The sequence below is a fragment of the Streptomyces sp. 11-1-2 genome, from assembly GCF_003595545.1.
GTDB classification, from domain to species: domain Bacteria; phylum Actinomycetota; class Actinomycetes; order Streptomycetales; family Streptomycetaceae; genus Streptomyces; species Streptomyces hygroscopicus_B.
This window is the reverse complement of the sequence record NZ_CP022545.1, coordinates 9,040,276-9,267,030: the sequence shown is the minus strand read 5'-3', so window position 1 is coordinate 9,267,030 and position 226,755 is coordinate 9,040,276. Positions and strand designations below refer to the sequence as shown.

Here is a 226,755-nt window from a genome sequence, read left to right as displayed (position 1 = left end):
CCGGGCCCCGGGATCATGGCGCGCGGCGGTGCCGAGCCCCAGGTCCGGGACCTGATTTAGGGCTGGCGCGATCGGGGCGGTAGTGTACGCCCTTGGCCTACCAGGCGGACCGTTACTGCGCGCTAAAGTACCAGAAACGCTGGGTGACATCTGCTGCCAGATGTGACAAACCGGGCGCCTGTGGGTAGAACAACGGGGCGGCACGACGGGCGACGCATGTCCCAATACGGGAATCTTCACCGCCGACCGGACGTTGACCGGATGACGACGACAGCGACACCTGTCCTGTGGGCGACAAGCCCGGGAGGCACGATTCATGAGTGAGCGAGCTCTCCGCGGCACGCGACTCGTGGTGACCAGCTACGAGACCGACCGCGGCATCGATCTGGCCCCGCGCCAGGCGGTGGAGTACGCATGCCAGAACGGCCATCGATTTGAGATGCCGTTTTCGGTAGAGGCGGAGATCCCGCCGGAGTGGGAGTGCAAGGCGTGCGGCGCCATGGCACTCCTGGTGGACGGCGACGGACCTGAGGAGAAGAAGGGCAAGCCTGCGCGCACGCACTGGGACATGCTCATGGAGCGGCGCACCCGCGAGGAGTTGGAGGAGGTGCTGGCCGAGCGGCTGGCGGTCCTGCGCTCCGGCGCCATGAACATCGCCGTGCATCCGCGGGACACGACACGTAAGTCTGCCTGAATCCGAGCGGCAGCACTGAGAGAACAAGGGCCGGGGCCACTGCTGAGCAGTGGCCCCGGCCCTTGTTCGCGTTGGCGTCGGCCTCCGCGGTGGCATCGGCGTCGGGTGGGGCTGTGGCCGCCGGTGGCCCGGCCCCGGCCCTGAGTACGACCGACGGCACGGCGCGGCACATCCGGCGGAGCGCTCAGTCAGCCCCGGTCGCGTGGCCGCAGCCCGGGGCCCGGCTCTCCATCGCCGTCCCGGTCCCGGTCGTCCCCGTCCTTGATCACCTCGCCCTGGATGACCGTGCCCCGCTCCGCGCGCGCCTGTCCGCCCCGGCGCTCCCACTCCTCACGGGCCTGAAGGAAGGGGTCGGACGGGGATCCGGGGACGAAGCCCATCCGGCGCGACAGCGCACTCTCCGCGCGGCGTCGCAGCAGCGCCCGGGTCGGCGGGAACAGACACACCAGCGCGGCCACGTCCGATATCAGCCCCGGCACCATGAGCAGCAGCCCGCCGAGCATGGTGAAGGAGCTTCCGGGCCGCACCGAGGGCTCCTCGGCGCCGCCCGGCCGCATCGACCCGGCCAAGCTCTGCCACGCCCGGCGGCCACCGCGCTTGACCACGGCCCCGCCCACCACCACGCCCGCGACCAGCAGCAGGAAGACGGTCAGCCCACCGGCCAGGTCCGCCACCAATGTCAGCAGCCAGATCTCCAGAACCAGCCAGGCGGCGATCCCCAGCGGCACGAAGGTGCGGGCGCGTGAGCGCTTCGGGCGGGTCGGGTCGCTCTGCTGGGATGCGCCGGTCATCATGCCTCCAAGTGTGCCCGGACCCGTGCGCGAAACGGAGCCCGGGGCCGCGTGGCCAAGGGGATCGAGGGGATCTCATGGGTTCCAACGTGCGAGGTGTCCCAGAGGCTCCAGCAGCCGGAAAGGAGTCCGAAGAGGAGTCCAAGGAGGACTCCGAAGAGACACGAAGAGGACCCGAAGGAGACCGGACGGAATCCGCGGGGAATCGGCGGTGGCGGTCCGGGTACCCGCTGTCGGCGGAGGTGTCGAATGACGGGTGTGCTGGAGGTCCTGGTGTGGTGGGCGGCGCTGGCCGGGATCTGGCTGGTGCTGATCGGCACCGTCGACCCCCTGGAGATCCTGGTCGGGTCGGCCGCCGCGCTGGCCGCCGCCCTGCTCGCCCGCGCCGGGCGACGGGCGGTGACGGGCCGGTGAGCACCTCCGAGGGCTGGCTGGTGGCGGCGCTGGTGCCGCTGCTCGCGCTGGTGCCGGTGCTGTGGCGGATCGCCTACGGCTCGCCCAAGGACCGGCTGATCGGCCAGAACCTCACCTCGCTGCTGGCCGGGCTGGTGCTGCTGCTGGCCGCGCAGGGCTTCCACCGGACCTCGTACACCGATGTGGCGCTGGTGGTCAGCGTGCTCGGCCCGACCGGAACGCTGATCTACGCCCGCTTTCTGGGCGTCCTGCCCGACTCGCGGCTGGTGCGGTGGACGGCACTGGTGGGGGTGCCCGCCACGGTGCTGCCGCTGTGCGTGGCGACCGGGCCCGGCCGGGCCATGGCGAAGCTGCTGCTGATCGGCGCGCTGCTGATCGCGGGCAGCGTGGTGACCAGCGCCCGCGGCGGAAACGGGGGCATCACGGCATGACCGATGTGCTGATCGTCGTCGCGCTGCTGCTGGTCGCGGGCGCCGCCACCGCCGCCGTGCTCAACCGGGACCCGGTGCGGCAGACGCTGGTGCTGTCCTTCCTCGGCCTCGCGCTGGCCCTGCTGTTCACCTTCCTCCAGGCGCCGGACGTCGCGCTCTCGCAGCTCGCCGTCGGCTCCGCGGTGACGCCGCTGATGATCCTGCTGACCGTGCGCAAGGTGCGACGGCGCCCGGGGGACGGCGACGGCGCGGACCAGCGGGCGGGCCGTGAGCGATGAGCGCCCGGGTCCGGCTGTGGGTCTTCCTGGTGGGCGCCGCCGGGTTCGCCGTGCTGTTCGCCGTCGCCTGCTTCGGCCTGCCGGCGTTCGGCACCGGCACCGGCCACCACCCGTACGGCGTCCGGGCCGTGCACGCCTCCTTGAGCCATCACACGGCCAATGTCATCGCGTCCGTCAACTTCGATCTGCGCGCCTTCGACACGCTCGGCGAGGAGACCATCTTCTTCTCCGCCGTCCTCGGCACCGTGGTGCTGCTGCGCCAGGCCCGGGACGAGCACCGCAAGGATCCCGAGCCCGCCGTGGTCCACCCACGGGTGCGCCGGTTCGCGCTGCTGATGCTGCCGCTCGCCCTGCTGGTGGGGCTGTATGTGATCGCGCACGGTCAGATCAGCCCGGGCGGCGGCTTCCAGGGCGGGGTGGTCGCCGCCACCGCGCTGCATCTGCTCTACATCGCCGCCGACTACCGGGCCCTGGAGCGGGTCCGGCCGCTGACGCTCTACGAGATCGGGGAGGCCGCGGGCGAGGTGGCCTATGTCATCACCGGGCTCGCGGCCGTCCTCGCGGGGGCGGCGTTCCTCGCGAACGTCCTGCCGTTCGGGACCTTCGCGACCCTGTCCTCGGGCGGCACGGTGCCGGTGCTCAACGCGGCCGTCGGCCTGGAGGTCGCCAGCGGGGTCGTGGTCCTGCTGGCCCGCTTCCTGGACCAGGCCGTGGAGATCGAGGAGCCCGGGGAGGGCGACGGGAGCCCGCGCGGCGCGGGAGACGGCGGAGACAACGGAGACGACGAGAGGGAGCGAGCGTGACGGTCCTGCCGTACCTGGTCGCCGGATGGATCTTTCTGATCGGTGTGTACGGGCTGGTGACCAGCCGGAACCTGATCCATGCCGTGGGGTGCCTGGCGGTCACCCAGTCCTCCACCTATGTGCTGCTGCTCGCCGTCGGCTACCGCAACGGCGGCACCGCCCCGGTCTTCGCCGACGCGCCCACCGACAGCCGGGTGGTCGACCCGGTGGTCCAGGCGCTGGCCCTCACCGACATCGTGGTCGGCGCGACCGTGACCGCGCTGCTGCTCGCGCTCGTCGTCCAGCTCCGCAAACGCCATGGCACGGTCGACCCGGACGCCCTGTCGGAGCTGAAGGGCTGACCGGGTGGACACCGCGCGACTGCTGCCGCTGGTGGTGGCGGCACCGCTGATGGGCGCGGCGGTGCTGGTTGCCACGGGACGGCGGCTGCCCCGGTTCGCCTCCGACGTTCTGGGCTGCGCCTTCGCGACCGTCACCGCCGTACTGGCGCTCCTGGTGCTGTTCCGGGCCGGTCATCCCGGGCCGGAGGCGTATCCGGTGGAGTGGGTGGGCGGCTGGCGGCCGGTGGGCGGCGGCGCGGCGGGCATCGTGCTGGTCGGCGATCCGCTGGGCGCCGGGCTCGCGGCGCTGGCCTCGCTGCTCGTCGTCGCCGTCCTCCTCTACTCCTGGCGCTACTTCGAGCAGCCGCCGCGCCGCCACACCGGCTCCTTCCCCGCGCTGATCCTGGTGTTCCAGGCGGGCATGTGCGGTTTCGCGCTGACCGGCGATCTGTTCAACGCCTTCGTCTTCTTCGAGCTGATGGGCGTGGTCGCCTACGCGCTGACCGGCTTCCGGGTCGAGGAGCCCAAGCCGCTGCAGGGCGCGCTGGCCTTCGGGGTGGTGAACTCCCTGGGCGCCTACGTCACCTTGCTGGGCATCACGCTGCTGTACGCGCGCACCGGGGAGCTGGGGTTCGCGCAGATCGGGCGGAAGCTGGACGCGGGCGGGCCGGACGGGCTGGTGCTCGCCGCGTTCGTCCTGGTGACGACGGGTCTGCTGGTGAAGGCGGCCGCCGTCCCGTTCCACTTCTGGCTGCCGGACGCGCACGCGGTCGCCCCGACGCCCGTGTGCATGCTGCTGTCCGGGGTGATGGTGGAGCTGGGTGTCTACGGGGTCGCCCGGGTCTACTGGACGGTCTTCGCCGGGCCCGGCGGTCTCTCCCACCCCGACTTCACCCGCGCCCTGCTGGTGCTGGGCGTCCTCACGGCCCTGCTGGGGGCGGTGATGTGCTGGCAGCAGCGCCATCTCAAACGGCTGCTGGCGTTCTCGACCGTCTCCCACACCGGGCTGTTCCTGATCGGCGTCGCCGTGCTGACCCCCGAGGGGATCTCGGGCACGGCGCTGTACGTCCTCGGCCATGCGGGGGTGAAGGCGGCCCTCTTCGCCTGCGCCGGGGTGCTGCTGGACCGGTACGCGTCGGTGGACGAGCACGAGTTGTTCGGCCGGGCCCGGGAGCTGCCGGAGGTCGGGGCACTGTTCGCGGTGGGCGGTCTGGCCTTGAGCGGGCTGCCGCCGTTCGGCTCCGGGCTCGGCAAGGCCGTCGCCGAGGAGGCCGCGGGGCACACCGCCGCATGGCTGCCCGCGCTCTACGTCCTGGTGTCGGCGGTGACCGGGGGCGCGGTGCTGCGCGCCGGGCTGCGGATCTTCGCCGGAGTGGGGCGGCGGCCCCGGGACGGGCAGGAGAGCGGCCCGGAGACCACCGGCGAGGAGGAGCCCGAGACCGGCCGCCGCCTCGGGCAGATCCCGGTGCCGCTGCTGGCGGTGCCCGCCGTGCTGCTGGCCGCGTCGCTGGCCATCGGGGTGATCCCGGCCGTCGCGTCCGCGGTGGGCCGGGCCGGGGCGCTGTTCACCGACACCGGCGGCTACCGGCGGTCGGTGCTCGACGGACGCGCCACGGCCGTCCCGGCGTCCGTGCCGCCGCACTGGCAGGCGACCGGGATCCTGCTCGGGCTGCTCTCCACTGCCCTCGCCATCACCCTGGCCACACTGGCGGTACGGCGGCCGGTCCACACCGGGACGGCCGCGCTACTCGCGCCCGTACGGCGGCTGCAGTCCGGGCATATCGGCGACTACGTCGCCTGGCTGGTCGCCGGGACGGCACTGCTCACGGTGCTGACCGTCCCGGGGGTCCGCTGAGACCGAGACGCGCTCGGTCCCGTGGTCAGCGGTGGCGCAGTGCCGAGATCAGCTGACTCTTGGACATCTGGGACCTGCCCTCGATGCCCGCCTTCTGGGCCTCGCGGTACAGATCCTCCTTGGTCCGCATCTCCATGCTGCCCGACTTGGCGCTCCCTCGGGCCGCCATGCCGCGCGCCGTCGACTTCCCGCTCTTCGTGGTCGCTTTAGCCATGTTCCGCCTCCTTCCGCCTCAAGTGTCCGGTACGGGACGGAAGGACGCCTGCGGGACTACTCCGAGCGCGAAGGCGGAGGACCGGAGATTCGGACCCGGCGGGACCGTAAGCCCGGCCCGGGGGCCCGGAGCCGGGTTTACGGCTCCTTGCGTCCCAGCATCTTGTTGACCCGCGAGCCCACGCCCCAGGACATGACCCGCCAGGCCGCCTCCGTGACGATGTCGCGGCTCATCTTGCTCTCGCCGCGCTCGCGTTCGATGAAGGTGACCGGAACCTCGATGACATGGAAGCCCGCCTTGATGGCCCGCCAGGCCAGGTCGATCTGGAAGCAGTAGCCCTGGGAGGCGACCTCGTCCATGCCGATGCCCTCGAGCGTCTCCTTACGGAACGCGCGATAGCCGGCCGTCATATCGCGGATCGGCACATCGAGGAGAAGGCGGGAGTACGTGCTGCCGCCCCGGGAGATGAACTCGCGGGACTTGGGCCAGTTGACGATGCGGCCGCCGGGCACCCAGCGGGAACCGATCACCAGATCCGCGCCCTTGAGCGCGGTGAGCAACCGGGGCAGTTCCTCGGGCTGGTGGGAGCCGTCGGCGTCCATCTCCACCAGCACGCCGTAGCCGTGCTCGATGCCCCAGCGGAACCCGGCCAGATAGGCGGCGCCGAGGCCCTCCTTGCCCTTGCGGTGCAACACCTTGACGCGGTCGTCCTCGGCGGCCAGCTCATCGGCGACCTTGCCGGTACCGTCCGGGCTGTTGTCGTCCGCGACGAGGATGTGCGCGTCCGGAACCGACTCCCGGACCCGCTCGACGATCGACTTGATGTTCTCCGCCTCGTTATAGGTCGGGATGATCACCAAGGTCGTACCGAGCGGGCCATACTTCCGCCGGCCACCGTCGTCCTGACGCTCGCGGCCCGGCTCCGCATCCGCGCCGTCGGTGCGCGGCTCGTCGGCTTCGGCCAACGGCGCGTCGGCCTTCGTGCTGGGCTCCGCGGCTCCGGTACCCGGCTCGTCGGCCTTCGCGCTCGACTCACCAGCCTTCGCACTCGGCTCTCCGGCCTCGCGTGCGTCGCTCACGGCGTCGGATTGTTCGCTTCTCCGCCCGTGAGACGAATCATCACGGTCGTTGCTCCGGCGCGGCTCCTCGGCCTCGCGTGCGTCGCTCACGGCTACTGCCCCTTCTCGTCCGTACGTCCCCGACGGCCGATCGTGATCGCGGCCGCGCAGGACAGAACGCCCACCATAGCGAGCACCCACTCGGGGATCGCACCGACGCGGTCGGCCAGGGTCTTGCCGTCACGCAGCGGGATGCGCGCGGTGAGCACATCTCGCGTGAATTCTTTCGTCCGCTGCTCGATCCTGCCATCCGGGGAGACCACGGCGCTGATCCCGCTCGTGGCCGCGGTGATCACCGGCCGACCGTGTTCGATCGCCCTCAGCTTGGACATGACCAGCTGCTGCTCGGGCTGGCCGCTGCGCCCGTAGGTGGCGTTGTTGGTCTGGACGACGATCGCCCGGGCGCCCGCGTTGACCGTGTCGCGGACGATCTCGTCGTAGGCGACCTCGAAGCAGATCACATCGCCGAGCCGGGCGGGGCCGACCTTGAGCACGCCGGTGTGGTCGCCGGGGTAGAAGTCGCGGGGCACCCGCTGGAGCCGGGTGATGATCTTGCTGAGCTGCTGGCGGAAGGGGACGTACTCACCGAAGGGCACGGGGTGCTGCTTGGTGTACGAGGCGCCGGGGCCGCTCTTCGGGTCCCAGACGATGCCCTGGTTCTCCACATAGCCCTGTTTGGTCGGATGGTCGACCAGGGCGCCGACCAGCACCGGAACGCCGATCGCCTTCACGGCCTCGTCCATCCGGGCGTATGCCTCCCGATACTGGAAGGGATCGAGGTCGGAGGCGTTTTCCGGCCAGATGACGAGATCGGGCTTGGCGATCCGGCCCGCCTTGACGTCCTTGGCCAGGTCCAGGGTCGCGTTCACATGGTTATTGAGGATCTTCATCGGGCGGCCCAGGAAGTCCATCCCGGCCTGCTGCACATTGCCCTGGACGACGGCGATGTCGACCGAGTCGTCGGCGGCGGTGGGGATGGGCACCGCGAATCCGGTCACCGTCACGGCGGCGGCGACGGCCACGGCCCCGGCGGCGGGCAGGGCGCCGCGCGGCGAGAGGCCCCCGGCGCGGCGCAGCCGCCACAGGACGAGCGCGGCGGAGGCGAGCGCCCCGCCCGTCAGCGCGACGCCGAAGGTGACCAGCGGGGCGCCGCCCAGCGCGGCGAGCGGGGTGTAGGGCGAGCCGGTATTGGCGAAGGCCAGCCGGCCCCAGGGGAAGCCGCCGAAGGGCACCCGGTCGCGGGCCCACTCCTCGGCGACCCACAGACAGGCCGTCCACAGCGGCCACAGGGCCGGTACCGGCAGCCGGGAGACCAGGGCCAGGCCCGCCCCCATCAGCGCGAGGAAGGCCGCCTGGATGACCGACAGGCCGATCACCGCGTCCCAGCCCACGACGCTGAGCCACTTCAGCAGCAGCAGGAAGAACGGCACCCCGAAGGCGAAGCCCGTCCAGGCGCCCTGGCGCGCGGTCCGGCCGTGGGTGAGCAGGGCCAGGGCGGCGACGGCCACCAGGGACAACGGCCACACCCCGAACGGCGGGAAGGCGAGGCCGAGCGCGAGCCCACTGACCGCCGCCAACGCGCTGCGCCGCGCCTCACGGCGGGCGAGCAGGCCCAGACGGCGCAGCCGGCCGGGCCGCCGCTCTCCGCCGGACGGCTCGGACGCGGTCGCGGGCGCCGCGGTCCCGGTCTGGCCGCCCTCGGCGGTGTCACCGCCTTCGACGGCGCCGCCGGTGGGCGGCGTGACGGCGGGGCCGGACCGCGGACCCGGACGGTCTGCGTCCGGCCCGGTGGGGGCGGTTTCGGCGGTGGTGTCGGAACCCGATGGCACGGTGCGGCCTTCCTACAGGTCGTGCTGTGGTGAAGTGACCGTATAACGCGGGCGCCCAGAAGTTGTCCCGAGGTGCGGATTGTGACCTCGGGCTATGGAAACGCTTCGGCCATGGCGGGGGTTCCTCGCCCGGCGGCGGCCCCGCCCCCGCGTCGGGGGACGGTCCGCCGGTGTGCGCGTGCGGAGTGGGGGCCCGACGCCCTTCGGGCCGACCTGGGACCCGCTGGCTGCGGATCGACCGAGAGCCGTTGTCTACTGAGCGTCCGGGCCCCTCCCGGGTCGCACCTGCCGACCCGGCGATCCCTCCCTCGCCCCCGTGCGCTGGACCTGGCTCCCAGTGGCGGCGCACCGCGGCGGCGCGTCTCCCTCTGGCCCAGCGGCGTTCGACGACTGCGTGAAGATTCCCCGGTCGGGCGTCCAGTGGTGGACGAGGCCGAACCTACCGGCCACCGACCGCACCCTGTCAACAGCCACATGACCTGCGCCGTTTCCTCAAATGACCAGGTCAGTACGGACGATGTTCAGATGCCACGACAGGCCGGGGGCTCATCGTTCGGCGGTACGGGGCGCCCGCGCGTCACTCGTCCGGCCGGAGGTGGACGGTGTGTCCGCCCACCACCGTGCGCACGCAGACGGGCAGTTGACCGCCGGGGGTGAGGTCGGGCAGGCCGGGGGTGCCGGAGCGGGGGTCGGTCGACCATCCGGCGACCCGCGTGTCGGGCACCTGCACGATGAGTTCACCGGTCCGCCAGATCGCGTAGTCGGCGGGCGCGCCGGGCACCAGGACGCCCGCGTCGTCCCGCCCGATGGCCCGCCAGCCGCCGCGGGTGTGAGCGGTGAAGGCGGCGCGGACGGAGATCCGGTGTTCCGGGGTGCGGTGGAAGGCGGCGGCGCGCACGGTGCCCCAGGGGTCGAGCGGGGTGACCGGGCTGTCGGAGCCGAGCGCCAGGGGCACACCGGCGCGCAGCAGCGCCGCGTACGGGTTGAGGGTGCGGGCCCGCCCGGGGCCGAGCCGCTGGGCGTACATGCCCTCCTCGCCACCCCACAGGGCGTCGAAGGCGGGCTGGACGGAGGCGGTGAGGCCGAGGTCGGCGAAGGCCGCGATGGTCCCGGGAGTGAGCATCTCGGCGTGTTCGACGCGGTGGCGGGCGGCGCGGACGCGGGCGAGCCCGGCCTTGTCGGCGGCGGCCCGTACGCCCTCGACGACGGCCGTGACGGCGGCGTCGCCGATGGCGTGGAATCCGGCCTGGATCCCGGCCTCGGTGCAGGCGATGACATGGGCGGCGATGGCCGCCGCGTCCAGATAGGCGGTACCGGTGTGCGGCGTGTCGGCGTACGGCTGGTGGAGACACGCCGTGTGCGAGCCGAGCGCCCCGTCGGCGAAGAGGTCGCCCGCCGCGCCGATGGCGCCGAGTTCGCGCACCTTGTCCAGGTCGGCGGCGCTGCTCGCGGCCTCCGCCCAGTAGCCGTGGACCCGCGGTCCCGGCTCCCCGGCGGCAAGCTTCAGCAGCCCGGTGAGGTCGTCCTCGGAGGAGATGTCGGGCCCGGCGCATTCGTGGAGGGAGCCGATGCCGAGCGAGGCCGCGCGGGCCAGGGCGGCCCGCTGGGCGTCGGTGCGCTGCCGCTCGGTTACGGCCGCGTGGGCGGCGGCCCGGACGGCGTGGTGGGCGGCGCCGGTCAGGGGGGCGTCGGCGCGGTGGCCGACCAGGTCCGACACGCCGGGGACGCGGTCGAGGAGGGCGGTGGTGACGACGGCGGAGTGCACATCGATGCGGGTGAGATAGAGGGGGCGGCCGCCGGTCGCCTCGTCGAGTTCGGCCCGCGACGGCGGCCGTCCCTCGGGCCAGCGGGCGGCGTCCCAGCCATGGCCGAGCAGCACCCGGTCGGCGGGGCGGGCGGCGGCGAAGGCGCGCACCCGCTCCAGCGCGTCGGCGAGCGTACGGGCGCCGGTGAGATCGAGTCCGGTAAGGGCGAGCCCGGTCGCGGTGGTGTGCACATGCGCATCGGTGAACGCCGGGGTGACCAGTGCCCCGTCCAGCGGGATGATCTCGTCCACGCCGTCCGCGAAGCTGTCCGCGGCCCCTTCGGAGCCGACCCAGGCGATGGTGCCGCGCTCGACGACCATCGCGGTCGCGAACGGGTCGGCGGGGCTGTGGACCTCACCTCCGCGCAGCAGGACGGTACGGCCTTCGGGGGCCTGGGCGGGGGTCGGGTCGTTCACGGCGGGCTGCCTCGGGGGGTATCAGATGAGGGGGCTGGGAAGGGGGCCCGGCAAAGAGAGGCCGGGCGTTCAGACGCGCGGCGGGCGCGCCTCGTAGGGCGTGGAGAGGACCACGGTGGTGCGGGTGGAGACTCCGGCCAGCGAGCGGATCCGGCTGAGCAGGTGCTCCAGCTCCAGCGGGGTGGCGACGCGCACCTTGAGGATGTAGTTCTCATCGCCCGCGACGCTGTGGCACGCCTCGATCTCGGGCACCTCGGCAAGCCGCTCGGAGATGTCGTCGGGCGCGCTGGGGTCGAAGGGTTTGACCGAGATGAACGCGGTGAGAGGCAGCCCGACGGCCTCGGGGTCCACGACGGCGGCATAGCCGCGGATCACGCCCCGTTGTTCGAGGCGGCGAACCCGCTGGTGCACGGCCGATGTGGACAGGCCGGTGGCCTTGCCCAGGTCCGTGTAGCTCATCCGGCCGTCCTTGACGAGCAGCTCCACGATCTGTCTGTCCAACTCCTCCACAGCCGATCACCTTATGTGGTCGGGAGGGCTCCGGCACAACGGGTGGGCACACCGGGCAGAGACGCCCGTACGCCGCACCTGCACCAGGCATGTGACGAACACCACATCTCCTCATGGGTGTCCTATGAGTTGCCGCGATTACCTATGCGGCCGCGAGGGAAATGCTTGCTGTGGTCGAGGCCGACGCGCCCGACCAGCCCACCCGAGGGGGAAACACATGCCTCAGCTCGAGCGCCTCGACACAGGCGACATCGATACCGACGAGCACAACGACACCTATGAGATGTTCCGGGTGATCTGCCCGGACTGCGCGCGCCCCATCGCGCTCCTCGCCGACGAGGACGTTCTTCCCGAGCACGCGCTCTGCTCCTCCCCGTGGGACCCGTTCGGGCTCACGGTCTGCGCCGGCACCGGCCGCCGGGCGGCCGACGCCGCCCCCGCCGACGCGTCGCTGGAGGCGCGGGAGCGGGACGCCGCGCTGCTGCTGACCCTTCCGGCGGGCCTGGACTGGCGGACGCAGCCGTTCTCACACCTCGGCGGCCCCGGCTCACAGCCGGTCCGCTCCCCGGTGACGCGGCGGTAGGCGAACGGCGGGGGCGCATGCCGCGCCCCCCACCGAAACACCCGGCTCAGCCGGTCTCAGAACCCCCGGCTCAGCCGGTCTCAGGTCCCGCGAGAGCGCGGGCGATGACCACCCGCTGGATCTGGTTGGTGCCCTCCACGATCTGCAGGACCTTCGCCTCGCGCATATAGCGCTCGACCGGGAAGTCCGCCGTGTAGCCGTATCCGCCGAGCAGTTGGACGGCGTCGGTGGTGATCCGCATCGCGGCGTCCGTGCAGAACAGCTTGGCCATCGCCGCCTGCTTGGAGAACGGCCGCCCCGCGTCCCGCAGCCGTGCCGCCGCCAGGTACAGGGCGCGCCCGGCCTCGATCTGGGTGGCCATGTCGGCGAGCATGAAGCGCAGCCCCTGGAAGTCGGCTATCGGCCGGCCGAACTGCCGCCGCTGCGCGGTGTAGGCGAGCGCCTCGTCCAGCGCCGCCTGGGCGACGCCGACGGCGCAGGCCGCGATGCCCAGACGGCCCGCGTCGAGGGCGGACAGGGCGATCGCGAACCCCTGGCCCTCCTCGCCGATGCGGCGTGCGTCGGGGACCCGCACCCCGTCGAGATGGATCTGGGCGGTCGGCGAACCGGCCATGCCCATCTTGTGCTCGGGTGCGGCCGCCGAGAGCCCGGGGGTGCCCGCGGGGACGAGGAAGGCGCTGATGCCCCGGGTGCGCTCGGGGCCGGTGCGGGCGAGCACGGTGTAGAAGTCGGCGATTCCGCCGTGGGTGATCCACGCCTTGGTGCCCTCGATCGTCCAGGTGTCCCCGTCACGGGTGGCCCGGGTGGTGAGCCCGGCCGCGTCGGAGCCGGAGGAGGGCTCGGAGAGGCAGTACGCGCCGAGCAGACCGCCGCCCAGCATCGCGGGAAGGTGCTCGGCCCGCTGCTCCTTGCTGCCGTAGCGGGCGAGGGCGTGGCAGGCCAGGGTGTGGACGCTGACGCCGAGGCCGACGGTCAGCCGGGCCGCCGCGAGTTCCTCCAGGACCTGCAGATAGACCTCGTACGGCTGGTCGCCACCACCGAACTCCTCGGGCTGGACCAGCCCCAGCAGCCCGGACTCGGACAACAGGGTGAACAGCTCGCGGGGGAAGCGCCCGGCGGCCTCCTCCTCGGCGGCCCGGGGCTTGATCTCCCGTTCGATCAGCTCGCGGACGAGCGAAATCAGGTCGCGGGCCTCCTCGGTGGGCAACTCGCGTTCCACCGGCTGCGGGCCGTGGTCGGTCATGGCGGCGCTCTCCTCTCCCCTGTTCAGGCGCTGCGGCGACGTGCGCCGGGGTGTGGCGGCGCCGCCGGTGTTGCTGCCGCCGACCGGCCCGCCCGCCCGGATCGCGAGGGGTGGTGACCTGTACCGCGGCGGTTGGAGTATGCCCGATCCCGGGCCTTCCGCCACCGGTTGCCCGATCTTCGATCAACTTCGCACACGAACGCCCACCACCTTCTTACGCGCATTCCCACCAACGTCGCATGTGCGGAGCAAATTGGCCCAGACCATTGACCCCACTGGTCTAGTCCTTCTACCTTTTCCCCACCCTGCCCTGCGCGTTCATGTCAAGCTATGGGCAGGTCGTCGGGCAGTTCACTCTCCCCTCACCCCCCACCGAGGAGACTCCATGCTCAGACCAGGCAGACTGTCGGCCGCGCTCGCGGCGCTCTGTACGGCGGTCCTGACCGCCACTCTGCTCGCGGGCTCGGCCGCGGCCGGTGAACCCCAAAGCGCCGGCATAACCAAGGCCACGCCCAAGGCCGCGCCCAAGGCCGCCGAGGCCCCCGCCACGAAGGCCGCCGGTGACAAGGTCGTCGGCTACTTCACCGAATGGGGCATCTACCAGCGCAACTACCACGTCAAGAACGTCGAGACCTCGGGCTCGGCCGCCAAGCTCACCCACATCAACTACGCCTTCGGCAATGTCACCGGCGGCAAGTGCGCCATCGGCGACGCCTACGCCGACTACGACAAGGCGTACGACGCGGCGAGCAGCGTCGACGGCCAGGCCGACACCTGGGACGCGGGCGCCCTGCGCGGCAACTTCAACCAGCTGCGCAAGCTGAAGAAGCTCCACCCGGGCCTCAAGGTGCTGTGGTCCTTCGGCGGCTGGACCTGGTCCTCCGGGTTCACCGAGGCCGCCAAGAACCCCGCGGCCTTCGCGCAGTCCTGCTACGACCTGGTCGAGGACCCGCGCTGGGCGGATGTCTTCGACGGCATCGACATCGACTGGGAGTACCCCAACGCCTGCGGGCTGACCTGTGACACCAGCGGGAAGGACGCCTTCAAGAACCTGATGGCCGCGATGCGCGCGAAGTTCGGTTCGTCCAATCTGGTGACCGCGGCGATCACGGCCGACGCCTCCTCCGGCGGCAAGATCGAGGCCGCCGACTACGCGGGCGCCGCGCAGTACGTCGACTGGTACAACCCGATGACGTACGACTTCTTCGGCGCATGGGCCGCACAGGGCCCCACCGCCCCGCATTCGCCGCTCAACTCCTACGACGGCATTCCGCAGCAGGGCTTCGACACCGACGCCGCCATCACCAAGCTCAAGGGCGCCGGCATCCCGGCCTCGAAGCTGCTGCTGGGCATCGGCTTCTACGGACGCGGCTGGAGCGGCGTCACCCAGGACGCCCCCGGCGGCACGGCGACCGGCGCCGCGCCCGGCACGTACGAGGCGGGCATCGAGGACTACAAGGTGCTCAAGAACTCCTGCCCGGCGACCGGCACGGTCGCGGGGACGGCCTACGCGCACTGCGGCGACCAGTGGTGGAGCTATGACACTCCCGCCACCATCGCCGGCAAGATGAACTACAAGCAGCAGCAGGGCCTGGGCGGCACCTTCTTCTGGGAGCTCAGCGGCGACACCACCAACGGTGAGCTGATCAAGTCCATCAGCTGACCCTCGTACGAACCCCGTACGCCCCCTGATGACGCGGGCGGGGAGCCCTCACCGGCTCCCCGCCCGCGTTGTCGTGCGTGGCGGGCCCGACGTGCGTGGCGGGCTCGACCGGCGGCCGACCGATCCTCAAGCGTTCAAGCGGCGTGCGAGGGGGCGCGGGAAGCGTAAGGGGAGATTCCCGGCAACGCCGCACACCCGGTGTGAACACGCTCCATCCGGTGCCCGTACCTGAACGCGGCTTGTTCTGACTGTTGCGGGGCATCCGCCCCACAAGGAAATCTGAGCGCACGGGTGACCCGCACCGTCTCGTGCGCATGAACCAAAGGAACGATCATGAGCTCCGAGCAGTGCCCGAGCTGTGGTGGCCAACTCGCCGTGAACCAGGACGGGTGGAAGATCTGCCACTCCTGCGGCTATGCCTCCCCGCCCGGGGTCGCGCCCGCTCCCTCTCTGCCCGCCCGAAGCTGACGGCCGACTCCCCCACCCCGTCCGCCCCTTAGTACCGTCTCCTCGTATCCCCGAAGCCCCGAATTCCCGAAACCCTGGGACCCTGGACCTCTGAACATTCCGCCCCCCGTACCGCTGAGCGAGGCACCATGGTCAATCCTTGGCTGGCGATGGCGTCCGGCACCGACCCCGCCGAGCGCACCCGTGCCGTGCGCCGCGCCCATGAGGCGTTTCTGACCGAGGGGTCGGTGAGCCCGGCCGTGCGGCCGGTGGTGGCGGAGTCCTGGCGGCGCTCGGCCGACGCGCGGGTCGCCCAGGAGCGCAACGCGCCGATCGACCTGGCGGACGACGCGCTGGACACCTACCGCGCGGACCATCCGCTGGCCCGGGTGATGCCGCTGTTCCGGGAGCTGCTGGGCACCATCGCCCACGACGGCGCCCATCTGCTCGCGGTCTGCGACGAACAGGGCCGGATGCTGTGGGTGGAGGGGCACGCGGGCGTACGGAACCAGGCCGAGCGGATGAACTTCGTGGCCGGGGCGCGCTGGGACGAGAGCCATGCGGGCACCAACGCGCCCGGGACGGCACTCACCGTCGACCATGCGGTGCAGATCTTCGCCACCGAGCACTTCAACCGCACTGTGCAACCGTGGACCTGCGCCGCCGCCCCCATCCACGATCCGCACACCGGACGGCTGCTGGGCGCGGTGGACATCACCGGCGGGGACCATCTGGCCGCCCCGCACAGCCTCGCCCTGGTCCAGGCGACCGCCCGCGCCGCCGAGGCCCAACTGGGCGCCGGGGAGCCACGGGCACGCGGGCCGCGGATCTGTCTGACGGCGCTGGGCCGGGACGAGGCGCTGCTGGTCGTCAACGGGCGGCGGCTGCGGCTCGGGCGGCGGCACAGCGAGATCATGGTGCTGCTGGCGGGCCATCCGGAGGGGCTGTCCGGCGACCGGCTGACGCTGGAGCTGTACGGGCCCCGGGCCGACGACCGCTCCCCGGTGACGCTGCGGGCCGAGCTGTCGCGGCTGCGCCGCCTGGTGGGCCCGCTGCTGGGCTCGCGCCCGTACCGGCTCTGCGCACCCGTGAGCACCGATCTGGCCGACGCCGCCGAGGCGTTGGCCTCCGGCGACGCGTATACGGCGCTGCGGGCGTATCCGGGGCCGCTGCTGCCGCTGTCGGAGGCACCGGGGGTGTGCCGGATGCGGCGGGTGCTGGAGGACGGGCTGCGGCGCACCGTGCTGTCCCACGGCGATCCGGAACTGCTGCGGCGCTGGGCGCAGACGCCGTGGGGCGAGGACGATCTGGAGGTCGCGGAGGCGCTGCTGACCGCGCTTCCGGAGCATGCGCCGGGGCGGGCGGTTCCGGCCGCGCGGGTCCGGCGGCTGCGGGAGCTGTACGGGCTGGCGGGCGTTGCCCCGCACGGAGCCGGCACCCGCCAAGGGGGCGTTGCCCAGCACCGAGACGGCGCCCACCACGGAGCCGGCCCGCACCGCGAAGACCACGCTGAACGGCAAGGAGGCGGCCACCAGGACGCAACGTCCCCGCAACGTGGCCGCGGCTAGCCTCCCCGTCGGCTCCGCCCGTGTCGGCGCGGGCGGGGCCGGGACGCGCACGAACGACGCGTCCGACAACGGGACCCCATCACGCGTACACCACGGGAGGCCGCCCCATGACGCGTTTCGCAAACCCCGGCTCCGAGGGCTCGGTCGTCAGCTATCAGCCGCGCTATGACCACTGGATCGGCGGCGAGTACGTACCGCCGGCCCGGGGCCGCTATTTCGAGAACCCGACCCCCGTGAACGGGCAGCCGTTCACCGAGATCGCCCGGGGCACCGCCGAGGACGTCGAGCGGGCCCTGGACGCCGCCCACGCGGCCGCGCCCGCCTGGGGCCGTACAGCACCCGCCGAGCGCGCCTCGGTGCTGCTGAAGATCGCCGACCGGATGGAGCAGAATCTGGAGGCGCTCGCGGTCGCGGAGAGCTGGGAGAACGGCAAGCCGGTACGGGAGACGCTGGCCGCCGATATCCCGCTGGCCATCGACCACTTCCGCTATTTCGCGGGGGCGATCCGGGCCCAGGAGGGCAGCCTCTCCGAGCTCGACCACGACACGGTCGCGTACCACTTCCACGAGCCGCTGGGCGTGGTCGCCCAGATCATCCCGTGGAACTTCCCGATCCTGATGGCCACTTGGAAGCTGGCCCCGGCGCTGGCCGCGGGCAACGCGGTGGTGCTGAAGCCCGCCGAGCAGACGCCGGCCTCGATCCACCTGTGGATGAACCTGGTGGCCGATCTGCTGCCCCCGGGTGTGGTCAACATCGTCAACGGTTTCGGCGTGGAGGCCGGAAAGCCGCTGGCGTCCAACTCCCGGGTGGCCAAGGTCGCCTTCACCGGGGAGACCACCACCGGCCGGCTGATCATGCAGTACGCGAGCGAGAACCTGATCCCGGTCACCCTGGAACTCGGCGGCAAGAGCCCGAACGTCTTCTTCGACGATGTCTCGGCCGCCGACGACGACTTCCTGGACAAGGCGCTGGAAGGGTTCACCATGTTCGCCCTGAACCAGGGCGAGGTGTGCACCTGTCCCTCACGGGCCCTGGTCCAAGGCGGCCACTACCAGGCGTTCATGGACGCGGCCGTGGCCCGTACGGAGAAGGTGGCGCAGGGGCATCCGCTGGACACCGACACCATGATCGGCGCCCAGGCGTCCAACGACCAGCTCGAGAAGATCCTGTCGTATCTGGACATCGGCCGGCAGGAAGGCGCCCGCGTCCTCACCGGCGGCAGCCGCGCCGAGCTCGGCGGTGAACTGGAGGGCGGCTACTACGTCCAGCCCACGATCTTCGAGGGCGGCAACCATATGCGGGTCTTCCAGGAGGAGATCTTCGGACCGGTGGTCGCGGTGGCGCGGTTCACCGACTTCGAGGACGCGATCGGCATCGCCAACGACACGCTCTACGGGCTGGGCGCGGGGGTGTGGACCCGGGACGGCACGACCGCGTACCGCGCCGGGCGCGCCATCCAGGCGGGCCGGGTATGGACCAACTGCTACCACGCCTATCCGGCGCACGCCGCCTTCGGCGGCTACAAGCAGTCCGGGATCGGCCGCGAGACCCACAAGATGATGCTGGATCACTACCAGCAGACGAAGAATCTGCTGGTGTCGTACTCCCCGAAGAAGCTGGGTTTCTTCTAGACGCCCGAAAAAAGGCGCCTGACCTGGGTTTTCACCCGTCAGGCGCCTTTCGCTCAACCCGCTCTCGACCGAGCCCGGCTTGCGCGTTAGCTCCCAGTTCCTCCCACTGCTGTACCCCTCCTGACCAGTGCTTCCGGACCAGTCACGGACCAAGCCCCCGGTTCAGCCCTCGGGTGCGTCACCCTGGCTGACGCGCTGCCACTCGTTCATGGACTGCTCGATGAGGCGGTTCGCCTGCTCTCGAAGGCCGTCAAGGAACTTGGCGTAGTGGCGGAAGAGAACCTCGATGCTCTGGCCAGCGCGGCGGGCGCATTCGGCCGGGTCCACTCCGGAGTAGAGCCAGAACGAGATCCCGGCATGCCGGAGATCGTAAGGTCGCTTGGCCAGGCCAGAAGTGCGCTCGGTACGAGTCAGGGCGTGCTCCCGGGCCCGCGCCCACGTGATGCCGTAGGCGGCAGCGTCCACGTAGTTGCCAGCCTGGTTCCGGAAGAGTCGGCCGTCGGGTGCCACGTCGAACCGTTTCACATGGGCGCGCAGCATGCGTACGAATGGCGGCGGGATGGGAACAGGTCGCGTCGCGCTTGCCGCGCGACGCTTGAGCGAGTGCACCTCGTGCGCCTCGCCGTCGTCGGTCCACTCCTTGCCAGACGTGACAACCCCGCCCGAGAGGTTGAGCATCCCCCATCCAGTCTTCGGCAAGTGGCATTGATCAATCCGAAGATGGATGACCTCGGCTGGCCGCATAGCCGCGAAGTACATGCAGCCGAAGAAAGGCTTCAAGATGAGGACCCCGCCCCCGCTGGTGAGCAACAGCCTCGAGCAGCCGAAGCACCTGGGCCGGATTGGGAACGGCGGCCGGATCCACTTCCTCATTGACTGCTGGCGCCTTCCACCGAAGCCCGTTGAGGGGGTTATCCGCGAAGTACCCCTTCTCACCGCAGTGTTGAGAGCGTCGTTGAATGCAGCCCTCTTGCGTCGGGCTGTCTTGGCCGCAGCCGCCTTGCCGTCCAGTTTGTGGCACATCGCATCGAGGGCCCGCCTCAAAACGTCGGCTTCCGCGAGGGCGCTGACCGGCAGAGAGTTCCGCTTCATCCAGCCCAGCGCGTGGAGCCACTCCTCGGTGGGCTCGCGCTGCCAGGCGTTCTTGTTGAAGGCCCACGAGTACAGGGCACGCCGCAGTACCCGCGGATCGGAAAACGTTACGCCAGGGCGTACCAGGGCGGGCGTGACCGTGGCGAAGGCATCAGCCAGAGTGCGGCGGGTGTTCCCTGGTGTGCGGTCCCACCTTTGCTCGATGTATTCGTGCGCCAGGTCATACCACGTAGTCTGCTGCTTGATGGCCCGCAACTCCGATGCCGGCAGGCCGGTACGCTGATCAAACGGCTCACCCTCGCGAGCAGCTGTCATCAGCTTCGCGCGTCGGCTATCAGCAAGCGCGAACGTGATAAAGGACTCGGACTTCTCTCGCCCGCTAACCGTCCACCGAACCTGGAAAGGCTTGCCCCGGTCGGGTCGCTCGCGTATCTCCCAGAAGCGGACGTTATAACTCATCGCCATCCAGGCGTTTCCCTTTCACACGCCTCCCACCACGCATCCAGATCGGCGCGGCGGCAGCGTAGTTCACCGTTGGGCAGCTTGATCATTCGGGGTGCCTGACCGCGCGCGCGTAGGCGATAGAAAGCCGATGGGCTCATTCGGATTTCCGCTAGGACCTCGGCGAGCTTGAGCGCAGGCGGACGAGCCATTGATACTTCCTCGGGGATTCCGAATTTTGTCGACCGCCCAAGCGACAACGCGCGACTTGTACCCACTCCGCAACAGCTGATGGGCACGCGCTGTCAGTTACGGGGGCTGCTGGGCGCCGACATGAAGAGTCGTAGTGTCCGAACGGCTCCACCGCCAAGCACAGCCGCTGCGAACACCCTCAATGGTCGTTACGATCGCCGGTTTGGCTAACCGGCGATCGTGGTCTATGTTGTGCCCCCAACAGGGAAAGTCACGGACGATTGCCAGCCGACGAAACTCAGGGCCAGCCGGCGCGATCGGAGAACGGGGCCGCGTCGTCCGTCACGAGCCCCCGAGCCCGTTGCCAATTGGCCGGTCCAGATCGCGTGCAACGACGCGCTCGGAAACACCGACGGCTTTGGCTATGCGGCAGGGTGGGGTTCCAGGTGTGTCGCGATGCGCGCGAGGACCCCTCGGTCCCGGCGGTAACTACGTTGCAGCAAGTCCTCGCCGACCAACCCGGTCGCACAGCCGCAGAGACACCGCAGCGTGGAGGAGCGGCGTGATGCTCTCGCTCCGATGTGGTCCATACGTTCAGGGTGTGAAATGCCAAGCGGACGGGGTGTTGCATCGGACGGATCGGAGAGCGACATTCGACAGGGGGTGCTCCTTGGGGCGGGGACTCTGCGATGAGGCCGAGCAGCACGAGGTATCGGCCGCCGTCACGGCCGACCTGCAGGTCGGCCCGGAATCCTGAATCCCATCGCTGACTCCGGGACGTTGTACGTTGACATAGCCCCAGGGGAGGTTCCAGTCCTTCGGGGCTATTCCTCGTCTGCCGTGGGCGAATGCCGCGCCGAGGGAAGGCCAACCGGAAAATGCAGGGGGCTTTCCCTCGAAGAAGAGGGGCAGGGCATGCTCCGCCTTCACCTGGCTCGATTGCACCGTGATGCCGGTGTGCACGGCGCCAGCGACCAGCCCGGACGGGAAGCCGACAGCCTCCGACAAAGAGGCGGCACGGAAGTCGCAGGCTGTGCTCCGGACATACCATTGGACGGCGCAGATCGTTGGGAGTTGGGGCCCGGAGTAAACAGAAGGGCTACAGCGCCTGAGTGTCGCGGCGTTCGCGAGGACTACATGATCCCTTTCCAGTTCCAGGGTCACGGCGTTCACGGCCACGCAGGAGTCGACATGCTACTGAGCCTCTGCCTGCCTCGGATCGCATGGACGCGTGCTGGGCTGTGCAGTTCAGGGTCTTTGAAAAGTGATCTTGTGTCCTGGTTCGCCAGTTGAGACCGAATGAGTTCAAGGGGCGGTCGCGGGCGGCCCGGCGGAGGACCGCGCGATGTTGCTGTGGCCGTCCTGACGGTGGCCGCCGATGGCGAGGTTGCGCAGGCTGGCCATGGTGCGGCCTCATAAACGCCCTGGTCAACGTCCTGAGCAGCATCGTCCGTTCGGCGTCAGGAGGATCCCAGAAGGGCGTTCCCGCTGATCAGCGCCGGTACGAGATCGCGGCTCGGGCGTGTGACCGAGGTAAGGGCGATCGGGCTATGGCCCGATCGCCCTCCCTCGGTCACACGCCTCTTACCGGCACCCCAAGACCTCAAGGATCCCGCGGTCGGCCTGGATGTGCACACGCTCGTGATGGAAGACCTTCGGATCCGCCGGATCCATGTCAGACCACCCTCCGGTCGGCGAGCGCGGCCACCTCGGTGAAGTACGCGCGGAACAACGGCTCGTCGTTGTGCGGCACCCGGAACGCGGGCGAGGTGCTGTACCAGAAGGCAGCCGGGTCGGTGCCGTAGAGCGCGGCGTTCGGATCGCGTACGGAACCGATGGACAACTTGCCGGGCTGGTTGGGCTTCTTGTAGTGCACCAGCGCGCCGAGCCACCGCAGCGGCACCCGGAAGGTGCTGGCGGGATTGGCCAGATAGAATAGTTCGAAAACCCCCCGGTCCACTCGCAGATGCGGGTCCTCGTAGTCGAACGTCAGTGGATCCATGGCGGGAAGATAGCCCGGCTCCCGCGTCACAGCGCGACCGCCCCGACCACGGCCGCCGCCGCCACGACCAGAACACCCACGACGTTGACGACCATGTCCCACTTCCAGGACCGGCGTTCGGCCTCGACGTCCAGGACGAAGACCGCCGGGTCGTCGGGGGCGTAGTGGACCGTGACGTCCAGGCCCCGCGATCCGTCGGGGTCCGCCAGTCCGGACTCGCAGTAGGCCGTGACGGCCCTGCCGTCGAGGGTGGTGAAGGTGACGACCGGTACCAGGTGGGTGGAGGTGCTGCCGTCATTGGAGTCGACGGTGACACTCTTGAGCACGGCGACCACACGGCCGGGTACGGCGGCCATGGCGGCCAGCGCGTCGATACGACGGTTCCTGTCGCGGACGTTCCCGGGCAGGTGGTACGCGCCGGAGAGGGCCCAGGGTCCGCAGAAGCCGAGCAGCGCCCACGGCCAGCCCCAGTGGATCGCGGCGACGGCGACCAGACCGGCGTAGACGAGGAAGAGCGCGAAGGTCGGCCAGCCGAGTCCGCGCCCGCCTTCGGAAAGGTGGTTGGCGAACCGGAAGGCGTGGGGCCTGCCGCGCGGGTAGTGGACCCCGATCTCCCGGCCCGTCCAGGCCACGCTGATCCTCTCGCCCCGCTCACCGTCGTTGGTGACAGTGAACTCCTGCCCGGTGGCCGGGTCCTGGAAGGAGACGACCACGGCTATCCCGTCCTTCGGGGAGCTTCCTTGCCGGGGCTCCCTCACCCGCTCGATCCGCCCCTTCGCCCAGACCGTCCGCTGCGCCCGAGTCATCCCGGCCAGCCACCTCCCGTACCCGACCAGCGCCACCGCGCCGAACACGCCACACCACAGAACCAGATATCCGTGCCAGCCCATCCGTCTTTCCTCCTGCCGCTTCGGGGACGGCCACCGAGCACACCCCTTGCCGTCCACAACAGTGCGGTCCCAGGGCACCTCACCGTGCGGGCGCGCGCCGCACCACCTTGCCCTGTCCGTCTGCCTCCAGTGACGCCGTGCCCTCGACCCCGGTCACAACGACCCTGATGATGAGGGAGCCGGTGAGACAGTCGGCGGTGATCTGCCAGGTCCGCGGGGAGCGGACGCCGAGGGTGGTCGTGGCCTCCTCGACTAGTGCGGGGAAACGACCGTAGGGCAGCGCACGGGGGTCGAACCCCGGAGTCTGCGTGCCGGCGGGCGAGAACACGACCGACAGCAGGCGCTCCTGCACGACGACGGTGAGCGCCTGGCGTGTGTCCCCACCCTTGGTGAGCGAGCCGAGGGCCCGGTCCAACTCGCCCTTGTCGAGAAACGACTGGCCCGGGCCCAGGGCGACCGTTCCGGACGCCGACGACACAACCGTGGTCGACGACGTGGAGGAAACGGACGGCCACGCGGCCGAAGGCGGCGTCGCGGCGTCGTCCCGGCCGAAGAGGTCCGCGCGGAAAAGCAGGACCACGGCGGCCGCGCCGAGCAGCACGCCGAGGAGCACGACGAAGCCGAAGGCATAGCCCTCCGGGGGCGCGGCCACTCTGGCCGTCCCAGGCACCGAATCGAGGCGGGCCGAGGCCGCCCGGTCCTCCCACTCCGGCGTCGGCCGCTTGACGATGCGCACCCGCCATGGCCGGTCCGGTGGGTACTGGACCACCACGACACCACGCGGCCGGTAGTCGGGCAGGTCCACGAGGTTGATGTCCTGCGTGATGTCCACCCGGTACGCCGGCTCGTCGTCCGGTACGACGGTGAGCTCGAACCGCACCGGTACCTCGCTCGTCTCGCCCCCGACGGCCTCCCGACTCTCGATCACCGCAAGCGCCGTGCGGGGCACGACCGCCGCCTCCCGGGCACGCCTCGGCATACCGGTGAGGAACAACAGCAGTCCGTAGACCGCGGGCAGCACCAACCCCGTTACGAACAGCGGTGCGTTCTCGATGATCCCGCCCACGACGAGCGCGGCGAGCGACGTCCCGACCACGCCACCGGTCAGGAAACCCCGGGCGAGCGCGACGGGCGTGTTGTGCGTGGGCGGAGGCGCACCCGTGGTGATCGTCATACGGGCGATTGTGCTGGGCTCAGGTGACGGCCGGTAGACCTCGGTATAATCTTCCGGCCGGTCACGGTGGGATCGCCTCGATCGCTTCTCTGAGGTGGTGTAGCACGGCGCCGAGTTCGCCCGGTACCGGAGTGGCCAGTGTGCCTGCCGAATCGCTCGCGGACGATACGGGCTGGTGGCGAAGGCGCCTGCCCCAAGTCTCTCCTTTTCGCTCGCGCGTTGGAGTGCGGGCGGCTCATTCCCTGGGGCGGGAGGGCGGATCCGTGAGGTCCCGCCCCGGTCCGCGGCCAGCGTCGGCTGTCGCCGGGCGCAAGCAGGCTGGTGACCTCGGCGATCGCCTCCTGAAGGGTGTCAATATTCCGATCAGGCTGCTGGGCTGGGCCTTCCCTGTGGATGGTAAGGCAGTCGGAGTGGCGTGGTGTGGTACTCGTTGAGCAGTCCACCAAGTACCTGTCGGCGCCTGACCGCAGCAGCGGGCAGGGGAATGACGTTCAGGTCGTCGTCAGGTGCTCGTAGGCCGCGGCTGCGGTGGGCTCGTCCGGCGTTGTAGTGCTCGGCGTATGCGGTAAGGACCGTCCGCAGGTGTCGTTCACCGGTGATGAGGAGCCGGTCGGTGCACTCGGCGCGGGCCGTGCGTATCCATCGTTCGGCGAACGCGTTGGACCGGGGACTTTGCGGCGGAGTCGGGATGACGGCTGTGCCGTTGCCGGCGAAGACGGCGTCGAACGCGCCGGTGAACTTGCTGTCCCGGTCCCGGATGAGAAACCGGAAGCACCCAGCCCTCTCCTCAAGGTCCATGAGCAGATTGCGGGCGAGTTGGCGACCCATGCACCGGTCGGGTGGGCGGTGACCCCCAGGACATGGACGCGCCGGGTCTTGATCTCCATGACGAAGAAAACGTAGAGACGCTTCAGGAGGACGGTCTCCACGTGCATGAAGTCGCAGGCGAGCAGCGTGTGAGCCTGGGAACGCAAGAAGGAACGCCAGGTCTGCTGGGAGGCGCGCTGCGGCGCGGGCGGTAGACCAGAGCGGCGCAGGACGCGCCGGACAGTAGCGGCGGCAACCCGATGACCCAGCCGTCGGAGCTCGCCCTGGATCCTGACGTACCCCCAGGTGGGGTTCTCTCGCGCCAAGCGTTGGATGAGCGCCGCAATCTCCTCTGACAGCGGTGGCCGACCGGGGCCCGTTGGGGTCTGGCGCCATTTCCAGCGCACCAGACGACGGTGCCAGGTCAGCAGCGTGCCCGGAGTGACTAGCCGATGACGACGCAAGGCGGGTGGCAGCTGGCGGGCGAGGGCGGAGAGCACGGCACGATCGGCCCATGAGAGCTTTGGCCGCTTGATCTGCCGGCGCAGCACGGCGACCTCATGACGAAGCACGAGGATCTCGGCGCTGTTCGCGGCGGTCGATCGGCCCAGCAGGAGGAGGCAGCCCAGTAGTCGGCAGAAAATCAGGTAGAGCAGTCGCAGACCCACAATCACTGATCATGCCCATACTCGGAGAATCACAAAGCCCCAGGTCAACCACCGTACGCCAATAAAGACACCCTTCAGGACGCCAGGCAGTCGGCGACGGCCTCATGACGGTGGCTGGCCCGCGCGTACGCCAGGGCGGCGCTGTCCCGACCGGCGAGGTTCGCCAGCGACGCCTCCGTGCGGAGACTCTCGTACGTGCCCAGCGCCCGGCAGTGGCTGCGGGTGCCCGGCATCGGAAAGAGCCACGCCGAGCGCTGCGGCACCGGGGCCAGCGCGATCGCGGCGCACAGGCCCACTACGAGGGAGTACGCGACCAGATTCCGGGCGTACGCGGAGCGAAGGCCGGGCCTCCATGGCGGCAGGCGATAGAAGGAGAGGATCACCGCGAGAAGCGTCACGCCGATGTAGGACGCGAACCACTCCCAGGCTCCTTGCGCTAGGGCGAACGTCAGCACGGCCGCGAGGCCGATGCCGATGATCCCCGCCTGGCCGGAGGCGTCAGGGACGCCCCTGCCGATCGATGTGGTCTTCCGGGCCCCTTGAGCGTGGAGGTCGTCCACGGGCTCTCCTCCTCGTCCGAGGCCACCAGTGTTCGCGCCGATCGCACCCTTGCGCCCGACGCCATGCCGGACTGGTCCGCGAGCCGCCCGGTTGGCGCCCTCGGTGATCGGCGAGCCGACAGTCCGTCGCTCAGGGCGGGCCGCATAGTCGAGAATCGGAGATGAGGCAGGGGCCGGGCCGGACAGGACAGGAGAAGGTTGTGAGCACACCGCGGATCGACTACCGGGCGGTGTTCGCCGTCACGCCGAGCCCATACCTGGTGCTGGCCCCGGACCTGGTGATCGTCGAGGTCAACGAGGCCTATCTGCGGGCCACGGGCCGGACCAGGGAGGAGTTGATCGGCCACTACCTCTTCGAGGTCCACCCCGACAATCCGGCGGACCCGGACGCCGACGGGGTGCGCAATCTGGACGCCTCTCTCCAGCGGGTCCTGCGCTTGAAGAGGACCGACACGATGGCGGTGCAGAAGTACGACATCCCCGTCTCCGGGCGTCCGGGAGCGTTCCGGGCGAAATGGTGGTCGCCCATCAACACACCCGTCCTCGGGCCCGAAGGAGAGGTGCGGTGGATCATCCACCGGGTGGAGGACATGACGGAGTTCGTGCTCACCCGCTCGCTGCGCCCGGGGCCCGAGGAGGCGGGCGGGGAGCGCGAGGCGATGGAGGCCGAGCTGTACACGCGAGCGCGGGAACTCCAGCGCCTCAACGAGGAACTCCGCGAGGCCCACGACCGGGAGCGCCGGACCGCCCTCACCCTCCAGGAGGCCATGCTGCACTCCCCGGACCTGGCCGGACACCGCGAAATCGCCGTGCGCTACATGCCCGCCGCCCGGTCGCTCAACGTGTGCGGAGACTGGTACGACGTGGTGGACCTGTCCGCGGACACCTTCACCGTCGCGGTCGGCGATGTGGTCGGCCACGGCCTGGAGGCCGCCGCCGTCATGGGCATGCTCCGCAGCGCCCTGTCCGCCGCCGTCCGTGCCATCAGCGAGCCCGGCAGAGCGATGGACGTCCTGAGCCTCTACGCCCGCACCTTCGAGGGCGCGCTGGCCACGACCGCGGCCAAGGCCGTCGTCGACACCCGCCACCAGCGCATCACCTACACCAGCGCCGGCCACCCGCCCCCCGTCCTGGCCCGGCCGGACGGCACCGTCGACCTGCTCGACCAGGCCACCAACCCACCGCTGGGCCTTGTCACCGACCACCTCCCCCGCCCCCAGGCCACGGTGTCCTACGCCCCGGGCGACACCCTCGTGCTCTATACCGACGGACTCATCGAACGCCGTGACGAGGACATCGACGTCGGGCTGCGCCGCCTCACCGACACCCTCGCCCGCCACACCTCTCTCAGCCCCGGCCAGCTGGCCGACACCCTGCTCACCCGCCTCGGCGTGGCCGACGGCGGACGCGACGACATCGCCCTGATCGTCGTCCGTCTGTGAGATCCCGCCTGGTCATGCGTGGGCCTGTTCACGCGTCGGCCGCCGGGTGCCCCATGCGAGGCCGCGCTCGGTGAGGGCGGACCGGCGCAGTTCGGCCCGGCCGATGCGCAGGGGCTGGTACGGATCGGTGTGCTGGAAAACATGGGTCGCGGCACGGACCCGCACCTCCCGCAGCCCTCGTCGGCGCAGCATGCCGGGCAGCCGGCGGCCGGGACCGCGCTCCGGGCGCCGGGTGCCGAGTTCGTCGAGGAAGTCGCGGGGCATGGCGCGGACGTCGCCGAGTACGTCCGTCAGCTCGGTGAGGGGCGCGCGGTCCAGCCATCCGGCGGCCTCGTCACACGGATCGTCCGGTGCGCTCAGGTGCGCGTGGTGTGCCGGCAGCGACAGCCGGGGGGCGTCGCGTGCCCCGAGCCGTGCGCGGACGCCGGTGGCGAGGGTGGCGACGTTGCCCAGGACGCAGAGCACGGGCAACCCCTCCCGCTTCCATGGGCCTGGCCATGGGGTTGGGCGGCGGGGCCGCCCGGCACCGCCCGTGCCGTGGACGAGTCGGGCTCGTTCGGCCTGGCACGTCCCGGCGAGGTGGACTGGGCCGCCACACGCACGGACGCCGCCACCGCCGCCCCGGCGGACGGCCACGCACCCCGGCCGGTCGTGCTGTACTCGCCCGGCCTCGGGGTCACCCGCACGCTGGGAACCTCCACCGCCGAGGAACTCGCCGACCGTGGCTATGTGGTGGTCACCATGGACCACACGCATGAGACATCCTGGTCGAGTTCCCCGGCGGCCGCGTGGAGCTGCGAAAGGACCCCTTGACCGATCCCGCGAAACGCAAGCAGGCCATCGAGACCCGCGTCCGCGACACCCGCTTCGTCCTCGACCAGTTGGCCGTCCTGCGGGACGCCGGAAATCCCGATGCCGAGGGGCGCCGTCTACCCCGCGGCCTGGGCCGGGCGCTCGACCTGCCCCGGGTCGGCATGTACGGCCACTCGGCCGGCGGAATCACCGCGGCCGAGGCCATGCGCACGAACGACCTCATCGACGCGGGCATCGACATGGACGGCACGCTCAAGTACAGCCGAACCGAATTCCTGCCGGTCGCGCTGGAAGGGCTGGACCGCCCGTTCATACTCATGGGCAAGGCCAATCAGACCCACCTGAACGAGCCGTCCTGGCACTCGCTCTGGGACCGCTCGACCGGCTGGAAGCGCGACCTGAGCCTCGAACGGGGCGCCCATTTCAGCTACACCGACGCGATCGTGCCCGCACTCGACGGACGCCTGGACACCCCGGCCCAGAGGCGCGAACAGCACATCGGAACCGTGGACCCCACCAGCAGCACCGCCGCCCAGCGCGCCTACCTCACCGCGTTCTTCCACCAGCACCTGCGCGGCCGACCACAACACCTGCTGGACGGGCCTTCCCCGTCCCACCCCGACGTGCGCTTCGTCCAGTAGGCGACACGGCGGCAGCAGCGGTGGTGCTGTACGGGGGTCCTTGCCGCGATCGGAGTCGTAGGCGCATTCGAAGACGCCGGGGCACTCCCCAAGACCTCGGGGGCTTCGCCATGTCTGCCGGTGGCCGGCCCGTGGCCGGAAGCGCGCCCTCCGAAACGATCAACGAGCAGAATGACGTGGCCCTAAACGGCCCCGCACTCCTGCCACACCCGACCCGCGGGGCCGCTCACCACCCACTTTCCCCATCCACGGAAGAAGTTCCATGACCGACACCGCATCCACCCGCCCCACCGCCGCCATCGCCCGCCTCGTCATACCCGCGGCCCTGGCCGCGGCGGTCGCCGTCCTCGTGGGCTACCTGATCTTCGACGCCGCCGGAGCCGACTTCGACGTCACCATGTCCGGCACCGAGAGCACCGTCACCGCGGTCCAGGCGTGCCTCGCGGCCTTCCTGGTGAGCCTGGTCGGCGGCACCGCCGCGCTGCTCATCGCGCGGCGCACGGCCCAGCCGACGCGTACCTTCGCCGCGATCGTGACCATCGCCGTGGTGCTGTTACTCGTCGGGCCGCTGGTGGGCGCCGACCAGGCCCTCACCGTCGTGGCTCTCGAAGTGCTGCATCTGCTCGCGGCGGCAGCCGTGCTCCTCGTCATCCTGCCGCGCATCGGCACGACCACCACCACGTCGACGGACGCCTGACCGCGTCGCACCCGTGAGTGCCCCGCGGATCCTGGACTCATGCGTGCTGCGTCGCCGCAGCACGAGTTCAGGGTCGGGGCACGTGGCGCAGCGGCTCCACCTCGACGGCGCCGGACGGACAAGACCGCTCCCGCACCGCCGGGTTGTCCTGCAGCCCTTCCAGAACCGGGCTTGCGCTACGTGCGACGGCGGTGGTGGCGCTGCGGTGCGGGACGAACACCCCGCCGGGCTTCACCAGCCGCTCCCGGGCGTCCCGCAGCACGGCTCCGGCGCCCTCGGAGCCGGCGAGCGTGCCGATGACCTCCGAGACACACATCTCGACGGGTTCGGGGAACTCGATCTCGGGGGACAGCCCCTCGGCCACCGTGATCCGGTCGGCGAAACCCGCCCAGGACACCGACGCCCTCACGACGCTCGTCGTGGACACCCTGCTCCGCGGCGCGGGCACCCCGCACCCCAACCGCCTCTGACACCGCCTCTCCGCGAGCCGGTGCCGACGCATGACCAGCCGCCGCAGCCCGGGACGGGTGACGTCGGAAACCCGCCAGCCCCTTCGCTCGCGCCCTTCTACCTTCGCGAACATGTCGCAGTCGCAACGGAACCAGAGGATCATCCAGGACGCCTGGAAGGCGTTCGCCAGCCACGACGCCGACCAGATCTCCGCGGTCCTCACCGAGGACGCCGAGTGGCTGGCGCCCCGGGAAACGCGACTGCCGTTGCGCTGGACGGCGCCAGTCACATGGCGCTCAAGAATCCCGGCGAACCGCAGCCGCCAGGCGGCGTCCATCCCGTCGCACACCCGCGGCAGTCGCAGAAGCACACCGTCCCGCTCGTCGGCGTAGTAGGCGTAGGGCTGGTCTCCGAGGTGCACGGCGTCCGTGTACAGATCCCACGCCATCTGCTGTGCCGCCACCGATGCCAGTGCCCGCAGGTCCGCGACGAGCGCCGGTCCCAGTTCAGGGCCCTCTGCCGGCCTCTGCGGGTGGGCGCACTTGCGTGCCAGGCGATCGTCCCTTGCCCAGCCGCCGACCTTCGCCAGGACGTCCAGCACCATCTCCCGCACGGGGCGAGCGGCATTCACCTCTCGGACCAGATTCGCCGCGAGCCCCCGCACCGCATCCTCACCGAGGTAGGAGCGCAGGGCCCACGATTCGCTGATATGCAGTGCGGCCGCCACCACCCGGGCCTGGTGGCGTAGCACGTGACCGGCCTGCCCGGGAACAAGGTCGACCCCACGTCTGCGGCACTCGTCTTCCAAGAGGCCAGCCAGGCGCTGGATACGGGACACGCTGGGAGTCACGTCGGCACTCTATCTGTGCCGCTGCGGCCTTTCCGGCCAGGCCCGGGAGGCCGGGGGGCTGCGCAGGCGCTGTCGCGAAGGCGACGTGGCGCGCCTCGGCTCCGGCGCTTCAGATGACCGGTTCCAGCCCCGTGGAGCGGAGGAAGGCTCGGTAGCGGACGATGTCCTCGCTGTCCGTGCTGTCGTCCGGGTACCGGAGGCAGGCTAGGAACGCGCCGGGGTGGTCGGAGCGGGAGCCACGCCACTGGTCGGCGTCGCTCACCATGAGGTCGCGGGTGCCGACGCGGCGCGCCTCGGCCGGGTCCGGGAGAATGCCCACCATGCCTCTCCACTACGAAGTCACCGAGCCGCTGACGGTCCCGGCCGCTGAGTTCAACGAGAACCACATCGCTGCCCTCCTCGTGGTCGGTGCGGACTCGCGTGAAAGTGGCCAGGCGGTTCGCGTGAAGGTGTCCAGGCCACCTGTGGTCAGCACAGTTGCGCTGCCGTGAGGACCGATAGCAGGCCAGCGGGGCGGCGGTCAGGCGGCTGCGGGGAGACCAGCACGGTGCGGATACCCAGCGGCTCACCCCCGGAATCCGCGCGCGGACTGTCGCCGACCATCAAGGTCCTGGCCGGGTCGCCCCTCAGGCGCTCGCAGGCGATGGCGAACAGTGTTGGATCCGGCTTGCGGACACCTTCCTTGTAGGAGCACACGACGGTGCCAAGGTACGGAAGCAGCCCGGCGACGGCGAGCGGCACACGGATGTCCCATCCGATGTTGCTCACGACGCCGCAGGCCACCCCGGCTGTGGTCAGCCGCTTCAGGACATGGACCGCATCCGGGTACCGCTCCCGCCGCGGACCTCGTCGACGACGGCCCGCCAAGCTCCATGGCGACAAAGGTTACGACTACGACCTCCTGCGCCGATGGTTGCGCCAGCGCGGCATCCGGCATCGCATCGCCCGCAAAGGCATCGAGTCCTCCCAGCGGCTGGGACGACATCGTTGGACCATCGAGCGCAGCATGGCCTGGCTCGCAGGATGCCGCCGACTCCATCGCCGCTATGAACGCAAGGCCCTCCACTTCCTGGCCTTCACCAGCATCGCCTGCACCCTTATCTGCTACCGCAGACTCGCCAAATGAGATGAGCTCTAAGTACAGGTCGGCCCCGCGCCAGCGGGGGTGGTTCCCTGGGCATAGTGGTGGGCCCCTTTTTGACGCGGTCGGCCCCGCGCCAGCGGGGGTGGTTCGTGCCCCGCCGACCTGTGGGAGCCTCGCCTTTCGTCGGCCCCGCGCCAGCGGGGGTGGTTCCTGGTCGAACACAGGAACAGGGCAATGGACTTGGTCGGGGGTGGTTCCGCCGCGCTGGAGACCGTCCCGGAACTGGCCGCGTCGGCCCCGCGCCAGCGGGGGTGGTTCCCCAGTGCGGCCACGATTCCTGATGTGGTCGTGTCGGCCCCGCACCAGCGGGGGAGTTCAGCGAAGGCCGAACCTCACAGTTCTTCTTCACGCAGGCCAGGACATCACGGTGGTGCATTTCGCCTCGCGCACGCCGCGTGTCCCAGGCCAGACCGCTTATGCAATCTTTCGGCGAGCCCGCATGTCAGCCCCGTGTTCCGTTCTTCGCGCGTACTTGTGAGGCATGACCAGGCGGGTGCGACGCTGCGCGTTTCACCACTGTTCCAGACCGCTATGGAGCCACCCCCGCCCCCTTACCGGAGCAGCTTTGCGGCGCGCTCGGGATGCGCGGCGGTGATGTACCGCATCGCGGTGGTGTCGCTGATCCCGAACAGCCGGATCAGGTGCAAGGGGTCTTCGGTCTCGAAGGCTTCGCGCAAGATGCGGTCCTGCCGCGCGGTCTGCATCGAGACCCCAGCCTGCTTGAAGGTCTTGTGCAGCGCGTCGGAGGTCGCGGCGGCGGGCTCTACGGCAGTCCAGCGGATGATCAGCAGGTGGAGGTTGGCGGACATGGGCCAGCGGTGGTGCCGCTCCCGGGGCCGTTCCGAGGCACTTTGGTAGCTGATCTCGTCCAGGTAGTTGATGTGCCAGCTGCCAGGTCGGCGGACGAGGATGCGCTCGCGCGGCAGGTCGAGGTCGGCCAGGAGCAGGCGGCGGATGTCGGTGCCGCCCAGCGCGTGGCCGCAGACCAGGATGATCAGGAAGCGTTCGAAGGCGCTGCGCGCGTGATCGAGGAGGATCGACAGCGGCACCGTGGTGATGCTGGCGAAGATGAGCCCATGGGTGGGGTCACGGAAGATCACGCGTTCCTGCCGCAGAGCCCGGAAGACGTTGCGCAGAACGAAGTGGATGGCACCCGCACCGCCTTCAGGGTGTACGACGTGGGTGCCACGGCCGGCGCGCTTCCCACCCGCGGACTGATCGCCTCGCTAGGCGTCAAACCGCTGGTGTCCGCAGTGAACCACGGCGTCATCCCCTGGGAGCAGCATGCCCGGCTGACGCGTTCCTGGCAGTACGCCGGGCAGTGACCGCGACCGAGGGATCGTCCAGACGGCGGGCGGCGGCGCCTGGAGTTCTCTCCTGACGAACTCCTCGACGATGGCGTGCAACTCGCTGGCCGGTAGGACCCCAACTGCGGGGTGGCCCGGATCCGTGTCACGTAAAGGTCGCTCATGCCGTAGCTTCACTCCCAGCCCAAGATCCGGACCAGTCACGGGCCAAGCCACTGCGCGTCGCCCCTGACGTACATCATCTACGCAGGTCAGTAGGCATCACGCTCATGTACCACCAGCAGACGAAGAACTTGCTGGTGTCGTACTCCCCGAAGAAGCTCGGCTTCTTCTGAGCACCTTCACGCCCCGCTCTCCCCGTGCGAGGGGAGAGCGGCCGCGTGCGCCTCATGGCTCCAGTCGGTGATCCATTGGGGGGATGTTCGGTGGCGGCATCTCCGCTGTCCGGAGCCGGGCCGGAGCCGCCGGGCTAGCGTGGCGATACTGCCAGTGTGCGGAAGCTTCCTGTGGTGCGGAACGGCCGTTCGCGCGCCCTGGCGGTTCCAGGGAGTGCGATGAGGAAGGGCCTGACATGTCCAACCACTTCACCGGCCTCAGCCTTGGGCCACCGCTCGGCGACCAGCGACTCGACCTGTGTGACCTGTACGCCTTCCAGGCACCCGGCGATTCGAGCAGGACCGTTCTCATCCTCAACGCCAACCCCAACGCTGACGCCCTCCACCCCGATGCCGTATACCGGCTCAACATCGACAACGACGGCGACTACCTCACCGACATCGCCTTCAGCTGGGTCTTCAGCCCGGCGGCGGCGGACGGTTCGCAGACCTACAGCGTCTTCATGGCAACCGGCGCGGAGTCCCGCAAGCCCGAGGTGACCGGCGCCAAGATCGTGTCGGCTGCCGCCGTCTCCTTCGGTCCCCAGGCCAACGTGGTCAGCAGCGGCGATTACCAGGTGAACGCGGGCAGCCGGAGTGACGCCTTCTTCTTCGACTTCGACGGAATCAACAACCTGTTCGACACCAGCGGCAAGCGAAATTTCACCGCACCGCATCTCGACGACCGGTCACCGTGGACCGGGGTCGACTCCAACACCACGGCCAACGTCTTCTCCATGGCCATCGAACTGCCGACCGCCGACCTGACCCCCCATCCCGAGCTGCACATCTGGGGCCGTTGCAGCGTCCTGCGCGACGGCGAACTCGTCCACGCGGACCGGGCCGGGCACCCCTCGGTCAGCAGCTTCTTCAACACCGACGACACCAAGGAGGAGTACAACGCCGGCGAGCCGGTCAACGACCGGGCGAGGTGGACGGACCAGTTCGTCCACCTGCTCGGCCACACCGGCGGCTACACGCACCAGGAGGCGATCACCGCACTCGACGAGCACGGCATCCTGCCGGACGTGCTCCACTTCGACCCCTCCAAGCCGGCGGCCTACCCCAATGGCCGGATGTTCACGGAGGACGTCATCGACATCCGCGTCGCGTTCCTCACCAAGAACGAGGCGCCTCCCAGCGGTCTCAGCCCGCACACCGACATCCTGGACCGGTTCCCGTACCTGGGCGACCCGCACCCGGCGGCCACCTCCTGACCGATCCCGGCGGGGGTGGCGGTGTCCGGGCCGCCGTAGGTCCGGCGCCCCGTCATCCGCGGCCGGTCACCAGTCGTGGACCGTTCCGTCCTGGAGCCGGTTCACCGGCAGATACGCCTGCCGGTAGGGGTGGGCCGCGGCCAGGTCCTCATCGAGTTCCACCCCGATACCGGCCGCCTCGCCCGGGTGCAGATGGCCGTCGGTGAAGGTGTAGGCGTGCCGGAAGACCTCCTGTGTCAGGGCGTTGTGCCCCGAGTACTCCTGGATGCCGAAGTTGTGGACCGCCAGATTGAGATGGACGGCAGCGGCCATACCGACGGGCGAGATGTCCTCCGGCCCGTGAATGCCGCTCTTGATCTGGTACTGGGCCGCGAAGTCGAAGAGCTTGCGCAGCGGAGTGACACCGCCGAAGTGGGTGACGGCGGAGCGCACGTAGTCGATCAGCTGCTCGGTGATGAGGGTCTGGTAGTCGTGGACGGTGTTGAAGACCTCGCCGATGGCGAGCGGGACGGTGGTGTGCCGCCGCACCAGTCGCAGCGCCTCCTGGTTCTCCGCGGGCGTACAGTCCTCCAGCCAGAACGGGCGGTACGGCTCCAGCTCCTGGCCGAGGCGCGCGGCCTGGACCGGTGTCAGCCGGTGGTGAGCGTCATGGAGCAGCGCCAGTTCCGGCCCGAACTCGGCCCGTACCGCCTCGAAGACCCGCGGAATGTGGCGCAGATACGCCTCCGTGTCCCAGTCCTCGACGAGGGGCTTCGCCCCCTGGTGCGGTACGGGCTTGTCGTCGGTGTCCGTGGTGTGCACGCCGTACACCGATTTGAGGCCGGGAATACCGGTCTGGATCCGGATCGCCGGGAAGCCCTGGCTCAGCCGGGCGCGCACCGAGTCGAGGAGTTCGGGGAGATCCCGGCCCTCCGCGTGGCCGTAGGTGCGGATACGGTCACGGCTCGCCCCGCCGAGGAGCTGGTACAGCGGCAGCCCGGCCGCCTTCGCCTTGATGTCCCACAGTGCCACGTCGACGGCGGCGATCGCGGCCATCGTGACCGGGCCGCGACGCCAGTAGGCCCCCCGGTACAGCGACTGCCAGGTGTCCTCGATCCGGTGCGCGTCCAGCCCTATGAGCAGCGGTACGACATGATCCTCCAGGTAGCTCACCACGGCGAGTTCGCGGCCGTTGAGCGTGGCGTCCCCCAGGCCGGTGAGGCCCTCGTCGGTCGTCACCTTCAGCGTGACGAAGTTGCGGCCGGGACTGGTGACGACGACCTTCGCGTCGACGATCTTCATGTGTCTGCTCTTTCCGAGCCGGTGCGGTCCCGGCTACGTGGGGGGGCGGGGGGAGGAACGGCCGGTCAGCCCTTGGAGGCTCCCGAGGTCAGACCGGCCACGAGGTGCTTCTGGCCGACGACCGCGGCCACCACGACCGGCACCGTGATGAGGGTGGCGGCAGCCATCAGGCCGCCCCAGTCGGTACTCGCATAGGAGATGAAGTTGAACAGCGCCACCGGCACGGTCTGGGTACGGTCGTCGGCGAAGACGAGCGCGAACATGAAGTTGTTCCAACTGAACACGAACGCCAGGAGCGAGGCCGTCGCCGTTCCGGGGGCCGCCAGGGGCAGGGTGATCCGCCAGAAGGCGCCGAATGCGGAGAGCCCGTCGGTCCGGCCGGCCTCCTCCAGTTCGACGGGGAGTCCCGCGAAGAAGCTGATCATGATCCACGTGATCAGCGGTACCGACACGAACATCTGGCTGAGGATCAGGACGGTGTACGAGCCGACCAGCCCGATCTGCGCGAAGAGGTAGTACCAGGGGACGAGCAGGGAGATCGCGGGCACGATCCGGGCGACCAGGACGAGGGAGCCGGTGCGGTGCATCCGGAAGCGGCCCACCGCCCAGGCAGCCGGTACGGCGATGACGGCGGAGAGCACCGTGGAGACCACCCCGACCAGCAGCGAGTTCCCCATCGAGCGCAGGATCTGGCCGTCCTCCACGATGTTGCGGAAGTTTTCCAGCGTGGGCGAGAACCACAGTCCGACCCGGGGATCGGTCACCTGCACGTTCGTCTTGAAGGCCGCCGCGAACATCCACACCACCGGCAGCGCGAAGATCAGTGTCACCACGGTGATGGCGGCGGCGCGCAGCCAGGCCAGCCCACGGCGGCGGCCGGTGCGCCCGCGGGGTGCGGCGGTGGCGTGGGAGGCGGTCATGCGGCGTCCTTCCTTCCGGAACGGCGGCGCAGCAGTACGACGACGCCGACGATGAAGAGCGTGAACAGCACCAGCACGGCCGCGGCCAGGCCGTACTCCTGGTAGTCGAAGGTGAGCCCGTAGGCGTACACGTTGAGGGTCTCCGCCTCGAAGTCCGAGCCCCCGCCCGGGCCCTTGGTGGCGTAGAGGATGTCGAAGGTCTTGAGCGCGTCCACGGCGCGCAGGACGAGGGCGGTCCCGATCGTCGGGCCGAGCATGGGCAGGACGACATGGCGGAACCGCTGCCAGGCGTTGGCCCCGTCGACGAGCGCGGCCTCTTCGGGTTCCTCGGGCAGGGTGGTGAGCCCGGCCAGCAGGAGCAGCGTCACCATCGGTGTCCACTGCCATACATCGATGAGCATCAGGGTCGGAAGCGACTGGCTCACCGAGCCGAGGAATTCCATCCGGGGAAGTCCCACCGAGGCCAGGAGATGGTTGGCGACGCCGTTGGTGGGGTCGAGGATGAGCAGCCACAGGATGCCGATGGCGACGGGTGTCGTCAGGAGCGGAATGATCAGGATCGTCCGTACCCAGCGCATTCCACGGAACGGTTTGCGCATGAGCATGGCGAGCGCCAGGCCCAGCACCATTTCCAGCGCCACGGCACCGATGGTGAAGACCACAGTGCGCTTCACCGCGGGCCAGAACCGGCGGACATCGCTGAGCGCGTCCACGAAGTTCCGCAGTCCCACGTGGTGTTTGTCGGCGTTCACCGCACCGAAGGCGTCGGTGAGGCTCAGGTTGATGGTGAAGGCCAGCGGGAAGACGATCATCAGTCCGACAAAGGCGAGCGCCGGGGTGAGCATCGCCCACTTCAGCCGGCGGTTGGCCTGTTCGACGGTGCGCGGGGCCCGGCCACGGGGCGGACGGGCGGAGTCCCGGGCCGTCGCCGTCACACGGACCTCGGTGGTGGACATCAGGACTCCTTGTGGCGGTTGTCGCGGACGAGGAAATCGGCGAACTCGGCGTCCGCGTCGCGGATCACAGGCTTCACCGGCCGCCCGAGGATCCCGGCCACGAGCGGGCGCCCGACGATGTCGCGGGCCCGTCCGACCTGGAGCACCTGGGGGCGGTCGTGCCCGATGCCACGCTCGGCGTTGATCCGCATCGCCTCGGCGAGGTCGGGCGGGAAGGACGCGAGCGTCTTGGGATCGGACCACACGGACTCCCGGGCGCACGGTATTCCCGCGGCCTGGAGTGCGGCGGCCATGTCCGGCCCCGCGGCCCAGCGGATGAACTCCCATGCCTCGTCGCGCAGTCGGGAGAAGGTGTTGATACCGAGGCTCCAGGACGGGATGTTGTGCGGGCGGGCGCCCGCGGGCCCCGCGGGGAACGGCGCGAAGCCCACGGTCTTGCGCACCGAGGAGACACCGGGGTCCAGGAAGCTGCTGTAGATCGCGTCGGCGTCGATGTAGAAGGCGGCCTTGCCCTGGGCGAAGATCGGCATGGCCTGTTCCAGGCTCATATTGGTGGCACCGGGCGGGCCCGCCTCGTGGAGCAGCCTGCCGTAGTACTCGTACGCCGCGATCGCGGCGCGGCTGCCGATGCCGGACCTGCCGTTCACGACGAAGTCGCCGCCGTACGAGTAGAGATAGCTCGACCACTGGGAGACGGCGCCGCTGCGCTGCCCGCGGCCCACGTACCCGAAGAAGCCCTTGCCCGGGTCCGTGAGCCGGACCGAGGCGTCCATCAGTTGGTCGAGCGTGCGGGGAGGGTCGGCCAGGTCCTTGCGGTAGTACAACGCGGGGCGTTCGGTGACCACCGGGACGCTCAGCACCCTTCCCTTGGTCTCCGAGGCGCCTCGGGGGGCCTCCTGGAAGTCCTGCCAGTCGAACTCCGCGTCGCCGTGGACCCGGTCGGTGAGGTCGGCGAGCCAGCCGTTGTGCGCGAAGACCGGCTGCTCCTGGAGTGCCCGGACCATCATCACGTCCACATCAGTGCCGGAGGCGTTGAGCTTCACGTTGTAGCTGCTGGCGAGCTGGTCGGCGGTGAGCAGGGTCATGGACACCCGGCGTCCGACACGCTCCTCGAACTCCGTCATCCGGCGGCGGACGGCCTGCGACCAGACGTGATTGATCGCCATGATCCGCAGCGGCGTGTCCGCCGACGGTGTGCCGCCCCCGCGCGAACAGGCGCCGAGCGCTCCGGCACCGACGGCCGCCGAGGCTCCGGCGGCCAGTCTGCCGAAGCCGCGGCGGCTGAGGAACTGGCTGCTCGTGGACATCCTCGTCCTCGTCTCTCTGCTGGTGGTGCGTCCCGTACGTCCGAACCACCGGTCCAACTGGTAGGACCAGTTCGGTCGTGCAGGGACGTTAACAGGCCATGCGGCCACCGACCAGCCCCCGGACCGATCGGTTACAGAGCGATCCGCCGCACCCGGGGCGAGGGCATGCCAAAGCGGTGAGGGGCCTGCGCGCAGGGGGCGGCCGCGCCGCCGGTCTTCGGGTCCTTATCCGGTCGGGTGCTCTGATTCGGCCAGCAGCAGCTCGATATGCCGCCGTGCCATGACATCCACCTGGAGGTCGAGATCGACGCCGTAGGTGCGCGTGCCGAGCAGAAGGTGCTCCCGCATGTGCGCGCAGGCCAGCTCCTCATCGCGCGCGACGATCGCCTCGAAGATCTCCGGATGGTGCGGCACCCCCGGTTCCTCGATGGAGGGGTCGGAGTTGGAGCGGAGCATCATCTCGAACATCATGCCGCTGATCGACGACAGCATGATCCGCAGGACCGGGTTGCCGCTGGCGACGGCGATCGCATCATGAAAGGCGACGTCCGCGCGCGCCTTGGTGACCACATCGGTCGCCGACTCCAGTGTGTCCTGTGCCGCACGCATCGCCGCGATGTCGCCTTCGCCCGCCCGCAGGGTCGCCAGCCGGACCGTCTCCACCTCCAGCGGCAGCCGCGCCTCGATGAGCTGGCGCACCGTGGGCCGGCCCGTCCGGTAGAGGGCGTCGTATCCGCGGGCCTGTCCGGACGACTGGTCCCGCACGAAGGAGCCGCGGCCCGGCGCCACCTCGATCAGCCGCTGCGCCTCCAGCCGCTGGAGAGCCTCCCGCACCACGTTCCGGCTGGAGCCGAAAGTCGCGGCGAGTTCGCGCTCCGACGGCAGCTTGGCGCCGACAGCGATCGCTCCGGACCTGATGTCGTGCTCCAGCTGACGCGCGATGCGCTCGGTGAGAAGCCCGCTCCGGGTACTGGTAACGGCACGGCTCGACTGCGAGGACGGGGCAGGCGGCATAACCAGGAGGGTACAGCCTCCCCAGGAGGCGAGTCGCGCCCGTGCCCGCTGGACGTCACGACCTGTGCCGAGCCCCCGCACGGTTGCGAAGTGGAAGGTCCGGGGATTGGCACCCCGCCAGGCGTCCAGATACGTTGACCGCCACCGCGCCCAAGCCGGTGAGGGCCACCGATCCTGGGAGGAAGGCGTATGAGCGCGACGACGATCATCTCCGTCATCGCGATCGTGATCGTTGCAGTGATCGCGTGGAAGACCTGGGGCGGCAAGAGGTGAAGGCCCCGGTGGCCGGTGTCGGGGCTCTTCCGGGCCCCGCGCCGCAGTGGCTCACATCACCCGCCGCCGGCAATCCGCCTACTGCCCGGGTCGTGGCCGGACCGGCCGGACCGGCCGGACCTATGCCGGCGGTGCGTCACGCGGATCGCTTCCCCAGCTCTTATTCGGTCGGGGACCCATGACAAGCGTCAGTCGGCCGCCGGAGACGATCTCCTAGTCGGAGCCGCCCTCGTCCCATGACCGGCGTGCCTGCTGCCCGGGGGAACAGGCTCACCACCGTCCGGCGCGGCGTCCGCGTGCAACGCCCTGGTGCGGGAGTGCTTTGACCGGCTTCAGTGAGGCCGGTGCTCGCATCATCGGCTCAGGCCATCGTCTAAGGGGCCGCGTCCATGAACGCCCGTCCGGCCGGCTCAAGGCGACCGGATACAGTGCGCGAGACGGCAGCCTGGTCAGGGAGGGCAAGCGTGACCGAAACCAGCGACACCCGGCCCGCCCAGGGTGGAGCGCCAGCGCCGCGGCAGAGCCGACCGCACCGCCTGATGCGCTACCTCCCCCTGATCGCCCCCGTCCTGCTGTGGGCCGTGCCCTGCTGGGTGCTCCTGCACACCGGCCAGCACTGGCCGCTGCCCGTCACGCTGGTCGGCACCGCCCTGTTCGCCCTCGGTCTCATCGGTATGCCGCTCATGATGGTGCGCGGCCACGGCCGGCGCCAGCGGGATCGGGCGGCGATCGTCGGTGACACCCTGCTGGGCACCAGCTGGACTCTGTTCACCTGGTCCGTTCTGCTCGGCGTCCTCTTGCGGCTCGCCCTGACCGTGGCCGGTGTCGGCGAGAGCCAGGACCGGGCCCGAATCGTCACCTGGTCCGTCCTCGGCATAACCGCCGTACTGCTCGGCTGGGGGTACGCCGAGGCCCGCCGCGTACCACGCGTGCGCCGACTCGACGTGCAACTCCCGCGACTGGGTGCCGGGTTGGACGGCATCCGCGTCGCCCTCATCACCGACACCCACTACGGCCCGCTCGATCGCACTCGCTGGTCGGCACGGGTATGCGAGACGGTGAACACTCTGGAAGCCGACCTGGTCTGCCACACCGGCGACATCGCGGACGGCACGGCCGAACGCCGCCGCGCCCAGGCCGCCCCACTCGGTACCGTGCGGGCCACCCGGGCCCGTGTATACGTCACCGGCAACCACGAGTACCACAGCGAGGCCCAGGGCTGGGTCGACCTGATGGACGAGCTGGGCTGGGAGCCGCTGCGCAACCGCCATCTGCTCCTCGAACGCGGAGGCGACACCCTCGTGGTCGCCGGCGTGGATGACGTCACCGCCGAGTCCTCCGGCCTGGCAGGCCACCGCGCCCACCTCGCCGGAGCCCTGAACGGCGCCGACCCCGACCTACCCGTCCTGCTCTTGGCACACCAGCCCAAGTTCATCGACCGGGCAGCAGCCGCCGGCATCGACCTCCAACTCTCCGGCCACACCCACGGCGGCCAGATCTGGCCCTTCCACCACCTCGTCCGCATCGACCAGCCCGCCCTCGCCGGCCTCAGCCACCACGGCCCCCGCACCCTCCTCTACACCAGCCGCGGCACCGGCTTCTGGGGCCCGCCCTTCCGCGTCTTCGCCCCCAGCGAGATCACCCTGCTCGTGCTCCGCTCCCCGCACCTGCCCACCTCGATATAGCAGTCCACGGGCCGAGGGATGCGGCGTCGACAGATGACCAGGCCCGTCTCGCCGCGACCAAGATCCGGACCAGCCCCGGGCCGACGGCTCCAACCCGGCCGTGCGCGTCGAGCATCGCTATGCCCTTTCTGCGCCGCACCCGATGGCTGCCACGGACTCATCCGCGCTCACGGTCCGGTGACGGCTGACACGGGGATCTGTTCGCGCAGGCACCAGGCGAGTGCGGCCGGCCAAGGGCCGTATCCATCTCCGGGGGTGATGTGGCCGGCGGCGGGGAGGACGTCGCAGTCCAGGCCGAGCGCGGCGCTCCACGCGCGCGGGTTGACGGGCGCGTATGGATCGGTCGCCGAGACGACCACATGCGGCGGCTTGGTCGACGCGGCGGCGAGAAGTTCACGGTCGACGCGCTCGAGCTTGAACTCTTCATTGCCGTTGGCCACGGTGAACGCCTGGTCACCGAGCGGGGACACCAGCAGCACCCGAGTGACGCGCAGGTCGGCGGGCAGGGTCTGGGCGGCGCGCAGCCACAGGGCGCAGCCGAGGGAGTGACACACCACGACGCGTTCTTGATCGCCGAGTTGAGCCAGCTCGGCGTGCAGGAGATCGATCCATTCGCTCATCGACGGCTGCTCGGGCGTGGGGAACTGCGGATAGAGCACCTGCTCGCCCCGCTGGCGCAGGGCCTCGGTCAACCACCACAGCCAGTGTTGCCGCGGGCGACGGTGCTGCACGCCGTGCACCATGAGGAAGCGCCGCGCAGGCGGAGGCGGAGCCGGAGGCGAGCTGGGCATCTCAGTCATCTGTCTCCTTCGTCCCAGCCCTGATCTTCAGGTTATCGGTGAACTGGTACGGCCACCGTATGGACCCATGGGTGATCCTCAACCCCTGGCACGGTTGCCGGCCTACTTGAACTCGCAATCTGCTTCCACCACGCCTAGCTCGCCGACATCGTGTGCTTCATGGGCGACCGGCCAATCGCCCCAGACGCCCGGCCCGTCCGGTGGTTGGAGAGCGAAGAGACCATCCGCCGACGCCGGCGCACGCTCGTCACCTGGTCAGCGGTCGGTGTCGCGCACGAGGCCGCCGGGTAGCGGGACGCGGTCAGCCGCGCAATCGCACGCGATAAACCCGGCGACGTCGACGATCATCCCCGGGATACTGGTCGCCCATGGATGAGGTCAAAGTCGTCGTCGCCCATTCCGAGCGCGCGACCCTGCGCGTCGGCGACGTGTTCCTGAAGGTGGACGCCGATCAGGCGCGCATCGACGTCGAGGTCGAGGCGATGGCCCTGGCGCCGGTCCCGACCCCGGAGGTCCTGTGGCGTAAGCCGCCCGTGCTCGCGATCGCCGCGGTCCCGGGGACGGCGCTCGGCCGCCTCGGCAAGCCGTCGACCGCGTCCCCGGCGGCGTGGGCCGCGGCGGGTGCCGCCATCCGGAAGTTGCACGACGCGCCGTTGCCGCCCTGGCCCGGCCGGGGTGGCCGGGGCGGCCGGGGCCTCGACGAGTTGGCTGCGGATCTCGACGGCGAGTGCGAGTGGCTCGTGACGAACGGCGTCCTGCCCGCCGACCTGGTCACCCGCAACCGCCAGGTCGCCGAGGCCGCGCTCCGGCCGTGGACTCCGGTGTTCACGCACGGCGACCTGCAGATCGCTCACGTGTTCATCGACGGCGACGAGATCACGGGCATTATCGACTGGTCCGAGGCGGGCCGGGGTGATGCCCTGTTCGACCTCGCCACCTTGACGCTCGGATACGAGGAGCACCTCGGCGACGTCGTCGTCGGCTATGGCACCGCCGTCGACCTCGACGTGATCCGCGCGTGGTGGTCGTTGCGAAGCCTGCTGGGGGTTCGCTGGCTGGTCGAGCACGGCTTCGACCCGTTCGCGCCAGGCTGTGAGGTCGACGTGCTGAGATCCCGGCTGTGAGGCTGCGCGGGCCCGACTGCAGCGCGTGCGTTCTGAAGCCGCGGTCGGCGTACAGGTGCTTGGGGCGGCGCAGTGGCCGGCCGCGCTTGCCGCGGATCGACGGGACGGCCTGGATCAGCGGGATCAGCCGGGTGACGTCGTTGCGGTGGCCGCCGACACCGATAGCTGACGGGTCGGGGCATCGACCGGCGGTGAGGAACGACCGTCTGTCCTTCTTTCGGGCGGTTTAGGGCAAACGCTACACCCTGGGGAGTGGAGGCCCGGGACGATGGCGCCCTGAGGGCTGCGCCGTGCCGCCCTGGGGAGGATGACAAGCCGATGAGTGCGACGCGACGCACCGTGCTGGGTACTGCCTTGGCTGGGCCCCTGCTGGGCCATTTAGCCGGCACAGCGGCCGGTGCGGATAAGAACGGCCGGTTCGGCACGATCTCGGAAGGGTGGGTGGAGGTCCGCTGGACGCCGCAGGCGCAGGCGCAACTCGACCGGTTCCAGGCCACGGTGCAGGCCATCGCGCCCGCTCGACTGATCGAGGACAAGGCGGGGACCGCCATCCGGTTTCCCGTGCGGACAGCGACCGGCGACCCGGCGTTGACCAACCTGCCCAAGGCCCAGGGCAGTGGCCGCCTCGACGGCGGCGTCGTGGTGCGTACGCCGATGGGTGAGTTCCGGGTCACCGAACTGGAGAGTGTGCTGGAGTCCGGGCAGACGTCCGGACGGTGCGCCGTCAACGGGGCCCAGACCAGCATGCGGTCGCTGTTCATATGCGGTGCGGGCGAGGGCCGTCTGGTCGCGCAGCCTGTGCCGGCCGGTCAGCCGCTCAAGGTCCGGATCAGTGATGTGCCGCTGCGGCCGACCCCTGAGTCGCTGAGCGCTTTCACGACGGCGTTCGGCGCACCTGCCGTCACCACGGACACGGTCATGGCATACGTGACCGGTGAAGGCGTGTACACCCCGCCGGGGCGCTGACCACACCCCGTTCCGGCCCGGGCTCTTCAATCCGCCCGGGCCGGCTGCACAGGTCGGGCCTGTCCGGGCAGGTCCCCGCCGAATCGGCGCCGGCGGCCTGAGAATTCTCTGACAGCGGCCTCCAGGTGCCGGTAGCCGAAGTCGGGCCATAGCGCCGGGTCAAACACCATTTCGGCGTAGGTGAGGTGCCACGGGAGGAAGTTGCTGATCCGCTGCTCACCGGAGGTGCGGATCAGCAGATCGACATCGGGCAGATCTGGCACATACAGATTCCGGGCGATGTCGTCCGCGTCGATGGCTTCCGGCCGGATCCTCCCGGCGGCCACCTCGGCGGCCAGCGCGCGGGCTGCCGCGACCAGTTCATCGCGGCCGCCGTAGTCGACGCAGAAGGTCAGCGTCAGGACGCTGTTGGCCGAGGTCATGCTCTCGACCAACGCCAGTGCGGACGCGGTCGACTCATCCAGCCGGTCACGGCGCCCGCACCAGCGCACTCGCACACCGCACTCCTGCAGCCACTGGATGTACCGGGTCAGCCCGTCGGCCGCGGTGTCGAACAGACCGGCCACTTCTTCCTGGGACCGGGCCCAGTTCTCTGTGGAGAAGGCGAATACCGTCAGGTGCCGGATCCCCACTCTCAGGGCGGAGTCGATCAGCCGCATCACCGCCCGGAACCCGGCGATGTGACCGTCAAGCGCCGACAGACAGCGTGCTCCGGCCCAGCGTCGGTTCCCATCCATGATCACCGCAACATGTTCGGGAACGGCTGCCAGGTCCTCGACCGCACGACGCCGGGCCGAACTGGCCAGGGTCAGCGGTTCCAGACCGGTGACCATTACCCTGGCACCCAGCATCTCCGCCTCGTCGAGCTGCAGTTGCGCACCGAGGATCACCGCGTGCAGGAACGCCTGGTTGGGTAGATGCACCATCCCCGCCATCGGCATCGCCTGCTCCAGCAGCTCCCGGGCCCGGCCAACCTGGATCTTGACCAGCTCGTCCAAAGCTTGCCGGTATCGCTCCACGCGCTGAAGGTCGCCGACCTCCAGGCCCAGCCGCTTCAAGTCCTCGCGCGGCAGATAACACCGGCCGGCGGCAAGGTCGGCCGGGAAGTCTTCCAAGAGGTCCAGCACGTGCATCGCCTCGCCCAGCAGCGATGCGGACCGCGCCAGCTCCTGATCACGCGGTCCCAGCATCAATGCGAGCAGCTTATAGAAGGTCCCGTTGACTTCGCGCAGATAGCACCGAAGGTCTGCGAAGGTGGCGAACGTCGGCTGCGCCTCGCTGTCCACCCGCTCGGCGGCCAGCAACCTCTCGATGAGCGTGACATCCAGATCCCACCGTCGCACCGTGTCCGCGAACGCCCGTAGCACCGGGTGCTCGGCTCCTCCCGAACGCACTGCTGCCAGCGTCTGCTCACACCAGCGGGTCAGCAGCCGCTCGCGGGCGGCCTGCTCGCTCTCGTCGGAGATGCGGTCGGTCCACCCGTAGAACGCGACCACCGCGTGGAAGTGGGGCCGGACCTCGTCGGGCAGGACCTCGCCCGCGGCCCACGCCTCGGGGTAGTACCGCTCCGTCTCACGCGCGCAGAACGCGTAGGACTCACCCAGCTCCGCCGTATCCAAGCCTGGACGCTCACTCGCCACCACCGAACCCGCCTTCGTTCAGGTCGCCTGCCGTCGTCACCGTGGCTTGCCTGGCCCCATCACTCTCATGCCGCCCGTATGCCGGCCACGGAACCTTTAATCAGCTTTAACGACCCGCCGGTGGATAGGTATCGACGGCCAAAGCGCTCGACTGCCGCTCCGTTACGGGTCGTTGCCGTCCTCCGCGGTGTCCGGATCAAGAGGTGGGCTGTGCTGCCTTCCAACAGCTGGTGCACATCCTCGGCTTCGTCCCGCTTGGTCCAGTGTCCGGCCGGTATGGAGGAGTCTCCGGAGCCGCGCAGGTCCGGTGCGATCACCGCGAAGCCCTGCTCGACCAGCAGCGGCATCACCGCGCGCCACTCGATCCAGCTGAACGGCCATCCGTGGAGGAGGACGATCGCAGGGCCGCTCCCGCCGATCACATAGTGCAGCCGGACACCGTTGACATCGGCATGGGCGTGCGCGAAGCCCTCCGGCGGAGGAGCGGGAGGAGACATGGGACCACCTTCCAAGATTTGCTTGCTTCAGCAAGAATCGGACTGGTTGCTTGCCTTGTCAAATACACTGGACGGATGGCCTCCGACGATGTCCCGCTGTCCCCCGACGAACTCCGCCTCTGGCAGAGCCTGGGCCGCCTGGTCCACGCCCTGCCGCGCGTACTGGAGGACGACATGTCCCGCACGGGGGTCACCATGACCGAATTCGCCGCCCTGCTACTCCTCAGCGAGGCACCCGACCACCGCATGCGCATGTCCCCGCTCGCCGACGCCGCGGGGCTCACCCCCTCCAGGATCACCCGCGTCGTCGACGGATTGAGCAAGCACGGGCTCGTCCACAAGGAGCGCCACGGCCAGGACGGCCGCGGAAACGACGCGATACTCACCGAAGCCGGACTACGCGCCATGCAGTCGGCCCAGCCCGCGCACCTGGCCAGCGCCCGCACCCGCGTTCTCGACCAGATTCCCCCGGACCTGCTTCCGGCCCTTGCCCAGACGCTCGCGACCCTCGCCGAAAGCCTGTCCCCCCATCACCGCGACGCCTGAGCCAGCACATCTACCTGTGCCGCCATGCGTCCGAAGGGGCGCTTCCCGAAGTCGGCCCAGCCCGGCGCGAAGAAGGACCTCGAGGAGGTCTACCACGCCGAGGACCGCGAACACGCGCTGAAGGCCGTCGCGGCATTTGAAAAGACGTAGGCGGCCTGAACCACGTCACCGCGGCTTGCGATGCTCAGTCCGACAGTTCCCACAGCAACCGGTAGTACATGATCCGTTCCAGGTCCGGCTCGACTCCGTAGGCTTCGAGCAGTGGCTCTTCCCATCCCGGACCGTAGTTCCACTGCGTACTCCATGTGGCAACAGCGAGGTCGGCCCAGCGGTCCGCGACACCGAGCGTGCCGAGGTCGACGTGCCCCGTGCACGTGCCGTCGTCACCGACCAGGGTGTTGGGAGCGCAGGCGTCGCCATGGCAGACGACGAGCCGGTCGACGGGCGGGATGTCGGTGAGCACGCCGAGCGCGTGCTCGACAGTGCCTAAGTGTTGAAGGTCTGGAGACCAGTCCGCCGGCCTGGTCAGGCCCGCCGCCGCTCGTGACCGCGCACTCTCCAGGCGATTTTCGGCCGACCAGTCGAACGGGCAGTTCGCGACGGGCAGTGCGTCATGGAGCGCCCGCAGCCCGGAGCCGATCGCGCGTACCGCGGTACCGGGGTCGCGCTTCCAGTGATCGTCCACCGCCATACGTCCGGGCAAGCCATGGGTGATGATCCAGGACCCCATTTCGTCAGCGCCCTCACCGAGTACCCGCGGCACCACGGTGAACCTCGCCGCCCACCGCAGGCGTGCCACCTCAGCCGCAAGGTCGATACCGCTGCCGACCGGCGTCCACTTCACAAACTGCCGTGTATCACCCAAGCCGACTTGGAACGTCAACCCGCCGAGTTCGTTCTTCCAGACGGCCCGTACCGGCTGCCCCGCCGCGAGCTCGGCAACGATACGTGGAGGCTCGACAGGTTCTTGGGGCGAGGTGGCGATCACCCGCTCAATGTCACCAGAGCGGCCGCGGGCCGGCCAACCATTTTCCGACACTTCGGTCAGCAGACCCTCCGACCAACCGCAATCGGCGCACGCCAGGAGACGAGACAGTGCCGAAGCCTGGTCCGCGCCCCGAAGCTGGTAGGTGTTCATGAGTGCCTCCACGCCGTTGAACATCATGCTTGGTACGGGGAGCCAGTACTCGTAGTTCACCACCCCATTCAGAAGGGACCCGAGCGCGCTTTTCACCGCTGTCGGCTGAGGGCCGGTCATGGCCCCCGCCGACCATCTTCGGTGCCCAGTCACTGCTACGCAGCGCCCGTACCAGGCCGATCGAGTCATCGAGGTAGGAGCACAGCAGGAGCAGGTCCGGGTCCTTGCTGGCCACGGAGCCGATGATCGGCGCGAACTCGCTGGTCGACGGTCGCCGATCGCTCGTTGAAACACTGGGAGGGGGTGGAGCGCTCACGGCTGTGAGCGCTCCACCCCCTCCGGCTCAGCAGCGGCCGGCGCTACACGCCGGCACCATCGGCGGTGGGTGTGGCCAGCAGCTGCAGCTCCCAGGCGAGCGCGATCCCGCTACCGCCACCGTGGTCGAAGAGAACCGGCGCGAGCGCGTCGGCCGTTGACTCGCGAGCCCAGTCGCGCTGCCATTCGCTGATCACGGCCATCCAGGTGATGGGCACCACGCCGGCCTGCTCCATGCGACGCACCGCCATGTCGTGCGTCTCGGCACTGACCCCGCCGCTGGCGTCCGTGACGACGAAGACGTCGTACCCCTCACCCAGCGCCTGGATGGCGGGCATGGCGACGCAGACCTCCGTCCACAGCCCGGCAATGATCAGCTTCTTGCGCCCCGTTCGCTCCACGACGTCGACGACGCGACGGTCTTCCCAGGTGTTGATGAACGTGCGGTTGATCGGCTTCTGGTCCGGGAAGACGTCCTGGAGGCCCTTGATGAGGTAGCCGCCACGTTCTTCTATCACCGTGGTCAGCACCGTGGGGACGTCGAACACCTTCGCGGCCTTGGCCAGGCCGACGACGTTGTTGACAATCATGGTTGGTTCGTGGCTGTTGAGATTGGAGAACTGGAAGGGCTGGTGGTCGATGAGCACCAGGACGCTTTCCTCGGGGGTAAGCAGTGCTTCGAGTCCGGCCTTTGCAGTGCGTGTCACGATGGTTCCTTCTGCGTGATGGGTTGAGCGTTCGATGGTGAGAGTCAGAGCTGTTCGGGTGATGCTCTCCTTGCCGGGCTGATGTGCCACGGAGGCCGGTCACGTCGACCGAGACCGGATCCGACCAGGCTCGGCCAGAGTCGACGGCGCAGGTGGGAACGTCTCCAGTGGCGTGAAACGACGCTACGGCGGCCATCCGGCGGGCGTCCAAGACTTGTCCGGACGCCGGGCAATAGGATTCGTCTATGGATGTCAGCCCCCGCGTCCTCCGCTACTTCATGGCCGTAGCCGAGGAACTCCACTTCGGCCGCGCAGCCATGCGTCTCTACATCTCCCAGCCGTCCCTGAGTCATCAGATCCGCAAGCTTGAGGAGACCCTCGAAACCCCGCTCTTTGTGCGTTCGAGCCGTCGGGTGCAGCTCACCGCGGCGGGCCGGACGCTGCTTCACGAGGCACCGATAGCGTTAGCTGCGCTGGAGCAAGCCGTGCAGCTCACCCGGCGGGCCGGGTCAGGGATCGCGACGACGATTCGGTTGGGCTATACGCCGGTCACGAGCTTCGACACGCTCACGGTGCTTCTGGATGCTCTCCAGGAAGACCACCCCGACTTCACGGTCGACCCTCGAGAGTTCTTCAGCGCCGAGATTCCCGAACGGCTCTGTGCCGGCGACCTGGACATCGGTCTCGCCCTCTCACCGCAGCCGCTCGACGGGGTAGGTGGCGAGATTCTCCGTGAAGAGTCCGTTTCCGCGCTCCTCAGCACTCGCCACCGCCTCGCTGCCGCACCGACGATCCCGGTGACGGTCCTCCGCGACGAGACGCTGCAGCTGTTCCCTCGCCGTCTCGCACCGGCGTACTACGACGGCATCGTCGCCGCGTGCCACGAAGCAGGCTTCTCACCTAAGATTTGCGCGTTCGAGGAACCGCCGGTAAACGCCATGCTCGCCCGGCTCTCCAGCGGAGGCGATGTCGGCTTGGCCCCTACATCGTTCGCTGAGCACGCCGCGAAGGCCAACACCAGCATCATTCGTCGCGATGTCGTCGATCCGTCGATCGTGGCAGAACTCTCGGTGCTGTGGCCCGCGAAGGATCCGTCGCCCGCCATTGCGAGCGTCCTCGCCACCGCCCGACGATGCGCTGAACACAATGGATGGCTACGCAGCCCCATCACATAGCACCTGAAGCTACGGCCCGCAGCCTCGATCACCGAAGCGCCTCTCCTCACACCCGCCTCACGCCAACGCAGCCCGGCCCCGGCCAGGTTGGAAAAGCCTCACTGGCAACTTCGGGGGAATTCCATGCACCGCTCCATCACGTCCGCCGCCGCAGCCGTCGTGCTCGCCGCCGCCCTTGTGGCGTGCGGGGGTTCGGACGGGGACAGCGACAAGGCCGCGGCCACGAAGAGCGCCGGTTCCAGCGGCGCCACGACGTCCGGCGGTCAGCAGACGCCGGGCGCCGCGCCCAGCGGCACAACGCCCAGTAGCGCCAAGGTCGGTGACACCCTCTCGCTGGAGGGCCTGGCCGGCATGGGTGCCACGGGCAACAACGTCCAGGCCGACGCGAAGATCACGGCCGTGACGTACCAGATGGACTCGCTCCTGCAGACCAAGGGAGAGCACACCGGCAGGTGGACCCTCCTCGCCTGAGGCGATCTTCCGCGGCAGCCGTCACCAGCAGACCGAAAAGGGCCTCTGGTGACCGTACGCCCCGAAGCGGCTCGGCTTCTTCCGGACACCGAAGAAGGGCGCCTGACCAGGATAGATGCCCGTCAGGCGCCCGGCGCCGGTGCCGCGATCACTCCTGGATGGAGGCCATGCCCATCGGGGCGTAGCGGTCGCCTGCCGCGGCTCCCACCGGGATCGCGGCGCTCAGCCCGGCGAGGGTCGCGGGGTCGAGTTCGATGGCCGCGGCGGCGACGTTCTGCTCGAGCCAGGTACGCCGCTTCGTTCCGGGGACAGCCGTGACGCCGTCCTGGGCGAGCACCCAGGCGAGCGCGAGTTGACCGGTCGTCACGCCGAGGTTGTCCGCCGTCGCGACGATCCGGTCGAGAAGCGACAGGTTCTGTTCCAGGTTCGCGTCCGCGAAGCGCGGCGCGGTGCGACGGAAGTCGTGGGCCGGCAGGTCCCGCACCGATCGCACGGCCCCGGTGAGGAAGCCGCGGCCGAGCGGCGCGTACGCGACGAAGCCGATTCCCAGTTCACGGACCGTGTCGAGCACGCCGTTGACTTCGACGTTGCGGCTGAACAAGGAGTATTCGGTCTGTACCGCCGACAGCGGGGCCACTGTGTGCGCCGCCCGGATATTCGCCGGGGACGCCTCGCTGATCCCGAGGTACCGCAGCTTTCCCTCCGTCACCAGATCGGCGAGGGCGCCGAATGACTCCTCGAGAGGCACACCCGGGTCGACCCGATGCAGGTAGAACAGGTCGATGTGATCGGTGCCCAGCCGGCGTAACGAGCCTTCCACGCACGCCCTCAGGTAGTCGGGGCGCCCGTTGGGGCCGCCGACGATCTTCCCGGTCTCGTCGAGAGTGACGCCACCGCCCTTCGTCGCCACGATCAGTTCGTCAGGGCAGCCCTTCAGCGCCCGTCCGAGCAGTTCCTCTCCGCTGAACGGCCCGTACATGTCCGCGGTGTCGAACATCGTGACGCCCAGCTCGACCGCCCGGTGAACGGTCCTGATCGCCTCCGCCTCTTCCGGGCTGCCGTACATCGCGGTCATGCCCATGGTGCCGAGGCGCCCCGGGCTGATGCGGGTCATGGACGGCCTGGCCGACAACACCGCACAGGTCATGGGTCCGCTGGGCGAGACGTTGCTCCAGACGCCGTCCGCGGTGGCGCTGCTCGGCGACCAGACCCAGTACACCGGCAACGCCCGTAGCGCGACGTACCGCTGGTTCACCGATCCGGCCGCCCGTGAGCGATACGACCCGGCGGAGCACAGCACGAACAGCCGGGTCAACGTCGCGCTGCTGCGCGCGGCTGTCACCCGCGACGGATCCGGCTCCCACGCGGCCGACCTGGCCGACGCCCTGCGGGGCACCAGCGAGGAGTTCGCCCGGCTGTGGGATCGCCACGAGGTGGGCCTGCGGTGGAGCGACACCAAACGTTTCGTCCATCCCCGGGTCGGACGGCTGGACCTCTACTGCCAGCTCCTGCTCGAGCCGGACCAGGGCCAGTCGCTTCTCATCTTCACCGCCACTCCGGGCACCGAAAGCCACGAGAAGCTCGCCCTGCTCACCGTGCTGGGCACCGATCAATTCGCCGCCGACCCCGAGTGACGCCTTCCGCGGCGTCGGCGGCACCCGCCCCTGGCCGTGCCGGGGAGTTTGTCGTTGACAGACTCGGCTAACTTGATTAGCTTTTAGCTAAAGCAGTTAGCCAAAGCTGAGGGATGTCATGACCGAGTACCTTGCCGTCGACGGCGGCACGATTGCTTATGAGGTGGCGGGGTCCGGCCCGCTGATCGTTCTCGCCCACGGCATGGGCGACAGCCGCGCCGCGTACCGAGCCGTGATCCCGCCCCTGGTGGCGGCGGGCTATCGGGTCGCCGCGGTCGATCTGCGCGGCTGCGGCGAGTCCGGCGTCGGCCGGCCGGCCTGGAGCCGCACCGCCATCGCCGGCGACCTGCTGGCCGTGATCCGCCACCTGGGCGGCCCGGCCCTGCTCGTCGGCCACTCGATCTCCGGCGGCGCCGCCACCATCGCCGCGGCGCGGGAGCCCTCGCTGATCACCGCGGTGGTCGAGTTGGCGCCGTTCACCCGCAAGCAGTCGATCCGCCTCGGCGACCTGCGGGTCAAGCGCTTCCGGCAGGGCATGCTGCGGCTGCTCGGCGCGGGCGTGTTCGGCAGTGTGCCGCTCTGGCGCTCGTACCTCGACGTGGCCTACCCCGGCGTGAAGCCGGCCGCCTGGGCCGAGCGGCTCGGCCGCATCGACTCCCTGCTGCGCGAGCCGGGCCGGATGAAGGCCCTGCGGGGCATGGGCCGCAGCGCCCCGACCGACGCCGGCGCACAGCTCGGCAACGTCCGCTGCCCGGTCCTGGTCGTGATGGGCACACTCGACCCCGACTGGGCCGACCCGCACGCCGAGGGTTCGGCGATCGTCGAGGCCCTGCCGTCCGGCCTCGGTCACCTTGAGATGATCGAGGGCGCGGGGCACTACCCGCACAACCAGTTCCCCGACCAGGTGGTTTCGCTGATGCTCGGTTTCCTCCGCTCGGACGCCGCTCATGCCTAGGGCCGGCCTGGACCCGACGGCCGTGGTCGCGGCCGGGGCCGCCCTCGCCGACGAGGTGGGCCTCGCCGGCCTGACGATGGGTCTGCTGGCCGAGCGGGTCGGCGTGCGCACCCCGTCCCTGTACAAGCACGTGGGCGGCCAGGAAGACCTCAACCGGCGCATCGCGGCCCTGGCGCTGAGCGAGGCCGCCGACGCCGTGGGCGGCGCGGTCCAGGGGTACGCGGGCCGCGACGCCCTGGCGGCCGCGGCGCGCGCCTTCCGCGCCTTCGTCCTGGAGCACCCCGGCCGGTACGCCGCGACCATCGGCCTGGAACCCTCCGGCCCGGACGACCCACTGGCCACCGCGAGTCAGCGGCTGCTCGACGCGTTCACGGCGGTCCTGCGCGGCTACGACATCGCGGAGTCCGACGTGAACCACGCCCTGCGCATGCTCCGCAGCCTCTGCCACGGCTTCGCCACCTTGCAGTCGGCGGGCGGCTTCCAGTGGAGCACCGACATCGACGAGAGCTTCGAGTGGCTGATCGCCTTCGCCGACCGGGGGCTACGCGCCAGGTGAGCACGCTGCCGCACGGGTCTGCGAGCCTTCCCGGCAGGCACCGGCCGTACCGGCCTCGGGGTCACGCCTCCAAGCGCTTGCTCCAAGGGTGAGGTCCGTACGACTTGGTGATCGCGTCGGCGAGCCATCGCCGTTGCTGTTCCGTCAGCAACGGCAGTGCCGCGTCGAAGTCCTCTTCGTCCTTGGGCCGTGGTGCGTTGGCCTTGTAGTAGAGCTGCACGTCCGGGGCCAGAAAGGGAGTACCGGCGGCCGAAGTCATCCCCAGTGCGCTGATCGGCCTGCGCACTCGGGAGTCACGCCGTGACACCCATTCGTGACCGCAGGACTCATCGAGCATGACCTGGATGCGCCAAGGATCATCCGGTCCAGGTCGGCACCAGATGTCGTGAACGCCGAGAGGCAGGACCTCGTCCGGCATCCATGGACGCAGGCTCCCCGGCGGATCGGCGCACCACCATTGCCAGCCCGCCAGAACCTGCTGGGCCATGAGCTGGTCCTGTCGAAGCAGGAGAACATCGATGTCGCCATGGCTTCGGATCGGACGGCCCACCGCGAGTTCGATCGCCAGTCCCCCGGCTACCCACCAACCAGCTTCCAGATCGGAGAAACGCGCGACAACTTCCGTCAAGGGAGAGGGATCCCACCGGCCGAAGGGAGCCTGAGCATGTGTCATGCCGCCCATCGTCTCCTGACTCTGACTGAGCATCGTCCGGCCGACCGCTGTCGCCGCTTGCGCGGAGAGCACCCTTCGCGACCTGTGGTGCCGTACCTGAGGGGTAATGGCCTTGAGATGAGTACGGCAGCGGATACCGGCGGGTTGGCCGGTTCCGTAGCGTCCCACGCATGGAGAACACCGGCACTGCTTCTGATGGTGCGGCCGGGCCGGACCGCCGCGGCGCCCCTCGTCGGCGCACCGCTGCCGGCTGGGCAGGGCTGATCGTCCTCGCGGTGGGAGTGCTGGTCCTCGGACTCTTCGTGGGGCTGGTGGGGCCTCTCCTCGCCATCGCTTGCGGTTCCTGCCCGGACGGTGTCCGGGGCCCGCAGCGTTTCGGCGATGCCCTGATAGCCATCACACGGTACGCGGTGCCGTTCGCGACGCTGGGGACCGTCATGGGGATGTTCCATCCGCGAGGTGGCGCCCGCGTGGGCGGCATCGGGCTGGGGGCACTGGTGATGCTGCTGATCTTGATGCTGGCTCTCGGCCAGTCCACCGCCTGACACAAACCGGTTCGACCCCGGCCGCTTCGGCATCGCCCGTACCCCCAACCGCCGCCTCGGGCCCATGGACCTCAACTGACTGCGGACTTCTCGCCTCATCTACGTGGGAATCGCCTCGATATCAGCGGGTGTGCTTTGACTTCGTGCTCTTCACGATGGTCACCTGGGGGTTCTCCGGGACCGGGCTCCCAGAGTCCCGTGCGATGAGTTCGGCGGGCCACGAAGTCCCGGGATACAAGCCGACCGCTTCGCTCTTCATGCGAACCGTCGCATCAAATCCATGATCGCCGCTAACGCGGACGGCGACTTCGTAGAAGGCACGTTGATCACCACGGTTGGTGATCTTTATCGGCACCGTTAAAGCGGATCCGCTGCGAACGGGCTCGAAGACCGTCACATCCCCCTGGGTCACCACAGGATGCCTGAAGTGCTCCCCCTCCCTGGCCTCCCCCGGCGTGACGGGAACCCCGCTTGGAGCCGCCGCGGCCCGTTCTCTGCCTGCCTCCTCTTGAGCTCTCTGCATAGCCGTCTGAGGAGTGGGGGAGCTTGCTGCCGCTGATGCGGAAGGGTCGGGAGTGCCCGAGGAGGAAGGTGATTCCGTGGCATTCAAGGCCCTTGAGGGCGGTGCCGTGGCAGCGCTGGAGTCACCTCCATCGGCGCCGCACGCGGTGGTGAGGACTCCGGCTGACAACATCAGCGCGGTGAGAGTGAGCGCCGAACCGCGCCCTCCCGGCCGACGGCGGGTGAGGGCGGAACGCTGTGCCGATGTGTGCATGTTTCCGTTCCACTGCTAGGCGACGTGACGTGGACCTGATTGTCGTGCGGTCGACGCGTAATTCTCGTGCGCGGGGTCAATTCTCAGCCGCAGAGGGGGGCGCGTACCGCGTCAATGATCGCCAGGCGGCGCAGCGTTGCTCGACGGCCTTGAGCAGGCCCTCCGGGCCGCAGCAGTCCTGCGGGTGGAGGCGTGTTCGGGCGTGCCTTCCCACAGGGTGTCGTGGACGTGGCGGCACAAGCCGTCGTGCGGCGGTGGTCAGGAGGTGGCGGAGTGCGGGTTGTGGGCACGCATCGCCGCGGCGACCGCGCCGTCGTCGGCCTGGCCGCGGGCTTCGAGGCCCGAGATGACGCCCTCGACGTTCTCCCGCGGCTGGTTCTGGCTGAGCTTGAACTTGGCCTCGATACGGCTGATGACCACCTCGACACCGACGACGGCGCGCAGCTGCCGCTCGACGAACTTCGCCGGGGCCTGGTCGACGGACCAGGGCTCGGCGAAGTCGGCTTCATGCCGGTCGGTCAGACGGCGGATCTGCGCCTCGATCCAGACCGGGTCGTCGTGCACGACGAACTGCCCGTACACATGCGCGATCATGTACTTCCAGGTCGGCACCACGCGGTGGTGCTCGGCCTTGGTCGGGTACCACGACGGCGTCACGTACGCCTCGGGCCCGCGGACGATCACCATGGCCTCGCCCTGGACCGGCTCCCACCACTGGTCGTTGGCGCGCGCCATGTGCCCGATGAGAGCCCCGTTCTCCCCGGCGTCCGGGTCGTACTCGAAGGGCAGCAGGGTGGCCATCAGACCCTGCGGGGTCAGAGTGATCAGGTCGGACGCGCCGTGGTTGGTCAGCAGGTCACGGACCGCGACCTCGTCGGGAACGAAGTGTTTGGGGACGTACATGGTCAGCCTTTCGCGCGAATGGTGATAGCTGGGGCGGTCGTGGGTGCTGTGATGCGGGGATCCGGCGCGGGTATCGGATAAGGCTCGGGTGCTCGCGCCCGGCCCTACAGGGGGTTCTCGTGCAGCCAGGTCAGGACCTGTTGGGCGTGTTCGTTCGGCGGGAAGACCGGATAGAAGGCGTGCTCGGTCACTCCGTCGCGGACGATGAGGGTGAGCCGCTTGAACAGCCGTCTCCCGTCGGCCTCGAACGTGGGCAGACCGAGGCCGTCGGCCAGGCTGAGGGCCGGGTCGGAGAGCATGTCGAACGGCAGCCCCAGCCGTTCCACGACCTCGTTCTGGTAGTCGGTGTTCTGGCTGGACAACCCGAATACCCGGCCGGCGCCGGCTTCGAGGAGGTCCTGGAAGTGGTCGCGGAAACCGCACGTCTCGGGGGTGCAGCCGCGGGCCCCGGGGATGGAGTTCCAGCCCTCGGGCAGGTCGGTGCCGGGGCGGCCGGTGAGGGGGTAGATGTAGATCACCGCACGGCGGGGGCCGAGCGCGTCCAGCCGGATCGCCTTGTCCGCCGTGTTCCGCAGGACGATTCGCGGCACCTTGGTGCCGGGCAGATGATCCGCGGCGCCGTCGTCCTCGGGAACGGGCAGGTCCGCGGGCAGGGTCAGGTACGCATCGCTTCCCCTTCCGGTCTCCTCGGGTGATCCGACGCTGCTGCCTCGGTGGGCGGCGGCGTTGAGGTTGTCGATCAGCGCCGCGCGGCGGACGGTCAGCGCCTCGATGCGCTCGGTGAGCTCGTCGATGGCCTCCCGATAGCTCGCCAGCGAGGCCGGGCAGTCGTCGGCGTACGGGCGTCCGGCGGCCAGGCACTCCAGGAACGGCCGGGTGCGCTCGACGGGGATTCCCAGCCGGTGGAGAGTCCTGATCTCACGCACAAGGCGCACATCGTCCTCGGTGTAGTTCCGGTAGCCGTTGGAAAGGCGCTCGGGCGTGATCAACCCCAGCGATTCGTAGTAGCGCAGTGCCTTGGTCGTCACACCGGCCCGACGTGCGAGTTCACTGATCTTCATGCCGTTCACCTCAATCAACGCTAGACCTTGCCCTCAGGGGTAAGGTCAAGCGCCGGTCCGGCGGCCGCGTTCAGCAGCGGGAACACCACGGTGCCCGTCGTTGGGCAGGCCGTCGTCGGTCGTGCCGCTGGGGACGCGGGTGGTGGTGGATCAGCGCGATGGCTGATTGGCCGGGTGCGGCCGCAGCGTACTGGGACAATGAAGCTCATGCGCTCGTCGGCAGGGGGATGCGTGGTGAAGCTGGGGGCGGGACGTTCCATCGCGGCGGAATGGGTTGCCCGGCATGCCCGCTCCGATGTGGTCTTTCGCGGGGCGTATTTCAGCGGCTCAACGGTCGGGCTCCCGGACGACGCCGAGTTGCCGCCCTCCTCTGATATCGACATCGTCGTCATCACCGCCGCGGACGCGCCGCCCGCCAAGCCGGGCAAGCTCCGTTACCGCGACACGCTGCTGGAAGTCAGCTACCTGCCCTGGTCGCAGCTCGTCTCCGCCGACGACGTCCTCGCCTCCTATCACTTGGCCGGCAGCTTCCGCACCGACGCGATCATCGATGATCCCACCGGGCACCTGCGCACACTGCAGGCACATGTCGCGGGCCGCTTCGCGGCGCGGCCCTGGGTTCGCCGCCGATGTCAGGACGCCCGCCGCCGGATCGAAACCCGGCTCGCGGCGATCGACGCCTCGGCGCCGTTTCACGAACAGGTGCTGTCCTGGCTGTTCCCCACCGGTGTGACCGCCCATGTGCTTCTGGTCGCCGCCCTGCGCAACCCCACCGTGCGCCTGCGCTACCTGGCCGCTCGTGAGGTCCTCACCGACTACGGGCACCTCGGCCGCTATCCGGAGCTGCTGGACCTCCTCGGCTGCCGGAACCTGTCCGCCCGGCGCGTCCAGGACCATCTGCGTGAACTCACCACAGTGTTCGACGCCACCGCCGAGGTCGCGACGACCCCGTTCCCCTTCAGCAGTGACATCACCCCGCCCGCACGGCCGATCGCGATCAACGGCAGCCAGGAGCTCATCGACCGCGGCGACCACCACGAAGCCGTCTTCTGGATCATCGCGACCTTCGCCCGCTGTCATACGATCCTGGCCGCGGACGCCCCCGAGCTGCACCGCGCTCTCGCCCCCGCGTTCCGCGCGGCCGTCGACGACCTGGGCATCAGCTCGACCGAAGACATCCTCCACCGCGCCGGAGAGGTCACCCGGTTCCTGCCCCGCCTGTGGCAGACCGCCGAGGAGATCATGGCGAGCAATCCCGAGATCGGCGGATAGGCGCCCACGTCATGAGCGAGTCGCCGGCCCTTCGGCCGGACTTGCGGCGTCGGCGACGATTTCGCGCAGTGCGGCGACGTGGCCGTTGAAGGCGTCCCGGCCGGTGGGTGTCAGCCGAGCGCGCACCTTGCGGCGGCTGCCGCTGAGGCGTCGTTCCGTGGCGACATACCCGGCCTCTTCGAGGGTGGCGAGCTGCTTGGACAGCGCCGAGTCGGACATCCCCAGCCGGTCCTTGAGGAAGGCGAACTCGGCCCAGTCGGCGGCTGCCAGTGTCGCCACCAGCGACAGACGGGTGCTGGGGTGGATCAGCTCATCGAACCGCGCCTTCGTCATGCCCGCGCCCAACGACGCAGAACACGCAGGATTTCCGGTCCACCGAAGCCGACGACGGCCGCGATCAGCGCCGCCGCCCAGATGCCGGCGTGGGCGGCGCCGTCGGCGTCCAGCGCGAGCGCCACGAGGACAGTGGCGCCGATGAGGCCGAGCAGCATGCCGACCACGACCAGTGGGATGCGGTGGCCGGCGACCGCGGCGCTCACCTGCAGCCGATCCGTGCGCCGACGGCCGTCGAGCAGGCGGGAGGCGAGCCATCCGTGCCCGATGCCAAAGGCCACGGTCGCGATCCCGGCCGGCCACTGCGGCAGCACGTTGCCGAGTACGCCCAGCAGAAGCCAGCCGGCCGCCATTGCCCACCAGTAGCCGCGGGGCAAGCCGACTTCCTCGGCCACCTGGCGTTGGGCCCGGTCGACCACGCCCAGTGCGGCGCCGGCCTGCTCAGGAGTGGTGTTCTCCATGACGGGACCTCACTTTCCTATCAGGAAAGTCATCGTCCTACTTTCCTTGCAGGAAAGTCAAGCGTCGCGGTGAGGGACGCCTGACCGCTAGCGGCGCTCCAGGCCGTCGACCATCAGGGCGAGCGTGAAGTCGAACCGGTCGTGGCCCTCACCCGCGGTGAGCTCGGCGGCGTGGCGGGTGGTGTGGGGGAAGGTCTCGACAGGCAGGGCGGTGAACCGGCGCAGCAGTTCGGCGCGGTCGAGGACCCAGGCGGCGTCATCCTGCGTTGATCGCCGGCGCGCGATCGACACCTCGAGGCAGTAGGCGGCCACGTACAGCAGGAGTGCGTCGATGGCCCAGGCCGCGGCCTGCGGGGCGACGCCACCGGCGAGCAGGATCGCCAGCAGTCCTTCGCCGACGCGCACGATCTCGAGGTCGGTGGGGGCCATGGCGAGCGCGGCGCGGGAGATTCCGGGGTACTTCAGGTACTGGTCGCGCATCTGGGCGCATACGCCGCGGATCTGGTCCCGCCAGGCCGCGGGGTCGGCCTCGGGCAGTACGAGCTCGGCGCACAGCCGCCCGATGAGCAGCTCGTCGAGGTCGGCCTTGTTGACCACATGGGCGTAGAGCGAGGCGGGTCCGGTATCGAGCGCGCCGGCCAGCCGACGCATGGTCAGCGCCTCGTAGCCCTCCGTGGCGACGACATCCAGCGCGGTGTCGATGACCTGCTCCACGGTGATCGGGGCCTTGCGGCGCCGCGGCCTGGGGGCGGCTTCGGCGTCGGGGTTCGGCGGCTGGTGACGTGCCGCGCGTCGCTCTCTCGGGTTCACCCGACCCATCATAGCTTGACACGAACAGCGTTCGCGAATAGAACACTGTTCGTGACAGTGAATGTGAACCAGGACGTGGACGTGACCGTGGTCGGAGCCGGGCCGGTGGGCCTCGTGCTCGCCGCGGAGCTGGCGCTCTCCGGGGCGGCGGTGCAGATACTCGAGCGGCTGGCCGAGCCGAGCGAGGCGATGAAGGCGGGGGCGATCAACGTGCCGACGGCCGAGGCGCTCGACCGCCGCGGCCTGCTGCGCGCCGCCGAACAGGTGCAGCGGGAGATGCTGGAGCGGGTGGGGTCGTTCGCCCGCACGGCCGACGACCAGCCGCCCGGTGGCGGCCGACGCGCGCCCGGGTCGCGGTTCACCGGGCATTTCGCCGGAATGGTCCTCGACGCCGACCTCGTGGACTGGTCCGATCCCGACCTCGCCGCGCACACCGCGGTCGACGGAGGCAGGCTGGTGCCGCAGCGTGAGCTGGAGGATTTGCTGGCCGGCCATGTCGCACGACTCGGCATACCGGTGTGTCGCGGGGTGGAGGTCACCTCGCTCGAAGACACCGGCGACGGCGTGCTCATCGGCACCACCGCCGGCCCGGTGCGCACCGGGTGGCTGGTCGGGTGCGACGGCGGGCGCAGCGCCGTACGCCGTCTCGCGGGCATCGACTTCCCCGGCACCGACCCCGAACTCACCGGGCACCTGGCGGTCGCCGACATCGCCGACCCTTCGATACTCGCCGACGGATGGGTTTGGTCGACCCGGGGGGCGTACCGCTACGGGCCACAGCCCGGGCGGGTGGTCACCGTGGAGTTCGACGGCCCTCCCGCCGACCGCTCGGCGCCGGTCACCCTCGAGGAGGTGCAGACCAGTCTGCGCCGGGTCTCGGGCACCGACGTCACGCTGACCGCGCTGCGCGGCGCCGCGACCCGCTGGACCGACAACGCCCGCCAGGCCGCCACCTATTGGTCGGGGCGGGTGCTGCTGGCCGGCGACGCCGCGCATGTGCACTCGCCGTTCGGCGGTCAGGGGCTCAACCTCGGGGTCGGCGACGCGATGAACCTCGGGTGGAAGCTCGGTGCCGTGGTCGCCGGATGGGCACCCGAGGGGCTGCTCGACACCTACGACACCGAGCGGCGTCCCCTCGGCGCCTGGGTGCTGGACTGGACGCGGGCGCAGATCGGGGTGATGCGCGGGGACGCCAAGTCGGCCGCGCTCCGGGAGGTCGTCGCCGATCTGCTGAGCACGCGGGAGGGCGCGACCTACGCGGTCAAGAAGATCTCCGGGGTCACACAGCGCGTCGACCTGCCCGGCGACCATCCGCTGATCGGCCGACACGTCCCCGACCTGCGGCTGAGGGACGGCTCCCGGCTGGTCGACCACGGTCACGGCGGCGGTTTCCTGCTGCTCGACCGCACTCCGGACGGCACGTTCGCCCGCAGCGCCGCGGCCTGGGCCGGGCGGGTGAGCAGCGTGACCGACGGCCACGCGACGCCGACCGGGGTGCTGGTACGCCCGGACGGGGTCGTTGCCTGGGCCTCCGACACCACCGGCCTCGCCGCCATCACCGGCCTCGAAGCCGCCCTGCACCGATGGACCGGCGCGCCGACGTCCTCACCAGAGCACGAGGCGGTGGAGCCGGTGGAGCCGGTGGGGTGAGCCCCTGTCGTTCGGCTGGCGAACCCGTCGCGGACGGGCCCGGTTGCGGGACGCCGCGCGGGCAACGTTCCCGCAACGTGGCGAGGGGTTCCCTGGGCTTGGCCCCTGACCGCTCGGTGAGCATGATCGGAGAGGGATCGCCCATGGAACGTATCGCGCTGACCCCGGCCGCGGCCGAGCTGATCCGCCAACTGCGAGCGGAGCACGGCCCGTTGATGTTCCACCAGTCGGGCGGCTGCTGTGACGGCAGCGCGCCGATGTGTTTTCCGCTCGGCGAGTTCCGTACGGGTGGGTCGGATGTGCTGCTCGCGGAGCTGGAGGTGGACGGGGTCGAGGAGCCGGTGGGCTTCTGGATGTCGGCCTCGCAGTTCGAGCGGTGGGCGCATACGCATCTCACGGTGGACGTGGTGCCGGGGCGCGGCAGCGGTTTCTCCTTGGAGGCGCCGGAGGGTGTGCGCTTCCTGATCCGCTCACGGCTGCTGGACGACGCGGCGAGCTGAGCGCGGCACGTCGCCTGCGGGGCGCGGCGTCTGCGGGGCGCGTGGCCCGCACGACGCATCGCCCACGTGGAACGTCCCCTGCGTGGCGCGTCACCCGCACGACGCATCGCCCACGCGGCACAATCACCGGCAGGCGCATCACCTGCAGGCACATCCTCTGGGTGGCGCGTCACCCGCGCGGCACATCGCCCGCGCGTCAGATCACCCACGCGGCACATCACCCACGCGGCGCGGGCGGGGCGGTGCGCATCGCCTTCGCGCGGCTTCAGCTCGCGTCGGCCAGTGCCAGGGTGTGCAGTCGCTCGGGCGGGCCCGGGCGGGCGTAGTACCAGCCCTGGCCGGTGTCACAGCCCAGCCCCCGCAGATGCTCGGCCTGTACGGCCGTCTCCACGCCCTCGACCGTCACCGCGAGGTCCAGCGTGTGGGCGAGCGAGACGATCCCCTCGACGATCTTGACGTCGACCGGATCGGCCGGGGCGCGCTGCATGCCCCGGGTGAAGGAACGGTCCAGCTTGAGCGTGGAGACCGGGAGACGGCGCAGGTACGACAGGTTGGAGTAGCCGGTGCCGAAGTCGTCCAGGGCGATGTCCACGCCGAGGTCGGCGAGTTGCCGCAGGGGCCGCAGGGCGCTTTCGTCGGCGCCGATGAGGTCGTTCTCGGTGACCTCCAAGCACAGCGCGCTGGGGCACAGCCCGGCGTTCTCCAGGACCGCCACCGTGTCGGAGACCAGCGTGGGGTGGCTGAGCTGGCACGGCGAGAGATTGACGTTGACGCGCAGCGGCTCGCCGTCGTCCTCGTCGGCGTCGCGCCACTCCCGCGCCTGCCGGGCGGCCTGCTCCAGCACCCAGCGGCCGAGCGGGACGATCAGCCCGGTGTCCTCGGCGAGCGGGATGAACTGGTCGGGGCCGAGCACGCCGTGCACCGGATGCAGCCAGCGTACGAGCGCCTCCGCACCGCGCACGGTGCCGTCGGTGAGCCGTACCAGCGGCTGGTACTCGATGAAGAACTCGCCCTTCTCCAGGGCGGAGGGCAGCCCGTTGGTGAGGCTGTGGCGGGCGATCACCCGGGCGTTGGAGTCGGCGTCGGCGATCTCATAGCGATTGCCGCCCGCGGCCTTGGCCCGGTACATCGTGATGTCGGCGCTGCGCAGCACCTCGGCCCGGCCGATCTCCCCGGCCCGGCCGTCGACCACGCCGATACTGGCCCGTACCCGCAGCTCACGGCCCTCGACCCGGACGGGTTCGGCGAGCGCGGCGAGCATCCGGCGGGCCAGCCCGGCGCCGTCGGCCTGCGCCGCGGGGCCGGTGACCAGGGCGAGGAACTCATCGCCGCCGACCCGGGCGATCAGCTCGGCGGGAGTTTTCACACAGTCCTGGAGGCGCTTGGCGACGGCCTTGAGCATCCGGTCGCCGGCGGCGTGCCCGAGGCTGTCGTTGACCGCCTTGAAGCCGTCCAGGTCCAGGTAGCACACGCCGAACCGCACGGCGTCCGCCCCGGCGGCCAGCACCTGGTCCAGCCGCTCCAGGAACAGGGTGCGGTTGGGAAGTCCGGTCAGCTCGTCGTGGGTGGCCTCGTAGCGCAGCCGCTCGCGTAGCTGCCGGTGCTCGGTGATGTCCTCGGCGAGGGCGAGCTGGTACTGCGGGGCGCCACTGGAGTCGCGCAGCAGGGTGACCGTGAGATTGGTCCACAGCTCGCTGCCGTCGTCGCGGTAGTGCGGCTTCTCGATGCGGAAGTGGTCGCGCTCCCCGTTGACCAGCGCGCGGTAGAGCTCATGGGCACCCGGTACGTCGTCGGGGTGGACGAACTCGGTGACGTTGCGGCCGGGGCGGAAGAAGTCCATCCCGCCGAACATCCGGGCCATGGCGTCGTTGACGACGAGCACCTCGCCGTCGAGTCCGGCGATGCCCACGCCGATGACCGCGCCCTCGAAGACGGCCTGGAACTTGGCCTCGCTCGCGTGCAGCGCCTTCTCGGCCTCGGTCCGGGCGGCCAGCGCGGCCCGCGAGATGGCCTCCTGCTCATCGCGCTCGCACTTGCGCAGCTCGCGGACGAAACCGGCGGCGAGGGCGTGCTGCAGCCGCACACAGCGGGCGCGCGCCTCCTCCTCGGCCAGGGGTTCGTGGCCGGGCGCGGCGGGCAGTTCGGCGGACGGCGCGGCTGAGGGCGGCCCGGCGGGCGCCGAGCAGGACACCAGGTGCGCGTCGATGACGCCCAGGATGGCGGGCAGCGCTTCGGGCTCGGTGCACTGGGCGTTCACCAGCGCGGCCCCGACCGCGTACGCCGCCTCGGTGTCGAAGGGAGAGCCGCGCAGGGCGGCGCTCAACCGGTGGGCCAGCGGCAGCAGATAGACCTCGAACTCGTCGGGGGTCATCGTCGTGGCCGCCAGCGGGTGGACGGCCCGGCACCAGATGCCCGCGAACCGCCTCAGCTCATCGTTCTCCGTGGGGGCGGGGTGCCCGGCGGCGTCCCCGACGCCGCGGTCACATCTCGGCCCGCCCGATTCGGAGGTCATATCGCGCGCTCCCCGGGGCAGCCGCCATGGGCTGTGTCCCTGTCGCGTGCCGCGTCCTCGCCTGTGGCGTCGATGCCCTCCGGCCGCCAGGCGGCTTCCACGTCCTGCACTTCCTTCGCCCTCTTCCGGCTTCCGGGGCCGCCCTCGGGTCGTCCGCGTCCTCGGGGAAGTTGAGCACGACGAAGAGCGGCACGGCAACCCGCTGCTGAGGCGAGATTACTGATCAACCGTTCGATGAGGAAAGGAAAAACGGAAAACTTCAATCCGGATCTGCTCATGGAGACGTGCGCCGCCGGAGGATGCCGGGCACCTGTCACCGGCATCTGCCAGCGGCCCGATCCCCGCGCTGACCTCGACCCTCCAGAGGGCGGGCCATTGAAAACGGCTCCGTCGAACCCTTCAGGGTCCGCCCTCTGACGCGCCGCCAATCCTGCCCGCGGACAGTCGGATTGGGTAATCCGTCACGTCCGCACGCTCCCCCGTCACACCGGGCGAGGAGACGGGACACACGCCCTCCCGGCCAGTCGGCTCCCCCTCCGCGCCCGTCCACTGCGCCCAGGAGATCGAAATCCTCGCACCGTTTTCACCCTCATGCGGTGAATTGCCATGAAGTGGGTACTCGCCCGGGCGGATCTCCTCGAGAAGGGATCTCCAGAGGGCATCTCGAGAAGGCATGAGGACGCACAGGACACATGAGGACGCACGGAGTGACCCAATGGCCCCACCAGGTGTCGCCCACGATCTGCTGCTGCACCGCTGTCTGACCCTGTTCACCAGCTTCGACGGGATCGACGGGAGCGACGGCCAGGACGATGCAGAGATACTGCGCCGGGCGATGGCCCAGGTCAGCACGGTCGGGACCGGCCGCGCCGAGGCGGGATACCTACGGCGCGGCGAGCGCCTGGTCCGCTGTCCGCACGACGGCCGACCAGCCACCGAGGCCCTGGACGCGCAGGTGAGGGAGCTGGCCGGACGGGACGGGCCGGTGCGACTCCCCCGGCGGGCCTGGGGCTGGGCATTCGGGCTGCGCGAACCGGGTGGGCAGCGCGAGCCAGGCGGTCCCCATACGCCGGACGGCCTGCACGGCGCCCTGGTCGTGAGCTACCGCGACCGGCCCGGCGAGGACGAACGGCTGCTGCTCAGCCTGCTCGTACTGCAGACCGCCGCGGCCCTGTCCGCCGCCGCCGTGCACCGCCGTGAGCGCGCCCAGACCCTGGAGCTGCGCCGGGCATGGGACGAGCGGGAGGCGATACGGCGGCGGCTGGACGCCTCGCTGACCGATCTCTCCCAGCTCCGGGAGGTGCATGACGCCCTCGCCCGCTCGGCCGCCCACGGCGACGGCGAGGACGGGATCGTCCGGACGCTGTACCGGATCACCGGGCTGGCGTCCGCCGCCGAGGACCGGTTCGGCAACCTCCGGGCCTGGGCGGGCCCCGGCCGCCCGGACCCCTACCCCAAGCCCGATCCGGCGCAGCGCGAGGAGCTGCTGCGGGAGGCCGCCCGCCGGGCGCGTCCGGTGCGGGCGCGGGACCGGCTGGTCGCGGTGGCGGATCCGCGCGGCGAGGTGCTGGGCGTGCTGTTCCTGGTGGACCCGGAGGGCCGGGCCGATGAGCGGGCCGTTCACGCGCTGGACCACGCCGCGACCTCGCTGGGCCTTGAGCTGGCCCATCTGCGCGAGCTGGCGGAGGTGGAGCTGCGGCTGCGGCGGGAGCTGGTCGACGATCTGCTCTCGGGCGCGGACGACACCAGTGCGTACGCCCGCGCGGAGGCGGTCGGCCACGATCTGCACGGTCCGCACCATGTGATCGTGGTGCGCTGGAGCGACCGCCCGGCCGACGATGTGTTCCTCAAGTCCGTGAGCCGGGCGGCCACGGGCATGGGCCTGCGGAGCCTGCCCGCCCTGCGCTCGGACGCGGCGGTCCTGGTGGCGCAGAGCGCGCCGGGCGAGCGGTCGCTGCACTCGGCGCTGAGCCGTGAGCTCGGCACGGACAGCGGGGCGATCGGGGTGGGCGCCTCCTGCGACACCCCGCACGAGGTGCCCCGCTCGTACCAGGAGGCGCTGCGGGCGCTGGAGGTGCGCCGCCGTTCCAACAGCGCGAGCGGCATGACGTTCTACGACGATCTGGGGCTGTACCGGATCCTGCGCACCGGGAGCGACCACCGGGAGGTCGAGCGGTTCGTCAGGGAGTGGCTGGGCCCGCTGATGGACTACGACGCCCAGCACCACACGGACCTGGTGGAGACCCTCTCCCAGTACTTCGACCGCGGCGGCAACTACAGCGAGACGGCCTTGGCACTCGTGATCCACCGCTCGACCCTGCGCTACCGGCTGCAGCGCATCCGCGAGATCAGCGGAAGCGACCTGGCGGATGTGGACAGCAGGCTCAACCTCCAGGTCGCCACCCGCATTTGGAAGGTCATGCGCAGCGGCCCCGAGTGAGCGGAGCGCCACCGGGCACCCGTGACCGACGCGACGGCACCACACGACGAGGCGGGATGGGCAATGGGCGACAAGCACGAGAGCGTGGCGCGCACCCTGCTCGACCAGCAGGGCACGACCTTCGCCACCCAGGCCGGGATCAAGCTCCGCGACACCCCCGGCCCGCTCTACCAGCTCCTCGTACTCGCGCATCTGCTGTCCGCGCGGATCAGCTCCGATATCGCCGTCGCCGCCGCCCGCGCCCTCTTCGACGCCGGGATGCGCGACCCGCGGCGGATGGCGGAGGCCACCTGGCAGCAACGGGTCGACGCGCTGGGCGAGGGCGGCTACCGGCGTTACGACGAGCGGACCGCCACCCAGCTGGGTGAGGCGGCCGAGCTGGTGAACCGCGAGTACGGGGGCGATCTGCGGCGGATGCGCGAGGCCGGGGACCCGAAGAGGCTGCTGCCGGAGATCAAGGGCATCGGGCCCGCCGGGGTGAACATCTTCCTGCGCGAGGTGCAGGGCGTCTGGCCCGAGTTCGCCCCGTACTTCGACCGCAAGGCGCTGGAGGGCGCCGAGCGCGTCGGGCTGCCGGAGAGCGCGGGGGCGCTGGGGCGGCTGGTGGCCGAGAAGGACCTTCCCCGGCTGGCCGCGGCCCTGGTCCGCGTCGCGCTCCACGCGGACGCCGCCCGGGAGGTGCGCGCCGCCGCGTGACGCGTTCAGTCGCCAACGTGACGGGTCAGCCGCCACGTGACGCGTCCAGCCGCCACGTGACTCGTTCAGGTGAGGAACTGCGAGCACTGGTAGGGGCCGTAGGTCCGCTCGCCGTCGTCCAGGGAGACCCGGACGTCGTCGGGCCGGATGGCCTCGTCCCGGTGCAGGAAGGACTGGGCGCGGGCGAGGGTGCACACGAGCTGGCCGTTGGGCAGCCGGTCGCGTGGGCTGTCGAAGGAGGCGCCGGGCGAATGGAGGGTGATCCGGTGGCCCGTACCGCTGATCCGGTACGAACCGAGCTGGACGAGGTTGACGAGCCCCCGCTCCTCCCCCCAGGCCGGCATGTCGGAGAGCAGCTTGAGGACACCGTCGAGTCCCTGGAGGGAGATATCGGGGCGGGTGACGCCCTGGAGCGCGGAGCCGCGGACGTAGTAGATCCGCAGATCCTTGGTGAGCCCGTGGGCGGGCTCGCCCCCGTCCACCACCCCCGTGGGCCGCACCCCGCAGCCGGCCGTCACCAGGGCGAGGACCAGGGCCCCTGCCACCGTACGGAGGCGGCTCATCGCACCCCTCCGCCCGCCGCCGCTTCCCGTCCGGCACCGTCCTGCCCGCCGGGTTGCCGCGGGTGGCGGGGCAGGCGCAGGGTGAACACGGCTCCGCCGCCCTCCTCGGCGGGCCGGTTGGCCGCCTCGATCGTGCCGCCGTGCAGCCGGGCGTTCTCCAGCGCGATGGCGGTGCCGAGACCGCTGCCCTCCGAGCGGGTCCGGGCGCTGTCCGCCTTGTAGAAGCGGTCGAAGACCTGGTCGAGGGCGTCGGGCGGCAGCCCCGGCCCCCGGTCGGTGACCTCCACCGTCACCCCGTCCGCGGTGGCGGACAGGGTCACCGTCACCGGCGGTTCACCGTGCCGGAGCGCGTTGCCCACGAGATTGGCCACGGCCACGTCCACCCGCCGCCGGTCCACCACCGCCCGTATCCCCTCCGGGAGCCGCGCCGCCACCTGACCGGTCCAGCCGCGCAGTTCCAGCGTGCCGCGGAGGGTCCGCGCGAGGTCGGTCCCGGCCGCGTCGAGCCGGGCCGCGCCCGAGTCGAAGCGGGACATCTCCATCAGGTCCTCCACCAGCCGGGCCAGCCGCGCCGTCTCGTCGCTGACGGTACGGGCGGCGCGGGCGGCGTCCGAGGGCAGCTGGGCCGCGTCCTCGTCGAGCACGGTCGTCACCATCGTCATGGCGGTCAGCGGGGTGCGCAGCTCGTGCGAGACATCGGCGACGAACCGGCGCGCCCTGGCCTCCTGGTCGCGCAGGCCGGTCACGGAAGCCCGCAACGCGTCGGCCGTGGTGTTGAAGTCGGCCGCGAGACGGGCGAGTTCATCACGTCCCTTGACCTCCGCCCGTGAGTCGAGGTCGCCGTCGGCCAGCCGCCGGGTCGCCCGCCCCAGCTCGCGCACCGGCCGCAGCACGGTCCCGGCGGCGAGCAGGGCGAGCACCGCGGCGAGGCCGAGCACCGGGGGCAGTCCGCCGCGCACCGAGTCCAGCAGGGCGTCGGTGTGCTCCTGCTCCGCCAGCAGGGAGGTGACGGCGAACACCTCGAGCCCGGAGACCCGGCCGCCCTCGTAGGTGACGGGGGTGCCGACCACCAGATACGGCCGGCCCCGGTACTCCACGCGCTGGAAGCGGGTGCGGCCCGAGGAACGGACCGAGGAGCGCAGTTCGGGGGTGATCCGGGTGCGGTCCGCCAGGCCGTCGGAGGACGCGGTGAGGTCGTGGTAGCGGGTGACGACGAGCGGGGCACCGGAGAGCCCGGAGGAGACCGAATCGGCCATGGCGGTCAGCGTGCGGACGTCGGGGGGCATGTCGAAGTCGGGGGCGACGCTGTCGACGCGGTCGCGTACGTCGGTCTGGAAGGCGTCCTGGGTGCGGGCGAGCACGGCGGTGCGGGATTCGCGGTAGGCGAGCGCGGTGGCGGTGACCGTGCTGATCAGCGCGACGAGGACGAAGGCGATGACGAGCCGGGCGCGCAGCCCGCCCAGGCGCGGCCGGAAGCGCTTCATATCGGACCGAACCGGTAGCCGAAGCCGCGCACCGTCTGGATGTAGCGGGGCCGGGCGGGCACCTCCTCGATCTTCGCGCGCAGCCGTCCGACCGCGGCGTCGACCAGCCGTGAGTCCCCCAGGAAGGAGTGGTCCCACACCGAGGCGAGCAGCTGCTCCCGGCTGAAGACCCGGCCCGGGGAGGCGGACAGCTCCAGCAGCAGCCGCAGTTCGGTCGGCGGCAGCGGGACGGGGGTGCCGTCGCGGCTGACGGTCAGCCCCGCCCGGTCGATGACCAGACCGGCGTGGACCTCGCCGGGGCGCCGCGGTACGGGGTCGGCGCGCCGCAGCGCCGCCTTGATCCGCGCCTCCAGTACGGGCGCGGTGACCGGCTTGACCACGTAGTCGTCGGCCCCGGCCGCCAGACCGCCGACGATGTCCGGGTCGTCGCCGCGCGCGGTCAGCATGATCAGGGGCATGGTGGAGCGGGCCCGGATCCGGCGGCAGACCTCGAAGCCGTCCATACCGGGCAGCATCAGATCGAGCACCGCGAGTTCGACGGCCGGCTCCGCGGGGGCGTCGAGCAGCGCGAGGGCCTCTTCGCCGGTGGCGGCGACCGACACCTGATAGCCGTGGCGGCGCAGCACGAGCTCCATTCCATCGCGTACGGAGGCGTCGTCCTCGATGAGCAGTACATGCGGCATGCGGCCGATTATGACCCAGGAAATCTCCGGAATCCGCTGGTCAGGCCGGTGAATCGAAGGCGGGTGGGCTTTGTTACACATCCATCATGTGCTCATGGACGGGCCATCATGTGATCGCCGGAAGGTGATCGGCATGACACACCACACCACGTCCCGCGCCGCCTTCCGGCGCACGCTGGCCGCCCTCGCCGCGCTGCCCGTTCTGGCCCTCGCGGTGGGCTGCGGCGGTGACGGCGACTCCGCCACCAGGGTGGAGGGGGTGGCCTCCGCCCCGGGCGAGGGGACCGGCGACGCGAAGGACACCGGCGGCGGCGCGAAGGATTCCGGCGGCGGCTCCGCCAAGGGCAAGAGCGCCTTCTACGACGCGCAGATGGGCTATGTGCGCTGTATGCGCGCCAAGGGCGGGGCCAAGGACTTCCCCGACCCCAAGCTCAGCGGCCATCTCGACTGGGACAAGATCAACGAACTCGAGGACCCCACCGGCACGGGCGAGGTGACCAAGGGCGGCAAGGACGGAGCCTGTGCCGACGAGTTGCGGAACGCGATGGCGCTCGAACCCGAGCGGGACGCGCAGAAGGACTACGAGTCCATGCTCGCGCACGCCACCTGCATGCGGGACCACGGCGTATCGGAGTTCCAGAACCCCACCATGTCCGCGGGCAACGCGATACCCGGCGGTGAACCGGACCCGACGAACCCTCGTGTCGACCCCGAGTCCTCGGTGTACAAGCAGGCCCGTGAGGCGTGCAAGGACAAGCTGCTCGACGGTCTGGACGGTATGCAGTGAGGCGTCGTACCGCGTGGATCGCGGGTGGCGCCGTCGCCGCCGCCGCGACCGGGGCCGCCGCCCTGGTGCTCGGCGGCGGGGACGGGGCGGGCGCCTCGTCCCGGGACGGTGACCGGCCCCCCGCCACGGCCAGGATCGTCCGTACCGATCTGGTCCGGAGCAAGACCGTGGACGGACAGCTCGACTACGCCCAGCGGCGCAAGGTGTCCTCCGCCGTCGACGGCACGGTGACCGTGGCGGCCGACGCGGGCAGCACGGTCGCCCAGGGGCAGGCGCTGTACGAGCTGAACGACAAGCCGGTCACCCTGCTGTACGGGCAGATCCCGATGTTCCGCGAGATGAAGCCCGGGGACCGCGGCTCCGATGTCCTTCAACTGGAGCGGAATCTACGGGACTTGGGGTTCGGCTCCGGGCTGTACATCGATCCGCGCTACGACGCGGCGACCAAGGCCGCGGTCAAGAGCTGGCAGAAGTCGCTCAACCGCACCCCCACCGGCACAGTGGGTCAGGGGGACGTGGTCTTCCAGCCCGACCGGGTGAAGGTCGTCTCCGCGGACGCCGCGGCCGCGGATCAGGTGGGCCCGGACACGCCGGTGCTCACCATCGCCTCCACCAAGCCGGTGGTCCGGGCGGAGCTGGACCAGGAGGATGTGTCCCTCACCGCCAAGGGCACGACGGTGAAGGTGACGCTGCCCAGCGGACGGACCGAGCGCGGATCGGTGTCCGGCACCGTCCGCCCCGAGCCCTCCGAGGACGATCCCTCCGGCGCGGCACGGGACGGCATCACCGTGGAGGTGAGCCTGGACGGCGGCCGTTCGGCCACCTCCGAGGAGGACGGCAAGGCGACGGTGAACGTGACGTTCGTCAGCGAGAGCCGCGAGAACGTGCTGGCCGTACCGGTCGAGGCGGTGGTGGCGCTGCGCGGTGAGCACGGCGGCTACGGACTGGAGCTGGTCAAGGGCGACACCACCCGGATGGTGCGGGTCGACACCGGGATGACGGCCGACGGGCGGATCGAGGTCAGCGGGGCCGGGCTGCGCGAGGGCATGACGGTGGGAGTGGCCGAGCAGTGACCGCCACCGCACCGCACCAACCGGCGGCCGTGATCGAGCTGGTGGACGCCACCAAGACCTATCCGGGCGAGGTCCACGCCCTGCGCGGGGTGGACCTGACCGTGGACTCCGGTGAACTCCTGGCGATCGTCGGCCCGTCCGGCTCCGGGAAGTCGACCATGCTGAACATCATCGGCACCCTGGACCGTCCCACCACGGGCACGGTCCGGGTGGCCGGCCACGATGTGAACACGCTCTCCGACGCCCAGCTGTCCGCCCTCCGCGCCCGTCACATCGGCTTTGTCTTCCAGCACTTCCACCTCTCCCCCGGACGGGACGCGGTGGACAACGTGGCGGACGGGCTGCTGTACGCGGGGGTGGGCGCGCGCGAGCGCAGGGCACTGGCCCGTACGGCGCTGGAGCGGGTGCGCCTCGGCCACCGGCTGGACCACCGGCCGCATGAGCTGTCCGGCGGTGAGAAGCAGCGCGTGGCCATCGCACGGGCGCTGATCGGCGGGCCCGAACTGCTGCTCGCGGACGAGCCGACCGGCGCGCTCGACTCGGCGTCGGGGCAGATCGTGCTGGAGCTGCTGCGGGAGCTGAACGCGGCGGGCACGACGGTGTGTGTCATCACCCATGACCACGAGATCGCCGACGCGCTGCCACGGCGGGTGCGCTTCCGTGACGGCGAGGTCGTCGCGGACTCCGGGACGCCTGGGGCCCGTACGGCTGACGCCCGGCCCGGCTCCCCGATCGCCGACACCCACAACTCCCCCATCCGCGAGGTGAGGTCATGACCGACCGGAAGACCGCGGCAGCACGGACGTCCGGGGGCGGCCGCAGGCTGAAGCCCTCCCGGCTGGCCGCCGGTGACATCCTCCGCGTGGGCGCCGTCGGGCTGCGGGCGCGCCGGGCCCGGGTGGTGCTGTCCGCCCTCGGTATCGCGATCGGCATCGCCACGATGGTGGCGGTGGTGGGTCTTTCCACCTCCAGCCGGGCCGATCTGATGGCCCGGCTGGACCGGCTGGGCACCAATCTGCTCACCGCCGAGGCCGGGGAGGACGCGCTGGGGAACGAGGTCGTCCTGCCCAAGAACGCCGTCTCGATGGTCGAACGCATCGGCCCGGTGCGGCACGCCACGGCGACCGGCGAGGTGGACGCCCGTATCCGGCGCAGCGATGTGGTGCCGGAGGAGCGGACGGCCGGGGTCACCACCCAGGCCGCCCGGCCCGATCTGCTGGAAGCGCTCGGCGCCGAGGTGGACCGGGGCGTCTGGCTGAACTCCGCCAATGAGCGGCTGCCGGTGACCGTCCTCGGCTCGATCGCCGCGAAACGGCTCGGGGTCACCGGTCCCGGCGAGAAGATCATGCTCAACGACCGCTATGTGGTGGTCGTGGGCATTCTCCGACCGGTCGAGCTGGTGCCCACGCTGGACCGGGTGGCGATGGTCGGATTCCCGGCCGCCGAGCGGTACTTCGGCTTCAACGGCCACCCCACCACCGTCTTCGAGCGCTCCACGGACGCGTCGGTGGAGGATGTGGCGGCGGTGCTGGGCCGGAGCGTCAACCCCGGCCATGAGGGCACCGTCAAGGTCTCACGGCCCTCGGACGCCCTGGCGGCGAAGGCGACCACCGACGAGGGGCTGACGGCGCTGATGCTCGGGCTCGGGGCCGTGGCGCTCCTGGTGGGCGGGGTCGGGGTGGCCAACACCATGGTCATCTCGGTGCTGGAACGCCGCCAGGAGATCGGTCTGCGGCGGGCGATCGGGGCCACCCGCGGTGCCATCCGGCTTCAGTTCCTCACCGAGTCCTTGCTGTTGTCGGCGCTCGGCGGGCTGGTGGGGGTGGCGCTGGGCGCGGTGGCGACCTGGGCGTTCGCCCTGGCCCAGGGCTGGACGACGGTCATCCCGCCCTGGGTCCCGGCCGGTGGCTTCGGCGCCACGCTGGGCATCGGCATGCTCGCGGGGCTCTACCCCGCCATCCGCGCCGCACGTCTCCACCCCACCGTGGCGCTCAACGCCTCGTGAACGCCTCACCGTTTCACCACTTGACGCTCCCGCTCAGGGCGGCGTACTCATCCTCCGCGTCCAGCAGATCCAGGAGGTACGTGCCGTAACCGCTCTTGACCAGTGGCTCCGCCGGCTTCTGGACTTGAGTGGCGTCGATGAACCCGGTCCGCCAGGCCGCTTCCTCCACACACCCCACCTTCAGGCCCTGGAGCTGTTCCAGTACCCGGACGAACTCGGCGGCCTCGACCAGCGACCCGAAGGTGCCCGTGTCCAGCCATGCGGTGCCCCGGTCCAGCACCGTGACCTGCAGATCGCCCTGGTCCAGATAGGCTGAATTCACTCCGGTGATTTCCAGCTCACCACGGGCACTGGGCTTCAATTCCTTAGCGATCTTCACGACTCGATTGTCGTAGAAATACAGCCCCGGAACGGCGTAACGGGACTTGGGCTTGGCCGGTTTCTCTTCGATGGAACGGACCTTGCCCTCCTCGTCGAAGTCGACCACGCCGTACGCCCTGCGGTCGGAAACCGGATAAGCGAACACCCGGGCACCCTGGACGCAGGTATTGTTCCGTAGCTGCGTTCCCAGTCCGGTGCCATGGAAAATATTGTCGCCCAGGATCAGGGCGACGGACCGCCCTCCGATGAATTCCTCGCCGAGAATGAACGCCTGAGCCAGCCCTTCGGGCTTGGGCTGGGACGCATAAGCGAGCTCGAGTCCCCATTGGGAGCCATCGCCGAGCAGTCGCTGGAAGGCCGGCTGGTCCTCCGGTGTGCTGATCATCAGGATCTCTCGAATCCCGGCCAGGATCAGCGTCGACAGCGGATAATAGACCATCGGCTTGTCATAGACAGGCATGAGTTGCTTGGACACCGCTTTGGTGATCGGCCAGAGCCGTGAGCCGGTACCACCGGCGAGAATGGTGCCGCGCATGGAGTGCCACTACCTATGATCGCCGAACTCTTGATCGCAGCCGAGCCGGGCCGGACTCGCGGTGCTGCGACGGGGGCGTGAGAACTCTCCTCACGCCCCCGTCTCCACTGCCAGGGGCTACCAGGGCCAGTCGCCGCAGAGGGCGAAGCCGTCGCACTGGCTCGGCTCGGATCGGCGGTCGTCCAGGCTGCGGAGCAGCCTCTCCAGGTAGTCGTCCGGGGACTCGGCGGCGGCCGGGCTGTCCCATGAGGCGTCCGGGCGGGCCCAGGAGGCGTCCGATTCCTCGGCGGCCTCCAGTTCTCTGGAGGCGTCCAGTTCCTTCGTCACGTCGCTCAACGCCGGGCCTTCCGTTCCGCGGAGCCGTTGGGGCTCGAATGGCGGCCCGGAAGGCCGAGCATGCAGGCCGCGGACACAACGGCCGTGCGGGTGGCGGCGATCGGCGTGACGCTGCGCACGGAGATTCCGGCGGTCGCCATCTCCGCGCCGAGCTCGTCCGGGCCCGGCAGGAAGCCCGAGCCGTTCGCAAGCCAGTCGATCGCGGAGGCGGCCTCCTCCGGCGACGGCGCGCCCGGTGCCGTACCGGGCAGGAAGTCGTGCACCACGACCGGGTCGCCTTCCGCCAGCGCCGCCCGGACCCGGCCCAGCAGCTCTGCTCGCGCGCAGGCGTCGAGCAGGTGCAGGACGTGGGACAGCAGCGCGCAGTCGTGCCCCGCCGGGACGGGGTCGCCGCGCAACTCCCATGGCTCCAGCGCGATCCGGCCGTCCAGCCCGGCGTCCGCCACCGCGCGGGCGGTGTGCTCCAGCATCTCCCGGCGGTCGTACACCGTGGCTCTGAGACGCGGATACATCCGGCACAGCAGGATGGCGTAGCCACCGCTGCCGCCCGCCAAGTCGGCCAGGTGGGCGCGGTCGCGCCACAGCGGCAGCCGGGCCAGGTGTGGTGCGCTGGCCCGGGCGCCGCGCAGCATGGCCTCGGCCAGCGCGCCCACGTAGCGGTCGCCGATCTCCGGCGGGCGGCGGTGCCCGCGCAGCGCGGCGACGATACCGGTGCCGTTCAGATGGTCTCGGGTGGCCCATCCCTCGATGCGCAGCAGGGGCAGCGCCCCGCTCGTCACCTCGGTGTGGAGGGCCTCGTCCAGCGCGAAGTGATCACCATTCCGAGTGAGAATTCCATTCCATACCAGAACGGTGAGGAAATTATATGCCATGGTCCGGTCAATCTTGGCCCGGTCGGCGATCTCGGTCGGAGTCAGCGGTTCTCGCGCGAGTTCCGTGAGCAACCCCAGCTCGTCCGCGGCTTCGATCATGGCCAGAATCTTTCTGGCACGGACCAACTCATCCAGCGTGTGAATGCCAGCCTCCCCCGTAGTCCCCCGTAACTACAGGGCAGAGTCTGTATCACATAAAAATCCATGTCAAGGTCTTGGATGTCGACTGGAGATCGACAGGAGATCGGCACCCGGCCGGACCGTTCCAGCGTTATGTCTGTGCTCCGACAAGAAAGGGCTTCCCCGGGATGCCGCCCAGCTCAGCGCCCCACTGGAATCGAAAGTTCCGCTTCCGAAAGAAGGTTCAAATCTTTGGAAAGCCAGGTCCGCGGCGCTCGACATTACCTCGATTTACGGCAGATCGAGATCGCGGGTAACGCCCACCACCGGGCGATGACCGCGCTTTCTCCGGTACCGATCCCCAACGGTTTTACGCTATCGTCGCTCCGCCAGAACATTGACTGGCCGAATCGATCGAAGGAGTATTCCGGTGAGTGTGAAGTTTCTGGGTCTTCGAACGGTTGTCTACCCGGCGCGCGACCTGGAGGCCGCCAAGCTCTGGTGGAACTCGACCCTCGGTCATGAGCCCTACTTCGACGAGCCGTTCTATGTCGGATACGACGTCGGCGGCTACGAACTCGCGCTCGACCCCGACGGCGACCCCGACGAAGGCCCGATCGTCTACTGGGGCGTGGACGACGTGTCCGACGCCGAGGCGCAGTTGCTCGCCGCGGGCTGTGAGTCCCGCTCGTCCTGCCGCGAGGTCGGCGGCGGCATCGAGGTCGCGGTCATGCGCAACCCCACCGGCGATCTGATCGGCCTCATCCACAACCCGCACTTCCAGGTCGCGTGACCGCACCCCGGGCCGGGCGTCAGCCGCAGGTGACCGGGCGGCGGGTGCCGCGCCGCCCGGCCCCGGCGTCGCACGGCCCGGGGCGGCGGGTCAGACCCGCGAACTGACGGTCATACGAGGGATCTCGCGGGCGAACGCTCCCAGCCGCTCCAGCCCCTCCGCGACCACCGCCGGGTCGGTCGCGTACGTGATGCGGACATGTCCGGGCGCGCCGAATGCGGTCCCGGGGACAAGGCCGACACCGGTGGCTTCCAGGAGCCGGTCGCAGAAGTCGTCGGCCGTGGCCAGTGGCCGTCCGCCGTGGCCGCCGCCGAGGAGGCGGGAGATATCCGGGAAGAGGTAGAACGCCCCGGTCGGCAGCAGGCATTCGATGCCGTCGATCGCGGTCAGCTTCGCATGGGCGGTGTCGCGCCGCTCGCGATACCCGGCCAGCCGCCGCCACGGCACGTCGTCGAGCGCGCCGAGCGCCGCGTGCTGCGCGACGGCGGTCACGTTCGAGGTGCACTGGCTCTGGATGCGCCGGACGAGGGCGCTGATCGCGGGGGACGCCACCGTGTAACCGACCCGCCAGCCCGTCATCGCGCACGACTTGGACACCCCGTTGACCAGCACGGTGCGCTCCCGGAGGGCGGGGAACGCCGTCATGCTGGGCGCGGTGCCCTCCTCGTAGAAGAAGTGCTCGTAGATGAGGTCCTCGACCACGTACAGGTCGTACCGCTCGACGACCGCGGCGAGTTCGGCCAGCTCCCGCTCGGTGTAGGTCGCGCCGGTCGGGTTGCCGGGGCTGTTGAGGACGACGGCCTTGGTGCGCGCGGTGACGGCCTCCTCGAGCCGTGCGGCGGTGAGCTTGTACGCGGTGTCGGCGTGGGTGGGCACGATCACGGGAGTCGCGCCGACCGCCCGCACCTGCTCGGGGTAGGTCACCCAGTAGGGAGCCGGGACGACCACCTCGTCGCCCTCCTCGCACAGCACGAAGAACGCGTTGTACAGCGCGTGCTTGGCCCCGGCCGACACCACGATCTGGTCCGGCCCGACGTCCAGGCCGTTCTGCTCGTGGAGCTTGCGCTGGATGCGGGCGCGCAACTCGGGCAGGCCGGCGACATCGGTGTAGCGGTCGACACCGGCCGCGAGGGCGTGCAGCGCGGCGGTGCGGCCGCCCTCCGGCATGGCGAAGTCGGGCTCTCCGACGCAGAGGTTCAGCACCCGCTCGCCCGCGCGTGCGCGTTCGTTGAGCCGTGCGTTCAGCGACAGGGTGGGAGACGGGCGGATGGCTGTGGCGTGACGGGACAGGGCCTTCATGCTGACCTCTCGGCGGTGGGCGATGACCGGATGCGGGTGCGGAGCGCCGCGGGTCGCATGCGGCTCCCGACACCGCCGGCCGGGCGGCTGCCGCCCGGCCCAACTCAGACCATAAGATTCGATGACTATAGTGATTGTCAACGTTTGTTCGGTTTGCCGCGGAAGATTATCCGGGACCGCCGGGAGGGGTCCCGACGGCAGACCCAGGCACCCCTCCCCGGCCTTGACTTTAGTTAATCAAGGGGCCTAGAGTCGCCACATCCGCCTGCCAGCGTCGTCGGTGTTTCGGAAGGCGGCCTCTCGATGTCCGCCAAGGTGCAGGGGGGATGCGGGCGTGTCGGAACAGGAATCGGGGGCGGCGGCCGCTTCGGCCGGCCCGTTCCCCTCAATCGGCTCGGAGCGGGACCCCGAGGCGACCGCCGAGGCGCTCGCGGACGCGGTCGCCGCCGGCTGGTCCTGCGTCGTTACCGTAGGTGTCCCGCTCTGCTCGGATGGGACCAACGCCTGGTTCGGGTCGGGGATCTACGACCCCTTCAGCGAGCGCACACTGCTCACGCCGCCCGAGGGACTCAGCGCGGAGGGAGAATCCGATCTGCGCTTCGCGCAGGCCGTTGCCGAACGGCTGCATGCGCTGCCGACAGCCGGTCCGGGGTCGGTGACCTTCTCTCTGTCGATCTTCGACGGCAAGATGGTCCACGGCATCGGGCGCGCGGCGGCGCGGCGCATGCACTCCAAAATCACCGGAAACCCCGAGGAGTTCCTGCCTCCCGCCGCGCTGGCCCTGTATCACGCGGTGGGCGGGCGGCTCGCGTTCGACTTCTCCCTGGACTACCGCAAGCTCGGCGACCGATTCGTGGATCGGCTGCGCGGTGAGGTGCGTCCGGTGATTCCGTCCGTGCCCACGGGGCGGCTGATCGATCTGTTCCTCGGGACGGGCTGTGTCCCGCTCCGCCGTGTGGACACCTCGCAGCCCACCTCCGGGATGGGCCAGGTGCTCTGCGCGACGCCGAACACCCTCTCGGTCGGCCAGCACATCGCCGACCTCTCGCCGCTCGACGGGCGCGGCCGCATCCAGACCGGCCCGGAGGCCGTCCCGCTGACCAATGAGAACGGCGCCTATATATGTGAGGTGACCGCGATCGGGCGGCTGCTGGCGATGCTCGCCCACGCTCCCGCCCCCGCGGACGGCGGCGGCGTTCTCACGCTCAGCGTCCTCAACACCCGCGACCCGGGAAACCACAAGATCCACCGGATGAGCTGGTCGGCGGGCGAACTGGTCACGGCGCTACTGCCCTATCTCCAGCCGGATTCCTGGTCGCGCCGGCCTCTGGTGCACTGGGCCTCGGTGACGGACGGCGAGTCCTCCGCGGCCATCGGCTCCTCCTCCGACACCCTGGCGCGTCAGGGTTTCCTGGCCGACGTCAGGGCGCGGATCCAGCGGTCGTCCTCGCCGCGCCGCCGCGAGGAAATCATCGCGGGTGAGCTGGAGCGCATCCGGATGCGGGTGCAGAACGCCGACCCCGCCAAGGCTCCCCTGCTGTTCCTCTACGGTCCGGGTGACTACGACAGCCACCGGGCCTCCGGCCTGCCCGCACCGGACGGCACGAGCGCGGCGTCCGACGGAGTGAACCACCAGGCGCCTGACACCGCGCTCTCACAGAGCTGCTTCCTGAACTGATCAGGCGGCCAGTTCCGCTCAGGCGACGAGTTCCGCTCAGGGGACGAGTTCGGCTCAGGGGACGAGTTCGGCGATGATCCGGGCGGCGGCTTCCGGCCGGTATTCGCGGCGAAGCCGGCCGGCGACGTCCTTCGCGGCCAGCCGGTAGCTGTCGTCCGTGAGCAGGCGCTGGAGTTCCTCCCTGAGAGCAGGTACGGACGCATCGAGTCGAAGGTGACGGCCCGCGCCCAAATCCGCTGCCCGGCACGCGTTGTTGAACGCGTCCTGCTCAAAGGGGATCACCAGCATAGGGGCCCCAAAGGCCAGGCCCCGTACGAAGGTGCCATGACCGCCGAGCGTCACCAGGACAGAGCTTTCAGGGAGCATTGCGCGGCAGTTCTGCATCAGGGACGACTCCGCCGATGGAGTGGAATGCGGCGTCGATTCCCTCGGCGGCCTCCAGGAGCGAACGCACCAACTCGGGCTGAGCGGAATGCGGTGTGGTCGACAGGCTGATCAGAGAACGGCGAGTATCGCCCATATCACCCGCCCGCTCTTGTGGTGGCACGAAGCCCGGACACACGTAATGGACGCGCTCGGGAACCGCGTCCGCCGCCGGGTCCACCGTGGGAAAGGTCGCCACCATGCACCGGTCCGCCCGCGAGTACTGGTCCCCTGCGGCACTCAGTGGCGCCAGCCCCCAGGGGACACGCACATCGTTCAAGGCCGGAAGCGCCTTCTTGGTCATGCGTTCGAACAGCGGAACGAAGGGCCCGTTGCGCATCGTCTCGCGCGAGGGTTCGCCGACGGACATCGGATAGATCGCGTTCTTGGCTTCCTCCCTCTCCTGAAGGAGGGGGATTCCTACGGCTCGCGCCGTGGGGTTTCCTGTTTCATCGCCGACTGCCCGCCCGGAGAGCTCCGTTGAGGTCTTACACCGGCTCCACAGGCCGACACCGCCAGCCCGGCGGCCAAAATGTTCCGCGCCGCGTTCACGTCGCGGTCATGGGTGACGCCACAACTGCCGCAGGTCCAGGTGCGGACGCTGAGCGGCATCTTGTCCTGCAGGGTTCCGCAGTGCGAGCACAGCTTGGAGGAGGGGAACCAGCGGTCGACCGCGATCACCTCACGGCCGTACCACTGGGCCTTGTACTCCAGCATGCTCCGGAACGCAGACCAGGCCGCGTCCGAGATGGCACGGGCCAGTCTGCCGTTCTTCAACAGGTTCCGAACGGTGAGGTCCTCGATCACGATCGTTTGGTTGTCACGAACGAGCCGAGTAGTGAGCCTGTGCAGGGTGTCGCGTCGCCGGTCGGCGATCCGGGCGTGAACGCGGGCGACTCTCCGGCGGGCCTTGGCCCGGTTGGCTCCCTCCCCCTTGGCCTTACGGGCCAGTTCCCGCGGCGCCTTGGCCAGCTTGGGAGTGAACGCCGGTCCGCCCTGACGGCGAACCGGCTTGTATCTGATCGACAATCTCCCGGTGTATCTCCGCCGCCATCAGCTCGCGGATCTGCTGACCATGGACGCGCTGTACGGATGCTCCCCGAGATCCCCGGCGTGATCATGGAGTTCGGTGTCCTGCACGGACGCCATCTCGCCACCCTCACCGCGCTGCGCGGCCTGTACGAGCCGTACAACTCCTACCGCCGGATCATCGGATTCGACACCTTCACCGGATTTCCCGACCTCTCCGAGATCGACCAGGTGAGCCCGAGCGCGGCCATCGGCAGGTTCGCCGTCCCCGAGAACGAGGTGGACCACCTGCGTGAGGTGCTCGCCGCACACGAGGCGGGCGACCCCATTCCACATGTCCAGCGGACCTTCGTGGTCCAGGGAGACGTCCGGGAAACGGTCCCGCGTTATCTGGCGGAAAATCCGGAGACGGTCATCGGGATGGCCTTCTTCGATCTCGACCTGTACGAGCCGACGCGTGAGGTGCTCCAGGCGATCCGTCCCCATCTCGCCAAGGGCAGCATCGTGGCCTTCGACGAACTCGGGCATCCCCGGTGGCCCGGGGTGACCGCCGCGATCCGCGAGACCCTCGGCCTCGACCATATGACGCTGCGGCAGCTCCCCTTCCGCGAGCAACCCGTGATCTACCTGAAGTGGGGCGAGTGAGCCCGAAGCGCCGGGCGGGGCGAACGGACGGTCAGACCGGGCGCAGCCGACGGGGCAGCGACGCCACCACGATCTCGTAGGACTGCCCGAGCAGTTCGCGCACCTCTTCGGCCTCCAGGCCCCCGTTCAGCAGCACGGTGACCCAGTGTCGCTTGTTGAGGTGGTAGCCGGGCAGCACGGTGTCCGGGTGCTGGGCGCGCATCGCGAGGACCTCGTCGGGCGGCAGCTTCACGCTGACGCGAGGCGGTACCGCGCCCTCGCTGAGGAGGGCGAAGATCTTGCCGCCGACGCGGTAGACGGCCGGCGAATCGCCGAAGGGGAAGTCCTCGGCCGCGCCGGGCAGGGCGAGGCAGTGCGCGGTGACGTCGTCGGGTTTCACGGTGCGAGCCTATCCACCGGCGGTGGCACCGGACGGCTATCGCGGCCGGACGCCGACGGCGATGAGGCTGCTGGCGTCGAGGTGGGAGTGGCCGGCGGCCGCCATGTCGGCGTGCAGCCGGTCCCGGACGCGGCCGAGCTGTTGTTCGTCCATGCCGAGCACGAAGCGGCGGGGCGCGGCGCCGAGCAGGAACATCCAGGCGTCGTCGCCGAGCAGCGGGACGCGGTAGTCGACCCGGTGCACCGCGACGTCCACGAGGCCGAACGAGCGCAGCCAGGCGGCGAGCCCATCGGCCGAGTCCACTCGGGTGCGCGGGTCGGGGGCGGTCGGCGGTGCGGGCAGCGGGCGGACCGCGGAGGCGGCCTCGCGTGCGCGGCGGACCATGCTGTCCATCCCGCCACCGACCCAGGTGCTGAGGGCTATCCGGCCGCCGGGGCGCAGCAGATCCACCAGGTGCCGGGTCCCGGCGTCCATGTCGGGGAAGAAGAACACGCCGTAGCAGCACTGGACGAGGTCGTAGGGGGCATCCGCGCGCCATGCGGTGACATCGCCACGGTGGAACCGCAGATGGGCGAGCCCTAGCCGGTCCGCCTCGGCCCGGCCCTGGTCCAACAGGGCGCCGGCCATGTCGACGGCGTCGACATGGCCGGCGGCACCAACGGCGCGGGCGGCGGGCAGGGCCGACGCGCCGGAGCCGCAGCAGGCGTCCAGGACCCGCTCTCCCGCGCGGGGCCGGGAGACGCCGGTGGCGAGCGCCCCCAGCGGCCCCCACAGCCGCGAATACCAGGAGGCGAACTCGCGGCGGGTCTGGCTGAACAGCGCGCCCACCGGGAGGGTGGGCACGGCGGATATCACGGTCATGGTGTCTTCGAGTCCTTCCAATTCCACCAACGGAGCTTCTCCGGCTCCCTGCCGCCCTCGGCGTAGTAGACGGCGCACCGGAAGACGTAGAGCATGCAGCGGTCCACATAGGCCCCCTGTTCGAGCATCAGCCGGTCGTACAGTTCCTCGGGGTCCTGCCCGACGAGTTCCTCGACGCGGTGGATGCCCATGCCGTGCAGGTCGCCCTCGACGGCCTTGCCGACGCCGGGGATCTGCCTCAGGTCGCTCTCCATAGGGCTGCTCCTCACTCTCCCAACGCGCGGTCGCGCATCGCGAGGGACAGTACGAGAGCCAGCAGCAGAACGGGCACCGCGATGAAGAAGACGGTGCCCAGCGAGTCGGCGTACGCCTCGGTGAAGCCGTGCCGCAGGTCGCCGGGGAGCTTGTCGAGCGCGTCGGCGGTCAGGTTCGTCATGGACTGGGCGCTGTCCCCGGGCACGTGCCGGGGCAGTTCGGTGGCCAGCCGCGCCGAGAACACCGCGCCGAACGCCGAGATCCCGAAGGAGGCCCCGACCAGCCGCGCGTAGGTGACCGTCGCGGTCACCGCACCGATCTGGGCGGGCGGTGCGCAGCTCTGCACGGCCACCATGAACACCTGCATCGACAGGCCGGAGCCGACGCCGAGCAGCACCGAGTAGGCCACCACGAGCGGCCAGGGCGTGTCCGCGTCCATGGTGGACAGCAGATACGACGCGAGCGCCGCGACGGCCATGCTGGCCACCGGGAACCAGCGGTATTTCTTGGTCTCGGCGATCCGACGGCCGACCAGAGTGGAGGCGACGAGCAGGCCGAACATCATCGGGATCAGCAGCAGACCGGAGGTTACGGCCGACGCGCCCGAGGCGGCCTGCAGAAAGAGCGGCAGGAAGTTGACGGTGGCGAGGATCGCGAACCCGGCCAGCATGGTGATCGTGTTCGACAGGACGAAGGTGGAGTTGCGGAACAGGGTGAGCGGGATCATCGGTTCGGCCGCGCGCCGCTCCACCACGATCCACGCGGGGATGAGCAGGACGATCGCGACGATCAGCGCGATACCGCGCGTGGACAGCACCGCGTCCAGGCTGCCGACGCGCCCTGCCAGCAGCGCCACGCAGACCGACAGGGCCGCCAGCAGCGCCGCACCCGGGTAGTCGATCTTCGGTCGGGCGCGGGTGGCGGCGGTCGGCAGCAGGAACGCCACCACGGCGAGGGTGACCAGGCCGAGCGGCAGATTGACGTAGAACACCCAGCGCCAGCCGATGGCGTCGGTGACGACGCCGCCGACGAGCGGGCCCGCGACGCTGGCGACGGCGAACACGCTGGTGGAATACCCGGCGTACTTGGCGCGCTCGGCGGGCTCGAACAATTGGCCGATGAGTGAGAAGGAGGCGACCACGAGCGCGCCGCCGCCGATGCCCTGGATCACCCGGAAGGCGATCAACTGGCCCATGCTCCCGGCCAGTCCGCACAGCATCGACCCGGCGATGAACACCACGACGCCGCCGAGGTACACCAGGCGGTGGCCGAACAGGTCGCCGAGCTTGCCGCCGACGATGGTGGTGATGCTGAGCGTGAGCCCGTACCCGGTGAAGACCCAGGCGAAGTGCTCGAGCCCGCCCACGTCGTGCACGACGCTCGGCAGCGCCGCGGCGACGACGGACTGGTCCAGGGTGGACAGCAGCATCCCGAGAAGGATGCCGCCGAAGACCCACAGCCGACGGCTGAGGCTTGGGGGGGCCGCCGCCGGGGCGGGCGCCGTCGTTTCAGCGGTCACAGGGCTACTCCCTTGGGGGGTTCGGCGGTCACCGGGCCGGCCCAGCGAGGGGAAGGGACCGGATCGGCGGACCGGGAGTCGAGCGGGCGGTCCTGGACGTAGGCGAGGCCCAGCCGCAGCGCGGTCTCGGCTTTGGCCAGTTCACCGCCCAGGTAGCCCGCGTGGGCGGGGTCGTCGGTGAGCCCGTGGGCGACCGCCGCGAGGGTGAGGGCGGTCCCGCTGCGGCTGCGCAGTTCGTGCCCGCTCGCCAGGTCCTCGCCGTAGTGCCGGAGCACGATCCGGCCGACCGGGCGGTCCAGGGAGATGACGAAGCAGCCGGCTCCGGCCGAGGCGATCGGACGGACCCGGCCGACCGCGGCCAGCGGCACCAACCGGGGCGTGCTGGCCGCCAGTTCCTCCCTCAGGACACCGGCCACACAGTCCGGGCCCTTCACATCGCCCGCCCCGTCCGCGTCGTCGGCGTGGCGGGGCAGGGCGTCGACGGCGGCCAGCACGGCGGCCGGGTCGTCCTGGCCGCGCAGGTCGTGGACGGCGATCCGGCGGCGGAAGGCGGCCACGACGGGCGGCCGCAGGTTGGGGAGATGGGCCCGGTGGCCGTGCGCGCCGATGATGGTGCCGTCCGGGGCGGTGCCGTGCGCGGCCAGCGCCAGCAGGCTCTGGCCGGGGTGGAACAGCCGGGAGTCGTGCCCGCACACCACCAGATGCCGGACCGCCGGGCGGGCGAGGGCGCCCCGGACGAGCTCCTCGATCCCCAGGTTGGCGGTGGCCAGCGGGGCCGCGACCGCCACCCGGGGATGTCCGGTCAGCCGCGCGGGCAGCGTGTGCGTGCGCAGCGTGCAGACCGCGACGTCGGCGGTCCGGTGGGTCACCACGTGGGGGCACCCCCGTTGTACGAGCGGGGCGCGCCGCCGGGGGTCACCGGCGGGAGGCTGGAGCTGATGGCGGTGACGTCCGCGCCGAACCGGTGCAGCCGCATCCCGACGCGGAGCTGCTCGGCGCGGATGCGGTCGATGCAGGAGCGGAAACGGGCCTCGATCTGCTCCAGTTGGCGGCGGCGCTTGGCGGGGTCCAGGCGGTCGGTCAGGACGTCGTCGAGGTTCTCCATGAAGAACTCGTGGTTCTGCCGCCCCATGTCCTGGCGGGTCTCGTGCAGGAAGTCCTTGAACCGCTCCAGGACCTCCATCGCCCCCGGAAGGGCGTGGAAGCGGCGGTAGAGCCGGGAGACGAAGGTCTGCACGACGACGTTGAACGTCTCGAACTCGAACACCGCCGACTGGTCGGTGATGACGCCGCGCTTGTGGTAGTCCTCGTCGTTGTAGAGCGAGGCGAAGTGGACGGCGAGCCGCTCGACGCGCTCATCGCTGTGGCGGTAGTCGTAGGGATCGAGAGTGTCCTCGTAGCGGTCGCCGAGCAGGCCGTCGTCCGCCAGCTTGCGGGCGATGGACGTGCCCGGGTAGACCTCCAGCCGCTCGGTGAGACGGCGCAGGTTGTGCCCGGCGTGCTCGCGCAGGAAGTCGGCGTTCTGGGTCAGGGTCTCCACCGTGGCGTAGGGGTGGAACGGAATGAACCCCATGGCCAGATAGATGCCGTGCTCGCGCAGCAGCCGGATGATGCTGATGTTGTCCTCGACGGTGGCGCGCTTCTCCCATAGCAGCAGCTCTTCGGGGACGCCGGATTCGATGCCGACGTTGACCTTCTCCAGGCCGCTGCGGACGAGCAGGTCGAGCAGGTCGTGGTCCTCGGCGGAGTCGGACCAGTTCTCGGCGCGCATGCAGACGTTGTAGTAGATGTCGAGACCGCGGTCGAGGATGCCCTCGGCGATGGCGCGGACACGTTTTTTGCCGACCCGGCCGCCGTCGGGGTCCTCGAAGGTGGAGTCGATGAAGTCGAAGGTGCGGAACCGGTGGTCGCGGACGAGCTGCTCCACCTCGTCCAGTACGTAGTCGGGGCCGACCCCGCGCCACGCCTTGCCCGCCTGGACGCGGTTGCCGAGGTTGGGGGCCGAGCAGAAGGTGCAGCGGGCGACGCAGCCGCGGCTGGTGCTGACCCGGACGTATTCGAGCTTGTTGCCGTGGGCGATGAGCTGATCGCGGACCGGGTACGGCAGCACCTCCAGGTTGTGGACGAGCGGGCGGGCCGGGTTCTGCCGGTATCCGCCGTCGGCGTCGCGGTATCCGATGCCGGGGCAGCCGGCGATGTCCTCGCCGAGGGCGAGCCGCTGGGCGAGGTCCAGGATGATGGGCTCGCCCTCGCCGACCGCGACGATGTCGGCGTGCGGGTTGACCCGCAGCACATCGGTGCCGGTGAACGTCCCGGCGGGGCCGCCGCAGGCGATGACCACCTCGGGCATCTCCTTGCGCAGGGCCGCGCAGAACTCCACGCAGCTCGGCACGTTCAGGCTCATCAGCGTGAAGCACACCAGGCCGGGGGCGTAGGCCGCGATGGCGTCCACGACCTCCTGGTGGCGGCCGTGCTCGGCCTCGCGGATCTCGCAGGAGAAGCCCGCCGCGCGCAGCGTCGCGGCCATATAGGCGACGCCGAGGTGCTCGGGGGACATCACCAGGTCGCCGTCGAGCAGGATCACGAAGCTGACCCGGAACGCGGCCGGGTCGGTGATCCTCGCGTCGAGCGCTATCTCGAAGTGTCCCGGCTTCTCCCGGGGTGCGAGCCCGAGCTCTTTCCCAGACGTCACCATCGGATGTCCTCCTCGTTCCCAGGCCGCATGACCCGCACGTCGGTGCCCTCGGTTCCGGGTGGCGGGTCGATGCCCAGGGAGGCCAGGACGGTCGGCGCCACGTCTCGCATGTGCAGGGGGTCGGTGCCCTGGTCGCCCCGGCACCAGAAGGTGGCGTCCGGGCGGGTGTGGGTGCCGGTCAGCGGGGCGTCCCCGGTGATCTGGTCGGTGGCCCACGCGCCCCGGATCTGTACGCCGGGGGCGGGCATCACGACCAGGTCGGGGGCGTCGTCCGCGTACGGCCCGGCGTAGGTCTTCGGCCCGGAGAGCACCTCGGAGACGACGGGGGTGCCGGGGCCGCCCTCGGCGATCCGGCCGTCCTCGGTGAGCCGCAGGGCGAGCAGCCGCGCGGTGAGTTCGCCGGGGTCGGTGTGGGGCCCGCCGCGGGGGAAGCGGTCGGCGGTGTTGAGGTAGATACGGCCGGGGTCGAGCGCGAACGCCCGGGTGCGCTCGTCGATCTCCTCCAGGGACTCGGCGCCGGGCGGCAGCGCGAGATACCCGGCCCGCCGCAGCCAGGCGTTCAGATAGAACTGCGTATGCGCCGGGCCGAAGCCGTGGTCGCTGGCGAGGAACAGCGCGCCGTCCCCGGCGCGGTCGGCCAGCTCCGCCACGGCCTCGTCGACCCTTCGGTAGAAGTCGAGGACGCGCCCGTGGAGCCGGGCGGCGGGGTCGGTGAGCGAACTCCACAGGAAGTGGTGGACGCGGTCGGTTTCGGTGATGACGCACACCGCCAGGTCCCAGCCGCCGGACAGGACGTGGGCGAAGGCGGCGCGGCGGGCGGCGAGGGCGGCCTCCGCCCGGTCCAGGAACCCGTCCGGGTCGGCGGCCACCTCGCCGACCTCGACATCGAGCTGGTAGCCCAGGGCGCGCAGCGGCCCGCGCAGCCCGGGCGGGTACACGGCCCGGTCGAAGTCGGGGGCCACGAAGCCGGACACCAGCGTGCCGCGCAGCGGCGGCGCGGGGTAGGTGCTCGGCACGTTCATGATCACGCTGCGGCCGCCGTCGCGGTCGACCGCCTCCCACAGCGGCGGGGCCTTCAGATCGCCGTAGCCCGGGAAGTACGTGCGGTAGGTGCCGGGCCGCAGGTCCACGAAGCCGTAGATGCCGTGGGTGCCCGGGTCGGTCCCGGTCAGGAAGCTGGCCCAGGACGTGGAGCTGATCTCCGGGACGGGCGCGCTCATCGCGCGCAAGCTCCCCTGCGGAAGCAGGCCCGCGGTCTTCGGCATGACGCCCTGGTCGGCCAGGTCGCGCAGCAGCCAGTACGGGACGCCGTCCAGCCCGATCACCATCGCGCTCATCGCCGGCCCTCCCCCGCGATCTCGTCCACGATGCCCAGGCCGAGGATGCGGACGGAGCCGTCGGTGAGCATGAAGCGGCCCAGCGGCGCGCACACCCGTACCTCGTCGCCGTCGGCGGGCCGGTCGAGCAGCACGGTCAGCTCGGCGACCTCGCTGAACCGCACCGGGCCCCGGTCGGTCGCGGCCGGGGCGCGCCGGGCACTGTCCCAGTGACGCTCCACCCGGGCGATGCGGCCGGTCAGGTCGGCGCCGGCCCGGCGCAGCGTGCACCGGGCGCCCTCGGCGAACCCGTCCTCGGCGGTGCACAGCACGCGGACCCGCCACCGGTCGCCGCGCAGCGGCCGCCGGTCGGGGGGCGCGAGCAGGGTGCCCGGCGCACAGGGCGGCCCGGAAAGCACCAGCCCGATGTTGTCGCCCGTGGCGGCCGACTCCTGGGGCGGCTCCCCGAAGCGCTCGATGCGCAGGGCGGTGCGGGCGTCCTCGCCGGGTGCGACGAGCCGGTCCCCGGTGCGCAGTTCACCGCTGAGCACGCGGGCCAGCACCCGGCCTTCGACGACGTCCTGGGCCTCGACCCGCAGCGGCGCGCCGCCATCGCCCCAGGGGGTCAGGTCGGCGAGCGTGTCGAGCAGGGGACGGCCCGCGTACCAGGGCAGCCGGGTGCCGGCGGCGGTGACGTTGTCGCCGGTCATCGCGCTGACCGGGACGGCGGCCACCAGCGTCAGGCCGATCTCGTCGGCGAGCGCGGCCACCTGCCGGGCAGCGGTGTGGAACTCCGCTTCCGCCCAGTCGGCGAGATCCATCTTGGTGATGGCGCAGACGACGGCGGTGACGCCCATCATCGCCAGGACCCGCATATGCCGCCGGGTCTGCTCGGCGGCGCGCTCGCGGCAGTCCACCACGATCACGGCGGCCTCCGCACGGGACGCCCCGGTCGCCATGTTGACGAGCAGTTCGGCGTGGCCGGGCACGTCGATCAGCACGTACCGGCGGCTTCCGGTCTCCAGGACGGCGCTGGCGGTGTCGAGGGTGAACAGGTCGGCGCGCTCCTCGGTCAGCCCGTCGAGCAGGAACGCCAGCCCGCCGTCCGCGACGGGCACCTCCAGCCGGTCGGTCGTGACGCTGCCGGTGTCCAGCAGGAGCCGGCCGAGCAAGGTGGACTTGCCGTGGTCCACCTCCCCCACGAACGCCACGCGCAGGGTGTCGGCGTCACGGGCGGTGGCTGCGGGGGTCGGTCCCCCTCGGGCAGTACGGGTGTCGTCACTGATGCCGCCTCACATGTATCCGAGGGCGCGGAGCTTCTCCATCGCCGCCGCGTCTTCCTTGTCCTGCGCCCGGCCCGCGCGCTCGCCTTCGCGGGAGCGGCGGACCTCGATGACCACGTCGGTGACCGTCCCGGCGTCGCTGCGCACCGGCGAGCAGCAGCACTCGCAGCCGATCGACCGGTAGCGGTTCCCGTCGTTCGCGAAGTACAGATCGGGGACGGGGATGCCCTCCTGTTGTACGTACTCCCAGATGTCGATCTCCCGCCAGGAGAGCATCGGGTGGACGCGCATATGGCCGCCGTCGTCCACCGCGGCCTGCCGCAGGTCCCAGAATTCGGCCGGCTGGTTGCGGTAGTCCCAGCCGAAGGACCGGTCCCGCGGGCTGAAGACCCGCTCCTTGGCGCGCACCCCGTGCTCGTCACCGCGGATGCCGAGCAGCACCGCGTCGTGTCCGTCGGCCTCCAGGGCCTCTTGGAGGGCGTTGGTCTTCAGGGCCGTGCAGCATTCGAGCTTGGTCGCGGCGGTCGGGCCCATCCCCGCGGCCAGCGCCTTCTCGTTGCGGTGCACCCGCAGGTCCAGGCCCCACTCCCGGGACCAGCGGTCGCGGAACTCGTACATCTGCCGGAACTTGTAGGAGGTGTCGATGTGGATGACGGGGAAGGGCACCTCCCCGAAGAACGCCTTGCGGACCAGCCACAGGAGCGTGGTCGAGTCCTTGCCCATCGACCACAGCAGGGCCGGGTTGGTGAACCTGCCGCGCACCTCGCGCAGCACCTGCACCGTGTCGTTCTCAAGGTCGCGCAGCGCCGAGGGCACTCACGTCACCCCTTTCGGAAAGAACCCCCACCACGAGGGGATGACAGCCCCGGAACCGTCCGGGGAACCGGCCGTTCGGCTTGGTCAGGCCGATGGACAGAAAGCAGGGCCCCGCCAGGTCGGGCAGCGGCCCCTCCAGCGGCGCCGGGAACGCGCGGACCAGCCGCGCGTCGCGCACGATCCAGTCGTGCTCCGCACCGGAGGCGTCGGTGAACTCCAGCCGGAGGAAGGACCGGCCGCCGGTGGAGCGCCGCCCGTAGATCCGGCGCACATCGGCGGGCACCAGACCGGCGCTGCGCTCGCCCGCGAACGCCTTCTCCACGGTCGCGTCGGCGGTGTCCTTCAGCAGGCGCTCGCGCATCGCGGGGTCGAGGGCCGGGCCGGCGGGCCGGGGAGGCGCGACGACGGCACGGTCCTCGGGCCGGGCGTCCGGCTCGGTGCTCGGGCCGAGGCCGATCCGGACGGGTTGGAAGCACGCGTAGGGACCCTCAGGGCCCACCTGCTCGGCGGTGACGGGCTCGGGGCGGATCCAGCGGCCGTCCGGGTCGAGGCCCGCGACGCACGCGCCGCCATCGGCGTCGAGCGTCACCGCCAGGGGCAGGAGGGTGCCGGTCATGAGGCACCCGCCGGGGCCGGTCGGAGCGCGGGCGTGGTCAAGGCCGTGCCGGGCAGGTCGGGGGCGGGGTCCAGGCCGAGCATCGTCAGCAGCGTCGGCGCGACGTCCAGCGGCCGGGCCGGGCCGCCGCGCCCGGCGGTGAACGCCGCGCCCGCCCCGGCCCAGTAGGAGTCGCGCCGGTGCCAGCCGCTCTGCAGCATCCGGTTGGTGCGGCCGGACCAGAACGGGTCGCCCAGCGGCAGATACCGCCAGTCGGCCGGGTCGAGTACGAGGTCGGGGGCGGCGTCGGCGGCCGGGCCGCCGTGCAACTCCTCGCGCGGGATGGCGCGGGTGAGGAACCGGGTGCCGGTCGCCGGGTTGATGTGCTCCTCCAGGACGGCGGCGACATCGGCCAGCACCCGGGCGCGGTCCGCGGGGCGGACGGCGCCGTCCCGGTAGCGGCCCGCGAGGTTGAGGTTGACGCCCTGCGCGCCCTGCACCGCCTCGAACGCGGTCGTCCGCGACCAGTCGGGCGTGCCGTCCGGGCCGAGGGTGAGCAGCCCGGCCGCCGCCAGCACGTCGTTGACCGACCGGTAGGAGCGCAGGGGCCCGAATCCGATCTCGGAGAACGCCAGCAGGCTGGTGTGGTCGTCGAGCCGCTCCAGCAGCTCGCCCAGCACCCGGTCGGCGAGTTGGTAGGCGCGCAGCACCGCCTGGTCGGCCTCGGGGACCGGGCTGCCCGGCTCGGTCTCCTGCCAGTACACGTGCGAGAGCCGGTCGATGGCGGTGAGGTTGAGGACGGTCAGGTCGGGGCGGTCGCCGACCCGGCCGTCCAGCATCGCCAGGGCCGCGTCGGCGCGCTGCCGGTCGGCGTTCAGGACACCGGCGACGAAGGGGTCCTTCGGGCCGCCGGTGAACCAGACGGTGACGTCGTGCACCGGCCGCACACCCTCGCGGGCCAGCAGCACCGGCAGATTCCGCGGATGACAGGCCCGCACGGTGGCCCGCATCGGATAGCTGAGGCAGTACCCGTCGACCGGCTCCACCGGATGGGTGCCGAACAGGTTCACCAGCGCGACCCGGCGGCCCGTCAGCTCCGGCCGCCGCCACAGGAACGGGCGACGGGCGGCGGATCCGTCGAGCACGACCGGCCGGTAGTCGGGCGCGTGTACGTCCCAGTAGGAGAAGCACCCGTGCTCGTCGGGCGCGAATCCGGTGAACGCGCTGAACAGCCCGGGCGCCTCGTAGGGGACGAAGTCCGAGCGCAGCGGCCCGCTCGCGCCGAGCGCGCGCAACCGGTGCAGATGCGGCAGCCGCTCCGGGCCCCACCGGTCGATCAGCTCCGGGCACGCCCCCTCGGTGATCAGGACGATGGCCCGGGCCCGGGCGCTCATCCGCGCCCCCCGTCCGGGCCGGCCAGCCGCAGCGCGGCGGCGGAGCCGCCCGGTGCGACGGTGGACACGATCGCGGCCGCGCCGGGCTCGACGGCGACCCGCGCGACCGCCGCGACGACGGCCAGCAGCGGCCCGGCGGCCAGCGCGCCGCCGAGCGCCTCGGGCTGGAAGCCGGAGGCGAGCAGCTTGACCTCGCCGGTGTCGGACAGATTGCCCTTGCCCACGTGGTACGAGAGGTGCGGCCGGTCGGCGCCGTCCGCGCCGACCGCCGTCAGACAGCGGGTCAGCGCGCCCGCCGCCGCGTCGGTCCGGTCCGGTGCCTGGGGCTCCGACCAGCTCGCGCAACCCGTGACGACCGCGCGCACCGGCGCGCCGCGCTCGCGCGCTCCGTCGGCGCGCTCCAGCACCACACATGCCGCGCTGTCCGTCGGCTCCTCCCCGGCCCGTCCCTGACGGCCCGCCAGCAGCCGCGCCGCATCGCGGGTGGGGGCGTCGCCCGCGTCGCCGCCGCCCGCGATCACGATGTCGCAGGCACCGGCCGCCAGCAGCGCCCGGCCGACCTCCACCGCCTGCAGACCGGCGGCCGGTCCGCTGATCAGGGTGACCATCGGGCCGGTGACACCGGCGGCCCGGCACACCAGGGTCGCGGCGAGCTGGGGCCCGTGGTCCAGCGACATCGACGGGGTGATGCGGGTGGGGTCGGCGGACAGGTGCGGGCACAGCGTCTCGGCCATCGCGCTCAAGCCCCCGACGGCCGTGCCCATGACCACCGCCACCCGGCGGCCGGCGAGCGGCCCTTCGGCGGGCAGGGGTACGGGCAGGCCCGCGTCGGCCATCGCCTGCGCCGCCGCGCCGAACCCGAGCTGTGCCGAGCGGCTGAGGTACTGGTAGCCCGCCGCCGCGTCGATGTGGTCCAGCACGGAGAAGGGCCGGGTCCGCCCGGGTGCGGCGTTGGGACCGTAGGCGGCCTCCAGGGCGTCCGGGCCGTCGCCGAGCCTGCTCACCGCGCCGGTCCCGGTCACCACCACGTCGGGGACGGGCTCGAAGGCGTCGGGGACGGGCTCGAGCGTCTCCTGCGCGGCGGGGGCGGAGTCCTGCGGGCGGAACGCCAGGACGGCGTTGGTGCCGCCGCCGCCCAGCGAGTTGGACACCGCCGCGCGGATCCGCTGCGGACGGCCGCGCAGCGGAACGTAGTCCAAGGTGAGCGCGGGGTCGATCCGGTCGAGCTTGGCCGTGGGGTGCACCCACTGCTCGGTGAGGCAGTACACGGTCGCGATCGCCTCGATGATCGGGGACGCGGCGGCCAGGTGCCCGACGATCGACTTGGTGCTGCTGATCGCGACCTGGCCCGCCCGGTCGCCGAAGACCAGCTTCGCCGAGGCGGTCTCCAGCCGGTCGATCAACGGGGTCCCGGTGCCGTGCGCGTTGAAGTAGTCGACGTCCTCCGGCGAGAGCCCGGCGTCGGCCAGGGCCAGCCGGACCGCCTCTGCGTTGGACGCGCCGTCCTCCGGCGGGATGATCGCATGCGGGTTGTCGTCGCAGGTGATGGCCCAGCCCGCGAGCCCGGCCAGCGGTGTGCCGCCGCGCGCGGCCACGTCGGCGGCGCGCTCCAGGACCAGCGCCCCGGCCCCGTCCCCGAGGACGCTGCCGTCCCGGTCGGCGTGGAAGGGGCGCAGGTCGTGGCCCACGAACCCGGCGCGCTCCGCCCCCCAGTAGGAGGTGGCCTTGAGGTGGTCGGCGCCGACCACCACGGCCCGGTCCACGGTGCCCTGACGCAGCGCCAGCAGCGCCATCGCGGTCGCGGTGGTGCCGGACGCGCAGGCGTTCGTCACCGCGTAGCGGGGGCCCTCGATGCCGAGCCGGTGCGCCAGCACATCGGCGAGCACCCCGATCGGGAACCGCACCAACGCCTCGGCGAGTTCGTCGTCCACCTGCGGGTCGGCCCCGGCCGCCAGCGCCCGGCGGGCGGCCAGGAAGTCCTCCCAGCGGTCCTCCAGCGCCCGGTTGTCACCGCCGGTCGTGCCCACGTACAGGCCGGTGACGCCCGGCGCGGGCCCGCCCGACTGCGCGAGCGCCTCGCGGGCGGCGTCCACGGCCATGTCCGACAGCCGCCAGGGGCCCGTCCGGCGTGGGTCCTCGATCTGGGCCGAGCGGTTCTTGCCGCGCGCGACCGCGATGCCGCGCAGCTCGTGCAGGCCCGACTCGCCCTTGCGCAGCGCCTCGAACAGCGCGGTGCAGCCGTCGCCGAATACGGTGACCGCGCCCATGCCCGTGATGACCACCGGGAAGCTCACGCTCGCCGCCCCCCGTCAATCCCGGGCGGCGGCGGTCTGCGCCGCGCGCTCGTCCACGTAGGCGGCGAGCGTGTCGAGCGAATCGACCAGCTCGACGCTGAGGTCCTCGTCCTGGATCTGTATGCCGAACTCGTTCTCCACCCAGATGAGGAACTCCAGCCCCATCACCGAGTCGATGCCGACCGCCTCGCGCAGGCCGGTGTCGGGCACCGCCTCGGGGGCGAGATCCAGCCGCAGTGATTCCACCAGCACGCGGCGCAGACGGTCCTTGGTGTCGTTCATCAGACCTCCGTACGTTGTCGGGCGGCCCGGGAGGGCCGGATGTTGTGCCAGTCGTGGCTCGAAGGAGTGGCCGTCCGGCCCTCCGGGGCGCCCTGGTCGCTGATGGACATGCGCGGAGTGGCCGCGGTCGCCGGATTGGTCGCTGTCACCGGATTCGTCGCTGTCACCGGATTCGTCGCTGTCTCACAGGTAGCCCATGGCGCCGAGCGCCTTGGCGGTCAGGTCCTCTTCGCTCAGCCGCGCCGTTTCCCCGGCTCCCCCGGAGGCCACCGCGGAAGCGGTCCGCCCGGGGGCGAGGAAGGCGCGTCCACCGTCCGCGCCGTCCCACTGGAGCGGGCGGCCGTGGACGGCGGCCGGGAAGGTGAGGCCGGCCTCCTCCAGCAGCGTGGGCATCAGATCGGCGAGCGCGACGGGCGCGGTGCGGCGGCCGGGCGTGAGGCTCGTCCCGCGCAGCGCCCACATCCCCAGGTAGCGGTGCATGCCGGTCTGTTCGCTGGACCGCCACAGCGGGCCGCTGATCGCCGGGCTCGCCAGCACGCCCTCGTCGGCGGGGATGAGCAGCAGATCGGGGGCCGCGTGCGTCATCGGGCCCGGGTAGGCGTCCGCGCGCGGCAGCGCGGCGGCGAAGACCGGTTCGCCGGTGTCGGGGGTGCGCAGCCCCAGCAGCAGCTCGGCGGCCTCCGCCAGGACGGGGCCCGGGTCGGTCACCATGCCGTCGCGCTGGCGGCCCGCGAGGTTGACGTTGACCGCGTAGCAGCCGGGCGTGGGCATATAGGCGCGGGTGCGGGTGAAGTCCACCTCGCGGCCGTCGGCCCGGAACCAGTCGGCGAGGCCGTCGCCCTCGGCGGGCGGCGTGGCGGCGGGCCGGGTGGCCAGCAGCTCGGCCTCGGCGAGGACGGCGTTGACGGCGACGTTGTAGCGGCCCGGCCCGAACCCGTGGTCCGACAGCAGCAGTACGGGCGTCTCGTCGCCCACCGCGTCGAGGATCTCGCCGAACACCTCGTCGATCGCGACATAGGTGGCACGGATCGCGTCGGCCCACTCCTGGCGGTCGGGGGTGGTGTGGCGGTCGTGGCAGGCGTCGGCGAAGTGCCAGTAGTGGTGGCAGATGCGGTCGATCTCGGTGATGACCGCCATGAAGACGTCGACCGGGCGCTCACGCAGCACGTACTGGATCGTCCGGCCGCGCGCCCTGACGTGCTCGACGGCGGCCTCCGCGTAGGACAGGTCGCCCCGGAACATCGCGGCGATGTCGGCCTTGAAGCCCGCGCCCGCCCGGGCCAGCTCCCCCAGCAGGCCCGGCGGTTCGCTGTAGCGCAGGGTCCGCGCCAGCGGCCAGGTGAGCTGGTAGCCGGGGACCTCGCGGGGCGGGTGGGACATCGGCACATTGACGAGACCGACGCTCCACCCCTGCCGGGCGAACCACTCCCAGGCGGTGTCGCAGCCGTAGTCGCCGGTGCCGACCAGGCGGTCCCCGTAGACCGGGTCCTGGGTGTCGAAGAATTGGTAGATGCCGTGGCCGCCGGGGCGGCGCGCGGTGACGAACGTGCTCCAGCCGGGCGCGGTGTGCGCCGGCCAGGTGGTGGTGGTCGGGCCGTGTGCGCTGTCGGCGAGCAGCCTCCCGAGCACCGGCAGCGCGCCCTCGGCGACCAGCGGCTCGATCAGGTCGAGACTGCCCCCGTCGATGCCGAGCACGACGGCTTTGGGTGGTGCGGTATGCGGCATGGTCGGTCCCCCCCTGCTCACCGCTTGTGGAGCCACGGTATGCAGCTTGACAACTAAAGTCAAACACCCTCATTGACTTTGGTCATCACGCTCGCAATCATCGAGGTCATGAGCGCTACCTCCGCTGTCGTCTTCGACCTGGACGGCGTCCTGCTCGACACCACCGAGAACATGCGCCGCGCCTTCGCCGCCATCTGGCGGGCCGCCGGACGGCCGGGCGATCCGCCGTTCACCACGTTCCTGGCCCATATGGGCGCGCCGCTGCCCCGGATCCTCGATGCCCTGGGCCTGCCCACCGAGTTGGCGGCGGTCTACGCGGCCGAGAGCACCCGCCATATCGAGCTGGTCACCGCGCACCCGGGCATCCCCGTGGTGCTGGCCTCGCTCGCCTCGGCCGGGGTGCCGACCGCCGTCGCGACCGGCAAGACATCCGAACGCGCCATGCAGGCGCTCACCGCGGCCGGGATCGCCCATGGCCTGGACGTCGTGATCGGCAGCGACCGGGTGACGCGCCCCAAGCCCGATCCGGAGATCGTGCTGACCGCGCTCGCCGCACTGCCCGACGCCCCTGCCGCGGCGCGGGCGTTCTTCGTCGGCGACAGTGTGCTGGACATGCGCTCCGGCCGCGCCGCGGGCGCCACCGTGGTCGCGGCGGGCTGGGGGCAGACCGCCCCGGAGACGCTGCGCGCCGAAGGCCCCGACCACTACGCGGGGACCGCCCTCGACCTGCTCGCCGTGTTCGGCCTGCCCTCCCCCGTACGGGAGACGTCCCCAGGAGCCCACGATGTCTGAGCTGCTGCTGCTCAACGGCCCGAATCTGGCTCAACTCGGCCGGCGCCGCCCGGAGATCTACGGCACCACGACGCTCGCCGGGATCGAGGAGATGGTCCGTAAGGCCGTCCCCGGCCACACCGTGCGGGCCGTGCAGGACGAATGTGAGGGGGCGCTGGTGCGCGCCGTGCACGCCGCCGGCGACTGCGCGGGCGCCATCGTCAACCCGGGTGCGCTGATGATGGCCGGGTGGAGTCTGCGCGACGCGCTGGAGAGCTTCCCCGCCCCATGGATCGAGGTCCACCTGTCGAATGTGTGGGCCCGCGAGGAGTTCCGGCACCACTCGGTGCTCTCGCCGCTGGCCGCGGGCGTCATCGCGGGCCTGGGCGCCGACGGGTACCGGGTCGCGGCGCTGGCGCTGCTGGCCAAGATCGAGGGCTGATGCGCCGCGTCGTGGTGAGCCCGCATCCCGATGACGCCGTGTGGTCCTGCGGCGGGATGTTCGGCGCGTGGGCGGCGGGCCCCGACGCTCTCACCGTGGTCACCGTCTTCGACGGCGGTCCCACGGCCGCCGTCCGCCGCGCCGAGGACGCCGCCGCGCTGGCCGCCTGGCCGGTCAGGGCGGTCGGCCTCGGCTTCCCCGACGCCGTGCATCGCGAGGACCGTTATCCGGGGCCGCTGTCGCGCCGCCGCGCCGTGCACCCCGACGACGCGGGGACGGCCGATGCGGTCGCGGCCGCGCTGGCCCCGTATCTGCGCGAGGGAGACCTGTTGCTGCTTCCCCTCGCGAGACGCACCCACGTGGACCATGTCATCGCGCGTGCCGCCGCCGAGCGCGCGACGGCCGGGACCGCCGTCCAGGTCGCGTACTACGCCGAGTTCCCCTATCGGCCGCCCCCGGCGGGCGGGCCCGGCATGGAGGTCACCGAGCACCGGGCCGACTTCTCCGGCTGGCTGCGCGGTGCTCTCGCCTACCGGTCCCAGGTGACGGAGATGTTCGGCGGACCACTGCCGTTCGGCCGGGCACTGGCCGGGCACGCCCGCACCCCGGCGGTGTGGCGGGAGCACCGCCTGGCCGCTCAGGACTCCGCGGCGGTGAAGTAGGCGGCCGGACTTCCCGTCAGCAGCAGCGGCAGGGCGCGGACCTCGGCGGTGTCGTGGAGCGAGGCGAACCGCTGGTGGGTGACTTCGTGCTGCTCCCAGCGGTCGGGGCGGGCGTGGGTGAGGTGGACGCCGGGCGCGGCCTGGTCCACCGTGGGCCGGTGCCCCGCCGCCAGCAGCCGCACTCCCAGTTCCAGGTCCTCACAGCCCCAGCGGGTGCCGAAGCCCTCGTCGAACCCGCCCGCCTGGTCGAACGCCGCCCGCGACAGCGACAGGTTGGCGCCCACACAGGCCAGCCAGCCCAGCCGGGCCGGGACCGCCCCGGCGGCCACGGCCAGCACGGCGGCCTCCAGGTTGTTGCGGACCAGCCGCTCGCCTCCGTTCAGCACGGCCGCCGCCGCGACCGGGTCGGGGCCATGGGCCGCCAGCCAGCGGCGGGCGGCGGGGAATTCCATCAGCGGACCGTGGACGAAGCCGGGCCCGGTGCCGTGGGCGGCGTGCGCGGACAGGAAGCCGGGGCCGGTGAGGATGTCGTCGTCCACGAACAGCAGGCGGGAGCCACCGGCCGCTCGCGCACCGGTGTTACGGGCGGCGGCGCGGCCTTGGCGCGGCCCCTCGACGACGCGGACCGGCGCGTCCGCCGGGACGGCCACAGGCCCCTCCCCATCGTTGACGAGGACGATCTCCGCCGAGGGCGGTCCATCGGCCAGCAGACACGCCAGGGTGGCGCGCAGCGACTCCGGCTTGTCCTTCGTCGGGATGACGACGCTCAGCCCATTGCTGACGCTTGGCCCGTTGCTGATGCCCGGTCGGTTCTCGACGCCCGGTCCGTTCTCGACGCCCAGCCCGTTCGCGACGCCTGGTCGGATCCTGATGCTCGGTCCACTCCCGGCATCCGGCCCGCTCCTGACCCCCGGTCCGTTCCCGCCGCTCGGTCCGTTCATACGGCTGTGCCCTCCGGCAAGGCCAGCGGACGGCCCGACGCCCGGTAGGCGGCCTCCAGCAGGTCCACCACGGCGGCGGACTCGGCCAGCTCCGCCTCCCAGTCCAGGGTCCCGGAGGCGAAGTCGGCGATGGCCTCCACCTGCGCGTCGTACTCCCGCCCGACCGGGTCCGGCAAGGTGACGCGGCGGTAGGAGTCGGGGCCCCACGCGGTCAGCGCCGGCTCGGCCACCCGGTTCGGGCTGAACCCGAACGTCCCGGTCAGCACCCGGTGCTCGCCGCCGCCCTCGACGACGAACCGGGTGCGGTCGGTGGCGACTTCGCTCTCCCAGGCCGCCCGCAGCACCAGCCGGGCGCCGCCCTCGAACTCGGCGCGGACCGTGCCGTCCACCTCGACGTCCACCGGACCCGTACCGGCTCCGTCGCCGCGCCAAGTGGCCCGCCCGGGGGTGTGCCCGGCGTGCTCGCCGCCCGGCGTGCGCAGTTCGGCCGCCACCGCGACGAGCCGGGGCCGGCCCAACAGCCCGAGCGCCACGTCGGCCAGATGCCAGCCGAGGTCGAGCAGGGCTCCACCGCCCGCCGTGGCGCGGCCGGTGAACCACGAGCCGGGGCGCGGCACCCCGCCCGCGCGCAGCCAGCTCGCCCGTACGGTCAGCGGCCCGGGCGGCAGAGCACCGGCCAGGCACCGCACGTCCGCACGGCGCACGGCGGCCCGGCTGACCAGCAGCCCGACTCCGCGTCCCCGCTCGGCAAGCGGGTCGAACTCCGCGCGGCTCAGGCACAGCGGCTTCTCCACCACCACGGGTATTCCGCGCTCCAGCACGGCGGAGGCGAGCGCGGCGTGAGTGTGGTTGGGGGTGCCGATCACGACCACGTCGGGACGGGCGTCCAGGAAACCGGCCCAGGACGTGGCCGCCGGAGCACCGGCGGCCTCCGGGTCGTGGACGGCCGCCAGTTCCAGGCGCGGATGACGGCGGATCCGCGGCAGCCAGACCGTCCGGTTGACCCAGCCGTATCCGAGCAGGCCCACCCGCAGCGCAGCTGTCACCGCGTCACCACGGCGTCGGTGGCCCGCGCGGCCAGGGCGGCGACCACGGTGGCCACGCGCTCCACCACCTGCGGTTCGGCCAGCAGCACCCGGTGGTGGATCCACAGGCCGTGCGCGCCCAGGTCCTCCGCCACCGCGCACCGCTCGGCCAGCTCCGGTACGGGCGTCGTGGGCATCGGGCCCGCCTGGAAGGACGCGGTGCGGTAGACGGGCGGGAAGTTGACGCACGCCGGGACGCCCGCCGCCTTCAGCCCCTCCACCAGCGCGTCGCGCGCCGCCCGGCCCGCCGACGGGTCGAGGGCCACCAGGTACATGTAGTGCGGGCTGACGTCCATCCGCGGGTCGCGGGCCTGCAGGCGCAGCCCGGGCACGTCCGCCAGCAGCGCGTCGAGCAGGGCGGCGCGCTGCTCCCGGATCCGCGTCTGCCCGGCCAGGCGGGCGAGTTGGGCGCGCAGGATCGCCGCCGTGAACTCGCTGACGCGGTAGTTGGAGCCGCCCGTCATGTGCTGGTAGGTGGTGTCGCCGCGGGGCCGCCCGCAGGTGTGCATCAGGTACGCCTGCTCGTACGTCTTCTCGTCGGGCAGGGTCAGCGCCCCGCCCTCCCCGGCGGTCATCAGCTTGCCGTTCTGGAAGCTGTAGCAGGCGACCGTGGGGAACGCGCCGACCGGCGTCCCGTCCCACACCCCGCCCTGGGCGTGCGCGGCGTCCTGGATGAGCGCCAGGCCGTGTTCGGCGGCCAGGTCCCCCAGCCCGTGCATATCGGCGAGATGACCGGCCATATGGACGGGGATGACCGCGCGGGCCGCCGGGGTCAGCGCGGCACGGACGGCTTCGGGCGTCAGGCAGTAGGTTTCGGGGTCCACGTCCGCCGGGACGGGGATCGCGCCGACGTTCTGTACGGCCAGCGAGGTGCTGATGAAGGTGAACGCGGGCACCACGACCTCGTCGCCGGGCCCGATGCCATGCAGCCGGAGCGCCAGTTCGAGCGCGGCGGTGCCGTTGGTCACCGCGAGCGCGCGCGGAGCACCGTTGTACGCGGCGAACTCGCGCTCGAAGTCCTCGTTCTCGGTGCCCGCCGCCCGCCACCACTGTCCCTGCGCCAGGACACGGTCCAGGGCCGCGCGCTCCGTATGGTCGTGCTGGGGCCACGGCGGCAGGTCGTCGGCGTCGATCCGGCGGACGGGGGCCGGGGGCGCGGCTGTCGGGTCGAGGGTCACGTCAGAGTCCTTTCGTCGCAGGAGTGCGTCCGGGCGTCACCATCGCGCGGCTCCGTCCACCAGCAGCGTCTGCCCGGTGATGTAGCCGGAGCGCGGCCCGGCCAGGAAGGCCACCGCGTCGGCGACCTCCTCCGGCGTGGCGAGGCGGCGCAGCGCGATGCGCTCGGTGACGGCGTGGTTCTCCTCCTCCGTGTAGAGCGAGGAGCCGGGGCCGGGCTGGACGGCGCCGGGCGCCACGACGTTGACGGTGATGCCGAAGCGGCCGAAGTCCCAGGCGGCCGACGCCGCCCACGCCGAGAGCGCGGCCTTGGTGGCCGCGTACTCGGCCTGGCCGGGCATCCCGACGCTTCCGGCGCGGGATCCGACCAGCACGATCCGGCCGCCCCGCTGCCGCAGCATGCCCTTGCCGACGAGCCCGGCCAGCCGGGTCACCGAGTGGACGTTGAGGTCCCACAGGCCGTCGTCGCCGCCGGGGGTCAGGACGGAGCGCCGCAGCGTCCTGCCGTGGGCGCACACCAGGACGCCGGGCGCGACTCCGCGCTCCCTGATCCGGCCCATCGCGGCGGCCGGGTCGGTCAGGTCGGCCCGGACGGGTTCGAGCGCGCCGATCTTCGCGGCGAGCTCGGCCGCCCGGTCCATGCCCTGGTGGCACAAGGGCAGGACGGTCATGCCCGCGTCGGCGAGGGCGTGGCAGATCGCGGCACCGAGCAGGCCGCTCGCGCCGGTCACCAGCGCCACGGGCGAATCGGTCACGGCCGCTCCCGGGCGGCGAGCAGCAGTGTGCAGGCGGGGCGGCCGAGGTGCAGGGTCCGCTGGACGGTCAGCCCGGCGGCGGCCAGCCCGGCGGTCGCCGCCGTCTCGGTGGGCCAGGCGGTACCGCCGTGGGTGAGCCAGTCCAGCCGGGTCTCCGGCGGAACGCCCTCGGGCGCGTCCAGGAACACGTCGTCCACCAGCAGCCGCCCGCCGGGGGCCAGCCGCTCGGCCACGGCACGCAGGTCGGCCGCCGGGCCGTGGATCGCGTTGGCGAGCACCACCAGGTCGAAGACCCCGTCGGGGAGCGGCCCGCGCCCGGCGTAGGTGCCCTCGCCGGCGACATGGCGGTAGACACCGGGCCCGGCGGAGACCTCCAGGAGTCTTTGGCCTACGGCGAAGCGGGCCAGCGCCAGGCCGCTGCAGGCGCGGCGGTGCGCGGCCTCGCCGTGCAGGGCCGTCTCGTAGACCTCGCGCAGCCGCTCGGAGGGCCCCTCGCGGTCGAACGGGCGCCGCGCGGCCCCGGACCGGACGACCTCCGCCAGGGCCTCGCGGGTCACCCACGACCGCGACAGCTCCGCCTCCAGCGCGACCAGCGCCGTATCCGCGCCCCCGGTCCCCTCACCGGCGGTGGCGACGAGGTCCTCCGGGCGCAGCAGCCCGGCATCCTCGGCGGCGCGCAGCAACTCGGCGCAGGCCGCCTCGTCCAGGCCCAGCCGCGCCGCCAGTTCCGGCGCGGTGCTCGCTCCTTCGCCGAGCGCCTCGACGATGCCGAGGTCCACCAGAGTGAAGAGCAGCTCACTGCGCTTGTAGGCGGTGGCGGCGGCGACCAGGGCGTCCCGGCCCGCCAGGGCGAGCGCACGCGGCGGAAGGGGTTTGCCGACCCGGCCGCGCGGCACCTCGCCGACGCACCGGACACGGTCGGGGACCTTCTGGGGGCCCAGCAGCGCCTTCGCGTGCTCGCCGAGGCCGGAGACGTCCGCGCCCGGTCCGCGCACATGCACCACCTCGGCCTGAAGCGCGACCGAGGTGCCGTGCCGGACGGGGTAGACGCGGGCGTCGGCGATGTCGGGGTGGCGGCACAGCGCGGCCTCGATCTCCTCCGGCGCGATCCACCGGTCCCCGCGCCGGATGGCACGCGTGCGGCGGCCCAGCAGCCGGAGCCCGGCGGCGGGGTCGTAGGAGGCCAGGTCGCCCATGGGATGCCACGCCCCGCCGTCCACCCGCACCAGCAACTCGCCCTGCGCACCGGGCCGCATATCGGCGCCGTCCGGGGCGACGACGCGGAATTCCACGCCGTCCAGCGGGAACCCGACGCTGCCGGGCGGGCTGCCGGGCGCGCCGCTGAACAGCCCCCCGGTCTCGGTGGAGCCGTAGTTGCGCGCCAGGCCGATCCCGAACGCGGCGGCGAACCGCTCCTCCAGCGCCGCGTCGACCGGCCCCGCGCCGACCATGGCCAGGCGCAGCGCGTTGTCCGGCACCGCTCGGCCGGTGCGCTGCGCGAGCAGGCGCGCGACGGTCGGGACGAGGGCGAGCACGGTCGCCCCGGCGGCGATGTGCTCCGCGCAGCGGCCGAGCGCATTCGGCGGGACCGCGGCGATCGTGCACTCGGCCTCGAACGCGGCGTGCGCCCAGCCGAGCGCGTAGGCGTGCCACAGGTGCAGCGGCACCAGCAGCGTGTCATCCGCGCCCAGGCCCGCGTACCGCGCGTGCCGGCGCCCCTCCGCGCGCAGGGATTCCGGCGAGCGCGGGACCAGCTTGGGCGCGCCGGTGGTTCCCGAGCTGGGCAGCAGTACGGTGCCCGGCGGGTGGCCCGAGGGCGCGGGGGCGCCGGTGACCGTGACGCGGTCGCCGTCCACGGCCACGAGGCGTCCGCCCCCGGCCGCGTCCAGGAGTCTGCGGTGCTCGGCGGGGGGCGCGTCGCGGTCGAGAAGCAGCACCACGGCCCCGGCGTCGGTCAGCGTCCGGTAGGCCGCGAGCCATGGGCCACCGTTCGCTCCGGCGAGCGCGACGGTCGTCGCGGGCTCGATGCCGTCGAGCCCGTCGAGACCGTCGAGGCCGCCCGCGGTGATCGCCAGGTCAGCCACCGCAGCTCACCCCGTCGCGCCCCTCCTTGTAGAGGCGCTTGCGCTCGGCGATCAACTCCCGGATCACCGGCGGGGCGTAGGTGGGGGCCTGGCACAGCTCGTCGAGGGTGATCTCGTCCTCGAAGTACATCGACAGCGTGTCCCAGGGTGTGAAGCAGCCCTTGCACGCGTTGAGACGGGGCCGTTCGGCCAGCAGCGCGGTGTACAGGCCGGTCTCGCCGACCCGCCGCAGCGACTCGGCGTGGTCGTCCTCCAGCAGGTTGCCCATATTGGAGAACCAGATGTTCGGGCACGGGGTCACCATGCCGTCGCTGAAGGTCGAGATGACCAGGCGCGGCAGATGGCAGCGGAAGGTCCGCTCGCCCTCCCGCAGGAACGACAGCAGCCGGTCGAAGTAGGGGCGGGGCGGCAGCACCGCCGCCAGCTCGTCGTAGCGGTCGACCAGCTCCTCGATGTGGACGATCTGGTCCGGCCGCATCGCGAACCGCTCGGAGTCGGGGCCCCGCACCGGGAACGGGAAGAAGGTCGGCGGGCGCTCCCGGTCCGCGAGCCAGCGGGCGAACGCCGGCGCCTCGGGGGCGCTGCGGTCGTTCAGCACGCCGTAGATCTCCACCGGCAGGCCGCTGTCGAGGATCGTCTCGATCCGGCGCAGCACCTTGCCGTGCAGCGACTCGGTCTGCACCCGGTGTGAGTTGCCGGAGAACAGGTGGCTGTCCAGCGACACTTGAAGCACGACGTTCTTCCAGCCGCGCAGTTCCTCGAGGTGCTCCTCACGGACCAGCACCCCATTGGTCTGGACGATCAGCACCTCGTGCTGAGCGGCCTGCTCGCGCAGATAGTCCATGATCCCGGCGACCAGGAAGATCTCCCCGCCGGTGACCTTGAGCATCGGCGCGCGGAACGTGTCGTCGATGCGCCCGGCGATGAGCGGGAGGCGGCGCCCGAGGAGGCTGCCCTCGGCGTAGCGGTCCCGGGTCGGCGGCCCGAATATGAGCTGTGCGTGGTGCGACTGCTTGAGGTTGCTCTGGCCGGTGAGGCAGTACGTGCAGCTGAGATTGCACGAGTCCTCATTGATGACCAGGTCGTTTCCGAGGAGTGTGTCGATCACGGCGCGTCCTTCCGGCAGCGGACGCCCAAACGTTAACTTTAGTTGGCGACTATCGTCAATACGCCGAACTGCCTCCATCACCTGCAGGTCAAAGGATGGTCAGGGGGCGAGTTCCCGGCTACAATAGTCACAGCCATGAGAGCCGAACACAGTCAGCAGCCAGAGTTCGGTCAGCGTGTCCGGCGGCGACGCGAGGAGTTGGGCTTCTCCCAACGCCGACTCGCTGGCGACATCGTGACCGCCAGCTATATCTCCCTCCTGGAGTCCGGTCAGCGCTCCCCCACACTCGACCTCGTACTCCACCTCTCCGAGGTGCTCCAGATGCCGCTGGAGGAGCTGACCGGCCGCGGCGGGTCTTCCGCCGCCTCCGCCGAGCCCGGCGGCCTCGACCTGGTCATCGCGCGCTCCGCCGCACGCGGCGCCGCCGAGCTGGGCGACCACGCCCGCGCGGCCGAGCTGCTCGCGACCGCCTACACCACCGCGGTCGAGCACGGCACGACCGCCCTCCAGTTCGACCTCGGTCTGGCGCTGCAGGAGGAGCTGCGGTCGGCCGGGCGGCAGCCCGACCGGCTGGCGCTGCTGGAGCGCCTCGCCGATCAGGAGTGGGCCAAGACCGATCCGCATCTGCGCGTCGTCCTGTTCACCGAGCTGGCCACCGCGCAGCGCGACACCGGGCGGCTGACGGACGCGCGCAAGTCGGCCTATACGGCGCTGGGCGAGATCGGCCCGGCCAAGCTCACCGGCGCGTTCGAGCATGTCCGGCTGCTCGGCATCCTGATCTCGGTGCTCTGCGAGCTCAACGACCTCGGCCAGGTCGAGCTACTGCTCAAGGAGATGCTCTCGCTCGCCGAGGGCCACCGGCCGCCCGTGCGCGGCCGGGCCCACTGGGTCTCCAGCATCGCGTACTCCCAGCTCGGCATGGCCACCGCCGCGCGCCACCATCTGGACCTGGCCCGCGCCCAGCTCACCACGCCCGACACTCCGGTGCGCGACTGGCTGCGATTCATGCGGTCGGCCGGCAATGTCCTGCTGGACGACGGCGACCCCGGCGCGGCGCTGCCGTGGCTGCAGGCCGCCGAGCAGGTCGGCCCCATGGTCAACGCCCCCGACGAGACCACCCGGATCGTCGCGCTGCGCGCCCGCTATGAACTGGCCGTGGGCGCCGCCGCCCAGGTCGTCGAGGTCTACCCCCGGCTCAGTGCGGGCTCCGCGCCGCTGACCGGGCCCGATCTGGTCCGCGCCAACCTCATCCAGGCCGAGGCGCTGGCCGACTTGGGCCGCACCGAGGAGGCCCAGGCGTTGCTGCGCCGGACCGCGGCCCTCTGCGACGAACTGACGGCCTATGAACTGGCCGTCCGCGTCTGGAAGCGCATCGACACGCTTCGCTCATGAGGATCTTCGTCACCGGTGGCGCCGGCTTCATCGGTTCCCAGTTCGTGCGGGCCCTGCTCGCGGGCGAGCTGGCGGTCTCCGAGGGTGCCTCGGTGACCGTGTTCGACAAGCTCACCTACTCGGGCAACCTCGCCAATCTCGCCCCCGTGGCCGGCCACCCCGGCTACTCCTTCGTCCAGGGCGACATCTGCGACGCCGAGGCCGTCGACCGGGCCATGGCCGGTCACGACGCGGTGGTGCACTTCGCCGCCGAGACTCATGTGGATCGCTCCATCCTGCACTCGGCTCCGTTCGTCACCACCAATGTGCTGGGCACCCATGTCCTCCTGGACGCGGCGCGCACGCACCGGGTGAGCCGGTTCCTGCACGTGTCCACGGACGAGGTGTACGGCTCCATCACCGATGGATCATGGACCGAGGACTGTCCGCCGGCCCCCAACTCTCCCTACTCCGCCTCCAAGGCTGGTTCGGATCTGCTGGCCCTGTCCTACCACCGCACCCACGGCCTGGACGTGGTGGTCACCCGCTGCTCCAACAACTACGGCTGGTATCACTTCCCGGAGAAGATGATCCCGCTGTTCGTCACCCACTTGATGGACGGCAGGAAGGTCCCGCTGTACGGGGACGGCTCCCACGTCCGCGACTGGCTGCATGTGTCCGACCACTGCCGCGGCATCACCCTGGCGCTGGGCCAGGGCCAGGCGGGCGAGGTCTACCACATAGGCGGCGGCACCGAGGTGTCCAACAAGGAGCTCACCAGCATGCTCCTCGAGGCCACCGGGCAAGGCTGGGACATGGTCGAGCACGTCGAGGACCGCAAGGGCCACGACCTGCGCTACTCCCTGGAGATCAGCAAGATCCGCAAGGAACTGGGTTACGAGCCGCGGATCTCCTTCGCGGACGGTCTGGCCGCGACGGTGCGGTGGTACGAGGACAACCGCACCTGGTGGGAACCGCTGAAGAAGAAGGCCACCTTGATGCGCTGAGCGGATCGCGTGCCTTCCGCCTCTCCTACCCGGCCCAGCGCCTCGCCCGGGAGGGCCTGTTCCTCATCACCCAGGGGCAGACTCACACATTTGTACGATCACACAAGTGCATGGGTGCATGGGTATGCACATAATGGAGTCAAGGGCCACCTCGACACCCCTCCTCCTGCGGCGACACTCCTGGAAGGTGAGCCACACGTGAAGGCCCATGAGCACTCCCATCCCCCTGCCCCAGCACACGTTCATCCGGAAGCCCAGGCATCGGCTCACGCCCATGGGCGCAAACATGACCACGGGCACAAGCACGACAATGGACACCCGCACGACCATGGACACGGTCACGGTCATGAGCACGGACCCGACCATGGGCATGGACACGGCCGAAGCCGCTGGTCGCGCTGGAAGCACCAGATCACCCATGTGGTGAAACCCCACTCGCACGAGGCGGCGGACAAGGTCGACTCCGCCATGGAGTCCTCGGCCGAGGGCATGCGCGCCCTGTGGCTCTCCCTCGCCATCCTGGGCGTCACCGCGGTCTTCCAGACCGTGGTCGTCCTGGTGTCCGGATCGGTGGCGCTGCTGGGTGACACCATCCACAACTTCGCCGACGCGATGACCGCGCTTCCGCTCGGGGTCGCGTTCGTCCTCGGGCGGCGCGCGGCGAACCGCAAGTTCACCTACGGATACGGCCGCGCCGAGGACCTGGCCGGGATCGTCATCGTCCTCACGATCGCCGCCTCGGCGGCCGTGGCCGCCTACGAGGCCATCGACCGGCTGCTGAATCCGCGCGACATCTCCCATCTGGGGATCGTGGCCATCGCGGCGGTCGTCGGGTTCATCGGCAACGAATGGGTGGCCCGCTACCGCATCAACGTCGGGCGCAAGATCGGCTCCGCCGCGCTGGTCGCCGACGGGCTGCACGCCCGCACCGACGGATTCACGTCCCTTGCCGTGCTGTTGGGCGCCGGTGGTGCCGCGCTCGGGTGGCGGCTGGCCGACCCGATCGTCGGCCTGCTCATCACGGCCGCGATCCTTCTCGTCCTCAAGGACGCGGCACGCGAGGTCTTCCGTCGCCTGATGGACTCCGTCGACCCGGCGCTCATCGACACGGGCGAGGCCGCGATCCGCGAGGCCCCGGGCGTGCTGAGCGTGACGGAGCTGCGGATGCGCTGGATCGGGCACAGGCTGCGCGCCGAGGCCACGGTCGAGGTGGACGGCGGCCTGAGCGTGCAGGAGGCCCACGCCGTCGCAGTCGAAGTGGAACACGCGCTGATCCACGCGGTGCCACGGCTGACGGCCGCCATGGTGCACACCGACCCGGTCATCGGACCGGACATGGACGATCCGCATCTCAAGCTGGCGCCTCATCTGACATGAGACCGGGCGGCCCCGGCCCGCCCCGCCGGGGCCGCCCGTCCAGGCAATATCCAGACCAATCCGAGGCCATCACCCGCGCCAACGACACCCGCTACGGCCTCCAGGCGGGCATCTTCACCGCCGCGCTGGAGACCGCACTGGACGTGGCGGAGCGGCTGCGGGTCGGTGCGGTGATGATCAACGACAGCAGCGACTTCAGGATCGACGCCATGCCCTTCGGCGGACCCAAACGGTCGGGCGTCGGCCGCGAGGGGGTGCGCTACGCCGTGGAAGCCATGACCGAGCCCAAGATCGTCGCTGTGCGCCGCAGCGCGTAACAACCGCCACCCGGATCTCTGCCGTACGGCCTCGGCCAGGTGGCCTCGGCCGCGTCTCCTCCGCCGGGTGCCCTCAGTCGTGCGGCGGGGCCCCGGTGACCATGTGGTCCGCGTGGTTGACGGCCTCGACGACCAGCCGTCGCAGATGGCCGTCGTGGAGCGAGTACACCGAGCGGCGGCCCTCCTTGCGCACCTCGACCAGCCCGGCCAGCCGCAGCTTGGCCAGATGCTGGCTCACCGCCGGGCGGGCCGCCCCGCTGGCCTCGGTGAGGGTGTTCACATCCGCCTCGCCCCGGGCGAGGGACCACACCAGATGCAGCCGGGTGGGATCGGAGAGCAGCGAGAAGACATTGGCGGCCTCGGCGAACTGCGCCGCGCCACTGGGATGCGTATGCGACCGGGCCGCAGTTGAGGAATCCTCGCTCACCGACATGCACCCATCGTAGAGCGCTCCCACGACACGGGGGCGGCCGTCAGCGGGTCCCGATGGCTCGGACACCGGTCGATCAAGGTCACGGTCGACCGTCAACGGTCACCTCACCGCGGACGGGCGGGAGCGCTGCCGTCAGGTGGTGGAGTCGACCCGTGTCCGGCTACCTGCCGCGGTGACCGGACACGGGTCCGGTCACACGATCCCCAGCTCCCGCAGCACACGGTGCTGACTTGGTGTCGGCCTGGAAGGGAAGTACAGGTAACACACCCCTCCCGTACCGCTCTTGACCTGGCCTTTTTCATCGTAGCGCTTGGTCCGCAGCCAGATGTTCTCCCACTGGCGCCGCTTGTAGACGTGGCGGACCGCGTCGTTGCTGGGCGAGGCCGGGTCGTTGGCGATGACGTCGCCGTCCGCCGTGAAGCCGATGACGGTCATCAGATGGCCCGAGGTGCCGTATCCCGCGCCGTCCAGCTCCGTCTTGAGGAAGGACTGCGAGGTGATCACCGGAATGCCGGCGCCAATCAGCTTCTCGGCGTCGGCGAGCGAGCCGAGCCGGGTGACCACGCCCTGCAGATCGCGGTAGGTGGCGGCGTAGGCGGCGTTGAACGGCCAGTTGCCGCAGCCGTCGTACTGGTAGTCGAAGGTGGCCCGGGCGGCGTGGCAGACCTGCGGATCGGCGTAGTCGGGGTTGACCCAGGACAGGTCCGCGGCGGAGGGCTTACGGCCCCAGTACTCGATGATCATCTGCGAGGAGGTGGGGCTGCACCATGCCTCGCCGCCGTTGTCGTACTCCGGGTACTGGCCCTTGTGGATCTCCTGCGAGTAGCGCGGTACGCGCAGTTCGCGTCCCTTGGGCAGGCTCGGGGTGGAGGCGGGCACCTCGAACCGGTCGGGGACGTCCGAGCCCATCGCGCCGACCCGCCACACCGTGGGGGTGAGCTTGCTGCCGGGCTTGCGGTAGAGGGTCAGCCGCACCTGGTACTTCGCCAGTCGCAGCCCGCTCGCCGGGTCGTCGATGGAGAAGGTGTCGGTCCACACCGAGCTCTTGTCGTCGCTCTGGTCGTCCACCGAGGTGCGCCGGATGGAGGAGGCGCCGTCGTCGGAGGCCCAGCGGCCCATCACGTACCAGGGGGTCGCGGAGCCGTCGGAGTACGTGCCCTTGAGCTCGATCTGGACCCAGGTGCCGGCGGGGGTGCGGGCGTTCCAGGAGACGATGGCCTCGGTCGCGGGCACCGAGAGCGTGCGCACCGGGGAGGTCCAGGTGGCGTACTCCCAGGCGGCCTTGGTGCCGGTGTGCGGATCGGTGTAGTCCACGCTGCCCAGCGGGCGGGAGATCACGATGCCGGGGCGGGCCCCGGCATCGGCGCGGACGCCTTTGGCGGCACCGGCCAGCCAGTCGGCGTGGCCGCTCCAGCCGTGGTACTCCGCGACCCGGGCGGCCTTCGATCCCGCCGGGGCCGCGGCGGTCCCGGGGACCTGCGAGCTCGGTGTCGCGGCGGCGGCCGGACGGGCCGTCCCGGCGGTCGCGGCTGTCGTGGTGACGGCGGCGGCGCCCGCGACGCCGAGGGCGGCGGCGAGCACGGAGCGGCGAGGCGTGGATCCAGATCTGGTCATGCGGGGTTCCCCCAGTCGTCGTCCAGTCCAGTGGGCGGCGGGTGCGCGACAGTCGCACAACTATGGCCGCTGCGAGTGGTCTCAGGCCAGTGATTCCCCCGGTACCCGCTCCATCAATATTGGTGTGAACCAATGGAGTGAACGAGCCGGAAGGGCCGTATGGTGGTCCCCGATGCGAACATACCCACCGGTTGGCAGCCTGGACGCGCTGGCGCGGCGCCTGCGTGCGCTGCCGCCGTCCTGCGGGCCGGTCCGGCTGGTCGCGGTCGACGGTCACGCCGGGTCCGGGAAGACCACCTTCGCCGGGCGGCTCGCCGAGGCGCTCGGCGGTGCCCCCGTGCTGCACACGGACGACTTCGCCACCCATGAGGAGCTCTTCGGCTGGGCCGGGCGGCTGCGGAGCGAGGTCCTCGCCCCGCTGGCCCGGGGCACGGCCGCGCGCTACGCCCCGTACGACTGGGTGGAGCGCCGCTTCGCCACCACCCGGCGGCGGCTGGATCCCGCGCCGGTCGTGCTGCTGGAGGGCGTGGGCAGCGGCCGCCGGGCGGTGCGCCCGCGGCTGGCGCGGCTGTTGTGGATGGATCTGCCGGAGCGGGACTCCTGGCGGCGCGGACAGTTGCGGGACGGTCCGGAGCTGTCCGCATTCTGGGACGGATGGCTGCCCGCCGAGCGTGCGCACTTCGCCGCCGACCCCTCCCGCCCGTACGCCGGAACGTTGGTTCTGCAGCGAAAGGAGGGGTATGAGGTGCTACCGGGACCCGCGGCGAACGGCGGAGACGCGCCCTGGCCTCACACAGCGTGAACCGGCGCTCCCGACCGGGCCCGATGCCCGCACCCGGCGCATGACGCATACCCCAACTCGGCTTGACCTGGGGCCCATACAGGTCTTACGTTCTCAATGTGCGACTCGTACGAGTCGTCCCACAACGCGAAGCCCCCGGTTGTTCCCCCGTGATCGGGGGCTTCGTCCTGTCTGGCGCCGGTTTTCCGCTGCTTTGCGCCGCCACTCCATCACCCTGGGTGACGATCCGCCCCAGGCCCCGTGCGCCCCTTACACGCCCCCGCGCACACCTACCCGACCTTGTGTGATTGCAACGAACAACAGTGCGGCACCCTCGGCCCATGCGGGCTGCGCAGGTACGATGCGAAAGGGGCATTCGCCCCTGCGGCATCCACGGGGGCTGGGGTTGTGGGGGACGTGATGGATTTCGGCAGGCAAGGTTCGCACGCCCCGGCCGACCTCGCCTGGCTGCGAGCCGTCGACGCCTACACGATGGGCGCGTACGCACAGGCCGAGGAGGAGTTCCGGGCCGCGACGCGGCTCGACCCCGGAATGGCCGACGCCTGGCTCGGACTGCACGCGCTGCGGGCCGACACCGCGGCCGCGCTGCTGCGGATGTACCGGCACCGCGACCGCTTCGGCGAGCAGCGCGCCCGCCACCGCCGCACCCTCAACTCCTGGTATTGGCTGGGCTGGTGGGTCCAGCCGGTACTGGAGACCAGCCGGGACCTGCTGCTCGCCCACGCCTCGCACTGGCTCGACGGCCGCCATGTGCCCGAGCTGGACCGGGCGCTGGCCGGCTGCCCGCCAGTGGAAGCCGATCCGCAGGCCCGCTTTCTGCACGCCTGCCGCGCCTATCTGGTCAAGGACTGGGAGCAGCTCGTGCGCCACACCGAGCCGCTGCTGGACGATCCGTTCCTCGGTATCGAGGCGGGTCTGTTCGCCGGGATGGCGCGGGTCCGGCTGGAGATGTACAGCCAGGCCGAGCCGCTGCTCGCCGCCGCCTTAATGCGCTGTCGCAGCGAACAGCCCCAGCGCAAGGAGCTGCGCTACTGGCTCGCCCGCGCACATGAGGGCACCGGGCGCAGCGCCGCCGCGCTCCCCCTCTACCGCGCGGTGCACCGCATCGACTCCACCTTCATGGACACCTCGGCGCGACTCGCGGCGATAGCCGAGTCCGACGGGCTGGACGAGCCCGCGGATCTGGCCGCCGTCTCGCTGGCCGGGGCCGGTGGCCAGGACGCCACGGACGGCCGGGACACCACCGCCGACCCCGCCGATACACTGCCCGCCGACGGCCGCGATCCGCGGGCCGCGGCCGAGGGGCCCGAGGGCCCGCCGCTGATCGGCCCCGCCGTGGTCGGCGCGGGCGGCACCCGCGCCCGGGCCGGTCTGCCCTCCCAGCCCGGCCCCTCGGATCCGGTGCTGCTGGAGAGCGCGCTGCAGGAACTGGAGCGCATGGTCGGCCTGGAGCCGGTCAAGCGGCAGGTGCGGGCGCTGTCGGCGCAGCTCCACATGGCGCGGCTGCGCGCCGGCCAGGGGCTGCCGGTCCAGCCGCCCAAGCGGCACTTCGTCTTCTCCGGCCCCTCCGGCACCGGCAAGACCACCGTGGCCCGCATCCTCGGCCGGGTCTTCTACGCCCTCGGGCTGCTCGGCGGCGACCATCTGGTGGAGGCCGGGCGCGCCGATCTGGTCGGCGAATACCTGGGCCAGACGGCGGTGAAGGCCAATGAGCTGATCGACTCGGCGCTCGGCGGAGTGCTCTTCGTCGACGAGGCGTACTCCCTGTCCAACTCGGGCTACAGCAAGGGCGACGCGTACGGCGACGAGGCGCTTCAGGTGCTGCTCAAGCGCGCCGAGGACAACCGCGACCGGCTCGTGGTGATCCTCGCCGGCTACCCCGAGGGCATGGACCGGCTGCTGGCCGCCAACCCCGGCCTCGGCTCCCGCTTCACCACCCGCGTCGACTTCCCCAGCTACCGCCCGCTGGAGCTCACCCGCATCGGTGAGGTGCTGGCGGCGGAGAACGGGGATGTGTGGGACGAGGAGGCCGTGGAGGAACTGCGCAGCATCAGCGGCCATGTGGTGGACCAGAGCTGGATCGACGAGCTGGGCAACGGCCGGTTCCTTCGCACGCTCTACGAGAAGAGCTGCGCCTACCGGGATCTGCGGCTCTCCGGCTGGAGCGGCACGCCGACCCGCGACGACCTGGCCACGCTGCGGCTGCCGGATCTGATGCAGGCGTACGGGGAGGTCCTGTCGGGTCGCGGTCCCATGTACCGCGACCCCCAGGACCCACCGCTGGGGTAGCAAGCGCCTGCGGCGGGCTTTCCCCTACCTGAAGTCAGCCCCTCCAGGGGGCACCTCCCAGCGGTAGCTGGGGGAGATTGAGGAGCGGGGTCCGGGGCGGAGCCCCGGTTGTGGGGCCCGCCGCGGGCGCGACCGCGGTCAGCCGACCATCGCCCGCTCCTCCTTGGAGAGTGCGGCCGGAGCCTCGCCCCTGGGCTCGGCCACCCGGTCCCGGGTCCCACCCCGGTGGGCGGGGTCATGGACCTCGCCGACCAGCTTCTCCAGGACGTCCTCCAGGGCGACCAGCCCCAGCACCGTGCCGGACGCGTCGGCGACGGCCGCCAGATGGGAGGCGGCCCGGCGCATCGCGGTCAGGGCGTCGTCCAGCGGCAGCTCCGCCCGGAGCGTCTCGATCGGATGCCAGACCCGCTGCGGCACCGCCCGCTCCGGGAACTCCAGCTCCAGGACGTCCTTCACATGCAGATAGCCCATGAAGGCGCCGCCGGGGCCGCGCACCGGAAAGCGCGAGTAGCCGGTGCGCACGGTCAGCTCCTCGATCTCCCGGGGGGTGACCGAGGGGTCGACGGTGACCAGGCCCGCCGGGTCCAGGAGGACGTCGGTGATCGGGCGGCTGCCCAGCTCCAGGGCGTCCGCGAGCCGCTCGTGCTCACCGGGGTCGAGCAGCCCGGCCTGCCGGGAGTCCTCGACCAGATGGGTCAGCTGCTCACTGGTGAAGACGGCCTCGACCTCGTCCTTGGGCTCCACCCGGAACAGCCGCAGCACCAGCCGGGCGCACGCCCCCAGCAGCGCGGTGACCGGCCGGCACAGCCGCGCGAAGCCGACCAGCCCGGGGCCGAGCCACAGCGCGGTCTTGGCCGGCGCCGCCATGGCCAGGTTCTTCGGCACCATCTCGCCGATGAGCAGATGGAGGCAGACGACCACGGCGAGCGCGATGGCGTAGCCGAGGGGGTGCACCAGCTGCTCGGGCAGATGGACGGTGTGGAAGACCGGCTCCAGGAGCTGGGCGACGGTCGGCTCGGCGACCGCGCCGAGCGTCAGCGAGCAGATGGTGATGCCGAACTGCGCGGCCGCCATCATCTGCGGCAGGTTCTCCAGGCCCGTCAGCACCGTCCGGGCGCGCCCGGAGCCCTCGGCCGCGCGCGGTTCGATCTGGCTGCGGCGCACCGAGACCAGGGCGAACTCGGCGCCCACGAAGAAGCCGTTGACGAGGACCAGCAGGGCGGCGAAGAGAAGCTGTACCACACTCATCGTCCGGTCCCCTCCCCGGCCGCGGCGCCGGCAGTCACCTTCAGCGGCGTACCCGGCTTCGTACGGACGATGCGCACCAGCTCCGCCCGGTGGTGGCCGACCTGCCGGACGGCCAGTTTCCAGCCGGGCAGCTCGGCGGTGTCGCCGGGGACGGGGATCCGCGCCAGCAGATCGGCCACCAGCCCGGCCACGGTCTCGTACGGCCCGTCGGGCGCGTCGAGGCCGATCCGGCGCAGGGCGTCGACGCGGCAACCGCCGTCGGCGTCCCACGCGGTGCGGCCGTCCTCGGTGAGGGCCTGCACCAGGTCCGGGGTCTCCGCGGCCTCGTCGTCGTGCTCGTCGCGCACCTCGCCGACCAGCTCCTCGACGATGTCCTCCAGGGTGACCACACCGGCCGTGCCGCCGTATTCGTCGACGACCACGGCTATCGGCTGTTCGCTGCGCAGCCGCTCCAGCAGCGGCTGGACCGGCAGCGTCTCGGGGACCAGCAGCGGCGGCTGGGCGATCCGGCTGACGGAGGTGCGCAGCCGGTCCCCCGCGGGCACCGCGAGGGCGTCCTTGAGGTGCACCATCCCGATGACCTCGTCCAGCCGGTGGCGGTAGACGGGGAAGCGGGACAGCCCGGTGGCCCGGGTGAGGTTGAGCACATCCACGGCGGTCGCCGAGGAGTGCAGCGCGCTGACCCGCACCCGCGGGGTCATCACATGCTGGGTGGTCAGCTCGCCCAGGGACAGGGTGCGGACGAACAGATCCGCCGTGTCCTGCTCGATCGCGCCGGCCCGCGCCGAATGGCGGGCGAGTGAGACCAGCTCACCGGGGGTGCGGGCGGAGGCCAGCTCCTCGGTGGGCTCGACGCCAAGCGCCCGCACCAGCCGGTTGGCCACGGTGTTGAGCAGGGCGATCACCGGCCGGAAGAAGCGGGCGAAGGCGTACTGCGGGCCCGCGACGAAGCGCGCGACCTGCAGCGGCCGGGAGACCGCCCAGTTCTTGGGCACCAGCTCACCGATGACCATCTGGACCGCGGAGGCCAGCAGCATGCCGAGGACGACGGCGACACCGGAGACGGCGCCGTGCGGCAGTCCGACCGCCTCCAGCGGCGCGGTCAGCAGATGGCCGAGCGCGGGCTCGGCGAGCATGCCGACGATCAGCGAGGTGATGGTGATGCCGAGCTGGGTGCCGGAGAGCTGGAAGGACAGCTCGCGCAGCGCCTCGACGACGGTACGGGCGCGCTTGTCGCCCTCGTCGGCCGCTCGCTCGGCGTCCGGGCGCTCGACGGTGACCAGGCCGAACTCGGCGGCCACGAAGAAGCCGTTGGCGAGGATCAGGACAAGTGCCGCGGAGAGCAGCAGGAGGGACAGGGTGGTGCTCATGCCGCCGCCTTGTGGTCGGCGGCGGCGCAGGTACTACAGGACGATCCGTCCATCTGCGGAGGGAGTCACTCCTCGGGTCGCAGGGGAGCCCGCCAGGGCGCACGCGGTGCGTGCGCACAGGGAGAGGCGGGGTGGGGCACCGTTCGGCCCCGGCAACAGGGTAATCAAGGATGGGGCGTGACGGGCAGGCCCCTCACGCCGTTGGAGTGCCGATCAGTTTCCCGGCCGGTTCGATGGGACCCGCCCGAAAGAGGCGAAAACGGGTGTAAAGGGGCAGCTCAGCACTGCTGGGGCCGGGCGGCCCGGCCGGGCGGCTCAGTCCATGGCACGGCCCGTGCCGCGTTGCTCGGCGAGGGCGCGCAGGGCCCGCGCGTCGCTGATGGCCCGCGCCTTGGCGATGCCCGGCTGGATGCCCATCGCGGGCAGGCTGGTGCCGTCGGCGAGGTCCAGGTAGACCCACGGGTCGCCGGGGCGCAGATTGACCCGGAGCACCTCCGCCCACTCCAGCCGCCGCTTGGTGGTGAGGTTGACGACGGTCACGCCGTCCTCCTCGGCCACCACCTTGGGGCGGCTGAGCAGCGTCAGCACCCCGAAGAACAGCAGTCCGGTGATGATGAAGCTGGCCCTCTCTCCCGGCCCCAGCCGCTCCAGGAGCAGGGCGACCACCGTGAGGACGACCAGGACGGCGACGCCGACGGTCATCAGGACGGCCCGGGTCCTGGTAGGCCGGAAGGTGACGGGCAGGGCGGGCGGGTGCGCGGCGGCGGACACGTGGGTCGGCCTCTCGGATGAGGAGGAACGGGAGGGAAGGCGGGGCGGGGGCGGCCGTCAGAGGCGGCAGGCGTGGATGCCCGTGGTGAGGATGGCCCGGGCCCCCAGGTCGTAGAGCTCGTCCATGATCCGCTGGGCGTCCTTGGCGGGGACCATCGAGCGGACCGCGACCCAGCCCTCGTGGTGCAGCGGGGAGACGGTGGGCGACTCCAGGCCCGGGGTGAGCGCGACGGCGCGCTCCACCTGCTCCACCCGGATGTCGTAGTCCATCATCACGTAGCGCCGGGCGACCAGGACGCCCTGCATGCGGCGGAGGAACTGCTGGACCTTGGGGTCGTCACTGGGGTCGCCGGTGCGGCGGATGACGACCGCCTCGGACTCCAGGATGGGCTCGCCGATGATCTCCAGCCCGGCGTTGCGCAGGGTGGTGCCGGTCTCGACCACATCCGCGATGATCTCGGCGACACCGAGCTGGATGGCGGTCTCGACGGCCCCGTCGAGGTGGACCACGGCGGCGTCCACCCCGTTGTCGGCGAGGTGCTTGGTGACCAGGCCGGCGAAGGAGGTGGCCACGGTCATCCCGCCGAACTCGCTGACGTCCTTCGCCGTGCCGGGGCGGGTGGCGTAGCGGAAGGTGGACCCGGCGAAGCCGAGCTGCATGATCTCCTCGGCCTGGGAGCCGGAGTCCAGCAGCAGATCGCGGCCGGTGATGCCGATGTCGAGCCGGCCGGAGCCCACGTACACGGCGATGTCGCGGGGGCGGAGGAAGAAGAACTCCACCTCGTTCTCCGCGTCGACGAGGACCAGCTCCCGGCGGTCCTTGCGCTGCCGGTAGCCCGCCTCATGGAGCATCGCCGACGCAGGCTCGGACAGTGAACCCTTGTTGGGGACGGCGATGCGCAGCATGAGTGCTCTTTCCTTCGGTTGCGAGGGTGAGGGTGTGGGCGGGGGGTGTCAGAGGTGGGCGTAGACGTCGTCGAGGGTCAGCCCCTTGGCGACCATCATCACCTGAAGGTGGTACAGGAGCTGGGAGATCTCCTCGGCGGTCGCCTCGTCGCTTTCGTACTCGGCGGCCATCCACACCTCGGCGGCCTCCTCCACGACCTTCTTACCGATGGCGTGCACACCGGAGTGGACCAGTTCGGCGGTGCGGGAGGTGGCGGGATCGGCCGTGGCGGCCTTCTGCTGGAGCTCGGTGAAGAGCTCCTCGAACGTCTTCTTGGGCATGGTGTCCGTCATCCTACTTGGGCCGTGCGACACCCCTCAGCGCCAGGGTTCGGCGACCGAGCGCAGGGTGGTGGCGGTGGCGACGGCCGCGGTGACCGCCTCATGGCCCTTGTCCTCGCTGGAGCCCGCGATCCCGGCCCGGTCCAGGGCCTGCTCCTCGGTGTCGCAGGTCAGCACGCCGAAGCCGATGGGAACGCCGGTGTCCACGCTGACCTGGGTCAGCCCCTGGGTGACGCCCTGGCACACATACTCGAAGTGCGGGGTGCCGCCACGGATGACGACGCCCAGGGCCACGATCGCGTCATAGCCGCGGTCCGCGAGCACCTTGGCGACCACCGGCAGCTCGAAGCTGCCCGGCACCCGCAGCACGGTGGGCTCGTCGATGCCCAGCTCTCCGAGGGCGCGCAGGGCGCCGTCGAGCAGCCCGTCCATCACCTTCTCGTGCCACTGTGCGGCGATGACGGCGACGCGCAGGTCCCCGCAGTTCTTCACGGACAGTTCGGGGGCGCCCTTACCGCTCACGTCTCTCCTCGGTGCTTTCGCTGATGTGCTGGTGTATGGGGGTACTTGAGGTGGTCACTGGTTGCCGCAGGCGGAAACGGGCTCGGCGCGGTCGCCGTCCAGCCAGGGCAGGTCGTGCCCCATCCGGTCCCGCTTCGTCCGCAGGTAGCGGAGATTGTGCTCCCCGGCCTGGACGGGCATCGGCTCCCGGCCGGTGACCCGCAGCCCGTGCCGGACCAGCCCGGTGGTCTTGTCCGGGTTGTTGGTCATCAGCCGCAGCGAGCGCACGCCGAGGTCGGCGAGGATCTCCGCGCCCGCGGCGTAGTCCCGCGCGTCGGCGGGCAGGCCGAGCTCCAGATTGGCGTCCAGGGTGTCCCGGCCCAGCTCCTGCAGCTCGTACGCGCGCAGCTTGGACAGCAGTCCGATGCCGCGCCCCTCGTGGCCGCGCAGATACAGGACGACGCCACGGCCCTCGGCGGTGACCCGCTCCAGCGCGGCGTGCAGCTGGGGGCCGCAGTCGCAGCGCAGCGAGTGGAAGACATCGCCGGTGAGGCATTCGGAGTGGACGCGGACCAGCACGTCCTCACCGTCCCCGATCTCGCCCTGGACCAGCGCGATGTGCTCCACGCCGTCGGACGCGCGGTAGCCGAACGCCCGGAAGTCGCCGAAGGCGGTGGGCAGCCGGGTCTCGGCCTCGCGCCGCACCAGCGGCTCGGCGGGCTTGCGGTACGCGATCAGATCGGCGATGGAGACGATCGCCAGGTCGTGCTTGCGGGCGAACGCGACCAGTTCGGGCAGGCGCAGCATCACGCCGTCCTCCCCCGCGATCTCGCAGATCACGGCCGCCGGGCGCAGTCCGGCGAGCCGGGCCAGGTCGACCCCGGCCTCGGTGTGGCCGTCGCGGGCGAGCACACCGCCGGGGCGAGCGCGCAGCGGGAAGATATGGCCGGGGCGCACGAGGTCGCCGGGGACGGTGCCCGGGTCGGCCAGCAGCCGCAGGGTGGTGGCCCGGTCGGCGGCGGAGATCCCGGTGCTGACGCCGTGTTCGGCGGTGGCGTCGACCGAGACGGTGAAGGCGGTCCGCATGGACTCGGTGTTCTCTTCGACCATCTGGGGAAGCCGGAGCCGGTCGAGGTCGGCGCTCTCCATGGGCGCGCAGATGAGTCCCCGGCACTCGTTCATCATGAACGCGACGATCTCCGGGGTGATCATCTCGGCAGCGGCGACGAGGTCGCCCTCGTTCTCCCGGTCCTCGTCGTCCACGACGACGACGGGGCGGCCCGCGGCGATGTCGGCGATGGCCCGCTCGATGGGGTCCAGGGCCAGCTCGTCGGGCCAGTGCGCGGCTCGCAGGGGAGCGGCCGGGCCACTCGGATGCGGGTCGCTGACCGCGTATGCCTCGCTCATGCTGTGGCCTCCTCGTCCTGCGTGCCGTTGTTCCGCATGCCGTTGTCCAGCAAGCCGGTGCCCTGCGGGCCGTTGTTCTGCGGGCCGTTGTCCCGTCCCAGCAGCCGTTCGACGTACTTGGCGAGCACGTCCACCTCGAGGTTGACCGGGTCCCCGGCCTGTTTGACGCCGAGCGTGGTGAGCGCGAGGGTCGTCGGGATGAGGCTGACGGTGAAGTAGTCGGGGCCCGCGTCGACGACGGTCAGGCTGATGCCGTCGACCGTGATGGAGCCCTTCTCGACGACATAGCGGCTCAGCTCGGCGGGCAGCGAGATCTTCACGATCTCCCAGTGCTCGGAGAGCTTGCGGTCCACGATGGCGCCGGTGCCGTCCACATGGCCCTGCACGATGTGGCCGCCGAGCCGTCCGCCCAGCGCCATGGGGCGCTCCAGGTTGACCCGGGAGCCGATGTCGAGCGCGCCGAGGCTGGAGCGGTCCAGGGTCTCGGCCATGACGTCGGCGCTGAACCGGGTGCCCTCCGCGTCCTCGATGAGGTCGACGACGGTGAGACAGACGCCGTTGACGGCGATGGAGTCGCCGTGCTTCGCCCCCTCGGTGACGACGGGGCCGCGCACCTGGAAGCGGGACGCGTCGCCCAGGTGCTCGATGGCGACGATCTCACCCAGTTCTTCGACAATTCCGGTGAACACTTCAGTTCTCCTCGGCGAGGGGGGCGGGGGCGACGGGAACGGCGGTGACGCGCAGATCGGGGCCGAGCCGGGTGACGTCGGCCGTCTCGAGGCGCAACGCCTGCGCGATGGTGGTGATTCCGGCGTCGGCGAGGGCGGCGGGGCCCGCGCCGAGCAGGACGGGAGCGAGATAGCCGACGACCTTGTCGACGGCGCCCGCGGCGAGGAACGCGCCGGCGAGGGTGGGCCCGCCCTCCAGCAGGACGGAGCGCACCCCGCGGCCGTGCAGCTCGGCGAGGAGGGCGGGGATCGCGAGACCGCCGTCCGCGCGCGGCAGCCTTACGGTCTCCACGCCCGGCCGCCGGGGCAGATGGGCGGTACTGGCGTCCTCGGCGACGGCGAGCAGCGTGGGCGCGGCGTCGTCCAGGACCCGGGCGCCGGGCTTGATGGTCCCGGCCGTGTCCACGACGACCCGCAGCGGCTGGGTGACACCCTCCCGGTCCCGTACGGCCAGGTGGGGGTCGTCGGCGCGCAGGGTGCCGGAGCCGACGACGACGGCGTCGGCCGCCGCGCGCAACCGGTGCACATCGGCGCGGGACGCGGGGGAGGTGATCCACCGGCTGGTGCCGTCGGCGGCGGCGCTGCGGCCGTCCAGGGTCGCGGCGAACTTCCACAGTACGAAGGGGCGGCCGCGGCGCATCGCGGTCAGCCAGGGCTCGTTGACCGCCTCGGCCTCCTCGGCCAGCAGCCCGGCATCGACCTCCACCCCGGCGGCGGCGAGGGTCGCGGCGCCGCCCCGGGCCTGTGCGGTGGGGTCGCCGACGGCGTAATGGACGCGGGCGATCCCGGCGGCGATCAGGGCCTGGGAGCAGGGGCCGGTGCGGCCGGTGTGGTCACACGGTTCGAGGGTGACGAGGGCGGTGCCGCCACGGGCCCGCTCCCCCGCCGCGCGCAGCGCGTGGACCTCGGCATGCGGACCACCGGCCCGCTGGTGCCAGCCCTCGCCGACGACGCGGCCGCCGGCGTCGAGGATGACGCAGCCGACGACGGGGTTGGGGCTGGTGTGGCCGAGGCCGCGGGCGGCGAGCGCGACGGCATGGCGCATCGCTTGGGCTTCGGCTGCGGTGGCCACCGGGTCCTCCTGCCTCTTCGGGCACGGACTCCGGGGCTGTCGAGATGACAAAGAAACGGGAACGCCGTCGCCGGCACGCCAGGTTCGGCAAAAGGCCCGCCCTACCTACGCAAGGACAGACCGCCGAGGCGGCGCACCGGTGATGTCGCTACCGCCGCGCACTGCCTCCCATCCGGACTTTCACCGTCGGTCCAGGAATTTCACCTGGTCAACCGGCCGCTGGCGGCGGACGGGTCGCGGACTGTAACCGCCGGTTCGGATTTTCACCGACCCCGGAGTGCGCTGACGTCACTGGTACGCCCCTAGTGTGCCATGGCCATCAGCGCAGGTGGGAGGCAAGACCAATGTGGCCTCCCTCACCCACCCCGCCCGGGGGTAGTTCCCCCACCCCGCCCCTTCCCGAACCGGGGACCAAGCCCCCGCCCCCCGGCAGCCCCCAGGGCGCCGCGCCCACCACCGGCGGCCGCGGCGCCCACCGGACGCGGGCCCACGCCTACCCCGGCCGCCCGCGGGGCACCGGGTTTTCAACGGACTCCGCGGCATCCACACCGGTCCCGAACCGGGGGCCACAGCCCCGACCCCGACAACCCCGGGCCAGCACCTCCACCACCGGCGGCCCAAAGCCCGCCACGGGCCCACACCTGCCCCGGCCGCCTGCGGGCCGCCCGGGCCTCGGCGGCATCCGCGGCATCACGCCGGTCCCGAACCGGGGGCCACAGCCCCGACCCCGACAACCCCGGGCCGACGCCTCCACCACCAGCGGCCCGAAGGCCGCCACGGGCCCGCCCCCGCCCCTGCCGCCTGGCGGGCGCCCGCGGCTCGACGGACTCCGCGGCATCCACGCCGGTCCCGAGCCGGGGCCGGGGGGCCGGGGGCTTGACCCCGGTTTCGGGAAGGGGCGGGGTGGGGGAGAAAGCCCGTTGCCCCACTACCCCTGCGCGATGCTGTCCAGTTGCTCCACCGCCGGCCGCAGGGCCCACAGGTCGCCGCCGAGCGGGGCCTGGAGCTTGTCCACCGCCGCGCGGGCCTTGCGGTCCCCGGCGTCGGCCGCCGCGTGGACGATGTCGCTCGCCGCGTAGGCGCGGAGGTCGAGCTCCGGATACGGCCAGGGCGCGGCGCCGGTGGCCGCCGGGAGCAGGAGGTCGACCGCCTTGAAGAGGTTCGCGCCGCCGGGCCCGGTGTAGTGCCACAGGTCCACACCGACGTGCTTGCCGATCGCGGCCATCCGGGTGTACGCGACGAGGTTGAACGTCGAGTAGTGGAAGCTGCGGGTGCGCTCGAGCTCCTGGGGCTGCGTGCCGTCGGCCGCGATCTGGGTGTCGATGCGCTTGGTGCGGGCGTCGCGGAGCACCTGGCGGGCGAGGCCCCGGTCGCCCACGGCGGTGGCGATGGCGGCGACCTGCATGTCGTAGAAGGTGCCGTGGTTGTTCTCGGCGGCGCCCTCCTCCTTGCCGAAGTCGCTGTTCACCAGCCAGTCCAGGAACTGCTTGTTCCAGGTCCGGAAGCCTTCGTGATCGCTCTTGGACCAGCCGGGGGCGCCGGTGTCCAGGAGGGCGGCGGCGTCGAGGAGGCTGGTGAAGCCCTGGGAGAAGTCGATGATCCCGATCGAGCGGCCGTCGTACATGCAGGGGATGAACTGGGCGTGGTTCAGGCTCGGGTTCATCCGGGTCGCCGGAGTGACGAACCAGGTGCGCAGGATGTCGGCGGCGTGCTCGGCGTAGGCCCGCTTACCGGTGTAGTACCAGGCCAGGGAGAGCTCGTAGGCGGATTCGAAGACCTTGCCGACCTCGGGACGGTCCGTCATCTTGTCCACGTCGGGGTTCCGTTGGCCATCCTTCTGAACGTAAGGACAGCCGTACGGATTGTCGTCGGTCTTGGGCCGGCTGGGCCACCAGTAGGGGGCCTGGCTGAAGTAGTCGTGTTTGTCGCCGCTGGGCGGCACCTGGTCCTTGTCGGTGACCGTCCAGGGGCCCTGCTCCATCCACTGGTCGGCCTGGGCGGTCAGATCGCGTACGGTCCGCCGCAGGTTCCGGTCTCCTAGCTGCAGTTTCAGCTTGGTGAGGGACAGCCGGGGCCCGTCGAGCACCACCGTCCGGGGCACCGAGGCGGAATGCCGCGCGGGCTCGGCGCCCTGCGCGGAGGGGGCGACGGAGACCGCCAGGACGGCCAGGAGGGCGGAGGCGGTGACGATCGCCCGGGCGAACCGCCCGCGTCCCGCTGGAGGTGCACCCATTGAGCACTCCAATCAGATATCTGAACGCTATTCAGACTTGAGATCGGGCTCAGAGTAGGGCGGCTCCATGGGCACGACAAGAGATCGCACAGGAATGTCCTCGCCCCAGGAGCAGGAGTGTCCTCACCCCAGGAGGGACGGTGACCGACGGCTACGGGGCGCCGAACAACTCGTTCTGCGCCGCGTCCAGCGCCGTCAGCACGGCGCCCCGCAACACCCCGCCGCCGCCGACGACCCCCGCGCGCACCCGCGTGCGCAGCGGCGACAGCCGGGCGACATGGTCCTCCACGCGCCGGGCGAGCCCATCGCCCCCGGCCCGGCCGACCTCACCGCCGAGCACCGCGCACCCCGGGTCGAGCACCGCGCAGATCGCCGCGACGCCCAGCGCGATACGGGCCGCCAGCGCGTCCAGGAACGCCTCGCCGCGCTCCCCCGCGTCGAGGGCCGCGCGGATCGCCGCCTCCGCCGCGCCGGAGCCCTCCGCCCCCTCCCCGCGTTCGCCGCCCGCCGCGGCCTCCAGGCCGTACTCCTGGGCGAGTTCGCAGACCGCGCCGCCGCTCACCAGGGAGTGGAACCCGCCGTCGCAGCCGGTGGCGGAGGGCAGCCCCGAGGTGCCCGGCACCGGCAGAAAGCCGATCTCCCCGGTGCCGCCGGAGGCACCGCGCCGCAGCACCCGGTCGAGCACCACGGCCGCGCCGATGCCGTGGCCGAGCCACAGCAGGACGAAGGTGTCGCGATCGCGCACCGCGCCCATCCGCTGTTCGGCGACGGCCGCGAGATTGACCTCGTTCTCCAGCAGCACCGGTGCCGCGAGGTCGGCATGGAGCGCGGTGGCCAGCTCACGGTGCCAGGAGGGCAGCCCGCCGGTGGAGTTGAGCTCCCCGGTGGCGGGGTCGATGAGACCGGGCACCCCGATGCCGATGTGGTGCAACCGCGCCGCCCCGGCCCGCTCGGCGGCCCGCTCCACCAGGGCCACCGCGGCCGCCACGGTACGCGCCGGATCCCCGTCCGGGGCCACCGGAAGCGACTCCTCGACCTTGGTCCGGCCCAGCAGATCGGCCACGCATACGGCCACGCTGTCCGTACGGACGTCGACCCCGGCCACATGCGCGCTCTCGGCGACGATTCCGTACACCCGCGCGTTGGGCCCCCGGCGTTCCGCACCCGCCTCCCCCACGACCGCCACCAGCCCGGTCTGCCGCAGCCGCTCGACCAGGTCCGCGATGGTGGGACGGGACAGCCCGGTCAGCGACTTGAGCTGACCCGCGGTCAACGGCCCCTCGTCCTTGAGCAGATGCAGGGCGAGGCGGTCGTTGATGGCCCGCGCCGTACTCGGGGAGGCGCTGCGGCCCGCCACGGACACGCTCGTCGACGTCATGCCGGGATCCTTCCAGAAGGCCACGGGAAAAGCCCTATCTGTCAGGGACCCTTCCTGATAGTTTCCCGTGGACCACGGTACGGGCCGGCGCTACGGGGAGGGTGCGACAGGTATGGGCAGGCTCAAGGAAGCGGGGGCGTCCGAGATGCGCCCGGTACGGCGGGCGCGGATCGCCGTGGCCGCGGTGTTCGCCGTGCACGGCGCGGTGACCGGCAACTTCGCCACCCGTATCCCCTGGATCCAGGAGCGGCTGGACCTCAGCGCCGGTCAACTCGGCCTCGCGCTCGCCTTTCCCGCCATCGGGGCCTCGCTCGCGATGCCCCTGGCCGGGCGGATCAGCCATCGCTTCGGCGCCCGCGCGGCGCTGCGCGGACTGCTCGCCCTGTGGACCGCCTGGCTGGTGATGCCCCCGCTGGCGCCGGGGCTGGTCTGGCTGTGCGGTGCGCTCTTCGTCTTCGGCGCGACGGCCGGGACGTCCGACGTCGCCATGAACGCCCTCGGTGTGGAGGTCGAGAACCGCCTCGGCCGCTCCATCATGTCCGGGCTGCACGGCATGTGGAGCGCGGGAGCGCTCATCGGCTCGGCGGCGGGCACGATCGCCGCGCACGCCGAGGCCGACGCCCGGCTCCACCTCGGCATCGCCGCCGGGGTCCTCACGGTGCTCGGCGCGGTGGCCTGCCGCTGGGTCCTCGACCTGCGCAGCGCCCCCGAGGAGCACCCGCCGCCGCGGTTCGCCCTCCCGCCCCGCTCCGCACTGATCATCGGCGCTGTGGGTTTCTGCGCGGTCTTCGCCGAGGGGGCGAGCCTGGACTGGTCGGCGGTCTATCTGCGCGACGTCATGGACTCCTCCCCCGGTATCGCCGCCGCCTGCACCACCGCCTTCTCCTGCACGATGGCCGGTGCCCGGCTCATCGGGGACGCGGTGGTGGGCCGCTTCGGGCCGGTGCGGACCGTACGAACCGGCGGCCTCCTCGCCACCGCCGGCGGCATACTCGTGGTCACCGCCCCCGGTGCCGCGCTCGCCATCGCCGGATTCGGCCTCATCGGCCTGGGCATCGCGGTCGTGGTGCCCCTGGCCTTCGCCGCCGCCGGGCGCAGCGGCCCGGCCCCGAGCCAGGCCATCGCGGGCGTCGCCACGATCACGTACACCTCGGGTCTGATCGCTCCGGCGGCGATGGGCTCGATCGCGGACCTGACCTCGCTGACGATCTCGTTCTGCCTGGTCACGACGTTGACGCTGGGGCTGGTGGCGGGAGCGGGGGTGCTGCGGACCCCGACGGAGACCGACACCACGGACCCCGCCTCGCACCCCGATCCGTCTGCCTCCCGGGCCTCGCTGCCCTGACGGGGGCGGGGCGGGGCGCGGGGCGGGATGGGGCGGGATAACGCGCCGATCCCCGACGGCGCCACTGTTCGGTGTGCGCCGAAGTGATCCGGCCCTACGGTCGGTGATATGAGCGACAAGAGCGGCGCCCCGGCGCCCGACCGCCACACCGCCTTCCGCCGGCTCCACCACGGCGAGCGGCCCCTGCTGCTGCCCAACGCGTGGGACCACGCCTCCGCCGCCGTCCTCGTCCGGCGCGGCTTCCCCGCCATCGGCACCACCAGCCTCGGCGTGGCCGCGGCGGCCGGGCTGCCGGACGCGACGGGCGCCGCCCGCGACGAGACCCTCGCCCTCGCCCGCGGCATCGCCCGGCTCCCGGCGCTGGTGAGCGTGGACATCGAGGGCGGGTTCGGCGAGCGGCCCGAGGAGGTCGCGGCGCTCGCGGCCGAGCTGGACCGGGCCGGGGTGGTCGGCGTGAACATCGAGGACGGCCGCCCCGACGGCACCCTCGCGCCCCTGGCCCGGCAGTGCGCGGTGCTCGCGGCCGTCAAGGAGCGGGTGCCCCGGCTGTTCGTGAACGCGCGGACCGACACCCACTGGCTCGCCGCGATCGGTGGCGCCACCCCGCCCTCGCTGTCCACCACCGCCGAGCGCATCGAGGCGTATGTGCAAGCGGGCGCGGACGGGATCTTCGTGCCCGCGCTCACCGATGAGCAGGACATCGGCGCACTGGCCGACGACCTCGGCGAAACCCCGCTGAACATCCTCTTCACCCCCGGCCGCCACACCTATGGGCGGCTCGCGGAGCTCGGGGTGCGGCGGATCAGCTGCGGTTCGCTGCTCTTCCGGGCCGCCCTGGACCGCGCCGTCGAGCTGGCCTGGACGATCGCCCACCCCGACGCCCCCGCCCATGCCCATGCCCATCAGACCGCCGGCCTGCCCTCCTACACCGAGGCACAGTCACTGGCCGAGGACTTCGCAAAGGACGTCACCGAGGGCACCCCCGCATAGCCGCACGGCGCATATTTCGACCGAGTGGAGCAGTTACGGGCCCCGCGTGCGATCCGGCACCGCCACCGCTGCCGGACGTTGGGGCCCGCCACCTCCGCGGGTCTCAGTCCACAGCTCGGCCCGAGAGCCGTTCGACGCCGCGCAGCAGGGCGGAGTGGTCCAGCGCACCGTCGTCGTTGGCGCGGGCGGAGGCCATCAGCTGGGCGGTCAGGGAGCACAGGGGGAGGACGGCTCCGACGGCTCGGGCGGCGTCGGTGACGATGCCCATGTCCTTGTGGTGCAGGTCGATGCGGAAGCCGGGCCTGAAGTCCCGGTTCAGCATGGCGTCCCGCTTCCGGGCGAGGACGGTGGAGCCCGCCAGGCCGCCGCCGAGGACCTCCAGTGCGGAGGGAAGGTCGGCACCCGCTTTCTCCAGGAACACGACCGCCTCCGCCAGGGCCTGGATGTTGGCCGCGACGATGAGCTGGTTGGCGGCCTTGACGGTCTGGCCCGCTCCGTGCGGGCCCACGTGGACGACGGTCGTCCCAAGAGCACGCAGGAGCGGTTCGGCGTCGGCGAAGTCCTCGGCGTCGCCGCCGACCATGATGGACAGCACGGCATCGATGGCGCCGGCCTCGCCACCGGATACGGGGGCGTCCAGGACCCGGACGTCCTTGTCACGGCCCGCCTCGGCGATCGTGACGGCTGTCTGTGGGCTGACGCTGCTCATGTCGATGAGGAGGGTGCCGGTGCGGACGTGCGCCAGGAGGCCGTCCGGACCGAGCACGGCCTCGGCGACCTGCGGATCCGCGGGGAGCATCGTGATGACCACGTCCGCGTCGGCGACTGCCGCGGCGGCGCTGTCCGCCCCCTGGCCGCCCGCCGCGACGAGGCGGTCCACCGCCGGACGGCTCCGGTTGTATCCGCTGACAGTGTGCCCGGCCCGGACGAGGTTGGCTGCCATGGGAGAGCCCATGATGCCGAGGCCGATGAAGGCGATGGTGCGGGACTGGGCGGCTGACGTAGCCATGTGGTCTGCGCTTCCTTCTGCTCGTCGAGTGTGACGGGAGGGGGTGCTACGACAGCGTGCACGGTCCACCCCGGGGTGAGCGCGCCGATGGCACCGATGATGGAAAAATGATGCATCCAATGAGGTGGTAATGATGGATTCCACCCCTTCAGTAATGCCCCGCGGCCCGCCTACCGTTGCGGCCATGTGAACGGGCTGGCCGTTGGCTGATCAGTACTTCTTCGACCTTGCGAGAGGTCTTTCGCGACTCCTCGGAGAGTCACGGACCAGCCTTGACGGTTTCGGAAGGGAGAAGGCGATGGCGCCCGCGGAACTACTCATCGGAAGCCAGTGGCAAGCGTCGGCAGGGCCGGGACGGACCCGGGATGTGACGTCGCCCTTCGACGGCTCGACCGTCGGCACCGTGGGGGTGGCCGGCCCCGAGGACGTCGAGGTGGCCCTGGCGGCGGCGGAGCGGGGTGCCCGGGTATGGCGGCGTACCCCCGCTCACGAGCGGATGACGATCCTGCTGCGTGCGGCGGAGCTCGCCGACCAGCGAGCCGCCAAGATCGCGCAGACCATCAGCTCGGAGTCGGGCAAGACCATCACCGAGGCCACCGGCGAGGCGTCGCGATCCGGGGACCTGATCCGTCTCGCGGCCTTCGAGGGCACCCAGCTCTACGGTGAGACGCTGCCGTTGGACGCCAACCGCGGCACCGGCCAGGACAAGGTGGGCTTCACGCTGCGCCAGCCGTGCGGGGTCGTGGTGGCCATCACGCCGTTCAACTACCCCGCACTGCTCGTGCTCCACAAACTGGCGCCCGCGCTCGCGGCGGGCAACGCGGTCGTCCTCAAGCCGGCCACCGCGACACCACTGACCGCGCTGGAGCTCGCCGAGTGCTTCGTGGACGCCGGGCTACCCGAGGGCGTGCTCTCGGTGCTCGTCGGCTCCGGCGGGGTGCTGGGGGACGCCCTCGTGACCGACCCGCGGGTACGGAAGATCTCCTTCACCGGATCGACGGCGACCGGCGAGCACATCGCGCGGGTCGCCGGGGTGAAGAAGCTCTCCCTCGAACTGGGCGCCTCCTGCCCGGTCGTCGTACTGCCCGACGCCGATCTCGAACTGGCCGCCGGTGCCGTCGCGTTGGGCGGCTACGTCAACGCCGGGCAGGTGTGCATCTCCGTCCAGCGAGTGATCACGCACCCCGAGGTCACCGCGGACTTCCTCGACGCACTCGTCCCCAAGGTCCGGGCCATCCGGACCGGGGACCCGTCGTCCCCCGAGACGACCATGGGCTCCCTGATCACGACCGCCGAGGCGGAACGGGTGGAGCGGGCCATCGCACAGGCCGGGGCGGACGGCGCACGCGTCCTGACCGGTGGCGAGCGCGACGGGACCGTGGTGACCCCGGCCGTCGTGACCGATGTCGATCCCAACTCCCCTTTCAGTCAGCAGGAGTTGTTCGGCCCGGCGGTCGCCGTCAGCCCGGCCGCCGACTGGGAGTCCGCCATCGCCCAGGCCAACGGCACCGCCTACGGCCTCGGCGCCGGCATCTTCACCTCCGACGTGGCCGGCGCGGTCCGGGCCATCCGGGAGATCGACGCCGGTTCCGTCCACATCAACTGGACGCCTCTGTGGCGTGCCGACCTCATGCCCTACGGCGGTCTGAAGGGCAGCGGTTACGGCAAGGAAGGCCCCCGCGCCGCGGTCAGCGAGATGACCGAGGTCAAGACCGTCGTCCTGCACGGCCGCCCCTGGTGACCCGGCCGCGTCCCCGTACCCACCCCCGATCAGGAGCCGACTCATGACCGACCGGACGCAGCGGCGCGCGGTGCGCCTCACCGTCGCCCAGGCCGTCGTCACCTACCTGTCCCGGCAGTACTCCGTGGCCGACGGCCACCGCCGCCGCCTCATACCGGCCGCGCTGGGCATCTTCGGCCACGGCAATGTGGCCGGTCTCGGCCAGGCCCTCGACCAGCTCAGCGACCGACTCCCGTTCGTCCAGGGCCGTAACGAGCAGGCACTGGTCCACATCGCGACGGCCTATGGCAAGGCGACCAAGCGGCACGCCGCCCTCGCCGTGACCGCATCCATCGGCCCGGGCGCTCTCAACATGGTGACCGGGGCGGGCCTCGCCACCGTCAACCGGCTGCCTGTCCTGCTGCTGCCGGGCGACACCTACGCGACCCGTCACCAGGGGCCCGTACTCCAGCAGTTGCAACACCCGGTGGAGGCCGACGCCTCGGTGAACGATGCCTTCCGGCCCGTTTCCCGCTTCTTCGACCGCATCACCCGGCCGGAGCAGCTCCTGACCGCGCTGCCCGCGGCGATGCGGGCCCTCACCCATGTCGACACCGGCGCGGTCGTCGTCTCCCTCCCGCAGGACATCCAGTCCCACGCCTACGACTACCCGGCGGAGTTCTTCGCCGAGCGCGACTGGCCGATCCGCCGCCCGGCGCCGGATGCCGACGAGGTCGCGGCGGTGGCGCGGATGCTCGCCGAGGCAGAGAAGCCGCTGATCATCGCCGGTGGCGGGGTCGTGCACTCGGGTGCCACCGAGGAGTTGGAGGCACTCGCCGACGCGGCGGGCATTCCCGTCGCGGAGACCTTCGCGGGCAAGGGCGCCATCCAGCGCCGCGCCTGGTGGCAGCTCGGCGGCATCGGCCTCGAGGGCACTCCGGCGGTCAACGCCCTTGCCCGGGAAGCCGACTTCGTGCTCACCGTGGGCTCGCGTCTGACGGACTTCGCCACCGGCTCGCACTCCGTCTTCCAGAACCCGGACGTGCGCTTCGCGAGCATCAACGTCAATGTCAACGACGCGGGCCGCCTGGGCGCGACCGGCATCGTGGCCGATGCCAAGCGGGCGCTGGCCGCGCTGACGGACGCCGTACGGGCGAACGGCACCACCACCCCGGCCAACTGGCGGCAGCGGGTGCGCGCCCTGGACGAGGGGTGGCGGGAGCGACGTGCCGCCGCGCTCGACCCGGACACCCCCTTCGACTTCACGTCGCTGCCCGACGGCTCCGACGTCGTGTGCGACACCGACGCGGCCCTCAGCCAGGGCCAGTTGATCGGCCTGCTCCAGGAGCACGCGCGGTCCGGCGACACGATCATCGCCGCCGCCGGCGGTCCGCCCGGCGACCTGCTGAAGGTGTGGGACGCCACCGAAGGCCGGTTCGCCCACCTGGAGTTCGGCTTCTCCTGCATGGGCTACGAGCTGCCCGCCGCGATCGGTGTCCGCTTCGCCGAGCCGGACCCGTCGAAGCGGGTGCTGTCCCTGCTGGGCGACGGAACGTTCCTCATGGCGCCGACCGAGCTGGTCACGGCCGCCCAGGAGCGGCTCCCGGTCACGATCGTGATCCCGGAGAACCACGGCTACCAGGTCATCCACCGGCTCCAGATGCTGCGCAACGGACGGGAGTTCGGCAACGAGTTCCGCTACCGCGACGGCGGCCTGGAGATCGGCTCCGGCAAGCCCGCCCGCCTGGAAGGCGACTACCTCCAGGTCGACCTCGTCCGGACCGCGGCGGGCCTCGGGGCCCGCGCGATCCGCGCCACCACCGCCGACGAGGTACGTACCGCGTTGGCCGAGACCCGCGACCACGACGGCCCCGTCGTCCTGGTGGTCCCCGTGATCCCGCACGCCGACCTTCCCGGCGCCGGTGTGTGGTGGGACGTGGCCCCGGCCGAGGTCTCCGAGCAGGAAGCGGTCGCGCGGCTGCGCGGCGAGTACGAAGAGGGTCTGGCGTCCCAGAGGTGGTACGGATGAACCGCTCTTCCCTGGATCTGAACCGCTCCCCCTTGGATCACGGCCGACTGCGCACCCGGCTCGCGTCCGGTGCGGCCACCATGGGCACCTTCGTGGGCACCGCTTCCGCGGTCACGGCCGAGGTGTGCGCCGCCGCCGGGGCCGACTGGCTGCTGCTCGACCTCGAACACGGTGCGGGAGGAGAGGAGCAGGCCCGTGCGACCGTCCCCGTGGCGGCGGCCTACGGCGTCCCGACCGTCGTACGGGTGGAGTCCGCGGCTCGTATCCGCATCGGCCGCGTCCTCGACCTGGGCGCCGCCGGGATCATGCTGCCCCGCCTCGACACGGCGGCCGAAGTCCGGGAAGCGCTAAGGCACTTGAGGTACCCGCCCGCGGGGGATCGGGGCGTGGCCACCTACAACCGGGCGTGCCGCTTCGGACTCGATGCCGGGGCTCTGGACCGGGAGGGCGAGATCCTCGGTGTGGTCCAGATCGAGTCGGCGAGCGCCCTGGCGGAGGTCGAGGCGATCGCGGCGCTGGACGGCGTCGACGTCCTGTTCGTCGGCCCCCGTGACCTCAGCCACGACCTCGGCGTGCCCGGCGAGTTCACCGCACCGGTCTATCGAGAAGCTCTGGAGCGCGTCCGGGAGGCCGCTGCCGCGCACGGCAAGGCATGCGGACTCCTCGTCCCCGACGGGGCGGCCGCGGCCGCGAAACGGACCGAGGGCTGGACGTTCATCGCCATCGGCTCCGACTCGACCCTGCTCGCGACAGCCCTGTCCGCCGCGCTCGGCCGGGCCCGGCCCCGGCCACAGGACTCCCCGGACTCCCAGGAGACACGATCATGACCCCCACCACCCCGGGCGCCGCACGCGAGATCGGCGTCGGACTGATCAGCGTCGGCTGGATGGGCAAGCTCCACAGCCGCGCCTACCAGGCCCTGCCGTCCGTCTACCCCGAGCTGGGCATCAAGCCCCGCCTGGTGCACGCCGCCGACACGGCCGAGGACCGCGCGGCCTACGCCCGTGACGTCCTCGGCTACGCGAAGGCCACAACCGATTACCGCGCCGTCCTCGACGACCCGGATGTCGAGGTCGTCTCGATCTGCGCGCCCAACCTCCTCCACCACGAGATCGGCATCGCCGCCGCGAAGGCCGGCAAGCCTTTCTGGATCGAGAAGCCCGTCGGGCGCGGTGCCGAGGAGACCGCCGAGGTCGCCGCCGCGGCCCGCGCGGCGGGAGTCGTCACCTCCATCGGCTACAACTACCGGCACGCCCCCGCCGTGGAGCGGGCCCGCGAGCTGATCGCCGAGGGGCGCCTGGGCCGTATCACCAACGTGCGCGCCACCTTCTTCTCCGGCTACGCCTCCGAACCCAAGGGCGCCCTGTCCTGGCGCTTCAAGCGGGACCTGGCCGGGCACGGCGCGCTCGGCGACCTGATGAGCCATGTCGTGGACCTCGTCAGCTATGTCGTCGCCCCGATCGACGAGGTCTCCGCCCTCACCAGCGCCGTCTACACCGAGCGCCCGATTCTGCCCATGGGCTCGGGCACGCACTTCGCGGTGATCGAGGACGGTGAGATGGCGCCTGTGGAGAACGACGACTACAGCGCCGCCCTGGCCCGCTTCCGGGGCGGCGCCGTCGGCACCCTGGAGGCGTCCCGCGTCATCGTCGGCCCGCAGTGCGGCATCGGTTTCGAGATCTACGGCACCGACGGCTCGGTCACCTGGAACTTCGAGCGCATGAACGAGCTGCGCATCGCCCTCGGCCGCGGTGGCCCGCACCAGGGCTACACCACCGTGCTCGGCAACGGCCACCTGGGCGACTACGCGAGTTTCCAGCCCGGCCCCGGCAACAGCATGGGCTACGACGACCTCAAGGTGATCGAGGCCAAGAAGTTCCTGGCCGCCGTGGCCGGCATCGAGCACCACAACTCGACGATCGAGGACGCCCACGCTGTCGCCGAGGTGATCGCGACGGCGGCGGCCTCCGCGGCGAGCGGCTCCTGGCAGCCGGTGCCCGTGGTGCCGGGGGCGGCCTTCGGCCATCCGGCGCGGAGTTGATCGTATGTCCGAGCACGTCGTAGTGGCCCTGGGCCCCGTCGATGCCGACACGGTGGGCCCCGTCCTCGGGGAGCGGGTCACCTTTGTCACCGATCCCACGCCCGATGACCTCGCGGTCGCCGAGGGCGCCATCGTCCGCGCCGACCGACGGGTCGACCAGGACCTCCTTCGGCGGGCGCCACGGCTGCGGGTCATCGCCCGCACCGGCGTCGGCGTCGACCTGGTCGACGTGGCCGCGGCATCCGCCCGTGGCATCCCCGTGGTCATCACCCCGGGCAGCGGCAGCCGGGCCGTGGCCGAGGGCGTCTTCGCCATGGCCCTGCACCTGACCAAGCGGCTGAGACCGCTGACCGACCTGGTACGGGACGGCCGCTGGGCCGAGCGGAACGCCGTACCGGTCGGCGACCTGGACGGCGCCACCCTCGGGATCGTCGGCTACGGCCGCATCGGCCGCCGAGTGGGCGAACTCGCCGCCGCCTTCGGCATGCGGACGCTCGCCTACGACCCGTTCAGCCCTCCACCGCCGGAGTTCGCCTGCGCCGACCTCGGTGAGCTGGCCGAGTCGAGCGATGTGCTCACCCTGCACACGCCGCTTGTCGAGGGCACCCGGCACCTCGTGAACGAGCGGCTGCTGTCCCACGTCAAACCGGGGGCGATCCTGGTCAACTGCGGCCGCGGTGGCCTGCTCGACCCGGACGCCACCCTGGCCGCCCTGGAGTCGGGCCGGCTGTCGGGCGTCGGACTGGACGTGTTCGACCCCGAGCCGGCCCGTCACCATCCGCTGTTCGACCACCCCGACGTCGTCCTCACCCCCCACCTGATGGGCATGACGCGCCGGGCGATGACCCTGACCTTCCGCGATGCCGCCCGCGGTGTCGCGGACGTCCTCGCGGGCCGCCCGCCGGCCGCGCTCGCCGACCCCGACCGGAACCATCGAAAGGCCACGGCATGACGACCTCACCCCTGAACAGGATCGCCGGCGCGCCCATCTCCTGGGGCGTATGCGAAGTCCCCGGCTGGGGATACCAGTTGACGCCCGAGCGGGTGCTGAACGAGATGCGCGAAGTCGGCCTGTCCGCCACCGAGATCGGTCCCGAAGGCTTCCTGCCCGGCCGGCCGGACGCCATGGCCCGGGTTCTCGCCCACCATGACCTCCACGCGGTCGGCGGCTTCACCCCACTGCTGCTGCACGTGCCCGGACACGACCCGCTGCCCGAGGTCGAACAGCTTCTGGAGAGCTACGCCGCCTCGAACGCGGAAGTCCTCGTCCTGTCCGCCGTCACCGGCCAGGACGGCTACGACTCCCGCCCCGAACTCGACGCCGACGGCTGGAAGCTGCTGCTGTCCAACCTCGACCGGCTGACCTGGCTCGCCGCCGAGCGCGGCGTACGTGCCGTCCTGCACCCACACGTCGGCACGATGATCGAGAACGGCGACGAGGTCCGACGCGTCCTGGAGCACTCGGCGATCTCGCTCTGCCTCGACACCGGGCACCTGCTCATCGGCGGCACCGACCCGGCCGAGCTCACCCGCCAGGCGCCCGAGCGGATCGCCCACACCCATATGAAGGATGTGGACACCTCCCTCGCCGCCAAGGTCCAGTCCGGACACCTCAGTTACACCGAGGCCGTCCGCAAGGGCATGTACCTCCCGCTGGGAGCGGGGGACGTGGACGTCCAGGCCATCGTCGCCCACCTCAGCGCACGCGGCTACGACGGCTGGTACGTCCTGGAACAGGACACCATCCTGACCGAGGAGCCCAAGGAAAAGGCGCCGGTCGACGATGTGTGGGCCAGCGCCGAGCATCTGCGCATGGTGCTGCGTGGTCTCGCGCCCGCACGGGCCTGATGTGTATTTGATGTCTTCTGAGGGATTGACCGGCACGCGCGGGGCATCCAAGAATTCCGGGGCGACCTGCTGCCCGTTCTTGGAATTGCCATTCGTTGCGTGCCGGCTCCTTTTTCCGAACATGAGGAATCCAGGAAATATAGATGACCGCTGACGAATTTCTGGCCACGTGTTGGACCACCGCGGGCGACGCCGCTCCCGATCAGGATGACCAACGCAGTCCGCTGAGCCTGCGGGAACGTGCGGAAGCGGCGGGCGGCGCCGGGTTCACGGGCTTCGGGCTGTTGTACGCGGACCTGGTGGAGGCCGAGCGCGCATACGGGCTCGCCGGCCTCCGGTCCCTCTTCGAGGACAACGGGATCAGCCACATCGAGTTGGAGCTGCTGGCCGACTGGTGGGCCGACGGACCGCGGCGGGCCGCGTCGGACGCCGTCCGTAGCGGCCTCCTGAGCGCCATCGAGGCGCTCGGCGCACGCACCCTCAAGATCGGGCCCGACGTGGCGGACGAGCCCTGGGACCTCGACGTCTGGGCCGAGGAGTTCGCCACGCTGGCGGCGCAGGCCGACGGGGTGGGCGCCCGGCTCGGGATCGAGTTCCTGCCCTGGTCCAACCTCAAGACCGTGCACGACGGACTCCGGCTCGTCGAGACGGCCGGTCACCCGGCGGGCGGCCTCATCATCGACGTCTGGCACACCGAGCGCGCCCACACCCCACCCGCCGAACTGGCGGTCGTACCCGGGTCACGGATCGTGGGGGTGGAGCTCAACGACGCCGACAGCGAGGTCGTCGGCACTCTTTTCGAGGACACGGTCCGGCGCCGTCGCCTGTGCGGAGAGGGCTCTTTCGACCTCCCGGGGATCATCACCGCGCTCCGTACCGCCGGCTGGAACGGCCCCTGGGGTGTGGAGATCCTCTCCGACACGCACCGTGCGCTGCCGGTGCGGGAGGCCGCCGCAGCGGCGTACCGGACTGCCGCGACGCTGGTGAAGTAGCTGCCGCAGGGGCTCGTCCGTCATCACGTGCGCACCTCGTCGCGTCGTACGGGGCGGTGCTCACGGAGCGACAGGGCGGACGCCGTGTCGACGTCACCCGCCTCGCGGCGCGGTCACCCAGCGCACGATGTCGAAGCCGTACCCGCCGCGGTCGCGGAAGATGCCGCCGGAGACGGCCGCGTAGGCGGGTGGGTGCGCGTCGGTCGCGGCGGCGATCACGACGCCGTCGACTCCGGCGGCGACAGAGCCTCGGGAGAGTCGGCGGCGGTGGCCCCGAGGCGTTCGTACGGCGCTGTTGCGCGCCTGCGCCGGATCGGAAAGGTCCGCCCGCACGATGCCCGCGCCGACGCCCTGGCTGCCGCCGTTGACGAGGACGACTTTGTCCTCGAGCAGTCCCATGAGCGCTGTGTCCTTTCAAACCGCTCGGCCGAGCCTTTCGCGGTCCGTGGGTTTCTGCCAGTCTTGAGAACTCGACCCATCATTCAATGCTTGTCAGCGCATCAAAAATCCATCATCAGCTCTTGGGACCAGTCATGCGACACCGCTACCCGATCAGGGAAATCGCCCGCCAGGCCGGACTGAGCACGGCCACGGTCGACCGCGTCCTCAATGAGCGGGGCAACGTGACGGAGAGCACGATCAGGGAGGTGCATGAAGCCATCAAGGACCTGGACCGCCAGCAGAGCCAGGTCCGGCTCGGGGGCCGCACCTTCATGATCGACATCGTGATGCAGACACCGGAGCGGTTCTCCACCGCGGTACGGGACGCGCTCGAAGCCGAACTGCCCTCCCTGCATCCCGCTCTCGTGCGCTCGCGCTTCCACTTCCGGGAGGCATGCCCTCCCGAGGAGCTGATCGCAACCCTGGACAAGATCGCGAAGCGTGGTTCGCAGGGCGTGATACTGAAGGCCCCCGACGAGCCGGAGATCGCGGCCGCGGTCGGCCGCCTGGTCGCGGCCGGCATCCCGGTCGTCACTCTGGTGACCGACCTGCCCCACAGCGCCCGCCTGGCGTACGTCGGCATCGACAACCGCGCGGCGGGCACCACCGCCGCCTACCTCCTCGGACAGTGGCTGGGCAAGCGGCCCGGCAACGTGCTCACCACGGTCAGCCGCGGTTCCTTCAGGGGCGAGGAGGAACGCGAGATGGGCTTCCGCAGCGCCATGCGTCTCGCCGAGCCCAGACGCTCCCTGGTGGAGGTCACCGACAGCGACGGCCTCGACGCCACCCAGCACGACCTCGTTCTCGAGGCACTCAAGCGCGACCAGGACATCATCGCCGTCTACTCCGTGGGCGGCGGCAACCGCGCGACCCTCCACGCCTTCGAGGCGCTCGGGCGGGAGTGCGCGGTGTTCATCGCCCACGACCTCGACCACGACAACACCCGCCTGCTGCGCGAGCACCGCCTCTCCGCGGTCCTCCACCACGACCTGCGCCAGGACATGCGCCGCACCTGCCAGATCATCATGCGCGCCCACAAGGCACTCCCCGACGACGGCCCCGCGCTGCCCTCGGCGATCCAGGTGGTCACGCCGTTCAACCTGCCACCAGGCGCTCCGTCCGTGCCGGTCGTTCCCTGAAACCCGCTGTGAGCCTTCGCGCAAGGACGTCACCGAGGGCACCCCCACATAGCTGCACGGCGCATATTTTCGGCCAACTAACATTGCTGCGAATTCCCCGTAGCGATGAAGTGGAGCAGTCATGGGCCTCGGCGTGCGCTGGACCCTGCACGGTGATGGGCGTACCCCCGCCCCCGGCGCCGTCGTCAAGCCGGATGAGCGGCTGTCATGGCCGAGGACGGCGGGACTCGGCGCACAGCACGTCGTGGCCATGTTCGGGGCCAGCTTCGTCGCCCCGGTGCTGATGGGGCTCGACCCCAACCTCGCGATCATGATGTCCGGCGTCGCGACCATCCTCTTTCTGCTGGCGACCCGCGGCCGGATCCCCAGCTATCTGGGGTGCAGCCTGTCCTTCGTCGGCGTGGCCGCCGCGATCAGGGCGCAGGGCGGCGGCAGCGCGGCCGTCACCGGGGCGATCCTGGTGGTCGGCGGGGTGCTGCTGCTGAGCGGTCTGGCGGTGCGGAAATTCGGCGCCCGGATCATCCACGCGGCGATGCCGCCGGTGGTGACCGGCGCGGTGGTCATGCTGATCGGGTTCAATCTCGCGCCGGTGACCGCCGGTACGTACTGGCCCGCCGATCAGTGGACCGCGCTGCTGACGATGCTGCTCACCGGGGCGGCGGTGGTCTGTCTGCGGGGCTTCTGGTCACGTATCGCGATCTTCCTGGGGCTGGTCTTCGGCTATGCGGTGTCCTGGGTCTTCGACCGCGTCTTCGGCAGGATCCACTCGATCGACGGCAGTGGACGGGTCACCGACCACTGGCGGCTGGATCTGTCCGGCGTGGGCAAGGCGGACTGGATCGGTCTGCCGTCCCTGCACGCGCCCAGCTTCCACTGGTCGGCGGTGCTGGTGGCGCTGCCGGTCGTGATCGCGCTGATCGCCGAGAACGCCGGGCATGTGAAGGCGGTCGGCGAGATGATCGGCGATCCGCTCGACGACCAACTGGGCACGGCGATCGCCGCGGACGGCGCGGCGACCATGATCTCCACATCGGTCGGCGGCCCGGCCAATACGACGTACTCCGAGAACATCGGGGTCATGGCGGCCACCCGGGTGTACTCCACCGCCGCCTACTGGGCCGCCGCGGGCTTCGCGCTGCTCTTCGGGCTGTGCCCGAAGTTCGGCGCGGTGGTGGCGGCCGTGCCGGGCGGGGTGCTGGGCGGGATCACCGTCATCCTCTACGGCATGATCGGGCTGCTCGGTGCGCAGATCTGGGTGCACAACAAGGTGGACCTGCGCAATCCGCTCAATCTGGTGCCGGTCGCGGCGGGCGTCATCATCGGCGTCGGCGGCGTCAGCCTGAAGATCGGCCAGAACTTCGAGCTGGGCGGGATCGCCCTCGGCACCATCGTGGTGCTGTTCGGCTACCACGTCCTGCGCGCCCTGGCCCCGGCCCATCTGAAGCCGCAGGAGCCCCTGCTGGACGCGGGCACCAGCGGATACGACGACGACCGCCCGGCCTGACCGCCGGCGGACTCACCCCTGCGGGGCGAGGTCCTGCAGGCCCAGCACCCGGAGCAGTTCGAGCCGCTCGGCGGACTCGGTGCCGGGGCGGGCGGTGTGGACAATCAGCCGCTGGGCGTGTTCCGAGCTCAGCAGGACCTCGCAGTCCAGCTCCATCGCGCCCACCACCGGGTGGATGAACCGCTTGACCGTGGAGTGCCGTACGGCCACCTCATGGTCCTCCCACAGCGCCGCGAACTCCGCGCTCACCGACAGCAGTTCGGCCACCAGGGCCGCCGGGCCCGGGTCGTCGGGACGCGCCGCGAGCACGGCCCGGAGGGTGGCCACATGCAGCCGGGCGTGCTCCTCGATCTCCTCGCTCGGGAAGATCCCGGGGGCGCCGGAGGCGTCCTCGGGCCGGGTGAAGAAGCTCCGGACGATATTGCGGTCGCCGGGCGGCCGCGCCGTGATGTCGCCGACCAGCGCCGCCGCCATCGCGTTCTGCGCCAGCACCTCGCCCCAGTCGGTGATCACCTGGGCGGGGGTGTCGTACAGCCGGTCCAGCACCCTGAGCAGACCGGGCCGCACATGCCCCGAGGTGCTGCGGTCGCGCGGCGGCTCCTCCCCCACCAGGTGGAAGAGATAGTCGCGCTCGTCGTCGGTGAGCCGCAGCGCCCGGGCCAGCGCGGTCAGCATCTGGCGGGACGGGCGCGGGCCGCGGGCCTGCTCCAGCCGGGTGTAGTAGTCCGGCGACATGCCCGCGAGCTGGGCCACCTCCTCCCGGCGCAGTCCGGGCGTACGGCGCCGGGGGCCGGGCGTCAGGCCCACCTCGGCGGGGCCGAGGCGGGCGCGGCAGCGGCGCAGGAAGTCGGCGAGTTCCGATCGATGCACGCTCCCATGGTCGCCCCGCCCGCGTCGCGTATCCAGGGTCTGCCGATCCCTGGATGGGGAGGTCTCTCCCGGCCCCGCCGAGACCGTCGCAGGCTGAGGCCGAGCGAACGAGACGAAAGGCGGATGCTGATGCCCTTGATTCTGGTGACGGGTGCGACCGGCCAGGTGGGACGGCGGTTCACCAAGCGGCTGCTGGAGCGGCCCGCGGCCGGTACCGAGGTACGGGTGCTGGTGCGCGACGAGGAGCGCGGTGCGCCCTTCGCGGCCCAGGGCGCGCAGCTCACGGTGGGCGATCTGCGCGAGGAGAAGGATCTGCGGAGGGCCATGGAGGGGGTGCATGCGGTGGCCAACATCGCGGCGGCCTTCCGCGGGGTGCCGGACGAGGAGGCGTGGGCGGTCAACCGGGACGCGGCGGTCGCTCTCGGACGGGCCGCGGTCGAGGCCGGGACGAACCGGTTCCTCCAGGTCAGCACCAATCTGGTGTACGGCGCCTCGCGCGGCCGGCCGTTCACGGAGGACGACGAGAGCGTGCCCGGCGGTGTGCTGTGGGGCGCGTACCCCGCCTCGAAGGCGGAGGCGGAGCGGGAGTTGCTGGCGCTGCACCGCGAGCACGGCCTCGATCTGCGGATCGGCAGCCTGGCCTTCGTGTACGGGGACGGCGATCCGCATGTGGCGAACTTCCTGGCGCTCGCGAAGGACTGGGCCGGGAGCCAGCGGCTCGCCATGGTCCACCACGCGGATGCGACGCAGGCGCTGCTGCGGCTGCTGCGCGCACCGGGCGGCACGGCCGGCGGCTCGGTGTCGGGCCGCAAGTACAACATCGTCGACGACGCCCCGGCGACCGTCGTCGAACTGCACGGGATCGGCGGTGTGCCGCTGCCCGAGGGCATGACCGGGCGGACGGACGACGACCCCTGGTCCGGGATCACCTCCAACCTCCGGCTCCGCGATGAGCTGGGCTGGCGGCCGTTGTATCCGTCGATCTGGACGGCCCGCGACGCGGGGGTGCTGTGATAGCCGGTTGACGGGGCGTTAGACCGTCCAGGGGAAGCGGCGGCGTACGGCGGGACCGCGCCCGGTCCGGCCTGCCACCCTGGCGTCCATGACGATGCCCACGCACACGCGGCTCGCGCCGCGCACCGTGCAGAGCGTCGTGGCGCGCATGAGCGCGCTCGGCGCGGCGCTGCCGCCGGGAGATGGGGTGGCGGTCTTCAACGGGGTGTATCTGTCGGTCACCGAGGAGGTCGGCCGCCGGCTCACGGACGGGTATTTCCACGACCCGTCCGCCACCGAGGAGCTGGACGTGCGGTTCGCCGGGCGCTATCTGGCGGCGGTCGACGCGGTGGCCACGGGCGGGCGGCCGCCCGCCTGCTGGCGGCCCCTGTTCCAGCTCCGGCGCCATCCGGCGGTCCGCCCGGTGCAGTTCGCGCTCGCCGGAATCAACGCCCATATCGGCCATGACCTGGCGCTCGCGCTGCTGGAGACCTGCCGGGCCCGGGACCTCGAACCGGACGCCCTGGAGGGCGATTTCGACCGGATCGGGGCGCTGCTCACGGGGCTGGAGGAGCGGATCCGGGAGGAGCTGATGCCCGGCCCCGACCTGCTGGACGTGGCCGATCCGCTCACCCATCTCGTGGGCTCCTGGAGCCTGGAGAAGGCGCGGGACGCCGCATGGGCGGCGTTCCGCGCGCTGTGGGGGCTGCGCGGGGTGCCGGAGCTGGCGGAGGAGTTCGCGGAGCGCGTCGATACGACCGTGGGCCTGGTGGGGCGCTTTCTGCTCACCCCTCTGCCAGCGTCGTAAGCGACCCGCCGACGGCCTGACGACCTGCCGTCGGCGTAACAGCCTCTGGGACCGGCTCAGTCCTCCGGGAGCTCGACGGGCGCGATCTCGTCGTACAGATCGCCCGGCCCGGGGTTCTTCGGGTCGGTGGAGCCGCCGAAGCGGTGCATCACGCCCCATACGGCGTTGAGCGCGGTCTGGATGGCGCCCTCGGCCCAGCCCGCCGTCCAGGAGATGTCGTCGCCCGCGAGGAAGATGCCCCGCTTGTCGGCGGGCAGCCGGTCCTGCATGAAGTGGGTGAACAACCGGCGCTGGTAGCGGTAGTGACCGGGCAGATTGGCCTTGAACGCGCCCATGAAGTACGGCTCGTTCTCCCAGGACACGGTGACCGGGCTGCCGATGATGTGCTTGCGGATGTCGACCTTCGGATAGATCTCCGAGAGCGACTTGAGCATGACCTCCATCCGCTCGTTCGCCGACAGCGGCAGCCACTTGAGGCTGTCGTCGCACCAGGTGTAGGAGAGGCAGATGACGGCGGGCCGGTCCGGGCCGTCGTCCAGCAGATAGGTGCCGCGGGTCATCCGGTCGGTGAGCGTCATGCTCATCGTGTCCCGGCCGGTGATCTCGTCCTTGTCCAGCCAGAACGGCCGGTCCACCGGCACGAAGAGCTTGCTGGACTCCATGTAGTGGGTGCGCTCGATCGCCGTCCAGTGGTCGATCGGGAAGAGCGAGTCATCGCAGTCGATCTTGGAGAGCAGCATCCAGGACTGGGCGGTGAAGACCACCGCCTGGTACGAGCGGATGTCACCGCTCGCATCCGTCACCACGACGCGGTCGCCCGCGGCCCGGTGCAGCCGGGTCACGGCCGGGCGCGGCTCACCGCCGTGCAGCGAGGACAGCGAGGTGCCCTGCGGCCAGTGGACGATCTTCTCGGGCTCGCGCTCCCACAGCCGCAGCGGAAGCTGCTGGCTGCCGCCGACGATGCCGCGGTGGTGGTCGTCGGCCTCGGTGTAGACGACCCGCAGGATCTCCAGGATGGAGTTGGGGAAGTCGGTGTCCCAGCCGCCGGTGCCGAAGCCGACCTGGCCGAAGATCTCCCGGTGGCGGAAGGAGGTGAAGGCCGCGGAGTCGCAGAGGAAGCCGTAGAAGGTCTGGTTGTCCAGCTTCTCGACCAGCCGCGACCAGATCTCCCGGATCCGGGGGATGTTCCGCTCGCGGATGGCGCGGTTCATGTCGGAGAAGTCCGCGCCCTCCTCCAGGCAGGCGTTCCAGGCGTCGGCCACCTCGCGGTAGACCGGCGGCAGATCGTCGATGGTGCGGGCGTAGTGGGACTCGCCCTTGAGGTCGACGACGGTGGAGGGGGTGTCGGGGGCCAGCGGGTTGGGGAACGGCTGGGTCTTCAGGCCCACCAGGTCGATGTAGTGCTGGAGGGCGGTGGAGGACGGCGGGAAGCGCATCGCGCCCATCTCGGCGGTCAGCGCGTCGTCACAGCCGTCGAAGCCGACGGTGCGCAGCCGTCCGCCGATCCGGTCGGCCTCGTAGACCACGGGCTTCAGGCCCATCTTCATCAGCTCGTACGCGGTGACGAGGCCGGAGAGACCGCCGCCGACGACCGCGACCTCGCCACCGTGCTCGGTCGCGGGTATCTGGCCCAGGCCCGCCGGGTGGGCGAGGAAGTCGTCGTAGGCGTAGGGGAAGTCCGGGCCGAACATGGTCGTGGGCGGAAGGGCCTGATGGGCCTGCGTTTCCTGCTCGTCATGGACGGCGGTGGGCACCGTGGACGTCATGGGGTACGGATTCCTTGCTGGTTGGTGCTCAGAGCGTGTTTCGGGTACGGCAGGGGCCGGACTGATCAGGTGAGGACGGATCAGCCGAGGGAGGAGTACAGACCGGGGCGGCGGTCCCGCAGATACGGGTTGATCCGGCGCGAGGTGGTCAGCAGCTTGGGGGCGACATCGCCGAGGAGGAGTTCCTCGCCGCGGCCGGCGCGCAGACAGGTGGCGCCGTCGGGCCCCGCCAGACAGCTCAGGCCGACGAAGTCGAACTCGCCCTCGACGCCGCTGCGGTTGACGTACGCGATGTACATCTGGCTCTCGAAGGCCCGCACCGGAATGACGGATTCGGCGACGAACTCGAAGGGGTGCATCTGCGCGGTGGGCACCAGCAGCAGATCGGTCCCGGCCAGGGCATGGGCCCGTACGTTCTCGGGGAACTCCACGTCGTAGCAGATCAGGATGCCGACGGTCAGCTCGCCGATGGTGGCCTGGACGACGGGCGTCTCACCGGGGGTGAACGACGCCCGCTCGAAGCAGCCGTAGAGATGGGACTTGCGGTAGTTGGCCAGCTCGGCGCCGTCCGCCCCGACGAGCCGTGCGGAGTTGTACACGGCGCCCGCGTGGCTCTCGGGGTAGCCGTAGAGGATGGCGAGACCGTGCGTCGCGGCGATCTCGGCCACGGCCCGGCCGCTCGGCCCGTCGGCGGGCTCGGCCAGCTCCCGTACGCCGCCGCCGCCAATCGCGTATCCCGTGAGGAACATCTCCGCGGTGACCAGCAGCCCGGCCCCGTCGGCGGCCGCGTCGGCGGCGGCCTCGTCGAGGACCTTGAGGTTTCCGGCGGGATCGCCGGGGTGACCGGAGTTCTGGAGCAGAGCGGTGCGCAGCGGCGGCATGGCAGACCTTGAGGGGAGGGGTACGGGTATAAAAACAGTACGTTGCCTCCGGATCGCCCAACAAGACGGCTTCGTTGCGTCCGGCGTCGATTCATGGCGCATGGGGATCGGTGCGCGTCGATTCATTGCGCACGCCCTAAAAGGAGCGGGGGCTGTGCCGATGTGCGGCTCCGCCGCGTGGGGGTGCCCCGAAGGGGCGCGGGGCTGTGCCGATGTGCGGCTCCGCCGCGTGGGTGCGACCAGCCACGACGGCGCCGCACACGACCAACGGCAGGTCAGGGCACGACAGTCAACCAGGCCCACCCAACGGAGCGCCTACGTAGGGGCACCCGAGCTGAACCTTCGCAGCAGGGGCGAGAGCACCAGCACGGACTTGGTGCGCTCCACGAACGGCTCCCCCGCGATCCGCTCCAGCACCCGCTCGAAGTGGCGCATATCGGAGGCGAAGACCTGGACGACGGCGTCCGCGTCACCGGTGACGGTCGACGCGGACACCACCTCGGGATAGCGCGACAGGCCCCGGCGGATGGCGTCCGGCGAGGTGTTGTGGCGGCAGTAGAGCTCGATGAAGCCCTCGGTCTCCCATCCCAGTGCCACCGGGTCGACCCGCACCGTGAAGCCGGTGATGGCTCCCTCCGCGCGCAGCCGGTCCACCCGCCGTTTGACGGCGGGCGCGGACAGTCCGACCAGTTCGCCGATGTCGGCGTAGGAGCGGCGGGCGTCCTCGGCGAGGGCGTGGACGATGCGTTCGTCGAGATCATTCAGTCGCACTGGGGGGCAATCACTTCTCTGCTGTGGCCAGTCGGGATCGGCGCAAGCCGTATGCGAAGTACAGCACAAGGCCGACGGCCATCCAGCAGCCGAAGACCACCCAGGTCACGAACTGGAGGCTGCCCATCATCCACAGACACAGCGCGAAGCCGATCACCGGGAAGAGCGGGGACAGCGGCACCCGGAAGGTGCGGGGCATATCGGGCCGGGTCCGGCGCAGCACGATCACGGCGATGTTGACCAGCGCGAAGGCGAAGAGCGTGCCGATGCTGGTGGCGTCGGCGAGCTGGCCGAGCGGGATCGCGGCGGCCAGGACCCCGCAGAAGAGCGAGACGATCACGGTGTTGGCGCGGGGCACCCCGGTCCTGGCGTGGACGGTGGAGAAGACCTTGGGCACCAGCCCGTCCCGGGACATCGCGAAGAGGATGCGGGTCTGGCCGTAGAGCACGGTCAGCACCACGGAGGCGATCGCGACGACCGCTCCGGCGGCCAGCAGCACGGCCCAGGCGTCCTGTCCGGTGACATCCTTCATGATCGAGGCGAGCGCGGCCTCGGAGCCCGAGAACTTCTTCCACGGCAGGGCGCCCACCGCGACGGCGGCGACCAGGCAGTACAGCGCGGTGACGATGATCAGCGACAGCATGATCGCGCGGGGCAGGTCGCGCTGGGGGTTCTTGGCCTCCTCACCGGCCGTGGAGGCGGCGTCGAAGCCGATGTAGGAGAAGAAGAGGGTGGCGCCGGCGGCGCTGACGCCCGCCATGCCCAGCGGCATGAACGGGGTGTAGTTGCCGGCCCGGATGCCGGTGAAGGCGACGGCGCAGAAGAGGATCAGCGCCGCGATCTTCACCCCCACCATGACCGTGTTGGCGCGGGCGCTCTCCTTGGCGCCGCCCAGCAGGAACGCCATGGCCAGCAGCACCACGAGCAGGGCGGGCAGATTGAAGATCCCGCCGTCCCCGGGCGGGGCGGCCAGGGCGTCGGGGATGGTCACGCCGAGGGTGCCGTCGAGCAGTTCGTTGAGGTACTCGCCCCAGCCGACGGCGACGGCCGCCACCGAGACGCCGTACTCCAGGATCAGACACCAGCCGCAGACCCAGGCGATCAGCTCGCCCATCGTGGCGTAGGCGTAGGAGTAGGAGGAGCCGGAGACGGGGATGGTGCCCGCCAGCTCGGCGTAGGACAGCGCGGAGAACAGCGCGGTGAGCCCGGCGATGACGAACGACACGATGACCGCGGGACCGGCGTCCGGCACGGCCTCGCCGAGCACCACGAAGATGCCGGTGCCCAGGGTGGCCCCAATGCTGATCATGGTGAGCTGCCACATGCCCATGGAGCGCCGCAGGCTGCCGCCCTCACCCTGGCCGCCCTCGGCGACCAGCCGCTCCACCGGCTTGCGCCGCATCAGCCGGGCGCCCAGCCCGCCGACCGGAGGGTCTGATTCCGGTTGCTGGGTGGCGGGCGGTGCTGCGCCGTTCTCCAACACAGGGGTGGCTCCTTAATCGCTGCCATCGGGTGGTGGCGACCGACTGCGGACATACGGGTGCCCGAAAGCAAACCCGCAGGTGGGAATCGCCGAGCAGTCGGTCCCCGCCACTCCACGTCAGCGCAAGACCCTATGAGCCGTCCGCCGACGGCCGTAATGGACCATGGTTGCGCATACCCGTGGCAACGTTGCGCGCGGGGGCGCTCGGCGGGGAATCGTTGCGAGACACTGCGCGAGTCAGCGCTCGTTTCACCCGAATGCCGCGATACTGCACCATTTTAGCGGTCGTTGGTGGGGACGTGACCACTGACAGCCTGCAACCACCCGATCACTCCCAGCTCAGTGCCGAACCCGTGTTCCGGCCCCGAGACCAGGGGGGTGACAGCGAGCGCTACCCGCTCGAATACTGCGCGAGAGTCTGGGAGGACTTCATCCGGGCGCTGGGCCGGATCGAGGCGGACTTCCTCCAGCGGTCCGATACGCCGGAACCGGGCGTCAAGGCATGACGTACACCGAGCCGAGGCCGGGCGGCTACGGGCCCCCACCCACCGGCCACCGGCACGCCCCCGCGCCCCCTCCCGGGGAGCGGTACGAGGCGGCAGCCGATTATGAGATGAATCCTTTCCCCCTGCCCGACCCGGAGACCATCGAGGGCCGCTGGGACCTGGAGGGAGACCTCGCCCGGCTGCTCCAGACGACCTCCCCCGAGGAGTCGGTGCACACCACCGGCCCCATCGGACCGGTCGTTCCCCTCCACACCCCCTCCCCCACGCATGTGCGGGGGCGTGGCAAGCGCCGCCGGGTCCGCTTCCGGCTGCCGACGCTGCCGTGGCTGCATGTGATCAGCCTGATCTTCGCGGCGGTCACCACGGTCATCGTCGCCATGCTGAGCGTGCTCGGCGGAATGATCTCCTACCGCCCGCTGCGCTATCTGGCCTCCCCGAGCACCTCGGAGTCCATGGCGGCGTGGTGGCCCCTGCTGGTCTACGGACCCTGGCTGGTCGCCTCGCTGTCGGTGCTGCGGGCCGCCCTGCACCGCCGGGGCGCGGGGCACTCATGGGCCGTGGTGGTGCTCTTCTCCACCATCGCGGTGTTCCTGTGCGTCGCACACGCCCCGAGGAACGCGCCCAGCATGGCCGTGGCCGGTCTTCCCCCGGTCGCCGCGCTGGTCTCGTTCCACCAGCTGGTCCGGCAGATCACCCTCACCAGCCCGCCGCGCCACGCGCTGCCCCGCACCCGGGGTGAGCGCGGAGTGGCGAGGTGAGACCCCGCCGCGACGCACCACCACAACCCCACTCACCCGAGCCGAGTGGGGTTGTGGTGTTCGGGGGCTCGGTTCGCCTCCGGGGCGAGCCGAACTCCTGAGCCTCAGTCCCAGCTTGCGTGGAGCGGCTTGCCCTCCGCGTAGCCCGCGGCGCTCTGCACGCCCACCACGGACCGCTCGTGGAACTCCTCCAGCGACCCGGCGCCCGCGTAGGTGCAGGAGCTGCGCACGCCCGCGATGATCGAGTCGATCAGGTCCTCGACCCCCGGCCGGGCCGGGTCCAGGAACATCCGCGAGGTGGAGATGCCCTCCTCGAACAGCCCCTTGCGAGCCCGCTCGTACGCCGACTCGTCGCTGGTGCGGTTGCGCACCGCGCGTGCCGACGCCATGCCGAAGCTCTCCTTGTACGGCCGGCCGTCGGCGGTGTGCTGGAGGTCGCCGGGCGACTCGTACGTCCCCGCGAACCAGGAGCCGACCATGACGTTGGACGCTCCGGCCGCGAGCGCCATGGCGACGTCGCGGGGGTGCCGGATGCCACCGTCCGCCCAGATGTGCTTGCCGAACTTCCGTGCCTCGGCGGCGCATTCCAGCACCGCGGAGAACTGCGGCCGGCCCACGCCGGTCATCATGCGGGTGGTGCACATCGCGCCCGGCCCGACGCCGACCTTGACGATGTCGGCACCGGCCTCGATGAGGTCGCGCACGCCCTCGGCGGCGACCACGTTGCCCGCCACCACCGGCACCCGCGGGCCCAGGCCGCGGACCGCCTTGAGCGCGGCGATCATCGACTCCTGGTGGCCGTGGGCGGTGTCCACGACGAGGGCGTCCACCCCGGCGTCCAGGAGCGCCTTCGTACGGCCCTCCAGATCGCCGTTGACCCCGACGGCGCCCGCGATCCGCAGCCGGCCGCCCGCGTCCACCGCGGGCTTGTAGAGCGTCGCGCGCAGCGCGCCCTTGCGGGTCAGGATGCCCGCCAGCTTCCCGTCCGCGTCGACGGCGGGGGCGAGCTTGCGGTGGGCGGCGTCGAGGCGGTTGAACGCCTCCTGGGGGTCGATGGCGGCGTCGAGCACCATCAGCTCGCGCGACATCACCTCGGAGAGTTGGGTGAAGCGGTCCACGCCGGTCAGGTCGGACTCGGTCACCACGCCCACCGGACGCCCGTCCTCGACCACCACGCCCGCGCCGTGTGCCCGCTTGGGCAGCAGCGACAGCGCGTCGGCGACGGTGCCGGTCGGGGCGAGGACGATCGGGGTGTCCAGCACCAGATCGCGGCTCTTGACCCAGCGGATCACGTCCGTGACGACGTCGATCGGGATGTCCTGCGGAATGACGACGAGGCCACCGCGACGGGCGACCGTCTCGGCCATGCGGCGGCCGGCGATCGCGGTCATGTTGGCGACGACGAGTGGAATGGTGGTGCCGGTGCCGTCGGGTGAGGCCAGGTCCACCCCCTGGCGGGAGCCGACCGCGGAGCGGCTCGGCACCATGAACACATCGTCGTACGTCAGGTCGTAGGGAACCGGGGAAGATTCCACGTGGCGCCCCGTACCGGGCTCGAGGAAACGCATGAGTCTCACATTTTCACGCGAAACGACGCAGGTCACTCCCATAGCGGCACAACAAAACACCCCCGCATTCGTAGAGTCCTCCAAAGAGGCGCTGCGGGGGCTGCTGCGGTGCCGACAGGCAACCTGCCTAACGTCGAAACGTTACCCGAGGGCGAGTGACGCCATGCGGCGGAGCACCGCTGGACACGTCCGCGAGCGGTCGGGGCCCGGCCAGGAGCCGTAAGAGAGCTTCAATTATGGCCGTTCGTTCCACCGCCCGCGACTTTCTGAGGCAACCCTTAGACCTAGCTCTCCGAAGTCCCGGAATCACCGGCTGTGCACGTACACAGGAGGGGTGGGGCGCTCGACCGAGTGCCCCGCGTGCCAACCGCGAACGGGAGCCGCGCATGCCCATCCGCTGAGGTGTGTATGAGCGGCACTGGGTGCGAACGGCTGCCGTCGCCCCTCTACCGAAGGAGTTGACCATGTCTATTGCCGTACCGGCCGAGTCGGCCAAGGAGATGTCGGAGTTCGACCTGGACGTGCGTGTCGAGCTCGACGAGCCGACGGCCGCACACAGCGCCTCCGTCACGCCCACGGCGTCCATCATCTGGTGCACCGTCGCCGCGCCGGCCTGTTAGTAGCCAGGACCGCGCGGGGCCCGGGCCCGGCCCGGGCCCCGCGCGGCTCGCCGACTGCGGAATTCTCGGCGGTGCCGAGCGTGAACGGGAGAGACGACCCCATGGCCGAAGACCACGCGATGTTCCACGCGGAGCCCACCGGGATGCTCCGCGTCCCCCTCCTTCCCCACTCGGCCCCCGAGACCCGCGCACACCTCGACCCGCGCGACCGCGAGCAGGTCCGCCGGTACATCGACGCGCTCCTCTCCGACGAACGGGTCGAGGAGGCCCTCGCCGTCTCCAGCCCCTCACTGCACCGCACCGTCGAGGCGCTGCGCGCGGGCGCGCCGATGAAACCCGGCGCCCTGCGCAAGCTCACCCTCGCGGCGACGCGCTACGTCCTGCGGGGCGCCAGCCGCGCCACCCCCTTCGGACTCCTGGCGGGCGTCGCCCCGGTGTCCTTCGGCGAGGCGGGCTGCCATATCCGGCTGGGCACCCGGCACCGGAAGGCGGTGCGCCCGGACGGCGGCTGGCTGACCGGCGTGCTCACCGCCTGGGAGGGCGACCTCGAGGTACTGCGCGCGCTGCGCGTCGTGGCGAACGACCTGGGCTTCGCACGCGGGCAGCGCTGGGTGCTCCCCTGCGGCTACGACGCGAAGGACCCCGCCGGCTCCGATGAGCCGGCCACCGACGAACAGCGGCGCGAGGGGCGGACCGCCCAGGAGATCTCCGTACGCCACACGGCGGCCGTGCGGACCATCCTCGCCGCCGCCCGGCACCCCTGCCCGGCCGGGGACCTGCTGAAGACCCTCGACGAGGCGTACCCGAACGTCCCCGCGTCCGCCAAGGAGGGGCTTCTCCTCGAACTCGTCCGCCAGGGCTTCCTCCTCACCGAGTTACGCCCCCCGCTCGGCGAGACCGACCCGCTGCGGTACGCGGTGGAGGTCCTCAAGTCCGTGGGCCAGGCCGCCAAGGCAGGCGAACTGACCGTCATCGGCGACCTGCTGGACGAATACGGCGCGGAACGCCTCGGCGCGGGGCTCGGCCGCTGGAAGAAGGCCCTGGACGCGATGGGCGGCCTGCGCGCCGATGACCGGCCGATCCAGGTCGACATGCGGCTGGACGCGGAAGTCACCCTGGACCAGGAGGTGTTGCGGGAGGCGGAGCGCGCGGCCACGGCGCTGTGTCTCGCCGCACCCGACACGATGCCGACGCCGGAGCTGCGGGAGTACCGTGACGCGTTCGTCGAACGCTACGGCACCGGCCGGGCCGTGCCGCTCGCCGACGTCCTCGACCCGCACACCGGCCTGGGCCCGCCCGCCGACTACGACCATCCCAAAAGCGAACGGCGCACGGCGGAAGCCGGTGAGCCGAGCGAACGCGACCGGGCCCGGAACGAGTTCCTGGCCGAGCTGGCCCTCACCGCGATCGCGTCGGGCGACCGCGAGGTGGTGCTCGACGACACGGCACTCGACCGGCTGCGCGGCTCCGGAGCACCGCCCCCGGCCGCGATGGAGCTCTGTGCCCATCTGACCGCCCCCTCGCGGCGATCCCTCGAAGGGGGCGACTTCACGCTCGTGCTCTCCCCGTCGACAGGATCGCCGGCCCCGGGCGCGCTCTTCGGCCGGTTCGCCTACCTCCTCGACGACGTGGAGGAGGTAGGCGAGTTGGCGCGCCGTTCCGCCGCCGACTCGGCCCGGGACAGCGCGCTCCAGGCGCACCTGGACTTCCTGCCCCTGAGGGGGCGCGACGCCAATGTGGCCCGCGTTCGGCCGTTCTGGACCGAGCGGGTCGCGGTGGGCTGCTTCGCGGACCGCGCCTCGCCCGCCGTGCGGGGAGTGGGCGATCTCGCACTGGCCGCCGACCCGGACCGGCTGTATCTCGTGGACGCCTCGACCGGACAGGAGATCAACCCCCGGGTTCCGACCATGCTCGACCCGCGGCGCGCCCCCGCGGCGGTCCGTCTGCTGCGTGAGCTGCCGACGATGGGGAGCTGGCCCTCGTGCGTATGGACATGGGGGCGCCTGTCCACACTTCCCCACCTGCCCCGCGTCCGGTTCGGCAGGACGGTCCTCGCCCCCGCCCGATGGCGGCTGACCGACCCCGGCCTCATGGACTCCTCCCTCTCCGACGCGGAGTGGGAGCACCGGCTGGACGGCTGGCGGGCGCGCTGGAACGTGCCCGACCGGGTCGCCGTCGGCGGGGGCGACCACCGGGTGGAGCTCGACCTGACCGCCCCGCTCCACCGCATGGTGCTGCGCCGCGAGCTCGGCCGGGGCAAGGACGTGACGGCGTACGAGACGCCCGAGGACGCGGGGGCGGGCGAGGGCTGGCTCGCCACCGACCAGGGGGCGTTCAGCAGCGAACTGGTGATTCCGCTGCTGCCCGCCCGCCCGGCGACCGGCGAGTCCCCGGCCGTCCGGGCCCCGGCGCGGCGGATCCGCCCGGTCGGTCCGCCCGTCCCGCGGCACAGCCGCGAGTGGCTCTACGGCAGGCTCTACACCTACGCCAACCGCCAGGACGAGGTGCTGACCGAGCACCTGCCCCGGCTGCTGGCGGCCCTGCCGCCCGCGGTGGACCGCTGGTTCTTCATCCGCTACGCCGATCCGGCCGGCGCGCATCTGCGGCTGCGCTTCCACGGCGACCCCGCCACGCTCCACGGCGAGCTGACACCGGGCGTCCTCGACTGGGTGGAGCAGCTCCGCGACCTGCGCCTGGCCGGGGCGTTCGTCATCGACGGCTATGAACCCGAAACCCACCGCTATGGCGGCCACGAGGCCATCGAGGCCGCCGAGACGGTCTTCCACCACGACAGCGTGGCCGCCGTCGAACAGCTACGCCTGCGGGCGGCGGACGCGGTCGGCGTCGAGCCGCAGGTGCTCGCCGCCGCCAACTACCTCGACCTCACCCGCCAGGTCCACGGCGACCGGTGGACCGACTGGTGGCTGCGCGACCCGCGGGACGAGGAGCACCACGCCTACTTCCGGGAACGCCGCGCGGCGGCACTCCACCTGCTGGACGGCGGGCTCCGGGCCACGTTCCCCACCGAGGGCGCTGCCGCCGCGCTCACCGCCCTCGACGCCAGGGCGGCCGCCATGCGCGCCTATGCCTCCGTGGCCGCCGACCCATCGGTGCTGGCGAGTGTGTTGCATATGCACCACAACCGGCTGATCGGCACCTCACGCACCTCCGAAGGCCGTTCGCTGGCGGTGGCGCGCGGCCTCGCCCAGGCCGACCACGGACGGCGGAGGCATCTCGGATGACGACGGAGGCATCTCGGGTGACGGCGGCATCAGCCGGGCGGTGGGACCCCGGCACGGTGGCGGCCGAGATCGGCGCCCGTATCCGCGACCACGTCACCAACACCCGCACCGGGGACTTTTCCGCTGCCGGGCTCGGCATGGGTGCCTCGGGGGCGGCGCTGTTCCTCAGCGAGCTGAGCAGGAACGATCCGGGCCTGCGCCCGACCGTCCACGCCCTGCTGGCGGCGGAGGCCGGGTACGCCGGTGCCAGAGGTCCCGGGCTGATCACGGGCCTGGGCAGTCTCGGCTTCGCCGCCAAGCACGCCGCCCGCTCGCCCCGGGACTACGCCACCGTACGGGGCCGAGTGGACGCGACCCTGCGGCATCGCCTCGGAACGGTCCTCGACGCCGAGTACGAGCGAATGGAATCCGGTGTCCCCGGGGCGGACCGGGAACACTTCGACGTCGTCTCCGGTGTGACCGGCCTCGGCCGGTACTTCCTCGCCGAGCCGTCCGACCCCGAAGCCGTCCACGACGTGCTGCGGTATCTCGTCGCCCTCACCGAGCCCGTCAAGGCCGGGTCCGGGCCGCTGCCCGGCTGGTTCAGCCCCCCGTGGCCCGCCGCGGTGGACCCGCGGCGGCGGGAGTGGGTGCTCGACCTGGGGCTCGCCCACGGCATCGCCGGGCCGCTCGCGCTGCTGTCCCTGTGCTGGACGCGCGGACTGCGCGTCCCCGGCCACGACACGGCCATCCGCCGTATCGCCCGGTGGCTGATGAGCTGGCGCCAGGAGGACCCGGACGCGGGCCCCGGCTGGCCCGGTACGGTCTCCGCCGACCAGGAGCTGGCCCCCACCCGGCCCGCCCTGGGTCCGGGGCGCGCGAGCTGGTGCTACGGCGCTCCGGGAATCGCCCGCGCGCTGCAGCTCGCCGGAGTCGCGCTGGGCGAGGACGCGTGGGTGCACACCGCGGCGGAGGCGATGAGGGCGGTCTTCGCCCGCCCCGACGGACCGCGGGGGCTGGACGATCCCGGACTGTGCCACGGCCTCGCCGGGCTGGCCCGGATCACCGGGCGTATCGCCGACGACCTGGACGACGCGTCGCTGTCCGCGCGGGCGGACGAGATCACCGAGCGGCTGTGCGCCCGCTTCGACCCCGGCACGGCCTTCGGTTTTCCCATCGCGCCGGTGCTACCGCTCCGGCCGGAGCCGCTGGACGCGCCGACGTTCCTGGAGGGCGCGGCGGGCGTCGCCCTCGTCCTGCTCGGCCGGAGCACGCCGCCCGCCGGAACCGCCGACGGTGAGGTGCCGTGGGACGCCGCCCTGCTTCTGGCGTGATCCGATACGGCGAGCGGCGGGCCGCTCGCCGTTTCCCCCTTGCCCGCCGCTTTCCCCCTTGCCCGCCGCGACCGGCCCGCTACACGCCGTCCGGATCGGCGCGGTCCAGGGCGGGGTGGGCGGCGGGGGTGGTTTCGGCGAGCAGGTAGTCCGCGGCGGCGGTGTCCGTGACCAGGCTGGTGACCAGGCCGGACCTCAGCACCGCCCCGATCGCCTCGGCCTTACGGCGGCCACCGGCGATGGCGACCACCTCGGGGATCCGGCGCAGCCGGTCGGCCTCCACGGTGATGCAGCGCTCGCCCAGGTCGCGGCCGATGCGGCGGCCCTCGGCGTCGAAGAGGTGGGCCGACATCTCGGCGGCGGCGCCCAGGCTCTCGTAGTGGGCCCGCTCCTTCTCGGTCAGCATGTCGTAGACCGTGGAGATCCCGGCCTCCCAGGAGCCGATGGAGACGCAGGCCACGGTGACCTTGTCGAAGTACTCGAAGGCGCGGGCGATACCGGTCTGGCCGCGCAGGGCGTCCGCGGTGGCCGTGTCCGGCAGCAGCATCGGCGCGTAGATGGGGTGCGCCTCCCCGCCCGAGACGGCGGCGGCGCGGCGCACCGCCTCGACCGAGCCGCGCTCGGCCGTGCCCGCGTCGTACACGCCGGTGAGCTGGACGACGGTGCACGGGGGCAGCCGGTGCAGCGCGGCCGCCATGTGGATCGTGGACCGCCCCCAGGCCAGCCCCAGCACATCCCCCTCGGTCACCAGCTCGCCCAGCAGGTCCGCGGCGACCTCGCCGAGGTTCTCCGGGTCCGGGGTGTCCGCCTCGGCGTCGGCCGGGGACTCCACGACGACCGCGTGGCGCAGCCCGTAGCGGGCGCGCAGGGCATCGGAGCGCTCCGCGTCGAGCTCGGCGGGAACCCGGATCTCGATGCGCACCAGATCGCGCTCGAGCGCCGTCTCGAGCACCCGCGCGACCTTGAAGCGGCTGACGCCGAACTCCTCGGCGATCTGGATCTTGGACTTGCCCTCGAGGTAGAAGCGGCGCGCCATGGCCGCCGCCTGCACCAGTTCGGCGGGTCCCATCCGCGTGGCTGAACGGCCCGTCGACACCGCGGTCTCCTCACTATTCACTGTCCGGACTCACCGTTCATCCTGTCAGAAACGGCGGAGTTGGTTCGCCCTTCACCCTTGAGTTCACCGACCGGTAGCTACGTCGCCTCATGTTCCGGGGGTGCCAGTTGCCTTCTCGGCGAGCTGGCGCAGTGCCTGTACGGCCTTGGCCGGGTCGTCGGCGCCGTAGACGGCCGAGCCCGCCACGAAGACATCGGCGCCCGCCTCGGCGCACCGCTCGATGGTGGCGGCCGAGACCCCGCCGTCCACCTGGAGCCACATCTGGAGTCCATGCTTGTCGATGAGCTGCCGGGTACGGCGGATCTTCGGCAGCATGATGTCCAGGAACGCCTGGCCGCCGAAGCCGGGTTCCACGGTCATCACCAGCAGCATGTCCAGCTCGGGCAGCAGATCCTCGTACGGCTCGATGGGCGTGGCCGGCTTGAGCGCCATCGAGGCCCGCGCGCCCTTGGCCCGGATCTCGCGCGCCAGCCGCACCGGCGCGGCCGCGGCCTCCACATGGAAGGTGACGGAACCGGCCCCCGCCTCGATGTACTGCGGCGCCCAGCGGTCCGGGTCGTCGATCATGAGATGGCAGTCCAGCGGGGTTTCCGTGGCCCTGCCCAGCGACTCGACCACCGGAACCCCGAGGGTGAGGTTGGGGACGAAGTGGTTGTCCATGACGTCGACGTGGAGCCAGTCGGCACCCTCGACCGCCTTCGCCTCATCCGCGAGGCGAGAGAAGTCCGCGGACAGGATGCTGGGGTTGATCTGCAAGGCCATGCCACCAGCCTCCCACGGTCCACGCCGGTCCATGGAGCCGGGATCATCGCAACGGCCCGCACCGCCGTGATCACTTGGTTCCGCTCCGATCGACCGCTCCGATCGACGGACGGCGACGGAGCCAGGACCATGAAGAAGTCGGATAAAACCCCTAGACATTACGTGCAAACAGGCAACCCACCATGACGAGCGATCGAATACCCCGGCATCTGCCCCGGCATCCCCGCACCGCGGTGTGCGCGGCGCTGACCGCGGCCGTCGTCGTATCGCCGGTCGCCGGGGCCGGGCCCGCCTCCGCCGCGGCCACGGCACCGCGGCCGGTCTGCGTCTCGCACCAGTCCGGGCTGGCCGGCAAGCTGTCCAAGGACATCGCCGCGGCGCTGCGCGGCCGGTCCGGCACCACCGCGGTCAGCCTCCGCGACCACGCCACCGACACCCGCTGCACCCTGCGCGCGAACCAGCGGTTCGACTCCGCGAGCGTGGTGAAGGCGACGGTCCTGGGAACGCTGCTGTGGGACGCGCAACGGCACCACCGGCCGCTGACCAAGAGCGAGCAGACCCTCGCCAAGGCCATGATCACCAAGTCGGACAACGCCTCGACCAGCAAGCTGTGGAAGAAGCTCAAAGCCTCCCGGGTCAAGGCGTTCCTGCGGGCGGCGGGCATGGACGCCACCGTGCCCGGCAAGAACGGCTACTGGGGCCTCACCCGGATCACCGCGAACGACCAGGAGCGGCTCCTGGACCTGATCACCCACCCGAACACGGTGCTGACCGACGCCTCCCGCCGCTACATCCTCTCGCTGATGGGCAAGGTCATCCGCGAACAGCGCTGGGGCACCCCGGCCGGCGCCCCGGGCGGGGTGCGGATCCAGGTGAAGAACGGCTGGCTGGAGCGGTCCACCCACGGCTGGCGGGTGCACAGCATCGGCGCCTTCACCGGTGGCGGCCACGACTACACCCTCACCGTGCTCACCCAGGACAACCGCACCATGAAGGCGGGCGTGGCCACCATCGAGGCGGTGGCGCGCGCGGTGCACAAGGACCTCAACCCCACCGCCCACGCGGCCACCGTCTACGCCCCGACCGACTGGCCGCGGGAAGCGCTTCCGGCGGTCCCGAAGGACTGACGCGCCGCTCACCGCGGCCGTACGATGCCCCGGGGCCGCTCACTCCGGGAACCCGCGGATGAACGGGCGCGGTCAGCCGGTGCGGCGCGAACGGGCGCGGTCAGCCGGTCCGGCGCAGCAGGGCCAGATACATGGCGTCCGTACCGTGCCGGTGCGGCCACAACTGGACGTCCGGGCCGTCGCCCAGCTCGGGCACCCCCGGCAGCAACGGACGGGCGTCGATCCACTCCGCGGAGACGGCCGGGCCGCCACGCCCCCTGAGGACGTCCTCGACCACGGCCTTGGTCTCGGCCGGATGCGGGGAACAGGTCGCATAGCCGACCACGCCGCCGATCCGCACCGAGGCCAGGGCCTCCCGCAGCAGCCCGCGCTGCAGCGGGGCGAAGCCGTCGAGGTCCTCGGGGCGGCGCCGCCAGCGCGCCTCGGGGCGGCGGCGCAGCGCACCGAGCCCGGTGCACGGCACATCCACCAGCACCCGGTCGAAGGCGCCGGGCCGCCACGGCGGCCGGGTGCCGTCCGCGGCGATCACCTGGTACGGGCCGGGGTTGCCCGCCAGGGCCCTGGCCACCAGCCGGGCCCGGTGCGGCTGCTTCTCGGCGGCCAGCAGCACGGCGCCGCGCTCCGCGGCCAGCGCGGCGAGCAGTGCGGCCTTGCCGCCGGGGCCCGCGCAGCCGTCCAGCCAGCGCCGGTCCTCCCCCTCCAGCGGCGCGTTCGCCAGCGCGAGGGCCACCAACTGGCTGCCCTCGTCCTGGACCCCGGCGCGCCCCTCGCGCACCGCCTCCAGCGCCCCGGGCTCCCCGCCCTCGGTGAGCCGCACCGCGTACGGGGACCAGCGGCCCGGTACCGCGGCCCCCTCGCCGACCGCGTCCAGCAGCTCCCCGGCCGTGGACCGGCCGGGCCGGGCGACGAGGGTGACCTCGGGCCGTTCGTTGTCGGCGGCCAGCAGCTCTTCGATCCCGGAGCTGCCGCCGCCGAGCGCGTCCCACAGGGCGGAGACGACCCAGCGCGGATGCGAGTGGCGGACGCCCAGATGCTCCTCGGGGTCCTCGTCGTAGGGCGGGGCGACCCGCTCCAGCCAGCCGTCCAGGTCATGGGCGGCGATCCTGCGCAGCACGGCGTTGACGAACTTGGCCCGTCCGTCGCCGAGCACCACCCGGGCCAGCTCGACGCTCGCCGAGACGGCGGCGTGCGTGGGGATACGGGTCCCCAGTAGCTGATGGGCGCCGAGGTTCAGCACGTCGAGCACGGGCGGATCCACCTCGCGCAGCGGGCGGTCCACGCATTCGGCGATGATCGCGTCGTAGGTGCCCTGATGGCGCAGGGTGCCGTAGACCAGCTCGGTGGCGAGCGCCGCGTCCCGGGCGTCGAACCGCGGCCCGCCGGCCTCCGCGCTCTCCCGCGCCTTGCGCAGCAGGGGCGGGAGAACGAGGTTGGCGTACGCGTCCCGTTCGTCGACCGCCCGCAGCGCCTCGAAGGCGAGGATCCGCACGGGGTCCTTCTGCGGGCGGCGGTAGGGCTTGCCAGGCCGGTTCGGGGCGTGGGGACGGCGACGACGGGGCTGGTCGGTCACGGGAAATGTGCTCCGGGGGACGGATCGGGCTCGAAGGGACCAGCCTACGTCGCCGGGGCCTCGGCGGCCGTGGGGCCGCCATCCAGGGCCGTGACCTTGGCGCTGGTGCCGGGGGCGCTCGCTCCGTCCACGGCCGTCACCGTCGCGCCCATACCGGGGGCGCCCACCGCGTCCACGGCGAATCCGCCGCCCATCGCGGCCGGTTGCTCGAACTGGGTGCGGTACAGCTCCTCGTAGCGCCCTCCGGCGGCCAGCAGCGCGGTGTGCGTACCGCGCTCCACGATCCGCCCGCCCTCGACGACGAGAATGAGATCCGCCGCCCGAACTGTGGACAGCCGGTGGGCGATCACCACCGCGGTGCGCCCCTCCAGCGCCTCGCCGAGCGCCTCCTGCACATCCGCCTCCGAAGTGGAGTCCAGATGCGCGGTGGCCTCGTCGAGGATCACCACCCGGGGCCGGGCCAGCAGCAGCCGGGCGATGGTCAGCCGCTGGCGCTCACCGCCGGAGAGCCGGTAGCCGCGCTCGCCCACGACGGTCTCGAGACCGTCCGCCAGGGACGCGATCAGCCCCTCCAGCCGGGCCCGGCGCAGCACTTCCCACAGCTCCTCGTCGGTGGCCTCCGGCCGGGCCAGCAGCAGATTGGCGCGGATCGAGTCATGGAAGAGATGGCCGTCCTGCGTGACCATGCCGAGAGTGGCGCGGATCGAATCGGCGGTCAGATCGCGGACGTCCACCCCGGAGAGCCGCACGGCGCCGCCATCGGCGTCGTAAAGCCTGGGCAGCAGCTGCGCGATGGTCGACTTCCCGGCGCCGGAGGAGCCCACCAGCGCGACCATCTGGCCCGGTTCGGCCCGGAAGGAAAGCTGGTGCAGGACCTGGACACCACCGCGGGTGTCCAGGGTGGCGACCTCCTCCAGGGAGGCGAGGGAGACCTTGTCCGCGGCCGGGTAGCCGAAGTCCACACGGTCGAACTCGACGGACACGGGCCCGTCGGGGACCTCCCGGGCGTCCGGCTTCTCCTTGATCAGCGGCTCGAGGTCGAGCACCTCGAAGACCCGCTCGAAGCTGACGAGCGCGCTCATGACCTCGACCCGCGCCCCGGCCAGCGCGGTCAGCGGCGCGTACAGCCGGGTGAGGAGCAGCGCGAGCGCGACGACGGCGCCGGGGTCGAGCCGCCCGTGCAGCGCGAACCAGCCGCCGAGGCCGTAGACCAGGGCGAGGGCCAGGGCGGAGACGAGGGTCAGGGCGGTCACGAAGGAGACCTGGACCATCGCGGTCCGCACCCCGATGTCCCGCACCCGCCGGGTCCGCGCGGCGAATTCGGCGGACTCGTCGGCGGGCCGGCCGAAGAGCTTGACCAGGGTGGCCCCGGGCGCGGAGAAGCGCTCGGTCATCTGGGTGCTCATCGCGGCGTTGTGCGCGGCCGCCTCGCGGCGCAGCTTCGCCAGCCGTCCGCCCACCCGGCGCGCGGGCAGCAGGAAGAGGGGCAGGAGCACCAGCGTCAACAGGGTGATCTGGCACGAGATCCCCATCATGACGACCAGGGTGAGCAGCAGCGTCACCATATTGCCGACCACCCCGGAGAGGGTGTCGCTGAACGCCCGCTGCGCGCCGATGACGTCGTTGTTGAGCCGGCTGACCAGCGCACCGGTGCGGGTCCGGGTGAAGAACGCCACCGGCATCCGCTGGACGTGGTCGAAGACGGAGGTGCGCAGATCGAGGATCAGCCCCTCGCCGATATTCGCCGACAGCCAGCGGGTCAGCAGCCCGAGGGCCGCCTCCGCCACGGCGATCGCGGCGATGAGCCCGGCCAGCCCGAGCACCGTGTCCTGTCCCGAATGGTGGACGATCGCGTCCACCACCCGGCCGGCCAGCAGCGGCGTCGCCACCGCGAGCACCGCCGTGACCGTGCTCAGCACCAGGAACAGCTGCAGCTGACGGCGGTGCGGACGGGCAAAGGCGCCGATACGGCGCAGTGTCTCGCGGGAGAAGGGCCGCCGGTCGTCGCTGGCATTGGACGCCTGATACAGGGAATGCCAGGCGGTCACTTCGATGTCCATCACGTACCTCCGAGGTCTCGTGAGGAACGTAGGACTTCAACTCAGGTTGAAGTCAACATCCGCCGCCCCGGCGCGCCCGACGGCCGCCCTTCAGCCGTGTGGACCTGCTCAGGGTTCTGCCCTGTGGACCTGCTCGGTGTCAGCCCTGTGAACCTGCTCAGGCCCGCCGTGCCGCTGGGTCTGCCTCGGTCCCGTGGCGTGTGCCGCTGGGTCGGCCTCGGCCCCGTGGCCCGCTCAGGCCCCGAGCCGCTCGCCCTCCGCGATCCGCACCCCGCGCGCCCAATCCGCCGCGAACATCGGCTTCTTGCCCTGCGGCCGCACCCACGTCAGCTCGACGGCATGGCTGCCGGTGCCCACGTACACGGCCTTCTTGGTCGCGGCCAGCCGGCCGGGCTCCAGATCCGTACGGTCCGCCACCGGCCGCGCCGAGACGACCTTCAGCCGCTCGCTACGGAAGGTGGTCCACGCACCCGGGGCGGGGGTGCACGCCCGCACCAGCCGGTCGACGCGCAGCGCGGGCGCCGTCCAGTCGATCTCCGCGTCCTCGACGGTGATCTTCGGGGCGAGCGAGATGCCCTCGGCCGGCTGCGGCACCGGGAGCAGGGTGCCGTTCTCGATGCCGTCCATCGTCGCTTCGAGCAACCCCGCACCGGCGAAGGCGAGCCGGGTCAGCAGATCACCGCTGGTGTCGGTGGCCCGCACCTCCTCCGTCACCACCCCGAACACCGGCCCGGAGTCCAGCCCTTCCTCGATCTGGAAGGTCGAGGCGCCGGTCATCTCGTCGCCCGCGAGCACGGAGTGCTGCACGGGTGCCGCGCCCCGCCACGCGGGGAGCAGCGAGAAGTGCAGATTGACCCAGCCGTGTGCCGGGATCTCCAGCGCCGCCTTGGGCAGCAACGCGCCGTAGGCCACCACCGGGCAGCAGTCCGGTGCGATCTCGCCGAGCCGGGCGAGGAACTCCGGATCACGCGGCCTGGCGGGCTTGAGCACCTCGATACCCGCCTCCTCGGCCCGTTCGGCGACCGGGCTGGCCACCATCCGGCGACCGCGCCCGGCGGGCGCGTCGGGACGGGTCACCACGGCCACCACCTCGTGCTTCTCCGACGCGATCAGCGCGTCCAGAGCGGGCAGGGCGACCTCGGGAGTACCGGCGAACACGAGCCTCATGGGTGGCGAACTACCTCTCACACAGCGGATACGGCGGAACGTCGAACAGCCTCTGAAGTCTATGGTCCGCCGGCCGAGGGGGCGTACGGGCGGACTCCCGCACGCCCCGGACCGTGACCGACGGGCGGGTGCCGCGTTGGTCAAGGCAGATTGACCGCATCGGGCCGCTGCCGCGGCCCGATGCGTTTCCCGCCGCCCGCTCGACTTCCCCATCCAGCATCAGCCCCCTCCCGTCCCCCTCCATCCCCTCACCCCCATCCCCCGTCAACGCCGGTTCGAGAGGCTTGTACATGGCCGACCACGCAACTCATGACGCCCAGGCACGGGCCAGCCTGCACCTCCTGGTCCGGGACATCGAGCGGGTCCGCCGGCAGGTGGACGCGCTGCGCACGCTCACCGCCCAGCTCGGCAATGTCTACCGCCCCCGGCGCACCGGCCCGTCCGCCGGTTTCGTGGTCTACGGACGCGCTCCGGCTCCCACCGTGCGGCTCGCCCAGGAACTGCGCGACAGCGTCGAGACGCTGGTCACCGCCGCCGTCGACTTCGACCGCTCGCTGGGCTTCTCCTGGGACGCGGTGGGCTCGGCGCTCGGCGTCACCAAGCAGGCGGTGCACCGCCGTTACGGCTCGCGCCGGGCCGCCGCGCAGAACGCGCCCGAGGGCGGCGAACCGTCCCCGGGCCGCCCGGCCGAGCCCGCCGCCGTACCCTCGGTGCCCGCCGCGCGCACGGTCCCGCCGCAGTCGACGCCGTCCCTCCGCGAGGACCCCCGCCCCAGCCCCTTCCCCAGCCCCCGCCACGGCTGACTGGAACCCCTTCTTTCGAGGCTCGGTTCGCCTCCGGGGCACATAGGTCTCCCCCAGCTACCGCTGGGAGGTGCCCCCGACCGGAAGAACCAAGCCCCCGGAAGCGCTACGGCACCCTGCGGCTTACCCGGTCACCCTGGGCGCCCCCGGTCGGTAGACCCAAGCCTCCGGGACTCTGCGGCACCCTGCGGCTGTCCCCAGCACCGCTGGGAGGCGCCCCGGCCGGAAGAACCAAGCCCCCGGATGTTCTACGGCGTCCTTCGGCTTACCCCGCGCCCCTGGGGCGCCCCGGCCAGTAAGCCCAAGGACCCGGAGACTCTGCGGCACCCTGCCACTCGCCCCGGCTGCCGCCGGGGGCGCCCCAGGCCAGAGGAACCGAGCCCGGAAGACGCCGACACCCGGCCTGCGGCACCCGGAGGCACTACGGCACCCTGCGGCTTACCCGGTCACTCCGGAGGGCGCCCCCGGCCAATAAGCCCAAGCGCCCGGAGACCCTGCGGCACCCGGACACCCCGCGGCGCCCGGAGCGCACCCCCAGCCGGGGAGCAGCCGAGGTCGGCCAACGCCCAGACCGGGGCCGAGGCCGGCCAAGGCCCAGACCCGACTCAGCCGAGGTCAGCCAATATCCAGGGGATCCACCCGCACCGCGGGGTCCTTCTCCCCCCTCGCCAGGCGGCCCGCCTTCGCCTCCTTGAGGGCCGCCGCGAGGGCGCTGCCCTGGCCGGGGCGCACCCGCAGCAGCGCGCGCTCCCAGACCTCGCCCGGCGGCGGGTCTCCGGGACGGCGCGGACGTCCGGGAGGCGCCGGGGGCAGCGGGACCGGGCCCAGCGTCTCGGCCCCCTCGGGCAGTCCGGCCGAGGCGATCAGCTCGGCCACCGCCTCCGCGGGGCCGGTCACCGCCGCCATCCGTGAGATCGGCGGAAAGCCCAGTTGGGACCGCTCGGCCAGCTCACGCGCCGCATACCCGCCCGGGTCCCAGCGCACCAGAGCCTGGACGGGCCGCTGCGTCGGCTCGGCCATGATCACCACGGTGCCGCCCCGGCCGTCACTCCCCTCGTCCCCGTGGCCGCGGACCAGCGAGGCCGCCTCCAGCCAGTGGCGCAGCGCGTCCTCACCGGCGCGCAGGTCGGGGCGGCCGAGCAGGGCCCAGCCGTCGAGCAGCAGCGCCGCGGCGTAACCGCCCTCGGCGATCGGCTCGGCGCCCGGCGTGCTCACGACGAGCGCCGGACGGTCGGGGACGGACGTCAGCACATGGTCACGGCCGGAGGTGCGCACGGGCACGGCCGGAAAGGCTCGGCCCAGCTCTTCGGCGGTGCGCCGGGCGCCGACTACGGACGCCCGCAGCCGGACGCCCCCGCATTCACGGCAGTGCCAGGCGGGTTCGTCCCGCCCGCACCATCCGCACACCAGAAGGTCCGCGTCCCGCGCCTCCAGCGGGCCCGAGCAGTGCGCACAGCGCGCGGGCTCCCGGCAGCGCTCACAGGCCAGCTTCGGCACATAGCCCCGGCGCGGCACCTGCACCAGCACCGGGCCCCGGGTCAGCGCCTCCCGTACGGTCTGCCAGGCGAGCGTGGGCAGCCGGGCGGCACGGGCCTCCATGTCCCGGGCCACCTCGCCCTCGTCGACCGTACGGATCAGCGGGGCGGCTGCGCGGACCTGCTCGCGGTCGGCTTCGAGCGGCCGGGCCCAGCCGTTCTCCACCAGCTGGGCGGCCTCGACGGTGCGGCCGAGGTCGCCCAGCAGAAAGCCCGTCTTCTCATGGACGGCGCGCAGCAGCAGCACATCGCGGGCGTGCGGCTGCGGCAGCCGGTCGTCGCTGTGGCTGCGGTCCCCGTCGTCCCAGATCCCCACCAGCCCGAGGTCCCGGACCGGTGCGAACATCGCCGCCCGGGTGCCCACCACGGCCCGGACCGAGCCCCGGCTGACCGCCAGCCAGCGGCGGTAGCGCTCCTCGGGCCCGAGGTCGGCGGTGAGCAGCACATGCCGCCCCGGGCCGCCGAGCACCTCCGTGAGCGCCGCGTCCACCCGCTCGGCGGTCCGCCCGTCAGGCACGACGACGAGCGCCCCGCGCCCGGACGCGAGCGTGGCGGCCACGGCGGTGGCCCACTCCCGGGGCCAGTGCGGCCCGGGCAGCGCGGTCCATACGGCCCGCGGCCGGTCACCGCGGGCAAGCGCCTCCAGGAACCCGGGCCCGGCCGGATAGCGCCCCCAGCTCCCGGGCGCGGGCGGCTCCGGCGGGGACAGCGGCGGCGATGACGGCTCGCCCTCGGCGCGGGCGTTGCGCTTGGGCAGGGCAAGCTGCAGCACATCGGCGAGCGATCCGGCGTACCGGTCGGCGACCGCCCGGCACAGCGCCAGCAGCCCCGGCCCCAGCACCGGCTCCGGGGAGACCACCTGCGCGAGGGCGGCCAGCGGGCCCCGATAGTCGGACTCGGCGACGCGCTCGATGATGTACCCGTCGAGCAGCCCGCCGCCCTCGCGCCGCCCCTCGCGCACTTTCCCCGTCCCGGCCCCGAACCGCACCCGCACCCGCACCCCGGGCCGGGCCTCGGCGTCCATTTCCGCCGGCACCGCGTAGTCCCACAGCTTGTCGAGGTGGACCGGCCCCTTGTCGACCAGCACCCGCGCCACGGGCAGCTCCCCGGCCAGCTTGGCCCCCCGCCAGGTCCGCGGCCTGGCCCGCTCCCCCTTGGCCTTGCGCACGGTCTCCCGAATGAGCGCGAGCTGCTCCCCTCCGACGCCTCCGCCGGATCCTTCGGCCGCTCGTTGTCCCTGCTCACAGCTTCAGTCCTACCAGAAGCCACGGACAGGGACGCGACGTCCGGTCACCGCTCGGCCATCTCGACAGGCCGGGCCGATTGCACTTCCCTGCCAAGAGGAAACGGGAAACCCCCAATTTCGCCTTGTTCCATCGTGCTGCCCGGCCGCAATCTGACACGCGATGGCCGCTGGCTGCTCCGGTGGACGGTCACGGAGGTCGATGTGTTGGAGCAGTCGCACGAGTTCGGGCGAGAGCTACGCAGGCGACGTCTCGCGGCGGAGCTTTCGCTGGAGCGGCTGAGCAAGTTGGTGCACTACAGCAAGGGCCAGCTGAGCAAGGTGGAGCGGGGGCTCAAGCGCCCCACACCGGAGCTGGCCAGGCTCTGCGACACGCATTTGAAGGCCGGAGGCGCGCTGGCCGACCTGGTGCCCAACCAGGCTCCGGCGGCCCGCGGCGTACCGGATTCCAGCCAGGACGGTGAGGTGTGGTTGATGCGCTTGGGTAAGAACGGATCGAGCTCCTTCCAACAGATGGACCGCCGCCAGGTCATCGCGGCGGGAGCGTCCTCCTTCCTAGCGATGGGAGTCGATGGCATTCGTCTGTCGGCCGAGGCCGGCGGCATGAGCCTGGTCGACGCCTCCAAGGCGTTATTCGTCCAGTTCCGACAGCTCGGCCAGGCAGCAGGGCCGGGGGCGGTGCTGCCGTCGCTGATCGCCCAGACCCATTCCCTGGAGCAGTTGGCCTCCTGTTCCGGCCCCCGCGCGCGCCGCGAGCTGCTGGTACTCGCGTCCCGGTACGCCGAATACACGGGCTGGATGGCCCAGGAGTCGGGGAACGACGAGGCCGCTCTGTGGTGGACCGACCGGGCGGTGGCACTGGCCACAGCGTGCGAGGACAAAGGGCTCGCCACGTACGGCCTCGTCCGCCACGCGCTGATCAGCCTCTTCGCAGGCGACGTGGCCAAGGCCATCGCGCTGGCCGAGGACGCACGCGACGGTGACGCACCGCCCCGTGTCCGGGGACTGGCGGCGCAGAAGCTGGCTCAGAGCCATGCCGTGGCCGGAGACTATGCGGCGTGTAGGCGAAGTCTGGACCAGGCTCGTGAGCTGCTGGCCCTCGATGCCAGAGAGCAGGACGTGCCGGTGATCGGCACCTCACAACTGACCGACGTCGTGTCCATGTTCACCGGCTGGTGCTTGTACGAGCTGGGCCGGCCCCAGCAGGCCGCCGAGACCCTGGGTCAGGAGACGGCCAAGCTCCCGGGACACGCGCTGCGCTCCCGGTCCCGGTACGGCGTCCGGCTCGCTCTGGCCCATGCCACGGCAGGGGACATCGACCACGCCTGCGAGCTGACACGCGGCCTCCTCGGGACGGTCGGGCTCGTGCACTCCGCCACGATCGGCGCCGACCTGCGCCGTCTCGCCCGGGTCCTGGGACGTCATCCGCGAAACGCCTCGGTCCGCTCCCTCAGCCCGGATCTGTCCGCCGTTCTGACCGCCACAGCTGCTTAGGAAGGGCCCAGACCCATGGAAGAAGTGTTTCTCAACTACCGCACCAAGGACGGAAAGGAAGCCGCCTTCATCTTCGACGAGAAGCTCTCGGCACGATTCGGGACCGAAAGCGTATTCCGAGCCACCAAGTCCATCGATCCCGGCGCCAACTACATCGACACCATGTTGAGCGGCGTCCGGGGGAGCAGTGTCCTGCTCGCACTCATCGGCGAGCTGTGGCTTGACGCACCGGAGCGGGACCGACCGGGACGCCGGGCGCTGAACAGCCCTAAGGACTGGGTGCGGCGGGAGATCGAGGAGGCATTCGCCCACGGAGTGCTCGTCGTTCCGGTCCTCCTGGGACGGAAAATGGAGCAGCTCGACCAGCGCCGGCTGCCGACGTCGCTACGGAGGCTGGCCGAGTGCCAGTACGAACGGTTCTCGTTACGCAGCCCGGGGACCGACATCGACCGACTGGCCGACCGGCTCATCAAACAGGTACCTAGGCTGGCAGACCTGGACAAGCAAGCGGCAATCCCGAAGACCACACGGGAAACCGGGGCGAGCAATCACGATCAGCGCGGTGGCATCGGCTACGTCCAGGGCACGGTCGGAACGTTCGTCCAGGAGTCCAACGGCCCACTTCACACCGGCAGCGGGCAGCAAGTCAACGGGCCTCAGTTCCAGGGCGAGAACACCAACTACGTCGCCGGAGACAACCATGGAGGCGTCCAGTTCGGCGCCACCCGCCGCTGCGAGGACGACGAGTGATGCGTGAGGCCACGGGCACATACGTCCGTGAATCCCATGGGGCCACCCATACAGGCGACGGCAATCAGTACAATTTTTACCTCTATGCCGCCTCAGCACGGGTGGGAACCCGCGGCAAGGACCCACACACCATCGCCCAGGACCAGCTCGACGGCCTCTCCCAGCGCTTCGTCGCCCCGAAAGGGTTCGCTCAGGCTCGCGACCTTCTGCTCCGGCACGGCACCGTACTGCTCTCCGGCCCACCGGGCAGCGGCCGACGGACGGCGGCACTCATGCTGCTGCACCAGCTGGCCGAGGACTCTGGTGGGATCCACGAACTCGACATCGAGGACAAGGCACCCTTCCTGAGACCCGACGCTGTCGGCGAGGGCGACCGCATACTGCTGGACCTGTGCGAAATCGACGAGATCCGCTACAGCGCGGTTCAGAGCGAACTCTCCGGGTTCCGGTCGCAGGTACAGCGGCGCGGCGCGCGGCTTGTGACCGTGCTGCCCCAGCAGGCGGAGCAGACTCGACGGACCGACTTCCTGGCGTTCACCGCCGACATCGAGCGGCCAGAAGCAAACGATCTGCTCATGCGGCATCTGCGGGTCGATGGCATCCACCCCGCTCTCACTGATCTGACATCGCCGGACCTGGCGCGCTACACGGCGAAGTCGGGAGCGGGGGAACTCGCGAGACTGGCCGACCTCATACGCCGCGCCAGGGACGACGGTGATCCCGGCGACACCTTCGCTCAGTGGGCCAAGGAGACCCTTGCCGCGCTCAACAATCGCGGCGACGAAGTGGCGGCATTCTTGGCTTCCCACCAGGACGGACGGCAACGAGCTCTGCTCCTGTCCCTGGCCATGTTCCACGAGTCAACGCCCGACGCCGTCCTCCGAGGGGCCACCTCTCTGCTTAGAGTGGTGGGCCACCCGGACCCCGAGGACCCCCGGCTGAATCACACCGATCTGACCCGGCAGTTCACCGAGATCGGAGCCACCACCGATCCGGACGGTCGGGTCCATTTCAGGACCTGGGCCTACGACCCTGCCGTCCGCGCCCACTTCTGGACGTACTTCCCGGACCTACGGGACGGCTTCCGCCAGTGGGTACGGGACTGCGTGTACTGGCTCGGCCAGGACTCCCGCGCCGCGCTGATCAAGCGATTCGCCGAGCAGGCTCTGCGGACGGACCGCCCGGAGGATCTGTGGTGGTTGGCCGAGCAATGGACCAGGCCGAACTCCACGGGTGATGTCCTGGCGGACGCGACCCAGGCTCTGGCTGAAGGACTCCGACACGACCGGTACGGCCATGTCTTCCGTCGAAAGATCTACGATTCGTCGCTCATCGCCAATCTGCCCAAGTGGCGGAGACACGCCCTCATCACTGTCTGCTCCAAGGTGATGTCCGTGCGTCACCCCGACCAGGCCTTGGTACGCCTGCATCACTTGGCCCGGCGGGAGGAAGAAGCCGCCAAGTCTCAAGCCAAAGACGAACTGCTCACCCTCGCGCGGAGTGACGGGCGCCTATTCCGTCTGCTGCTGGAACGCATCGACATCGAGCGATATCCAATCGACGCCGAGATCTTTAGGGCCCTCGCCGACTCCGCATCCCGCACGCGCGCTCTCTACGTCAGTGTGGCGGTACGAAGCTTGCTCGCCAAGAGCTGGGCCGCCATGCTCCGAGCACACCCACGCGAGGCGTGGCGGGCGCCTGTGGAAGCGTGGCTGAACGCCGCGGGTGCGACGGCCACGCACCGCGAGGCACTGCTGGACGTACTGGTCGACGCCTGCGAACAACGCACTGATGCCTTCAACGGGCTCTACGTCATCTCACGAAACTGGGCCTCGGCCTCACCCACCGATGGGGCCGAGCACCGCCGGCTCGCCCATCGCTTCGCGCAAAAGATCGATGCCGCCCAGGGCATCCAGACCCAGGAGCGCGTCCCATGAGTTCTGGCCACAAGACCATGACGGCTTTCCTGACCGTCATCTGCGGGCTGGCCCTCGCCATCGTCGGCCTGCTGATGAACTGGCCCCTATGGATCTGGGCCGTCGTCGCCATTCTGCTCCTGACAGCCTCGGCACTGGCCGCCAGAGCGGCGGGCCCGTCCCATGGGCCGATTCCCCCGGACCGCACGCTGGAGCCCGATCTGCCCATCCCTGAGCCGGAACGTTGGGAATGCGTCGTGAGCGAGGTGGCGCTGCCCAGCGCCGTGCCCGACTACGACTTTCTGTTCTCCGCCACGGTCCGCTGGTGCCCGGGGGGCTCCTCACCCGACGCTCCATACGTCAACCCGAGCGCGCTCGCGGTCGACGCCGTGCTCGACCGGGCACGGCGGATCACCGCAACGCAGCCTCCGCATCGGAGCTCGCTCGCTCAGCACCAGCTCAACGGAGCGCTCGGCACAATGGCCGCCGATTCGACCGGGAGGGTGAAGGCACTGGCGGAGGACGTCACGCTCAGGCTCAGCGAGGCGGACATCGAGCGGCTGCACAAGCTCTCGACCGTACGCAAGGACGAGGAGGTCTGGGAGCACGAGCGCAATTACGAGCGCAATAAGCGCGCGTACCTCGGTGAGGACGTACTCAAGGACCCCGGCAGCGCCGTCGTGTGGTGGATGGCGAAGAACGACGACCATGTCGAGAAGGCCGTCAACCTCATCGGTCCCCTTGCACAGCTGTCATCCGCGGCGAACAACACGGAGATCCCCGAACGATACCGACACCTCCTGGGCGATCTCCCACCGGAACGAGAGCCGGAATGGGCAGCCAGCCGGCCCTCGCCCCACGACCTGTTCTACGACGGACCCTTCCGAACCGAACGTGCATTCGAAGAGGCGAGCGTGACGGACCTCTTGGAGCGGGCGATGGACCTGCTGGGGCTGGAAGAGGACTCCGACGGTCGCGCGATGCTCGGGCGGCGGATCGCCGACGCGCTGCACGCACAAGGCCATGCGGACATCGCGGAGGAGGTCAGGCAGCGCTTCGACGAACCCCCGCCTCCGCCTGACCCGGACACGGATATCGACGCCGCCAGTCCCGACCCTGACGCCGAGGCCATCTGAGGCACGCGAAGGCCCGGACGCCGAGAGGCGTCCGGGCCTTCGCCGAAAGCGTGGCCGAGCGGGGGTCCTACAGGCCCGCCGCCGCGCGAAGGGCGTCGACGCGGTCGGTGCGCTCCCAGGTGAAGTCGGGGATCTCGCGGCCGAAGTGGCCGTACGCCGCGGTCTGGGCGTAGATCGGGCGCAGCAGGTCGAGGTCGCGGATGATCGCGGCCGGGCGGAGGTCGAAGACCTCGGAGATGGCCTTCTCGATCTTCTCGGCGTCGACCGCGGCGGTGCCGAAGGTCTCGACGAAGAGGCCGACCGGCTCGGCCTTGCCGATGGCGTACGCGACCTGCACCTCGCAGCGCTGGGCGAGGCCGGCGGCCACCACGTTCTTGGCGACCCAGCGCATGGCGTAGGCGGCGGAGCGGTCGACCTTGGAGGGGTCCTTACCGGAGAAGGCGCCGCCGCCGTGGCGGGACATGCCGCCGTAGGTGTCGATGATGATCTTGCGGCCGGTGAGGCCGGCATCGCCCATCGGGCCGCCGATCTCGAAGCGCCCGGTCGGGTTGACCAGCAGGCGGTAGCCCTCGGTGTCGAGCTTGATGCCGTCCTCGACCAGCTCGTTCAGCACGTGCTCGACCACGAATTCCCGGATGTCGGGCGCCAGCAGCGAGTCCAGGTCGATGTCGGAGGCGTGCTGCGAGGAGACGACGACGGTGTCCAGGCGGACCGCCTTGTGGCCGTCGTACTCGACGGTGACCTGGGTCTTGCCGTCGGGGCGCAGGTAGGGGATGGTCCCGTTCTTGCGGACGTCGGACAGCCGGCGGGAGAGCCGGTGCGCCAGGTTGATCGGCAGCGGCATCAGCTCGGGCGTCTCGTCGCAGGCGTACCCGAACATCAGGCCCTGGTCGCCCGCGCCCTGCTTGTCCAGCTCGTCTTCGTCGCCCTCGACCCGGAGCTCGTAGGCGGAGTCCACACCCTGGGCGATGTCGGGGGACTGTGAGCCGATCGACACCGAGACGCCGCAGGAGGCGCCGTCGAAGCCCTTCTTCGACGAGTCGTAGCCGATGTCAAGGATCTTGTTCCGCACGAGCGTCGCGATCGGGGCGTACGCCTTGGTGGTCACCTCGCCGGCCACATGCACCAGGCCGGTGGTGATCAACGTCTCGACGGCGACCCGGGAGGTCGGGTCCTCCTTGAGAAGGGCGTCGAGGATGGTGTCGCTGATCTGGTCAGCGATCTTGTCGGGGTGACCCTCGGTCACGGATTCCGAGGTGAACAGGCGGCGGGACACATCGCTCCCTGGGGTTGCAGCGGCTGCTGGCTGATCATGGTCGGACCGCTCGGGAGCTGCGCCCGGTGCGGTTCCTGGGCCAGTTTATCCGGCACGTCCACCGGTCAAGCATCCCCGTCCCACAGAACGGGCAGGCCCGTGACCGGGAACATACCTTGCCTCAAGCCGAAATACAGCCCCACCCCGCCGTGGCAGGCACGTGTCATGAGCCCGATCGGCCGCAGTACGGACCCCGCCGAGGGCGTCCGCCGGGCTCTGCGTGAGGCGCGCCGGACGCCCGGGCCGGGCTCATCCCAGGCGGCCGGTCACCAGGTCCCAGACGGTGTCGGCGAGCGCGCCCTTGGGGCCGTACGGCACGGACGTCTCGGTGCCGTCGGCGCCGAGCACCACGGCCTCGTTGGTCTCGGCGCCGAAGGTCTTGTGCTCCCCGACCTCGTTCACCACCAGCAGATCGCAGCCCTTGCGGGCGAGCTTGGCGCGGCCGTTGGCGAGCACATCGTCGGTTTCGGCGGCGAAGCCGACCACGATCTGGCCGGGGCGGGCGCGCGCCGCGGAAATCTCCGCGAGGATGTCCGGATTCCGTACGAGGGCGATCGGCTCGGGCTCCTGGCCGTCCCGCTTCTTGATCTTGCCCTCGGCGTAGTGCGCGGGGCGGAAGTCGGCGACGGCGGCGGCCATCACCACGGCGTCGGCGTCCGCGGCGGCCTTGAGCACGGCCTCCCGTAGCTGCGCGGCGGTGCCCGCGCGCACCACATCGGCGCCGGCCGGGTCGGGCAGCTCACTGTTGGCCGAGACAAGTGTCACGCGCGCGCCCCGGGCGACGGCGGCCCGGGCCAGGGCGTACCCCTGCCGACCGGTGGAGCGGTTACCGAGGTAGCGCACCGGGTCCAGCGGCTCGCGAGTGCCCCCGGCGCTCACCACGACATGGCGGCCGGCCAGATCGGTGGTGTGCTCCTCGGCGCCGCGGGCCAGCACCCGGCGGCAGACCTCGAAGATCTCCCCGGGGTCCGGCAGCCGCCCCTTACCGGTGTCCACACCGGTGAGCCGCCCCACGGCGGGTTCGATGACGACCGCGCCGCGGCGGCGCAGGGTCGCCACGTTTACCCGGGTGGCGGGGTGCTCCCACATCTCGGTGTGCATCGCGGGCGCGAAGACGACCGGGCAGCGCGCGGTGAGCAGCGTATTGGTGAGCAGATCGTCCGCCAGGCCATGGGCGGCCTTGGCGAGCAGATCGGTGGTGGCGGGGGCGATCACGACCAGATCGGCGGACTGGCCGATGCGGACGTGCGGCACCTCGTGGACGGAGTCCCACACCTCGGTCGCCGCCGGATGCCCGGACAGCGCCGACCAGGTGGCCTCGCCGACGAAGTGCAGCGCCGAGGCGGTCGGCACGACGCGTACGTCATGGCCGGACTCGGTGAGGCGGCGCAGCAGCTCACACGCCTTGTAGGCGGCGATCCCGCCACTGACGCCCAGGACCACTTTGGGCTTGTCCATCGCTCGGCTCCCCACCGGGTACGTCGTCCGTCGTACGTCCAGTCACGGTACGCCGGGTCGCGTCACGTACCCATGACACACCACGAGCCCGGCAGTCACTGCCGGGCCGTGGGTGAAGCGATCGAAACCTACTGGGCCGGGCCCTCGATGGCCTCGGAGGTCAGCAGGCCCGCGTTGATCTCGCGGAGCGCGATCGAGAGCGGCTTCTCGTGGACGTGGGTGTCCACGAGGGGACCGACGTACTCGAGCAGGCCCTCGCCAAGCTGGGAGTAGTACGCGTTGATCTGCCGCGCGCGCTTGGCCGCGTAGATCACCAGGCTGTACTTGGAGTCGGTGGCCTCGAGCAGCTCATCAATCGGAGGGTTGATGATCCCCTCGGGCGCGGTCATGGGAGAGGACACTCTCTAGCCTTCCTTATTACGCCTCATGGCAAGAGTGAATCGAAGATCAAGCCACTCGCATCAAGGCTAGCAGCTCATTTGCCACGTCCTCGACGGAGGTATTGACCAAGGTCGTATCGAACTCGGACTCGGCAGCCAGCTCGGTCCGGGCGGCCTCCAGGCGCCGCTCGATGACCTCGGGCGCCTCGGTGCCCCGGCCGGTGAGCCGGCGCACCAGCTCCTCCCAGCTCGGCGGCGCGAGGAAGACCAGCTGCGCCTCCGGCATGGACTCGCGGATCTGCCGTGCGCCCTGCAGATCGATCTCCAGCAGCACCGGCTCGCCCGCGCCGAGCCGGTCCATGACCGCCTCGCGCGGGGTGCCGTAGCGGTTGCCCGCGAATTCGGCCCACTCCAGCAGCTCACCATTGGCTATGAGCTTGTCGAACTCCCCGTCGTCCACGAAGAAATAGTGGACGCCGTCCCGCTCCCCGGGGCGCGGTCGGCGGGTCGTGGCGGAGACCGAGAGCCAGACCTCGGGATGTTCTTTGCGCATATGAGCGACGACCGTGCTCTTGCCGACCCCTGAGGGGCCGGAGAGCACGGTCAGTCGCGGTCGTGCGGAGTGTGCTGCCATGGAGCGATTATCCAGGTTCCCGGGAGTGCCTGGAAACGCCGGGCCGCGTCAGCCGGCGGCGCCGCCGAACTCACGCTCGAGTGACGCGATCTGGTTGGAGCCCAGACCCCGCACACGACGGCTCTCGGAGATGCCGAGCCGCTCCATGATCTGCTTGGCGCGGACCTTGCCGACGCCGGGCAGGGACTCGAGGAGAGCGGACACCTTCATCTTGCCGATGACGTCGTTCTCCTGGCCCTGCTTGATGACCTCGTGCAGGGATGCGCCGGAGTGCTTGAGTCGATTCTTGACCTCGGCGCGCTCCCGGCGAGCCGCGGCGGCCTTTTCGAGCGCGGCTGCGCGCTGTTCAGGGGTAAGGGGCGGAAGAGCCACGCCTACGTCACCTCGGATGTCGAACTGTCGGATATGGACCGGTGAGGAACCTAGTCGCCCCTCACCTGGGGAGCAACGCGCAACGCAGCAGCGCGTTCGCTCTCGTCGGAGACTAGCGGCCGATCCCGCTCCAGTCAGCGAGAACAGACGAAAAGTCCTGGTCAGACTCGCTCGACTCGGACATTTACGGACAAAGTAGCCGGGTTATTCGGCCACAGCACGCACTTCCTCAGCCATTCGGGAGGCCGCCGCGACCAGCGACGCGGCGTCCGGACCATGCCGGAGCACCCCTCTGCTGACGCTCGGAACGACATTTTTGATCGCCGGGCCGAAGACCGCCGGAAGATCGGCGGGGGTCGCGCCCTGGGCGCCGATGCCGGGGGCCAGCAGCGGCCCGTCGATCGCCAGATCGACGCACGCCTCCTCCGGCGCCCTGCCCAGCGTCGCGCCGACGACCGCCCCGTACGAGCCGAGTCGGCCCTCGGCGGCCTCGGCCGCGTTCTCGGCCTTGAGCGCCCTCAGCACGGTGGCCGCGACGGTCGAACCGTCGGGCCGTACCGCGTGCTGCACCTCGGTGCCCTCCGGGTTGGAGGTCAGCGCCAGCACGAAGACGCCCGCCCCCGCCGCCCGCGCCGCGTCCAGCGCCGGGCGCAGCGAGCCGAAGCCGAGGTAGGGGCTGACGGTGACCGCGTCCGAGAACAGCGGGCCGGCCGGATCCAGATAGGCGGAGGCGTACGCGGCCATGGTCGACCCGATATCGCCGCGCTTGGCGTCCATCAGCACCAGCGCCCCGGCGGCCCGGGCGTCGGCGACGGCCCGCTCCAGCACCGCGATGCCGCGCGAGCCGAACCGCTCGAAGAAGGCCGACTGCGGCTTGAGGACGGCGACCCGCTCGGCGAGGGCCTCCACGACGGTCCTCGTGAACCGCTCGAGCCCCGCGATATCGTCCCCCAGGCCCCAGTCGGCGAGCAGGGAGGCATGCGGGTCGATGCCGACGCACAGCGGGCCGCGGGCGTCCATGGCCTGGCGCAGACGCGCGCCGAAGGGGGTGGGGGCGGGGGTCGTCATGGGTCTCTCCTCAGGAAATTCAACCCCTCCGGCGATCGAAGGGGCAACCTCCCAGCCCCTCCGGCGCTTGAGGAGCGGGGTCCGGGGCGGAGCCCCGGCGGGGGCCCGGGGGCTCGCCCCCGGTTCGGGAAGGGGCGGGGGTGGGGAACAACGCCGCCGGAGGCATTACGCGGCGGCGGCATCGGCGCCGACCGCGTCGGCGAGGGTGGCGTACGGGCTCGCGGCCAGGCGGTCCGCGAGGCCACGGTGGATCTCACGGCACCAGAACGGGCCCCGGTAGATGAAGGCGCTGTAGCCCTGCACCAGCGTGGCACCGGCCAGAATCCGCTCCCAGGCGTCCTCCGCGGTCTCGATCCCGCCGACCCCGACCAGGGTCAGCCGGTCCCCCACACGGGCGTACAGACGGCTCAGCACCTCCAGGGAGCGCGCCTTGAGGGGGGCGCCGGACAGGCCGCCGGTCTCGGCGGTGAGCCGCGAGTCGGACGTGAGGCCGAGGCCGTCGCGCGCGATGGTCGTGTTCGTGGCGATGATGCCGTCCAGGCCGAGCTCGACCGCCAGATCGGCGACCGCGTCCACGTCCTCGTCGGCGAGATCCGGCGCGATTTTGACCAGAAGTGGCACCCGGCGATCGGTGACCGTACGGTCCGCGGCCTCGCGGACCGCGGTCAGCAGCGGCCGCAGATGGTCCACGGCCTGGAGATTCCGCAGTCCGGGGGTATTGGGCGAGGAGACGTTGACGACGAGGTAGTCGGCGTGGGCGGCGAGCCGCTCGGTGGAGGTCACATAGTCGGCGACGGCCTCCGCCTCCGGGACGACCTTGGTCTTGCCGATGTTGACGCCGACCGTCGTGGCGAAGGCCGGGCGCCGGGCCGCGAGGCGGGCCGCGACCGCCGCCGAACCCTCGTTGTTGAAGCCCATCCGGTTGATCAGGGCCCGGTCGGCGACCAGCCGGAAGAGCCGCCGCTTGGGGTTGCCGGGCTGCGGCTGGGCGGTGACCGTGCCGATCTCGACATGGTCGAAGCCCAGCATGGCCATGCCGTCGATTCCGGCGGCGTTCTTGTCGAATCCGGCGGCGAGCCCGAAGGGCCCGTGCATCCGCAGGCCCAGCGCCTCGGTGCGCAGCGCCGGGTGGCGGGGGGCGAGGACGGCGGCGGCGAACGTCCGCAGGACGGGGACGCGGGCGGCCAGCCGGATCCAGGAGAAGGCCAGGTGATGGGCCTTCTCCGGGTCCATGCGCCGGAAGATCAGGTTGAAGAGGAGCGCGTACATGGAGGGCTTTCTGCGCGGAAGCGAAGGGACGGGCTCATGAAGGGCTCAAGGGCTCAGGGCTCATAGCTCAGGGCTCAGGGCTCAGGGCTCAGGGCTCAGGGCTCAGGAGAAGGGTGGGCTCATGAAGAGGGGGACACCGGCCGGTGTCCCCCTCCCTCGCCTCACTCCTCGCGGGCGGCGGTCAGATGTTCCGCGTGTTCCTGGAGCGATCGGACGCCGACCGCGCCCCGGCCCAGCGCCTCGATGCCCTGGACGGCGGCCGCGAGCGCCTGGACGGTGGTCAGGCAGGGCACCCCACGGGCGACGGACGCCGTACGGATGTCATAGCCGTCCAGCCGCCCCCCGGTGCCGTACGGGGTGTTGACGATCAGGTCGACCTCGCCCTCGTGGATGAGCTGGACGATGGTCTTCTCGCCGTTCGGGCCCTCGCCCTCGCTGTGCTTGCGCACCACGGTCGCGTTGATCCCGTTGCGCTTGAGCACCTCCGCCGTGCCCGAGGTGGCCAGCAGCTCGAAGCCGAGGCCGACCAGCTCCCGGGCCGGGAAGATCATCGAACGCTTGTCGCGGTTGGCGACGGAGACGAACGCGCGCCCCTTGGTCGGCAGCGCGCCGTACGCCCCGGCCTGCGACTTGGCGTAGGCCGCGCCGAAGACCGAGTCGATGCCCATGACCTCACCGGTCGAGCGCATCTCCGGGCCGAGGATGGTGTCCACCCCGCGCCCGGAGGCGTCCCGGAACCGCGACCACGGCATCACGGCCTCCTTGACGGAGATCGGCGCGTCCAACGGCAGCGTGCCGCCGTCGCCGCTGGAGGGCAGCAGCCCCTCGGCGCGCAGCTCGGCGATGGTGGTGCCCAGCGAGATCCGGGCGGCGGCCTTGGCCAGCGGTACGGCGGTGGCCTTGGAGGTGAAGGGGACGGTACGGGAGGCGCGCGGGTTCGCCTCCAATACGTACAGAATGTCCCCGGCCAGCGCGAACTGGATGTTGATCAGCCCGCGGACGCCCACACCGCGCGCGATGGCCTCGGTCGAGGCGCGCAGCCGCTTGATGTCGAAGCCGCCGAGGGTGATCGGGGGCAGGGCGCAGGCCGAGTCGCCGGAGTGGATCCCGGCCTCCTCGATGTGCTCCATGACGCCGCCGAGGTAGAGCTCCTCGCCGTCGTAGAGCGCGTCCACGTCGATCTCTATGGCGTCGTCGAGGAAGCGGTCGATGAGCACGGGGTGCTCGGAGATCAGCCCGGCGTGCCGCTCCAGGTACGCGGCGAGCGAGGGCTCGTCGTAGACGATCTCCATGCCGCGGCCGCCGAGGACGTAGGAGGGGCGGACCATGACCGGGTAGCCGATCTCGGCGGCGATGCCCTTGGCCTGCCCGAAGGAGAAGGCGGTGCCGTACTTGGGCGCGGGCAGCCCGGCCTCGGTGAGCACCCGGCCGAAGGCGCCGCGCTCCTCGGCGAGGTTGATCGCCTCGGGCGAGGTGCCGACGATCGGCACGCCGTTGTCCTTGAGCGCCTGGGCGAGGCCCAGCGGGGTCTGGCCGCCGAGCTGGACGATCACACCGGCGACCGGGCCCGCCTGCTGCTCGGCGTGGACGATCTCCAGCACGTCCTCCAGGGTGAGCGGCTCGAAGTAGAGCCGGTCGGAGGTGTCGTAGTCGGTGGAGACGGTCTCCGGGTTGCAGTTGACCATGACGGTCTCATAGCCCGCGTCGTGCAGCGCGAAGGAGGCGTGGACGCAGGAGTAGTCGAACTCGATGCCCTGGCCGATGCGGTTGGGGCCCGAGCCGAGGATGATCACCGCGGGGGTCTCGCGCGGGGCGACCTCGGACTCCTCGTCGTAGGAGGAGTAGAAGTACGGGGTCCTGGCGGCGAACTCGGCGGCGCAGGTGTCGACCGTCTTGTAGACGGGCCGGATGCCCAGCGCGTGCCGGACCTCGCGGACCACGTCCTCGCGCAGCGAGCGGATCCCCGCGATCTGGGCGTCGGAGAAGCCGTGCCGCTTGGCCTCGGCGAGCAGCTCGGGGCCGAGCTTGTCGGCGGCGGCGACCTCGTCCGCGATCTCGTTGATCAGGAAGAGCTGGTCCACGAACCACGGGTCGATCCGGGTGGCGTCGAAGACCTCCTGCTGGGTGGCCCCGGCGCGGATCGCCCCCATCACGGTGTTGATCCGCCCGTCGGTCGGGACGGCGGCCTTGGTCAGCAGCTCGGCCTTGTTCCCGGGCTCCCCGGTGAAGTCGAACTGGCTGCCCTTCTTCTCCAGCGAGCGCAGTGCCTTCTGCAGCGCCTCGGTGAAGTTGCGGCCGATGGCCATGGCCTCGCCGACCGACTTCATGGTGGTGGTGAGCCGGGCGTCGGCGACCGGGAACTTCTCGAAGGCGAAGCGCGGCACCTTGACCACGACGTAGTCGAGCGTGGGCTCGAAGGACGCCGGGGTCTGCTCGGTGATGTCGTTGGGGATCTCGTCGAGGGTGTAGCCGACGGCCAGCCGGGCGGCGATCTTGGCGATGGGGAAGCCGGTGGCCTTGGAGGCGAGCGCCGAGGAGCGGGAGACCCGCGGGTTCATCTCGATGACGATGACCCGGCCGTCCTCGGGGTTGACCGCGAACTGGATGTTGCAGCCGCCGGTGTCGACGCCGACCTCGCGGATGACGGCGATGCCGATGTCCCGCAGGATCTGGTACTCGCGGTCGGTGAGCGTCATCGCCGGGGCCACGGTGATCGAGTCACCGGTGTGCACGCCCATGGGGTCGAAGTTCTCGATGGAGCAGACGACCACGACGTTGTCGTTGCGGTCGCGCATCAGCTCCAGCTCGTACTCCTTCCAGCCGAGGATGGACTCCTCCAGGAGCACCTCGGTGGTCGGCGAGAGGGCCAGGCCCTGGCCGGCGATACGGCGCAGCTCGTCCTCGTCGTGGGCGAAGCCGGAGCCCGCGCCGCCCATGGTGAAGGAGGGGCGGACCACGACGGGGTAGCCGCCGAGCTGCTCGACGCCCGCGAGGATGTCGTCCATGGAGTGGCAGATGACCGAACGGGCGGACTCACCGTGGCCGATCTTGGCGCGGACGGCCTCGACGACCGTCTTGAACTGGTCGCGGTCCTCGCCCTTGTGGATCGCCTCGACATTGGCGCCGATCAGCTCGACGCCGTACTCGTCGAGGGTGCCCGCCTGGTGCAGGGAGATGGCGGTGTTGAGCGCGGTCTGGCCGCCGAGGGTGGGCAGCAGCGCGTCGGGGCGCTCCTTGGCGATGATCTTCTCGACGTACTCCGGGGTGATCGGCTCGACATAGGTGGCGTCGGCGATCTCCGGGTCGGTCATGATCGTGGCCGGGTTGGAGTTGACCAGGATGACCCGCAGGCCCTCGGACTTCAGCACCCGGCACGCCTGGGTGCCGGAGTAGTCGAACTCGGCGGCCTGGCCGATGACGATCGGGCCGGAGCCGATGACCAGGACGGACTGGATGTCGGTGCGCTTAGGCACGCTGGCCCTCCATCAGGGACACGAAGCGGTCGAAAAGGTACGCGGCGTCATGCGGACCTGCGGCGGCTTCGGGGTGGTACTGGACGCTGAACGCGGGGCGGTCGAGCAGCCGCAGCCCCTCGACCACGTTGTCGTTGAGGCAGACATGGGAGACCTCGGCGCGGCCGAAGGGGGTGTCGGACGGCGCGTCGAGCGGGGCGTCCACGGCGAAGCCGTGGTTGTGCGCGGTGACCTCCACCTTTCCGGTGGTGCGGTCCTGCACCGGCTGGTTGATCCCGCGGTGGCCGTACTTCAGCTTGAAGGTGCCGAAGCCGAGCGCGCGGCCGAGGATCTGGTTGCCGAAGCAGATGCCGAACAGCGGCGTGGAGCGCTCCAGCACGGCCCGCATCAGGGAGACGGGGTGGTCGGCGGTGGCCGGGTCGCCCGGGCCGTTGGAGAAGAAGACCCCGTCCGGGCCCACCGCGTAGATGTCCTCGGCGGTGGCGGTCGCGGGCAGGACGTGCACCTCGATGCCGCGTTCGGCCATCCGGTGCGGGGTCATGCCCTTGATGCCCAGGTCGATCGCGGCGACGGTGAATCTCTTGGTGCCGATCGCCGGGACGACGTAGGTCTCGGTGGTGGCGACCTCGCCGCTGAGGTCGGCGCCCTTCATCTGCGGGGCGGCCTGCACCTTCGCGAGCAGTGTGGCCTCGTCGGCGACAGCCGCGCCGGAGAAGATGCCCACCCGCATGGCGCCGCGCTCGCGCAGATGGCGGGTGAGGGCGCGGGTGTCGATCCCGCTGATGCCGACGACGCCCTGGGCGGTGAGCTCCTCGTCGAGCGAGCGGCGGGAGCGCCAGTTGGAGGGCGTACGGGCCGGGTCGCGCACCACATAGCCGGAGACCCAGATGCGCTTGGACTCCGGGTCCTCGTCGTTGACGCCGGTGTTCCCGATGTGCGGGGCGGTCATCACGACGACCTGGCGGTGGTAGGAGGGGTCGGTCAGGGTCTCCTGGTAGCCGGTCATTCCGGTGGAGAACACGGCCTCGCCGAAGGTCTCCCCCACGGCCCCGTAGGCCCGGCCGCGGAAGGTGCGGCCGTCCTCCAGGACGAGTACGGCAGGGGCGCTGGCGCCCCGGGTGGAGGTCGTCATCGTTCGGCGCCTTCCGTCTGGTTGCTGGGGTTGTTCTGGTCGCTCTGGTCTGTGTGGTTCAGGGAGGTGAGGGCGTCGACCCAGGCCGGGTGCTCGGCGGCGTGGTCGGAGCGGAAGCCCGAGTCGATCAGCTTCTCGCCGAGCTGCCAGGTGATCACCAGCAGCCCGCCCTCGGCGAGGACCTTGCCCGCGATGCCCTTGTCGAGCCGGGCGCCGCGCAGCTCGGCGGCGGGGATGAAGAAGTCCTGGGCGCCCGGCCGTACGACGCTCACGCCCTGGTCGGTGAGGGTGAGCTCGACCCGGCTGCGGGTGCCCAGCCCATGGGCGACGATCCGGTCCAGCCACTGCCCGGCGGTGGTGGAGCCGTGGTAGCGGCCGCTCATCGTGAGCTTGGGGTCACCGGGGCCGGACGGGGCCTGGGGCAGCTCGGGGAGGCCGCCCTGGAGGGTGCCGCGCCACTTCCAGCCCTCGCGCATCAGCCAGTAGACCAGCGCGATGACCAGCAGCAGCCCGACGACCCAGCCGATCCGGGCGGCCCAGTCCGTCACGTCCTGCGATTTCTGCTCGGCCGCGAGGAGAAGAGAGAGATTCACAGCGACCTTCCCATGCCAATCCGACGATTTCGCCCCGCAGACCCGAACCCGTCTCGTAGGATACGAAAACCGGCCACTTGAGCCTTAAGGCACGAAACGGCATGCCCGTGGAGACGGTTGGGGTGGTGACGGCGGCCGGAGTCGTCGCACCGATCCGTGCGGCGTGGGTACGTGCCGACGTGCCCGTACTGCAAGGGTCCTCCCTTCGGTAGATGCGGGCGGCAGCGCCACAGCCAGTGGCGTCCGCACTGCGACGCAGTGTGGACAGACAACCTGTTCACGGCTGCGGAGTCGGCGCCAGCTTCCCGTCCACGACCGTCGGACGGCCGCGGAGGAAGGTGTGGGTGACGCTTCCCGGCAGCTCAAGACCCTCGTAGGGGGTATTGCGGCTACGGGAAGCGAAGCCTGCCGGATTCACCACACCACGGTAAGCGGAGTCGAGCAGGGTGAGGTTGGCGGGCTCCCCGGCGGCGATCGGGCGGCCGTGGCCGGTCAGGCGGCCGATGGCCGAGGGCCGCACCGACATCCGGTCGGCGACGCCCGTCCAGTCCAGCAGCCCGGTGTCGACCATGGTGTGCTGGACCACGGACAGCGCCGTCTCCAGACCCACCATGCCCATGGCCGCGGCGCCCCACTCGCAGTCCTTGTCCTCGTGCGGATGCGGGGCGTGGTCGGTGGCCACGCAGTCGATGGTGCCGTCGGCGAGCGCCTCGCGCAGCGCCATCACATCGGCCTCGGTGCGCAGCGGCGGGTTCACCTTGTAGACGGGGTCGTAGGAGCGTACGAGCTCGTCGGTCAGCAGCAGATGGTGCGGGGTGACCTCGGCGGTGACGTTCCAGCCCTTGGACTTGGCCCAGCGGACGATCTCGACCGAGCCCGCGGTGGACAGATGGCAGATGTGCACCCGGGAGCCGACGTGCGCGGCGAGCAGCACATCGCGGGCGATGATCGACTCCTCGGCGACGGCCGGCCAGCCGCCCAGGCCCAGCTCTGCGGAGACGATGCCCTCGTTCATCTGGGCGCCCTCGGTGAGCCGGGGCTCCTGGGCGTGCTGGGCGATGACGCCGTCGAACGCCTTCACATACTCCAGCGCGCGGCGCATGATCACCGCGTCGTCCACACACTTGCCGTCGTCCGAGAAGACCCGCACCCCGGCGGCGGAGTCGCGCATCGCGCCCAGCTCGGCGAGCTTCTTGCCCTCCAGGCCCACGGTCACCGCGCCCACCGGCTGGACGTCGCAGTAGCCGGACTCCCTGCCCAGCCGCCACACCTGCTCCACGACGCCCGCGGTGTCCGCGACCGGGAAGGTGTTGGCCATGGCGTGGACCGCGGTGAAACCGCCGACCGCGGCGGCCCGGGTGCCGGTGAGGACCGTCTCGGAGTCCTCCCGGCCGGGCTCGCGCAGATGGGTGTGGAGGTCGACCAGGCCCGGCAGCAGGATCTGCCCGGCGACGTCGATCACGGTGGCGCCGTCCGCGTCCAGCCCGGTGCCGACCGCGGCGATGCGCTCCCCCTCGATCAGCACGTCCCGCGGCTCGCCGCCGAGCACCTTCGCCCCGCGAAGCAGCGTCTTGTGGGTGTCGCTCATGGTCACTTGCTCTCCTCGGTGCGGGCGGTGGCGGCGGACTCGTTCCCGCCGAGCAGCAGATACAGGACGGCCATGCGGATCGAGACGCCGTTGGCGACCTGCTCGACGGCGGTGCAGCGGTCGGAGTCCGCGACCTGCGCGGTGATCTCCATACCGCGGTTCATGGGGCCGGGGTGCATCACGATGGCGTGCTCCGGCATCCGCGCCATGCGGTCGCCGTTCAGGCCGTAGCGGCGGGCGTACTCCCGCTCGGTGGGGAAGAACGCGGCGTTCATCCGCTCGCGCTGGACGCGCAGCATCATCACGGCGTCGGTCTTGCCGACCACCGCGTCCAGGTCGTAGGAGACCTCGCAGGGCCAGCTCTCCACGCCGAAGGGGACCAGCGTCGGCGGGGCGACCAGCGTGACCTCGGCGCCCAGGGTGGCCAGCAGATGGACGTTGGAGCGGGCCACCCGGCTGTGCAGGATGTCGCCGACGATCGTGACCCGGCGCCCGGCCAGGTCCTGTCCGATGCCGGAGGCGTCCGGGATCAGATGGCGGCGCATGGTGAAGGCGTCGAGCAGCGCCTGGGTGGGGTGCTCATGGGTGCCGTCGCCCGCGTTCACCACGGCGCCGTTGATCCAGCCGGAGGTGGCGAGCCGGTGCGGGGCGCCGGAGGCGTGGTGGCGGATCACCACGGCGTCGGCGCCCATCGCCTCCAGGGTGAGCGCGGTGTCCTTCAGGGACTCGCCCTTGGAGACCGAGGAGCCCTTGGCGGAGAAGTTGATGACGTCGGCGGACAGCCGCTTGGCGGCCGCCTCGAAGGAGATGCGGGTGCGGGTGGAGTCCTCGAAGAAGAGGTTGACGACGGTACGGCCGCGCAGGGTCGGCAGTTTCTTGATCGGCCGGTCGGCGAGCCGGGCCAGTTCCTCGGCGGTGTCGAGGATCAGGACGGCGTCGTCGCGCGAGAGGTCGGCGGCCGAGATGAGGTGGCGCTTCATCCGGTTGCTCCGTGGGTGAAGGAGGTGTGCGGGCGTGCGGGCGGGCAGGCGCGGGGACCGGTGTCATGGCGGCACCGGTGGTCCGTCGGGCGGGTCCCCCGGGGTCGCCGGGGCGGCACTCGCCGTCGGTGAGGGGCGCTACTTCCCGTCCGCGGGGGTGGTCTCGCGCAGCCCGAGGAGCACGCTGTCGCGGCCGTCCTCCTCGGTGAGCTGGACCTTGACCGTCTCCCGCAGCGACGTGGGGAGGTTTTTACCGACATAGTCGGCGCGGATCGGCAGTTCACGGTGACCACGGTCGACGAGGACCGCGAGCTGGACCGCGCGCGGGCGCCCGATGTCACCGAGGGCGTCGAGCGCGGCGCGGATGGTGCGGCCGGAGAAGAGCACATCGTCGACGAGGACCACCAGACGGCCGTCGATGCCGTCGTCGGGGATCTCGGTACGGGCGAGTGCGCGGGCCGGGCGCAGCCTCAGGTCGTCGCGGTACATCGTGATGTCGAGCGAGCCGACCGGGATCCGGCCGGGCTTGCCGGTGATCTCTTCGAGCCGGGCGGCCAGCCGCCGGGCGAGAAAGACACCACGGGTGGGAATGCCGAGCAGCACCACGTCATCGGCGCCTTTGGCGCGCTCGACGATCTCGTGGGCGATGCGGGTGAGAACGCGCGCGATATCCGGTGCTTCCAGCACCGAGCGCGCGGCGTCCGAGGTACGGGCGTCCATACGAAACGGACCTCCTTCTCCGCCTCACGGGACGGACCTTAAAGGACGGTCGGATTTGCGCCATTAACACTAGCAGGGGTCCGGTGCACTCCCACCATCACCCCTGGCAGGAGCCCCTCCGCTCCGTTCGGCTTGACGAATGGAAATTACGCTGCGTAACCTCACAGTGAGTGACCAGCCGCGCGGCACAGCCGCACGCCGATACAGCGTCCGGGGAGCTTTATGTCCAGCGAATACGCCAAACAGCTCGGGGCCAAGCTCCGCGCCATCCGCACCCAGCAGGGCCTCTCCCTCCACGGTGTCGAGGAGAAGTCCCAGGGCCGCTGGAAGGCCGTGGTGGTGGGATCGTACGAGCGCGGCGACCGCGCCGTGACCGTGCAGCGTCTCGCCGAGCTGGCCGACTTCTACGGCGTCCCGGTGCAGGAGCTGCTTCCGGGCACGAGCCCGGCCGGGGCCGCCGAGCCGCCGCCGAAGCTGGTACTGGACCTTGAGCGACTGGCCCATGTGCCGGTCGAGAAGGCAGGCCCGCTGCAGCGGTATGCCGCGACGATCCAGAGCCAGCGTGGCGATTACAACGGCAAGGTGCTCTCGATCCGCCAGGACGACCTGCGCACCCTCGCCGTTATCTACGACCAGTCGCCGTCCGTGCTGACCGAACAGCTGATCAGCTGGGGCGTGCTGGGCGCCGACGCCCGCCGCGCGGTCCAGCACGAAGACGTCTGAGTCCGAGTCCTCTTTCCCTCTTCACCAGCAGAAACGTGCCGCCGGGGGCGGTGGGGCCCTTCTGGGTCCTCCACCGCCCCCGGCGGCTTTGTCGTATGACGAGCCTGTGCGGCGTCCGTCGTATGGCCCGGCGGTCCGGCTCGTAGTCCGGCGTGACGGCCCCGTCGCGGTTATGCCCGGTGCTCCGGGTGCTCCTGATCGCGACGCAGACTCGGCTTCAGCTCCTTGATACGGCCCAGCAGACCGTTGACAAAGGCCGGCGAGTCGTCGGTGGAGAACTCCTTGGCGAGTTGCACCGCCTCGTCGATCACCACCGCGTCCGGGGTCTCGTCCTCCCACACCAGCTCATACGCGCCCAGCCGCAGGATATTCCGGTCGACGACCGGCATCCGGTCCAGCGTCCAGCCCACCGCATAGGTGGCGATCAGCTCGTCGATCCGGCCGATGTGCTGCGCATATCCCTCGACGAGCTGCATCGTGTATTCGCTGACCGGCGGCTGCCGGTCGTCGGTCCGAGCGAGCCGGATCCAGTCCGCGAGCACGATCTGCACGGTGGTGCCGCGCTGATCGGCCTCGAAGAGGATCTGAAAGGCACGCTTACGAGCCTTGTTGCGGGCAGCCACGGTTAGTTGTTCACCCGACCGAGGTACTCGCCGGAGCGGGTGTCGACCTTGATCTTCTCACCGGTGGTGATGAACAGGGGCACGCCGATCTCGTAGCCGGTCTCCAGCTTGGCGGGCTTGGTGCCACCGGTGGAGCGGTCACCCTGGACGCCCGGCTCGGTGTACTCGATCACCAGCTCGACGGCGGCGGGAAGCTCGACGTACAGCGGGTTGCCCTCGTACATCGCCACGACGGCCTCGAAGCCCTCCAGCAGATAGCGGGCGTTGTCGCCCACGACCTCGGGGGTGATGTAGATCTGGTCGAAAGTGTCCATGTCCATGAACACAAAGCTCTCGCCGTCCTTGTACGAGAACTGCATGCCGCGCTTGTCGACATTGGCCGTCTCGACCTTCACGCCGGCGTTGAAGGTCTTGTCGACCACCTTGCCGGACAGCACGTTCTTGAGCTTGGTGCGCACGAAGGCGGGGCCCTTGCCGGGCTTGACGTGCTGGAACTCGACGACGGACCACAGCTGGCCGCCTTCGAGCTTGAGCACCAAGCCGTTCTTGAGGTCGTTCGTGGATGCCACGGTTGCGGGTTCTCCTGGACTACAGCTGGCGGAGACCAGAAAGCCGCCGGCGCGCCCTGTTCTTCAGAGTGCGAGCAGCTCTTTGGTCGTGATGGTGAGTAGCTCGGGTCCGCCGTCCGCCTCGGGGCGGACGACGAGCGTGTCATCGATCCGGACACCGCCCCGGCCCGGGAGGTGGACCCCCGGCTCGACGGTGACCGGCACACAAGCGTCCAGTTTACCCATGGCGGACGGTGTGAGCCGAGGGTCCTCGTCGATTTCCAGGCCCACACCGTGTCCGGTGCACGGTTCGAGGGCGTCTCCGTACCCCGCCGCGGTCAGCACCTGGCGGGTCACCCGGTCCACATCGCAGTAGGCCCGGCCCGGCAACAGCGCCTCCCGCCCGGCCCGCTGGGCGGCGAAAACGGCATCGTACAGCTCGACCTGCCAGTCCGCGGGCGAGGGTCCGATGACGAAGGTACGGCCCACCTGGCAGCGGTAGCCGCGGTAGTCGGCGCCCAGGCAGATGGTGAGGAAGTCGCCCTCCTCGACCCGGCGGTCGGTGGGCAGATGGCCGGGGCGCCCCGCGTTGGGCCCCGCCGCGACGACGGTGGGGAAGGCCGGGCCGTCCGCGCCGTGGTCCACCAGCCGGCGCTCCAGCTCCAGCGCCAGATGACGCTCGGTGCGGCCCACCAGGATCGACTCCAGCAGCTCACCGAGCGCCTGGTCGGCCAGCTCCCCGGCGATCCGCATACAGGAGATCTCCTCGTCGTCCTTGACGAGCCGCAACTGCTCGACGGCGCGGTCCAGATCGGCCAGCCGGAGCCGGGGGGCGGCGGCGCCGAGCGCCCGATGGCGGGCGACGGTCAGATCGTGCTCCTCGACGGCCAGCGAGTCGGCGCCGTCCGCCGCGGCCAGATCGGCGGCGGCCACCACCGGATCGCCGTCCGCGCCCGGCATGACGAGCAGCCGGGGCTCGTCCGAACGCGTCGGGCCCGAGGAGAGGGACGGGGAAAGCGGTGGAGCGGACGGGACCTCGGTGGCCACCAGCACATCCTGGACGGGGCCGAGCAGCAGCACGGCCCCGGGCGGCACGGCGCCGCACAGATAGCGCACATTGGCGGGCCGGGACACCAGCGCCGCCGCGCTCCCGGCCGCGGTGCACTGATCGTGCAGACGGGCACGTCGGACCGCGTACACCTCGGACATGTCCCCGAGCGTACGCACGCTCGGGGACCATGGCTCCTCCAGTGGCTCGGGCGAGTGAGCCGAAGGGGCGCGTCGCTGTCGAAAGGGAGAGCGCGCGCAGGCCCCTGAGGAACGAAGGGGCCGAGCACGGTCGACCGTCGACAGGGGGCACCTCCCAGCGGTAGCTGGGGGAGGCTGAAGCGCCCCGGAGGCGAACCGAGCCTCAAAAAAGGGCGGGCGTGCTACCAGCTGGGCGGGCTCGCGATGGAGCGGGTGACCACCTCGTCGAGCATGCGGGCCGTGGTCTCCACGTCATACGTGGAGTTGTCGATGATCGGCAGGCCGGAGCCGTACCACCCGGCCATCCGGCCGTGGATCCGCGCCACCTCCTCGTCGCTGAGGCGGCGGTTGCCGGTGCGGGCCGCGTTCCGCTCCAGGACGATCTCCAGGCCCGGAAGGACCACCACCGGCAGCAGACCGGGGCCCACATGGCGCTTCCAGCCGCCGAGGCCGACGACCGGGCGGTCGGGGAAGACGGCGTCGTCGAGGATGCAGGAGATCCCGTTGGCCAGGAAGTTACGGGCGGCGAAGCCGCAGGTGCGGCGGGCGAGACGATACTGCGCCTCGGAGTTCTCGTTCCACCCCGACTGGGGGTTGGCGAAACCGGACCGGACCCACTCCCGCACATCGTCCAGGCTGATGTGCGCGGTCGGCACCCGGCGGCGGTCGGCCCAGTGACGCGCGACCGTCGTCTTGCCCGCCCCGGCCGGTCCGATCAGCAGTACCGCCACCGCCGCCTGCGAGACATCGGCGACCGACGGGTCCGCCGGGGGGTGCGGCAGCGGCACCGGACCGCCGGGCGGTAGCTGGATATGGCCGGTGGTGTTCACCGTCTCCAGCGGCGCCCCGGGGTGCGCGGGCGGGGGCGGGGGCGGCGGAGGCGATACCGGATGTTGCGCGGGCGGTGCGGGGTGCCCGGGCACCGGAGGCGCGGGCGGGGCGGGGGGATTGGGGTGAGGTCCCGGGTGATGGTTCGCACTCGCGCCCTGGGCCCAGCCCGCACCCTGCGGACCGGGCACCGGCCCCGGCTGGTGGGGCGGTGGCAGCGGAGCTCCCACTGCATGCTGCATCCGGTGGCACTCCGTCTCGTACAGGCAGTTCTCATCCGACAACTGTCAACGGTGATACGGCGGTGAGGCCGCTCCTACCGAACGGTACCTGCCCAGAGCGCCGCTGTGTGAACGCCCCGCAAACCCGTTGTGTGCCCCCTACCCCTTGCCGGCCAGGCAATTCGTCCGGCAAGGGCCGCAACTGCGAGGTGCTGAGGAACTGTTCGAGAGCCCGCGGCGGTGCCGCGGGCTTCGAAGGCGATGACAGAGTTGTGACGCGACGACAACGGCGACGACGGATACCCTCCGCGTCAGCCGGAGACCTCGGCGTACGCCGCGAGCAGCACCGCCGGGTCCGGGCCCTCCAGAACGGTGGGCTTGGCGAGACCGTCCAGGACGATGAAGCGCAGCAGGTCACCCCGGGACTTCTTGTCGACTCGCATGGTCTCCAGCAGCTTGGGCCACTGGTCACCACGGTAGGTGAGCGGCAGACCCACGGACTCCAGGACGGCGCGGTGGCGATCGGCCGTGGCGTCGTCCAGACGGCCCGCCAGCCGCCCCAGCTCGGCGGCGAAGACCATGCCCACGGAAACGGCCGCGCCATGGCGCCAGTTGTAGCGCTCGTTCTTCTCGATGGCGTGGGCGAGCGTATGCCCGTAGTTGAGGATCTCCCGCAGCCCGGACTCCTTGAGGTCGCTGGAGACGACCTCGGCCTTGACCCGGATGGAGCGCTCGATGAGCTCGGCGGTGTGCGGACCGGCGGGGGTGCGGGCGGCGGCCGGGTCCCGCTCGATCAGCTCCAGGATCTCCGGGTCGGCGATGAAGCCCGCCTTGATGATCTCGGCGAGCCCGCTGATGTAGTCGTTGGCCGGCAGCGAGTCCAGCGCGGCCAGATCGCACAGCACCCCGACCGGGGGGTGGAAGGCGCCGACGAGGTTCTTGCCCTCGGCGGTGTTGATCCCGGTCTTGCCGCCGACGGCGGCGTCGACCATGGCGAGCACGGTCGTGGGGACGGCGATCCAGCGCACGCCGCGCAGCCAGGTCGCGGCGACGAATCCGGCGAGGTCGGTGGTCGCGCCGCCGCCGACGCCGACGATCACATCGGTGCGGGTGAAGCCGGTCTGCCCGAGCGCCTTCCAGCAGTACGCGGCGACCTCGGCGGTCTTCGCCTCCTCGCCGTTGGGCAGCTGGATCGCGACGGCGTCGTACCCCTGCTCGGCGAGGTCCTGGCGGATGGCCTCACCGGTCTCGGCCAGCGCCTCGGGGTGCAGGACGGCGACGCGCTTGGCCGCGCCGATCAGCCCGGGGAGCTCGCCGAGGAGCTGCCGGCCGATCAGCACCTCGTACGGCGCGGTGCCCGCGGTGCCTCCGACCTGGATGCGCGTAGGGGTCTCGGCCACAGGGGGTGTCATGCGTTCTTCAGCTCCAGTACGTCCAGGACGGCCTCGGCGACGTCCTCGGGGGTGCGGTCCTCGGTCGACACGACGGCGCGGGCGACCTCGGTGTACAGCGGGCGACGCTGCTCCATCAGCTCACGCCAGCGCTGGCGCGGGTTGACCGTGAGCAGCGGGCGCGGGGCGTCAAGACCGGTGCGCTTGACGGCCTCGGCGACGCCCATCTCCAGGAAGACGACCGGGAGGCCGACGAGCAGCTCACGGGTGCCCTCGTCGAGGACGGCGCCGCCGCCCAGCGCGAGCACGCCCCGGTGCTCGGCCACGGCGGTCCGTACGGCCTGCCGCTCCAGCTCACGGAAGTGCGGCTCGCCCTCGTCGATGAAGATCTCCGAGATCTCCTTGCCCGCCGTCGCGACGATGTCGGTGTCGCTGTCGCGGAAGGTGGTGCCGAGCCGCTGCGCGAGCACCTGCCCGACGGTGGTCTTCCCGACACCCATGGGCCCGACCAGCACAACGACGGGCCCCTCGCCGGCCTGCCCGCTCACCGAATGGCCAGGTTCTCGAGGAAGCTCTGCACATTGCGCCGCGTCTCGGTGACCGAGTCGCCGCCGAACTTCTCCGCGACCGCGTCCGCCAGGACCAGCGCGACCATCGCCTCGGCGACGATCCCGGCCGCCGGGACGGCGCAGACGTCGGAGCGCTGGTGGTGGGCCTTGGTCGGCTCGCCGGTGGTCACATCGATCGTGGCCAGCGCCTTGGGCACGGTCGCGATCGGCTTCATCGCGGCCCGGACGCGCAACAGCTCGCCGGTGGTCAGCCCGCCCTCGGTGCCACCCGAGCGGCCCGAGGAGCGCCGGATGCCCTCGTCCGTGGAGACGATCTCGTCATGGGCCTTGGAGCCGGGCACCCGCGCGAGGTCGAAGCCGTCGCCGACCTCGACGCCCTTGATGGCCTGGATGCCCATCAGCGCACCGGCCAGCCGTGCGTCGAGCCGGCGGTCCCAGTGCACATGGGAGCCGAGGCCCACCGGCACGCCGTACGCCAGCACCTCGACGACACCGCCGAGGGTGTCGCCGTCCTTGTGGGCCTGGTCGATCTCGGCCACCATCGCCTTGCTCGCGTCGGCGTCCAGGCAGCGCACCGGGTCGGCGTCCAGCTTCTCGACGTCGGAGGGCTTGGGGTAGACGCCGTACGGCGCCTTCGCGGCGGCCAGCTCCACGACATGCGAGACGATCTCGATCCCGGCCGTCTCCTTGAGGTAGGAGCGGGCGACGGTGCCCAGTGCCACCCGGGCGGCGGTCTCGCGGGCGCTGGCGCGCTCCAGGATGGGCCGGGCCTCGTCGAAACCGTACTTCTGCATACCGGCCAAGTCCGCGTGGCCGGGGCGGGGGCGGGTCAGCGGGGCGTTACGGGCGAGTCCCTCGAGGATCTCGGGGTCCACCGGGTCGGCGGCCATGACCTGCTCCCACTTCGGCCACTCCGTGTTGCCGACCATGATCGCGACCGGGGAGCCGAGGGTCAGCCCGTGCCGTACGCCGCCGAGGAAGGTGACCTCGTCGCGCTCGAACTTCATCCGGGCACCGCGGCCATAGCCGAGCCGCCGTCGGGCCAGGGCGTCCGCCACCATGTCGGTGGTGATCGGCACCCCGGCGGGCAGCCCCTCCAGCGTCGCCACGAGTGCGGGGCCGTGCGACTCCCCCGCGGTCAGCCAGCGCAACCTGCTCAACGGTGCTCCCTCATGCGCGTGCCTCGACGTCTTGCGGCGCGACCCGGTCCGCGCGACTCCGGCCCGCACCTCCGATCCTCCCACGACCCGGGAGTCTCATCGGTGCATGGTCCATGGGGTGGACGGTCGCGGACGGCCGGGGACGGGCCGGGGGACGGACGCGGACGGCCGGGCAGGGGCCGACGAGGAGCCCGTGAGGCGGGTCAGCGGGCCGCCAACGCCTCGCGCATCGCGGCCAGGGGCGCGGAGGCGCGGCCCGTCATCTGCTCGACTTGGAGCACCGCCTGGTGGACCAGGAGGTCCAGGCCGCCGACGACCGAGCCGCCACGCGCCGACCAGGCAGCGGCGAGCGGGGTCGGCCAGGGCTCGTAGAGGACGTCGAAGAGCGCGCCGGGGCGGTCCGGTACGGACGCGGCGAGCGCGTCGGTGGTGCCCGCGGGGGTGGTGGCGATCACCAGGGGCGCGCCGAGCGCCTCGGCCGCGTCGCCCCAGTCCGCCGTGCGCACCGCGACACCCAGCCGCTCGCCCCATTGCCGCATCTCGGCGGCGCGGGCCTCGCTGCGGACGTACGCGGTGACCTCGCCGTCGCAGATCCGGGAGAGCGCGGCCAGCGCCGAGGAGGCCGTCGCGCCGGCGCCCAGCACGGCGGCGCGCGCCACGCGCCCGACACCACGCTCCCGCAGCGCCGCCAGCATGCCCGGGATATCGGTGTTGTCCCCGTGCCTGCGGCCGTCGTCGGTGAAGACGACCGTGTTGACGGCCTCCACCGATGCCGCGGTGTCGGTGATCTCGTCCAGCAGCGGGATGACGGCGCGCTTGAGCGGCATGGTCAGGGACAGCCCGGCCCAGGCCGGTCCCCCGTCCTCGCCGAGGTGTTTGAAGAAGTCCGGCAGTGCGGTCTCGTCCACCTCGAAGCGGTCGTACGTCCAGCCGCTCAGGCCCAGCTCCCGGTACGCCGCGCGGTGCAGCACCGGTGACAGGGAGTGGGCGATCGGCGAACCGAGCACCGCTGCCCTGCGGTTTTCCGACATCTTTCCTCAGCCGTTGTTCGTGCGCTGCCTATTGAACTTCTCGACCCACTTCTGGTGATCCGCGTAGGTCTTGGAGAACTGGCTCTTGCCGCTGACCGCGACGAAGTAGTACCACCCGTCGGAAGTCGGGTTCAGCGACGCCTTCAGCGCGTCCGCACCCGGATTGCCAATCGGGCCCGGCGGGAGCCCCTTGTAGAAGTAGGTGTTGTACGGATTGTCGTATCCCTTGATCTCACTGATCGGGATATCCAGCTTGCTCTGATTCTTGATGTAGTTGTACGTGGAGTCGAATTCCAGCTTGCCGTAGGTCTCGGGATTAGCGGGCTTGAGCCGGTTGTAGATGACCTCGGCCATCTTCCGGAAGTCGTCGTGGGTGACGCCCTCCGCCTGGACCAGGCTGGCCACGCTGATCAGCTGGAGCGGGGACTTGAGGCCCAGCTCCTTCGCCTTGCCCTCCAGATCCTGGCTGCCGTAGTTACGGTTGGCCTCGGCGACCATCTTCCGCAGCACGTCCGCGGGCTTGGCGCCCTTGCCCACGCTGTAGCGGGACGGGTACAGGAACCCTTCCAGCGGATCCTTGATCTTGCTGTTGTCGTCGGCCCAGGAGGGCAGCCCGAGGTTCTTCGCCTCCTTCTTGGCGATGTCCGCGGTGGTTCCCGCCTTGACGCCGACCTTCTTGTCGATCGCCGCGTAGATCGCGGCGTCGCGCATACCCTCGGTGACGATCAGGGCGTTGCTGCTGGTGGGGTCGAGCATCAGCTTGACCGCCGCCGCGCCGGACATCTCCTTGCGCAGGCTGTAGGTGCCCGGCTGGACGAACTTGCCGCTGTCCTCCACGGCCTCGACGAAGGCGCCGCTGCTCTTGACCACGCCCTTGTCGGCGAGGATCGAGCCGATCTCGGCATTGCCGGAGCCGGAGGGAACCTCCACCTCGATCTGCCCGGTGCCGTCGCCCGAGTAGTCGGGTGCGGGGCCGAAGCGGGTCTGCCAGAAGTCGTAGGCGTAGTAGCCGCCTCCGCCGACGGCGCCCACCAGGACGACGGTGACAAAGAGGCACGCCACGCCGCTGCGGCGCTTCTTGGGCTTCTTGCCCTTGCCCTTCTTGCCGCCGCGCGCGCCGGGCTCGTCATCGTCATCGTCCGCCGCGTCGTCCAGGCCCCGGCCGCCGCCGTCCGTGAAGAACGGGTGGTCTTCCTCGCCGTCCGCCCGGGGCGGCTCCTCGGGGGCCTCACGCTGGCGCGGCACCTGGTGCTCCGCGGACACCGTGGGCATCTGCTGTGTCTGCGGGGGCACATGGGCGCCCTGAGGTCCCGAGGGGGCCTGCGGTGACTGCTGTTGTCCCTGGTAGGGGTCCTGCGTCGGGTAGGAACCGCTCTGGCTCCCGTAGGGATCGTGCGGGTCCATACCCCCGTACGAGCCGCCCTGGGGCGGGTAGGGAACACCCTGGCCGGGGTACTCCTGCGGGTGCCCCTGATGCGGGTAGCCGGCGTCCTGGCCGTCCCACTGGTGCTGCTGGTGCTGCTGGGGATCCTGCTGATATCCGTGCGGATACTGCTGGTGCCCGTAGGGGTCCTGGGCGTACGCGTCCTGCCCGTAGGAGCCCTGACCGTACGGATCCTGGGCGTAGGCCTCCTGCGCATAGGGGTCCTGCGCGTACGGCTCCTGAGCGTAGGGGGCCTGCGCATAGGGATCCTGACCGGCCGCCGTGGGCTGGCCGCTCCACTCTCGGTCCCCGTACAGCGGATCCTCTGGATGCCACGGTTGGGAGCCGGGTCCCCGGCCGTACTCAGTCATCGATCCCCTAGCGACGGAGGTGGTCACCGCTCGGCGTGTTCGTGGCACAGGTGGCGGCGGCCATGTCGCGCGGAACGTTACCGTACCGCGATCAGATGACCACTTCGACGGCTTCTCCGGGGGCCCTGCCCGAGACCCGCTCGGTCTCCAGCGCACTCTGCAGGATCACCACGGCGGCTGCCTGGTCAACCACCGAGCGGCCCTTCTTCGACGTCACCCCGGAGGCGCGCAGCCCCTGGGACGCTGTGACAGTGGTCATACGTTCGTCGACGAGCCGTACCGGCACCGGGGCGACCCGCCGCGCCAACTCGCGTGCGAAGGTGCGCACTTTGGCCGCGGCCGGCCCCTCGCGCCCGCTGAGCGAGCGCGGCAGGCCGACCACCACTTCGAGCGGTTCGTACTCCGCGACGAGCGCCGCGAGCCGCTTGTGGGCGGCCGGGATGTCGCGTCCCGGCACGGTCTCCACGGGGGTGGCGAGGATCCCGTCGGGGTCGCACGAGGCGACCCCGATCCGGGCGTCTCCGACGTCGATGGCGATCCGCCTGCCGCGTCGCACGACTACCGGTCCGAGTCCGCGACAAGCCGCTCGACGGCCTCGATGGCCTCGCCGACGGCGTCCGGGTTCTGGCCGCCGCCCTGGGCCACGTCCGGCTTGCCGCCGCCTCCGCCGCCGAGCGTCTTGGCGGCGGTGCGGACCAGGTCACCGGCCTTGAGACCGCGCTCACGGGCGGCCTCATTGGTGGCGATCACGGTCAGCGGACGGCCGCCCGCCACGGTGAAGAGGGCGACGACGGCGGGGCGGTCGCCCGGGATGCGGCCGCGCACGTCCAGGACCAGCTTGCGCAGATCGTCGGCGGAGGTGCCGTCCGGCACCTTGGCGGCGACCAGGGCCGTGCCCCGGACGTCCTTGGCGCCCTGGGCGAGACCGGCGGCGGCCTGCAGCACCTTCTCGGCGCGGAACCGCTCGATCTCCTTCTCGGCCTCCTTGAGTTTGCTCAGCATGCCGGAGATCTTCTCCGGGAGCTCCTCGGGGCGGCCCTTGACCAGGTCGGTGAGCTGGGAGACGACCGTGTGCTCACGGGCGAGGAAGTTGTAGGCGTCCACGCCCACCAGAGCCTCGACGCGGCGCACACCGGAGCCGATGGAGGATTCGCCGAGCAGCTTCACCAGACCCAGCTGGGCGGTGTTGTGCACATGCGTGCCACCGCACAGCTCCTTGGAGAAGTCGCCGATGGTCACCACGCGCACCCGGTCGCCGTACTTCTCGCCGAACTCGGCGATGGCGCCCTGCTTCTTGGCCTCGTCCATGCTCATCACCTCGGCGGAGACGTCGAGTTCACGCGAGAGCACTTCGTTGATCTTCTGCTCGACGTCCATGAGCACCCCGCCGGGCACGGCGGCCGGCGAGCCGAAGTCGAAGCGGAAGCGGCCGGGCGAGTTCTCCGAACCGGCCTGGGCGGCGGTCGGGCCCAGGGCGTCGCGCAGCGCCTGGTGGGTGAGGTGGGTGGCGCTGTGGGCGCGGGCGATGGCGCGGCGGCGCGTGATGTCGATCCGGGCGTGGGCACCGGCGCCGACCGTCACCTCGCCGACCTGGACGACGCCCTTGTGCACGCTGACGCCGGGCACCGGCTGCTGGACGTCCCGGACCTCCACCACGGCGCCGGTGTCCAGCTTGATCCGGCCGGTGTCGGCGAGCTGGCCGCCGCCCTCGGCGTAGAACGGGGTGCGGTCCAGGACGACCTCGACCTCGTCGCCCTCGGTGGCGGCGGGCGAGGACACCCCGTCGACCAGCAGGCCCACGATGGTGGACTCGCCCTCGGTGTGGCTGTAGCCGGTGAACTCGGTGAGACCGGAGCTGTCGGCCACCTCGCGGTAGGCGGACAGGTCGGCGTGGCCGGTCTTCTTGGCCCTGGCGTCGGCCTTGGCGCGCTCCCGCTGCTCCTTCATCAGCCGGCGGAAGCCCGCCTCGTCCACCGAGAGGCCCTGTTCGGCGGCCATCTCGAGGGTGAGGTCGATCGGGAAGCCCCAGGTGTCGTGGAGCAGGAACGCCTTGTCACCGGCGAGCACGCCGCCACCGGCGGCCTTGGTGTCGGTGACGGCGGTGTCGAGGATGTTGGTGCCGGCCTTGAGCGTCTTGAGGAAGGCCGACTCCTCGGCGAGGGCGACGGTCTCGATGCGCTTGCGGTCGGTCAGCAGCTCCGGGTACTGCTGGCCCATCGTCTTGAGGACGACGTCGACCAGCTCGCCGACGACCGGCTCGGTGGCGCCGAGGATGCGCATGTTGCGGATGGCTCGGCGCATGATGCGGCGCAGCACATAGCCGCGGCCCTCGTTGCCGGGGGTGACGCCGTCGCCGATGAGCATGACGGAGGTGCGCATATGGTCGGCGACCACGCGCAGCGAGACGTCGGAGTCATGGGCGGCGTCGTAGGCGACCCCGGTCAGCTCGGTGGCCTTGTCCATGACGACGCGCAGGGTGTCGGTCTCGTACATGTTCCGTACGCCCTGCAGGATCATCGCGAGGCGCTCGAGGCCGAGGCCGGTGTCGATGTTCTTGCTGGGCAGCTCGCCGAGGATCGGGAAGTTCTCCTTGCCCTCGCCCGCACCGCGCTCGTACTGCATGAAGACCAGGTTCCAGATCTCCACGTAGCGCTCGTCGTTGACGGCCGGGCCGCCCTCCTCGCCGAACTCCGGACCACGGTCGTAGTTGATCTCGGAGCAGGGGCCGCAGGGGCCGGGAACGCCCATGGACCAGTAGTTCGGGCCCATGCCCAGGCGCTGGATGCGCTCGGCGGGGACGCCGATCACCTCGCGCCAGATGCGCTCGGCCTCGTCGTCCTGCTCGTAGACGGTGATCCACAGCCGCTCGGGGTCGAGGCCGTAGCCGCCCTCCTCCTGGGAGCTGGTCAGCAGCTCCCAGGCGTACGTGATGGCGCCTTCCTTGAAGTAGTCGCCGAACGAGAAGTTCCCGCACATCTGGAAGAAGGTGCCGTGGCGGGTGGTCTTGCCGACCTCTTCGATGTCCGGGGTGCGCACGCACTTCTGCACGCTGACGGCGCGGTCGAAGGGCGGCTTGACCTCGCCGAGGAAGTACGGCTTGAAGGGGACCATGCCCGCGGGGACCAGCAGCAGCGTCGGGTCGTCCGCGATGAGCGACGCCGACGGCACGACGGTGTGCCCGCGCTCCTCGAAGAAGCGCAGCCAGCGGCGGCGGATTTCAGCCGACTCCATCAGTGGTCCTCATTTCCGGCTTTGTGGAGCTTGTGGGGAGTGGTGTGGGTGAGCTGGGTCCGGCCCCGCTGGGCCGGGAGCTGCTTGCGGTCGTCCGGCGGTGGCGCCGAGAGCCCGAGCGCGTCCTTGAGCGCGGCCTCGCGGTCGGCCATGCCGTCCCGTACGTCGAGGGCGAAGACCTTGATCCGCCGGCCCGCCAGCACCGCGCGGTCGGCGGCCTGCGCCGCCAGACTCTCCGGGGTGAGCTGGTTGAGCTTGCGGTTGACCTTGGTGGTGGCCCACACTCCGGCGGCGACGCCGGTGGTGAACCAGAATGTGCGGCGGAACATCCGGTCTGTCAGCCCTTCGATCCACGGTTGCGACGGCCGCCCCAGCGGGCGGACGGCAGGGTCTTGCCGATGACGACGGTGCGCGCGGGCGCGGGCTCGTCCTCCGCTCGCCCCTTGCGGCCGATCGCCCGCCGGACGCCGTAGCCGAACGCGGCCACCTTGACCAGCGGACCGCCGAAGGCGGTGGAGACGGTCGAGGAGAGCGCGGAGGCGTTGGAGGTGACCTCCTGGACGTCGGAGGCGATGGAATCCACCCGGGCGAGCTGGGTGTTGGCCTCGCGCACGGTCGCGGACGCCTCGCTGAGCAGCGGAACCGCCTGATCGGTGACCTCCGCCAGCAGCCTGGTGGCCGCCTTGAGCGTCTGGGCCAGCCTCACCAGCGCCAGGGCGAGGAAGGACACCAGGATCGCCCAGAAGACGGCCACGAGGATCCCGGCCACCTCTCCACCGGACACGTCGCACCGCTCCCTGTCGCCGCTCGTCGTCGTTGGTCGTGTTGATCGTGCTCGTCGTGATCGCTCGTCGTTCGGGTCGTTCGTCGCCCGCCGCTCTCGGGCGGTATCCGGGCGCGGGCGGCAGGTATCGACCTTATCGCGCCACGGACGCGCACCCGAAACGGATAACGGCCACCGGGCGCGCTCCCGGGTCCGCCATCGGACAAGCCCGCGGGTTCCCCGTCGACCGGCGTCGAGGGGAACCCGCGGGCTTGGCTGGGTACTGTGCGCTCCGCTGGATCAGCGGGCGTAGTACTCGACGACGAGCTGCTCGTCGCAGATGACCGGAATCTCCTTGCGGTTGGGGTCCCGGTCGAGGCGGAAGGCGAGCGCCATCAGGTTGACCTGGAGGTAGCGCGGGGTCTCGCCGTCGGGGGCGTAACCACCCTCGCGCGCCACCTGGAAGGGGTGCTTGTCGCGGCTGCGCTCGCGGACCATCACCACGTCGTCCGGGCGGACCCGGAAGGACGGCTTGTCGACCTTACGGCCGTTGACCTCGATGTGGCCGTGGGTGACCATCTGGCGGGCCTGGTAGATGGTGCGGGCGATGCCCGACCGCAGGACGAGCGCGTCCAGACGGCGCTCGAGCTCGATGACCAGAGCCTCGCCCGTCTTGCCTCCGGCCTTCCGAGCGCGGTCGTAGGCACGGGCCATCTGGCGCTCGCTGATGTCGTACTGGGCGCGCAGGCGCTGCTTCTCCAGCAGCCGGACCTTGTAGTCACTGGTCTGCTTGCGGCCACGGCCGTGCTCACCCGGCGGGTACGGGCGAGCCTCGAAGTACTTGACGGCCTTCGGGGTCAGAGCAATGCCCAGCGCCCGCGACTTCTTGACCTTGGGACGCGACTGGTTCACGGGGAACGAACCTCCATGTAAGTTAGGTGAGCCTTACCTTAGCCGAGGAGAACGCATGTTTCGACCTGGGATCCCCCTGCCCAGCACTGGTCAGAGCCCCGAGGAGGGTCAGCCGCGTCCCAAGGAAGACGCCCTGCGGCCGTCGGCGGCAGAGCGCGTACGTACTCTCGTTGAATCCAAGGCTACGGCTTCGTTGACGATTCCCGGAATCGAGGCCCTGGATGACCTGGGGGCCGACTGTCCGGCCGCCCGGACGGTCGCCCCGGACGGAGATGTGCTGCTGCTCGTCCCCAGCGGCTCCCCCGCCGCCCGGGCCGCCGCACACGCCCAGGACGACGAGCTGACCTGCGTGATGGAGATCACCGACGTCGCCCCCGTCGCGATGCCCCAGCGGATCCGCGGCCGCGCCTGGGTGGCCGGCTGGCTCACCCCCGTCCCCTGCGGTGAGCGCACGCGCGCCGCGGCGGCGCTGCTGGCCGAGCGGCATCCGGTGGGCGAACTGCTCGGCCTCGACCAGGCGCCGCGGCCCCGGCGGTCCGGTGAGCCGGCCGCCGGCGTGGGGCCCGCCGGGAGAGCCGCCTGGACGCTGCTGCGGCTGGAGGTCGGCGAGGCGTGCGTGGACGACCTGTGGGGCGCGGACGGCATCGAGCCGGACGACTTCACGACCGCCGACCCCGATCCGCTCGTGCGGCACGAGGCCGATCTGCTCCAGCATCTGCACGCCGCCCACAGCGAGCAGGTGCGCGGGCTGTGCGCACTGCTCGGCGACCGCTCCGGCGTGGTCTGCACCCGGGGCGCGGCCACCCCGGTGGCCCTGGACCGCTTCGGTCTGCGGGTGCGCTTCACGGACGAGGCGGACCGGCCGTTCGACGCGCGCTTCGACTTCCCCGAGCCGGTGCGGAACGTGACCGAGCTGCGGTACGCGATGCACGCCCTGTTCGACGCGGCGACGAGCTGAGCCTGCGAGTGGGGTGACCGGCGCGGGTGCGGCGGCCGCGGGCCGGGCCGCTACGACGAGGCCGGGGCCGGACCGTCGGCGGACGGCGGCGGGTCGCCCCGCAGCCGCGCCCGCACCCGCTCCACCACATCCGCGTACCGCGCCTCGGCGCCGTACCGCGTGGGCTCGTAGTACCGCTTGCCGTGGATCTTGTCCGGTGCGTACTGCTGCGCCGCGATCCCGCCCGGCAGATCGTGCGGGTAGAGATAGCCCTGTGCGTGGCCGAGCTTCTTGGCGCCCTGGTAGTGGCCGTCACGCAGATGCGGCGGCACCGGCCCGGCCAGGCCCGCCCGCACATCCGCCAGCGCCGCGCCGATCGCCGTCGTCGCGGCGTTGGACTTGGGCGCGAGCGCCAGGGCGATCGTGGCATGGCTCAGGGTGAGCGCGGCCTCCGGGAAGCCGATCAGGGCGACCGCCTGCGCCGCGGCCACGGCGGTGGGCAGGGCGGTCGGATCGGCGAGGCCGATGTCCTCGCTCGCCGAGATCATCAGCCGACGGGCGATGAACCGCGGGTCCTCCCCCGCCTCGATCATCCGGGCCAGATAGTGCAGCGCCGCGTCCACATCCGAGCCGCGGATGGACTTGATGAGGGCGCTGGCCACGTCGTAGTGCTGGTCGCCCGCGCGGTCGTACTTCACCGCGGCCCGGTCGACCGCCTCCTCCAGCGAGGTGAGGGTGACCTCCGCCTCGCCCTTGTCCAGGGCCGCCCCGGCGCCCGCCTCCAGCGCGGTGAGCGCCCGCCGGGCGTCGCCGCCCGCTATGCGCAGCAGATGCGCCTCGGCGTCCTCGGGGAGGGTGACCGCTCCGCCGAGCCCGCGCTCGTCGGTGAGCGCGCGATGCAGCAGCCCGCGCAGATCGTCGTCGGTCAGCGGCTCCAGGGTGAGCAGCAGCGAGCGGGAGAGCAGCGGGGAGATCACGGAGAAGTACGGATTCTCGGTGGTGGCCGCGATCAGCGTCACCCAGCGGTTCTCCACGGCGGGCAGCAGCGAGTCCTGCTGGGCCTTGCTGAAGCGGTGGATCTCGTCCAGGAAGAGGACGGTGTCCCGCCCGTACGCCCCGGAGGAGCGGCGCGCGCCGTCGATGACGGCCCGGACCTCCTTGACCCCCGCGGTGATGGCCGACAGCTCGACGAAGCGCTTCTGGGTGGCCTGGCTGACCACATACGCCAGCGTCGTCTTACCGATCCCCGGCGGGCCCCACAGGAACACCGACGACGGCCCGGCCGGACCGCCGCCCCCCTCGCCCACGAGCCGGCGCAGCGGCGATCCGGGGCGCAGCAGATGCTGCTGGCCCACGACCTCGTCGAGGGTGCGCGGACGCATCCGCACGGCCAGCGGGCTGCTGGCCGGATCCTTCTCCTGGCGGTCCTCTGCGGCGGCGGTGAACAGGTCTGGCTCCACGACGGGAAGCCTATGCCAACCCTGTGACAACGCCGTCGGACCGCCGCCGGGCTCGGGGGTTCAGCCGCCGGGCCCAGGGTTCGGAAAGGGCGGGCTTCAGCCCTGAGCGCCCGTCCAGAAGTCCCACCAGCGGGTGAGGATCAGCATTCCGATGACGCCGATCCACATCACCGGGACCACCCAGTGGAACTCCATGAGCCCGCGCCGCAGGCCGTCCGGCGCGGGAAGGTATCCGTGCTTGAGGTTGTGGCCGGTGACGTAGCAGAACATCACGATGGTGGCGACCCAGGCGAGGCAGCACCACAGGCACAGCGAGCCGATGACGTACAGCGACTCGTACTGCAGCCAGGTCACGAAGCCGACGCCGAAGAGCGTGCCCGCGTTGAAGGTCAGCCAGTACCAGCGCGGGAAGCGCGCCCCGGTCAGCAGGGTGATGCCCACGCAGATCACGATGGCGTAGGCGACCAGGCCGAGCATCGGGTTCGGGAAGCCGAACGCCTGCGCCTGGTCGCTCTCCATGATGTTGCCGCAGGAGACGACGGGGTTGAGGCTGCAGCCGGGCGTGAAGACCTTACCGTCGGCCTTGTACTCGAGGATCTTGTTCTTGTCGATCGTGATGACCCAGGCCGCGAGGAGCCCCAGCGCACCGGTGATCACGAGCAGAAGGGCGAAGGCGCGGCTGCCCCCCGTCCCGGTCCGCGCGCCCTCCCGCGCCTCGCCGGACTCCACGTCGTCCATCACTGTCGTCGCCATACTCGCCGTCCGTCGCTCTCCACCGTGTTCAGCCCCGTCGGGCACGGCCATTGTGCCGCACCCACCCCCGCCGTACGGCCCGCTCATCCAGGCCATGCCATGGTGCCCTGTCCCCCGTTCGGAGGACATAAGACGGGCTTCCCGGTCGTCCCCGGGACGAGCGCGGCACCCTCACGCTCATGGATATGGCAGACGAAGCGATACGGGTGCGCGGGCTGCGCAAGCGCTATGGCGCGGTGACCGCGTTGGACGGCGTTGACCTGGGCATTCGGCAGGGTGAGGTGTTCGGCGTCCTGGGGCCCAACGGGGCGGGCAAGAGCACCACGGTGGAGATCCTCCAGGGCCATCGGAGCCGGGACGCGGGGGAGGTCACGGTGCTGGGCCGGGATCCCGCCTCCGGGGGACGGGAATGGCGTTCCCGGATCGGCATCGTTTGGCAGGATGAATCCGCCCCGGCCGAGTTGACGGTGCGGGAGACCGTGCGGCATTTCGCCCGCTACTACCCGCGCCCGCGCGACCCCGACGAGGTCATCGGCCTGGTCGGCCTGGAGGCCAAGACGGGCAGCCGGATCAAGGCGCTGTCGGGCGGCCAGCGGCGCCGTCTGGACGTGGCCCTCGGGGTGATCGGCGATCCGGAGCTGTTGCTGCTGGACGAGCCGACGACGGGCTTCGACCCGGCGGCGCGGCGGCGGTTCTGGGAGCTGATCAGGCGGTTGGCGGACGAGGGCACCACGATCGTGCTCACCACGCACTATCTCGACGAGGCGGAGGCGCTGTCCGACCGGCTGGCGGTCATCGCCGCGGGCAAGGTCGTCGCCGAGGGCGCACCCGCCGAACTGCGCGAGCGGCACGGTAGCCGGGCGACGGTCCACTGGATCGAGCCCGGCGACGGGGCGCGCCAGGAGGAGACGGAGACCCCGACCCGTACCGTCGCGGAGCTGATGCGCCGCTTCGACGGGGAGATTCCGGGGCTACGGATCTCCCGGCCGACCCTGGAGGACGTCTATCTGCGGCTCACCGGACAACTCGACGAGCAGCCCGGGGAGGGCACGCGATGACCACCACGAGCACCACCTCCTCCGGTGCCCGGCGCACCGCCGCGGCCGCCCCCGCGCGGCTGCCCGGCGCCTGGACCCTCGGGCTGCACCGGGGCGCCCTCGAGCTCAGGCAGTTCTTCCGCCAGCGCGAACAGGTGGTTTTCACCTTCGCCTTCCCCGTCGTCTTCCTGTCCCTGTTCGCCTCGATCTTCCGGAACGATGTGCGGGGCGCGGGCGTGACCGCCTCTCAGCTGTACGCCGCGGCGATGATCGCGTCGGGGGTGATGTCGACCAGCTTCCAGTCGCTGGGCGTCTCCATCGCGCTCGAACGGGACGAGAAGGTGCTGCGGCGGCTGCGCGGTACGCCGATGCCCCCGGCCGCGTACTTCCTCGGCAAGCTGTGGCTGGTCCTGGTCTCCGGGATCGCCGAGACGGTGCTGCTGCTGGCCGTCGGCGCCGCGCTCTTCGACCTCGATCTGCCCACGGGGGCGGCCACGTGGTTCACCTTCGCCTGGGTCTTCGCCCTCGGACTGACCGGCTGTGCGCTGCTGGGCATCGCGATCAGCAGTGTGCCGCGCTCCGGTAAGAGCGCCACTTCGGTGGTGGTCCTGCCGTTCCTGGTGCTGCAGTTCATCTCCGGCGTCTTCATCTCGATCGACACGCTGCCGGACTGGATGCTGAACGTGGCTGCCCTCTTCCCGCTGAAGTGGATGTGCCAGGGGTTCCGAGGTGTGTTCCTGCCGGAGTCGGCGGCCGTGCTGGAGCAGGCGGGCTCCTGGGAGTACGGGCGGATCGCCCTGGTGCTGGGCGCGTGGTGCGTCGGAGGATTGGTGCTGTGTCTGCTGACTTTCCGTTGGAAGAGCCACCGGGACGGCTGAGCGAACCGGCCGGCCCTCGCGATCCGGACGTGTACAACCACACCTACCGCCGCTGGGACGTTTATTTCGCGATCGTGTTCGCGGCCACCTTCCTGTTCGTCCTGAGCGGATCGGCCCCCGGGACCGGACCGCGCGCGGTCGCGGCGGCCTTCTTCGCCGCGACCGCGCCGTGGTATGTGCTGGTGGGCCGGCCGGTACTGCTGACGGAAGGCGAGGACCAGTCCCGCGCGCTGGTCTATCTGGTGGGGCTGTTCCTGCTGTTCGTGGTGCCCGCGGCGCTGGTCGGGGAGACCCGGATCGCCATCTTCGCGCTGACGCCCCAGTGCTTCATGCTGCTGCGGATGCGCAGGGCGCTGATCGCCGTCACCGTGATCAACGTCGTCCCGGTGGTGGTCTGGGCGCTCGTGGAGCGGCCGGATTCCGGGGTTCTGTTCTTCAACTCCCTCTTCGCGGCCGTCTCATGGGCCTTCTCGCTGATCATCGGCAGCTGGATCATCATGGTCCTCCAGCAGAGCACCGAGCGCGCCCGGCTGATCGCCGAACTGGACGCCAGCCGCGAGGAGGTGGCCCGGCTGTCGATCGCGCACGGCGCCCTCGCGGAGCGCGAGCGGCTGACCCGGGAGATCCACGACACCCTCGCCCAGGGCTTCACCAGCCTGGTGATGCTCGTTCAGGCCGTGGAGTCGGAGCTGGACCACGATATGCCGCTGGCCCGCCGCCTTAGGCCTTATGGCCCATACGGCCCGGGAGAACCTCGCGGAGGCCCGCGCCCTGGTCGCCGGGGCTGGCCCGGCCGACCTGGACGGCAGTTCACTTCCCGACGCGCTGCGGCGGCTGGCCGTGCGGCACGGGGAGCAGACCGGCTCCCCCGCCCGCGTCGAGGTCTCGGGGGCGGTCCGGCCGCTGCCCGCCGCCGTGGAGGTGGTGGCGCTGCGCGGCTGCCAGGAGGCGCTGTCAAACGCCCGTCGGCACGCGGGGCCGGGCGCCGCCGTCACCGTCGCGCTCGGCTATGGCGAGGACGCGCTGCGGCTGCGGGTCCGGGACACCGGCCGTGGCTTCGACCCGCGCTCCCCGCGCGAGGGCTACGGCCTGGCCGGGCTGCGCGCACGGGCAGGCGAGGTGGGCGGCACGGCGGAGGTGGCTGCCGCCCCGGGCGAGGGCACGACGGTCGCGCTCGAACTGCCCGTCCAGCCGACCGCCCCGTCCCCCCATCCCACCCGGCCGACGCCATGAACGCCGACGGCATGAACGAGGAGCGCACGGTGATCCGGATCCTGATCGCGGACGACCACCCGGTGGTACGGGAGGGGCTGCGCGGCATGCTCGGCGCGGAACCCGATCTGACGGTCGTCGGCGATGCGGACAGCGGGCCGCGGGCGGAGGCGCTGTGCGCCTCGCTGCGGCCCGATGTGGTGCTGATGGACCTGCGGATGCCGGATGGTGGCGGGGTGGAGTCGATCGCGCGGATGACCGCCGCCGGGCTGCCGTCCCGCGTGATCGTGCTGACCACGTACGAGACGGACGGGGACATCCTGCGCGCGGTGGAGGCGGGCGCGGCGGGCTATCTGCTCAAGGACATGGCCCGTGCCGAACTGGCCGAGGCCGTACGCTCCGCCGCTCGCGGCGAGACGGTCCTGGCCCCGTCCGTCGCCGCCCGGCTCATGGACCAGCTGCGCGACCGGCCCGAGCGCCCCCGGCTCTCCGAGCGGGAGACGGCCGTGCTGCGGCTGGTCGCGCAGGGGTGCACCAATGCGGAGATCGGACGACGTCTGTTCATCGGCGAATCGACGGTGAAGACCCATCTGCTCCGGGCCTTCGGCAAGTTGGGCGTGGACGACCGCACCGCGGCGGTCACCAGCGCGATGCGGCTGGGGCTGCTGTAGGGGCAGCGAAAGGGGGCCCGGGGAATCCCCGGGCCCCCTTCGGGCGTCGCTCAGGCGAGGCGCGAGTGGATCGCCTCGACCACCTCGGCGAGGGGCACCGGCGCCTGCTCGCCGGACTCCATGTCCTTCAGCTGGACCACGTCCTCGGCGAGGTCGCGCTCGCCGGCCACGATCGCGTAGCGCGCACCGCTGCGGTTGGCCGCCTTCATCGCGGCCTTCAGGCCCTTGCCGCCGTAGGCGAAGTCCGTGGCGACACCCGCCGTGCGGAGTTCGCCTACCACGCCGAAGAGGACCTTCCTGGCCTCCTCCCCCAGCGGCACCGCGAAGACGCTGACGGCATCGGGGAGGTTCAGCTCGATGCCCTCGGCCTCCAGCGCCAGCACCGTACGGTCGACGCCGAGCGCCCAGCCCACCGAGGGCAGCGCCGGGCCGCCGATCATCTCGGACAGCCCGTCGTAGCGGCCGCCGCCGCCGACCGCGGACTGCGAGCCCAGCCCGTCGTGGACGAACTCGAAGGTGGTGCGGGTGTAGTAGTCCAGGCCGCGCACCAGCTTCGCGTCGTCCTCGAAGGCCACGCCCCGCGCGGTGATCAGCTCGCGGACCTCCGCGTGGTACGCCTTGCACTCCTCGCACAGGTAGTCGCGCAGCAGCGGGGCGCCGGTCAGCTGCTCGCGCACCGCCTCGCGCTTGTCGTCCAGCACCCGCAGCGGGTTGATCTCGACGCGCGCCCGGGTGTCCTCGTCCAGGTCGAGGCCGCGCAGGAAGTCCTGGAGGGCGGCCCGGTAGACGGGGCGGCAGGTGGCGTCGCCCAGCGAGTTCAGCAGGATGCGGAAGTCGCGCAGCCCCAGCGAGCGGTACGCGTCGTGGGCAAGGATGATCAGCTCGGCGTCCAGGGCCGGGTCCTCGGCGCCGATCGCCTCCGCGCCGACCTGCGAGAAGTGGCGGTAGCGGCCCTTCTGCGGCCGCTCGTAGCGGTAGTACGAGCCCGAGTACCAGAGCTTGACCGGCAGTGATCCGGCCTTGTGCAGATTGGCCTCCAGGGCGGCGCGCAGCACCGAGGCGGTGCCCTCGGGGCGCAGCGCGAGCTCGTCGCCGCCCTTGGTGGTGAGGGTGTACATCTCCTTGGTCACGATGTCGGTGGACTCGCCGACGCCGCGCGCGAAGAGCTCCACGTTCTCGAAACCGGGGGTCTCGATATAGCCGTAGCCGGAGCGCTTGAGCGGTGCGGCGATCGCCTCGCGCACCGCCAGGTACGCCGCGGAGGCCGGCGGGATCAGGTCATACGTGCCCCGGGGGGCTTTGAAGGTGCTCAACGGAAGTCTCTCGTCACATTCCTCGTCGCGGAGCCGGGCGCTGCGCGCCGTCTCCCAGGCCGGCGGCCACCTCGCGCAGATACGGGTTGGTGGCGCGCTCACGGCCGATGCTGGTCTGGGGGCCATGGCCGGACAGCACCACGGTCGAGTCGTCGAGCGGCAGGACCACACGGGCCAGCGACTCGAGTATCTCGGCGTGATCGCCGCCGGGCAGATCGGTGCGTCCGATGGAGCCGGCGAAAAGCAGATCGCCCGCGAAGAAGACGGACGGGACGTCCGCCTGCTCGGGCATCCGGAAGGTCACCGACCCCTTGGTATGGCCCGGGGTGTGCGCGACGGTGAGCTCGAGACCGGCCAGCTTCAGCTCGGCGCCGTCGGCCAGCTCCTTGACGTCGTCCGGCTCGCCCACGGTGAGTTCGCCCATCAGCGGCATGCCGATGGAGCGCCCGAATGCCTTCTCGGGGTCGCTCATCATGTAGCGGTCGGACGGGTGGATCCAGGCCGGTACGTCATGCGCGCCGCAGACCGGGACGACCGAGGCGACATGGTCGATATGGCCGTGGGTGAGGACGACGGCGACGGGCTTGAGCCGGTGCTTGGCGACCGCCTCCGCGACGCCTTGGGCCGCCTGATGGCCCGGGTCGATGATCACGCACTCCTCACCGGCGGCGGGGGCGACCAGATAGCAATTGGTCCCCCAGGCCCCGGCGGGGAACCCGGCAATGAGCACGATCGTCCTTAAAAGTCGTCCGGTGGAAGATTGTCGGCGGCTTCAGAGCCTACCGGCGGCGCCCCCACCACAGCGAACCCGTATACGGTACGGCCGAGCCCTCACGCACAACAGCAGGACACTGACGGCACACGCCTTGAGGAGACGACCCGGTGGTCAGTAACGAGCAGCGGCGGCGGCAACTCGCCCGGGAGAAGTACCTTCGCCAGCAGCAGCGGCGCGAATCCGCCCGGCACAAGACGCGCCAGCGCAATGTCGTGATCGCCGCCGTGCTGGCCGTGGTCCTGGCCGGTGGCGGTGCCATCGCGGCCACCGGCGCGCTGTCCGGAAGCGACAAGGACAAGACGAAGGACGACGCCGCCGCGTCCGGCACCCCCTCGGCCGCCCCCACCAGCAAGGCGCCGGACCCCTGTGCCAAGGAGGCGAAGGCGGTCGCCGGCAAGAAGCCGAAGAAGCTGTCGTGGAAGAAGGAGCCGGCGCTCACGGTCGACAAGTCGGCCTCCTACACGATGAAGCTGGAGACGACCTGCGGGGACATCTCCGTGGCCATGGACGCCGGCAAGGCGCCGCACACGGTCAACTCCTTCAGCTTCCTGGCGGGCGAGGGCTACTTCGACCACACCAAGTGCCACCGGCTGGTGAACTCGGGGATCTACGTGCTGCAGTGCGGTGATCCGCAGGGCACCGGCGCGGGCGGCCCCGGCTACACCCTCCCGGACGAGAACCTGAAGGACCCCTCGGTCAAGAGCGGCAAGTACCCGGCCGGGACCGTCGCCATGGCCAACCAGTACAACCCGCAGACCAAGCAGGGCAAGAACACCGGCGGCAGCCAGTTCTTCCTGGTCTACAAGGAGAGCGAGCTCCCGCCCTACTACACGCCCTTCGGCACCGTGGACAAGGCCGGGATGAAGGTCCTGAAGAAGATCGCCGACGCCGGGGCGGGAGCCCCGGACCAGACGATGAACACCGCCCCCAACGCCAGCGTCGTGATCAACAAGGCGACGGTCGGCAAGTCCTGAGGTCGCCGACGCGCGTACTGCGAAATTTCGGTCGCGCAGGATACGGACAGCCGGGGCACCGGTCGCCTATGTTGGCGTTGTGTAGGGTGCCTGCCCCGGAGGCCGCCACCCTGCCGTGAGACCGGCCAGGGCGCATCCCGGCCGGAAGAAACTGTGGACGATGCCGGCGGGCCGCGCGCCCGCCCCGGCATCATGTGGAGGAGGCGCTGTGAGCAGCGAGCCTTGGGGCCGCGTCGACGAGGCGGGGACCGTATACGTGCGTACGGCCGACGGTGAGCAGGTCGTCGGATCGTGGCAGGCGGGATCGCCGGAAGAGGCCCTCGCCTACTTCGAGCGCAAGTACGACGGTCTGGTCGTCGAGATCGGTCTCCTCGAGCGCCGGGTCAAGACCACCGATCTGTCGGCCAAGGACGCGACGGCGGCCATCGACCACATCCGGCACCAGCTCGACGAGCATCACGTGGTCGGCGATCTGGACGCGCTGAGGAAACGGCTCGACAAGCTCGCCGGTGACGTCGAGGCCCGCCGCGAGCAGCGCAAGGCGGCCAAGGCGGTCCAGGCCGACGAGGCCCGCAGGGCCAAGGAGGACCTGGTCGCCGAGGCCGAGCAGCTGGCCGCCAGCGAGCAGTGGCGGGCGGCCGGGGAGCGGCTGCGCGCCCTGGTGGACACCTGGAAGGGCCTGCCGCGTCTGGACCGCAAGACGGACGACGAGCTGTGGCACCGCTTCTCGCACGCCCGCTCGGCGTTCTCCAAGCGCCGCAAGGCGCATTTCGCGGCCCTGGACGCACAGCGCGAGGAGGCCCGTCAGACCAAGGAGAAGCTGGTCGCCGAGGCCGAGGCGCTCTCCGGCTCCACCGACTGGGGTCCGACCGCGGCCCGGTACCGGGAGCTGATGGCGGACTGGAAGGCCGCGGGCCGTGCGCAGCGCGAGGCCGAGGAGGACCTGTGGAACCGCTTCCGCGGTGCGCAGGACATCTTCTTCCAGGGGCGCAGTGAGGTCTTCGCGGAGCGCGACGCCGAGCAGCGGGAGAATCTCACCCGCAAGGAGGAGCTCGTCGTCGAGGCCGAGAAGCTGCTGCCGATCTCGGACCTGAAGGCGGCCCGCGCGGCCTTCCGGTCGGTCAACGAGCGGTGGGAGGCCGTCGGCCATGTGCCGAGGGACGCCCGGGCCCGGATCGAGGGCCGGATCCACGCGGTGGAGCGCGCCATCCAGGAAGCCGAGGAGGCGGAGTGGCGGCGGACCAACCCCGAGGCGCGGGCGCGCGCCCAGGGGCTCACCGGCCAGTTGCAGGACGCCGTCGACAAGCTGCGCAGGCAGATCGACGCGGCCCGCGCGGCGGGGAACAACGCGAAGGCCGACAAGCTCTCCAAGGAGCTCGAGGGCCGGCAGGCGCTGCTGGACCAGGCTCTGAAGGGTTTGCAGGAGTTCGGCGGCTGATGCCGATCCGCTGATCCGGCCGATACGACGACGGCGGCCCCCGGTGCGAAAGCGCCGGGGGCCGCCGCCGTCGTGTGCTCAGCGGGCGCGTTTTCTCAGCGGGCGCGGGCCGAGGTGACCCGGTAGACGTCGTAGACGCCCTCGACGCCCCGTACGGCCTTCAGGACGTGGCCCAGATGCTTGGGGTCGCCCATCTCGAAGGTGAAGCGCGAGGTGGCCACCCGGTCACGGGAGGTCTGCACGGCCGCCGAGAGGATGTTGACGTGCTGGTCGGACAGCACGCGGGTGACGTCCGACAGCAGCCGGGACCGGTCCAGCGCCTCGACCTGGATGGCGACCAGGAAGACCGACGACTGGGTGGGTGCCCATTCGACGTCGAGGATGCGCTCGGGCTGCTGGGAGAGCGAGTCCACGTTGACACAGTCGGCGCGGTGCACGGAGACGCCGCTGCCGCGGGTGACGAAGCCGATGATGGGGTCGCCGGGGACCGGCGTACAGCAGCGGGCCAGCTTGACCCACACATCCTCGACGCCCTTGACCACGACGCCCGGATCGGCGCTGGAGCGGCGCTTGGTGCGACGGATGGGCGGGGCGGTCTCGGCGATGTCCTCGTTGGCCGCCTCCTCGCCGCCGAGCGCCTGGACGAGCTTTTGCACCACGCTCTGCGCGGAGACATGACCCTCGCCGATGGCGGCGTAGAGCGCGGAGATGTCGGGGTAGCGCATCTCATGGGCGAGGGTGACCAGCGAGTCCCCGGTCAGGATCCGCTGGATGGGCAGGTTCTGCTTGCGCATCGCCCGGACGATCGCGTCCTTGCCCTGTTCGATGGCCTCGTCGCGGCGCTCCTTGGAGAACCAGGCGCGGATCTTGTTACGGGCGCGGGGCGACTTGACGAAGCCCAGCCAGTCGCGGGACGGCCCGGCGCCCGCCGCCTTGGAGGTGAAGACCTCCACCAGGTCGCCGTTGTCGAGGGTCGACTCCAGCGGCACCAGCCGCCCGTTGACCCGCGCCCCGATGGTGCGGTGGCCGACCTCGGTGTGCACGGCGTACGCGAAGTCGACCGGGGTGGCCCCGGCCGGAAGCGCTATGACGTCGCCCTTGGGCGTGAAGACGAAGACCTCGTTGCGGGACAGGTCGAAGCGCAGGGACTCCAGGAACTCGCCCGGGTCCTCGGTCTCCTTCTGCCAGTCCAGGAGCTGCCGCAGCCACGCCATGTCGTTGACGGCGTCGTCCTTGCCCGCCTTACGGGGCACATCGGTGCGCACCTTGGACGCGCCGGCCACCGCCTCCTGCTTGTACTTCCAGTGCGCGGCGATGCCGTACTCGGCGCGGCGGTGCATGTCGAAGGTGCGGATCTGCAGCTCGACCGGCTTGCCGCTGGGCCCGATGACCGTCGTGTGCAGCGACTGGTACATGTTGAACTTGGGCATCGCGATGTAGTCCTTGAACCGCCCGGGCACCGGGTTCCACCGCGCGTGGATGGTCCCGAGAGCCGCGTAGCAGTCGCGGACGGTGTCGACGAGCACCCGGATGCCCACCAGGTCGTAGATCTCGGCGAAGTCGCGGCCGCGCACGATCATCTTCTGGTAGACGGAGTAGTAGTGCTTCGGTCGGCCGGTGACGGTCGCCTTGATCCGCGCCGCCCGCAGATCGCCCTGGACCTGGTAGGTGACGACGGCCAGGTACTCGTCGCGCTTGGGGGCCCGCTCGGCGACCAGCCGCACGATCTCGTCGTACATCTTGGGGTAGAGGATCGCGAAAGCGAGGTCCTCCAGCTCCCATTTGATGGTGTTCATGCCCAGGCGGTGGGCGAGCGGGGCATAGATCTCGAGGGTCTCGCGGGCCTTCTTCTCCTGCTTCTCCCGCTTGAGGTAGCGCATGGTGCGCATGTTGTGCAGCCGGTCGGCGAGCTTGATGACCAGCACCCGGGGGTCCCGGGCCATGGCGACGACCATCTTGCGCACGGTCTCGGCCTGGGCCGCCTCGCCGAACTTGACCTTGTCCAGCTTGGTGACGCCGTCGACGAGCAGGGCGACCTGGTCGCCGAAGTCCCGGCGCAGGGTGTCCAGGCCGTACTCGGTGTCCTCGACGGTGTCATGCAGCAGCCCGGCCATCAAAGTGGCCGGATCCATACCCAGCTCGGCCAGGATCGTGGTCACCGCGAGGGGGTGGGTGATGTACGGATCGCCGCTCTTGCGCTTCTGGCCGCGGTGCCAGCGCTCGGCCACCTGGTACGCGCGCTCGATCTGGCGCAGCGTCGAGGCTTCCGCCTTGGGGTCGTTGGCGCGCACTATCCGCAGCAGCGGCTCCAGCACCGGGTTGTACGGGCTGGAGCGCTGGACGCCGAGGCGCGCCAGGCGGGCCCGGACGCGGTTGGAGGAGCCGGAGCGGGGCGCGGGGCTCTGTACGGGGCGCGCGGGGGGCGTGGTGGCGGGCAGGTTGCTGGAGCGGCCCGTGGCGGGCTTCGGGCTCGTCTGCTCGGGGCCGCGCCGGACCGGGCTGTCGCCGCTGTTCTTGGGCACGCCGGAGGCCGCCGTCGGCTCGGCGGCGGTGGGCGCGTCCGGCTGTGCGGAGGGGGTTCCGCCCGGACGGACGTTGGGCGAGAGCGGCTGGGCCTCGTCTGGCAAGAGCACTCCTCAAGCGGTCCGGACCTCGAAAGGTCAGGCTGCCATGGTATCGATCCCGCCACTCCACTTGCCTGCCGACCGCCAAGCCGGGCATGACGGGGGCATGTGACGGCATGGCGGAGGGCGGGGACCTGCGGTGCGCGGTCCCCGCCCTCCGGCGGTCTTCCCGGCCCGGTGTGCGGGCCCGTGCTCCGGCTCAGACCGTGATCAGGGCCTCCAGCGGGGCGCTGTCCAGCGCGGCCAGCAGACGGCCGCGGCCGTCGAGGAAGCCGAGCTCCAGCAGCACGGCGACCCCGGCGATCTGGGCGCCGGCCCGCCGGATGAGCTGCAGGGACGCCTCGGCGGTGCCGCCGGTGGCCAGTACGTCGTCGATCACCAGGACCCGGTCGCCGGGCTCCAGCGCGTCGGCGTGTATCTCGATCTCGGCGGTGCCGTACTCCAGCTCGTACGCCTGGCCGAGCGTCGCCCCGGGGAGCTTGCCGGCCTTGCGGACCGGTACGAAACCGATTCCGGCGCGGACGGCGGCCGGGGCGGCGAGGATGAAGCCGCGCGCCTCCAGGCCCACCACCTTGTCCGCCCGGTGCCGGACGCACAGCTCGGCGAGCGCTTCGGTGAGCGCGCCGAAGGCGGTGGCGTCGGCGAGCAGCGGGGTGATGTCCTTGAACATCACGCCCGGCTCGGGGTAGTCCGGCACGTCCTGGATCCGACTGAGGAGCAGTGTGCGCAGCTCCTCGGCGGCGGCCGCGCCGGATCCGTCGGGCCTGCCGTCGGGACTGTCCGCCGTGGTCTTCGTCGTCTCGGTCATCGTCGGGCTCCCCCGCTCATCGCCGCTTGCCCGACGGCCGGCCGCGCCCCCGGTTACGGGCGGCGGGCTGGCGGCGCTGGCCGACGACCCCGGCGGGGGCCGCGGCGGCGTCCTCCAGGTCGGGGGTGTCCTCCTCGTCGGACGACGAGTCGGCGGCCTCGGCCTTGGCGGACGCGGCACGCTTGGCCTTGACCCGCTTGGCGAGCGCCTTCATCTTCGGGTCGCGCTCCTTCAGATCGGCGACCAGCGGGGTCGCGATGAAGATCGAGGAGTACGCACCGGCGGCGAGACCGACGAAGAGCGCCAGGGAGATGTCGTTGAGCATGCCCGCGCCGAGCAGACCGCCACCGATGAACAGCAGCGCGCCGACCGGCAGCAGCGCGACGATCGTGGTGTTGATGGACCGCACCAGGGTCGAGTTGAGGCTGCGGTTGGCGATTTCGCTGTAGGTGAAGCGGGTCTGCTTGGTGATGTCCTTCGACGCTTCCTTGAGACCGTCGAAGACCACGACGGTGTCGTAGAGCGAATAACCGAGGATCGTCAGCAGACCGATCACGGTGCCCGGGGTGACCTCGAAGCCGACCAGTGCGTAGACACCGACGGTGATGGTGAGGTCGTGAATCAGGGCGATCAGGGCGGCCAGCGCCATCCGCCATTCGAAGGCGATGGCGAGATAGATCACCACCAGCACCATGAAGATCGCCAGACCCTGCCAGGCCTTGCTGGCGATCTGCTCGCCCCAGCTCGGGCCGACCAGCTGAGTGTCGATCTTGCTGGTCTTGACGCCCAGCTCCTTGGCGAGGTTCTCCTGGACCGGCAGGGCCTCCTTGGTACCCAGCTCGCTGATCTGGATCCGCAGACCGCCCCGGCCGAGCTCCTGGACGACGACGGTGTGGCCGCCGGACGCGTCCTCCGCCGTCTGGCGCAGATCGGAGGCCGAGACCTTGGTGTTCGGGGTGGTGAAGACCGCGCCGCCGGAGAACTCGATGCCCATGTTCAGGCCGCGCACCGCCAGGCCAACGATGGCCGTGATGGTGATCAGTATCGAGATGCCGTACCAGAGCTTCCGCTTGCCGACGAAGTCGTAGCCGACCTCGCCTCGGTAGAGCCTGGCGCCGAGAGTGCCGAGTCGCGACATCTCACGCCTCCTTTGTGTCGGCGGGGCCGGGGGCGGCGGGACGGCGACGGCGCAGCGGCGGCGTGACCCCGAGGCGCTTGGGGTCCAGTCCGGACCACGAATGGCCGTTCCCGAAGAACGGGCGGCGGGCGAGGATCGTCATCAGCGGCTTGGTGAAGAGGAACACCACGGCGACGTCGAGCAGCGTGGTGAGCCCCAGGGTGAAGGCGAAGCCCTGCACCTTGCCGACGGTGACGATGTAGAGCACCGCGGCGGCCAGGAACGACACGAAGTCCGACACCAGGATGGTGCGCCGGGCCCGCGGCCAGCCGCGCTCGACGGCGGGGCGCAGCGAGCGGCCCTCCCGGATCTCGTCGCGGATCCGTTCGAAGTAGACGATGAACGAGTCGGCGGTGATACCGATGGCCACGATCGCACCGCAGACCGCCGGCAGGTTCAGCGCGAAGCCGATGCCCGGGCCGAGCAGCACCATGATCGTGTACGTCAGGATCGCGGAGACGCCGAGGCTGGCCATGGCCACGAGGGCGAGACCGCGGTAGTAGACGACCAGGTAGATCACGACCAGCGCGAGGCCGATGGCACCTGCGACCAGACCGGCGTCCAGCTGCTCACCGCCGAGCGCGGCGGAGACGGTGGTCTCGTCCGCGATGTCGAAGGACAGCGGGAGCGCACCGTAGGACAGCACGTTGGCCAGGTCCTCGGAGCTCTGCTGGGTGAAGCCGCCGGAGATGGTGGCCCGGCCGCCGGTGATGGCGCCCTGGGTGACCTCGGGGTCGGAGACGACCTCGCCGTCCAGGACGATCGCGAAGCGGTTCTGCGGGGACTGCTTGGTGGTGAGCTCGCCGGTGGTCTTGGCGAACTTCTTGGAGCCCTTGCCGTTGAAGTCGAGCTGGACGATCCAGCCCGCTCCGTTCTGGCTCTCGAAGACCGCGGAGGCGTCGTCCACGTCGGTGCCCTCGACCTCGGAGGGGCCGAGGACGAACTTGGAGTCGCCCTTCTCGCTGCAGGCCAGCACGGGGTCGCTCGGCTTGGCGTTGGCCGCCTTGTCGGCCGCCGCGGCGCGTGCGGCCGGCTTGGTGCAGTCCAGGTTCGCGAACTGCTTGGCCAGCTCCTGCTGGCCGGCGGAACCGGACGGGCTCTTGGACGGGTCGGGCTTCGGGGTGTTCGACGGCGAGGGGGTCTCGCCGGGCTTCTTGTCGGCCTTCAGTCCCTCGGAGAGGGCCCGCCCCTGGGTGCTGGGGCTGGCCGAGGAGGACGAGGAAGCCGACGGCGTGCCGGACGGCTTGCCGCCCTTGTCGTCGCCCTTGCCGCTGGCGCTGGCGGACGGGCTGGGGGTGGAGCTGGGGTCGGGCGTCTTCTGGCCGCTGGTGGTCGTGGTCACCGGCCGGAAGTAGAGCTGGGCGGTGGTGCCGACCTGCTGCCGGGCCTGCTTCGCGTTCGTCCCCTTGGGGATGTTCACGATGATGTGCTTCTCGCCCTGCGTCTGGACCTCGGCCTCGGACACACCCAGACCGTTGACCCGCCGCTCGATGATGCTCACGGCGGTGTTCATATTGTCCGTGTTGATCGCGTTGGGCTTGCCCGGTTGGTTCTTGGCCTCCAGCGTGAAGCTGGTGCCGCCCGCGAGATCGATACCCAGTCGCGGCGTGGTGTGACCGGAGACGAACATGCCTCCGGTCAGCGCCACGATGGCGATCAGGATGACGGCCAAGGCGCGCCCGGGCCTGCCCTGTGACCCGGAGGACCTGCGGCCCTTCTTCGGTGCTGCCACCTTCTCGTATCTCCCTGTCCAACCGCCCCGCATCGGGTGTGCGCGGAGCGGCCACGAAGTCTTGTGGGGACGAGCCCCCGCCGGAGCCTAGACCGTTCAGGGAACCGCGACGCACCAAACGGGGGCGCGCCGCGGATTCCCGGGGGACGGACTTACTTCGCGTCGGTGCCGCCGTCCCGCTTCTCGTCCTCGGACATGCTCGCCGTCGCGGCGTCGTCCTTGCCGAGGTCGATCTTCTTGACGTCCGTCTTCCCGGCCTTCTCGTCCGTCTCGTCGGCCGCGTCGGCCTTGTCGGCGGAGGAGTCGCCATCACCGGCATCGGCGGCCTCGGTCAGCGAGGAGGCGTCGTCGGGAACGACAGGGGTGTCGGCGGCGTCGACGTCCTCGTCGGGGTCGATGCCGTGCACGATGCGGTTGTACTCGGCGTCCGCCAGGACGGCTCCCACGGAGTTCTTCGCGTAGATCGCGTGCACGCCGGGAGCCACCTCGAGGAGGACCGTGTCGTCGTGGACCTCCTTGACCGTCGCGTACATGCCGCCAATGGTCCGCACGCCCGTGCCCGGGTGCATGTCATTGCGCATCTGCTGGGCCTGGCGCTGCTTGTTCTTGGCCGAACGCGTCATCAGGAACATGGCCCCGATGAGCACGATGAACGGCAGGAGAGTCACGATATTCACGGGACGGAAATTCCTTCACACGACCGCGGGGAGCGGCCTGGTCTACGGGGGTGGGTATACCGCACGGTGAGCGGACGGCATACGGACGGCATCGGCGGAGTCTAAGCGAGCCCACACCAATGGAACAACGCCCGGCGCGGTACCGGGGTTCCTGACCCCGCCATTATTGGTCCTCTATGCCATGATGCCGGGTAAGCGATCGCTTATGCCCCGGCGTGGCCCCTCATCCGTCGAAGAGCCCCGCCTGGCCGCCGCCGGCGGTCTGCGGCGGCGGGGTCAGCCCCAGATGGGCCCAGGCAGCCGGGGTGCCGATCCGCCCCCGGGGCGTACGGGCCAGCAGCCCCTCCCGGACCAGGAAGGGCTCGGCGACCTCCTCGACCGTCTCACGCTCCTCCCCCACGGCGACCGCCAGGGTCGACAGACCCACCGGGCCGCCGCCGAACAGCTTGAGCAGGGCACTGAGCACCGCCCGGTCCAGCCGGTCCAGACCGCGCTCGTCCACGTCGTACACGGCGAGGGCGCTGGCGGCGATCTCGCGCGTGATCACGCCGTCGGCCTTGACCTGGGCGTAGTCCCGCACCCGGCGCAGCAGACGGTTGGCGATCCGGGGGGTGCCTCGGGAGCGGCCCGCGATCTCGGAGGCGCCCTCGGCCTCGATGGTCACGTCGAGCAGCCCGGCGGAGCGGTGGATGAC

At 71.2% G+C, this 226,755-nt stretch carries 214 protein-coding genes, 4 pseudogenes, 1 CRISPR repeat array and 1 riboswitch (2 of these 220 cut by a window edge); of the genes and pseudogenes, 84 read left to right on the top strand and 134 right to left on the bottom strand.

All coding sequences use genetic code 11. The features are described 5' to 3' along the window. A protein-coding gene (locus CGL27_RS39950) for a hypothetical protein (protein ID WP_119992426.1) crosses the window boundary here: on the top strand, window positions 1-60 show its final stretch. It extends 597 nt beyond the left edge of the window; 60 of the gene's 657 nt are visible here — the last part of the coding sequence; the start codon falls outside the window, past its left edge; the stop codon is at window positions 58-60. A 256-nt stretch (window positions 61-316) separates the two neighbouring features. Further along, window positions 317-694: an RNA polymerase-binding protein RbpA gene (locus tag CGL27_RS39945; RefSeq protein WP_078639713.1), complete on the top strand. Its 378-nt coding sequence runs from the start codon at window positions 317-319 to the stop codon at window positions 692-694. Between the two features lie 188 nt (window positions 695-882). Here the strand turns inward: CGL27_RS39945 and fxsA are convergent, their stop codons facing one another. Beyond that, the gene (gene fxsA, locus CGL27_RS39940; RefSeq protein ID WP_107438991.1) at window positions 883-1,485 is read right to left on the bottom strand and encodes an FxsA family membrane protein; all 603 of its coding nucleotides are present in this window, start codon (window positions 1,483-1,485) and stop codon (window positions 883-885) included. A 249-nt stretch (window positions 1,486-1,734) separates the two neighbouring features. Here fxsA and CGL27_RS50450 point away from each other — a divergent pair, with 249 nt between their 5' ends. Genes CGL27_RS50450 through CGL27_RS39915 form a run of 6 tightly spaced genes read left to right on the top strand, consistent with a single transcriptional unit; the run spans window position 1,735 to window position 5,586 of the window. Beyond that, entirely contained in the window at window positions 1,735-1,899 is a 165-nt protein-coding gene (locus tag CGL27_RS50450) for a hypothetical protein (protein WP_162953178.1), read from the top strand. Beyond that, window positions 1,896-2,330: a monovalent cation/H+ antiporter complex subunit F gene (locus tag CGL27_RS39935; protein ID WP_078639715.1), complete on the top strand. Its 435-nt coding sequence runs from the start codon at window positions 1,896-1,898 to the stop codon at window positions 2,328-2,330. The genes CGL27_RS50450 and CGL27_RS39935 overlap by 4 nt, the downstream gene beginning before the upstream one ends. Beyond that, complete coding sequence (locus CGL27_RS39930) at window positions 2,327-2,608, top strand: DUF4040 domain-containing protein (RefSeq protein ID WP_119992425.1); 282 nt, start codon at window positions 2,327-2,329, stop codon at window positions 2,606-2,608. Before CGL27_RS39935 ends, CGL27_RS39930 begins: the two co-directional genes overlap by 4 nt. After that, window positions 2,605-3,411, top strand: a complete 807-nt coding sequence (locus CGL27_RS39925; RefSeq protein WP_119992424.1) for an MnhB domain-containing protein — start codon at window positions 2,605-2,607, stop codon at window positions 3,409-3,411. The genes CGL27_RS39930 and CGL27_RS39925 overlap by 4 nt, the downstream gene beginning before the upstream one ends. Further along, entirely contained in the window at window positions 3,408-3,752 is a 345-nt protein-coding gene (locus CGL27_RS39920; RefSeq protein WP_078639718.1) for a sodium:proton antiporter, read from the top strand. Before CGL27_RS39925 ends, CGL27_RS39920 begins: the two co-directional genes overlap by 4 nt. A gap of 4 nt (window positions 3,753-3,756) precedes the next feature. After that, window positions 3,757-5,586 carry a complex I subunit 5 family protein gene (locus tag CGL27_RS39915; RefSeq protein WP_205587828.1) on the top strand — a complete coding sequence of 610 codons (1,830 nt, stop codon included), beginning with the start codon at window positions 3,757-3,759 and terminating at the stop codon, window positions 5,584-5,586. 25 nt (window positions 5,587-5,611) lie between these two features. On the opposite strand, the gene CGL27_RS39910 is transcribed toward CGL27_RS39915, so the two are convergent. From CGL27_RS39910 to CGL27_RS39890, 5 genes are all read right to left on the bottom strand, one after another. After that, the gene (locus CGL27_RS39910) at window positions 5,612-5,800 is read right to left on the bottom strand and encodes a Rho termination factor N-terminal domain-containing protein (RefSeq protein ID WP_059146576.1); all 189 of its coding nucleotides are present in this window, start codon (window positions 5,798-5,800) and stop codon (window positions 5,612-5,614) included. Between the two features lie 137 nt (window positions 5,801-5,937). Then, window positions 5,938-6,660, bottom strand: a complete 723-nt coding sequence (locus tag CGL27_RS39905) for a polyprenol monophosphomannose synthase (RefSeq protein WP_208522365.1) — start codon at window positions 6,658-6,660, stop codon at window positions 5,938-5,940. Between the two features lie 311 nt (window positions 6,661-6,971). Then, entirely contained in the window at window positions 6,972-8,747 is a 1,776-nt protein-coding gene (lnt, locus tag CGL27_RS39900; RefSeq protein WP_119992423.1) for an apolipoprotein N-acyltransferase, read from the bottom strand. Between the two features lie 577 nt (window positions 8,748-9,324). Then, window positions 9,325-10,968, bottom strand: coding sequence for an amidohydrolase (locus tag CGL27_RS39895; protein ID WP_119992422.1), 1,644 nt, complete (start codon window positions 10,966-10,968; stop codon window positions 9,325-9,327). A gap of 69 nt (window positions 10,969-11,037) precedes the next feature. Continuing rightward, the gene (locus tag CGL27_RS39890) at window positions 11,038-11,478 is read right to left on the bottom strand and encodes an Lrp/AsnC family transcriptional regulator (RefSeq protein ID WP_020866923.1); all 441 of its coding nucleotides are present in this window, start codon (window positions 11,476-11,478) and stop codon (window positions 11,038-11,040) included. 217 nt (window positions 11,479-11,695) lie between these two features. Between CGL27_RS39890 and CGL27_RS39885 the strand changes: the two genes are divergently transcribed. Further along, on the top strand, window positions 11,696-12,061 hold the full coding sequence (locus CGL27_RS39885) for a hypothetical protein (protein ID WP_078639721.1): 366 nt from the start codon (window positions 11,696-11,698) through the stop codon (window positions 12,059-12,061). Between the two features lie 70 nt (window positions 12,062-12,131). Here the strand turns inward: CGL27_RS39885 and CGL27_RS39880 are convergent, their stop codons facing one another. Beyond that, the gene (locus CGL27_RS39880) at window positions 12,132-13,304 is read right to left on the bottom strand and encodes an acyl-CoA dehydrogenase family protein (protein ID WP_119992421.1); all 1,173 of its coding nucleotides are present in this window, start codon (window positions 13,302-13,304) and stop codon (window positions 12,132-12,134) included. A gap of 385 nt (window positions 13,305-13,689) precedes the next feature. Between CGL27_RS39880 and CGL27_RS39875 the strand changes: the two genes are divergently transcribed. The 4 genes from CGL27_RS39875 (at window position 13,690) to adh (ending at window position 18,613) form a co-directional block, all read left to right on the top strand. Next, window positions 13,690-14,967: a glycoside hydrolase family 18 protein gene (locus CGL27_RS39875; RefSeq protein ID WP_119992420.1), complete on the top strand. Its 1,278-nt coding sequence runs from the start codon at window positions 13,690-13,692 to the stop codon at window positions 14,965-14,967. A gap of 333 nt (window positions 14,968-15,300) precedes the next feature. Then, a complete protein-coding gene (locus CGL27_RS53285) occupies window positions 15,301-15,435 on the top strand; it encodes a hypothetical protein (RefSeq protein WP_257789967.1) in 135 nt (44 codons plus the stop codon). 128 nt (window positions 15,436-15,563) lie between these two features. Then, window positions 15,564-16,982 carry a GAF domain-containing protein gene (locus CGL27_RS39870; RefSeq protein WP_119992419.1) on the top strand — a complete coding sequence of 473 codons (1,419 nt, stop codon included), beginning with the start codon at window positions 15,564-15,566 and terminating at the stop codon, window positions 16,980-16,982. A gap of 107 nt (window positions 16,983-17,089) precedes the next feature. Continuing rightward, window positions 17,090-18,613: an aldehyde dehydrogenase gene (gene adh / locus CGL27_RS39865; protein WP_119992418.1), complete on the top strand. Its 1,524-nt coding sequence runs from the start codon at window positions 17,090-17,092 to the stop codon at window positions 18,611-18,613. Between the two features lie 162 nt (window positions 18,614-18,775). Here adh and CGL27_RS39860 read toward each other — a convergent pair whose 3' ends face one another. The 7 genes and pseudogenes from CGL27_RS39860 to CGL27_RS39820 all read right to left on the bottom strand — a co-directional run bounded on the left by CGL27_RS39860 (window position 18,776) and on the right by CGL27_RS39820 (window position 26,439). Next, window positions 18,776-20,170 carry an integrase gene (locus CGL27_RS39860; protein WP_346345763.1) on the bottom strand — a complete coding sequence of 465 codons (1,395 nt, stop codon included), beginning with the start codon at window positions 20,168-20,170 and terminating at the stop codon, window positions 18,776-18,778. Next, window positions 20,161-20,358, bottom strand: coding sequence for a helix-turn-helix domain-containing protein (locus CGL27_RS52545; RefSeq protein ID WP_119992417.1), 198 nt, complete (start codon window positions 20,356-20,358; stop codon window positions 20,161-20,163). The genes CGL27_RS39860 and CGL27_RS52545 overlap by 10 nt, the downstream gene beginning before the upstream one ends. A 1,655-nt stretch (window positions 20,359-22,013) precedes the next feature. After that, window positions 22,014-22,340 (bottom strand): hypothetical protein, encoded by a 327-nt coding sequence (locus CGL27_RS39845; RefSeq protein ID WP_119992416.1) that lies wholly within the window; start codon window positions 22,338-22,340, stop codon window positions 22,014-22,016. A gap of 26 nt (window positions 22,341-22,366) precedes the next feature. Then, window positions 22,367-23,230 carry a DUF3592 domain-containing protein gene (locus CGL27_RS39840; RefSeq protein WP_119992415.1) on the bottom strand — a complete coding sequence of 288 codons (864 nt, stop codon included), beginning with the start codon at window positions 23,228-23,230 and terminating at the stop codon, window positions 22,367-22,369. Window positions 23,231-23,309: 79 nt separating this feature from the next. Beyond that, entirely contained in the window at window positions 23,310-24,404 is a 1,095-nt protein-coding gene (locus CGL27_RS39835; protein WP_119992414.1) for a hypothetical protein, read from the bottom strand. Between the two features lie 363 nt (window positions 24,405-24,767). Next, a pseudogene (locus CGL27_RS52540) lies at window positions 24,768-25,879 on the bottom strand (integrase core domain-containing protein). A 74-nt stretch (window positions 25,880-25,953) separates the two neighbouring features. Next, window positions 25,954-26,439 (bottom strand): hypothetical protein, encoded by a 486-nt coding sequence (locus tag CGL27_RS39820; RefSeq protein ID WP_205587827.1) that lies wholly within the window; start codon window positions 26,437-26,439, stop codon window positions 25,954-25,956. Window positions 26,440-26,639: 200 nt separating this feature from the next. Here CGL27_RS39820 and CGL27_RS39815 point away from each other — a divergent pair, with 200 nt between their 5' ends. Further along, window positions 26,640-27,881, top strand: a complete 1,242-nt coding sequence (locus CGL27_RS39815) for a SpoIIE family protein phosphatase (protein ID WP_119992413.1) — start codon at window positions 26,640-26,642, stop codon at window positions 27,879-27,881. Between the two features lie 12 nt (window positions 27,882-27,893). On the opposite strand, the gene CGL27_RS52535 is transcribed toward CGL27_RS39815, so the two are convergent. Continuing rightward, window positions 27,894-28,346 carry a hypothetical protein gene (locus CGL27_RS52535; RefSeq protein WP_240450806.1) on the bottom strand — a complete coding sequence of 151 codons (453 nt, stop codon included), beginning with the start codon at window positions 28,344-28,346 and terminating at the stop codon, window positions 27,894-27,896. 72 nt (window positions 28,347-28,418) lie between these two features. On the opposite strand from CGL27_RS52535, the gene CGL27_RS52530 reads away from it, so the two are divergent. From CGL27_RS52530 to CGL27_RS39805, 3 genes are all read left to right on the top strand, one after another. Next, window positions 28,419-28,694, top strand: a complete 276-nt coding sequence (locus tag CGL27_RS52530) for a hypothetical protein (protein ID WP_240450805.1) — start codon at window positions 28,419-28,421, stop codon at window positions 28,692-28,694. Continuing rightward, window positions 28,691-29,335 carry a hypothetical protein gene (locus CGL27_RS52525; RefSeq protein WP_240450804.1) on the top strand — a complete coding sequence of 215 codons (645 nt, stop codon included), beginning with the start codon at window positions 28,691-28,693 and terminating at the stop codon, window positions 29,333-29,335. Before CGL27_RS52530 ends, CGL27_RS52525 begins: the two co-directional genes overlap by 4 nt. Window positions 29,336-29,597: 262 nt before the next feature. Further along, entirely contained in the window at window positions 29,598-30,032 is a 435-nt protein-coding gene (locus CGL27_RS39805; RefSeq protein WP_119992412.1) for a DUF6069 family protein, read from the top strand. 67 nt (window positions 30,033-30,099) lie between these two features. Here the strand turns inward: CGL27_RS39805 and CGL27_RS51150 are convergent, their stop codons facing one another. The 3 genes from CGL27_RS51150 to CGL27_RS39780 form a co-directional block, all read right to left on the bottom strand. Next, window positions 30,100-31,233: a hypothetical protein gene (locus tag CGL27_RS51150; protein WP_205587825.1), complete on the bottom strand. Its 1,134-nt coding sequence runs from the start codon at window positions 31,231-31,233 to the stop codon at window positions 30,100-30,102. Window positions 31,234-31,441: 208 nt separating this feature from the next. Continuing rightward, complete coding sequence (locus CGL27_RS39785; RefSeq protein ID WP_119992411.1) at window positions 31,442-31,654, bottom strand: hypothetical protein; 213 nt, start codon at window positions 31,652-31,654, stop codon at window positions 31,442-31,444. A gap of 146 nt (window positions 31,655-31,800) precedes the next feature. Then, window positions 31,801-32,115, bottom strand: a complete 315-nt coding sequence (locus CGL27_RS39780; protein WP_240450803.1) for an HAD family hydrolase — start codon at window positions 32,113-32,115, stop codon at window positions 31,801-31,803. A 52-nt stretch (window positions 32,116-32,167) separates the two neighbouring features. Here CGL27_RS39780 and CGL27_RS39775 point away from each other — a divergent pair. Next, window positions 32,168-32,458 (top strand): annotated as a pseudogene (locus CGL27_RS39775) (transposase); the annotation flags it as partial. Between the two features lie 17 nt (window positions 32,459-32,475). After that, window positions 32,476-32,629: direct repeats of the CRISPR family, unit length 28 nt; unit sequence GTCGGCCCCGCGCCAGCGGGGGTGGTTC. Window positions 32,630-33,027: 398 nt separating this feature from the next. Here CGL27_RS39775 and CGL27_RS51145 read toward each other — a convergent pair. Further along, entirely contained in the window at window positions 33,028-33,576 is a 549-nt protein-coding gene (locus CGL27_RS51145; protein ID WP_205587824.1) for a hypothetical protein, read from the bottom strand. On the opposite strand from CGL27_RS51145, the gene CGL27_RS39765 reads away from it, so the two are divergent. Then, window positions 33,553-33,801, top strand: a complete 249-nt coding sequence (locus CGL27_RS39765) for a hypothetical protein (RefSeq protein WP_162953177.1) — start codon at window positions 33,553-33,555, stop codon at window positions 33,799-33,801. The genes CGL27_RS51145 and CGL27_RS39765 overlap by 24 nt on opposite strands. 553 nt (window positions 33,802-34,354) lie before the next feature. After that, entirely contained in the window at window positions 34,355-35,374 is a 1,020-nt protein-coding gene (locus tag CGL27_RS39760; protein WP_119992408.1) for a DUF4331 family protein, read from the top strand. A gap of 66 nt (window positions 35,375-35,440) precedes the next feature. On the opposite strand, the gene manD is transcribed toward CGL27_RS39760, so the two are convergent. The 5 genes from manD to CGL27_RS39735 all read right to left on the bottom strand — a co-directional run bounded on the left by manD (window position 35,441) and on the right by CGL27_RS39735 (window position 40,852). Continuing rightward, window positions 35,441-36,655, bottom strand: a complete 1,215-nt coding sequence (gene manD / locus CGL27_RS39755; RefSeq protein ID WP_119992407.1) for a D-mannonate dehydratase ManD — start codon at window positions 36,653-36,655, stop codon at window positions 35,441-35,443. 65 nt (window positions 36,656-36,720) lie between these two features. Then, a complete protein-coding gene (locus CGL27_RS39750; protein WP_078639736.1) occupies window positions 36,721-37,575 on the bottom strand; it encodes a carbohydrate ABC transporter permease in 855 nt (284 codons plus the stop codon). After that, window positions 37,572-38,531, bottom strand: a complete 960-nt coding sequence (locus CGL27_RS39745; protein WP_078639737.1) for a sugar ABC transporter permease — start codon at window positions 38,529-38,531, stop codon at window positions 37,572-37,574. The genes CGL27_RS39750 and CGL27_RS39745 overlap by 4 nt, the downstream gene beginning before the upstream one ends. Further along, window positions 38,531-39,838 (bottom strand): sugar ABC transporter substrate-binding protein, encoded by a 1,308-nt coding sequence (locus tag CGL27_RS39740; RefSeq protein ID WP_078639738.1) that lies wholly within the window; start codon window positions 39,836-39,838, stop codon window positions 38,531-38,533. Before CGL27_RS39740 ends, CGL27_RS39745 begins: the two co-directional genes overlap by 1 nt. Window positions 39,839-40,063: 225 nt before the next feature. Further along, complete coding sequence (locus CGL27_RS39735; RefSeq protein ID WP_078639739.1) at window positions 40,064-40,852, bottom strand: FadR/GntR family transcriptional regulator; 789 nt, start codon at window positions 40,850-40,852, stop codon at window positions 40,064-40,066. Window positions 40,853-41,589: 737 nt separating this feature from the next. Between CGL27_RS39735 and CGL27_RS39730 the strand changes: the two genes are divergently transcribed. Then, a complete protein-coding gene (locus CGL27_RS39730) occupies window positions 41,590-42,810 on the top strand; it encodes a metallophosphoesterase (RefSeq protein ID WP_119992406.1) in 1,221 nt (406 codons plus the stop codon). 167 nt (window positions 42,811-42,977) lie between these two features. Here the strand turns inward: CGL27_RS39730 and CGL27_RS39725 are convergent, their stop codons facing one another. Beyond that, on the bottom strand, window positions 42,978-43,553 hold the full coding sequence (locus CGL27_RS39725; protein ID WP_276147933.1) for an alpha/beta hydrolase: 576 nt from the start codon (window positions 43,551-43,553) through the stop codon (window positions 42,978-42,980). A 425-nt stretch (window positions 43,554-43,978) separates the two neighbouring features. On the opposite strand from CGL27_RS39725, the gene CGL27_RS39720 reads away from it, so the two are divergent. After that, window positions 43,979-44,734 carry a phosphotransferase gene (locus CGL27_RS39720; protein WP_119992404.1) on the top strand — a complete coding sequence of 252 codons (756 nt, stop codon included), beginning with the start codon at window positions 43,979-43,981 and terminating at the stop codon, window positions 44,732-44,734. Window positions 44,735-44,768: 34 nt separating this feature from the next. On the opposite strand, the pseudogene CGL27_RS39715 reads toward CGL27_RS39720, so the two are convergent. Next, window positions 44,769-44,903, bottom strand: a pseudogene (locus CGL27_RS39715) (IS5/IS1182 family transposase); the annotation flags it as partial. A 149-nt stretch (window positions 44,904-45,052) separates the two neighbouring features. Here CGL27_RS39715 and CGL27_RS39710 point away from each other — a divergent pair. After that, complete coding sequence (locus CGL27_RS39710; protein ID WP_119992403.1) at window positions 45,053-45,700, top strand: hypothetical protein; 648 nt, start codon at window positions 45,053-45,055, stop codon at window positions 45,698-45,700. Between the two features lie 26 nt (window positions 45,701-45,726). On the opposite strand, the gene uppS is transcribed toward CGL27_RS39710, so the two are convergent. Both uppS and CGL27_RS39700 read right to left on the bottom strand, forming a co-directional pair. Beyond that, window positions 45,727-47,340: a polyprenyl diphosphate synthase gene (gene uppS, locus CGL27_RS39705; protein WP_276147893.1), complete on the bottom strand. Its 1,614-nt coding sequence runs from the start codon at window positions 47,338-47,340 to the stop codon at window positions 45,727-45,729. Window positions 47,341-47,405: 65 nt separating this feature from the next. Next, a complete protein-coding gene (locus CGL27_RS39700) occupies window positions 47,406-47,837 on the bottom strand; it encodes an alpha/beta fold hydrolase (protein ID WP_119992401.1) in 432 nt (143 codons plus the stop codon). A 75-nt stretch (window positions 47,838-47,912) separates the two neighbouring features. On the opposite strand from CGL27_RS39700, the gene CGL27_RS39695 reads away from it, so the two are divergent. Together CGL27_RS39695 and CGL27_RS53280 are read left to right on the top strand one after the other, a co-directional pair. After that, window positions 47,913-48,383, top strand: a complete 471-nt coding sequence (locus tag CGL27_RS39695; protein WP_119992400.1) for a MarR family transcriptional regulator — start codon at window positions 47,913-47,915, stop codon at window positions 48,381-48,383. Between the two features lie 24 nt (window positions 48,384-48,407). Next, entirely contained in the window at window positions 48,408-48,533 is a 126-nt protein-coding gene (locus tag CGL27_RS53280) for a hypothetical protein (protein ID WP_276147940.1), read from the top strand. Between the two features lie 34 nt (window positions 48,534-48,567). Here the strand turns inward: CGL27_RS53280 and CGL27_RS39690 are convergent, their stop codons facing one another. After that, the gene (locus CGL27_RS39690) at window positions 48,568-49,521 is read right to left on the bottom strand and encodes an aminoglycoside 3'-phosphotransferase (RefSeq protein WP_205587823.1); all 954 of its coding nucleotides are present in this window, start codon (window positions 49,519-49,521) and stop codon (window positions 48,568-48,570) included. 359 nt (window positions 49,522-49,880) lie between these two features. After that, window positions 49,881-50,543 carry a hydrolase gene (locus CGL27_RS39680; protein ID WP_078639748.1) on the bottom strand — a complete coding sequence of 221 codons (663 nt, stop codon included), beginning with the start codon at window positions 50,541-50,543 and terminating at the stop codon, window positions 49,881-49,883. Window positions 50,544-50,788: 245 nt separating this feature from the next. Between CGL27_RS39680 and CGL27_RS39675 the strand changes: the two genes are divergently transcribed. Both CGL27_RS39675 and CGL27_RS39670 read left to right on the top strand, forming a co-directional pair. Continuing rightward, complete coding sequence (locus CGL27_RS39675; protein WP_119992399.1) at window positions 50,789-51,718, top strand: LysR substrate-binding domain-containing protein; 930 nt, start codon at window positions 50,789-50,791, stop codon at window positions 51,716-51,718. A gap of 123 nt (window positions 51,719-51,841) precedes the next feature. Beyond that, window positions 51,842-52,189, top strand: coding sequence for a hypothetical protein (locus CGL27_RS39670; RefSeq protein ID WP_119992398.1), 348 nt, complete (start codon window positions 51,842-51,844; stop codon window positions 52,187-52,189). 148 nt (window positions 52,190-52,337) lie between these two features. Here the strand turns inward: CGL27_RS39670 and CGL27_RS39665 are convergent, their stop codons facing one another. Beyond that, window positions 52,338-53,303 (bottom strand): aldo/keto reductase, encoded by a 966-nt coding sequence (locus CGL27_RS39665; protein ID WP_119994776.1) that lies wholly within the window; start codon window positions 53,301-53,303, stop codon window positions 52,338-52,340. On the opposite strand from CGL27_RS39665, the gene CGL27_RS39660 reads away from it, so the two are divergent. The 3 genes from CGL27_RS39660 (at window position 53,293) to CGL27_RS39650 (ending at window position 55,334) form a co-directional block, all read left to right on the top strand. After that, window positions 53,293-53,823 (top strand): XRE family transcriptional regulator, encoded by a 531-nt coding sequence (locus CGL27_RS39660; RefSeq protein WP_240450801.1) that lies wholly within the window; start codon window positions 53,293-53,295, stop codon window positions 53,821-53,823. The two genes, CGL27_RS39665 and CGL27_RS39660, sit on opposite strands and share 11 nt — an antisense overlap. 118 nt (window positions 53,824-53,941) lie before the next feature. Next, on the top strand, window positions 53,942-54,778 hold the full coding sequence (locus CGL27_RS39655; protein ID WP_119992397.1) for an alpha/beta hydrolase: 837 nt from the start codon (window positions 53,942-53,944) through the stop codon (window positions 54,776-54,778). 22 nt (window positions 54,779-54,800) lie between these two features. Further along, entirely contained in the window at window positions 54,801-55,334 is a 534-nt protein-coding gene (locus tag CGL27_RS39650; protein WP_119992396.1) for a TetR/AcrR family transcriptional regulator, read from the top strand. Window positions 55,335-55,395: 61 nt separating this feature from the next. On the opposite strand, the gene CGL27_RS39645 is transcribed toward CGL27_RS39650, so the two are convergent. Beyond that, the gene (locus CGL27_RS39645; protein WP_119994775.1) at window positions 55,396-56,007 is read right to left on the bottom strand and encodes an amino acid transporter; all 612 of its coding nucleotides are present in this window, start codon (window positions 56,005-56,007) and stop codon (window positions 55,396-55,398) included. A gap of 170 nt (window positions 56,008-56,177) precedes the next feature. On the opposite strand from CGL27_RS39645, the gene CGL27_RS39640 reads away from it, so the two are divergent. After that, on the top strand, window positions 56,178-56,552 hold the full coding sequence (locus CGL27_RS39640) for a hypothetical protein (protein WP_162953175.1): 375 nt from the start codon (window positions 56,178-56,180) through the stop codon (window positions 56,550-56,552). Window positions 56,553-56,673: 121 nt separating this feature from the next. On the opposite strand, the gene CGL27_RS50445 is transcribed toward CGL27_RS39640, so the two are convergent. The 3 genes from CGL27_RS50445 to CGL27_RS39630 all read right to left on the bottom strand — a co-directional run bounded on the left by CGL27_RS50445 (window position 56,674) and on the right by CGL27_RS39630 (window position 59,291). Further along, the gene (locus CGL27_RS50445) at window positions 56,674-56,949 is read right to left on the bottom strand and encodes a hypothetical protein (RefSeq protein ID WP_162953174.1); all 276 of its coding nucleotides are present in this window, start codon (window positions 56,947-56,949) and stop codon (window positions 56,674-56,676) included. A 636-nt stretch (window positions 56,950-57,585) separates the two neighbouring features. Next, window positions 57,586-58,230: an FMN-binding negative transcriptional regulator gene (locus CGL27_RS39635; protein WP_119992394.1), complete on the bottom strand. Its 645-nt coding sequence runs from the start codon at window positions 58,228-58,230 to the stop codon at window positions 57,586-57,588. 104 nt (window positions 58,231-58,334) lie between these two features. After that, complete coding sequence (locus tag CGL27_RS39630) at window positions 58,335-59,291, bottom strand: MerR family transcriptional regulator (protein ID WP_119992393.1); 957 nt, start codon at window positions 59,289-59,291, stop codon at window positions 58,335-58,337. A 207-nt stretch (window positions 59,292-59,498) separates the two neighbouring features. Between CGL27_RS39630 and CGL27_RS39625 the strand changes: the two genes are divergently transcribed. After that, window positions 59,499-60,563 (top strand): hypothetical protein, encoded by a 1,065-nt coding sequence (locus CGL27_RS39625; RefSeq protein WP_240450800.1) that lies wholly within the window; start codon window positions 59,499-59,501, stop codon window positions 60,561-60,563. A gap of 9 nt (window positions 60,564-60,572) precedes the next feature. On the opposite strand, the gene CGL27_RS39620 is transcribed toward CGL27_RS39625, so the two are convergent. The 3 genes from CGL27_RS39620 to CGL27_RS39610 all read right to left on the bottom strand — a co-directional run bounded on the left by CGL27_RS39620 (window position 60,573) and on the right by CGL27_RS39610 (window position 62,167). Further along, a complete protein-coding gene (locus CGL27_RS39620) occupies window positions 60,573-60,896 on the bottom strand; it encodes a transcriptional regulator (RefSeq protein ID WP_078639757.1) in 324 nt (107 codons plus the stop codon). Next, the gene (locus CGL27_RS39615) at window positions 60,893-61,357 is read right to left on the bottom strand and encodes a hypothetical protein (RefSeq protein WP_119992392.1); all 465 of its coding nucleotides are present in this window, start codon (window positions 61,355-61,357) and stop codon (window positions 60,893-60,895) included. The genes CGL27_RS39620 and CGL27_RS39615 overlap by 4 nt, the downstream gene beginning before the upstream one ends. Before the next feature lie 87 nt (window positions 61,358-61,444). Continuing rightward, window positions 61,445-62,167, bottom strand: coding sequence for a TetR/AcrR family transcriptional regulator C-terminal domain-containing protein (locus CGL27_RS39610; protein ID WP_078647210.1), 723 nt, complete (start codon window positions 62,165-62,167; stop codon window positions 61,445-61,447). A gap of 51 nt (window positions 62,168-62,218) precedes the next feature. Here CGL27_RS39610 and CGL27_RS39605 point away from each other — a divergent pair, with 51 nt between their 5' ends. Next, the gene (locus CGL27_RS39605) at window positions 62,219-63,817 is read left to right on the top strand and encodes an FAD-dependent monooxygenase (protein ID WP_240450799.1); all 1,599 of its coding nucleotides are present in this window, start codon (window positions 62,219-62,221) and stop codon (window positions 63,815-63,817) included. Window positions 63,818-63,960: 143 nt separating this feature from the next. Continuing rightward, on the top strand, window positions 63,961-64,317 hold the full coding sequence (locus CGL27_RS39600) for a DUF779 domain-containing protein (RefSeq protein WP_119992391.1): 357 nt from the start codon (window positions 63,961-63,963) through the stop codon (window positions 64,315-64,317). Between the two features lie 265 nt (window positions 64,318-64,582). On the opposite strand, the gene CGL27_RS39595 is transcribed toward CGL27_RS39600, so the two are convergent. Further along, window positions 64,583-66,829: an EAL domain-containing protein gene (locus tag CGL27_RS39595; RefSeq protein ID WP_119992390.1), complete on the bottom strand. Its 2,247-nt coding sequence runs from the start codon at window positions 66,827-66,829 to the stop codon at window positions 64,583-64,585. 715 nt (window positions 66,830-67,544) lie between these two features. On the opposite strand from CGL27_RS39595, the gene CGL27_RS39590 reads away from it, so the two are divergent. After that, window positions 67,545-69,269: a helix-turn-helix domain-containing protein gene (locus CGL27_RS39590; protein ID WP_119992389.1), complete on the top strand. Its 1,725-nt coding sequence runs from the start codon at window positions 67,545-67,547 to the stop codon at window positions 69,267-69,269. Window positions 69,270-69,332: 63 nt separating this feature from the next. Next, window positions 69,333-69,965, top strand: coding sequence for an endonuclease (locus CGL27_RS39585; RefSeq protein WP_078639762.1), 633 nt, complete (start codon window positions 69,333-69,335; stop codon window positions 69,963-69,965). 65 nt (window positions 69,966-70,030) lie between these two features. Here CGL27_RS39585 and CGL27_RS39580 read toward each other — a convergent pair whose 3' ends face one another. From CGL27_RS39580 to CGL27_RS39570, 3 genes are read right to left on the bottom strand one after another with little or no spacing between them, the layout of a single operon-like run. Next, window positions 70,031-70,528, bottom strand: a complete 498-nt coding sequence (locus tag CGL27_RS39580) for a hypothetical protein (RefSeq protein WP_078639763.1) — start codon at window positions 70,526-70,528, stop codon at window positions 70,031-70,033. After that, a complete protein-coding gene (locus CGL27_RS39575) occupies window positions 70,525-72,012 on the bottom strand; it encodes a HAMP domain-containing sensor histidine kinase (protein ID WP_119992388.1) in 1,488 nt (495 codons plus the stop codon). The genes CGL27_RS39580 and CGL27_RS39575 overlap by 4 nt, the downstream gene beginning before the upstream one ends. Beyond that, complete coding sequence (locus CGL27_RS39570; protein WP_119992387.1) at window positions 72,009-72,695, bottom strand: response regulator transcription factor; 687 nt, start codon at window positions 72,693-72,695, stop codon at window positions 72,009-72,011. Before CGL27_RS39570 ends, CGL27_RS39575 begins: the two co-directional genes overlap by 4 nt. 133 nt (window positions 72,696-72,828) lie before the next feature. On the opposite strand from CGL27_RS39570, the gene CGL27_RS39565 reads away from it, so the two are divergent. From CGL27_RS39565 to CGL27_RS39550, 4 genes are read left to right on the top strand one after another with little or no spacing between them, the layout of a single operon-like run. Then, window positions 72,829-73,482, top strand: a complete 654-nt coding sequence (locus tag CGL27_RS39565; RefSeq protein WP_119992386.1) for a hypothetical protein — start codon at window positions 72,829-72,831, stop codon at window positions 73,480-73,482. Beyond that, window positions 73,479-74,555: a peptidoglycan-binding protein gene (locus CGL27_RS39560; protein WP_119992385.1), complete on the top strand. Its 1,077-nt coding sequence runs from the start codon at window positions 73,479-73,481 to the stop codon at window positions 74,553-74,555. The genes CGL27_RS39565 and CGL27_RS39560 overlap by 4 nt, the downstream gene beginning before the upstream one ends. Next, entirely contained in the window at window positions 74,552-75,331 is a 780-nt protein-coding gene (locus tag CGL27_RS39555; RefSeq protein ID WP_119992384.1) for an ABC transporter ATP-binding protein, read from the top strand. Before CGL27_RS39560 ends, CGL27_RS39555 begins: the two co-directional genes overlap by 4 nt. Further along, window positions 75,328-76,560, top strand: a complete 1,233-nt coding sequence (locus CGL27_RS39550; protein ID WP_119992383.1) for an ABC transporter permease — start codon at window positions 75,328-75,330, stop codon at window positions 76,558-76,560. The genes CGL27_RS39555 and CGL27_RS39550 overlap by 4 nt, the downstream gene beginning before the upstream one ends. A 13-nt stretch (window positions 76,561-76,573) precedes the next feature. Here CGL27_RS39550 and rfbA read toward each other — a convergent pair whose 3' ends face one another. The 3 genes from rfbA to CGL27_RS39535 form a co-directional block, all read right to left on the bottom strand. Beyond that, window positions 76,574-77,476, bottom strand: a complete 903-nt coding sequence (rfbA, locus tag CGL27_RS39545) for a glucose-1-phosphate thymidylyltransferase RfbA (RefSeq protein ID WP_119992382.1) — start codon at window positions 77,474-77,476, stop codon at window positions 76,574-76,576. Between the two features lie 117 nt (window positions 77,477-77,593). Then, a complete protein-coding gene (locus CGL27_RS39540) occupies window positions 77,594-77,812 on the bottom strand; it encodes a hypothetical protein (protein WP_078639771.1) in 219 nt (72 codons plus the stop codon). Beyond that, a complete protein-coding gene (locus CGL27_RS39535) occupies window positions 77,809-78,783 on the bottom strand; it encodes a methyltransferase (protein WP_119992381.1) in 975 nt (324 codons plus the stop codon). The genes CGL27_RS39540 and CGL27_RS39535 overlap by 4 nt, the downstream gene beginning before the upstream one ends. A 451-nt stretch (window positions 78,784-79,234) precedes the next feature. Here CGL27_RS39535 and CGL27_RS39530 point away from each other — a divergent pair, with 451 nt between their 5' ends. Continuing rightward, a complete protein-coding gene (locus tag CGL27_RS39530; RefSeq protein WP_119992380.1) occupies window positions 79,235-79,597 on the top strand; it encodes a VOC family protein in 363 nt (120 codons plus the stop codon). A 90-nt stretch (window positions 79,598-79,687) separates the two neighbouring features. Here the strand turns inward: CGL27_RS39530 and CGL27_RS39525 are convergent, their stop codons facing one another. Further along, entirely contained in the window at window positions 79,688-80,896 is a 1,209-nt protein-coding gene (locus CGL27_RS39525; protein ID WP_119992379.1) for a pyridoxal phosphate-dependent aminotransferase, read from the bottom strand. Between the two features lie 334 nt (window positions 80,897-81,230). On the opposite strand from CGL27_RS39525, the gene CGL27_RS39520 reads away from it, so the two are divergent. Beyond that, on the top strand, window positions 81,231-82,574 hold the full coding sequence (locus CGL27_RS39520; protein ID WP_119992378.1) for a hypothetical protein: 1,344 nt from the start codon (window positions 81,231-81,233) through the stop codon (window positions 82,572-82,574). A gap of 54 nt (window positions 82,575-82,628) precedes the next feature. Here CGL27_RS39520 and CGL27_RS39515 read toward each other — a convergent pair whose 3' ends face one another. The 3 genes and pseudogenes from CGL27_RS39515 to CGL27_RS39505 all read right to left on the bottom strand — a co-directional run. Beyond that, window positions 82,629-82,940 (bottom strand): nucleotide disphospho-sugar-binding domain-containing protein, encoded by a 312-nt coding sequence (locus tag CGL27_RS39515; protein WP_240451045.1) that lies wholly within the window; start codon window positions 82,938-82,940, stop codon window positions 82,629-82,631. Beyond that, window positions 82,930-83,367 carry a hypothetical protein gene (locus CGL27_RS39510; RefSeq protein WP_119992376.1) on the bottom strand — a complete coding sequence of 146 codons (438 nt, stop codon included), beginning with the start codon at window positions 83,365-83,367 and terminating at the stop codon, window positions 82,930-82,932. The genes CGL27_RS39515 and CGL27_RS39510 overlap by 11 nt, the downstream gene beginning before the upstream one ends. 50 nt (window positions 83,368-83,417) lie before the next feature. Continuing rightward, a pseudogene (locus tag CGL27_RS39505) lies at window positions 83,418-83,972 on the bottom strand (RNA-guided endonuclease TnpB family protein); the annotation flags it as partial. Window positions 83,973-84,089: 117 nt separating this feature from the next. Between CGL27_RS39505 and CGL27_RS39500 the strand changes: the two are divergent. Next, window positions 84,090-84,671 carry a class I SAM-dependent methyltransferase gene (locus CGL27_RS39500; protein WP_346345762.1) on the top strand — a complete coding sequence of 194 codons (582 nt, stop codon included), beginning with the start codon at window positions 84,090-84,092 and terminating at the stop codon, window positions 84,669-84,671. Window positions 84,672-84,702: 31 nt separating this feature from the next. Here the strand turns inward: CGL27_RS39500 and CGL27_RS39495 are convergent, their stop codons facing one another. The 14 genes from CGL27_RS39495 to CGL27_RS39430 form a co-directional block, all read right to left on the bottom strand. Beyond that, window positions 84,703-85,050, bottom strand: coding sequence for an MmcQ/YjbR family DNA-binding protein (locus CGL27_RS39495; RefSeq protein WP_119992375.1), 348 nt, complete (start codon window positions 85,048-85,050; stop codon window positions 84,703-84,705). Window positions 85,051-85,086: 36 nt separating this feature from the next. Next, the gene (locus tag CGL27_RS39490) at window positions 85,087-85,911 is read right to left on the bottom strand and encodes a class I SAM-dependent methyltransferase (protein WP_119992374.1); all 825 of its coding nucleotides are present in this window, start codon (window positions 85,909-85,911) and stop codon (window positions 85,087-85,089) included. Continuing rightward, entirely contained in the window at window positions 85,908-86,165 is a 258-nt protein-coding gene (locus CGL27_RS39485; RefSeq protein WP_059145788.1) for a helix-hairpin-helix domain-containing protein, read from the bottom strand. Before CGL27_RS39485 ends, CGL27_RS39490 begins: the two co-directional genes overlap by 4 nt. A gap of 11 nt (window positions 86,166-86,176) precedes the next feature. Further along, entirely contained in the window at window positions 86,177-87,685 is a 1,509-nt protein-coding gene (locus CGL27_RS39480; RefSeq protein ID WP_119992373.1) for an MDR family MFS transporter, read from the bottom strand. Beyond that, on the bottom strand, window positions 87,682-88,554 hold the full coding sequence (locus CGL27_RS39475) for a hypothetical protein (protein WP_162953173.1): 873 nt from the start codon (window positions 88,552-88,554) through the stop codon (window positions 87,682-87,684). Before CGL27_RS39475 ends, CGL27_RS39480 begins: the two co-directional genes overlap by 4 nt. Further along, window positions 88,551-90,377 (bottom strand): radical SAM protein, encoded by a 1,827-nt coding sequence (locus CGL27_RS39470; protein WP_162953172.1) that lies wholly within the window; start codon window positions 90,375-90,377, stop codon window positions 88,551-88,553. The genes CGL27_RS39475 and CGL27_RS39470 overlap by 4 nt, the downstream gene beginning before the upstream one ends. Next, window positions 90,374-91,717, bottom strand: a complete 1,344-nt coding sequence (locus tag CGL27_RS39465; protein ID WP_119992370.1) for an alkaline phosphatase family protein — start codon at window positions 91,715-91,717, stop codon at window positions 90,374-90,376. The genes CGL27_RS39470 and CGL27_RS39465 overlap by 4 nt, the downstream gene beginning before the upstream one ends. Beyond that, a complete protein-coding gene (locus tag CGL27_RS39460; RefSeq protein ID WP_162953171.1) occupies window positions 91,714-92,907 on the bottom strand; it encodes a GTP-binding protein in 1,194 nt (397 codons plus the stop codon). The genes CGL27_RS39465 and CGL27_RS39460 overlap by 4 nt, the downstream gene beginning before the upstream one ends. Before the next feature lie 81 nt (window positions 92,908-92,988). Further along, window positions 92,989-93,795 carry a sulfate adenylyltransferase subunit CysD gene (cysD, locus tag CGL27_RS39455; protein ID WP_119992368.1) on the bottom strand — a complete coding sequence of 269 codons (807 nt, stop codon included), beginning with the start codon at window positions 93,793-93,795 and terminating at the stop codon, window positions 92,989-92,991. Continuing rightward, complete coding sequence (locus tag CGL27_RS39450) at window positions 93,770-94,411, bottom strand: hypothetical protein (RefSeq protein WP_119992367.1); 642 nt, start codon at window positions 94,409-94,411, stop codon at window positions 93,770-93,772. Before CGL27_RS39450 ends, cysD begins: the two co-directional genes overlap by 26 nt. Next, on the bottom strand, window positions 94,408-95,784 hold the full coding sequence (locus CGL27_RS39445) for an alkaline phosphatase family protein (RefSeq protein ID WP_119992366.1): 1,377 nt from the start codon (window positions 95,782-95,784) through the stop codon (window positions 94,408-94,410). The genes CGL27_RS39450 and CGL27_RS39445 overlap by 4 nt, the downstream gene beginning before the upstream one ends. Continuing rightward, the gene (locus CGL27_RS39440) at window positions 95,781-98,078 is read right to left on the bottom strand and encodes a beta-ketoacyl-[acyl-carrier-protein] synthase family protein (protein WP_119992365.1); all 2,298 of its coding nucleotides are present in this window, start codon (window positions 98,076-98,078) and stop codon (window positions 95,781-95,783) included. The genes CGL27_RS39445 and CGL27_RS39440 overlap by 4 nt, the downstream gene beginning before the upstream one ends. Window positions 98,079-98,093: 15 nt before the next feature. Then, window positions 98,094-98,360, bottom strand: a complete 267-nt coding sequence (locus CGL27_RS39435; RefSeq protein ID WP_093466233.1) for an acyl carrier protein — start codon at window positions 98,358-98,360, stop codon at window positions 98,094-98,096. A gap of 183 nt (window positions 98,361-98,543) precedes the next feature. Next, complete coding sequence (locus CGL27_RS39430; RefSeq protein ID WP_119992364.1) at window positions 98,544-100,085, bottom strand: alkaline phosphatase family protein; 1,542 nt, start codon at window positions 100,083-100,085, stop codon at window positions 98,544-98,546. A 108-nt stretch (window positions 100,086-100,193) separates the two neighbouring features. Here CGL27_RS39430 and CGL27_RS39425 point away from each other — a divergent pair, with 108 nt between their 5' ends. From CGL27_RS39425 to CGL27_RS39415, 3 genes are read left to right on the top strand one after another with little or no spacing between them, the layout of a single operon-like run. After that, window positions 100,194-100,877 (top strand): HAD family hydrolase, encoded by a 684-nt coding sequence (locus tag CGL27_RS39425; RefSeq protein ID WP_162953170.1) that lies wholly within the window; start codon window positions 100,194-100,196, stop codon window positions 100,875-100,877. After that, the gene (locus CGL27_RS39420; RefSeq protein WP_119992362.1) at window positions 100,870-101,298 is read left to right on the top strand and encodes a type II 3-dehydroquinate dehydratase; all 429 of its coding nucleotides are present in this window, start codon (window positions 100,870-100,872) and stop codon (window positions 101,296-101,298) included. The genes CGL27_RS39425 and CGL27_RS39420 overlap by 8 nt, the downstream gene beginning before the upstream one ends. After that, window positions 101,298-101,960, top strand: coding sequence for a PIG-L family deacetylase (locus tag CGL27_RS39415; protein WP_119992361.1), 663 nt, complete (start codon window positions 101,298-101,300; stop codon window positions 101,958-101,960). Before CGL27_RS39420 ends, CGL27_RS39415 begins: the two co-directional genes overlap by 1 nt. Here CGL27_RS39415 and CGL27_RS39410 read toward each other — a convergent pair. Genes CGL27_RS39410 through CGL27_RS39385 form a run of 6 tightly spaced genes read right to left on the bottom strand, consistent with a single transcriptional unit; the run spans window position 101,936 to window position 109,109 of the window. Next, window positions 101,936-102,901: a glycosyltransferase gene (locus CGL27_RS39410; protein ID WP_119992360.1), complete on the bottom strand. Its 966-nt coding sequence runs from the start codon at window positions 102,899-102,901 to the stop codon at window positions 101,936-101,938. The genes CGL27_RS39415 and CGL27_RS39410 overlap by 25 nt on opposite strands. Next, a complete protein-coding gene (locus CGL27_RS39405; RefSeq protein ID WP_162953169.1) occupies window positions 102,898-103,947 on the bottom strand; it encodes a Gfo/Idh/MocA family oxidoreductase in 1,050 nt (349 codons plus the stop codon). The genes CGL27_RS39410 and CGL27_RS39405 overlap by 4 nt, the downstream gene beginning before the upstream one ends. Next, a complete protein-coding gene (locus CGL27_RS39400; protein WP_119992358.1) occupies window positions 103,944-105,164 on the bottom strand; it encodes a DegT/DnrJ/EryC1/StrS family aminotransferase in 1,221 nt (406 codons plus the stop codon). The genes CGL27_RS39405 and CGL27_RS39400 overlap by 4 nt, the downstream gene beginning before the upstream one ends. A 36-nt stretch (window positions 105,165-105,200) precedes the next feature. After that, window positions 105,201-105,917 (bottom strand): SDR family oxidoreductase, encoded by a 717-nt coding sequence (locus CGL27_RS50440; RefSeq protein ID WP_162953168.1) that lies wholly within the window; start codon window positions 105,915-105,917, stop codon window positions 105,201-105,203. Beyond that, complete coding sequence (locus tag CGL27_RS39390; RefSeq protein WP_119992357.1) at window positions 105,914-108,001, bottom strand: AMP-binding protein; 2,088 nt, start codon at window positions 107,999-108,001, stop codon at window positions 105,914-105,916. The genes CGL27_RS50440 and CGL27_RS39390 overlap by 4 nt, the downstream gene beginning before the upstream one ends. Continuing rightward, entirely contained in the window at window positions 107,994-109,109 is a 1,116-nt protein-coding gene (locus CGL27_RS39385) for a radical SAM protein (RefSeq protein WP_078639796.1), read from the bottom strand. Before CGL27_RS39385 ends, CGL27_RS39390 begins: the two co-directional genes overlap by 8 nt. A 135-nt stretch (window positions 109,110-109,244) precedes the next feature. Here CGL27_RS39385 and CGL27_RS39380 point away from each other — a divergent pair, with 135 nt between their 5' ends. From CGL27_RS39380 to CGL27_RS39360, 4 genes are all read left to right on the top strand, one after another. Continuing rightward, window positions 109,245-110,501, top strand: a complete 1,257-nt coding sequence (locus CGL27_RS39380; protein WP_119992356.1) for a helix-turn-helix domain-containing protein — start codon at window positions 109,245-109,247, stop codon at window positions 110,499-110,501. Then, window positions 110,498-111,487, top strand: coding sequence for a dTDP-glucose 4,6-dehydratase (rfbB, locus tag CGL27_RS39375; protein ID WP_119992355.1), 990 nt, complete (start codon window positions 110,498-110,500; stop codon window positions 111,485-111,487). The genes CGL27_RS39380 and rfbB overlap by 4 nt, the downstream gene beginning before the upstream one ends. A gap of 420 nt (window positions 111,488-111,907) precedes the next feature. Continuing rightward, entirely contained in the window at window positions 111,908-112,864 is a 957-nt protein-coding gene (locus tag CGL27_RS39365) for a cation diffusion facilitator family transporter (protein ID WP_107438997.1), read from the top strand. Beyond that, window positions 112,861-113,181 (top strand): aldehyde dehydrogenase family protein, encoded by a 321-nt coding sequence (locus CGL27_RS39360; RefSeq protein ID WP_240450798.1) that lies wholly within the window; start codon window positions 112,861-112,863, stop codon window positions 113,179-113,181. Before CGL27_RS39365 ends, CGL27_RS39360 begins: the two co-directional genes overlap by 4 nt. A 73-nt stretch (window positions 113,182-113,254) precedes the next feature. Here CGL27_RS39360 and CGL27_RS39355 read toward each other — a convergent pair whose 3' ends face one another. Both CGL27_RS39355 and CGL27_RS39350 read right to left on the bottom strand, forming a co-directional pair. Next, window positions 113,255-113,614 (bottom strand): metalloregulator ArsR/SmtB family transcription factor, encoded by a 360-nt coding sequence (locus CGL27_RS39355; protein ID WP_119992353.1) that lies wholly within the window; start codon window positions 113,612-113,614, stop codon window positions 113,255-113,257. A 192-nt stretch (window positions 113,615-113,806) separates the two neighbouring features. Next, on the bottom strand, window positions 113,807-115,228 hold the full coding sequence (locus CGL27_RS39350; protein WP_119992352.1) for a peptidase C39 family protein: 1,422 nt from the start codon (window positions 115,226-115,228) through the stop codon (window positions 113,807-113,809). A 172-nt stretch (window positions 115,229-115,400) separates the two neighbouring features. Here CGL27_RS39350 and CGL27_RS39345 point away from each other — a divergent pair, with 172 nt between their 5' ends. Together CGL27_RS39345 and CGL27_RS39340 are read left to right on the top strand one after the other, a co-directional pair. After that, window positions 115,401-116,030 (top strand): hypothetical protein, encoded by a 630-nt coding sequence (locus CGL27_RS39345; RefSeq protein ID WP_119992351.1) that lies wholly within the window; start codon window positions 115,401-115,403, stop codon window positions 116,028-116,030. Window positions 116,031-116,429: 399 nt separating this feature from the next. Beyond that, window positions 116,430-118,319 carry an AAA family ATPase gene (locus CGL27_RS39340; RefSeq protein ID WP_078639810.1) on the top strand — a complete coding sequence of 630 codons (1,890 nt, stop codon included), beginning with the start codon at window positions 116,430-116,432 and terminating at the stop codon, window positions 118,317-118,319. Between the two features lie 138 nt (window positions 118,320-118,457). Here the strand turns inward: CGL27_RS39340 and CGL27_RS39335 are convergent, their stop codons facing one another. The 11 genes from CGL27_RS39335 to CGL27_RS39285 form a co-directional block, all read right to left on the bottom strand. Continuing rightward, complete coding sequence (locus tag CGL27_RS39335; RefSeq protein ID WP_119992350.1) at window positions 118,458-119,567, bottom strand: hemolysin family protein; 1,110 nt, start codon at window positions 119,565-119,567, stop codon at window positions 118,458-118,460. Further along, window positions 119,564-120,937 (bottom strand): hemolysin family protein, encoded by a 1,374-nt coding sequence (locus CGL27_RS39330; protein WP_119992349.1) that lies wholly within the window; start codon window positions 120,935-120,937, stop codon window positions 119,564-119,566. The genes CGL27_RS39335 and CGL27_RS39330 overlap by 4 nt, the downstream gene beginning before the upstream one ends. Window positions 120,938-121,252: 315 nt before the next feature. Continuing rightward, complete coding sequence (locus CGL27_RS39325; protein WP_119992348.1) at window positions 121,253-121,708, bottom strand: PH domain-containing protein; 456 nt, start codon at window positions 121,706-121,708, stop codon at window positions 121,253-121,255. Between the two features lie 57 nt (window positions 121,709-121,765). Further along, complete coding sequence (gene hisG / locus CGL27_RS39320) at window positions 121,766-122,614, bottom strand: ATP phosphoribosyltransferase (protein ID WP_078639814.1); 849 nt, start codon at window positions 122,612-122,614, stop codon at window positions 121,766-121,768. Window positions 122,615-122,662: 48 nt separating this feature from the next. Continuing rightward, the gene (locus CGL27_RS39315; protein WP_043235886.1) at window positions 122,663-122,947 is read right to left on the bottom strand and encodes a phosphoribosyl-ATP diphosphatase; all 285 of its coding nucleotides are present in this window, start codon (window positions 122,945-122,947) and stop codon (window positions 122,663-122,665) included. 24 nt (window positions 122,948-122,971) lie between these two features. Then, window positions 122,972-123,457 carry a 6,7-dimethyl-8-ribityllumazine synthase gene (gene ribH / locus CGL27_RS39310; protein WP_119992347.1) on the bottom strand — a complete coding sequence of 162 codons (486 nt, stop codon included), beginning with the start codon at window positions 123,455-123,457 and terminating at the stop codon, window positions 122,972-122,974. Between the two features lie 54 nt (window positions 123,458-123,511). Further along, entirely contained in the window at window positions 123,512-124,843 is a 1,332-nt protein-coding gene (locus CGL27_RS39305) for a bifunctional 3,4-dihydroxy-2-butanone-4-phosphate synthase/GTP cyclohydrolase II (protein WP_240450797.1), read from the bottom strand. Continuing rightward, window positions 124,840-125,532 (bottom strand): riboflavin synthase, encoded by a 693-nt coding sequence (locus CGL27_RS39300; RefSeq protein WP_119992346.1) that lies wholly within the window; start codon window positions 125,530-125,532, stop codon window positions 124,840-124,842. The genes CGL27_RS39305 and CGL27_RS39300 overlap by 4 nt, the downstream gene beginning before the upstream one ends. 1 nt (window position 125,533) lies before the next feature. Further along, on the bottom strand, window positions 125,534-126,643 hold the full coding sequence (gene ribD / locus CGL27_RS39295) for a bifunctional diaminohydroxyphosphoribosylaminopyrimidine deaminase/5-amino-6-(5-phosphoribosylamino)uracil reductase RibD (protein WP_119992345.1): 1,110 nt from the start codon (window positions 126,641-126,643) through the stop codon (window positions 125,534-125,536). A gap of 154 nt (window positions 126,644-126,797) precedes the next feature. Continuing rightward, window positions 126,798-126,928: riboswitch (FMN riboswitch) on the bottom strand. A 643-nt stretch (window positions 126,929-127,571) separates the two neighbouring features. Continuing rightward, entirely contained in the window at window positions 127,572-128,876 is a 1,305-nt protein-coding gene (locus tag CGL27_RS39290; protein WP_119992344.1) for an alginate lyase family protein, read from the bottom strand. Between the two features lie 151 nt (window positions 128,877-129,027). Beyond that, entirely contained in the window at window positions 129,028-130,254 is a 1,227-nt protein-coding gene (locus CGL27_RS39285; RefSeq protein ID WP_119994770.1) for an ROK family transcriptional regulator, read from the bottom strand. A 112-nt stretch (window positions 130,255-130,366) separates the two neighbouring features. Here CGL27_RS39285 and CGL27_RS39280 point away from each other — a divergent pair, with 112 nt between their 5' ends. After that, window positions 130,367-131,599 carry an MFS transporter gene (locus CGL27_RS39280; protein ID WP_078639819.1) on the top strand — a complete coding sequence of 411 codons (1,233 nt, stop codon included), beginning with the start codon at window positions 130,367-130,369 and terminating at the stop codon, window positions 131,597-131,599. 108 nt (window positions 131,600-131,707) lie between these two features. Beyond that, on the top strand, window positions 131,708-132,589 hold the full coding sequence (locus CGL27_RS39275) for an isocitrate lyase/phosphoenolpyruvate mutase family protein (protein ID WP_119992343.1): 882 nt from the start codon (window positions 131,708-131,710) through the stop codon (window positions 132,587-132,589). Between the two features lie 103 nt (window positions 132,590-132,692). Here the strand turns inward: CGL27_RS39275 and CGL27_RS39270 are convergent, their stop codons facing one another. Continuing rightward, the gene (locus tag CGL27_RS39270; protein ID WP_119992342.1) at window positions 132,693-133,784 is read right to left on the bottom strand and encodes a 2-hydroxy-3-oxopropionate reductase; all 1,092 of its coding nucleotides are present in this window, start codon (window positions 133,782-133,784) and stop codon (window positions 132,693-132,695) included. A gap of 112 nt (window positions 133,785-133,896) precedes the next feature. Here CGL27_RS39270 and CGL27_RS39265 point away from each other — a divergent pair, with 112 nt between their 5' ends. The 7 genes from CGL27_RS39265 (at window position 133,897) to CGL27_RS39235 (ending at window position 142,228) form a co-directional block, all read left to right on the top strand. Further along, window positions 133,897-135,339 carry an aldehyde dehydrogenase family protein gene (locus CGL27_RS39265; protein WP_119992341.1) on the top strand — a complete coding sequence of 481 codons (1,443 nt, stop codon included), beginning with the start codon at window positions 133,897-133,899 and terminating at the stop codon, window positions 135,337-135,339. A gap of 43 nt (window positions 135,340-135,382) precedes the next feature. Beyond that, the gene (gene iolD / locus CGL27_RS39260; RefSeq protein WP_119992340.1) at window positions 135,383-137,347 is read left to right on the top strand and encodes a 3D-(3,5/4)-trihydroxycyclohexane-1,2-dione acylhydrolase (decyclizing); all 1,965 of its coding nucleotides are present in this window, start codon (window positions 135,383-135,385) and stop codon (window positions 137,345-137,347) included. Further along, window positions 137,344-138,174 (top strand): aldolase/citrate lyase family protein, encoded by an 831-nt coding sequence (locus CGL27_RS39255; RefSeq protein WP_240450794.1) that lies wholly within the window; start codon window positions 137,344-137,346, stop codon window positions 138,172-138,174. Before iolD ends, CGL27_RS39255 begins: the two co-directional genes overlap by 4 nt. Continuing rightward, window positions 138,171-139,388, top strand: coding sequence for a Gfo/Idh/MocA family oxidoreductase (locus CGL27_RS39250; protein ID WP_119992339.1), 1,218 nt, complete (start codon window positions 138,171-138,173; stop codon window positions 139,386-139,388). The genes CGL27_RS39255 and CGL27_RS39250 overlap by 4 nt, the downstream gene beginning before the upstream one ends. A 4-nt stretch (window positions 139,389-139,392) precedes the next feature. Beyond that, on the top strand, window positions 139,393-140,340 hold the full coding sequence (locus CGL27_RS39245; protein ID WP_119992338.1) for an NAD(P)-dependent oxidoreductase: 948 nt from the start codon (window positions 139,393-139,395) through the stop codon (window positions 140,338-140,340). Beyond that, window positions 140,337-141,236, top strand: coding sequence for a sugar phosphate isomerase/epimerase (locus tag CGL27_RS39240; protein WP_119992337.1), 900 nt, complete (start codon window positions 140,337-140,339; stop codon window positions 141,234-141,236). The genes CGL27_RS39245 and CGL27_RS39240 overlap by 4 nt, the downstream gene beginning before the upstream one ends. A gap of 143 nt (window positions 141,237-141,379) precedes the next feature. Next, the gene (locus CGL27_RS39235; RefSeq protein ID WP_119992336.1) at window positions 141,380-142,228 is read left to right on the top strand and encodes a sugar phosphate isomerase/epimerase family protein; all 849 of its coding nucleotides are present in this window, start codon (window positions 141,380-141,382) and stop codon (window positions 142,226-142,228) included. A 93-nt stretch (window positions 142,229-142,321) separates the two neighbouring features. On the opposite strand, the gene CGL27_RS52520 is transcribed toward CGL27_RS39235, so the two are convergent. Continuing rightward, on the bottom strand, window positions 142,322-142,627 hold the full coding sequence (locus CGL27_RS52520) for a hypothetical protein (RefSeq protein WP_240450793.1): 306 nt from the start codon (window positions 142,625-142,627) through the stop codon (window positions 142,322-142,324). A 134-nt stretch (window positions 142,628-142,761) separates the two neighbouring features. Between CGL27_RS52520 and CGL27_RS39225 the strand changes: the two genes are divergently transcribed. Next, window positions 142,762-143,808, top strand: coding sequence for a LacI family DNA-binding transcriptional regulator (locus CGL27_RS39225; RefSeq protein ID WP_119992335.1), 1,047 nt, complete (start codon window positions 142,762-142,764; stop codon window positions 143,806-143,808). 121 nt (window positions 143,809-143,929) lie between these two features. Next, complete coding sequence (locus CGL27_RS39220; RefSeq protein WP_119992334.1) at window positions 143,930-145,312, top strand: solute carrier family 23 protein; 1,383 nt, start codon at window positions 143,930-143,932, stop codon at window positions 145,310-145,312. Between the two features lie 12 nt (window positions 145,313-145,324). Here CGL27_RS39220 and CGL27_RS39215 read toward each other — a convergent pair whose 3' ends face one another. Next, window positions 145,325-146,182: a helix-turn-helix transcriptional regulator gene (locus CGL27_RS39215; protein WP_119992333.1), complete on the bottom strand. Its 858-nt coding sequence runs from the start codon at window positions 146,180-146,182 to the stop codon at window positions 145,325-145,327. A gap of 129 nt (window positions 146,183-146,311) precedes the next feature. On the opposite strand from CGL27_RS39215, the gene CGL27_RS39210 reads away from it, so the two are divergent. Both CGL27_RS39210 and CGL27_RS39205 read left to right on the top strand, forming a co-directional pair. Continuing rightward, entirely contained in the window at window positions 146,312-147,196 is an 885-nt protein-coding gene (locus CGL27_RS39210; protein ID WP_119994768.1) for an NAD(P)-dependent oxidoreductase, read from the top strand. 88 nt (window positions 147,197-147,284) lie between these two features. After that, entirely contained in the window at window positions 147,285-147,983 is a 699-nt protein-coding gene (locus CGL27_RS39205; protein ID WP_119992332.1) for a DUF5995 family protein, read from the top strand. Between the two features lie 56 nt (window positions 147,984-148,039). On the opposite strand, the gene CGL27_RS39200 is transcribed toward CGL27_RS39205, so the two are convergent. The 4 genes from CGL27_RS39200 to CGL27_RS39185 all read right to left on the bottom strand — a co-directional run bounded on the left by CGL27_RS39200 (window position 148,040) and on the right by CGL27_RS39185 (window position 152,884). Further along, on the bottom strand, window positions 148,040-149,749 hold the full coding sequence (locus CGL27_RS39200; RefSeq protein WP_119992331.1) for an NAD(P)/FAD-dependent oxidoreductase: 1,710 nt from the start codon (window positions 149,747-149,749) through the stop codon (window positions 148,040-148,042). 80 nt (window positions 149,750-149,829) lie between these two features. Then, entirely contained in the window at window positions 149,830-150,630 is an 801-nt protein-coding gene (locus CGL27_RS39195) for a carbon-nitrogen hydrolase family protein (protein WP_119992330.1), read from the bottom strand. 315 nt (window positions 150,631-150,945) lie between these two features. Beyond that, complete coding sequence (locus CGL27_RS39190; protein ID WP_078639830.1) at window positions 150,946-151,401, bottom strand: Lrp/AsnC family transcriptional regulator; 456 nt, start codon at window positions 151,399-151,401, stop codon at window positions 150,946-150,948. Window positions 151,402-151,411: 10 nt separating this feature from the next. Continuing rightward, entirely contained in the window at window positions 151,412-152,884 is a 1,473-nt protein-coding gene (locus tag CGL27_RS39185; protein WP_119992329.1) for an amino acid permease, read from the bottom strand. Between the two features lie 299 nt (window positions 152,885-153,183). Between CGL27_RS39185 and CGL27_RS39180 the strand changes: the two genes are divergently transcribed. After that, complete coding sequence (locus tag CGL27_RS39180; protein ID WP_078647218.1) at window positions 153,184-153,390, top strand: hypothetical protein; 207 nt, start codon at window positions 153,184-153,186, stop codon at window positions 153,388-153,390. Beyond that, window positions 153,387-154,148 carry a DUF2637 domain-containing protein gene (locus tag CGL27_RS39175; protein ID WP_119992328.1) on the top strand — a complete coding sequence of 254 codons (762 nt, stop codon included), beginning with the start codon at window positions 153,387-153,389 and terminating at the stop codon, window positions 154,146-154,148. The genes CGL27_RS39180 and CGL27_RS39175 overlap by 4 nt, the downstream gene beginning before the upstream one ends. Window positions 154,149-154,252: 104 nt before the next feature. Here the strand turns inward: CGL27_RS39175 and CGL27_RS39170 are convergent, their stop codons facing one another. After that, the gene (locus tag CGL27_RS39170; RefSeq protein ID WP_119992327.1) at window positions 154,253-155,716 is read right to left on the bottom strand and encodes a GuaB1 family IMP dehydrogenase-related protein; all 1,464 of its coding nucleotides are present in this window, start codon (window positions 155,714-155,716) and stop codon (window positions 154,253-154,255) included. Between the two features lie 464 nt (window positions 155,717-156,180). On the opposite strand from CGL27_RS39170, the gene CGL27_RS50435 reads away from it, so the two are divergent. The 3 genes from CGL27_RS50435 to CGL27_RS39160 all read left to right on the top strand — a co-directional run bounded on the left by CGL27_RS50435 (window position 156,181) and on the right by CGL27_RS39160 (window position 160,891). Beyond that, window positions 156,181-156,336 carry an FDLD family class I lanthipeptide gene (locus CGL27_RS50435; protein ID WP_162953166.1) on the top strand — a complete coding sequence of 52 codons (156 nt, stop codon included), beginning with the start codon at window positions 156,181-156,183 and terminating at the stop codon, window positions 156,334-156,336. A 101-nt stretch (window positions 156,337-156,437) separates the two neighbouring features. Next, a complete protein-coding gene (locus tag CGL27_RS39165) occupies window positions 156,438-159,578 on the top strand; it encodes a lantibiotic dehydratase (RefSeq protein WP_119992326.1) in 3,141 nt (1,046 codons plus the stop codon). Window positions 159,579-159,595: 17 nt separating this feature from the next. Further along, complete coding sequence (locus tag CGL27_RS39160; RefSeq protein ID WP_240450792.1) at window positions 159,596-160,891, top strand: lanthionine synthetase C family protein; 1,296 nt, start codon at window positions 159,596-159,598, stop codon at window positions 160,889-160,891. 79 nt (window positions 160,892-160,970) lie between these two features. Here CGL27_RS39160 and CGL27_RS39155 read toward each other — a convergent pair whose 3' ends face one another. Beyond that, window positions 160,971-161,960, bottom strand: coding sequence for a sugar-binding domain-containing protein (locus CGL27_RS39155; protein ID WP_203348700.1), 990 nt, complete (start codon window positions 161,958-161,960; stop codon window positions 160,971-160,973). A 135-nt stretch (window positions 161,961-162,095) separates the two neighbouring features. Beyond that, window positions 162,096-162,770 (bottom strand): ribulose-phosphate 3-epimerase, encoded by a 675-nt coding sequence (gene rpe / locus CGL27_RS39150; RefSeq protein ID WP_078639836.1) that lies wholly within the window; start codon window positions 162,768-162,770, stop codon window positions 162,096-162,098. 182 nt (window positions 162,771-162,952) lie between these two features. Between rpe and CGL27_RS39145 the strand changes: the two genes are divergently transcribed. Then, complete coding sequence (locus CGL27_RS39145; RefSeq protein ID WP_119992324.1) at window positions 162,953-163,897, top strand: serine hydrolase; 945 nt, start codon at window positions 162,953-162,955, stop codon at window positions 163,895-163,897. 100 nt (window positions 163,898-163,997) lie between these two features. On the opposite strand, the gene CGL27_RS39140 is transcribed toward CGL27_RS39145, so the two are convergent. The 3 genes from CGL27_RS39140 to fmt all read right to left on the bottom strand — a co-directional run bounded on the left by CGL27_RS39140 (window position 163,998) and on the right by fmt (window position 168,694). Then, window positions 163,998-165,467: a transcription antitermination factor NusB gene (locus tag CGL27_RS39140; protein ID WP_119992323.1), complete on the bottom strand. Its 1,470-nt coding sequence runs from the start codon at window positions 165,465-165,467 to the stop codon at window positions 163,998-164,000. Between the two features lie 44 nt (window positions 165,468-165,511). Continuing rightward, a complete protein-coding gene (locus tag CGL27_RS39135; RefSeq protein ID WP_119992322.1) occupies window positions 165,512-167,527 on the bottom strand; it encodes an ABC transporter ATP-binding protein in 2,016 nt (671 codons plus the stop codon). A gap of 234 nt (window positions 167,528-167,761) precedes the next feature. Beyond that, entirely contained in the window at window positions 167,762-168,694 is a 933-nt protein-coding gene (fmt, locus tag CGL27_RS39130; protein ID WP_119992321.1) for a methionyl-tRNA formyltransferase, read from the bottom strand. Between the two features lie 290 nt (window positions 168,695-168,984). Between fmt and CGL27_RS39120 the strand changes: the two genes are divergently transcribed. After that, window positions 168,985-169,497, top strand: a complete 513-nt coding sequence (locus CGL27_RS39120) for a hypothetical protein (RefSeq protein WP_078639842.1) — start codon at window positions 168,985-168,987, stop codon at window positions 169,495-169,497. A gap of 615 nt (window positions 169,498-170,112) precedes the next feature. Here the strand turns inward: CGL27_RS39120 and CGL27_RS39115 are convergent. Next, window positions 170,113-172,200, bottom strand: a complete 2,088-nt coding sequence (locus CGL27_RS39115) for a primosomal protein N' (RefSeq protein WP_240450791.1) — start codon at window positions 172,198-172,200, stop codon at window positions 170,113-170,115. A 210-nt stretch (window positions 172,201-172,410) separates the two neighbouring features. Between CGL27_RS39115 and CGL27_RS39110 the strand changes: the two genes are divergently transcribed. Genes CGL27_RS39110 through CGL27_RS39095 form a run of 4 tightly spaced genes read left to right on the top strand, consistent with a single transcriptional unit; the run spans window position 172,411 to window position 177,571 of the window. Then, window positions 172,411-173,769 carry a helix-turn-helix domain-containing protein gene (locus tag CGL27_RS39110; RefSeq protein ID WP_346345761.1) on the top strand — a complete coding sequence of 453 codons (1,359 nt, stop codon included), beginning with the start codon at window positions 172,411-172,413 and terminating at the stop codon, window positions 173,767-173,769. A gap of 15 nt (window positions 173,770-173,784) precedes the next feature. Beyond that, complete coding sequence (locus CGL27_RS39105; protein ID WP_119992318.1) at window positions 173,785-174,519, top strand: toll/interleukin-1 receptor domain-containing protein; 735 nt, start codon at window positions 173,785-173,787, stop codon at window positions 174,517-174,519. Further along, the gene (locus CGL27_RS39100) at window positions 174,519-176,456 is read left to right on the top strand and encodes an ATP-binding protein (RefSeq protein WP_119992317.1); all 1,938 of its coding nucleotides are present in this window, start codon (window positions 174,519-174,521) and stop codon (window positions 176,454-176,456) included. The genes CGL27_RS39105 and CGL27_RS39100 overlap by 1 nt, the downstream gene beginning before the upstream one ends. Further along, window positions 176,453-177,571 carry a hypothetical protein gene (locus CGL27_RS39095; protein WP_119992316.1) on the top strand — a complete coding sequence of 373 codons (1,119 nt, stop codon included), beginning with the start codon at window positions 176,453-176,455 and terminating at the stop codon, window positions 177,569-177,571. The genes CGL27_RS39100 and CGL27_RS39095 overlap by 4 nt, the downstream gene beginning before the upstream one ends. A gap of 67 nt (window positions 177,572-177,638) precedes the next feature. Here the strand turns inward: CGL27_RS39095 and metK are convergent, their stop codons facing one another. The 13 genes from metK to pyrR form a co-directional block, all read right to left on the bottom strand. After that, window positions 177,639-178,847 carry a methionine adenosyltransferase gene (metK, locus tag CGL27_RS39090; protein ID WP_078639844.1) on the bottom strand — a complete coding sequence of 403 codons (1,209 nt, stop codon included), beginning with the start codon at window positions 178,845-178,847 and terminating at the stop codon, window positions 177,639-177,641. Window positions 178,848-179,135: 288 nt separating this feature from the next. After that, a complete protein-coding gene (coaBC, locus tag CGL27_RS39080; protein ID WP_119992315.1) occupies window positions 179,136-180,344 on the bottom strand; it encodes a bifunctional phosphopantothenoylcysteine decarboxylase/phosphopantothenate--cysteine ligase CoaBC in 1,209 nt (402 codons plus the stop codon). Window positions 180,345-180,472: 128 nt separating this feature from the next. Next, a complete protein-coding gene (gene rpoZ / locus CGL27_RS39075; RefSeq protein ID WP_009713616.1) occupies window positions 180,473-180,745 on the bottom strand; it encodes a DNA-directed RNA polymerase subunit omega in 273 nt (90 codons plus the stop codon). 46 nt (window positions 180,746-180,791) lie between these two features. Next, window positions 180,792-181,358, bottom strand: coding sequence for a guanylate kinase (gmk, locus tag CGL27_RS39070; protein WP_078639846.1), 567 nt, complete (start codon window positions 181,356-181,358; stop codon window positions 180,792-180,794). A gap of 48 nt (window positions 181,359-181,406) precedes the next feature. After that, complete coding sequence (locus tag CGL27_RS39065) at window positions 181,407-181,730, bottom strand: integration host factor (protein WP_009713618.1); 324 nt, start codon at window positions 181,728-181,730, stop codon at window positions 181,407-181,409. A gap of 204 nt (window positions 181,731-181,934) precedes the next feature. Then, a complete protein-coding gene (gene pyrF, locus CGL27_RS39060; protein WP_119992314.1) occupies window positions 181,935-182,798 on the bottom strand; it encodes an orotidine-5'-phosphate decarboxylase in 864 nt (287 codons plus the stop codon). 165 nt (window positions 182,799-182,963) lie between these two features. Then, window positions 182,964-184,067 (bottom strand): quinone-dependent dihydroorotate dehydrogenase, encoded by a 1,104-nt coding sequence (locus tag CGL27_RS39055; RefSeq protein WP_119992313.1) that lies wholly within the window; start codon window positions 184,065-184,067, stop codon window positions 182,964-182,966. Between the two features lie 161 nt (window positions 184,068-184,228). Then, window positions 184,229-187,540: a carbamoyl-phosphate synthase large subunit gene (gene carB, locus CGL27_RS39050; RefSeq protein WP_119992312.1), complete on the bottom strand. Its 3,312-nt coding sequence runs from the start codon at window positions 187,538-187,540 to the stop codon at window positions 184,229-184,231. Further along, window positions 187,533-188,672, bottom strand: a complete 1,140-nt coding sequence (carA, locus tag CGL27_RS39045; protein ID WP_119992311.1) for a glutamine-hydrolyzing carbamoyl-phosphate synthase small subunit — start codon at window positions 188,670-188,672, stop codon at window positions 187,533-187,535. The genes carB and carA overlap by 8 nt, the downstream gene beginning before the upstream one ends. After that, window positions 188,669-189,265 carry a hypothetical protein gene (locus tag CGL27_RS39040; RefSeq protein WP_119992310.1) on the bottom strand — a complete coding sequence of 199 codons (597 nt, stop codon included), beginning with the start codon at window positions 189,263-189,265 and terminating at the stop codon, window positions 188,669-188,671. Before CGL27_RS39040 ends, carA begins: the two co-directional genes overlap by 4 nt. A 277-nt stretch (window positions 189,266-189,542) precedes the next feature. Continuing rightward, window positions 189,543-190,853 carry a dihydroorotase gene (locus tag CGL27_RS39035; protein ID WP_119992309.1) on the bottom strand — a complete coding sequence of 437 codons (1,311 nt, stop codon included), beginning with the start codon at window positions 190,851-190,853 and terminating at the stop codon, window positions 189,543-189,545. A gap of 2 nt (window positions 190,854-190,855) precedes the next feature. Then, the gene (locus CGL27_RS39030; RefSeq protein ID WP_078639853.1) at window positions 190,856-191,833 is read right to left on the bottom strand and encodes an aspartate carbamoyltransferase catalytic subunit; all 978 of its coding nucleotides are present in this window, start codon (window positions 191,831-191,833) and stop codon (window positions 190,856-190,858) included. Window positions 191,834-191,971: 138 nt separating this feature from the next. After that, the gene (pyrR, locus tag CGL27_RS39025; RefSeq protein WP_037951650.1) at window positions 191,972-192,553 is read right to left on the bottom strand and encodes a bifunctional pyr operon transcriptional regulator/uracil phosphoribosyltransferase PyrR; all 582 of its coding nucleotides are present in this window, start codon (window positions 192,551-192,553) and stop codon (window positions 191,972-191,974) included. 222 nt (window positions 192,554-192,775) lie between these two features. Here pyrR and bldD point away from each other — a divergent pair, with 222 nt between their 5' ends. After that, a complete protein-coding gene (gene bldD, locus CGL27_RS39020; protein ID WP_014056259.1) occupies window positions 192,776-193,276 on the top strand; it encodes a transcriptional regulator BldD in 501 nt (166 codons plus the stop codon). Window positions 193,277-193,446: 170 nt separating this feature from the next. On the opposite strand, the gene nusB is transcribed toward bldD, so the two are convergent. The 14 genes from nusB to rpsD form a co-directional block, all read right to left on the bottom strand. After that, the gene (gene nusB, locus CGL27_RS39015) at window positions 193,447-193,899 is read right to left on the bottom strand and encodes a transcription antitermination factor NusB (RefSeq protein WP_078639854.1); all 453 of its coding nucleotides are present in this window, start codon (window positions 193,897-193,899) and stop codon (window positions 193,447-193,449) included. 2 nt (window positions 193,900-193,901) lie between these two features. Then, window positions 193,902-194,468 carry an elongation factor P gene (gene efp, locus CGL27_RS39010; RefSeq protein WP_059146782.1) on the bottom strand — a complete coding sequence of 189 codons (567 nt, stop codon included), beginning with the start codon at window positions 194,466-194,468 and terminating at the stop codon, window positions 193,902-193,904. Between the two features lie 63 nt (window positions 194,469-194,531). After that, complete coding sequence (locus CGL27_RS39005) at window positions 194,532-195,656, bottom strand: aminopeptidase P family protein (protein WP_119992308.1); 1,125 nt, start codon at window positions 195,654-195,656, stop codon at window positions 194,532-194,534. Between the two features lie 221 nt (window positions 195,657-195,877). After that, entirely contained in the window at window positions 195,878-196,765 is an 888-nt protein-coding gene (locus CGL27_RS39000; RefSeq protein ID WP_119992307.1) for a Pro-rich N-terminal domain-containing protein, read from the bottom strand. A gap of 290 nt (window positions 196,766-197,055) precedes the next feature. Then, complete coding sequence (gene aroB / locus CGL27_RS38995) at window positions 197,056-198,156, bottom strand: 3-dehydroquinate synthase (protein WP_119992306.1); 1,101 nt, start codon at window positions 198,154-198,156, stop codon at window positions 197,056-197,058. Continuing rightward, a complete protein-coding gene (locus tag CGL27_RS38990; protein ID WP_078647220.1) occupies window positions 198,153-198,635 on the bottom strand; it encodes a shikimate kinase in 483 nt (160 codons plus the stop codon). Before CGL27_RS38990 ends, aroB begins: the two co-directional genes overlap by 4 nt. Window positions 198,636-198,679: 44 nt before the next feature. Further along, window positions 198,680-199,864 carry a chorismate synthase gene (gene aroC, locus CGL27_RS38985; protein ID WP_119992305.1) on the bottom strand — a complete coding sequence of 395 codons (1,185 nt, stop codon included), beginning with the start codon at window positions 199,862-199,864 and terminating at the stop codon, window positions 198,680-198,682. Between the two features lie 203 nt (window positions 199,865-200,067). Next, window positions 200,068-200,895: a shikimate dehydrogenase gene (locus tag CGL27_RS38980; RefSeq protein ID WP_119992304.1), complete on the bottom strand. Its 828-nt coding sequence runs from the start codon at window positions 200,893-200,895 to the stop codon at window positions 200,068-200,070. Window positions 200,896-200,901: 6 nt separating this feature from the next. Next, a complete protein-coding gene (gene mltG / locus CGL27_RS38975; protein ID WP_119992303.1) occupies window positions 200,902-202,689 on the bottom strand; it encodes an endolytic transglycosylase MltG in 1,788 nt (595 codons plus the stop codon). A gap of 91 nt (window positions 202,690-202,780) precedes the next feature. Then, window positions 202,781-203,245, bottom strand: coding sequence for a Holliday junction resolvase RuvX (gene ruvX, locus CGL27_RS38970; protein ID WP_078639860.1), 465 nt, complete (start codon window positions 203,243-203,245; stop codon window positions 202,781-202,783). Between the two features lie 2 nt (window positions 203,246-203,247). Beyond that, window positions 203,248-205,920, bottom strand: a complete 2,673-nt coding sequence (gene alaS / locus CGL27_RS38965; protein WP_119992302.1) for an alanine--tRNA ligase — start codon at window positions 205,918-205,920, stop codon at window positions 203,248-203,250. Next, complete coding sequence (locus CGL27_RS38960) at window positions 205,920-206,249, bottom strand: DUF6167 family protein (protein ID WP_078639862.1); 330 nt, start codon at window positions 206,247-206,249, stop codon at window positions 205,920-205,922. Before CGL27_RS38960 ends, alaS begins: the two co-directional genes overlap by 1 nt. Window positions 206,250-206,257: 8 nt before the next feature. Beyond that, complete coding sequence (locus CGL27_RS38955) at window positions 206,258-206,704, bottom strand: DUF948 domain-containing protein (protein WP_078639863.1); 447 nt, start codon at window positions 206,702-206,704, stop codon at window positions 206,258-206,260. 279 nt (window positions 206,705-206,983) lie between these two features. Next, window positions 206,984-207,595 carry a 30S ribosomal protein S4 gene (gene rpsD, locus CGL27_RS38950; RefSeq protein WP_059146792.1) on the bottom strand — a complete coding sequence of 204 codons (612 nt, stop codon included), beginning with the start codon at window positions 207,593-207,595 and terminating at the stop codon, window positions 206,984-206,986. A gap of 55 nt (window positions 207,596-207,650) precedes the next feature. Here rpsD and CGL27_RS38945 point away from each other — a divergent pair, with 55 nt between their 5' ends. Then, window positions 207,651-208,553, top strand: coding sequence for a DUF2470 domain-containing protein (locus CGL27_RS38945; RefSeq protein ID WP_119992301.1), 903 nt, complete (start codon window positions 207,651-207,653; stop codon window positions 208,551-208,553). Window positions 208,554-208,603: 50 nt separating this feature from the next. Here CGL27_RS38945 and CGL27_RS38940 read toward each other — a convergent pair whose 3' ends face one another. Both CGL27_RS38940 and CGL27_RS38935 read right to left on the bottom strand, forming a co-directional pair. After that, a complete protein-coding gene (locus CGL27_RS38940; protein ID WP_078639865.1) occupies window positions 208,604-209,992 on the bottom strand; it encodes a replication-associated recombination protein A in 1,389 nt (462 codons plus the stop codon). Window positions 209,993-210,088: 96 nt separating this feature from the next. After that, window positions 210,089-210,745 (bottom strand): vitamin K epoxide reductase family protein, encoded by a 657-nt coding sequence (locus CGL27_RS38935; RefSeq protein ID WP_119992300.1) that lies wholly within the window; start codon window positions 210,743-210,745, stop codon window positions 210,089-210,091. 185 nt (window positions 210,746-210,930) lie between these two features. On the opposite strand from CGL27_RS38935, the gene CGL27_RS38930 reads away from it, so the two are divergent. After that, complete coding sequence (locus tag CGL27_RS38930; protein WP_119992299.1) at window positions 210,931-211,803, top strand: ABC transporter ATP-binding protein; 873 nt, start codon at window positions 210,931-210,933, stop codon at window positions 211,801-211,803. Next, the gene (locus CGL27_RS38925; protein WP_119992298.1) at window positions 211,800-212,660 is read left to right on the top strand and encodes an ABC transporter permease; all 861 of its coding nucleotides are present in this window, start codon (window positions 211,800-211,802) and stop codon (window positions 212,658-212,660) included. Before CGL27_RS38930 ends, CGL27_RS38925 begins: the two co-directional genes overlap by 4 nt. 235 nt (window positions 212,661-212,895) lie before the next feature. On the opposite strand, the gene CGL27_RS53655 is transcribed toward CGL27_RS38925, so the two are convergent. Then, window positions 212,896-213,156, bottom strand: a complete 261-nt coding sequence (locus CGL27_RS53655; protein ID WP_346345760.1) for a hypothetical protein — start codon at window positions 213,154-213,156, stop codon at window positions 212,896-212,898. A gap of 233 nt (window positions 213,157-213,389) precedes the next feature. Between CGL27_RS53655 and CGL27_RS53650 the strand changes: the two genes are divergently transcribed. Next, window positions 213,390-213,893 carry an ATP-binding protein gene (locus CGL27_RS53650; RefSeq protein ID WP_346345759.1) on the top strand — a complete coding sequence of 168 codons (504 nt, stop codon included), beginning with the start codon at window positions 213,390-213,392 and terminating at the stop codon, window positions 213,891-213,893. A 29-nt stretch (window positions 213,894-213,922) separates the two neighbouring features. Further along, window positions 213,923-214,543, top strand: a complete 621-nt coding sequence (locus CGL27_RS38915; RefSeq protein ID WP_119994766.1) for a response regulator transcription factor — start codon at window positions 213,923-213,925, stop codon at window positions 214,541-214,543. A 50-nt stretch (window positions 214,544-214,593) separates the two neighbouring features. On the opposite strand, the gene hisS is transcribed toward CGL27_RS38915, so the two are convergent. Further along, window positions 214,594-215,856: a histidine--tRNA ligase gene (gene hisS / locus CGL27_RS38910; RefSeq protein WP_078639869.1), complete on the bottom strand. Its 1,263-nt coding sequence runs from the start codon at window positions 215,854-215,856 to the stop codon at window positions 214,594-214,596. 13 nt (window positions 215,857-215,869) lie between these two features. Next, on the bottom strand, window positions 215,870-216,586 hold the full coding sequence (locus CGL27_RS38905; RefSeq protein ID WP_119992297.1) for an MBL fold metallo-hydrolase: 717 nt from the start codon (window positions 216,584-216,586) through the stop codon (window positions 215,870-215,872). A gap of 152 nt (window positions 216,587-216,738) precedes the next feature. Here CGL27_RS38905 and CGL27_RS38900 point away from each other — a divergent pair, with 152 nt between their 5' ends. Together CGL27_RS38900 and CGL27_RS38895 are read left to right on the top strand one after the other, a co-directional pair. After that, a complete protein-coding gene (locus CGL27_RS38900; protein ID WP_078639871.1) occupies window positions 216,739-217,605 on the top strand; it encodes a peptidylprolyl isomerase in 867 nt (288 codons plus the stop codon). Window positions 217,606-217,813: 208 nt separating this feature from the next. After that, window positions 217,814-219,043, top strand: coding sequence for a DUF349 domain-containing protein (locus CGL27_RS38895; protein WP_078639872.1), 1,230 nt, complete (start codon window positions 217,814-217,816; stop codon window positions 219,041-219,043). 95 nt (window positions 219,044-219,138) lie between these two features. Here the strand turns inward: CGL27_RS38895 and CGL27_RS38890 are convergent, their stop codons facing one another. The 6 genes from CGL27_RS38890 to ruvB all read right to left on the bottom strand — a co-directional run. Then, on the bottom strand, window positions 219,139-221,670 hold the full coding sequence (locus tag CGL27_RS38890) for a bifunctional (p)ppGpp synthetase/guanosine-3',5'-bis(diphosphate) 3'-pyrophosphohydrolase (protein ID WP_119992296.1): 2,532 nt from the start codon (window positions 221,668-221,670) through the stop codon (window positions 219,139-219,141). A gap of 196 nt (window positions 221,671-221,866) precedes the next feature. Further along, window positions 221,867-222,475 carry an adenine phosphoribosyltransferase gene (locus tag CGL27_RS38885; protein ID WP_237298659.1) on the bottom strand — a complete coding sequence of 203 codons (609 nt, stop codon included), beginning with the start codon at window positions 222,473-222,475 and terminating at the stop codon, window positions 221,867-221,869. Between the two features lie 16 nt (window positions 222,476-222,491). Next, a complete protein-coding gene (gene secF / locus CGL27_RS38880; protein ID WP_119992295.1) occupies window positions 222,492-223,613 on the bottom strand; it encodes a protein translocase subunit SecF in 1,122 nt (373 codons plus the stop codon). 1 nt (window position 223,614) lies between these two features. Further along, window positions 223,615-225,384 carry a protein translocase subunit SecD gene (secD, locus tag CGL27_RS38875; protein WP_119992294.1) on the bottom strand — a complete coding sequence of 590 codons (1,770 nt, stop codon included), beginning with the start codon at window positions 225,382-225,384 and terminating at the stop codon, window positions 223,615-223,617. 152 nt (window positions 225,385-225,536) lie between these two features. Next, a complete protein-coding gene (gene yajC / locus CGL27_RS38870; protein ID WP_119992293.1) occupies window positions 225,537-226,061 on the bottom strand; it encodes a preprotein translocase subunit YajC in 525 nt (174 codons plus the stop codon). 223 nt (window positions 226,062-226,284) lie between these two features. Continuing rightward, window positions 226,285-226,755, bottom strand: partial view of a Holliday junction branch migration DNA helicase RuvB gene (gene ruvB, locus CGL27_RS38865; RefSeq protein WP_078639877.1) — the 3' end only. Its footprint extends 618 nt past the window's final position; only the last 471 of its 1,089 coding nucleotides appear in the window; its start codon lies beyond the right edge, outside the window; it ends in the stop codon at window positions 226,285-226,287.

Coding starts and splice junctions, on each gene's coding strand:
- CGL27_RS39945 (WP_078639713.1), top strand. CDS start 317: ATGAGTGAGCGAGCTCTCCGCGGCACGCGACTCGTGGTGACCAGCTAC.
- fxsA (WP_107438991.1), bottom strand. CDS start 1,485: ATGACCGGCGCATCCCAGCAGAGCGACCCGACCCGCCCGAAGCGCTCA.
- CGL27_RS50450 (WP_162953178.1), top strand. CDS start 1,735: ATGACGGGTGTGCTGGAGGTCCTGGTGTGGTGGGCGGCGCTGGCCGGG.
- CGL27_RS39930 (WP_119992425.1), top strand. CDS start 2,327: ATGACCGATGTGCTGATCGTCGTCGCGCTGCTGCTGGTCGCGGGCGCC.
- CGL27_RS39925 (WP_119992424.1), top strand. CDS start 2,605: ATGAGCGCCCGGGTCCGGCTGTGGGTCTTCCTGGTGGGCGCCGCCGGG.
- CGL27_RS39910 (WP_059146576.1), bottom strand. CDS start 5,800: ATGGCTAAAGCGACCACGAAGAGCGGGAAGTCGACGGCGCGCGGCATG.
- CGL27_RS39885 (WP_078639721.1), top strand. CDS start 11,696: ATGCCTCAGCTCGAGCGCCTCGACACAGGCGACATCGATACCGACGAG.
- CGL27_RS39880 (WP_119992421.1), bottom strand. CDS start 13,304: ATGACCGACCACGGCCCGCAGCCGGTGGAACGCGAGTTGCCCACCGAG.
- CGL27_RS39875 (WP_119992420.1), top strand. CDS start 13,690: ATGCTCAGACCAGGCAGACTGTCGGCCGCGCTCGCGGCGCTCTGTACG.
- CGL27_RS53285 (WP_257789967.1), top strand. CDS start 15,301: ATGAGCTCCGAGCAGTGCCCGAGCTGTGGTGGCCAACTCGCCGTGAAC.
- CGL27_RS39870 (WP_119992419.1), top strand. CDS start 15,564: ATGGTCAATCCTTGGCTGGCGATGGCGTCCGGCACCGACCCCGCCGAG.
- adh (WP_119992418.1), top strand. CDS start 17,090: ATGACGCGTTTCGCAAACCCCGGCTCCGAGGGCTCGGTCGTCAGCTAT.
- CGL27_RS39860 (WP_346345763.1), bottom strand. CDS start 20,170: ATGGCGATGAGTTATAACGTCCGCTTCTGGGAGATACGCGAGCGACCC.
- CGL27_RS52545 (WP_119992417.1), bottom strand. CDS start 20,358: ATGGCTCGTCCGCCTGCGCTCAAGCTCGCCGAGGTCCTAGCGGAAATC.
- CGL27_RS39845 (WP_119992416.1), bottom strand. CDS start 22,340: ATGGATCCACTGACGTTCGACTACGAGGACCCGCATCTGCGAGTGGAC.
- CGL27_RS39840 (WP_119992415.1), bottom strand. CDS start 23,230: ATGGGCTGGCACGGATATCTGGTTCTGTGGTGTGGCGTGTTCGGCGCG.
- CGL27_RS39835 (WP_119992414.1), bottom strand. CDS start 24,404: ATGACGATCACCACGGGTGCGCCTCCGCCCACGCACAACACGCCCGTC.
- CGL27_RS39805 (WP_119992412.1), top strand. CDS start 29,598: ATGACCGACACCGCATCCACCCGCCCCACCGCCGCCATCGCCCGCCTC.
- CGL27_RS39785 (WP_119992411.1), bottom strand. CDS start 31,654: ATGGTGGGCATTCTCCCGGACCCGGCCGAGGCGCGCCGCGTCGGCACC.
- CGL27_RS39765 (WP_162953177.1), top strand. CDS start 33,553: ATGGGTGGGGTCACGGAAGATCACGCGTTCCTGCCGCAGAGCCCGGAA.
- CGL27_RS39760 (WP_119992408.1), top strand. CDS start 34,355: ATGTCCAACCACTTCACCGGCCTCAGCCTTGGGCCACCGCTCGGCGAC.
- manD (WP_119992407.1), bottom strand. CDS start 36,655: ATGAAGATCGTCGACGCGAAGGTCGTCGTCACCAGTCCCGGCCGCAAC.
- CGL27_RS39750 (WP_078639736.1), bottom strand. CDS start 37,575: ATGACCGCCTCCCACGCCACCGCCGCACCCCGCGGGCGCACCGGCCGC.
- CGL27_RS39745 (WP_078639737.1), bottom strand. CDS start 38,531: ATGTCCACCACCGAGGTCCGTGTGACGGCGACGGCCCGGGACTCCGCC.
- CGL27_RS39740 (WP_078639738.1), bottom strand. CDS start 39,838: ATGTCCACGAGCAGCCAGTTCCTCAGCCGCCGCGGCTTCGGCAGACTG.
- CGL27_RS39735 (WP_078639739.1), bottom strand. CDS start 40,852: ATGCCGCCTGCCCCGTCCTCGCAGTCGAGCCGTGCCGTTACCAGTACC.
- CGL27_RS39725 (WP_276147933.1), bottom strand. CDS start 43,553: ATGGTGCACGGCGTGCAGCACCGTCGCCCGCGGCAACACTGGCTGTGG.
- CGL27_RS39720 (WP_119992404.1), top strand. CDS start 43,979: ATGGATGAGGTCAAAGTCGTCGTCGCCCATTCCGAGCGCGCGACCCTG.
- CGL27_RS39710 (WP_119992403.1), top strand. CDS start 45,053: ATGAGTGCGACGCGACGCACCGTGCTGGGTACTGCCTTGGCTGGGCCC.
- CGL27_RS39700 (WP_119992401.1), bottom strand. CDS start 47,837: ATGTCTCCTCCCGCTCCTCCGCCGGAGGGCTTCGCGCACGCCCATGCC.
- CGL27_RS39695 (WP_119992400.1), top strand. CDS start 47,913: ATGGCCTCCGACGATGTCCCGCTGTCCCCCGACGAACTCCGCCTCTGG.
- CGL27_RS53280 (WP_276147940.1), top strand. CDS start 48,408: ATGCGTCCGAAGGGGCGCTTCCCGAAGTCGGCCCAGCCCGGCGCGAAG.
- CGL27_RS39690 (WP_205587823.1), bottom strand. CDS start 49,521: ATGAACACCTACCAGCTTCGGGGCGCGGACCAGGCTTCGGCACTGTCT.
- CGL27_RS39675 (WP_119992399.1), top strand. CDS start 50,789: ATGGATGTCAGCCCCCGCGTCCTCCGCTACTTCATGGCCGTAGCCGAG.
- CGL27_RS39670 (WP_119992398.1), top strand. CDS start 51,842: ATGCACCGCTCCATCACGTCCGCCGCCGCAGCCGTCGTGCTCGCCGCC.
- CGL27_RS39660 (WP_240450801.1), top strand. CDS start 53,293: ATGCGGGTCATGGACGGCCTGGCCGACAACACCGCACAGGTCATGGGT.
- CGL27_RS39665 (WP_119994776.1), bottom strand. CDS start 53,303: ATGACCCGCATCAGCCCGGGGCGCCTCGGCACCATGGGCATGACCGCG.
- CGL27_RS39655 (WP_119992397.1), top strand. CDS start 53,942: ATGACCGAGTACCTTGCCGTCGACGGCGGCACGATTGCTTATGAGGTG.
- CGL27_RS39645 (WP_119994775.1), bottom strand. CDS start 56,007: ATGACACATGCTCAGGCTCCCTTCGGCCGGTGGGATCCCTCTCCCTTG.
- CGL27_RS39640 (WP_162953175.1), top strand. CDS start 56,178: ATGGAGAACACCGGCACTGCTTCTGATGGTGCGGCCGGGCCGGACCGC.
- CGL27_RS39635 (WP_119992394.1), bottom strand. CDS start 58,230: ATGTACGTCCCCAAACACTTCGTTCCCGACGAGGTCGCGGTCCGTGAC.
- CGL27_RS39630 (WP_119992393.1), bottom strand. CDS start 59,291: ATGAAGATCAGTGAACTCGCACGTCGGGCCGGTGTGACGACCAAGGCA.
- CGL27_RS39625 (WP_240450800.1), top strand. CDS start 59,499: ATGCGCTCGTCGGCAGGGGGATGCGTGGTGAAGCTGGGGGCGGGACGT.
- CGL27_RS39620 (WP_078639757.1), bottom strand. CDS start 60,896: ATGACGAAGGCGCGGTTCGATGAGCTGATCCACCCCAGCACCCGTCTG.
- CGL27_RS39615 (WP_119992392.1), bottom strand. CDS start 61,357: ATGGAGAACACCACTCCTGAGCAGGCCGGCGCCGCACTGGGCGTGGTC.
- CGL27_RS39600 (WP_119992391.1), top strand. CDS start 63,961: ATGGAACGTATCGCGCTGACCCCGGCCGCGGCCGAGCTGATCCGCCAA.
- CGL27_RS39595 (WP_119992390.1), bottom strand. CDS start 66,829: ATGACCTCCGAATCGGGCGGGCCGAGATGTGACCGCGGCGTCGGGGAC.
- CGL27_RS39590 (WP_119992389.1), top strand. CDS start 67,545: ATGGCCCCACCAGGTGTCGCCCACGATCTGCTGCTGCACCGCTGTCTG.
- CGL27_RS39585 (WP_078639762.1), top strand. CDS start 69,333: ATGGGCGACAAGCACGAGAGCGTGGCGCGCACCCTGCTCGACCAGCAG.
- CGL27_RS39580 (WP_078639763.1), bottom strand. CDS start 70,528: ATGAGCCGCCTCCGTACGGTGGCAGGGGCCCTGGTCCTCGCCCTGGTG.
- CGL27_RS39575 (WP_119992388.1), bottom strand. CDS start 72,012: ATGAAGCGCTTCCGGCCGCGCCTGGGCGGGCTGCGCGCCCGGCTCGTC.
- CGL27_RS39570 (WP_119992387.1), bottom strand. CDS start 72,695: ATGCCGCATGTACTGCTCATCGAGGACGACGCCTCCGTACGCGATGGA.
- CGL27_RS39565 (WP_119992386.1), top strand. CDS start 72,829: ATGACACACCACACCACGTCCCGCGCCGCCTTCCGGCGCACGCTGGCC.
- CGL27_RS39550 (WP_119992383.1), top strand. CDS start 75,328: ATGACCGACCGGAAGACCGCGGCAGCACGGACGTCCGGGGGCGGCCGC.
- rfbA (WP_119992382.1), bottom strand. CDS start 77,476: ATGCGCGGCACCATTCTCGCCGGTGGTACCGGCTCACGGCTCTGGCCG.
- CGL27_RS39535 (WP_119992381.1), bottom strand. CDS start 78,783: ATGATCGAAGCCGCGGACGAGCTGGGGTTGCTCACGGAACTCGCGCGA.
- CGL27_RS39525 (WP_119992379.1), bottom strand. CDS start 80,896: ATGAAGGCCCTGTCCCGTCACGCCACAGCCATCCGCCCGTCTCCCACC.
- CGL27_RS39515 (WP_240451045.1), bottom strand. CDS start 82,940: ATGCTCCCTGAAAGCTCTGTCCTGGTGACGCTCGGCGGTCATGGCACC.
- CGL27_RS39510 (WP_119992376.1), bottom strand. CDS start 83,367: ATGTCCGTCGGCGAACCCTCGCGCGAGACGATGCGCAACGGGCCCTTC.
- CGL27_RS39500 (WP_346345762.1), top strand. CDS start 84,090: ATGCTCCCCGAGATCCCCGGCGTGATCATGGAGTTCGGTGTCCTGCAC.
- CGL27_RS39490 (WP_119992374.1), bottom strand. CDS start 85,911: ATGACCGTGATATCCGCCGTGCCCACCCTCCCGGTGGGCGCGCTGTTC.
- CGL27_RS39485 (WP_059145788.1), bottom strand. CDS start 86,165: ATGGAGAGCGACCTGAGGCAGATCCCCGGCGTCGGCAAGGCCGTCGAG.
- CGL27_RS39465 (WP_119992370.1), bottom strand. CDS start 91,717: ATGAGCGCGATGGTGATCGGGCTGGACGGCGTCCCGTACTGGCTGCTG.
- CGL27_RS39450 (WP_119992367.1), bottom strand. CDS start 94,411: ATGACCGGCACCCTCCTGCCCCTGGCGGTGACGCTCGACGCCGATGGC.
- CGL27_RS39445 (WP_119992366.1), bottom strand. CDS start 95,784: ATGAGCGCCCGGGCCCGGGCCATCGTCCTGATCACCGAGGGGGCGTGC.
- CGL27_RS39435 (WP_093466233.1), bottom strand. CDS start 98,360: ATGAACGACACCAAGGACCGTCTGCGCCGCGTGCTGGTGGAATCACTG.
- CGL27_RS39430 (WP_119992364.1), bottom strand. CDS start 100,085: ATGCCGCATACCGCACCACCCAAAGCCGTCGTGCTCGGCATCGACGGG.
- CGL27_RS39425 (WP_162953170.1), top strand. CDS start 100,194: ATGAGCGCTACCTCCGCTGTCGTCTTCGACCTGGACGGCGTCCTGCTC.
- CGL27_RS39420 (WP_119992362.1), top strand. CDS start 100,870: ATGTCTGAGCTGCTGCTGCTCAACGGCCCGAATCTGGCTCAACTCGGC.
- CGL27_RS39415 (WP_119992361.1), top strand. CDS start 101,298: ATGCGCCGCGTCGTGGTGAGCCCGCATCCCGATGACGCCGTGTGGTCC.
- CGL27_RS39410 (WP_119992360.1), bottom strand. CDS start 102,901: ATGAACGGACCGAGCGGCGGGAACGGACCGGGGGTCAGGAGCGGGCCG.
- CGL27_RS39380 (WP_119992356.1), top strand. CDS start 109,245: ATGAGAGCCGAACACAGTCAGCAGCCAGAGTTCGGTCAGCGTGTCCGG.
- rfbB (WP_119992355.1), top strand. CDS start 110,498: ATGAGGATCTTCGTCACCGGTGGCGCCGGCTTCATCGGTTCCCAGTTC.
- CGL27_RS39360 (WP_240450798.1), top strand. CDS start 112,861: ATGAGACCGGGCGGCCCCGGCCCGCCCCGCCGGGGCCGCCCGTCCAGG.
- CGL27_RS39355 (WP_119992353.1), bottom strand. CDS start 113,614: ATGTCGGTGAGCGAGGATTCCTCAACTGCGGCCCGGTCGCATACGCAT.
- CGL27_RS39350 (WP_119992352.1), bottom strand. CDS start 115,228: ATGACCAGATCTGGATCCACGCCTCGCCGCTCCGTGCTCGCCGCCGCC.
- CGL27_RS39345 (WP_119992351.1), top strand. CDS start 115,401: ATGCGAACATACCCACCGGTTGGCAGCCTGGACGCGCTGGCGCGGCGC.
- CGL27_RS39340 (WP_078639810.1), top strand. CDS start 116,430: ATGGATTTCGGCAGGCAAGGTTCGCACGCCCCGGCCGACCTCGCCTGG.
- CGL27_RS39335 (WP_119992350.1), bottom strand. CDS start 119,567: ATGAGTGTGGTACAGCTTCTCTTCGCCGCCCTGCTGGTCCTCGTCAAC.
- CGL27_RS39330 (WP_119992349.1), bottom strand. CDS start 120,937: ATGAGCACCACCCTGTCCCTCCTGCTGCTCTCCGCGGCACTTGTCCTG.
- hisG (WP_078639814.1), bottom strand. CDS start 122,614: ATGCTGCGCATCGCCGTCCCCAACAAGGGTTCACTGTCCGAGCCTGCG.
- CGL27_RS39315 (WP_043235886.1), bottom strand. CDS start 122,947: ATGACGGACACCATGCCCAAGAAGACGTTCGAGGAGCTCTTCACCGAG.
- CGL27_RS39305 (WP_240450797.1), bottom strand. CDS start 124,843: ATGAGCGAGGCATACGCGGTCAGCGACCCGCATCCGAGTGGCCCGGCC.
- CGL27_RS39290 (WP_119992344.1), bottom strand. CDS start 128,876: ATGGGTGCACCTCCAGCGGGACGCGGGCGGTTCGCCCGGGCGATCGTC.
- CGL27_RS39285 (WP_119994770.1), bottom strand. CDS start 130,254: ATGACGTCGACGAGCGTGTCCGTGGCGGGCCGCAGCGCCTCCCCGAGT.
- CGL27_RS39280 (WP_078639819.1), top strand. CDS start 130,367: ATGGGCAGGCTCAAGGAAGCGGGGGCGTCCGAGATGCGCCCGGTACGG.
- CGL27_RS39275 (WP_119992343.1), top strand. CDS start 131,708: ATGAGCGACAAGAGCGGCGCCCCGGCGCCCGACCGCCACACCGCCTTC.
- CGL27_RS39270 (WP_119992342.1), bottom strand. CDS start 133,784: ATGGCCGCAACGGTAGGCGGGCCGCGGGGCATTACTGAAGGGGTGGAA.
- CGL27_RS39265 (WP_119992341.1), top strand. CDS start 133,897: ATGGCGCCCGCGGAACTACTCATCGGAAGCCAGTGGCAAGCGTCGGCA.
- iolD (WP_119992340.1), top strand. CDS start 135,383: ATGACCGACCGGACGCAGCGGCGCGCGGTGCGCCTCACCGTCGCCCAG.
- CGL27_RS39255 (WP_240450794.1), top strand. CDS start 137,344: ATGAACCGCTCTTCCCTGGATCTGAACCGCTCCCCCTTGGATCACGGC.
- CGL27_RS39250 (WP_119992339.1), top strand. CDS start 138,171: ATGACCCCCACCACCCCGGGCGCCGCACGCGAGATCGGCGTCGGACTG.
- CGL27_RS39245 (WP_119992338.1), top strand. CDS start 139,393: ATGTCCGAGCACGTCGTAGTGGCCCTGGGCCCCGTCGATGCCGACACG.
- CGL27_RS39240 (WP_119992337.1), top strand. CDS start 140,337: ATGACGACCTCACCCCTGAACAGGATCGCCGGCGCGCCCATCTCCTGG.
- CGL27_RS39235 (WP_119992336.1), top strand. CDS start 141,380: ATGACCGCTGACGAATTTCTGGCCACGTGTTGGACCACCGCGGGCGAC.
- CGL27_RS52520 (WP_240450793.1), bottom strand. CDS start 142,627: ATGGGACTGCTCGAGGACAAAGTCGTCCTCGTCAACGGCGGCAGCCAG.
- CGL27_RS39225 (WP_119992335.1), top strand. CDS start 142,762: ATGCGACACCGCTACCCGATCAGGGAAATCGCCCGCCAGGCCGGACTG.
- CGL27_RS39220 (WP_119992334.1), top strand. CDS start 143,930: ATGGGCCTCGGCGTGCGCTGGACCCTGCACGGTGATGGGCGTACCCCC.
- CGL27_RS39210 (WP_119994768.1), top strand. CDS start 146,312: ATGCCCTTGATTCTGGTGACGGGTGCGACCGGCCAGGTGGGACGGCGG.
- CGL27_RS39205 (WP_119992332.1), top strand. CDS start 147,285: ATGACGATGCCCACGCACACGCGGCTCGCGCCGCGCACCGTGCAGAGC.
- CGL27_RS39200 (WP_119992331.1), bottom strand. CDS start 149,749: ATGACGTCCACGGTGCCCACCGCCGTCCATGACGAGCAGGAAACGCAG.
- CGL27_RS39195 (WP_119992330.1), bottom strand. CDS start 150,630: ATGCCGCCGCTGCGCACCGCTCTGCTCCAGAACTCCGGTCACCCCGGC.
- CGL27_RS39175 (WP_119992328.1), top strand. CDS start 153,387: ATGACGTACACCGAGCCGAGGCCGGGCGGCTACGGGCCCCCACCCACC.
- CGL27_RS39170 (WP_119992327.1), bottom strand. CDS start 155,716: ATGCGTTTCCTCGAGCCCGGTACGGGGCGCCACGTGGAATCTTCCCCG.
- CGL27_RS50435 (WP_162953166.1), top strand. CDS start 156,181: ATGTCTATTGCCGTACCGGCCGAGTCGGCCAAGGAGATGTCGGAGTTC.
- CGL27_RS39165 (WP_119992326.1), top strand. CDS start 156,438: ATGGCCGAAGACCACGCGATGTTCCACGCGGAGCCCACCGGGATGCTC.
- CGL27_RS39155 (WP_203348700.1), bottom strand. CDS start 161,960: ATGGGACCCGCCGAACTGGTGCAGGCGGCGGCCATGGCGCGCCGCTTC.
- rpe (WP_078639836.1), bottom strand. CDS start 162,770: ATGGCCTTGCAGATCAACCCCAGCATCCTGTCCGCGGACTTCTCTCGC.
- CGL27_RS39145 (WP_119992324.1), top strand. CDS start 162,953: ATGACGAGCGATCGAATACCCCGGCATCTGCCCCGGCATCCCCGCACC.
- CGL27_RS39135 (WP_119992322.1), bottom strand. CDS start 167,527: ATGGACATCGAAGTGACCGCCTGGCATTCCCTGTATCAGGCGTCCAAT.
- fmt (WP_119992321.1), bottom strand. CDS start 168,694: ATGAGGCTCGTGTTCGCCGGTACTCCCGAGGTCGCCCTGCCCGCTCTG.
- CGL27_RS39120 (WP_078639842.1), top strand. CDS start 168,985: ATGGCCGACCACGCAACTCATGACGCCCAGGCACGGGCCAGCCTGCAC.
- CGL27_RS39105 (WP_119992318.1), top strand. CDS start 173,785: ATGGAAGAAGTGTTTCTCAACTACCGCACCAAGGACGGAAAGGAAGCC.
- CGL27_RS39100 (WP_119992317.1), top strand. CDS start 174,519: ATGCGTGAGGCCACGGGCACATACGTCCGTGAATCCCATGGGGCCACC.
- CGL27_RS39095 (WP_119992316.1), top strand. CDS start 176,453: ATGAGTTCTGGCCACAAGACCATGACGGCTTTCCTGACCGTCATCTGC.
- coaBC (WP_119992315.1), bottom strand. CDS start 180,344: ATGGACAAGCCCAAAGTGGTCCTGGGCGTCAGTGGCGGGATCGCCGCC.
- gmk (WP_078639846.1), bottom strand. CDS start 181,358: ATGGCAGCACACTCCGCACGACCGCGACTGACCGTGCTCTCCGGCCCC.
- pyrF (WP_119992314.1), bottom strand. CDS start 182,798: ATGACGACCCCCGCCCCCACCCCCTTCGGCGCGCGTCTGCGCCAGGCC.
- CGL27_RS39055 (WP_119992313.1), bottom strand. CDS start 184,067: ATGTACGCGCTCCTCTTCAACCTGATCTTCCGGCGCATGGACCCGGAG.
- carA (WP_119992311.1), bottom strand. CDS start 188,672: ATGACGACCTCCACCCGGGGCGCCAGCGCCCCTGCCGTACTCGTCCTG.
- CGL27_RS39035 (WP_119992309.1), bottom strand. CDS start 190,853: ATGAGCGACACCCACAAGACGCTGCTTCGCGGGGCGAAGGTGCTCGGC.
- CGL27_RS39030 (WP_078639853.1), bottom strand. CDS start 191,833: ATGAAGCGCCACCTCATCTCGGCCGCCGACCTCTCGCGCGACGACGCC.
- pyrR (WP_037951650.1), bottom strand. CDS start 192,553: ATGGACGCCCGTACCTCGGACGCCGCGCGCTCGGTGCTGGAAGCACCG.
- bldD (WP_014056259.1), top strand. CDS start 192,776: ATGTCCAGCGAATACGCCAAACAGCTCGGGGCCAAGCTCCGCGCCATC.
- CGL27_RS39005 (WP_119992308.1), bottom strand. CDS start 195,656: ATGTCCGAGGTGTACGCGGTCCGACGTGCCCGTCTGCACGATCAGTGC.
- CGL27_RS39000 (WP_119992307.1), bottom strand. CDS start 196,765: ATGCAGCATGCAGTGGGAGCTCCGCTGCCACCGCCCCACCAGCCGGGG.
- aroB (WP_119992306.1), bottom strand. CDS start 198,156: ATGACACCCCCTGTGGCCGAGACCCCTACGCGCATCCAGGTCGGAGGC.
- CGL27_RS38990 (WP_078647220.1), bottom strand. CDS start 198,635: ATGGGTGTCGGGAAGACCACCGTCGGGCAGGTGCTCGCGCAGCGGCTC.
- CGL27_RS38980 (WP_119992304.1), bottom strand. CDS start 200,895: ATGTCGGAAAACCGCAGGGCAGCGGTGCTCGGTTCGCCGATCGCCCAC.
- mltG (WP_119992303.1), bottom strand. CDS start 202,689: ATGACTGAGTACGGCCGGGGACCCGGCTCCCAACCGTGGCATCCAGAG.
- alaS (WP_119992302.1), bottom strand. CDS start 205,920: ATGGAGTCGGCTGAAATCCGCCGCCGCTGGCTGCGCTTCTTCGAGGAG.
- CGL27_RS38960 (WP_078639862.1), bottom strand. CDS start 206,249: ATGTTCCGCCGCACATTCTGGTTCACCACCGGCGTCGCCGCCGGAGTG.
- CGL27_RS38945 (WP_119992301.1), top strand. CDS start 207,651: ATGTTTCGACCTGGGATCCCCCTGCCCAGCACTGGTCAGAGCCCCGAG.
- CGL27_RS38935 (WP_119992300.1), bottom strand. CDS start 210,745: ATGGCGACGACAGTGATGGACGACGTGGAGTCCGGCGAGGCGCGGGAG.
- CGL27_RS38930 (WP_119992299.1), top strand. CDS start 210,931: ATGGCAGACGAAGCGATACGGGTGCGCGGGCTGCGCAAGCGCTATGGC.
- CGL27_RS38925 (WP_119992298.1), top strand. CDS start 211,800: ATGACCACCACGAGCACCACCTCCTCCGGTGCCCGGCGCACCGCCGCG.
- CGL27_RS53655 (WP_346345760.1), bottom strand. CDS start 213,156: ATGATCCAGCTGCCGATGATCAGCGAGAAGGCCCATGAGACGGCCGCG.
- CGL27_RS53650 (WP_346345759.1), top strand. CDS start 213,390: ATGGCCCATACGGCCCGGGAGAACCTCGCGGAGGCCCGCGCCCTGGTC.
- CGL27_RS38885 (WP_237298659.1), bottom strand. CDS start 222,475: ATGACCGAGACGACGAAGACCACGGCGGACAGTCCCGACGGCAGGCCC.
- secF (WP_119992295.1), bottom strand. CDS start 223,613: ATGTCGCGACTCGGCACTCTCGGCGCCAGGCTCTACCGAGGCGAGGTC.